The sequence below is a fragment of the Allobosea sp. UC22_33 genome (genome assembly GCF_042700715.1).
Lineage (GTDB): Bacteria > Pseudomonadota > Alphaproteobacteria > Rhizobiales > Beijerinckiaceae > Allobosea.
The window spans coordinates 3,800,387-4,024,432 of the sequence record NZ_CP170556.1 but is presented as its reverse complement, the minus strand read 5'-3'; the positions used below and the strand labels follow the sequence as shown (position 1 = coordinate 4,024,432).

Below are 224,046 nucleotides of genomic sequence, written 5' to 3'. Positions count from 1 at the left end.
CGGCGACATGGCGGGACCTGCCGGTTTTCACCGTCGGCAGCCGGACGGCCGCCAGGGTGCGCGAGGCCGGGCTCGACGACACCCGCAGCGCCGATGGCGACCGCAACGACCTGATCGAATTGATCAAGCGGACGCTGCCGGCGCCGGCAAAGCTCCTGATGATCGCGGCGCGCGACCGCAAGGAGGATGTGCCGGATCGTTTGCGCGAGGCTGGCTACGCGGTGACGCTCTGGACCGCCTATGCGGCCGAGCCCGTCTCTGCCCTGCCCGAAGATACGCAGGCCGCATTGCGGCATGGCGGCGGCGGGGCGGCGCTGCATTATTCGGCGCGCGGGGCGCGAACCTTCATCGCGCTGGCGCAGGCGGCCGGCGTCGCCGACGAGGCGCTCGAACTCACCCATGTCGCGCTCTCGGCCGATGTCGCCGCGCCGCTGATCTCGGCCGGCGCCAGCACCATACTGGTGGCCGAGCATCCGGAGGAAGCCGGGATGCTGGCGGCGCTGGAGCAGGTCTCGGCGCGCGAGCATCTGCTGAACGCCGCCCGCCCGGAGCCGCGCGGCAGCCTGCAGCGCACGCCGCCGACCGTCGATCTCAAGGTGGTCTCGTCGTCGACAGAGCCGGCAGCGGACGACACTGCCGAGAAGCCTTCGCCGGAAGCGGTGGCGCCGACCGAGGCATTGCCGAAAGAATTCTCGCCGCCCCCGGTCGAGCCGGCGCGCGAGCCTATCGAACGTGAAGCGCCGGCCCGCACCCCCTGGCTTGCGGTCGCCGCAGCCGGGCTCGTCGGCGGCGTGATCGGCGGCGCGCTCGTGTCCTATGTTCTCCCGAAGACGGCTCCCGCTGGAAGCACCGAGGCGATCGCCGAACTGCGCAGTCGGGTCGAAACCTTGCAGGCAGGCGCGGCTGCGGCCGACCGCAAGGCTGCGGCTGCGTCCGAAGCGGCTGCGAAAGTGGGCTCGGAATTGCAGGCGGCGACGGCCAAGATCGCTTCACTCGGCAATGCACAGGCGCCGGATACCAGCGCCTTCAGCGCTCAGGCCCAGCGCGCCGAGGCGGCGGCGACGGCCCTCAGTCAGCGACTCGATCAGATTGCCGGGCGGCTCGGCAGCGTCGAGACACAGGCGAAGGCGGCTTCGGGCGCGAGCCCGGAAGCGATGGCGGCGGCGCGGATCGTGCTGGCCGAGCGCGTACAGCGCGCGCTCGCCGGCGGGCGGCCTTTCGCCGGCGATATCCCGGCGCTGACGAAGAGCGGCGTGGCGCCGGCCGATCTCGCCGCGCTGACGGCCGTCGCCTCGAGCGGTGCGCCGACGCGCGAGGCCCTGCAAGCCGGCTTCCGAAAGCATGGCGCGATGTTCCAGCGCGAGGTGATGCCGGCCTCCGACAGCTGGAGCGACAAGCTGCTGGCGCTCGCGAGCCGCGTCGTCACCGTCCGCCCGGTCGGCGATAGCGGTTCGACCGATCCGGCGACGCTGCCGCTCCGGGTCGAGGGCGCCATCGCCGCGGGCGACATCGTCAAGGCCGCGGCCTTGTGGGGCCAGTTGCCGGAGCCGGCGCGGCGTGCGAGTGCGGAATTCGGCGCCGATCTGCAGAAGCGTGCCGCGGCGGATGCGGCGATCGCCAAAATCGCGCAGGATGCGGTCGTGGCGCTCGGCGTGGCCGGCTGACGGAAGGGTTGAGAGGTCCATGGTTCGCGTTCTCGTCTACCTCGCCGTTTTTGCCTGCCTTGCCTTCGGCGCCGTCTGGCTCGCCGACCGGCCGGGCGAGGTTTCCGTGCTCTGGCAGGGCTACCGCATCGAAACCAGCGTCGCGCTGGCGGCGGTCGGCATCGTCGCGCTCGCCTTCCTCGTCCTGCTGGTTTGGGCGATCTTCCGCTTCGTCTTCGGCCTGCCCTCGGCCTTCAGCCTGTCCTCGCGGGCGCGGCGCCGGGCGCGCGGCTTCGAGGCCGTGTCTCGCGGCATGGTCGCGATCGGCGCGGGCGATCCCATCGCCGCCGGGCGCTATACCGGCGAAGCGCGTCGCTTCGTGCCAGGCGAGCCGCTGACCCTGCTGCTGGAGGCGCAGACCGCGCAGCTGAGCGGCGACCGGGCACAGGCCGAGGCCGCCTTCAAGGCGATGCTGGAGAAATCCGAGACGCGCGTGCTCGGCCTGCGCGGGCTATTCGTCGAGGCCAAGCGGCGCGGCGACGTTACCGCTGCGCGTGCCTTCGCTGATGATGCGGTGCGCCGTTCGCCGTCCTTGGCCTGGGCCAATGATGCTCTGCTGGATTTCCATACGCAGGCCGGCGACTGGGCCTCGGCCCGGACCGCCGTCGAGCGCCGCGCCGCGCTCAGGCTGGCCGACAAGGCGGAGGCGCGCCGCCAGCGCGCGGTCTTGCTCGCTGCCGAAGCCTTGCAGGCGCGCGACAACGAGCCCGAGAAGGCGCTCGCCGCCGCGCTGGAAGCGGTCAAGCTCTCGCCGGCCCTGACGCCGGCCGCCGCGCTCGCCGGGCGGATGCTCGCCGAGCGGGGCGATGTCCGCAAGGCGTCGAAGCTTCTGGAAGCGGCCTGGAAGGATGCGCCGCATCCCGATATCGCCGCCGCCTATCTCGATGCGCGGCCGGGCGACAGCGCGCTGGACCGCCTTGCCCGAGCTGTCACGCTCACGAAGCTGCGCCCGTCCGATCCAGAAAGCGTTCTGGCGCTGGCCGGCGCGGCGATCCAGGCGCGCGAGTTCCAGAAGGCGCGCGAAACGTTGAAACCCTTGCTGGCGGGTGGCGCCTCGGTGCGTGCCTGCCTGCTGATGGCCGAACTGGAGGATGCCGAGCACGGCGCTGCCGGTCGCGTGCGGGAATGGCTGGCGCGGGCGACGCGGGCGCCGCGCGATGCCGCCTGGGTCGCGGACGGGCTGGTTTCCGATCACTGGATGCCGGTCTCGCCGATTACCGGCCGGCTCGACGCCTTCGTCTGGACGGTGCCGCCTGCAACGCTCGGCAACCGGGCGCAGGCTGTCGACGACGTGCTGGCCGATCTCGACGATTCGACCAAGCTGATCGAGGCGAAGGCCGAGAGCGTCACGACGATCGAACCTGCGGCCGTTGTGCCGCCGCCACCACCTCCGCCCGCGCCGAAGCAAGAGCCCAAGCCGGAGCCGGCCGTGGCCGCTGTGCCGCCCGTTCCGAAGGAGGAGCCGACGCCGGTCGTCGATTCGAAGCCGGTGGAAGCGGTTGCCGAGCCTGCGACGCCTGCGGAAGCCAAACCGGCCGTGGCCAAGCCGGCGACTGCGCGCGAGGCAACTCCGCCCAAGCCGGTGATCTTCCCGGTCTCGCATGCGCCGGATGATCCGGGCCCGGAGGAAGAGCCACCCCCGGAGCCGAAGAAGAGCGGCTTCAGGCTGTTCGGCTGACAACTATCGCCGCTTCCACCTCCACGGTCGCCCGGGATGACGGCGGAGGTTTGGTCAAGATTTGCGGAAAAGGCGTGCGGCCGGCGGCCATGCGCCTTATAGCGGCGCGATGACATCCATTCTCGATCCCAATGCTTCCGTCACCCTGACGGTCGGCCCCGAGCAGGCCGGCCAGCGCCTGGACAAGGCGCTGGCCCTTCTCGCCGGCGAGATTTCGCGCGCGCGGCTGCAGCAGGTCATCAAGGAAGGCGGGGTCAGCCTCAACGGCGCCGTCTTCAGCGATGGCAGCCGCAAGGTGGTCGAGGGCGACACGATCGCGCTTGTCATGCCGGCGGCGAAGCCGGCCGATCCGGTCGGGCAGGATATCCCGCTCAACGTCGTCTACGAGGACGAGCACCTGATCGTCATCGACAAGCCGGCGGGGCTCGTCGTCCATCCGGCCGGCGGACATGAAGACGGCACGCTGGTCAATGCGCTGATCGCCCATTGCGGCGAGAGCCTGTCCGGCATCGGCGGGGTCCGGCGGCCGGGCATCGTGCATCGGCTCGACAAGGATACCAGCGGCCTGCTCGTCGTCGCCAAGAATGACCGGGCGCATCAGAAGCTCGCCAAGCAGTTCGCCGACCATGGCCGCACCGGGCCGCTGCAGCGCGCCTATCTCGCGATCGCCTGGGGCGTGCCGCGCCTGCGCGAAGGCACGATCGACGCGCCGATCGAGCGTTCCACCCGCAACCGCGAGAAGATGACCGTGGTGAAGGAGGGGCGCGGGCGCGAGGCGATCACCCATATCGAGTTGCTCGAGCGTTATCCGCCGCTGCTGAAGGGGCTGGACGAGACCGAGCCGCTGGCGAGCCTGATCGAATGCCGGCTGGAGACCGGGCGCACGCACCAGATTCGCGTGCATATGAGCCATATCGGCCATCCCTTGCTGGGCGACCAGCTCTACGGCTCGGGCTTCGCCACCAAGGCGGTGCGTCTGCCGGCGGATGCGCAGGCCGCGCTGGCTACGCTCGGCCGGCAGGCGCTGCATGCGGCAATCCTCGGATTCGAGCATCCGGCGACGGCTGAGGAGATGCTGTTCGAATCCGAGCCGCCCGAGGATTTTGCGAATCTGCAAGCAGCGCTCGCGCGGCTGTGAGCGAACCGGGCGGTTTTGCCACCTTTCCGCCAGAGTGAGTTCGCATATACTAGTGTTGTTCGGATGCGGATGGCCAAGGGGGCGCCGCAAGCGAGCGTTCCGACCGAACCGATGACAGGTTCCCGCGTTGGATCGTTTTGCGGGATCCGAAGCCTGCGCGAAGGTTGATCGCGCGGAGGGCCTGCCGCCAAGCGGGGGCCTCTATGAGGAGAACGAGCATGGCGAGTGCCTCGCTGCCCGTCCTGTCCGCGGAAGGCGGACTGTCACGTTATCTCGATGAAATCCGCAAGTTCCCGATGCTGGAACCGAGCCAGGAATACATGCTGGCCAAGCGTTGGCGCGAGCACGGCGACCGCGAGGCGGCGCACAAGCTCGTCACCTCGCATCTGCGCCTCGTCGCCAAGATCGCCATGGGCTATCGCGGCTATGGCCTGCCGATCGGGGAGGTCGTGTCGGAAGGCAATGTTGGCCTGATGCAGGCGGTGAAACGCTTCGAGCCCGAGAAGGGCTTCCGCCTCGCCACCTACGCGATGTGGTGGATCAAGGCCTCGATCCAGGAATATATCCTGCGATCGTGGTCGCTGGTGAAGATGGGCACCACCGCGAACCAGAAGAAGCTGTTCTTCAACCTGCGCAAGGCCAAGAGCAAGATCTCGGCGCTGGGCGAGGGCGATCTGCGCCCCGACCAGGTCCAGCAGATCGCGACCAAGCTCGGCGTCAACGCGCAGGACGTGGTCGACATGAATCGCCGCCTCGGTGGCGACGCCTCGCTCAACACGCCGCTCCGTGAGGATGGCGAGGGCGAGTGGCAGGACTGGCTGGTCGACGATTCGGAGAGCCAGGAACGCCGCCTCGCCGATTCCGAGGAAGCCGACAACCGTCATTCGGCGCTGCGCGAGGCGCTGGAGGTGCTCAATCCGCGCGAGCGGCGCATCTTCGAGGCGCGCCGCCTGGCCGAGGATCCGATCACCCTGGAGCAGCTCTCCGAGGAATTCGGCGTGTCGCGCGAGCGCGTGCGCCAGATCGAGGTCCGCGCCTTCGAGAAGGTGCAGGAAGCCGTGAAGAAGGCCATCACCCGCATCGAGGCGCCGCGCGCGGCGCTGCCGGCGGCCTGAGCCTGGTTTCCAGTTTCAAGAATGTTCAAGGGGCGCCGTGAGGCGCTCCTTTTTCATGTGCTGTCCTAGACGATAAGGCGCGGGAACCCTCTCCCGGAGGGAGAGGGCAGGGTGAGGGGTAGGCGGCTGGACGCTTTGGCTGCGACCTGACCGTTGCTGCGGTGAGGATGAGCGCAACTGACCCAAGGGCCTACACCTCACCCCTGCCCCTCTCCTTACAGGAGAGGGATTCCCCGCGCGTGTTCCCACTGCCTTCGCTTCGCTGAAGGCGGTCGCCTCAGTACAGCGGCGGCAGCGGCTGGAGCGGCAGGCGGAACGGGCCGATGAAGACCCGGCCTTCGCGCAGCGAAACCGGCGGCAAGGTGGTGAGGCCGGGCGTCGCGCCGGCATTGTTGCCGCCACGTCCGCCGAGGAAACCGCCGAGGCCGCCCAGCAGGTTGCCGATGCGCAGGCCGCCGATCTGCTCGATGCCGGCTGCCGCGAGCTGGAGATCGCCGGCGACGCGGTGCTGCGGGTCGAGAGCGAGCTGGCCGCTGCCGTCGACGCGGGCCTTGCCCTTGGTCGAGACGAGGCGGGTCAGTTCGAAGGTGCCGTTGGCGGCGCGCCAGCTTTCGAGCGCGTCGGGATTGAAGCCCTTGCGGAAGTTCTCGGCCTGGGTGAGCGTCGCCTGCAGGTCGATCTCGCCGGCCTCCGTGTTGCCGAGCAGCGCGTCGATCGGCGGCAGGATCGTGCCCTTGGCGGCGATGGCGATGTCGACGGCCTGATCGGTGGCGGGGCGCGTCGGGTTGCGGCGCAAATGCGCTTCGAGCGTGGCGGCGCCCCAGGTCTCGGTGGTGAGGCCGGGCGTGGTCAGCACGCCGCGCGGTTCGCTGGCGACGAGGGCGAAGCGCTCCGGGCTGCGCCAGGCGAAGCTGGCGTCGAGATTCTTCCAGGTCAGGTCGAGCACGCGGCCTTCGGGCAGCGTGACCTTTGCCGGGCTCGAAGCTTCCAGGATCACGAGGCCGGGCGAATAGACCTGGCCGACTACGACCGCGGGGCCAGTATCGATGCGGACCGCATCGCCCCAGCGCGTCGAGGTCAGGCTCAGCGCTGTGCAGCGCAACTCGATGCGGAAGGGGAAGCCGCCGATGCTGCGGTCGGTGCAGGTCCAGGTGCGGCCGCGTTCGACCTCGCGGGCCAATGCGGTGTCGATCTCGGTCGCGATCCGGCCGCGCGCATAGAACCAGAAGGCGGACCAGCCGGCAGCGAGGACGACCAGCAGCATGAAGGGCCCGTAAAGCCAGAAGCGGCTGCGGCGGCGCGTCGGAAGGGGATCGGTCATGCGGCAGGCGTTCCTTGCGCAGGGGCGGGCGGATCGTTAGATCGCCCGGGTTGCTTTCGCGGGCGGCCTATCTCGTTGTCGTGGCACCGGATTTGCTCGAAAGGCGGGTACCGCTTTTCGGGCCGATGCTCAAGCAAGCAGGCCGGCGCGGCCAAATTATGGGACGAGGATGACGACCGAATTCGGCGCGACCGATCTCTGGGTCTTCGGCTATGGCTCGCTGATCTGGCGGCCGGGCTTCGCCTTCGAGGAGAGCGTGCAGGCGCGCCTCCACGGCTATCACCGCTCGCTCTGCGTGTTATCGCATGTCCATCGCGGCACGCCGGAGCGGCCGGGGCTGGTGCTGGGGCTCGATCGCGGCGGGGTCTGCCGCGGCCTCGCCTTCCGCGTTGCGGCCGGGCAGGCACAGGAGACGGTGGATTATCTCCGAGCACGCGAGCAGGCGACTTCGGTCTATCTCGAACGGCATGTGCCGCTGAAGCTGGAGGATGGCCGGCAGGTGCGCGGTATCGTCTATGTCGCCGACCGCAAGCACCTGCAATATGCCGGCAAGCTGCCGGCGGAGCAGTTGCTCAAGCTCGTTCGAGAGGGCAGGGGCCAATCCGGCGAAAACCCGGACTATGTGCTGCAGACCCATGAGCATCTGCGCAAGATGGGCATCTTCGACCCTGTGCTGGCGGAGTTGGCGCAGCACCTGGCGCCGGGGCTCGGCGCGCCGCATCCGCCGCTGGCGGGATAGAGGAGCCAGCTGCTCTCGGAATCGCTTTGTCATCCCGGGCTTGCCCCGGGATCCATCATAAAGTTCGTCGTTCTACGATGGATCCCGGATCGGCGTTGCTACGCAGCTTGTCCGGGATGACGCTCAGGCTCCGCCGAATATCGGCCTGCTCTCGTCAGCCTTCCGGGTTCGCTTCCGGCATCAGGTCGAGCAAGGCGGCGCGGCGGCTGATGCCATCCTCGGCGAGCAGGTGGACATGGATCTCGCAGGCGCCGGCGGCCATGATCGAGCGCTGCCAGCGGCCGAGCGCGGCCTCGATGCCGAAGGGGCCGGAATCGCGGGCCGCGATGACGCGCCGGTCGGCGGAGACGGCGAGCAGGACCGCGTCGGTGAAGCCCAGCGCATGCGTGTCGTCAACCGAGAAGACCGAGGCGACATAGCGCCGGCCGGAACGGCCGCGCCAGGCGGTGAAGCGGCGCTCGCTGAGCGCGGCGGTGCTGCGCAAGGGCATTTCGCGGGCCGCGGGGGCCTCGTCGAAGAGATCGGGGGTGTAGCGATAGGCGAGAGCGGCCATGTCCGTTCCTCCGTGATAGGAACAAAATGGGAACAACATGGGGATAAGTCAAGCGCTGCCGAAGGCGAAACCGCACTCCGGCTGGTTGGATGCTGTCAGGGAATGTCAGGAGCTGGCGAGCGGGTCCATGCCGCGCGCGGCGAGCTCGGCGCGGCCTTGTGCCAGGAGCCGGTCGCTCGCGGTCTCGACACGCTCCTGCAACAGGCGCTGGAAGGAAGCCTTGTCGAGCCCAGGCGCGATCGGTGGCAGGATCTCGATGCGGACGGTGCCGGGGCGACGCAGGAACTTGCGGCGCGGCCAGTAGAGGCCGGTGTTCAGGGCGACCGGAACGCAGGGCACGCCGAGCTCGGCATAGAGATGGGCGGCGCCGAATTTGTATTCCGGCGGAGCGCCGGGTGCGCGGCGGGTGCCCTCCGGGAAGATCAGGAGCTGGCGGCCGTTCTGGCCGAGCTCGATCTTGGCGCGGCGCGTGACGGCGGAGAGCGCGCGCGCGCGGGCGCCGCGATTGACCGGGATCATCCGCATCTTCATCAGGGCCCAGCCGAAGAGCGGGATCCAGGTCAATTCGCGCTTGAGGATGAAGACCGGGTTCCGGAAGACCGTGACCAGCGCGAAGGTCTCCAGGAAGGACTGGTGCTTGGCGCCGACCATCAGGCCGCCCTGAGGGATGTTCTCGACGCCGGTGATCTCGCAGCGCGTGCCGGCGACGATGCGCATCAGCCAGAGCGAGGACCGCGCCCAGCCGATCGCGACCGACAGCAGTATCCGCCGCGGCAGCAGCATCGCGGGCAGGACACCAAAGATCAGCCAGAGGATGAGATTGGCATAGAACAGGGTGTTGAAGGCGAGAGAGCGCAGGACGAGCATGCTGCGCAATGAGCCCGAGATGCCGTCCCGGTCAAGCGCCATCGCGTCGCTTCGGCGTCAACCTTCGTGACGATGCTGGCCCATGAGGCGCGTGCGCTTCTCGGCGGCAGGGCCGAGCGTTTCGGCGGGCTTCGGCGAAACCGGCTTGCGGCCGCCGATGATCACCGAGAGGCGTGAGGTTTCCGGGTCGTTTTCGACGAGGCTGCGCAGGCGCGCGACCAGATATTTCGCATATTCCGGCGCCAGCACCTTGATGGCCGGCCAGCGGTTCCACCAGCCGGAGGTGTCGATATGCTCGGTGACGACCGGGTGGGCGACGAGCCGGATGCCCGGCATAGCATGGGCGAATTCGGCGAGCGTGCGCGGCATGTGATAGTTCGAGGTCACCACGAGCAGCGAGCGGAAGCCGTGGCGGCGGACCCAGCGTCTTGCCTCGATGGCGTTGCCGATGGTGTTGCGGGCGCGATAGTCGAGATCGACGCAGCAGGCGAGCAGGTCGCGCGCGGCCGGGTTCAGCTTGGCGAGCTCTTCGCGCCCCGTCTTCTCGTTGACGCCGCTGATGAGGAGGCGCTTGCCGCGCTCGGCGCCGAGCAGGTCCATGGCGTCGCCGACGCGCTGGGCGCCGCCGGTGACGACGACGATCGCATCGGTGCGCGGTGTGTTCGCCGGTTCGCGTGCATCGATCATGCCGACGAAGCGGACATAGCCGATTCCAAGGAGCAGCAGACCGAGGCCGGCCATGGCGGCGATGGCCAATCCGAGGATGCGGCGCAGCGAGATCGACCGGGCGGGCTTGCCGCTCCCGGGCGCGGAATCGGATTGAGCCATCGTGAGATGGTCGTCTGTGCTGCCGATCATGGCCATGACGCCGCGGTCCTAGCGCGCCAATCGGGCATAACGGCGGCAGGTCTGCGTCCAGCCCCGCCGCAGGGGTTAAGGCTTGGTTGACGTCGTGCAGCCAGGGCGACGCTCATGCGAGCATCCTCAGGTGGTGTCGCACCGTGAAGCGCGAGACCAGGCCTGCAATCGCCGCGACGATCAGGGCGACGAGAATGACGGCGCCATAGCCGGTCCAGCCGATCTCGAAGGCGCCGAACAGGGCCTGCAACTGCTCGGCCTCGGGCGTGGCGCTCCAGCGCGAGGCGAGGAAGCCCAGGATGCCGATCGTGGCGATCGCAGCGAGACCGCCGAAGAGGCCGCCGCGGAGGCCGAGCCGGACGAAGCGGCTCTGGAATTCGCGGGCGATGAAATCGTCGTTGGCTCCGACGAAATGCAGGACCTCGACGCTGTCGCGGCTGCCGGCCATGGCACCGCGGGTGGCGAAGGCGACGGCCAGCGCTGCCGCCGTCAGCACGAGCAGGACGATCGCGAAGCCCGAGGCGATGATGGTCCCGGCCATGGCGGAGAGGCGCCGGACCCAGAGCCGGTGGTCGTCCAGCGTGGCGGTCGGGATTTCGCGGCGCAGCATCGTGCCGAAGCCGGCGAGGTCGGTGGGGGCGTCTGTCCTCAGCTTCAGCACGATCAGGCGCGGCACCGGCAATTCGACGAGATCGAGCCCGGTGCCGAGCCAGGGCTCGAGCAGCTTGTCGGATTCGGCCTTCGGCACGGCGCGGACGCTCTCGACCTCCTTCAGCCCGCTTGCGAGCATGACGGCGCGCGCCACGTCGTCGTCGATCTTGCGATGCGAATCGGGGCGGACCTGGATGGTCATCTCGTTGGAAATGGCCCCGCGCCATTGGTCGGAGGCGCGAGCGGCGAGGACTGCGGCGCCGGCGCTCAGCGAGGCGAGGAAGGTCAGGATCGCGATCACGGCCATCAGTGCGCGGCCGGCGACATTGTCGACGGGGACGAGCGGCTGGTCCCGCCGGAGATTGGCGGGCAGGCCGCGTGCCTTCCGCCCGGGTTCCCGGTCGCTGGTCTCAGGCGTCGACATGCAGATGTCCGTCGGCCAGCACGAGACGCGGCGCGTCGTAGATTTCCATCAGGTTGAGGTCGTGGGTCGCGATGAGGACGGCTGTCCCGAGCGATTGCAACTCCATGAACAGCCGCAGCAGGCGACGGCCGAGGCCGGGGTCGACATTGCCGGTCGGTTCGTCGGCGAGCAGAAGCTCGGGCCGGCTGATCAGGGCGCGGGCGATGGCCGCGCGCTGCTTCTCGCCGCCTGACAGCACGGGCGGCACGGCATGCATGCGTTCGCCGAGGCCGACCCAGCGCAGCAGTTCGACGACCTCGGCGCGGTAGCTCGCCTCTTCCTTGCCGAGGACGCGCAATGGCAGCGCGACATTCTCGTAGACGGTGAGGTGGTCGAGCAGGCGGAAATCCTGGAAGACCACGCCCATGCGGCGGCGGAAGGCGGTGAGCGTGTCCGGCTCGAGGCGTGAGACATCCTGGCCGAACAGGTTGACCAGCCCGCGCGTCGGCTTCAGCGCCATCAGGATGAGGCGCATCAGCGTCGTCTTGCCGGCGCCGGATGGGCCGGTCAGATACTGGAACGAGCGCGGCTCGATGCTGAAGTTGATGTCCTTCAGCACCTCCGGGCCCATGCCGTATCGCAGGCCGACATTCTCGAACCGAACCAAGCGGTCTTCCTCGTTGAAACGATCTCTTGCGAATCTGCCGATGATCCTACACCGCAAGCCAGCGCGCGCGGAATGATCGTGGTGCGGCCAATCTGCCCGAGAGATTCTTCACGGGGCGTTAACCATAAATCGCGCCAATGGAAACGCGCGCAACGGCTGGCGCCATCCGGTGCCATGCCGATGCGCCCAGGTGCTTGCGGGAATCGCACTGAAGGAGTTCGCTCGCGGCCATGCTGATCGTCTGCCCATCCTGCGCGAGCCAATATGAACTCGACGCGGCCAAACTGGGGCCGGAAGGGCGCAAGGTGCGATGCGCCAACTGCAAGACCTCCTGGCATGTCGAGCCCGCCGCTTTCCCCGAACCGCCCAGCGAGGCCGAGACCCAGGCGCTGCTCGCCGAGGAGCTGGAGCGCGCCGCCGCGATCGATGCCGAGATCACCGCGCTCGCCGCCGAAGCGGGCGAGCAGGACGTCTCGGAGGAACCCCCTGCCGTCGAGGCGCCGCCGGCCGCCGTGCCGAAGCGCCGCGGCGGCAAGCGCCCGGCCAAGCCGAGCAAGACGTCCGGTGCGTTCCTGCGCCGTGGCGGCGCCGGACGGCCGATGGCTGCGGCATTCGCGGGCCTCGTCCTGCTCGCCGGCGTCGTCGGGCAGCGCGAGGCGGCGGTTCGAGCCGCTCCGCAACTGGCAGGCCTGTTCGACAAGCTTGGAATGCCGGTGAACGTCCGGGGCCTCAGCCTCAGCGCGGTCGAGAGCGGCGTCGTCGCTGACGGCCAGAACCGCTTCCTCGTCGTCGAGGGCGATGTCACCAATGTCACCAAGAGCAAGGCCGCGGTGCCGCTGATCGAGGTCGCGGTCAAGGATGCCGGCGGCGCCACGCTCTACACCTGGACGACCGAGCCGCCGCGGGCGAGCCTGGAGCCGGCGGAGCTGATCCGCTTCCGGGCGCGGCTGGCCTCGCCGCCGGAGCAGGGGCAGTCGGTCCGGGTGCGCTTCACCTCGGCCGCGACCGCGGCCAATCTCGCCAGCAAGCATTGAGGCTGCTAGGACGGTGGTCTGTCGACCGGGCCGGACCAGCAGCCGGACGGTTTTCATGAATCATCGCCCCTCAGGCCTTCTGTGCGCTGGAAACGCGCGGGGCTGTCGGGCGGATATCGAAACGGAGTCACCATGCCGGAACGGCGCATCAGGGTTCTCTACGACGAAGCGGCGATCGCGCGGCGCAACGAGGAGATGGCGCAGGCCATCGCGGCCAGCAACCCGAAGGACCTGCTCGTCGTCGCCGTCCTGAAGGGCAGCTTCATGTTCGCCGCCGACCTGATCCGGGCGATGCATCGCACCGGGCTCTCGCCGCAGGTCGAGTTCATCCATCTGTCGAGCTATCTCTCGGGCACGGTTTCCTCGGGCCAGGTCGAGATCCTGCGCGATGTGCAGAGCGAGGTGCGCGGCCGCGATGTGCTGCTGGTCGACGACATCCTCGAATCCGGCCGGACGCTGGCCTTCGCCAAGGACCTGCTGGCGGCGCGTGGCGCGGGCAAGGTCTCGACCGCCGTGCTGCTGGAGAAGCCCCACAAGAGGGCCGTCAATATCCAGGCCGATTATGTCGGTTTCGAATGCCCGGATTATTTCGTCGTCGGCTACGGCATGGACGTCGCGCATTCCTATCGGCAACTGCCGTTCGTCGGCGTGGTCGAGACCGATGATCAGGCCGGTTTGCCGGGGATCTGAGGAGCATTCATGTCGCGTATTCTGGTCGTCGATGACGAGGAGCCGCTGCGCATGCTGGTCGCGCGCGGCCTTGGCCTCGACGGACATAGCTGCCTGACGGCGTCGGACGGGGCCGAAGCGCTCGACATCCTCGTCGCCGAGCAGGGGCGGTTCGACCTGCTGCTGACCGATATCCGCATGCCCTTGATGGACGGCATCGCGCTGGCGCTCGCAGCCAAGCAGCAGTTCCCCGACCTGACGATCATGCTGATGACCGGCTATGCCGAACAGCGCGAGCGCGCGAAAAGCCTGGAATCGATCGTCGCCGAGGTGATGGCCAAGCCCTTCACGATCGCGGAATTGCGCGCCACCGTGCTGAAGGTGATCGAGCGCTCGATCGGCTAGCGGTTGAGCCACCAGATCGAGGCGTTGAGCAGCGTCGCGAAGGCGACCCAGGCGAGATAGGGCCAGAACAGGTTCGAGGCCAGCCGGTCGAGCGGGCGGAAGGCCGCGATGGTCGCCGCGATCAAGACCAGCAGCGGCAGGATGACGATCAAGCCGGCAACCGGGCTGTTGGCGCCGAAGAAGGCGAAGGACCAGCCGATATTGAACAGAAGCTGCAGGTGATAGACCAGCAGCGCGCGGCGGCGGCCGGGAATGCCGACCGGCAGGCGCAGGATGCGGAACACGCCGAGCGCCATCAGCGCATAGAGCGCGGTCCAGACCGGCGCGAAGATCCAGTTCGGCGGGTTGAAGGACGGCTTGATGAGGCCGGCATACCAGGTCGGGATCTGCGGCACGGTCACGGCGCTGCCGGCGACCGAGGCAGCCACCACGGGGAGGATGGCGATGGCCAGGGCTGCCCAGAGCGGAGGGCGGCTATCGGTCGAGGTCTGGGGCAGCGTCGTCATGATCTGATCATGGGGAGCGTCTGAGCGCCCCGCAAGGCGATGCGCCTGCTTCCGGCATGCAGCGACATTCCCGCTGCTCATGGAACTTTTCCGACGTGGCGCCCAGGAACCGTCGGTTCGCTCATGCCGGCTGCGGCGCAAGCCTTCTCAGGACCAGATCGCCTTCGCCTTCTCCAGATAGCGCTTGCGTTCCGCCAGCCCGTTGCGGCCGCCATTGATCAGTTTGGTCACGCGTTCGGCGTCGTCGGCATCGGCGGCTGCGTTGATGGCGCGCTCGCTCCAATAGGCGAAGGCGACACGCAGCGAGGTCTCGGGCTCTTTCGCCCGTTCCGGCTCGGCCTCCAGGTCGATGCCAAGGACCTCGCCGAAGCGGCGATAGTTCGCCCGGCCGGTGAGCTGGAAGATGCCGCGGCCGTGATAGCGGATGCCATCGCCGGCCTGTGTGTTGCCGAGATCGCGCCGGCCCTCGTAGCGGATGAAATAGGCGGGGCCGCCATATTCCTCGAGCGTGCGGAAGCCGTCGGTCTCGTGGGCCGCCTGCGCCAGGAAATGGCAGATGCGCCGTGGCGTCGTGATGTCGTGATCATCGGCCAGTTCGTCGAAGCGCGCGGCGATGCCGGCGACAATCGCTGCATTGGCCGAGGGGGCGAGGCGCAGCAGACGCTCGCGGGTGACCGCCAGGCCCGGCTCGGGGGCGTGGTCGATACCGATCCAGGTTCCGATGGCACGCATCGACATGAAAATGCCCTCCCGCAAAGGAGGGCATCATCGCCGCTGTTGCGGTGCCGGGGATAAGATCGCCCGGCTGAGAGGGGTCAGCCGCTGACGGCGGTGTATTCGGTCTCGATCGAGGAGGCGTGGACCTCGTGGTCGAAGCCGTAGATATGGATCGAGATCGCCTCGCCCGGTCCGAAATTGCGCATGCGGTGGATATTCGGGCCGGAGGGCAGCATGCAGGCGACATAGCCGGGCTGGCGCTCCTGCTCCTCGGTCTGGACGGCGCGATTGGCGTCGATGGCGCGATACCAGGTCTCGGTGACCGTGCCGGAGACGACGCCGAAGCAGCAGGAGCAGTGATGGTCGTGGATCGAGGTCGCCGAGCCCTCGACCCAGACGATCGCCCAGACGCTGACAGCATCGTTGCCGGCGAGGAGGTTGCGGCTGTAGCAGCCGGCCTTGCGCTGCAGCGGCAGGCGCTGGATCAGGTCGGGCATGGCGACGAGTTCCTGCAGCACCTCGCGGGCGGCGCTCAGGTAGTCGCGCGTCAGCGTGCCGGCATCGGTCCGCAGATTGCGCAACACGGCCCCGCGCCGCTCCTCGCTCAGAAAACCCTGCATGCCATTCCCCTCTGGATCACTTTGGGAATGATACGCGCCGCATGGGGGCAGCGGTTTGCGGAGATGGAGAATTTTCATCCCCAATTGGAATTCAGTGCCCCTTGTGGAATGATACTTGGAATATTTTCTCTGCTTCATTCTCCATGAAGGAAGCCAATTCCGATTTCCGCGAGGAATCATGGCCAAGCTCGACGCTTTCGATCTGCGCATCCTGGCGCGCTTGCAGGAGGATGCGAGCCTGCCGCTGGCCGAACTCGCCGAGGCGGTGGGGCTGTCGTCGTCGCCTTGCTGGCGGCGGGTGCAGAAGCTGGAGGAGGGCGGCTACATCAAGCGCCGCGTCGCCCTGCTCGACCGCGACAAGCTCAAGGCGGGCGTCACCGTCTTCATCGCGGTCCGGACGGCAAGACACTCGATGGAATGGCTGGAACGCTTCCATACGGCCGTGCAGGACCTGCCGGAGATCGTCGATTTCTACCGGATGAGCGGCGAGATCGACTATCTGCTCAAGGCCTGCGTCTCCGACATCGCCGCCTATGACGCGCTCTACAAGAAGCTGATCTCGCGCATCGATCTCAGCGACGTGACCTCGATGTTCGCGATGGAAGAGCTGAAATCGACCTCGGCGATCCCGCTCGGGTTCGCGGGGGAGGGGTGAAATTCTGAGGCTCGGCCTCAGCCCTTCGTGACCTTCTGGTAGTCCTTCACGTCCGAGAAGGTGATGTCGGGCGCGCGCTCGGCATCGTATTTCAGCGTGAACTGGCTCGACGCCATGAAGACCGGGTCGCCGTCGAGATCGTCGGCCATGGCCGAGGGCTTGTGGCCGACGAACTTCGCCAGCGCAACCTTGTCGTCCGAGGAGACCCAGCGGGCAATCGAGAACTGGCAGGGCTCGAAATCGACGGGTAGCGAGTATTCCGCGTCCATGCGCTCCTTGAGCACGTCGAGCTGGAGCGCGCCGACGACGCCGACGATGGCGGGCGCGCCGTCGTGGGGCAGGAAGAGCTGGACGACGCCTTCCTCGGCCATCTGCTGCAGGGCTTCGCGCAGCTTCTTGGCCTTCATCGCGTCCTTCAGCTTGACGCGGCGCAGGATTTCCGGCGCGAAGCTCGGCACGCCCTTGAAGACGATGTCCTCGCCCTCGGTCAGCGTGTCGCCGATGCGCAGGGTGCCGTGGTTGGGCAGGCCGACGATGTCGCCGGCGAAGGCTTCCTCGGCGATCGAGCGGTCCCGGGCGAAGAAGAATTGCGGCGCGTTGAGCGGCATCGGCTTGCCGGTGCGGACCAGCTTGGCCTTCATGCCGCGCGACAGCTTGCCCGAGCAGATGCGCATGAAGGCGATGCGGTCGCGGTGGTTCGGATCCATGTTCGCCTGGATCTTGAAGACGAAGCCGGTCATCTTCGGCTCGCCCGCCTCGATCGGGCGCTTGTCGGACGCTTGCGCGCGCGGGCTCGGCGCATAGGCACCGAGCGCGTCGATCAGGTCGCGCACGCCGTAGTCGCGGAGCGCCGCGCCGAAATAGAGCGGCGTGAGGTGTCCTTCGCGGAAGGCCTGGAGGTCGAAGGGCTTCAGGCCCTCGGCGGCCAGGAAGACCTCCTCGCGCCAGGTCTCGGCGGCGCCATGCGGCAGCAACTCGTCGAAAAGCGGATCGTCCCAGCCGGAGACCTGGCGGTCCTCGGCGCGCTCGTCGCCCTTCTGGTTGCGACGGAAGGTGTTGGCCTTGAGATCGTAGGTGCCGACGAACTCCCGGCCGCGGCCGACCGGCCAGGTCATAGGCGCGACATCGAGCGCCAGCGTCGTCTCGATCTCGTTGATCAGGTCGAAGGGGTCGCGCGTCTCGCGGTCGACCTTGTTGATGAAGGTGACGATCGGGATGTCGCGGAGGCGGCAGACCTCGAACAGCTTCTTGGTGCGGTCCTCGATGCCCTTGGCGGCGTCGATCACCATGACGGCGGCGTCGACGGCGGTGAGTGTGCGGTAGGTGTCTTCCGAGAAGTCCTCGTGGCCGGGCGTATCGAGCAGGTTGAAGACGTGGTCGCCGTATTCGAAGGTCATCACCGAGGTGACGACCGAGATGCCGCGCTGACGCTCGATCTTCATCCAGTCCGAGGAGGTCTGGCGTCGGCCCTGCTTGGCGCGGACTTCGCCGGCGAGCTGAATGGCGCCGCCGAAATAGAGCAGCTTCTCGGTCAGCGTCGTCTTGCCCGCGTCCGGGTGCGAGATGATAGCGAAGGTGCGCCGGCGCGCATGCGGCGCAGCAGAGGCAGCGGACGCTTCAAGGGTCGAAAGATCGGTCATGGCGCGCATGAAGACGGAAGGGGGGCGGAAGTCAATTGGTTGGCGCTGTTCCGATCGCCCGAGCCCGCCGATCTTACGCGGAACCAAGCCGTCATTCCGGGGCGGGCCGCAGGCCCGAGCCCGGAACCCAGAACCGATGCCCTTTGTGAATTCAAGCGGTGACCCGACCGAGCTTTCCCAGCAGCGGCATCGGTTCTGGGTTCCGGGCTCTTCGCTGGCGCGAAGCCCCGGAATGACGGCGTGGCTCCGTCGAAATCCTCAATGCCAAGTCAGTTCTTCAGCCGATAGCCCGTCTTGAAGATCCAGCCGACGGTGGCGATGCAGGCCACGAGGAAGAGCAGGGTCATGCCGAGGCTCACCCCCAGGCTGACATCGGCGAGCCCGTAGAAGCTCCAGCGGAAGCCGCTGATCAGGTAGACCACGGGATTGAACAGCGTCACCGTCTGCCAAAAGGGCGGCAGCATCGAGATCGAGTAGAAGGAGCCGCCGAGGAAGGCGAGCGGCGTGACGATCAGCAGGGGAATGACCTGCAATTTCTCGAAGCCGTCTGCCCAGATGCCGATGATGAAGCCGAACAGGCTGAAGGTCGTCGCCGTCAGCACCAGGAAGAGCATCATCATCACGGGATGCTCGATCCGCAGCGGCACGAAGAAGGCGGCTGTCAGCAGGATGATCAGGCCGAGCAGGATCGATTTCGACGCGGCGGCGCCGACATAGGCGATCACCGCCTCCCACCAGGCGACGGGAGCCGAGAGCAGCTCGTAGATCGTGCCGGTGAATTTCGGGAAATAGATCGCGAAGGAGGCGTTGGCGATGCTCTGCGTCAGCAGCGAGAGCATGATCAGGCCGGGCACGATAAAGGCGCCATAGGGCACGCCCTCGACCGATTGCATGCGCGAGCCGATCGCGCCGCCGAAGACGATGAAATAGAGCGAGGTCGAGAGCACCGGCGAGACGATGCTCTGGAGCGGGGTGCGCCAGGTCCGGTTCATCTCGAAGCGGTAGATCGCGGCGATGGCGTGGAGGTTGAGACCGGTCATCAACGGCGCTCCCTGACGAGGCTCACGAAGATGTCCTCGAGCGAGCTCTGGCTGGTACTGAGGTCCCTGAAGCGGATGCCGGCTTCGGCGAGGCCCTGCAGCAAGGTGGTGATGCCGGTGCGCTCTCCTTGCGTGTCGTAGATGTAGACGATCTCGTCGCCGGCCGCCGAGAGCTTGAGGTCGAAGCTCGCTAAGGGCGCGGGGATGGCCGCGATCGGCTGCTGGAGCTGGAGGGAGAGCTGCTTCTTGCCGAGCTTGCGCATCAGTTCGGCCTTCTCCTCGACCAGGATGATCTCGCCCTTGGAGATGACGCCGACGCGGTCGGCCATCTCCTCGGCCTCCTCGATGTAATGCGTGGTCAGGATGATGGTGACGCCGTCGTCGCGTAGGCGACGGACCATCCGCCACATATCCTGCCGGAGTTCGACATCGACACCGGCGGTCGGCTCGTCGAGGAAGAGGATGCGCGGCTCGTGGCTGAGCGCCTTGGCGATCATGACGCGCCGCTTCATGCCGCCCGAGAGCATGCGGATCTGGCTGTCCTTCTTCTCCCAGAGCGAGAGGTCCTTGAGGATGCGCTCGATCAGGGCGGGGTCGCGCGGCTTGCCGAAAAGGCCGCGGCTGAAATTGACGGTCGACCACACCGTCTCGAAGGCGTCGGTGGTCAGTTCCTGCGGCACGAGGCCGATCGCCGAGCGGGCGGCGCGATAGTCGCGGAGGATGTCGTGGCCATCGGCCGTGACGGTGCCGGTGCTCGGCCGGACGAGGCCGCAGATGATGCTGATCAGCGTCGTCTTGCCGGCGCCGTTGGGGCCGAGCAGGGCGAAGATCTCGCCGCGCCTGATGGCGAGGTCGACCGATTTCAGTGCGCTGAAGCCGGAAGCGTAGGTCTTCGAGAGGCCGGAGACCGAGATGATCGGCGAGGACGTGTCTGACATGGGCGGCATATAGGGGAGCCGTTGCGTGGTTGCGATGGCGGGGTCATGCGGGGAAAGCATGATCGCCTGTCAGTTCATGGCGGGAAGGGCTGCGAAACGAAAAGGCCGGGCGCAGGGCCCGGCCTTCCTTACACGACGCAACTGCAGTCTACCTCATGAAGAACCACAACAGAATGATGATCGGGATCGGAACGCCCACAAGCCACAGGATGATCGAACGCATTTTTCAGCCCCCGTTTGGAACGATGATGCTGCGGCAACGCTCGTCCGAGGGGGAAAGTTCCTGCCGGCTCAGCGTCAGATTCCGCCGAAAGCCCCAGCGGTCGCGTGCCATTGCGGGCGATAGCCGTGCTCCAACGCTGCGAGGGTGGCGGGAGGGGTGAGCACGGTCACCAGCCCTGCCGGGCGTTCGCGGCGGTCGACATAACCCCCGGGCGACCAGAGCAGGGCGGATGTCCCGTGCAGCGCGAGAAAATCCCTGCCATCGTCGGAAAGCAGCATCGCGCCATCGGGCAATGGCTCCGCCGGCAGCCGGTGGGTGCGCTTCCTGCGGCCGTCGAGGCGATCGGCATCGAGAATGCGGTCGATCTCGGGGAAGAGCGGCGTCTCGGGAAGGCCGAGGCCGCGCACCAGCGCCGCGCGATAGGCAAGCGCATCGGGGCGCCGGCACTCCATGCAGGGGCGGTGCCCGGCGGCGAGGGCCGTCACCTCGTCGCAGAAGAACAGTTCGGTATAGCCGCGGCCCCAGACCTTGCGCTTGCGCCCCTTGAAGGAGAGGACGCAGCAGAGCCATTGGCGCGTCGCCTGGATGCGGGTGGGGACCTCATACGCTGCGGGGTCATGAAAGCGGCCGCCGCGATTGCCGTAGAAGGTGCCGCGCGCGGGATCGGCGAAGAGCGTGCCATCGGGCCTGACGCGGTTGGGAAGGGGCATGATCGGCATCCGCTGCAGGGGATCGCTGACGATCCTAGCCTAGTGCCGGCCCGTTGTTGGCAGGACGATCACCGGCGATTTTCCGTGATCCCGTCAGCAGAGCCTTAACGCTAGAAGCAAGTCGGCGCCGGCCCCTAAGGCATTTGAAGTATTTTCGGCCCCATTCCGATGGCGACGAAGCCATGCGGAGCCGGCAAGCGCCACGATGAACACCTATCTTCCCCTGATCCTGTTCACGGTGCTGACCAACGCCGCCGCGCAACTGATGCTGAAGCGCGGCATGACCGGCGTCGGTTCGCTCGACGTCGCCGGCGACGGGCTGATCGCCACGGTCTTCCGCGTCGTCTTCAACCCCTTCGTCTTCGCGGGCCTGTGCACTTTCGTGATCAGCATGGCCTCGCACCTGATCGTGCTCTCCAAGGTGCAGATCAGCTACGCCTACCCGTTCCTGAGCCTCGCCTATGTCGTGGTCGCGGCTTACGCCTATTTCGTCTTCCACGAGGATCTGAGCGCGATGCGCATCGCCGGCATCGGCTTCATCGTGCTGGGCACCATCTTCATTGCACAAAGCTGAGGGAGATCATGGACCTGATCGTACGCCTGTTCCTGCGCCTCGGCGCCCTGTTCGAGCCGCCGGTGGCGCCGCAGCCGATCCCGGTGCCGGTGCGCAATCGCCCGCGCCTGCCTGTCGACCGGAGATGACGCGATGAAGCACATCATCATCGGCGGCGACGGTTTCGTCGGCTCGCATCTGGCGGCTGATCTCGCTGCCATGGGCGAGGAGGTGCTGGTCGCCGACATCCACCAGAGCAGCCATGTGCATTACGCCAAGGTGCCGTTCCTGATGGTCGACGTGACAAAGGCGGAGAGCGTGGATGCGATCCCGCTGACGCCGGACGACCTTGTCTACAATCTCTCGGCCAAGATGCTCTCGCCGATCGTGACGCGGGCGGAACGGCACGACTTCTTCTGGCCGGTGAACTATCACGGCACGCAGAACATCCTGTCGTGGATGGAGAAGAACGGCGCCAACCGGCTCGTCCATTTCACCACCGACATGATCTACGGCCATTCGGTGACGGTGCCGCAGGACGAGACGCATCCAGCCCATCCGCTCGGCGAATACGGCGAGAGCAAGCTCGCGACCGAGCGGCTTGCCGACGAGTACCGTGCCAAGGGCTTCCGCATCCCGATCTTCCGGCCGCGGCTGATCATCGGGCCGGGGCGGCTCGGCATCCTCGTCAAGCTGTTCAAGCTGATCGACATGAACCTGCCGGTGCCGATGATTGGCTCGGGCAAGAACCCCTACCAGTTCATCTCGGTGTTCGACTGCGCCAGCGCCTGCGTCGCGGCCTGGAAGGCGGGCTTCCCGAACGAGGCCTATAATCTCGGCTCCGACGACCCGCCGCCGGTGAAGAAGCTGCTCGGCGACCTGATCAAGCATGCCGGCTCGAAATCGATCCTGCTGCCGACGCCGGCCTCGCTGGTCAAGCTGACGCTCGACACGCTGGACGCGATCAACCTGCCGATCATGGACCCCGAGCAGTACAAGATCGCCGACGAAATCTGCATTCTCGACACGTCCAAGGCCAAGCGCGAACTCGGCTGGAAGCCGCAATACCGCGACGAGGACATGCTGCTCGCCGCCTATACCGAATACCGCAAGGCCAAGGATGGCCTTAAAACAGCCGAGAGGAGCCTCGCCGCATGAGCATGCCCGCCTTCAAGAACGAGGACGTCGCCGTGACGAATGCCCGGCCGCAGCTCATCAGCGTGGAAGCCGCCAAGCAGCTCGATGCCGCGCAGGTGAAGGAGCTCTTCGCAGCCCATATCAATCCCGGCCAGCTTCACTTCCTGAAGCTGCTCGGCTTCGACAAGATCCTCGTCGATCGCGCCGAGGGGATGCATTACATCACCAAGGACGGCCGCAAGATCCTCGATTTCTTCGGCGGCTTCTGCTCGGTCGCCTTCGGCCATAACCATCCGCGCATCGTCGCGGCCCGGCAGAAATTCCAGGACGAGAACCGCCATGAGATCTGCATGGCCTTCATGTCGCAATATGCGTCCGCGCTGGCGAAGAACCTCGCCACGATCGCGCCCGGCGATCTTGACATGGTCTTCCTCGGCTCGACCGGCTCGGAGGCGATGGAGGCGGCGCTGAAGGTCGCCGAGCAGGCGCAGGGCCCGGAGAAGTCCAAGATCCTGCACGCCGCGAATTCGTTCCACGGCAAGACCAAGGGCGTGCTCTCGGTCACGGATTCGACGCTCTACCAGTCGCAGTTCAAGCTGGTCGAGAACCGGGTCAAGGTGCCCTTCGGCGACATCGATGCCGTGCGGCAGGCGCTGGAGAACGATCCCTCGATCGGTATCGTCGTGATGGAGACTATCCAGGGCGGCGGCGGCATCGTCGAGGCGCCCGAGGGCTTCTGGCGCCAATTGCGCGCGCTTTGCGACAAGCACGGTGTGCTCTGGGTCGCCGACGAGGTGCAGTGCGGGCTCGGCCGCACCGGCCAGTTCTTCGCCTTCGAGCGCGACGGGGTGGTGCCTGATGTCACCGCGCTCGCCAAGGCGCTCGGCGGCTCCAAGGCCGCGATGGGCGCGATGATCGCGCGGCGCGAGATCTACATGAAGGCCTATGGCAAGCCGAAGAGCGCGCTGATCCATGCGCAGGCGACTTTCGGTGGCATGGGCGAGGCCTGCGTCTCGTCGATCGAGGCCCTCAACGTCCTCTATGACGAGGACCTGATGGGCAATGCCCAGCGCCAGGGCGACTACCTGATCGAGAAGCTGAACGGCCTGCGCGCCAAGTACCCGACGCTGCTCAAGGAGATCCGCGGGCGCGGCCTGATGATCGGCGTCGAGTTCCAGGACATCAGCGAGACCATGCCCTTCGGGCTGAAGCACATGGTCGCGCTGCTCGACGACAAGCTGAAGGGCTCGCTCTGCGGCTTCGTCGGCGCGCTGCTCCTGAAGGAACACGACGTGCTCGTCGCCTTCACCGAGTACAACCGCAACGTCATCCGGCTGGAGCCGCCCTTGATCGTCACGCGCGAGCAGTGCGACCAGTTTCTCGCGGCCTTCGAGGCTGTGCTGTCGGGCGGCGTCACCGGCATCGTCACCGGCTATCTGCGCAAGGTCGCGGTCGGCAAGGGCTGATCGGTTCGCTCTGCGACGACAAAAAAGAGGCCGGCTTGCGCCGGCCTTTTGAGTCAGGGGTCTCGAAACAGGGGTCTTCCAGAAAGGCTCAGTAGTAGCCGCACACCCGGCGGTAGCCGATGACGTTGCCCCAGCGGTCGAAGCGCTCGACCAGGTCGCAGGAGCGGGCGGGGGCGGCGTAGTAGCCGTAGCCATAGGCGGGGCGGGTGGCACCGGCGATGATGGCGCCCGCGGCGATCGCGCCGACCACGCCGGCTCCGACACCCCAGCCCCGGTGGCCGTAGCCGTAACCCCAGCGCGGGCGCGCCTCGGCGCCGGACGCCGCGAAGGTGGTGGCCAGGGTGAGGGCCGCGAGGGTCGCGGTCACGGTCTTGCGGAACGTCGTCATGCTCGTCTCCCAATCTCTGCGAGAGCGAAGGTTTCGCTCTTCATGCTCATTGGTCTCGGCGAACGGGCGGCAGGTTCAAAGGTGACGAGAGATTTTTTCGGGGCGGTTCAGGTTGATCGGAAACGTCTATGCGATCAGCCCGACGCTCGCCCATAGAAGCGCAGCAGCTCCAGGCCCTCCGGACTGGTCCAATCCGCCTCGCCGACGGGATAGCCGACGCTGCGCGCCTCGCGATCGAGCATATAGGTCATCGGCATGCCGTAGAGCGGGAAGGGCGTGGGCTTCGCCGATTTCGGGCCGGAGGCCACCGTTCCCTCGGCATCGATGAACGTCGCGAGATCGGCGAGACCCAGCCTGTCGAGATAGGCTCTCACAGTCGCCACCGACTTATCGAGGGAGACCGGCACGACGACGAAGGGCTCGCGAGCTGTCTTTGCCTGGAGCCGCCGCAGGATCGGCAGTTCGCGTCGGCAAGGCGGGCACCAGCTCGCCCAGAAGTTCAGGAGGACCGCCTTGCCGCGATAGGCGGAGAGCGGCCGGGTCTTGCCGGAGAGATCGGTTATCACGAGAGACCCGGCGTCTTCCGGCGGGTCGATCTGGATGAACTGGGAGCTCGGGCCGGCGAAGCGCGGCGGCTGCCGGGCGGCGGCTGGCCTCGCGGCCAAGGGCGAGAGCAGGGCAGCAGCGAGGGCTTGGCGGCGTGTCGGCGAAAGGGCGGTGTTCCGGCCCGATGCCGGCTGACGATTCACAGGCGCAGTCATGTGCCGCAGCTAGCAGCAGGCTGCAGTGACAGGAAACCACTGTCGCACGCATCTCACCGGGCTGTGATGTCGCAACCTCCCATCTATTGCGCAGTGACGCGCCGCCAGAAATCGGAGGAGAAGCCCGGGTCGATATGCGCAGCGAAGTCGCGCCAGCGCGGGAAGGAGGCCGCGAAGGTCGCGGATGACATGCGGGCATCCTTGTACGGGTTGACCCGTCCGCCCGCGGCGATCGCGAGGCCGTCCAGCCGTGTCAGCAGCCGCTCGGTCCGCTCGCCGCGATTGGGGAAGTCCAGCGTCAGCGTCGCGCCCGGCATGGGAAAGGACATCAGGCCGGGCGAGGGCTTGTCGCCGAAGAGCTTCAGCACCGTCAGGAAGGAGGCTTCGCCGGCAGCGAGCGTCTGCCGCAGCATCTCCGCGACGGTCGCGGCGGCATGCTCTGGCGGGATGGCGCATTGGAACTGCCGCAGGCCCTTCGGGCCATAGGCACGGTTCCAGTCGTGGATGCGGTCGAGCGGATAGAAGAAGGGGCGATAGGGCACGCGGCGTTCGATCCCATCGCGCGGCTGGCTGTTGCGATAGAGCCAGTTGAAGGCACCCAGCGTCACGCGGTTGATCAGCGGAACGGGCGGCTTCAGCGGGAAGGGCAGCGCGCGGGCTTGGCTTGGCGGAGGTTCATCGGAGGCGGGGGCGTGGTTGGCCCGGAAGAAGACGCCGCGGCCGAAATTGCGGCCGCTGGCGAGCGAGTCGATCCAGGCGACGGTGTAGTCATGCGTCGCATCGGATGCTGCGGCGATTTCGAAGAAGCGATCGAGATTGTCGAAAGGCAGGACTTCCTGCGCCATCTCGGCTGATGCGATCGGCATCAGTTGCAAAGTCACTTGCGTCACCAGCCCGGTCAGGCCGAAGCCGCCGATGGTCGCGGCGAAGAGCTCACCGTTGAGGTCCGGCGCGCAGATCAGGCGCTGCCCGTCAGAGCGCATGAGCTCGAAGGCGCGGACATGGCAGCCGAAGGTGCCGGCGCTGTGATGGTTCTTGCCGTGGACGTCATTGGCGAGCGCGCCGCCGATCGTGACGAAGGCGGTGCCGGGCGTGACCGGGGGAAACCAGCCGGCCGACACGGCGATCTCGAGCAGGCGGTCGAGCATGAGCCCGGCGCCGCACGTGATGAGGCCCGTCTCGCGGTCGAAGGCGAGGATGTCGTCGAGGCCGCGCGCATCGATCAGCGTGCCGCCGTCATTGAGGCAGGAATCGCCATAGGAGCGGCCGTTGCCATAGGCGAGAAGGGGCCGGCGCGTGCGGTGGGGGGCATCGAGCCAGGCGCGGGCATCGACGATCGTGCTGCCCCGGGCCGCGAGCCCGCCCCAGGAGCGGTAGTCCGAAAGGGGCGCGGTCACGGCACGAAGGTCGCGGCGACCATGATCAGGACCACGACGAGCCCCATGAACTGGCTGCGCCAGTCGCGGATCATGAAGACCAGCGGGTCATCCGGCATGTGGCCGCGGCGGGCCAGGAACCAGATCCGCGCCATCTGGTAGAGGATGATCGGGCAGATCAGCCAGATCAGTTTGGGCTGGCTGTAGAGCTGCTTCACGTTGGCACTGTCGACATAGAGCGCCATGATCAGGGCGCAGGTGCAGCCCGAGGCCATGCCGAGCTGGGACAGCGCCTCGATATCCTCGGCGTGATAGCCGCGTCCCGCCTTCTTCAGGCCGGACTGGTCCTGAGTCAGGCGCAGTTCGGCATAGCGCTTCACCAGCGCGAGGCTCAGGAACAGGAACATCGCGAAGGCAAGCAGCCAGGAGGACACAGGTATCGCTGCCGCGGCGTTGCCGGCGAGGATACGCAAAGTGTGCATGGCGGCGAGGCCGAGCACGTCGACCAGAAGCTTACGCTTGAGGAAGAGCAAGTAGGCGAGCGCCAGGAAGAGATAGGCCAGCAGCGCGAGCAGGAAATTCCGCGGCTGGGGGACGAGGAGGACCGTCGAAAAGGCAGCGATCAGCAGCACCGGCACGGCGGCATAGGCCTGCGCCGCCGTGATCTCGCCGGCCGCCAACGGGCGCTTGCACTTGGTCGGATGACGCCGGTCCGCCTCGACATCCATGATGTCGTTGAGGAGGTAGACCGCCGAGGCGATCAGGCTGAAGGCGACGAAGGCGATCAGGCCGAGCCAGAGCGCGTGCGGATCGAAGGCGTCGTGGTTGAGCAGGATCGGAACGAAGACCAGGCCGTTCTTGAGCCAGTGGTGCGGCCGCATCGCCCTGATCATCGCGGTCACAGACATGGTGAGGCCCGTCTCCCCCAAGACATGGGTCGGCCTCCGCGCTGCGGAACCCGACTGCCGGCTCAACCGGCGCGGGCGTTATCGGCGGAAAACTCCTAAGCGCAGGTGCATATGGCGCCGAAACGGGCTGCGATTTCGACGCCATGCTTAACACCGGGCTTCCGCGTTCCGCGAAAGCCCGGGGCGGCCGGCGCCTCGATCGGGCGCAGGCCGAAGCCGTCAGACCTTGGCGGCGCTGGCGGCGGCGTCGATATTGGCGACGAGCTCGGCATCGAGGCCGAGCGAGCCGGCAAGGCCCGCCAGGAAGTCCTTCTCGGCGGCATTGTCTGGATTGATGGCGATGCGGGCCGCCGTGTAGATCTGGGCTGCGAGCTCAGGGCTCTCGGCCGCCTCGACCAGCGTATCGATCGAAGCCGGCTTCGCCATCTCCTTCGCCAGCCATTCATGCGCCTCCTGATCGAGGCCGGCCTCCTTCAGGCCGCCGAGGATGGCGCTCTGCTCCTCGGCATCGATATGGCCGTCGGCGGCCGCGGCCGCGATCATGGCGCGGATGAAGACGAGCGCGGTGGCCTCGGTCGCGGCCTGCGGCTCGAAGCCGGTGCCGGCCGGCGCCGGCAACACGTCCTGATGCTGGGCGGCATTGAGCAGCGGCTTGCCGGCCTGGTAGTTCTGGTAGGCCTTGTAGGCAAGGCCGCCGATCAGGGCGAGGCCGCCGAGCTTGGCCGCGGAACCGGCGACCGAGCGGCCGGTCGAGGTGCCGAAGACGAGAGCGCCGAGGCCGCCGAGGACGGCGGTGGCCAGCGCCGGATTGCTGCTGAACATGCCCTTTGCCTGCTCGATGAGCTGGTCCGGCGTCCGGCCGCCGGTAACCCGGCCGAGTGCATCGCCGGCGCCCTGCTGCACGCCGGTCTGGCGCGCCGCGTCGCCGAGGCCCTGCGTCGCCTGGGTGAGGATCTGGCCCGCCAGACCGCCGAGCCCGCCCGAGCGCTGGACCTGATCGGCCAGCCCGCCGAGCATGCCGCCGAGGCCGCCCTGCTGCCCCGCCTGCGCGCCGGCCTGGCTGCCGGCGTTGATCAGGGCGTCGAGCAGGGATTTGGCATTGAACATCTAGGTTTCTCCTGTTGGCGGTCGTGATGCCGCGCAGTCGAGGTCGATCAGCCGCATGAAAACGGCGCGACCAAGGCGTGGCTTTGCACAGCTTCGCGCTCAAGTCATCGGCAGCGGCAGCAGCCCCGGCTCTTTCAGGGTTTCCAATGCGATCTCGGAGCGGACGCGAGCCACGCTCTCATGCGGCATCAGGATCTCGTTGACCAGCCGGGCCAGCGCCTTGAGGTCGCCGACCGCGACCTTCAGCAGATAATCCGCCTCGCCCGTCAGGGCATGAGCCTCGAGGATTGCGGGCGTCAGGCGCACGAGATCGCGGAAGCGGCGGGCATTGTCGCGCGAATGCGTGTCGAGCGCGACATGGATGAAGACGATGACGCCGAGGCCGACGGCGGATGGCTCAAGCGCCGCACGATAGCCGCGGATCACGCCCTCCTGCTCCAGTCGCTGCCGGCGGCGCGAGACCTGGCTCGCCGACAGGCCGACCGTCTCGGCGAGGGCTGCATTGGTGAGAGAGGCGTCGTTCTGCAGCGCGTCCAGCAAGCGCCAGTCGAGTGCGTCGAGTGCGTCGAGTGCGGCCATATGATGCATCCTTCGCAGACATGATGCGTGGATCGTGCATTGAAACGCTTATCGCAGGCAAGTTTACACGCCATTCGCCTGATGTCTGCGCGATGATGGGACATCCCGGAAAGAGCAGACAGGAGGAATGCCCATGGGTCCGTTTCCGCACGATGCCGCCCCGCCCGCGATCTCGGCCGCCAATCCGATGGGAACCGACGGCTTCGAGTTCGTCGAATTCGCCCATCCCGAGCCGGACAAGCTCGGTGCTCTCTTCGAGACGATGGGCTTCACCAAGGTCGCCCGCCATCGCTCGAAGCAGGTGACGCTCTACCGGCAGGGCGACGTCAATTTCGTCGTCAATGCCGAGCCCGGTTCCTTCGCTCAGGCCTTCGCAGCCGAACATGGTCCGTGCGCCTGCGCCATGGCCTTCCGCGTCGTCGATGCGAAGCATGCCTTCGAGCGTGCGGTGTCGCTGGGCGCCGAGCCTTATGAGAGTGCGATCGGGCCGGGCGAGCTTGCGATCCCCGCCGTGCGCGGCATCGGCGGCTCGCTGCTCTATTTCGTCGACCGTTACGGCGAGAAGGGCTCGATCTGGGACGTCGATTTCGAATGGATCGGCGAGCGCGATCCCCATCCCGAGCAGGCCGGGCTCTACTATCTCGACCATCTCACCCATAACGTCATCCGCGGACGCATGGACCATTGGGCCGGCTGGTACGGCAAGCTGTTCAACTTCCGCGAGATCCGCTTCTTCAATATCGAGGGCAAGCTGACCGGCCTGATCTCGCGGGCGCTGACCTCGCCCTGCGGCAAGATCCGCATACCCATCAACGAGTCGCTCGACGACAAGAGCCAGATCGAGGAGTACCTGCGCCAGTACAAGGGCGAGGGCATCCAGCATGTCGCGATGGGCTCGCGCGACATCTATGCCAGCGTCGAGGCGCTACGCGGCAACGGGCTGCCCTTCATGCCGGCGCCACCCGTGACCTATTACGAGAAGGTCGATGCCCGCGTGCCAAACCATGGCGAGCCGGTCGAGCGGCTGAAGGCCAACGGCATCCTGATCGACGGCGAGGGCGCGGTGGCGCTCGGCGAGAAGGAGGGGCGGATGAGCAAGGTGCTGCTGCAGATCTTCTCTGCCACGGTGGTCGGGCCGATCTTCTTCGAGTTCATCCAGCGCAAGGGCGATGACGGCTTCGGCGAGGGCAATTTCCGCGCCCTGTTCGAATCGATCGAGGAGGATCAGATCCGCCGGGGCGTGCTGAGCCCCGCGGCTGCCGAATAGCACTCCATGCCGCATGGCCGGACGGCCCGGCCATGCGTGCTACGGCGCGAGCTTGCGCATCAGGAGCGGAGCCCCGACCGCCGGGTCCTTGCGCCATTGGCCGTTCTCGAAGACGAGATCGGTGCCGTGGCCGCGGCGCGCGACGAGCGTCAGGCGGCCGCCGGCATAGCGCCAGCCGACGGGATCGAAGATCGTCAGCCCGGTATCCGGGCATAAGCCTTCGAAGGCGGCGGGCTGACGGCCATCGGCCGAGACGGGCGAGAGCACGAGGCGGCAGGCCTCCCGATTTTGCTGGCGCATCAGCACATAGCGCCCCGGCACATTATCGGGCGCAGGTGCGGTCGCGGGATCGACGACGGTGATGCGCTGGGCCGCTGTCGCCGCCGCATTCTGCGGGCTTCGCGGCGCAACACGCGGATGGTCGCGCGAGGCCAGCTTGTAGGTCTTGCCATCGCTGCCCTTGCCGTCGAACCCGGTCTCGGGCGTGCCGCTCGGGAAGCCGATGAGTTCTTTGCCGCCGGCATCCATGATCTGGAGCTGCCCGCTTCCGTTCAGCGTCCAGGATGCGGCTGTGTCGAGGACGGGCAGTGCGCGTCTGCAGGTCGCCGGGAAGCGCAACTGGCGCCGGTTTCCAGCCGTCTCAGCGCCGAGCGTCACCGTGCAGCTTCGCGATGCACCCGGGAGTTCCAGCTCCCAGGCGCCGAGCCAGCGGCGGATCGCGTCCGGCGCCTTGTCGGCGCCGCGCGGCAGCGGTGCCGTCTGCGCGGCCGCCGGCAGGGTGCCGGCGGCGAGGATGAGCAGCGGCAGCAGCCGGCGGATCAGGCCTTTTTCCATGGTGTCTCCGACACGGGCGTCAGCGGGCCCTTGCCATCGAACCATGAAACCATGTTGTCGACCAGAAGCTGGCCCATCGACTCGCGGGTATGGACCGAGGCCGAGCCGACATGGGGCAGCAGCACGGCATGCTCGATCGCGATCAGCTCGGCGGGCACGCGCGGCTCGTCCTCGAAGACGTCGAGGCCGGCGGAGAGGATGGTCTTGTCGTTGAGCGCCTTGATCAGCGCCTGCTCTTCGACGACGGTGCCGCGGCCGACATTGACCAGGATGCCGTTCGGGCCCAGCGCCTTCAGCACCTCGGCATTGATGATGTGATGGGTCGAGGCCCCGCCCGGCGCGACCGAGATCAGCGTGTCGACATCGGCGGCCATATCGACCAGAGACGGGTAGTAGGGATAGGACACGTCCGGCTGGCGCGAGCGGCCGTGATAAACGACCGGCAGGCCGAAGGCCTCGACGCGCTGCGCCACCGCCTTGCCGATGCGGCCGAGGCCGACGATGCCGACCTTGCGACCGCGTAGCGACGTGGTGAGCGGATAATTGCCCTTCAGCCACTTGCCTTCGCGCAGGTAGCGGTCGACCTGGGGCAATTGGCGGACGGTGGCGATCAGCAGGCCGAGCGCGAGATCGGCGACCTCGTCGGTCAGGACATCGGGCGTGTTGGTGACGACGAGGCCGCGCTTGCCGGCCTCGGCGGCATCGACATGGTCGTAGCCGACGCCGAAGCTGGAGATGACCTCGAGCTTGGGCAGCGCGTCGAACAACGCGCCGTCGACGCGGTTATGCCCGCCGCCGGCGGCGACGCCGCGCACGCGGTCGGCGACCTCGCGCAGCAGGGCGGCGCGATCGGCCGCCTTCCACAACTCATGGACGGTGAAGCGCGTCTTGAGCTGGTCGGCTGCATAGGCCATCAGGGGGCCGGTCTGGACGATTTCGGGCTTGGTGGAGGCTGTCATTGGCTGGTTGTCCGTGAGAGGTGGCGAAGATCGTTGATTCGGCTGGTCTGAATCGATTAAAATGAAATGACGCGGCCTGTCGCAATGGCATAGCCCCGCCGCCGCATGAGCGCTATCCGATCACGCCCCGCCGCGGAATGGGGCGCTCATTTAGTATGCTTTATTCTGGCGATTTTCCCAGTCTCCGTGGCGACATGCGTGCCGAGCGAAGCCAGCGTGGTATTCAGGCTGTCGATCACGAGGCCGGCCATGCGGGCCGAGGCGAGATCGCCGTCGCGGTCGATGATGGCGAGCAGGACATGCTCATGATCAGGCAGGGATTCGATATAGGCGGCCTCATCCCCGGTCTTGAGCAGCAATGACCATTGCAGCGTGGCGATGACCGCGCTGGAGAGACATTGCAGCGCCGCGTTCTGGGCGGCTGAGAAAATCGCCTCGTGGAAGGCGAGATCGGCCCGGATCGTGCTCTCGGCATAGGGCGCGCCGTCGGCCATGCCGCGATAGGCCGCCTCGATGCGGGCGATGTCGGCGGAAGTCCGGCGCTGTGCGGCAAGGCGGGCGGCGCTGGGCTCGACGAAGCGGCGCAACTCGAAGAGATCGCGAATGAATTTCTCGTTCGGATCGGCCTCGAAATGCCATGACAGGACATCGGGGTCGAGCAGGTTCCAGCGCTCGCGCGGCGCCGCTCTGGTGCCGCTCTTCGGGCGCGCCTCGACCAGCCCCTTCGCCGTCAGGATCTTGACCGCTTCGCGATAGGCCGTGCGCGAGACCGATATCTCCGAGCGCAGGTCGTCCTCGTTCGGCAGGACCTCGCCGGCCCGGACGCGGCCGGTGATGATCGCGACGGCAAGCTTCTGGGCGACCTGGCCGAAAAGCCGGTCCGGATTGAGCGTCGTCGGCCGCGAGAAATCGCGTACCCGCATCGCTGATGCCCCTCCCTCGGGTGCTTCCGGCAAGCCTGAATTTGCGGCATTCCGGAGGCTGTGGCGGCGCTTGACAGGGCCGCTTCTATCGTATGACTTTATCGCAGATTGGAACGGACACAATCGCCGGGAACAGGCGATATCCGGTTTCATCATTCGGTCACAAGAAACCGATTGTGGTCGCAAGCCGCCTCAGGGCGAGCTTGGGATCAGGGAACGGAAAGCAGGGAAGGACGGCATGGCTTCAGTCCAGATTGCCGATGTGCGCAAGGCCTACGGGTCGACGCAGGTCATCCACGGCGTCGATATCGACATCAACGACGGCGAGTTCGTCATCCTGGTCGGCCCGTCGGGCTGCGGGAAGTCGACGCTGCTGCGCATGATCGCGGGGCTCGAGAACATCTCGGGCGGCGAGATCCGGATCGGCCCGCGCGTGGTGAACGACGTTCCGCCGAAGGAGCGCGACATTGCCATGGTGTTCCAGAACTATGCGCTCTATCCGCATATGACGGTCGCCGACAACATGGCCTTCTCGATGAAGCTCAGGAAGGCGCCGAAGAGCGAGATCGACGAGCGCGTCAACAAGGCAGCCGGCATTCTCGGCCTCGACAAGCTGCTCGACCGCTATCCGCGCCAGCTCTCGGGCGGCCAGCGCCAGCGCGTCGCCATGGGCCGCGCCATCGTGCGCGATCCGCAGGTCTTCCTGTTCGACGAGCCGCTGTCGAACCTCGACGCCAAGCTGCGCGTGCAGATGCGCACCGAGATCAAGGAGCTGCACCAGCGCCTGAAGACCACGACGGTCTACGTCACGCATGACCAGATCGAGGCCATGACCATGGCCGACAAGATCGTCGTCATGCATGACGGCATCGTCGAGCAGATGGGCGCGCCGCTCGACCTCTACGACAATCCGGCCAATCTCTTCGTCGCCGCCTTCATCGGCTCGCCCTCGATGAACCTGCTAAAGGGCAAGATCACCGGCGCGGGCTTCGAAACCGAGGGCGGCACGGTCTGGCCGATCGGCAAGCATCCGATCGGCTCCGACGGGCTTGCTGCGGTACTGGGCATCCGCCCCGAGCACTTCCGGCTCGATCCGGGTGGCCTGAAGGCCGAGGTCGCGGTCGTCGAGCCGATGGGCTCGGAGACGCAGGTCGTCGTCCGCTGCGGCGGGCAGGACCTGACCTGCATCTTCCGCGAGCGCATCTCGGCCAAGCCCGGCGAGACCATCGGCATCACGCCCGATACCAGCGTGACGCATCTGTTCGACGCCGCGACCGGCAAGCGCATCTAGGGTACGCAGCGATCGGGTCGCGATGCGATCCGACCGACCGACGCGTTCCTGATACAGAGTATCCGGGCCGGTTTTTCCGATCAGGTCGGTTCAGCCTGACCGACCCGGCTTCAAGAGATTCGTCGCCCCGCAGCGCAAGTCGGGCGGCGGATGATCGCTGTCAACGCCCATAAATCATGCAGGACGGTGGTCCCATGCAGGCCGCCGCCGCGCCAACGGAGGAGACGGTTTCCATGAGCATTTCAAGAAGAGACGTTCTGATCGGCGGCGCGGGGCTCGCGGCGGGCGCGACCATGCCCTTCGCCCCGTCCATCGCCCAGGCCAAGATCGAGCCCGGCGCGACGTTGCGCGTGCTGCGCCCGACCAAGTTCGTCGATCCCGACCAGGCCATCTTCAACGAGAACACCGAGGCCTTCACCAAGGCGACGGGCGTGCCGGTGCGCGTCGACTATGCCGGCTGGGAAGACCTGCGCCCGCAGACGGCGGTGACCGCCAATACCGGTGCCGGACCCGATATCGTCGTCGGCTGGGCCGATGATCCGCATATCTTCTCGGACAAGCTGATCGACCTCACCGACATCGCCGACGAACTCGGCAAGAAGAATGGCGGCTGGTATCCGATCGCCGAGAAATACGGCAAGAAGGACAAGACCAACCAGTGGATCTCGATCCCGATGGGCGCCTCCGGCGCACCGGCGGTCTATCGCGAATCCTGGGTCAAGGAAGCGGGCTTCGACACCTTCCCGAAGGATCTCGACGGCTTCCTCAACCTCTGCCGCAAGCTCAAGGCGAACGGCCATCCCGCCGGCTTCGCGCTCGGCAACGCGGTCGGCGACGGCAACGCCTTCTGCAACTGGCTCGTCTGGACCCATGGCGGCTACATGGTCGACGAGAACAACAAGGTCGCGATCAACTCGAAGGAGACGATCGCGGCGCTGAAATATGCCAAGGCGCTTTACGAGACGTTCATTCCCGGCACGCTGTCCTGGCTCGACATCAGCAACAACAAGGCGCTGTCGGCCGGTGAAATCGGCCTGACCCAGAACGGCGTCTCGCTCTACTTCTCGATCAAGAACTCGAAGGACGAGAAGACCGCGGCGATCGGCAAGGACCTGAACCACGCCACCATGCCGGTCGGCCCGCTCGGGCGCCCCTCGGAGCCGGCGCTGATCATCAACGCCATGGCGTTCAAGCACACCAAGTTCCCGAACGCCGCGAAGGAATATCTCCGCTTCATGATGGAGAAGGAACAGTACGACAAGTGGCTGACCGGCTGCTTCGGTTACTGGACCCAGCCGCTGAAGGGCTATGCCGAGAGCAAGGTCTGGTCGGGCGATCCCAAGATCCTCGTCTATCGCGACACCTGGGAGCGCGCGCTCTGGAGCGGCTACAAGGGCTCGATCAACGAGGCGGCCGGCACGGTCAATGCCGAATACGTCGTCGTCCAGATGGTCGCTTCGGTCTGCGCCGGCCAGGCGACGCCGGAAGAGGCCGCTGCCGAGGCCGAACGCCGCGCCAAGCGCTATTACCGGACCTGACCCGCGCTTCCCCGGCCGCCGTCACCCGATGGCGGCCGGGACTGCCGGTCCAATTGCGAGCGCGCCATGGCCGTAGCTGCCGCCGAATCGCGAACCGTCCACAGCCTGCAACACAACTGGCTGGTGCGTCTGTTCGACTACAAGCCGTTCCTGATCTTCCTGTGCCTGCTGCCGGCGGCGGGCTTCCTGCTGGTCTTCCTCAGCTATCCGCTGGGCTTGGGCATCTGGCTTGCCTTCACCGATACGCGTATCGGCCGCGTCGGGCACTTCATCGGCTTCGAGAATTTCGTGTCGCTCTGGCACGACCAGGTCTTCATCACCTCGGTCTGGAACACGCTGCTCTATACGGGCGTGGCGACCTTCGGGAAGTTCGCGCTCGGCCTGTGGCTGGCGCTGCTGCTCAACAACCACCTGCCGTTCAAGTCGCTGCTCAGGGCGATCATCCTGATCCCCTGGATCGTGCCGACCGTGCTCTCGGCGATCGCCTTCTGGTGGATCTACGATCCGCAGTTCTCGATCATCTCCTATGTGCTGGTCGACGTGCTCGGCTGGCGCGACACCTATATCGACTTCCTCGGCCAGCCCTGGCCGGCGCGGTTCTCGCTGATGGCGGCGAATATCTGGCGCGGCATTCCCTTCGTCGCGATCAGCCTGCTGGCGGGCCTGCAGACGATCTCGCCCTCGCTCTACGAGGCGGCGATGCTGGACGGTGCCAATTCCTGGCAGCGCTTCCGCCATGTCACGCTGCCGATGCTGATGCCGATCCTGGCGGTGGTGCTGACCTTCTCGGTGCTGTTCACCTTCACCGATTTCCAGCTCGTCTACGCGATCACCCGCGGCGGGCCGGTCAACGCGACGCATCTGATGGCGACGCTCGCCTTCCAGCGCGGCATTCCAGGCGGCCAGCTCGGCGAGGGCGCGGCGATCGCGGTCGCGATGATCCCGTTCCTCGTGATGGCGACGCTGTTCAGCTATTACGGCCTGTCCCGGCGCAAATGGCAGCAGGGGGAAGACAATGACTGACCAGACCCTCGGAGCGCGCCCGCATCTGACCGACAAGGAGCGCGAAGGCGTCATCGACTGGTCGTCCGGCCCGCGGCGCTTCATCATGCTCTATTTGCCGCTGTCGGTCTTCCTGCTCGTGCTGCTGTTCCCGTTCTACTGGATGGCGATCACGGCGATCAAACCGAACGCGGAATTGCTCGACTACAAGAACAACAACCCGTTCTGGGTGAAGTCGCCGACGCTGGAAAACATCAACAAGCTGCTCTTCCAGACCGACTATCCGCAATGGCTGTGGACCACGATGATGGTCGCGGCCGTGGCCACCGCGCTGTCGCTGTTCTCCAGCGTGCTCGCCGCCTATGCGATCCAGCGCCTGCGGTTCAAGGGCTCGCAATATGTCGGTCTTGCGATCTATCTCGCCTATCTCGTGCCGCCCTCGATCCTGTTCATCCCGCTGGCGACGCTGATCTTCCAGTTCGGGCTGTTCGACTCGCCGCTGGCGCTGATCCTGACCTATCCGACCTTCCTGATCCCGTTCTGCACCTGGCTCCTGATCGGCTATTTCAAGTCGATCCCCTACGAGCTCGAGGAATGCGCGATGATCGACGGGGCGACGCGGCTGCAGACGCTGTGGCGGATCACGCTGCCGCTTGCCATGCCCGGCCTGATCTCGGCCGGCATCTTCGCCTTCACCCTGTCCTGGAACGAGTTCATCTATGCGCTCGCCTTCATCCAGTCGGCGGAGAAGAAGACGGTTCCGGTCGCTGTGCTGACCCAGCTCGTCGAGGGCGACGTCTATCACTGGGGCTCGCTGATGGCCGGCGCGCTGCTCGGCTCGATCCCGGTCGCTATCCTCTATTCCTTCTTCGTCGACTACTACGTCGCGTCCATGACGGGTGCGGTGAAGGAGTAACCGGCGCCGATGCCGGATTTCCTGCGGGCATGGCGCGAGCTGTGCCCGCTTTCGTTCCGAGAGTGTCTGCCTCATGCCTGCTCAACCGATTTCCAGCATCGCCTTCGTCGGGCTCGGCGCCATGGGCGCGCCGATGGCCGAGAACCTCGTCAAGAAGCAGTTCCGCGTGACCGGCTTCGACACGCGGGAGGCGGCGCGTGATGCGCTCGTCGCGGCGGGTGGCCATGCCGCCGCGAGTGCGAAGGAGGCGGCCTTAGGCGCCGAGGCACTGGTGTTGATGGTCGTCAATGCCGCGCAGGCGCGTGCGGTCCTGTTCGAGGCCGGGGCGCTGGACGCTCTGGCGCCGGAAGCGACCGTGATCCTGATGGCAACCTGCCCGCCGGGCGAGGCCGAGGCGATCGCGGCGGAGGTGACGAAGACCGGGCGGCATTTCATCGATGCCCCGGTCTCGGGTGGCGTGAACGGCGCGCGCAACGCGACGCTGACCATCATGGTCGGGGCGCCCGGCGAGAGTTTCGCGCGGGCGAGACCCGTGCTCGACGCGCTCGGCGACAAGGTCTTCCATGTCGGCGAGAAGGCCGGGCAGGGCGCGACGGTGAAGACCGTCAACCAGCTGCTTTGCGGCGTGCATATCGCGGTCGCGGCCGAGGCTCTATCGCTGGCCGAAAAGGCCGGCATCGACGGGCGCCTGCTCTTCGAGATCATGGGCGGCTCGGCCGCCTCGTCCTGGATGCTCAGGGATCGCGGGCCGCGCATGCACGAGCCCGATCCGGTGGTGGCGAGCGCCGTCGATATCTTCGTCAAGGACCTCGGCATCGTGCTCGATGCCGGGCGTGCCGCGAAGACGGCGCTGCCGCTGGCGGCGGCGGCGCACCAGATGTTCCTGTCGGCGTCGGGCCTCGGCCATGGCGGGCGCGACGACTCGCAGGTGGTGCGGGCCTATCGCGCGCTCAACGCCAAGCCCGCGAACGATGCCTGAGACCGCCTCAGCGCGGCGGCGGGCAGGTTGTGCCCCTGACGATGAGGGCCGGTGTCAGCAGGAGGCGCTGCGTCGGGGCATGCGGATCGGCGATGCGGTTCAGCAGGAACTCCGCCGATCTGGCGCCCATCTGGTCCTGGAAATTGCGGACCGTGGTCAGGGCCGGGTACCATTGCGCGGCTTCCTGCACGTCGTCGCAACCGACGATCGAGAAATCGCTGCCGGCTTCCAGCCCGCGATGGCGCAGGCCGAGCATCGCACCGAAGGCGGCGAGGTCGTTCATGCAGACGGCGGCGGTCGGCGGGTTCTCCGCGTCGAGGACCTTCTGCATGCCCTTGAGCCCGTTCTCGCGGGTGCCGTAGTCGAAATGCACCAGCGCCGGGTCGAAAGGCAGGCCATGGCGGGCGAGGGCCTCGCGATAGCCGGCATAGCGGTTGCGGCCGGTCGAGATGTTCTCGTTCGCGCAGAGGAAGGCGATGCGGCGGTGTCCGAGCCCGATCAGATGCTCCATGGCCAGGTTCGTGCCGTGGCGGTCGTCGGAACCGACGAAATCGAGATCGAGCTCGGGGATTTCACGCGAGAGCTGCACGATCGGGACGCCGGCATCGATCAGGGGGCTGAGGCTTTCCGCCGTGCTGCCGCCGGCCGAGCACAGGACCATGCCGTCGGGCCGGTATTCGGCGAGCGTGCCCAGCACCCGCTGCTGCCGGTCGAGGTTCTCGGAATAGGTCCCGAGCAGGATCGAGCGATCGTTGCGGGCTGCGGTTTCCTCGATCGCCGCGAGCAGTTCGGCGAAATAGGGGTTGGTGATGTCGTGGAAGCCGACGCCGATGATGTTGGTGCGGTCGGTGCGCAGCGATGCGGCGCTGCGATTGTAGCTGTAGCCCATCTCGCGGGCGATCTCGCGCACGCGGTTGCGGGTCGCCTCCGCCACGAGCTGCGAGCCGCGCAGGGCGAGCGACACCGTCGCGGTCGAGACCGAAAGGCGCTCGGCAATGACCTGCAAGGTGACGCGGCTGCGGCCTGCGGGAGGCGGGCTCTTGGGCTGGCGGGGCCCGGGCGGGTCGCTGGCAATCATGACTCGTCCACACTGAGGGCGGGCCTCGCGGCCAGCTTCCGATCGGGCCATTTCGCCGACTTCCGGCTCCATCTCAACCATATCAGCGGGAGAATTTGAAGATGAGCGCAAGCAAAGAGTCCATCGGCTTCATCGGCGTCGGCCTGATGGGGCAGGGCATGGCCCGCAATCTTGTGGACAAGGGCTTCCCGCTCACGGTGATGGGGCACCGCAACCGCAAGCCTGTCGAGGAACTCGTCGCGGCGGGTGCCGTCGAGGCCAAGACGGCGAAGGAGCTCGCGGGGCGCTCCGGGATCATCTTCCTGTGCGTGACCGGTTCGGCCCAGGTCGAGGCCGTACTGAAGGGTGAGAACGGCATCGTCGCCGGCGCGAAGCCGGGCGCGGTGATCGTCGATTGCTCCACTTCCGATCCCACGGTGACGGTGAAGCTCGCCGCCGAGCTGGAGGCGAAAGGCCTGCATCTTGCGGATGCGCCGCTCGGCGGCACGCCGGCACAGGCGGCATTGGGGCAGCTCTCGGCGATGGTCGGGGCCTCGCCGGAGGTGTTCGCCCGGATCAAGCCGGCCTGCGAGGCCTGGGCCCAGAAGATCGTGCATCTCGGCCCGGTCGGCGACGGCCATAAGATGAAGCTGATCAATAACTTCCTGTCGCTCGGCTATGCCGCGATCTATGCGGAGGCGCTGACGCTGAGCCAGAAGATCGGGATCACCCCGCAGGTCTTCGACAGCGTGCTGCGCGGCAGCCGGATGGATTGCGGCTTCTACCAGACCTTCATGCAATACGTGCTGGAGCGCGACCGCAACGCCCATAAATTCACGCTGAACAACGCGCTGAAGGACGTGCGCTATCTGGAGAGCGTCGCCAACGAGGCCGGCGTCGCCAACCCGATCGGCAATGCCGTGAAGAACAGCTATGCGGCCGCCGTCGCCAGCGGCAAGGGCGAGGATTACGTGCCGATGCTGTCGGACTGGATCGCCGGGCTGAACGGCACCTCGCTCGCCGGCAAGGGCTGAGCGGCGCGGTTCAGGGCTGCGCCAGCAACCGGGACAGGCCGTCCGAGAGCCCGGTGCTGGCGACCGGCGCCGGCAGGGCGAGGTCGCCTTCGCGCGGCTTCGGCTGCGGCTGGTCCAGCTCGGCCAGCAGCATCCGGATTCCGGCTTCGGCCGAGCAGATCACGGGCACGTCGACATGCGGCTGGACGCGAGGCGCGAGCCCGGCGAGCCCGGCCCCGCCGAGGATGACCGCGCCGGCGCCGTTGCGCTTTGCGACCCGGCGGCAGGCTTCCGCGAGCATGGCGATCGAGCCGTCGGGATCGCGGGCGATATCGGCGCCGGTGGGGGCTACGGTCTCGACGGCGGCGAGGCGGTTGCCCAGCCCGATCGAGCCGACGAATTCATGCAGGATCGGCCCCCAGCGCTCGCCGCCGGTGACGATGGCGAAGCGCTCGGCCTGCTCGGCGGCATAGCGGCTGCTGGCTTCCGCCATGCCGATCACCGGAATCCGGGCCATCTCCTTGAGCGCCAGCAGGCCGGGGTCGCCGAAGCAGGCGAGATAGACGCCGTCACAATCCCGGCCATGCTCGGCGAAGGCTTCGAGCGCGGCATGGGCGGCGATGACCCCAGCGCTGCGGCTGGCGATGTACTGCGCACCGAAGCGGCCGGTGACGGGCACGAGCTCAGCCTGTGCCGGCAGATAGGGCTGGACCACGCGCGCGACCAGCGCCGTCATCTCCGGCATGGTGTTGGGGTTGAGCAGGAGAATGCGCAAGCGAGGCCTCACAATCCGTGATCCAGCCGCGCGGCATTGCCGATCGTCCGATCGGGCAATGGCCGTGCAGCGGCTGTCAGGAGCGAACGGTGTCTCATCGGTTTGAAATCAACAGCAGATGTGCCGTTCGGCTCGCAAGCGGAGGAATGGAGAAACAGTGCTTCCATTCCGGCACGGCCGGCCCTTGTTCGCACTATTCGGCGTTCTCGCATTCCGTAGCGCCGACAGCAAGAGTGCGTTGGAACTGCGGGCGGCATCGTTGCGCCCTGTGTGCCGTCGGTGGGCCGCGGCTGCTTCAACGGGGCGGGCTTGGCGCCGGCTTCGTGATGGTGCAGGGCGTCGCACTGAAGCGTATCGGCGGCCTCGTGGTGACCAGTCTGCCTTCCTCGGGATGTTCGACGGCCTCGAAGAATCCTGTCGCCTTCAGATGCGGGTCGTCCAGCAGGTCATCTAGTGTGTTGATGGCCGAGCAGGGCACGTCCATCCGGTCGAGGATCGCCAGCCATTCGGTGGAAGAGCGGTGCAGGAGGCGCTCCGCGAGGCGCTCGTAGAGCATGTCGATCATCGCGGCGCGGGCGGCGCCTTCGCCAAGTGCGGGTTCCGCTGCCCAATCCTCGCGGCCGGCGGCGCGGAAGAGCGCCTGCCAATGCGCTGCTGTGTAGGGCATTACCGCGATGAAGCCGTCCGCGGTGCGGTAAGGCCGGCGGTTTCGAGACAGCACGCGGGAATAGCCGCTAGGCCCAAGTGCCGGCTCGAAGCTGCGCCCGCCGAGATGCTCGACCGCAAGGAAGGAGACCATCGCCTCGAACATCGGGACTTCGATCGCCTGGCCTTCGCCCGAAACCGCCCGGTGATAGAGCGCGGCATTGATCGCGCCGACGGCGAAGAGGGCGGTCGTCTTGTCGGCGACGATGGTGGGAGCGTAGGTCGGCGCATCACCTGTGCGCTGCGCGAGCGCCGCCCAGCCGGAAGCAGCCTGGATGACGTCGTCATAGGCCGGGCGATCGCGATAGGGGCCGTCCTGCCCGAAGCCGACGATGGCGCAGTAGATCAGGCGCGGATGCCGGGCGAGCAGCGTCTCCGGATCCAGCCCGTAACGGCGGGCCGCTTCCATCCGCATGTTGTGGATGAAGATGTCGGCATCGGCGACCAGTTCGCGCAGGCGGGCGAGATCCTCGGGCGATTTCATGTCGAGCGCAATGCTGCGCTTGTTGCGGTTGCAGTTGAGGAAGGCCGCGCCCATGCCCGGCGAACGCGCGGGGCCGGGCGCGCGCATGATGTCGCCGCCCGGTGGCTCGACCTTGAGGACGTCGGCACCCATGTCGCCCAGCGTCTGGGTCGCGTAGGGCCCGGCGATGACCGTGGTCAGGTCGATGATCTTGATCCCGTCGAGTGGGCCCGGCATGCGCGTGTGAATCTCCGTTCAGGGCGTAGTGAAGCGGTCATCAGTCGGTGGCGCAACGCCACTCGCGCTAGGGCAGCCCCGCGGATTTGCGGACAGGAAGGATGTTCTGCGAACGCGCATCCTGATGATTCTGCGCTGTCGACAACTTGGATGTTGCGTGCATATCATGCCGTCACCTCGAGCCGGGTGCTCGCCGGCAGGCCTATTCGGAGGCGGGAATGACAATGCTGCATTTCAAGAACTTCGCTCTGCTCGAACCCGGTTTCGGTGAACTGCGCCAGGGCTACGAGCTGGTCGTCGAGGGCGACATCATCCGCGAGCTCTCCGACAAACCGATCAAGTCCGCCAAGGCCGATGTGATCGATTGCGGCGGCCGCACGCTGATGCCCGGCCTGATCGACAGCCATGTCCATGTCTTCCTGTCCGAGGTTTACATCCGCAGCATGGAGAGCATGCCGCTGACGCTGATGACGGCGCGTGCGGTCCGGCTGATGAAGGGCATGCTCGACCGCGGCTTCACCAGCGTGCGCGATACCGGCGGCGCCGACTGGGGCATCAAGGAAGCGGTCGAGAAGGGCGATGTTGCGGGTCCCCGCCTGTTCATCGCGGGCGCGGCGATCGGCCCGACCGGCGGCCATAGCGATCCGCGCCGGCGCACCGATTTTGGCGCGCGCTGCCATTGCTGCAACGCCATGGCCTATACGATGAACGTCTCCGACGGCGTCTCCTCGGTGCGCAAGTCGGTGCGCGAGCAGATGCGGCTCGGCGCCGACCATATCAAGATCATGATGTCCGGCGGCGTCGCCAGCCCCTATGACCCGCTGGATTCGATGCAGTTCAGCGTCGACGAGGTGAAGGCGGCGGTCGAGGAGGCGAAGGCCTTCGGGCGCTATGTCTGCGCCCATGCCTATACGCCGGAGGCGATCACCCGGGCCGCGCAATGCGGCGTGCGCGCGATCGAGCACGGCAACCTGATCGACGACGCCTCGGCCAAGCTGATGGCGGAGAACAACATGTTCCTCACCGCCAATCTCGTCGCCTATTACGCGATGAAGGAGCGGGCGGCCGAGTTCGGGATGACCGGCGACATGCTGGCCAAGAACGACCTCGTCATCGATGGCGGCCTGCGCTCCCTCGAAATCTGCAAGCGTGCCGGCGTGCCCGTCGCCTATGGCTCGGACCTGCTCGGCCAGCTGCAGAGCGAGCAGTCGCGCGAATTCCTGCTGCGCCGCGAGGTGCTCTCGCCGCTGGAGATCATTCGCTCGGCGACGACGGTCGGTGCCCAGATCCTGCGCATGGAAGGCAAGCTCGGCACGGTTCAGACCGGCGCCTTCGCCGATCTCATCCTCGTCGATGGCGACCCGCTGAAGGACCTCGCGCTGTTCCAGGAGCAGGGCAAGCACCTGGCGGCGATCATGAAGGGCGGCGCCTTCCACAAGAACACGCTGCACTGAAAGCCTGCACGTCAACGGGGCATGATCTGACGGAAATGCAGGCTTCACTGTTTGTAAGTGGCGTCGCACACTGCCGCTCAAACGAGGGAACGGTCTTGGCCTCCAGAGCGGACGACATACGGCAGGGCACGGCCTGCCATCAGGGACAAGCCGGGTGAGCGCCGGTTCGCAGCGATTCGGGCGCTACGCCCTGAACGGTGCAGCCGCGCTGTCGCTCGGCTTCATCCTGCTCCCGTTGATCTTCGTGACTTGGCTCGCCTTCTTCCGGCAGGAGATTCCCTCCTTCCCGCCGGAAGGCTACTCGCTGAAATGGTTCGCCGCCGCGGCGAACAACAAACCCTTCATCGACGGCTTCATGCTGAGCCTTCAGGTCGCCGTCGCGTCGACGCTGATCGGGCTCCTCCTCGGCGTGCCGGCGAGCCTCGCTCTGGTGCGCCATCGCATTCCGCTGGGAGGCGGCGTCAGCACGCTCTTGCTGTTGCCGCTGGTGATGCCGGGCATCGTGCTGGGCACCGCGACCTATGTCTTCCAGATCGAGGTCGAGATCGCCACGCAATTGCCGGTGATGGGCTCACTCGCCGGGCTCGTCGCGGCGCATACGCTCGTCGTCATCCCCTGGGTGGTGCGGCTGGTGACGGCGAGCCTCGCCGGCTTCGACCGCTCGATCGAGGAGGCTGCGCAGAATCTGGGCGCCGGCCCGGTCACGACCTTCTGGCGGGTGACGCTGCCGAGCATCCGGCCGGGCATCGTCGCGGCCGCGCTGTTCGGCTTCGTCACCTCGTTCGGCAATCTCGAGATGAGCCTCTTCCTGGTCGGGCCGGGGCGCACGACGCTGCCGATCGCGATCCTCCAGTATCTCGAATGGAAGATCGACCCGACGGTGGCGGCGGCCTCGCTGATCCAGATCGTCCTGATCGGCGTCGCGATGATCGTGACCGATCGCTACGTCAAACTGAGCCGGGTGGTGTGAACGGATGGCAAGTTCCTAACGATGGCACGTCTCTCGATCTCGCATCTGAAGAAAGCTTACGGCGCGCTGACGGTCGTCGACGATGTCGACATCACCGTCGCCGACGGCGAATTCCTCGTGCTGCTCGGTCCCTCCGGCTGCGGCAAGACCACGACCTTGCGCATGGTCGCGGGCTTCATCGCGCCGAGTTCCGGCGCGATCACGATCGGCGAGCAGGACGTCACCAACCTGCCGCCGTGGAAGCGCCATTGCGGCCTGGTCTTCCAGAGCTACGCGCTCTTCCCACATATGACCGTCGCCCAGAACGTCGCCTTCGGGCTGGAGATGCACAAGGTGCCGCAGGCCGAGCGCGGCCCGCGCGTCGCCGAGGCGCTCAGGCTCGTCCGGCTCGGCGGTTTCGACGAGCGCTATCCGCGCCAGCTTTCCGGCGGCCAGCAGCAGCGCGTGGCGCTCGCCCGCGCGCTGGCGATGGAGCCGAAGGTGCTGCTGCTCGACGAGCCGCTCTCCAATCTCGACGCCAAGCTGCGCCTGGAGGTCCGGATCGAGATCCGCGAATTGCAGCAGAAGCTCGGCCTCACCACGATCATGGTGACCCATGACCAGGAGGAGGCGCTGACGATGGCGGACCGCCTCGTCGTCATGGAAAAAGGGCAGGTGCGCCAGATCGGCACCCAGCGCGAGCTTTACGAGAAGCCGGCCGATCGCTTCGTCGCCGGCTTCATCGGGCGCAGCGCCTTCATCGAGGGGCAGGTCACGGGTGAGGGCCGTTTCCGCACGGGCGGCGGGCTCGATATCGCCTGCGCCGCCGCTGCGGGTTCGGGGCCGGCGACGCTGGCGCTGCGGCCCGAGCGGATCGCGGTCGGGGCTGAGGCGGATGGCTTGCCGAACCGCTTCGAGGTCCGGATCGAGCATGCTTCCTATCTCGGTGCGCTGCTCGACGTGCAGGTCGCGCTCAACGAGCAGGATCGCATGCTCCTGCAGATTCCGAACAAGGTCGGGCTGGCCGAGCCGCATGTCGGCGAAACCATCACGATAGGCTGGGCCGAAAGCGCCGGGCTCGTCTATCCGCAAGGGGCTTGAACGCTCCCAATCGGCGTCCAGAAACGAGGGGAATACCATGGCTTCATTCGACAGGCGGGACCTTCTGAAAGGTGCGGGCGCGGCGGCGCTCGCCACCGCGACCGGCGTGCCGGCCTTCGCGCAATCCGGCGGGCGCGTCGTCGTCGGCACCTGGGGCGGCGACTATGCGCGGCTTCTGACCAAGAATATCGAGGACCCGATCCTCAAGCCCAAGGGGCTCGAGGTCGTGCAGGACCAGGCCGGCGACGCGCCGCGCCGGGCCAAGATGGTCGCGGAGAAGCGCCTGCCGCGCGGCACGGTCGACATCCAGGGCCTCTCTGCCGCCAACATGTTCGAAATGAACGAGGCCGGCGTGCTCGAGCAAATCGACTATTCCAAGCTGCCGAACGCCAAGAACCTGCTGCCGACGATGAAATACCCATACGGCATGGGGCACATCTATTCCGGCAACGTCGTCATCTACAATCCCAAGATCATCTCGCCGGCGCCGAAGGGCTTCAAGGACTGGCTCGACCCGAAATGGGGCTCGAAGATCGGCTTCATCGACATCCAGTACCAGTCGATCTTCATCGCGGCATCGATGGCGGCGACCGACGGCAAGGACATGAACGACCTCGAGAAGGCCAAGGAGGTCCTGCTCGCCGTCAAGAAGGCCGGCGCGCGCGTCTACCCGACCAACGAAGCCTTCGCCCAGGCGATGAAGAACGAGGAAGTCGGGATCAGCGCGATCTGGAAGGCCCGCGTCGTACAGTGGCAGAACGCCGGCATCCCCTGCGAGGCGGTCTCGCCGATCGAGGGCATCCCGACCTATGTCTCGGGCTTCGTGATCCAGAAGAACGCGCCGAACAAGGAAAACGCCTACGCCTATATGGACGCGATGCTGGCCAAGGCGCCGCAGGAGGCCTTCGCCGTCGACATGGGCTATAACGGCACGGTCACCGGCCTCAATGTCGATCCCGCGCTGCACAAGCGCATCGGTTTCACGCCCGAGGAGGAGAAGACCCTCAAGGATCTCGACTACGCCTTCCTCGCCAAGAACGATTCGGCGATGAAGGAATGGTGGGACAAGGTCTTCAAGGGCTGACATGGCTCGTCCGTTCTACTATCGCGGCCGTCTGACGCGGCTTTCTGCGCTTCCGGTGCTCACGGACCAATGTCCGCTGCGCTCCGGTTCTCGAAAGCCGCGCCATTCGGCTCGCGTTAGCGAACGGCCGAACCATGCCATGGGCGCCTTCACGGGGAGTGGTTCATGAGCGCCGCTCCCGAAGCCGTCGCCGGCGCCCGCACCAGGCTCGCCGGCCTGCTCGTCATGCCGGCGACGCTCTTCGTCGCGCTCATGCTGATCGGGCCGCTGGCGATCCTGTTCCGCTACTCGCTCAACAAGTTCGTGCCCGGCCAGTTCATGGTCGATGGGCTGGTGATCGAGAACTACGTCAAGTTCTTCACCGACGCCTATTATCTCAACGTGCTTCTCCGCACGGTCCGCGTCGCGGTGATCTGCACGCTGGCCTGTCTGATCATGGGCTTTCCGCTGGCCTATGTGCTGGCGCGCACGCAGAGCCGCTTCAAGAACCTGATGGTGATCGCCGTCGTGCTGCCGCTCTTCGTCGGCAACGCCGTGCGCGCCGCCGGCTGGATGACGCTCTTCGGCAGCAAGGGGGCGCTGAACGCCTCGCTGATGGGCCTCGGGCTGATCGATCAGCCCTTGGAGATCATGTATACTGAGAATGCCGTGCTGATCGGCATCATCGCGGTCAACCTGCCCTTCATGGTGCTGACGCTGCAGAGCGTGATCGAGGGCATTCCGCGCAATGTCGAAGAGGCCGCCTTCAGCCTCGGCGCCGGCCCCGCGGCGATGTTCCGCCGCGTGCTCTGGCCGCTGGCGCTGCCGGGTATCCTCGCCGGCACGATCCTGACTTTCATCCTCGCGATGAACGCCTATGCCACGCCGGTGCTGCTGGGCGGGCCGAAATTCCAGATGATGGGGCCGCTGGTCTATGGCCAGTTCGCGCAACAGAACAACTGGCCCTTCGGCGGCGCGATCTCGTTCATCCTGATGACCGCGACGATCCTGCTCACCATGATCGCCCATCTCACCGTGCAGCGGCGCTATCGCTGAGACGGCTCAAGCGAAACCGCCCCCGGCTGGGTGGCCGGAGGCGGTTTCTCACTTCCTTACTCGGCAGCCTGCAAGGCCGGCGTCTCGATATCGTGCCGGGCGAGCGGGCGGTTGCCCGCCAGCTTTCGCATCAGCACGTAGAACACCGGCGTCAGGAAGATGCCGAAGGCGGTGACGCCGATCATGCCGGAGAAGACCGCGATGCCCATGGCCTGCCGCATCTCGGCGCCGGCCCCGGTCGAGATCACCAGCGGCACCACGCCCATGACGAAGGCGAGCGAGGTCATCAGGATCGGACGCAGGCGCAGACGGCTGGCCTCGATCGCGGCCTGGATCGGCGTCCGGCCCTCGAATTCGAGCTCTCGCGCGAATTCCACGATCAGGATGGCGTTCTTGGCGGATAGTCCGACGAGAACCACGAGGCCGATCTGGGTGAAGACGTTGTTGTCTCCGCCCGAGAGCCAGACGCCGGTCAGCGCCGCGAGCAGTCCCATCGGGATGATCAGCAGGATCGCGATCGGCAGGGTCATGCTCTCGTACTGGGCCGCCAGCACCAGGAAGACGAGCAGGATCGCGACCGGGAAAACGATCACCGCCGAATTGCCGGCCAGGATCTCCTGATAGGTCAGCTCGGTCCATTCGAAGGCGAAGCCCTTGGGCAGCGTCTCCTTCGCGATGCGCTCCACCGCCTCCTGCGCCTGGCCCGAGGAGAAGCCCGGAGCCGCGCCGGCATTGATGTCGGCCGAGAGGAAGCCGTTATAGCGCATGGCGCGTTCCGGGCCGGAATCGGTGCGCACGTTGAGCACCGCGCTGAGCGGAATCATTTCGCCGTTGTTCGAGCGCACCTTGAGCTGGCCGATATGCTCGGGCTGGGCGCGGAAGGGTGCATCGGCCTGGACGCGCACGGTGTAGGTGCGGCCGAAGCGGTTGAAGTCGTTGACATAGGTCGAGCCGAGATAGGTCTGCAGCGTGTCGAACACCTCCGTCACGGGCACGCCGAGCTGGCGGGCCTTGGTGCGGTCGATATCGGCATAGAGCTGCGGAACGTTGACCTGGAAGCTCGAGAACATGCCGGCGATCTCCGGCGCGGTCGCGGCCTTGGCCATGAAGGCCTTGGTCGCCTCGTCGAGCGCGGCATAGCCCAGTCCGGCGCGATCCTCGATCTGCAGCTTGAAGCCGCCGATCGTGCCGAGGCCCTGGACGGGCGGCGGCGGGAACATCGCGATGAAGGCTTCCTTGATCCCTGAGAATTCCTTGTTGAGCTGCATCGCGATGGCGTTGCCGCTCAAGGACGGGTCCTTGCGGTCATGGAATGGCTTCAGGCCGACGAAGACGATGCCGGAGTTGGACGAGTTGGTGAAGCCGTTGATCGAGAGGCCGGGGAAGGAGATGGCGTTCTCGACGCCCGGATGCTTCAGCGCGATCTCGTCCATGCGGCGGATGACATCCTCCGTCCGGTCGAGGGTTGCGGCATCCGGCAACTGGGCGAAGCCGACGAGGTACTGCTTGTCCTGGCCCGGCACGAAGCCTGACGGCACGGCCTTGAACAGCACGCCGGTCGCTCCGAGCATGACGACATAGACCGCGAGCATCACCGCGCGATGCGAGATCACCCGGCGCACGCCGCCGCCATAGGCCTCCGACGAGCGGTTGAAGAAGCGGTTGAAGGCGCGGAAGAACCAGCCGAACAGCTTGTCCATGGCCCGCGTCAGCGCATCCTTCGGGGCGTGATGGCCCTTGAGCAGGAGCGCAGCCAGCGCCGGCGAGAGCGTCAGCGAGTTGATCGCCGAGATCACCGTCGAGATCGCGATGGTCAGCGCGAACTGGCGGTAGAACTGACCGGTCAGGCCCGAGATGAAGGCGAGCGGCACGAAGACCGCGACCAGCACCAGCGCGATCGCGATGATCGGGCCGGAGACCTCGCGCATCGCCTTGTAGGTGGCTTCGCGCGGCGAAAGACCGTTCTCGATATTGCGCTCGACATTCTCGACCACGACGATCGCGTCGTCGACGACAATGCCGATGGCGAGCACCAGCCCGAACAGGCTCAGCGCATTGATCGAGAAGCCGAGAAGGTACATCACCGCGAAGGTGCCGACGACCGAGATCGGCACCGCGACGAGCGGGATGATCGAGGCGCGCCAGGTCTGCAGGAAGACGATGACGACGAGCACGACGAGCGCGACCGCCTCCAGCAGCGTCGAGATCACCGCCTTGATCGAGGCGCGGACGAACTGGGTGGTGTCGTAGACGATCGAATAGTCCACGCCCTCGGGCATGTTCTGCTTGATCTCGCGCATCGTCTCCTGGACGCGGTCGGCGATCGCGATGGCGTTCGAGCCCGGCGCCTGGAAGACCGGCACGGCGACGGCCGACTTGCCGTTGAGCAACGAGCGCAGCGCATAGTCGGCGCCGCCGAGTTCGATGCGGGAGATGTCCTTCAGCCGGACGACCGCGCCGTCGGCCGCGGTCTTGACGATGATCTCGCCGAATTGCTCCTCGTTCTGGAGGCGGCCCTGCGCGTTCACCGAAAGCTGGAGGTCGAGGCCCGGCGCATTCGGCGAGGCGCCGATGACGCCGGCCGCGGCCTGGACGTTCTGGGCGCGGATCTCGCGCACGACGTCGCCGGGCGAGAGCCCGTGCTCGGCAACCTTCTGCGGGTCGAGCCAGACGCGCATCGAATAGTCGCCCGAGCCGAAGAGCTGGACCTGGCCGACGCCGTCGATGCGGGCGAGCCGGTCCTTGACGTTCAGCACCGCGTAATTGCGCAGATAGGTCATGTCGTAGCGGCCGTTCGGCGAGGTGATGTGCACCACCATCGTCAGGTCGGGCGAGCTCTTGACCGTGGTGACGCCGAGCCGGCGCACCTCCTCGGGCAGGCGCGGTTCGGCCTGGCTGACGCGGTTCTGGACGAGCTGCTGGGCCTTGTCCGGGTCGGTGCCCAAGCGGAAGGTGACGTTCAGCGTCATCACCCCGTCCGTCGTCGCCTGGCTCGACATGTAGAGCATGCCTTCGACGCCGTTGATCTGTTCCTCGATCGGCGTCGCCACCGTTTCGGCGATCACACGGGGGCTGGCGCCGGGATATTGCGCCCGCACGACGACCGTCGGCGGGACGACTTCGGGATATTCCGAGATCGGCAGAGCCCTGATCGAGAGCAGCCCTGCCAGGAAGATCAGGACGGAGAGGACCGCCGCGAAGATCGGCCGGTCGATGAAGAATTTCGAGAGGTTCATGGATAGCGCCCCTTCGGAGCGGATAGGTCATTGGACAAAACGCCGTCATGCTCGGGCTTGACCCGAGCATCTCGTGCCGGAGGAAGCTCCTTCAGCCTCATCCTGCCTGAGTTTCTCGGGTCTGCGCTCCGCTTCGCCCGAGAATGACGGCGGTGATTTTCAGCGTTGCGCGAGCTCGGTCGCGGGCTTCCTGAGTTCGCTCTTCTGCGCCATCGGCACCGGCTCGGGCGCGACGGTCGCGCCGGGTCGCACGCGCTGGAGGCCGTTGACGACGATGCGCTCGCCGGGCTTCAGGCCCGCATTGACGACGCGCAGGCCGTCATGGGCGGCGCCGAGCGAGACCTCACGCCAGGCGGCCTTGGCGTCGTCGCCGATGACGAAGACGAACTTCTTGTTCTGGTCGGTGCCGACGGCGCGCTCGTTGATGACGAGCTGCTGCTCGGCCTTGGCTTGGCCGAGCTGGACCCGGACGAACTGGCCGGGCATGAGCTTGCCGTCGGGATTGTCGAGCCGGGCGCGCACCCTGACCGTGCCGCTGGCGCCGTCGATGCCATTGTCGACGAAGTGCAGCTTGCCGCTGAACTGCGCGGCCTGCGCCGTCGCCGTGGTCAGCCGGACCGGGATCTGCTCCAGCGCGCGCGAACCCTCCGGCAGCGAGGCCAGCGCATCGAGCACGCTGCGCTCGTCGGCGTTGAAGGCGGCGTAGATGGGGTCGACCGAGAGCAGCGATGTCAGGACCTGGCCACCCGCCGCGATCAGGTTGCCGACGGTGACGTCGAGCCGGCCGATGCGGCCGCTGATCGGGGCACGGATCTGGGTATAGTCGAGATTGAGCTGCGCCGTGCGGCGGGCGGCCTCGGCGACCTGGAGATTGGCCTGCGCCTCCCGCAGATTGTTGACGCGGGTGTCGATATCGCGCTGGGAAAGGTTGCGGGTCGCCAGCAATTGCTGGCCACGCTCGTTCTCGCTTTCGGCAAGGGCGACGCGTGCCTTAGCGCCCTGCACCTGCGCCTCGGCCCGCTGGAGATCGGCGAGATAGGGCGCCTGGTCGATGCTGACGAGCAGGTCGCCCTGCTTCACCAGATTGCCCTCGCGGAAATGCACGGCCTCGACGACGCCGGCGACGCGCGAGCGCAGTTCGACGCGCTCGATCGCCTCCAGACGGCCGGAGAATTCGGCCCAGGGCACGATCTCGCGGGCTTCGACGGTCGCGACGGAGACGGGGATAGCGGGCGGAGCCACAGGGGCGGTATCGCCCTGAGCGCGCGTGCCGGAGAGGGTGAAGACCGCGACGGCGCTCAGTGCGACGGAGGCGGTAAGGCCGGCCAAAAGGCCGCGACGGTTCGTTCCCTGAAACATGGGGTCGGTCCTTGCTTGAAAATGCTGCGAAGTGTTCGAAAGAGGGGAGCGCTAGGAGGGCGCGGTCCGTTCGTAGAAGGCAGCGATCTCGCCGCAGCTCTTGCAGAGACAGGAGCCTTCCTCGGCCGCGTCCGCATAGGCCTGCGGCCAGCGCGTCGGCGCGCTGAACTCGACATGGCGGACGGCGATGCCGGCCTGGCCGAGGCGATCGGCATATTGCGCGGCTTCGTCGCGCATCGGGTCGTCCTGCCCACTGATCAGCAGGGCCGGCGGCAGGCCAGCGAGGCGGGTCGCCTGGAGCGGGGCGGCGTAAGGATGGGCGGCGCGCTCGGGCGTGCCGAGATAATCGGCCCAGCCATCGGCCCAGCGGCAACCGACCGGGCCGGCCTGCACGTCACGGAGTGAGGCTGTGCCGAGGCAGGCATCCAGCATCGGCGAGAACAGGATCTGACCGGCGAGCGCCGGGCCGCCGCGATCGCGCGCCATCATGGCCAGCGCCGCGGCAAGATTGCCGCCGGCTTCCTCGCCGGCGATGTAGAGCGGTGCGCCGCGCGTCGCCCAGCGATTGCGCCCCCTGGCGAGAGCCTCGAGCGCTGCATAGATGCGCTCCAGCGTCTCGGGGAAACGCCGGACCGGTGCGAGCGGGTAGGAGAGCGAGAACACGACCGCGCCGGCTTCCGTCAGGGCCGTGGCGACGGCCTGCCCCTCGGCCGGCGAGCCGCTGTTGAAGTGGCCGCCATGCAGGTGCAGCACGAGCCCGGCATTGTCCGGAACCTCGGCGGGAACGTAGAGCCGGCCGGTGAAGCTCTCTCCACGGGCGCTCAAGGTTTCCTCCCGCCAGAAGACGGAGAGGACCGGTTGCAGTTTCTGCGCGGCGATCGCGGGCATGACGCACCTTCGCTGTTGCGTTGCAGCACGAGATAGTGAATCGGCATTCTGGAATAAATACGCTATCCGCTCATTCATTGTTCACGTATGGAAACAATCCGAGGGCATATGGACCAGCTTGCCGCGATGCGGGCCTTCGTGCGGGTCGTCGAGACCGGGACCTTCACGCGCGCCGCCGATCTCCTGGACATGCCGAAGCCGACCGTCACCAAGCTGATCCAGCAATTGGAGGCGCATCTGCGCGCCAAGCTGCTGAACCGGACGACGCGGCGCGTGACCGTGACCATGGACGGCGCGGCCTATTACGAGCGGGCGCTGCGCCTGCTCGATGAACTCTCCGAGCTCGATGCCAGCCTCACGCTGGCGCAGGCGCGGCCGAGCGGGCGGCTGCGTGTCGATTGCAGCTCGTCGCTCGCGGTCTCGGTGATCATCCCGGCTCTGCACGAGTTCCACGCGCGCTATCCCGATATCCAGCTCGACCTCGGCTTGAGCGACCGGCCGGCCGACCTGATCGGCGAGAACCTCGATTGCGCCGTGCGGGCCGGCGAGATCGTCGACCAGAGCCTGATCGCAAGGCGGATCGGCGAGATGCAGCTCATCACCTGCGCGACGCCGGATTATCTCGCCCGCTTCGGCACCCCGATCCACCCGCGCGATATCGAGAACGGGCACCAGATCGTCGCCTATCGCCCTGCGCTCGGCGGGCGGGTCCTGCCGCTGGTCTACCAGAACCGCACGGAGACGATCGAGGTCAGCGGGCGCTACACGATCGCGCTCAATGACGGCATGGGCTATCTCGCGGCCGGGCTCGCCAGCCACGGCATCATGCAATTGCCGACCTTCATGGCCCGCGTGCCGATCGCGGATGGACGGCTGGTGCCACTCTTGCTGGACTGGTGCGCGGCGCCGAAGCCGCTGCACATCGTCTATCCGCAGAACCGCCATCTCAGCAACAAGGTGCGCGTCTTCGTCGACTGGCTGGCGGAGCTGTTCGCGCGCGACGAGTTCGTCCTGTCGCGCGGCGCGGGCTTCCCGGCTGGCTGCAAGCCGTCGCTCCTGCCGGCGATGCCGGGGCCGAGCCCCAGCCGGGCCGATCAGCTCTCTTCGAGCAGCAGCGCGTAGATGTCCTCGCCGCCCGCGGCATTGCGGATGCGCTCGCGGATCTCGGCCGGGCGCAGGCGCTTGGCGATGCAGGCCAGGGCGTCGATGCGGCCCTTGCCGCCGTTCACGGGCGTCAGCACGAGGCAGACGAGATCGACCGGTGCGCCGTCGATCGCTTCATAAGCGACGGGCTTCTCCAACCGTGCCAGCAGGCCGAAGGGCTCGGCGAGGCCTTCGACGGGCGCATGCGGCATCGCCAGCCCGCCGCCGACGCCGGTGGAACCCAGCGCCTCTCGGCGGTTCAGTGCATCGAGGATCACAGCTTCAGGCAAGGCGAGCTGCTCGGCCGCCTTCTTGGCGAGGGCGCGGAACAGGGCCGCCTTGTTCGCGGCGGCGAGCCTGACGATGGAACGCGGGCGGATGATGTCGGATGGGATCATGGGTCAGTCTGTGCGGTGGGCGGGTCTCACTCGGCTTCGCGGAGGCGATAGCCGACGCCGGTCTCGGTGGTGATGTATTGCGGCTGGTCGGGGATGCGCTCGATCTTCTGGCGGAGCTGCCGGACATAGACGCGCAGGTACTGGACATCGGCCGAGGCGCCCCAGACCTGCTTCATCAGGAACTGGTGGGTCAGCACCTTGCCGGCATGCTGCACGAGGATGCGCAGGATGTCGTATTCCTTGGGCGAGAGCTTCACCTCGTGGTCGCCCAGCCTGACGATGCGCTTGACGAGGTCGACCGAGAGCTCGCCGGTCTGGAAGATCGGCTTCTCGCCCTGCTGCTGGAGCTTGTGGCGCAATGCCACGCGCAGGCGCGCTGCCAGTTCCTTCATGCCGAAGGGCTTGGTGACGTAGTCGTCCGCGCCATTCTCCAGGGCGTCGACGATGCCGGCCTCGTCGGTCCGGCTCGACAGGATGACGATCGGGAGGGCCAACGCCTCCGCGCGCCATTTCTGGAGCAATTCCTGACCGGACATATCGGGCAGGCCGAGATCGAGGATGACGAGATCGGGCAATTCCTCGGCGATGCGCTCGATCGCCTCGCGTGCGGTGGCGGCCTCGCGGATGGCATAGCCCTCGGTCGAGAGGCCGACGCGCAGCAGGCGGCGGATCGCCGGCTCGTCGTCCACGACCAGCACCTTGATGTCCGTTGCCGTCATAATTGTGGTTCCAATGGCTTGGGCTGGCTGTCGGCGGGCATGCGGATGGTGAAGACCGCGCCGCTGCGATCCGTCCGGTTCGCGGCCGTGATCGTGCCGCCCATCGCGTCGACGAAACCGCGGCAGATGGCGAGGCCAAGACCGGTTCCGGCGCGGACCTGATCGCCCTTGCGGACGCGGTAGAAGCTGTCGAAGACGCGTTCGAGATCGGAAGGCGGCAGGCCAGGGCCTTCGTCGGTCACCGTCACCAGGATCTCGCGGCCGTCCTGTCGGGCGCGGATGGCGATGGCGCTGCCGGCGGGCGCATATTTCGCGGCGTTGTCGAGCAGGTTGAACAGCACCTGCTCGAACAGGACGGGGTCGAGCCTGAGCATCGGCAGGTCGTCGGGCAGGGCGGTCTCGATGCCGTGGCCGGCGGTGATCTTCGCGGCGCGGCGGAGCGCACTACCGACCACGTCGGCGACATCGACCAGCGCCGCATTGGGCTCCATCGCGCCGGATTCGATCCGGGTCATGTCGAGAAGATTGGCGATGAAGCGGTTGAGCCGCTCGGATTCGTCGATCACCGTCGCGAGCAGGGCGGTGCGATCCTCTTCCGGCAGAGCGCTGCGATAGTCGCGCAAGGTGCCGGCTGCGCCCATGATCGAGGCCAATGGCGTCTTGAGATCATGCGAGATCGAGGTGAGGAGCGCCGAGCGCAGGCGGTCGGCCTCGGCAGCGAGCTTGGCCCGGTCGACATCGGCGACGAGCTGGATGCGCTCGATGGCGACGGCCGCCTGGTCCGCCAGAGCATCGAGCAGGCGTTGCTGCTCCGGCGTCAGCAGCGGGCCTTCCTTGTCGTCGTCTAGACCGATCACGCCGATGGCGGTGCGGCCGGTGCGCAGGGGGAGGTAGAGCCGCTTGGCGCCGGGCAGAGTGTCGGCGCCGCGCCCGGCCGGGCGGTCATGCTCCCAGGCCCAGCGCGCGGCGGCGATATCGGCATCGACCAGCGTGTCATCGGGCGGATAGCCGGCGCGAACGTCGAGCGTGCCCTCGTCGGGCATCAGGATGACGACGCGCAGATGCAGCATCGAGGCGATCTGGAAGGCACTGGCCCAGAGCACGTCGTCGAGCGTGCCGGTGCCGGCGAGCTTCTTCGAGAAGAGATAGAGATCCTCGGTGGTGCGGGCGCGCTGGCGGGCGGCATTGGCCTGGCGCTGGACGCGGGCGGTGAGGTTGGAGGCGATCAGGGCGACGAGCAGGAAGAAGCCGAGCGCGACGACATTCTCGGGATCGGCGATGGTCAGCGTGTAGAGCGGCGCGATGAAGAAGAAATTCAGCGCGAGCGCGCTGAGCAGCGAGGCGAAAAGCGCCGGCCAGAGACCCGCTGTCACGGCGGAAGCGAGGACGGCGGTCAGGAAGACCAGCGCGATGTTGCGCAGGTCCATGATCAGGCTGAGCAGTTCGGCGGCGCCGAGCGCGACCGCGACATAGGCCGCCGCCGCAAGATAGGGCCTGGCCGAGAAGCCGGGCTTGCCGATAGCCGAGACGCCGGCATCCGTGTCAGGCGCCTGCTCGCGCAAGGCGACGACATGAATGCCGATATCGCCGGCGCGACCGATCAGTTCATGCGAGACGGAAGGCTTCAGCCATTCGCGCCAGCGCGGCTTGGCCGGCTTGCCGACGATGATCTGGGTGACGTTGCCGGAGGCGGCATGGCGGAGGATCTCGCCGGCCACGTCCTGTCCCGGCAATGTGACGGACTCGGCGCCGAGCTGTGCCGCGAGCCGGAGCGCATTGGCGATGCGGGTCTTCGCCGCTTCCGGCAGGTTCGCTGCCTGCGGCGTCTCGACATAGAGCGCGCTCCAGGGCGCGCGCAGGCGGTCGGCCTGCCGCTTGGCGTGGCGGATCAGGGCGGGGGCCCCGGCGCTGTCGTCGATGCAGACCAGGATGCGCTCGCCCGCTGCCCAAGGCCCGGAGATCGCGTGTTCCTGCATATGGCTGAGGAGCTGGTCGTCGACCCGTTGCGCGGTGCGGCGCAGCGCGAGTTCGCGCAGCGCCGTCAGATTGCCCGGCGAGAAGTAGTTGGAGACGGCGCGCTTGGCGGTCTTGCCGAGATAGACCTTGCCCTCTTCGAGCCGCTTGATCAGGTCGGCCGGCGTCAGGTCGATGATCTCGATGTCGTCGGCGCGGTCGACGATCGAGTCCGGCACGGTCTCGCGCACGCGGATGCGAGTGATCTGGGCGACGACGTCGTTCAGGCTCTCGACATGCTGGATGTTGAGCGTGGTGTAGACGTCGATGCCGCGCGCGAGCAGCTCCTCGACATCGAGGTAGCGCTTGGGATGGCGGCTGCCAGGTGCGTTGGTATGGGCGAGTTCGTCGACGAGAACGAGGGCAGGGCGGCGTGCCAGGATCGCGTCGAGGTCCATCTCGTCGAGGGCGCGGCCCTTGTAGTCGACGAGCCGGCGCGGGACGATCTCGAAGCCGTCGACCAGCGCCTGCGTCTCGCTGCGGCCGTGGGTCTCGACGACGCCGATCACGACATCGACGCCTTCGGCCCGGCGGGCGCGTCCGGAGGTCAGCATCTCGTAGGTCTTGCCGACGCCCGGCGCCGCGCCGAGGAATATCTTCAGGCGGCCGCGGCCTTCGCGCTGGGCGCTGGCCAGCAGCGCCTCCGGTGAGGGGCGGCCTCTGGTCTCGCGATGGCTGTCGGCTAGGGTCATGCGGTCCGCAGGGGAAAGCGGCGGCGCCTCGTGCGCCGCCGGGGTCTTTGTGTCAGCGCCGGGCGACGCCGTCGAGAGCAAGGTTCAGCGCGAGCACATTGACGACGGGCTCGCCGATGAAGCCGAGCTTGCGCCGCTCGACATGGGTATCGACGAGTGCCCTGAGCGTCGCCGGATCGGCATTGCGGGCCTTGGCGACGCGCGCGACCTGGAAATAGGCGGCCTCGGGCGAGATATGCGGGTCGAGCCCGCTGCCGGAGGTCGTGACCAGCTCCATCGGCACCGGCGCGTCCGGGTTCTCCGCCTTGAGCGTCTCGGTCTCGGCCTTGATGCGCTCGATCAGCTTCTGATTGGTCGGGCCGAGATTGGAGCCGCCGGAATTGGCGGCGTTATAGGGCGCGTCGACCGTCTTCGTGCTGTCGTTCGGGTCGGTGCCCACCGTCGCCGAGGGGCGGCCGTGGAAATAGCGTTCGCCCGTGAAGTTCTGGCCGATCAGGCTGGAGCCGATGATCTTGCCGTCCTTCTCGATCAGGCTGCCATTGGCCTGGCGCGGGAAGACGGCCTGGGCGATGCCGGTCGTCGCGAGCGGGTAGGCGAGGCCGGTGATGACGGTCAGCGCGACGATCATCACGAGGGCGGGGCGGATCTGCTTGAGCATGGTTGCGGCTCCTTAGACGAGGCCGATGGCGGTGATGGCCATGTCGATGGCCTTGATGCCGATGAAGGGGACGATGATGCCGCCGAGCCCGTAGACGAGCAGGTTGCGGCTGAGCAGGGCGCCGGCGCCGACCGCACGGTATTTCACGCCCTTCAGCGCGAGCGGGATCAGCGCGACGATGATCAGCGCGTTGAAGATGATCGCGGAGAGAATGGCGCTCTGCGGCGTCTGCAAGCCCATGATGTTGAGCGCGCCGAGCTGCGGATAGAAGGCCAGGAACATCGCCGGGATGATGGCGAAATACTTGGCGACGTCGTTGGCGATCGAGAAGGTCGTCAGCGCGCCGCGCGTCATCAGGAGCTGCTTGCCGATCTCGACGATCTCGATGAGCTTGGTCGGGTCCGAGTCGAGATCGACCATGTTGCCGGCCTCGCGCGCCGCGACGGTGCCGGTGTTCATGGCGACGCCGACATCGGCCTGAGCCAGTGCGGGGGCGTCGTTGGTGCCGTCGCCGCACATGGCGACGAGCTTGCCCTTGGCCTGTTCCTCGCGGATCAGCGCGAGCTTGTTCTCGGGGGTGGCCTGGGCGAGGAAATCGTCGACGCCGGCCTCGGCCGCGATTGCTGCGGCGGTCATCGGGTTGTCGCCGGTGATCATCACCGTGCGGATGCCCATGCGGCGCAGTTCCGTGAAGCGCTCGCGGATGCCGCCCTTGACGATGTCCTTGAGGTGGATGACGCCGAGCAGGCGTCCGTCGCGGGCGACGGCGAGCGGCGTGCCGCCGGCCTTGGCGATCTCGGCGGCGATGGCCTGGGTCTCGCGCACGGCCTCGGTCCCGGCGCCCTCGACATGTTTCAGGACGGCATCGACCGCGCCCTTGCGGATCTGCGAGCCCTCGAGATCGACGCCGCTCATCCGGCTCTGCGCGGTGAAGGGCACGAAGGTCGCGTGCAGGGAGCCCATGTCGCGGGCGCGGATGGCGTATTTCTCCTTGGCAAGCACGACGATCGAGCGGCCTTCCGGCGTCTCGTCGGCGAGCGAGGCGACTTGCGCCGCATCGGCCAGTTCCTGCTCGCTGACGCCACGCACCGGGCGGAACTCGGTCGCCTGGCGGTTGCCGAGCGTGATCGTGCCGGTCTTGTCGAGCAGCAGCGTGTCGACGTCGCCGGCGGCCTCGACGGCGCGGCCGGACATGGCGAGCACGTTGAAGCGCACGAGCCGGTCCATGCCGGCGATGCCGATGGCCGAGAGCAAGGCACCGATCGTGGTCGGGATCAGCGTGACGAAGAGCGCGACCAGCACGACGACCGGGATATAGCCGCCGGCATAGGTGGCGAAGCTCGGGATCGTCACGGTCGCGAGCACGAAGATCAGCGTCATGCCGGCGAGCAGGATGTTGAGCGCGATCTCGTTCGGCGTCTTCTGGCGCTCGGCGCCCTCGACCAGCGCGATCATGCGGTCGATGAAGGTGGAGCCGGCAGCGGCAGTGATGCGCACGCGGATCCAGTCGGAGAGCACCTGCGTGCCGCCGGTCACGGCCGAGCGGTCGCCGCCGGATTCGCGGATCACCGGAGCGGATTCGCCGGTGATCGCGGCCTCGTTGACCGAGGCGACGCCCTCGATGACTTCGCCATCGGAGGGGATGATGTCGCCGGCCTCGACCAGCACGACATCGCCGACCTTCAGCGAAGTGCCGGGGACGAGCCGGAACTGGCTGCGATCATCGCCCGAGAGCAGCTTGGCTTCGGTCTCGGAGCGCGTCTTGCGCAGCGAGTCGGCCTGGGCCTTGCCACGCCCCTCGGCCACCGCTTCCGCGAAATTGGCGAAGAGCACGGTGAACCACAGCCAGATCACGATCTGGAAGGAGAAGCCGAGATTGGCGCCTCCGGTGGCGAGGTCCTTGACGAAGAGGACGGTGGTCAGCGCCGAGACCACGGCGACGACGAACATCACCGGGTTGCGGGCGAGGCTGCGCGGGTCGAGCTTGCGGAAGGCGTCGGCAAGGGCCGGCAGCAGGATGCGGGCGTCGATCAGGCTCGCGGATTTGGACGGGCTCATAAGAGGCTCCAGCGGAGGGGTGTAGGGTCCGGCTCAGGCGGCGACGAGGCCGGCGAGCGCACGGACGAGCAGCAGGACGAGGAACAGCGCGACCGTCAGGCCGAGGATGAGGGTGGCAGGGCGCGGGGGCGCCCTGTCCGTTCCCTTGGAGGTGGCATCGCGGTGGACGGCCTCGCGACGCAATTGGCGCAGGCAGCTTGCCATGATGGCCTCCTCAGAAGCTCTGGCCGGCGAGCATCGCGAGATGCTCGACGATCGGGCCGACGGCCAGCGCCGGGAAGAAGGTCAGGCCGCCGACGATCAGGATGACGCCGACGAGCAGGCCGACGAAGAGCGGGCCGTCGGTCGGGAAAGTTCCGGCCGAGGCGGGCACGGATTTCTTCGCGGCGAGCGATCCCGCGATGGCGAGCGCCGGGATGATGACCAGGAAGCGGCCGACCAGCATCGTGATGCCGAGCGTGGTGTTGTACCAGAGCGTGTTCGCCGAGAGGCTGGCGAAGGCCGAGCCGTTGTTCGCTGCCGCCGAGGTATAGGCGTAGAGAATCTCGGAGAAGCCATGCGGCCCGCTATTGCCGACGGAGGCGACCGCGCCGGGCAGGACCACGGCGATCGCGGTGAAGACCAGCATGCCGGCCGGCAGGCAGAGGATGGCGAGCATCGCCATCTTGACCTCGCGGGCCTCGATCTTCTTGCCGAGATATTCCGGCGTGCGGCCGACCATCAGGCCGGCGACGAAGATCGCCAGGACGACGAAGAGGACGATGCCGTAGAAGCCGGCGCCCACGCCGCCGACGATGACCTCGCCGAGCTCCATGTTGATCAGCGGGATCATGCCGCCGAGCGCGGTGAAGCTGCCATGCATGGCGTTGACCGCGCCGCAGGAGGCCGCCGTGGTGACGACGGCGAAGAGGGCGGAAAGCGGGATGCCGAAGCGCATCTCCTTGCCCTCCAGGTTGCCGCCCTGAAGGCCGAGCGACTGGACCAGCGGATTGCCTGATGCTTCCGCCCAGTAGCAGACGGCGATGCCGGCGATGAACAGCACGCCCATGGCCGAGAGGATCGCCCAGCCCTGGCGCTCGTTGCCGACCATCCGGCCGAAGACATTGGTCAGCGCCGCGCCGATCGCGAAGATCGAGACCATCTGGAGGAGATTGGTGATGGCGTCGGGATTCTCGAAGGGATGGGCCGAGTTGGCGTTGAAGAAGCCGCCGCCATTGGTGCCCAGCATCTTGATCGCGAGCTGGGAGGCGACAGGGCCGCGTGCGATGGTCTGCTGCGCGCCCTCCAGCGTTGTCGCCGTGACCGACGGGTCGAGCGTCTGCGGGACGCCGAGGGCGACATAGGCCAGCGTCAGCAGGATGCAGAGCGGCAGCAGAATGTAGAGGGTCGCGCGGGTCAGATCGACCCAGAAGCTGCCGACCGATTTGGCCGAGGCGCGGGCGAAGCCACGGATCAGAGCGACGGCGATGGCGATGCCGGTCGCGGCGGAGACGAAGTTCTGCACGGTCAGGCCGAGCATCTGCGTGAGATAGGACATGGTGCTTTCGCCGCCATAGCCCTGCCAGTTGGTGTTGGTGACGAAGCTCACCGCCGTGTTGAAGGCGAGATCGGGCGCGACTGTGCCCATGCCGTCCGGGTTCAGCGGCAGCAGGCCCTGGACGCGCTGCAGCCCGTAGAGCAGCAGGAGGCCGGCGAGGTTGAACAGCAGCAGCGCCACGGCGTAGCCGCTCCAGTGCTGCTCTTCGCGCTCATGCGTGCCGGCAAGCGCATAGAGCCCGCGCTCGATCGGTGCGAGCACCGGCGAGAGGACAGTGCGCTCGCCGTTGAAGACGCGGGTCATATAGCCGCCGAGCGGCTTCACCAAGGCGAGCACGATCGCGCAGAAGAGGAGGATCTGGATCCAGCCATAGAGTGTCATGGGAAGGCTTTCTCAGCTCGCGCCGGCGCTCAGAAGCGCTCGGGGCGCAGCAGCGCATAGGTGAGATAGACGAGCAGGACCGCAGTCACCGCGCCGCCGAGGAGATAGTCGACGAACATGGGGGGCTCCTTCAGAGCGCGTTGCAGGCCGAGACATAGGCGAGCGCGGCTGCGAAGAAGCCGAGCGCGAGCGCGAGCATGGCGATATCCATTGCCGTGGTCCTTTCGACCGGGCGTTACCGATGGGTCGACGCGCGCGGACCCACCTTCGCGGGGAAGGCGAGGACGCAAGCAGATCGACCATGGCGGGGATTATCGTGCTGGCGGCATAGCCGTTCGAGACGGCCGGCGGCGTCGCAGAATAGGAATTTTATAGGAATTCGGAGAGGCCGCGGGTGCGCGGCCTTCAGGCGTGAGGCGTGTCGGACCGGACGATATTGGGCTTTCGCGCCACGGCGGTGGGCCGTTCGATCGATAGGGTCACCTCCGGCGCGCCGTCTCCGCGATGCAGATCGGCAAGGCTGTCGTTCAGAACTCTGTCGGCAGCGGTCCGGCGGTAGTTGAAGCGCAGATAGTCGTGCCAGGTCGGCGTGCGGAAGCTCTCGGTCCAGACGGTGATGTCGTGGAGATTACGCGTCAGGATCCAGCGGCGCGCGCCGTTGCGTCCCTGCGCGCGCCGGCGCTGCAGCATCAGGGCAAGGAAGGCTTCGACCTGATCGGGAGCGATCCGGTACTCGATCTTGACGGCGATCGGCCCGCTGCGCGGCTTCAGGTCGAGGCCCAGCGCCGGTGCTTCGAAGCTATCGGGTGTCGAGACGTCGGAATCCTTGCGCTGATGGATCGGCAGGAGGAAGCCGAGGAGGGCGACGCCGAGGGAGGCCGCCGTCGACACCTGCAAGGCGAAGCTCAGGGAGTAGCTCTCGGTGACCATGCCCCAGAGCCAGCTGCCCACGGCCAGCCCGAGCGAAGTGAGGGCGTAGTAGAGCGAGATCGTCCGGCCGACGACCCAGCGGGGGCTTGCCCATTGCACGCTGATGCTCAGGCCCGACCAGCCCAGGACCCAGCCGGCGCCGCCGAGCATCAGTGCGATGGCCGCTACGGCCGGCGTATGCGTCAGCGAGAGGCAGAGCGTGCAGGTCGCGCAAGCCGTGCAGGCCAGCTTCAGCATCTGCTCGTCCGACAGCTTGCGCCGGAGCGTCGTCGAGAAGAGGCCGGCCAGCAGCGCGCCGGCGCCGAAACCCGCCATCAGCGTGCCGTAGGCGATCGCGCCCTGCTTGAGCTGATCGCGGACCACCAGGGGCAGCAAGGCGAGGATCGCGATGCCGGCGAAACCGAAGAGGAAGCCGCGTCCGAGCGCAGTTTTGATCTCCGAGGACAGGGAGGTGAAGCGGATGCCGTCGGAAATCGCCGTCAGCATCGCTTCAGGCGGCAGGCGCGGGACCGGAACCTTCCATCGGGAGCGCCAGACCACGGCGAGCGGCGCGAGATGGCCGAGCGTATAGAGGCAGAAGGCCGTCAGCGGGCCGAAACTCGCCAGGATGATGCCGCCGAGCGCCGGCCCGACGCTGCGCACGGTGTTGAAGCCGACCGATGTCAGCGTCACCGCCGCCGCGAGATCCTTGCGATCGACGATATCGCCCACCGAGGCTTGCCACGCCGGATCGTTGAAGGCGATGCCGCAGCCGGCGAGAAAGCTGAAGAACAGGATGACCCAGGGATTGATCATGCCGAGCGCGACGAGGATCGTCAGCGCCGCGGCGGTCACGGTCATCAGGGTGCGGGCGGCCAGCATCACCTTGCGGCGATTGAAATTGTCGACGATGGCCCCGGCGAAGATCGACAGGATGAAGGCCGGCAGGTTCGTCGCGGCCTGCACCAGCGCGACCATCACGCTCGATGGCGTAATCGTCGCCATCAGCCAGCTCATGGCGATGGTCTGGATCAGCCACCCCAGTCCTGAGATCAGCCCGGCGAGCCAGATCGCGCGGAACGTGACATTCCTGAGAGGCGCAAACGGCCCGGTGCCTGCCGCGGGCTTCCGCACATCGATGACTCCGCTCATTCCGACGTCTGCTCCAGGGCCGCCGGCATGGGTTCCGAGCGTGATTCTGGAACCTTATGTCATGATTTCCGTCTGGAAGGCCTGATTTTCCGGCATGGACGACCTGCGGGGAGACGGATGTTCTCCGTCGCGCGGGCTGGCATGGCGCTGGTCCGGCGCGACATTCGCGTGCCGTTCCGGCTACCGTGCGCGGCAGCCTGGTCGAGATGGTCCGAGAGCGTCGAAGATGTCGTGAGGGTAGCGAATGGTGCCCCTGGCCGGGATCGAACCAGCACTCCTTGCGGAACTCGATTTTGAGTCGAGCGCGTCTACCAATTCCGCCACAGGGGCCCTTTGCAGGCGGGGCGGACTATAGCGATCGGCGAATGCCGGTCAATCGCCGGTGCGGCTATTCCCGCAGGTTTTGGCGGGCGATCTGCGCTGGGCGCGGCGTTGGAGGCGAATAGCGGACGAGATGGTATGAAAACACGCCCTTCGGAGGCGCGGAAGCCGTTGCGTCACCGGCAGCCTCATGCTCTAGAGCCGCCATGCTCAAGCGCCTCTACGAATGGACGATGTCGCTCGCCGCCCGGCCGCGGGCGGAGATCTGGCTGGCCGTGGTCGCCTTCGTCGAAAGCTCCTTCTTTCTGATCCCGGCCGACGTGCTGTTCGTGCCGATGGCGCTAGCCCGACCGCAGCGGGCCTATCGGCTGGCCTTGGTCGCAACGCTGTTCTCGGTGCTCGGCGGTATCGCCGGCTATGCGATCGGCTATTACGCCTTCGAAGCGCTGGCGAAACCGGTGCTCGCCTTCTACGGCAAGCTCGGTGCCTTCGAGACGCTCAAGGCCTGCGCCGGACCGGATACCACGCTGATCCTGCTGACGACCTCGGGTCTCGCCCATCTGCCGCCGATCAAGGTGGTGACGATCCTGGCCGGCGCCGTCCATATCGGGCTGACCTTCTTCGTCATCTCCTGCGTGCTGGCGCGCGGGGCGCGCTTCTTCGCGCTCGCCTTTTTGCTCAGGCGCTATGGCGACACGATCCGCCATTTCATCGAACGTCGCCTGAAAGTGATCGCGGTCGTGGGCGCAGCCCTGCTGATCCTGCTTTATTTCGGCCTCAAGCTCGTCGCAGGGTCTGGCCAGCTTTTCTCCTGCTGAGCCCGCCATGACCGCCTCACTAGCCGCTGCCCCCGCTTCACGCCGCCTGCCGAATTCGCGGCAGCTGATCGCTCTCATCGGTGTGGTCAGTCTGGCGCTGATCGCCGGGGCGTGGTTCTTCGAGCTCGTCCTACACCTGCGCCCCTGCAAGCTCTGCCTCGAGCAGCGCGCGCCGCATTATGCCGCGATCGGACTCGCGCTCGTGGGGCTGGCGCTGGCGCGCTCGCCGCGGTTGCAATGGCTCGTCCTGCTGGGTCTCGCCGGTTTGATGGCGTGGAGCACGGGGCTCGGTGTCTACCATGCCGGCGTCGAATGGGGCTGGTTTATGGGGCCGAACGATTGTGGTGGCGCGGCTTCGGCCGCGGCCGGCATGCAGGACTTCATGAAGCAATTGCAGACGACGCGGATCGTTGCCTGTTCGGAAGCCGCGTGGCGCTTCCTAGGGCTGTCGCTTGCCGGCTGGAACGCGCTGGCCTCGGCCGGGCTCTTCCTGCTCGCCGTGTTCGGATTGCTGCGCGGGAAGACGGCCGCGTAGGCCTTACGGTTCCAGCTCGGAATCCCAATAGAGATAGTCCAGCCAGCTCTCGTGGAGATAGTTCGGCGGGAAGAGCTTGCCGTTGCGGTGGAGGTCGTTGACCGTCGGCGCATAGGGCTTCTGGGCGGGGAACATCTCGACGGCGGCCGGCATCTTGTCGCCCTTGCGCAGGTTGCAGGGCGAGCAGGCGGCGACGACGTTCTCCCAGGTTGTCAGGCCGCCTTTGGAGCGGGGAATGACGTGGTCGAAGGTCAACTCGTCGCGCGTATTGCAGTACTGGCAGGCGAAGCGGTCGCGCAGGAAGACGTTGAAGCGGGTGAAGGCCGGGGTCCGCGAGGGCTTGATATAGCTCTTGAGCGAGACAACCGAAGGCAGCCGCATGTCGAAGCTCGGGCTGCGGACCACGGTGTCGTATTCGGAGACGATGTTGACGCGGTCCATGAAGACCGCCTTGATCGCATCCTGCCAGCTCCAGAGCGACAGGGGGTAGTAGCTGAGCGGCCGGAAATCGGCGTTCAGCACCAAGGCCGGACAGCCGTCCGGCGACGCCATCGGATGCATCACATGCGCCGTCAAACCCGTCGCACCTCCGCTTCATCGAGCGGGACGAATCCCGCTTGAGGATCAATGTAAGCGCGAGACGACAGGAATGTGAAGGAACTTGTTGCGACCGCAACGAGCGTCTGCGCGCGAATGAGAGTCTTTCTCATCCACGGCAGTCAAACGCCGGATTGTGATGGCTTCCGGTCGGATTTTGGCCGTTCTTGTGCCGCCGGCCTGATCCGCTCAGCGGGTCGGGACGGGCTTCTCGCCGCGATAATCGTAGAAGCCGCGCTTGGTCTTGCGGCCGAGCCAGCCGGCTTCGACATATTTCACCAGCAGCGGGCAGGGGCGGTACTTCGAATCGGCCAGCCCGTCATGGAGCACCTGCATCACCGAAAGGCAGGTATCGAGGCCGATGAAATCGGCGAGCTGGAGCGGGCCCATCGGATGGTTGGCGCCGAGCCGCATGGCGGTGTCGATCGCGTCGACCGAGCCGACGCCCTCATAGAGCGTGTAGACGGCCTCGTTGATCATCGGCAGCAGGATGCGGTTGACGATGAAGGCCGGGAAATCCTCGGAGACCGAGACGGTCTTGTGCAGGTGGCCGACGAGGCTCTTGGCGCGCTCGAAGGTGCCGTCATCGGTGGCGATGCCGCGGATCAGCTCGACGAGCTGCATCAGCGGCACCGGATTCATGAAGTGGATGCCGATGAAGTGCTCCGGGCGATCGGTCGCGGCGGCGAGCCGCGTGATCGAGATCGAGGAGGTGTTCGAAGCCAGGATCGCGTCCGGACGCAGATGCGGGCAGACCGCCGTGAAGATCTTGCGCTTGACCTCCTCGTTCTCGGTCGCGGCCTCGATCACGAGGTCGCAATCGCCGAGATCGGCCAGGCCGACGGCGGGCTTGATTCGGCTGATCGCGGCGCGGCGCTCCTCGTCCGCCAGCGCGCCCTTCGAGACCTGCCGGGCCATGTTGCCGTCGATCGTGGCGAGCGCGGCGTTGATCCGCTCCTCGGCGATGTCGTGCAGCCGGATGTCGAAGCCCGCGGCGGCCGCGACATGGGCGATGCCGTTGCCCATCTGGCCTGCCCCGATGATACCGATCGTCTTGATCGCGTGGTCCGACATGGTTTGATCCCGGATGAACTTTTCAGGCTCCAGCAGGAGCGGAACGGGCCGCCCTGAGGCGGCCCGGAAGCGGTGGAGCCGGCCTTACTTGCCGGCCTTGGCGAGTTCTGCGTCGAGCTCGGGCAGGATGGTGAAGAGGTCGCCGACGAGGCCGTAATCGGCGATCTGGAAGATCGGGGCTTCCTCGTCCTTGTTGATGGCGACGATGACCTTCGAGTCCTTCATGCCGGCGAGATGCTGGATCGCGCCAGAAATGCCGACGGCGATATAGAGCTCGGGCGCCACGACCTTGCCGGTCTGGCCGACCTGCCAGTCGTTCGGGGCATAGCCGGCATCGACCGCAGCGCGCGAGGCACCCATCGCGGCGCCGAGCCTGTCGGCGACGGGCTCGATCACTTTGGTGAAGTTCTCGGAGGAGGCCAGTGCGCGGCCGCCCGAGATGATGATCTTGGCCGAGGCCAGCTCCGGACGGTCGGACTTCGCGACCTCCTCGCCCTTGAAGGACGAATTGCCGGGGTTCTCGGCGGCCGAGACGCTCTCGACGGCGGCCGAGCCGCCTTCGCCCGCCGCCGCGAAGGAGGCGGTGCGGATGGTCAGGAGCTTCTTGGCGTCGGTCGACTGCACCGTCTGGATGGCGTTGCCGGCATAGACCGGGCGCTCGAAGGTGTCGGGCGAGACGATGCCGCTGACATCGGAGACCTGCATCACGTCGAGCAGGGCTGCGACGCGCGGCAGCACGTTCTTGCCGGTCGTGGTCGAGGGCGCGACGATGGCGTCGTAGCCATCAGCGAGCTTGACGATCAGCGCCGCCAGCGGCTCGGCCAGCGCATGGCCGTAAGCGGCGTCATCGGCGAGCAGCACCTTCTCGACGCCGGCGAGCTTGGCGGCGGCATCGGCCGCGCCCTTCGAGCCCTGGCCCGCGACGAGGATGTGGACGGGGCCACCGAGCTTGGCGGCGGCGGTCAGCGCCTTGGCGGTGGCGTCCTTGATCGAGGCGTTGTCGTGTTCGGCGATCAGCAGCGTGGTCATCAGATCACCCCGGCGGTCTTGAGCTTCGAGACGAGTTCGGCGGCATTGGCCACCTTGACGCCGGCGGAACGGCCGGCGGGCTCGACCGTCTTCAGAACCTTGAGGCGCGGGGCGACATCGACGCCCAGCGTCTCGGCCGAGGTCTCATCGAGCGGCTTCTTCTTCGCCTTCATGATGTTGGGCAGCGAGGCATAGCGCGGCTCGTTCAGGCGCAGATCGGTGGTGACGATCGCCGGGAGCTTGAGCGAGACCGTCTGCAGGCCGCCATCGACCTCGCGGGTGACGTCGACCGAGCCGTCGCCGACCACGACCTTCGAGGCGAAGGTGCCCTGGCCCCAGCCGAGGAGGGCGGCGAGCATCTGGCCGGTCTGGTTGCAATCGTCGTCGATCGCCTGCTTGCCGAGGATGACGAGGCCGGGGGCCTCCTGCTCGACGACCTTCTTCAGCAGCTTGGCGACGGCGAGCGGCTCTATGATGCCGTCGACCTTCACCAGGATGCCGCGATCGGCGCCCATGGCGAGGCCTGTGCGGATCGTCTCGGCGGCCTGGGCCGGGCCGATCGAAACCACGACCACCTCGGTCGCCTTGCCGGCTTCCTTCAGACGCAGCGCCTCTTCCACCGCGATCTCGTCGAACGGGTTCATCGACATCTTGACGTTGGCGAGCTCGACGCCTGAACCGTCCGCCTTCACGCGGATCTTCACGTTGTAATCGACAACCCGCTTGACGGGCACCAAGATCTTCATCGTCAGATCACCGTTCAGAAGAGATAAGCTTCGCGCCGCGCTGTCCCTGACAGCAGGACAGCGGCATCGCGGCCCTCGGCTGGAATGCGTTGGGACCGTAACGACGCCCGTTTGCGCTTGTCAACGCCCGTCCAGGCACGGCTCGGGGGCAAAACAGCGCGGCTTCAGCCATGGGCGGGCTTGCGTCCGAACAAGGCGATGCTGCGGTGCACGAAGAGCGGGGTCAACGCGGCGCCCGTCGCCAGGCCGCCCAGATGCGCCCACCAGCCGACATTGCCGTCGGCGCCGAAGATGGCGGCGGCGGCCTGCAGCAGGATCCAGCCACCGAGCGCATAGAGCGCGGGGATGTGGATCGGAATCCAGTTGAAGGCGAGGCCCCAGATCCGGACCTGCGGGTAGATCATCAGATAGGAGGCGATGACGCCGGAGATGGCGCCCGAGGCGCCAATCAGCGGCTGCTGCGAATCCGGGTACATGCCGGCATGGAAGAGCGAACCGCCGAGCCCGCAGAGGAAGAAGAAGGCGAGGAAGCGGCCGTGGCCCATCGCGTCCTCGACATTGTCGCCGAACACCCAGAGGAACAGCATGTTGCCGACGAGATGCGCGAGACTGGCGTGCAGCAGGATGTTGCTGAACAGGGTCGCCCAGGCCGGGACATGGGCAAGCCCTTCCGGCAATTGTGCCGTGCCGAACAGAACCGAGGGAATCATGCCGAAGCCGGCCATGATCGCCAGCTCCGCTTCCTGGCTAGGCCAGAGCTGCAAGGCGATCTGCAGCGCGATGCAGGCGCCGATCAGCCCATAGGTGATGTAGGGCGTTCGCATGAAGCGCAGCGGCACGCCGTCATGCAGGGGGACGAACATGGCTCAGCTCAGCGGTTCTGGCCGGGCACCCAGAGCACGTCGCCGGCTGCCTTGGCATTGAGGAAGCGGGAGGCGACGAACAGGAAGTCCGAGAGGCGGTTGATGTATTTGAGGGCTGGCGCGCCGACCGTCTCGCCCTCGGTCGCGGCAAGCTCGGTCATCAGGCGCTCGGCCCGGCGGCTGACGGTGCGGGCGAGGTGGAGATGGGTCGCGGCCGGCGTGCCGCCGGGCAGCACGAAGGAGCGCAAGGGAGCGAGATCGGCGTTCAACTGGTCGATCTCGGCCTCGATCCGGTCGACCTGGGCCTGGACGATGCGCAAGGGCTCGAAGGCGAGGGGCTTGTCGGTCTCGGGCGTCGAGAGATCGGCGCCGAGATCGAAGAGATCGTTGCTGATCCGGCCGAGCATGGCATCGACCAGGGCGTCTTCGCCGGCCGCATGCAGGCGGGCGAGGCCGACGCAGGCATTGGTCTCGTCGACGGTGCCGTAGGCGGCGACGCGCAGGTCGAATTTGGGCCGGCGCGGGCCGCTCGTCAGCCCGGTCGTGCCGTTGTCGCCGGTGCGCGTGTAGATGCGGTTGAGCTTGACCATGCCACGCTTATAGCGCGGCTTCGGCCGGACGGAAGCGCGTTTACGATGGGGCCGGGCGTCAGAACGTGTAGCCGAGCCGTGCGCCGATATTGGCGGGGCCGCGGCTGCCGGTGCCGGGCTTGTCGGAGCAGCCGACCGTGCTGAAATGCTCGAGCGTGGTGACGAGGCTCCAGCGGTCCGAGAGCCGGAAGCCGAGTGCGGCGGCCTCGCGCGTGCCGGTGTTGCAGCTGAGCGCCAGACGATTCTCCCGGGACGATCAGCCCGGTCTTGCCATCGTTCAAGGCGGCGCCGAGGCTCGCCTCGACGAAGATGTCGCGGGTCACGTCGAAGGTCCAGGTCGCGCCGGCATAGGCATAGCGCGTGCCGTTGAGATTGACGCTCGCGCCCATGTTGAAGCGCGGGATGAACGCCGCTGCGATGCGATCGCTCAGGGGAATGAGGCGCGGCGACAGCAGGTCGGCGCTCAGATTGGGCAGGCCGCTCTCCCGGCCGCCGGGATTGGCGAGGCCGGCGCCGACGCGGGCTTCCCAGGCAGGGGCGGGCGGTTCGGTGGCGGGAGCGTAGCTGGAGACACTGCCGGAGAGGGACCGGGTCTGCGCGGTAGCGGCAGAGGCGGCCAGGCAAACGGCAAGAAGCGGCAACGCGACGCGAACCATGGGCCTTCGAGGGTGAGCGGGTGAAGAGGCGTTAGTGAAGCACACATACTCGTGTCCGGAATGTGGCAAAGCCCGGCAATCCGGGCTTCCGTCCACAGTCGCGAATGTCGCGTGTTCCTTCTATTTCAATAGCTTGCGTGCAGTGTCGCAGGCTCAGCCGTTCCGCCACCACAGCACGATGACGATCAGGACGATGGCGACGAATTGCAGGATGACCCGCAATCGCATCAGCCGCTGCGAGGCGTTCGCACTGCCGCCGCGCAGCATGTTGATCAGCCCGAGCAGGAGCACGACGGCGACGGCGCCGACCGCGACGGATACGAGGGTGTTCGAAAACGTCATGGCGACACGCTTAGGCCGGTGCGAGGGACTTGGCCAGCGCCCTGAGGGCGCTGGCGCCCGTTGGAGCGTGGGTCAGCTCGTCGCAGCCGTCTGGGCGAGCGCGCGGCCGCGGACCGGCATGGAGAGGTCGCCGGCGAGCGCGCGGCTGATCGCGGGCAGGCCATCGAGCAGGTCGGGCACGAAGGCCTGCGACGGGGGCTGGCGCCGCGGCAAGGCATGGAGCGCGGCGGCCATCACGCGCGGATCGCGCTCGCCCTCGCCGGTCTGCGAGGGATCGTAGAGGACGTCGACCAGCTTGAGCTCGTCGGCGCGGCCGGCGCGGATCGCCTGTTCGAGGCGTGGGCGGACGCGCGGGACGATCAGGGCCGGTTTGTCGAAGGAGAGGATCTCGCAGAAGGTGTTGTAGCCGCCCATCGCGACGACGCAGTGGGCGCGGTTCATCAGCAGTTCGAGGCGCGGCTCGAAGCCGAGGCCTTCGAGCTTGGGGTTGCGGGCGATGCGTTCCGCGAATTCCTTGCGCTTCTCCCGCGACATGAAGGGGCCGAAGACGATGAGCGCGGGCAGTTCGATTGTCGGGTCGGTCTCATAGGCCGAGATCACCCAGTCGATCACGCCGGCGCCGTCGCCGCCGCCGCCCGGCGTGACCAGGATGAAGGGCTGCTTGGTGATGCGCGGATAGCGGTTCGGCGGCATCGGGCTGGGCACCGCGCGCTTGAGATAGCCGAGATAGCGGAGCTTGTCGGCGAAGCGGTGCTGGTCCGGCAGACCGGTTAGGGGCTGGTAGACGTTCTCCAGGCCGTAGACGAAGATGTCGTCATAGACGGTGTCGAGCGCTTCCAGCGCGCCGTTCCGGCTCCATTCCTCCAGCACGGCTGCGGGTTCGTCCAGCACGTCGCGCAGGCCGAGCACGATGCGGGCACCGCGCCGGCGCAGGATGTCGAGCGAGGGCTTCAATTCGCCGCGCAGGCCGACCGGCTCCTTGTCGACGATGACCACGTCGGGATCGAAGGACAGGACGGTCTGCTTGATGATGTCGGCCCGCAGCCGGATCGTATCGCCAAGGTCGAGATTGAGATGGTGCGGCTCGTAGCTGCCGTCGCTCTGCTTCTCGACGCCGGGGATGCGGACATAGTCGACGCCGTCACCGAACTGGAAGCTCGAGATCACCGACGAGCCGGAGACGATGATCACCGAGATATGCGGAAAGCTCGCGATCAGCGCATTGGCGATCGCGCGGCAGCGGCGGATATGGCCGAGTCCGAAGGTATCATGGCTATAGATCAGGACGCGCGGAGCATGGGGGCTGCGCGGCGCACGATCGGCGCCGGCGAGGTCGACGACGTTTGAAGGCATCGGAACGTCGCCCCCCGGAAAGGCCAGACGACCTCTTGGCGAGGACGAACGCAGTTGAAAACTATAGAGTGGTTATAACCGGTCGCCGGGGACGATCCAAGTCCGTCGGCCTGTCGCCAGACGAGAAAAACCTGGCCGGATCGAAGCTGTCGTCACGCGGCGGAATCGCCCTGCCGCCCGCTGCCCGGCGGCCGGACGAAGCTTGCCGGATCGATCAGGTGGACAGCCGGATGGGTGGCGGCCTGCAGGAGATCGGACAGGGCGGACCAGGCGGTCTCGTCGTGGTCGCGATGGTGCAGGAGCAGGCCCAGCTCGATGTCGCCGGCCTCGCTTCGCCGCCTGTCGGCGAGCAGGGCGGCGAGCTCGGTGAGGATGTCGGCAGCCGGGCGTCCGACGCGGCCGCCATGCCAGTCCATGATGTCGACATGGGTGTTGAGCAGGCGCGGACCGCCGGCCGGCCCCAGGCGATAGTCTCGGAAGCAGGAGAGGCCGGCGAAGCCGAGGGCACCGAGGCGAGCGGCATGACCTTGGGCGATGCGGTTCCAAGGCGGCACGAAGATCGGCAGGGCGGCGTCGCCGAGGAGGTCGCGCAGGCGCTGCCAGCCCCGCGCTATGTCGGCATCGACCGCGGCGGCTTCGCGATCGGGACCGAATTCGGATTTCTTGCCGCCGGCGGGAGCGCGATTCAGGTGTGAGGTGCCGTGCTGGCAGGGGCGCAGCAGCGGCATCCCGCGCAATGCGCCCTCCAGCGCAGGCTCGGCCAGCATCGGGATGACCGCGAGCAGGACCGGCGCCGCGAAGCGCTCGGCCAGATCGGAGAGCCGGTCGAGTGCCGGGCTCGGTGCCACGGCATCGTCATCGCGCAGCCACAGGCCGATCTTCCGGCCGGATGCGCTCCAGCGGTCGAGTTCAAAGGTCAGCGCCTGCCAGTGGGGGGCATTCATGGCGTGGCTTTTCCGGGCGATGGTTTCAGCTTTGCGCTGCGGTTTCGGATCGCAAGCGCGAGACCTTCCGCCAGCCTTTCGGCCGCGCGTGCCGGCGTGCGTTCGGCAAGGATGAAGCGGCGGGCGGCCGCACCCATGGTCTCGCGCAGCGCCTTGTCGCGCAGGAGGCTGGTCAGAGCGGTGGCCAGTGCGGCCTCGTCATGTTCGGGAACGAGCAGGGCGGTTTCGCCGGCCCTCACCGTCTCGGCGACGCCGCCGCTGTCGAAGGCGACGACCGGCAAACCCGCAGCCTGGGCTTCGAGATAGACCAGTCCATAAGCCTCGCCGATGCCTGGCCAGAGGAAGATGTCGTGCCGGGCGAGCTCGGCCTGGATGGCATCGCGGTCGAGCTGGCCGTGCCAGTTGATCCGGCCTTCGGGCAATCCTGCGAAGGCGGCTGTGATTTCGGCATGGCAGGGGCCGTTGCCGATGATGCTCAGCGTCCAGGCATCTTCCCGGCAGCGCTCGAGAATGCGGGCGAGAGTGAGATAGCTCTTCAGTTTCGCGCCCTCGCGCATCATGGCGACGGTGATCAGGCGGGGCGCGCCGGATGAGCCGGCCAGCCGCGGGCGCTCGGAGCCGGGCGCGATGAAGGGGGGCAGGGCGAGCAGGGCCGTGCCTTCGTTCTCCCAGCGCACGAGCCCCTGCCGGTCGCGATTGGTGAAGTGGAAATGCACGTCGCCGGCAGCGAGCGCCTGCCGCGCGACGGCGCTATGCGCGGCCCATTCCCCGGTCGAGCGCCGGGACGAATCGCTGGATTCGGCGGTGACATAGGGGATGCCGAGCGCTGCCGCGATCGCGGGGCCGAGGAAGTCCGGCGAGCGGTAGTAGTTATGATAGGTGAACCAGAGATCGGGGCGCGGCTTGCCTCCCCGGTAGCCGGTGAGCAGGACATCGCGCAGGCGGGCGGCATCGGCCGAGGCACTGGCGAAGCGGGCGGGATCCGGTTCGCGAAAATAGGTCTTCGGTGCTGCGACGGGCTCGACGACATGGCCGAGGCTTTCGAGCGCCGCCACGAGCTGGCGCGCCATGCGGCGGTCGCCGGAGACGCCGTCGTCCCCGATCGGATTGAGCGGTGTGTGGAAAGCGATGCGCAAGGCGGTCTTCGGGGACGGTGATGCTGTCAGCGATAGGGATCGGCCGCGTCGCGCAGGCCGTCGCCGAGGAAGTTGAAGGCGAGGATGATCACGATCACGGGCACGACCGGATAGAGCAGCCAGGGATAGAGCGCCACCACATTGATGTTCTGGGCCTCGTTCAGCATCACGCCCCAGCTGGTGATCGGCGGCCTGAGGCCAAGGCCCAGGAAGGAGAGCGCGGTCTCGCCCAGAATGGTCTTGGGGATGGTGATGGTGGCCGAGGCGATGAGATGGCTCATGAAGCCGGGCACGAGATGCAGGGCGATGATGCGGCGCGGCTTGGCCCCCATAAGCTGGGCGGCGACGACATAATCCTCCTCGCGCAGCGAGAGCAGCTTCGAGCGCACCGAGCGGGCAAGCCCGGTCCAATCCATCAGGCCGAGGATCACGGTGATGCCGAAATAGACGAGCAGCGGGCTCCAGGTCGGCGGCAGGATCGAGGCCAGCGCCAGCCAGAGCGGGATATGCGGCAGCGACTGGACGATCTCGATGATGCGCTGGATGACGAGGTCGACGCGGCCGCCATAGTAGCCGGCGATGCCGCCGATGATGACGCCGAGCACGAAGGAGACGGAGACGCCGAGCAGGCCGATCGAGAGCGAGATGCGCCCGCCATAGAGGATGCGCGAGAGCATGTCGCGGCCGAGCCGGTCCGAGCCGAGCAGGAAGAAGGTGCCCCCTTCGGGCGCGCAGACGAGATGCGTCTTGCCGGGGATCAGGCCCCAGAAATTGTAGTCGTCGCCCTTGCAGAAGAAGCGCAGCTTCTGCGGGCGCGTGCTGTCGACCTCATACTCGCGCTTCAGGTTCTCCATGTTAAGGCGCATCGTGTAGGGGTAGACGAAGGGGCCGATGAATTGGCCCTCGTGGAAGAGATGGACGCTCTGCGCGGGCGCCCGGATGAAGTCGGTGTTGCGCGTCGTGTAGTGGTAGGGCGCGAGGAATTCGGCGAAGGCCGCCATCGCGTAGATCGCAAAGATCACGAAGGCCGAGATGACCGCGAGCCTGTGCTTGCGGAACTTCCACCACATCAATTGCCATTGCGAGGCGAGATAGACCCGCTCCTGCTCCGGCGTCATCGCCTCGGTGGCATAGGGCTCGAACGGCGCCGTCGAGACCTCGTGAGGCAGCGGCGCGCCGTCCGGCGGCAGATGGTTGAGCGGCATCGCCTTCACTTGGTCGCGGCTCCCTGGAGGCGGATGCGCGGATCCAGGATGGCGAGCGCGATGTCCGAGATCAGCACGCCGATCACGGTCAGGAAGGAGAGGAACATCAGGAAGGAGCCGGCGAGATACATGTCCTGGCTCTGCAGGGCACGGATCAGGAGGGGGGCCGGTGGTCTGCAGCGAGAGCACGATGGCGACGACCTCGGCGCCCGAGACGATCGAAGGCAGGATGTCGCCGATATCCGAGATGAAGAAGTTGAGCGACATCCGCAGCGGATATTTCCGCAGCGCCTTGCCAGGCGGTAGCCCCTTGGCGCGGGCGGTGACGTAATACTGCTTCTGCAACTCGTCGAGCAGGTTCGCGCGCAGCGCCCGGATCATGCCGGCGGTGCCGCCGGCGCCGATGATGATGACGGGAATCCAGAGGTGCTCGAGCACCGATTTGAGCTTGGCCCAGCTCATCGGCTGGTTGAGATAGGCTGGATCGACGAGGCCGCCGATCGAGGTGCCGAACCAGATATTGGCGAAATACATGAAGACCAGCGCCAGCAGGAAATGCGGCACGGCAAGCCCGACGAGGCCGAGGAAGGTGAGGCCGTAATCGCCCCAGCTATATTGATGCGTGGCCGAGTAGATGCCGATCGGGAAGGCGACGACCCAGGTGAAGATGATGGTCGCGAAGGAGACCATCATGGTCAGGATCAGGCGGTCGCCGACGATCTCCCTGACGGGGCGCTGGTATTCGAAGGAATAGCCCATGTCGCCCTGGATAAGGCCTGCGACCCAGCGGACGTAACGCTCCACCGGCGGCCTGTCGAAGCCGTATTCCTTCTTCAGGAACTCGATGCGGCTCATATCCGCCTTCTCGCCCTGGGCCTGCATCTCGGCGGCGAGCGTCTCGAAATAATCGCCCTCGGGCAGGTTGATCACGGTGAAGATCAGCGCGCTGGTGACGATCAGCGTCGGGATCATGATCAGGATGCGCTTGAGGATGTAGCGGATCAGCACGCGTCAGGCTTTCGTTTCCGGCCGGTCGAACCAGAAGGTGTCGGGCATGTAGCGGCCGATGAAGGCGCCGGGCTCAAAGCTGTAGAGGCCCTTCTCGGGCACGTTGCGCAGTTCGTTCGAGACGACGATCGGCTGCAGGGTGCTGTTGATCACGCCGATGGTGAAGAGCTGCTCGGCATTGATCGCCAGCATCTTGTGCCAGATGGCGCGGCGCTGGTCGCGGGTCGAGCTGACGCGCCATTCCTCGTAGAGCCGCACGAGCTCGTTGACCTCGGCCAGCGCCGGCCGCTCGCCCTCGCGGCCGCTGCTCTCGATGAACTGGCCCCAGCGCGGCCACTGGAACTGGGCGGAGGAGGTCGGCGCCAGCGCGTCCGGCTCCATGTCCGAGGTGACGAGCGCATTGTCCATGCCGGCCCAGGCCGACATCACGGTCTGGCCGGCGAGGATGCGGCGGCGGAAGACGTCGCGCTGGGTCGAGCGCGGGTAGATCTTCATGCCGACATCGAAGAAGTCCTGCTTCAGCAGGTCGAGGATGTCGGTCTCCTCGGTGTTCTCGCCGGCGGTCTCGATGGTGAATTCCAGCCGGCGCCCGTCCGGAAACAGGCGGATGCCATCGTCGTCGCGCTTGGTCAGGCCGATCTCGTCGAGAAGCCGGTTCGCCAGCGCCGGGTCGTGCTGGGTCCAGAGCTCCGCCAGCCTTGCATCGTAGAGCGGGCTTTCGGGCAGGGCGGTGTTGCCGCTTTCGCGGGCCAGCCCGAAGAAGATGACCTTGTTGACGTCCTTGCGGCTGATCGCGACCGAGATCGCCTGGCGGTAGCGGATGTCGCGGTTGAGGTCGCGCCAGACCGGGTCGATCGCGTTCAGGTTGGGGAGCAGGGCGAAATAGGCACCTTCGGCCCGCTTCCACAGCTTGACGTCGAAATTCATCCGCTTCGAGGCTTCCTTCAGGAAGGTGTAGTTGTCGAAGCGGAGATAGCGGGCCTGGAGATCGGTTTCGCCGGCCGCCGTTTTCGCGGGAACGAGGGTGCTGGTGCCGATCGTCAGCGTCACCTGGTCGGCATAAGGGAGCTGCCGGCCGTTCCTGTCGATGCGGTGGAAATAGGGGTTGCGCTCGAAGACGAACTGCTCGGCCGGGAGCGGCGTCGTGTTGCGCCAGGGCTCCAGCGTCGGCAGCTTCGGGTTCTCCGGCCGGTACATGCGCGACAAACGCTCATGCAGCGCCCCCCAGTCGCGCACGCGGTGCTCCTTCACGCGCTGGGCGAGCTCGTGCTTGGGGGCGTGCTTCTCGTGGAACTGCTTGAGATAGCGGGACGGCATGAAGAGATAGGTCGGCTGCGCGCCCGCCAACGCCGGCAGGAAGACCGGGTTCGGGACCCTCCAGCTATAGCGGATCTCCCGCTCGCTCAGGATCTCGAAGATGGGCGGCTCGCCGCCTGCGAACAGCGCCTGGGGTGGCCCGCCCGGCGAAAGTCGCTTGTTGTTGGCGATGTCTTCCCACCAGTAGCGGAAATCTTCGGAGGTGAAGGGCGAGCCGTCCGACCAGCGATGGTCCTGACGCAGCTTGAGTGTGAAGATGCGGCCTTCCTCGACGTCGCAGCTCTCGAGGATATCGGGCACCAGCTCCAGATTGTCGTCATAGACCATCAGGCGGGTGTAGCCGTAGAGCGTCATCATGCGGATGTCGCGCTGGTCGCCCATCAGCATGCGGATATTGCCGCCATGGCGGCCGAGCTGGCGGCCGAGCGCTTCCAGATCGATGACGCGCGGGTTGGCCGGCAGGCGCGCCGCGACCGGTGGCAGGGCGCCGGACGCAATCCGATCCTTGAAGAACGGGCTGTCGATCGCGGTGCCCGAGAAGGGCGCAGGCGCGGCTTGCGCGACGCGCGGCAGGCTCGCTCCGGCGAGTGCGGCGGAGCCGAGCAGCAGCGCGGTCCGGCGGGTCGGGTCGGGGCGGCGCTGCGTCACGGCACCAACTCCCGGATATCGGCATTGCGACGCGCGAGTACGTAATGACCGTCGCCGAGCGGCAGATGCGTCAACGCGCCCTCGTCCGGCCCAGCCTTGAAGGCCTTGTCCCAATGGCTGTCGTCGGAGGCGCCGCCGGGGGCGGCCAGCTTGAAGTCGAGCTTGCGGTCGAGATCGGCGAAGGGCACGGAGCGCAGCAGCGCCCGCGTATAGGGATGGGCCGGGCGGGTGAAGAGGGCGTGGCGCGGCGCCAATTCGACGATCCGGCCATTGGCCATCACCGCGATACGATCAGCCATGTAGTTCACCACGGCGAGATTATGCGAGATGAACAGGAAGGTCAGGCCGCGCTCGGCCTGCAGGTCCTTGAGCAGGTTGAGGATCTGCGCCTGCACGGAGACGTCGAGCGCCGAGACCGGCTCATCGCAGATGATCAGCTCGGGGTCGAGCGCGAGGGCGCGGGCGATGCCGATGCGCTGGCGCTGGCCGCCCGAGAAGGAGTGCGGGTAGCGGTTGAGGAAGCGGGTATCGAGCCCGACATCCTGCATCAGATTGCGCACCCGCTCGTCCTGCTCGGCGGCATCACCGCGGCCGTGAACCACCAGCGGCTCGCGCAGGATGTTCATCACGGTCATGCGTGGCGACAGCGACGAGACCGGGTCCTGGAAGATCATCTGGACGCGCGGACGGAATTGGCGGAGGTCGTCGCCGCGCAGCTTGAGCACATCGACCCGTTCGCGTCCGTCGTCGAAGACGATCTCGCCGGAATCGGGTGTGACGGCGCGCATCACGATCTTGCTGACGGTGGTCTTGCCGCAGCCGCTCTCGCCGACGAGGCCGAGGCATTCGCCGCGCCGGATGTCGAAGCTGACATCGTCGACGGCCTTCACGCTGCTTTGGCTGCCTTTGCCGAAGAAGCTGCGCGATCCCGTGACATAGGTCTTGTGCAGGCCGCGGACGCTGAGCAGCGGGGCTGCTTCCGCCGAGGGTTTCGGCGGGGGCGCTGCCACGGCCGGGCGCGCGCGCGCCTCGCGGAGCGCGACCAGCCGTTCGCCCTCCTGCATGTCGAAATGCGGGGAGGCGTCGAGCAGGGCCTTGAGATAGGGATGGCGCGGCCGGCGGAAGATGTCCTCGACCGGGCCGCGCTCCATGATCTCGCCATGGAAGATCACGACGACCTCGTCGGCCATGTTGGCGACGACGCCGAGATCATGGGTGATCAGCAGGATCGCCATGCCCATCTCGGCCTGGAGATCGCGCATCAGGTCGAGCACCTGGGCCTGGATGGTGACGTCGAGCGCGGTGGTCGGCTCGTCGGCGATCAGCAGGGCCGGCTGGCAGATCAGCGCCATCGCGAGCATGGCGCGCTGGCGCAGGCCGCCGGAGAGCTCGAAGGAATAGAGCCCGAAGGCGCGCTCGGGGTCCTTGAAGCCGACGCGCTTCAGCATCGCCTCGATCAGTTCGCGGGCCTCGGCCTTCGGCATCGGCCGATGCAGGAGCAGCGCCTCCTCGATCTGGTTGCCGATGGTGTGGACCGGCGAGAGCGAGGACATCGGCTCCTGGAAGATCATGCCGATGCGCCCGCCGCGCAGCGCCCGGATGCCTTCGCCCTCGGCCGGCAGCGTGGCGATGTCGACGACGGCCTCGGGGGCGAGCGGATCGCGGAACAGGATCTCGCCGCCGGTAACGCCGCCGGCACGCGGCAGGAGCCCCATGATCGCCTGCGAGATCACCGACTTGCCGGAGCCGGATTCGCCGACCAGCGCGACGGTCTTGCCGGCGGGGACGCGCAGGCTGACGCCCTTCACGACGTCACGGGCGAGGCCGTGGATCGTGAAGCCGATACGCAGGTCGCTGATGCGCAGGATGTCCATGCTTACGTCGATACGTTCCCGGGAGCCTTAAGGTTCCGCAGCTTTCCTCACGTCACTAGACGTCGAAAGCGGCGGCTTGCCAATCGCTTTCGACGCCTGCGCCGGTTCTTGCGGGCATTGCCCGATGCGGATGACATCGCTGCAACGGGGCCCGCGCCGGAAATCGTCGAAGCTGATGCTCCAGGGCAAGGGGGCCGGGGCGCGGTAGGGACCCATCTTGAAATACTGGTTGTCGTCGAGCCCGGGACCGCCATGGCCGATATGGCCCGTGACGGTGACGATAGGAACGCCGTCGGCGATGATCTCGACATGGCCGTCGCCATCGGGGCCGGGCTGGGAGCGGACGACGAAATCGATCCAGCCCTGCTGCGCCGAGGGCAGGTCGGCGTGGTGTTTGACCCGGATTCCCGGGGCGCAGGCATTGAAATAGCTTGGGTAGTTCGCCGGGGTCGTGCCGCTTTCCATGGCGACGAGGGCGCGGGTCTGCTGCGCTTCGGTGCGGCTGATGACGAGCGCCTCGCCGGGCAGGCAGCCCTCGGGGCGCTCGGCGCTGCCGATCGGGTAGGAGGGAATCAGGTCGGTCTCGACGGTGATGCCGAGGCGGCCCCGGTAGAGCCGCAAAGCCAGGAAGGGCGAGTAGTCGCCGACGGCCTCGGGCAGGATCTCGCGCTTCCATTGCGCGATCACATATCTGCGATCGTCCTGGGCGAGGGGATCGTTGAGGCGCAGGGCAAAGCCGTACCAGACCGTGCTGTGGAAGGGGACGAGCACCTCGGGGCGCTCCCAGATCTCGGCCCGCTCGCTGCATCCCACCGCATCCGGAAGGCAGGACGGCGTCGCGATCACGGTCACGGCGCCGGCGCCGCTATAGGGCGCGGTACGATCGAAAATCACGCGGCCGGAGCGCTGCTCGGGGTTATCCTTGTAGAATAGCCCGCCTTCCGGGGTGAAACCGCCCTGTTCGAAGCCGTCGCGCAGGATGCGCTGCGTCGGATCGGCGCCGGCTTGCGCGCGTACCGGGATCGCGGACGCTCCGGCGAGGCCGATCATGGCCGCGCAGCACAGCATTCCCGATGCGGCGATCCTGTTCATGCTTCCCCCGATGATCGACGCCGCCTCCACGCTGCCATGCCGGGACGGCCGCAGCGTGGCGCGCATTGCACTCGGCCGCAACCTCACCACATATGGTCGCTTCGGGCCCGCCGGACCCGTTCCAGCTTGCGCCGCGAGCGCTTCGGTACAGGGTTGCCTCTTGGAGTCCAATCTCTTCCGTTACATCTGGCAGAAGAGCCGGGCCGAGCAGATCGTCGTCCTGCTGATCATCCTTGTCTCGATTCCGTTCAACTGGGCCTCGTTCGACGTGCCCAAGCGCATCGTCAACGACGCGATCCAGGGCGGCGCCTTCAAGAACGGCAAGACCACCGCCACGCTCTTGGATTTCACCCTGCACATGCCGTCCTGGCTCGGTGGTGCCAGCTACAAGATTTCGGAGGGCATCCAGGTCGGCCAGTATGGCCTGCTCATCGGCTTGAGCACCTATTTCCTGCTGCTCGTCCTGATCAACGGCGCCTTCAAATACGTCATCAACGTCCGCAAGGGCATCCTCGGCGAGCGGATGCTCCGGCGCATGCGCTACGACCTGTTCAGCCAGCTCATGCGCTTCCGGCCGGAGGAAATCCGCGCCGTCAAGCCGGCCGAGATCGCCAGCATGATCAAGGACGAGGTCGAGCCGGTCGGCGGCTTCGTCGGCGATGCCTTCATCCAGCCGGTCTTCCTGCTCAGCCAGGCGCTGACGGCGCTCGTCTTCATCATGGCGCAGAGCTTCTGGCTGGGCTCGATCGCGCTGCTGATCGTGCTGGTGCAGGCGATCATCATCCCGATCCTGCGGCGCGAGCAGCTCAGGCTCGGCCGCGAGCGCCAGATCGCCTCGCGCCAGCTGGCGGGCCGCATCGGCGAGATCGTCGATGCCGGGCCGATGATCCAGGGCCATGGCGCGACGGCCTATGTCCAGTCCGACATCGCGGGGCGGCTCGGGCGGCTCTTCGACATCCGCTACGCGCTCTACAAGCGCAAGTTCGCGGTCAAGTTCCTGAACAACCTACTGGCCCAGATCACGCCGTTCTTCTTCTACGCGATCGGCGGCTTCTTCGCGCTGCAGGGGCGGCTCGATATCGGCCAGCTCGTCGCGGTGATCGCCGCCTATCGCGACCTGCCGCCGCCGATCAAGGAACTGATCGACTGGGACCAGCAGCGCAACGACGTGACGATCAAGTACGATCAGGTGATCCAGCAGTTCAACAGCGACGAGACGCTCGTCCTCGAGGAGGAGAACGGCGTCGCGGCCCTGCCGGAGAAGGGCGAGATCCGGCTCGAATCCGTGCAGATGCTGGATAATCGTGGCCAGCCGCTGCTGACGCCATTGTCATTCAGCCTGCCGCGGCCGGGCATGGTCGCGGTGATCGGCCCGCCAGGCGGCGGCAAGGACGTGCTCGGCCGCATCCTCGGCCGGCAGGCGACGAGCTATACCGGCCGCGTCCTGATCGACGGCGAGCCGCTGGCCGGCATGTCGGTGGAGCGGGCAAGCCATCTCATCGGCTATTCCGGCGCCGAGCCCGAGATCATCGCCGGCTCGATGCGCGACAACGTCCTGCTGCCGCTCCGGCGCAGGCGGCCTGATCTCAAGGCCGAGGGAGGGGTTTCGCCGCCGGAGCACCGCCGCTTCGTCGAGGCGATCCGCTCGGGCAACTCGCCCTTTCCGTTCGAGGCGGACTGGACGGACTACGAGGGTGTCGGGGTGGCCGATGCGGCGGAGCTTGCGGCGCGGGTCCACGAGTTGCTCGATGTCTTCGGCTGCACGCAGGAGGTCTACGAGCTCGGCCTCGGCGGCAAGGTGATGCGGCCGGTCAGCGAGCAGGCGATCGAGCGCATCATCACGGCGCGCCGCGTGGTCGCGGCCGAGCTTGCGCGGATCAAGCAGAGCGACCTGATCGAGCCCTTCGCGCTCGACCGCTACAACCGTAATGCGCCGATCATCGAGAACCTGATCTTCGGCACGCGGACGAGCATGCGCTTCGACAGCACGACCCTGCTGTTCGAGCCCTATGCCCAGTCGATCCTCAAGGCGGAGGCGCTGGTCGAGCCCCTGGCCGAAATGGGCGGGCGGATCGTCGCGACCGTCGTCGAAATCTTCGCCGGCCTGCCGCAGGGGCATGCGCTTTTCGAGCGCTATTCCTTCGGTGCCAATTTCGAGTTCGAGCGCCTGAACGAGCTGGCGGACCTTCTCGCCAAGCACGACATGCGCAACCCGCTCGACCAGGAGACGGAGCGCGATCTCGTGGCGCTGGCGCTCGGCTATATCGAGCCCAAGCACAGGCTGAACCTGATCGATGCGCGGCTGGAACGCCGTATTCTCCGGGCGCGGGAGAGCTTCCGCAAGCATCTGCCGGCGGATGCGGTCGAGGATGTCGATTTCTACGATCCCGACAAGGTGATGGTCGGTGCCAGCGTGCGCGACAACCTGATGTTCGGGCGCATCGGCTACGGCGTGCCCGATGCCGCGCGCAAGGTCGGCGAGATCGTGCTGCAGGCGCTCGCCCGCTCGGGGCTGGGCGAGGCCCTGTACCGACTCGGGCTCGATACCGAGAGCGGCATTCGCGGGCGCTTCCTGCCGGCCCGGCTGCGCCAGGCCGTGCCGCTGGTGCAGGCGCTGGTCAAGGCGCCGCAGATCGCGGTGCTCGACATCTCCGCCCTGCTGGCGATTTCGGACGACCCCGAGGAGGTCGTCGCCCGGCTGCACGGCTATTGCGCGGGCATGACGCTGTTTCTTCTGGTCGGAGATGCTAGTCTTGCGGGAGAGGTCCCGCTGCGGGTGGTGTTCCACGGAGCGACGGGGACGGTCGAGGGGCTGGGTACGCCCGCTGCGGCCAATGATCGGGCGTCGCGCTTCGAAAGCGCCGGGCGCGAGAATACCGGGCGCGAAAGCACTGAGCGAATGGAGGCGCGGTCATGAGTCTGGAAACCGATATCGGCTGCCTGCGCTGCCTGCCGCTGTTTCAGGACATGCCGGCATCGCGGCTCAAGCTCGTCGCGCTGATGGGCGAGCGGTTGCAATTCGAGCCCGGCGCCGTCCTGATCAGCCCGCAGGAGAAGCTCGCGGGCGTCTACGTCATCATGGAAGGCGAGGTCGAGATATCGCAGCCCGGCGAGGGCGGCGAGGAGCGGCGATTCGTGAAGGATACCGGCAGCATAACCGGCGACGTTTCGCTGCTCAGCGGCAAGCCTTTCATCATAACCGTCAGTGCCAAGTCGCGCGTGTTGGCCCTGCGGATTCCCAAGGACCTTTTCTTCGAACTGCTTCAGACGGTGCCGGAGTTCAGCCTTGCTGTCTGCCGCGATCTGGCCGACCGGGTGCACCGGCTCGCCGCCGTCCTGCTGCGCGAGCACGAAACCATTTGAAGAGGTCGAACAGCGCATGAACCGCCCGCAAGCCGCAGGCACGAACCGCACCGGGATGTCTCGTGGCGGCATGGGCGCGAGCATGGACCAGGTCTCGTCCTGGAGCCGGGATATCCGGTTCGTCTCCGGGCTGATCCTGCTCACCTTCGCCACGACCCATTTCCTGAACCATGCCGTCGGCATCTTCGGCGTCAACGCCATGGAGAAGGTGCAGGACTGGCGCTACGGCTTCTGGCATTCCTGGTTCGGAACGGTCGCGCTCTATGGCGCGCTGGTCGTCCACCCGGTCTTCGCGCTGCTGCGCGTGGTGCAACGGCGCACCTTCAAGATGCCGCTGCGCGAGATGCTGCAGATCGCGCTCGGCCTCGCCATCCCGCTCCTGCTGGTCGACCACATCATCGGCACGCGGATCATGGGCATCTATTTCGGCGTCGACGAGAGCTACCGCTCCGTGCTGCGCCGGCTCTGGCCGGGGCTGGCGCTGACGCAGTCGCTGCTGCTGCTGCTGGTCTGGACGCATGGCATCATCGGCATCCATTTCATGCTGCGCGCCCGCGACAGCTATCGCCACTGGCGCGATCCCTTCCTGCTGGTGGCGATCCTGGTCCCGCTCCTGGCCATCATCGGCTTCTCCGTGGGCGCGCGGGAGGCCGAGCAGTTGGCGATGCCGGCCGAACTGGTCAGCGACGCGCAGGCCGCGATGTTCGCCCGCGACGTGATGTGGGGCAAAGGCGCCTTCTACGGGCTCGTCGCCTCGTTCCTGCTCTTCATCGGCATCCGCGAGATCAGGGTCCGGACGACCCGCCAGATCACGGTGCGCTTCGTCGGCCACGGCACGCGCCGCGTGGCGCCGGGGCCGACCGTGCTCGAGATGTTCCGGCGCTTCGGCATTCCCCATGCGGCGCTCTGCGGCGGGCGGGCGCGCTGCGCCACCTGCCGCGTGCTGGTGATGGACGGCAACGACAAGCTGCCGAAGCCCGGCCCGAACGAGGCCAAGCTGCTGCGCCGGATCTCGGCGCCCGAAGGCGTCCGGCTGGCTTGCCAGATCCGGCCGCGCGAGGATCTGCAGGTGCAGATCCTGCTGGCCTCGCGGTTGAATGCCGGGGCGACGCGCGCCTTCGAACTCGACGATGCCGCCGGCAAGCGCGGCCTGACCGTGGTGGTGGCCGATCTCAGGGCGTTTTCCGCGCTCTCCGAGCGGCAATTGCCGCGCGAACTGATCGGCCTGCTCAACCGCTTCTTCGACGAGATGGGGCAGGCGATCACCGCGCATGAGGGCCGCATCGACGCCTTCTACGGCGACGGCTTCATGGCGGTGTTCGGCCTCGAAGGCCCACCGGCCCGCGGGGCGCAGGCGGCGATCGCGGCCGCCGGCGACATCGTGCGCGCGGTCGACGCGCTCAACCGGGAATATGGCGCGGCGCTGCCGCTGCCGCTCAGGATCGGCATCGGCATCCATACCGGCGATGCCATCACCGGATCGGTCGAGAACGACAATCTCGGCCGGCGCGAGATCACGGTCGGCGAGACCGTGATGGTCGCGAGCCAGCTCGAATCGGCGACGCGGCGCGTGCTGGCCGATATCGTCGTCTCCGAAGACACGATCCGAGCGAGCGGGCGCAGCTATGCCGGCACGACCGCGCTGAAGATCGCGATCAAGGGGCGGGAGAAGCCGTTGACTGCCTATGGCTTCGCCAGCGCGCCGGAAATCGCCCGCCGCAAGCGCGAGGACGTGGCGGTGCCGGTGCCGGTGGTGGCCGGCGGCGAGGCGACCGCTTCGGCAGAGGTGGTGCAGGAGCAAGGCGAGACGGGCGAAAAGGGCTGATCCTCGCGCGGGCGGCTGGTTTTTTGCGGGCGCGCATGCGTATGGTCCGCCGGCTTTCCCGGATGACGACCGACCCATGACGCCCGAACCGCCCCAAGAGGCCTTTCACGACCTGCTGCGCGGCATGGCGGCGCTCTCGGGCAACCGCGTCGTCGCCGATATCGCGCGGCTCTACGGCAAGGGCGCGCCGCCCGATCTCTCGATTGCCTGCAACCACAAGCAGATCGCCTCGAAGCAATGGCTGGTCGCGGCATTGGCCGAGACATATCCGAAGCCCGAGGGGCCGGTCTGGGTGCTCGGCGCCTGGTATGGCTTGCTCGGCGCGCTGCTGCTCGATGATGCCCGGCTCGCGATCTCCGAAGTCGTCAGCCTCGATATCGATCCGACCTGCGCACCCATCGCCGAGATTCTGAACCACCGCCATGGTCAAGCAGGGCGTTTTCGCGCGATGACCGCCGACATGATGGGGATGGACTTCGCGGCGCAGTCGCCGATGCCGGGGCTCGTCATCAACACGAGCTGCGAGCATCTCGACGATGTGCCGGGCTGGCTCGCGACCTTTCCGAAGGACCTGCCGCTGGTGCTGCAGTCCAATGACTATTTTCGCGAGCCCGACCACCGGAGCTGCGTGCCCTCGCTCGACGCCTTCAGGGAGCAGGCGGGGCTGTCCGAGGTCTGGTTCGAGGGCGCCCGGCCGACCAAGAACTATACGCGCTTCATGCTGATCGGGCGGCGATGACGGCTGGCAAGACACCGCGCGTCGCGGTGGCGATGAAGGGCTATCCGCGCCTGTCGGAGACCTTCATCGCGCAGGAATTGCTGGGCCTGCAGCAGCGCGGCCTGCCCTTCGAGATCTGGTCGCTGCGCCATCCCACCGATGCGGCCAAGCATCTGATGCACAACCAGATCACGGCGCCTGTGCGCTATCTGCCGGAATATCTGCATGACGAGCCGGCGCGCGTGGCGCGCGGCATGCTCGCCGCCTTGCTGCGGCCGGGCCTGCTGCGGCTGCTGCCGGTCTTCCTGCGCGATCTCGCCCGCGACCGGACGCGCAACCGCTGGCGCCGCTTCGGGCAGGCCTGCGTGATGGCGCGAGAGTTGCCCCGGGATATCCGGCATCTGCACGTCCACTACCTGCACACGCCGGCCTCCGTGATCCGCTACGCCGCCTTGCTCGGCGGCCTGACATGGTCGTTCTCGGCCCATGCCAAGGATATCTGGACGACGCAGGACTGGGAGAAGCGCGAAAAGATCGCCTCCGCCGCCTGGGGGGTCACCTGCACCCGCGACGGGCATCGCGAGCTGGAACGCCTCTCCGACCGGCCCGACAAGGTCGCGCTGCTCTATCACGGGCTCGATCTGGCGCGCTTTCCGGCGCCCGGGCCGCGTTCGGCGCGGGATGGCACCGACCCTGCCGATCCTGTGCGCTTCGTCACCATCGGGCGCGCCGTGGCGAAGAAGGGCTTCGACGACCTGCTGGAAGCGCTGGCCAAGCTGCCTTGCACGCTGAACTGGCGCCTGACCCATATCGGCGGCGGCGAGAGGCTGAAGGCCTTGCAAGCACAGGCAAAAGCGCTTGGGCTCGATGAGCGGATCGTCTGGGCTGGACCGAAGGCGCAGGACGAGGTCATCGCCACGCTGCGGGCAGCCGATCTCTTCGTGCTGCCCTCGAAGGAGGCCGGCGACGGCGACCGCGACGGCCTGCCCAATGTGGTGATGGAGGCGGCGAGCCAGGGCCTGCCGATCGTCGCGACCGATTTCGCGGGGATACCGGAATTCGTGCGCGATGGCGTCGAGGGCCTGCTGGTGCCGCCGGGCGATGTTGCCGCTCTGGCGGGTGCGCTCGGCGAACTCGCCGGGGCGCCCGAGAAGCGCGCCGCGCTGGGAGATGCGGCTTACGCGCGCCTGACGGATGCCTTCTCGGCCGGAGCCGGGCTCGACCGGGTCGCGGCGATGCTGAACCGTTCGGCCGGCGTGGGGCCATGAGCGCCTCCGTCCTGATCGCGGTGACGCATCTGCTCGGCAGCGGCCATCTGGTGCGGGCTGCCAATCTGGCGCGAGCGCTGGTGCAGGGTGGATTCGCGGTGACACTGGCCAGCGGCGGCATGCCGCTGCGCGCCATGGAAGGCGAGCCCTTCGCCTTCGTGCAGTTGCCGCCGATCAGGACCGAGGGCACCGATTTCCGCACGCTGCTCGATGAGGCTGGCGCGCCGATCGCTCCGGAGCGGAGGAGCGCCCGCATCGCCATGCTGGAAGAACTGGCGACGCGATTGCGTCCCGATGTCGTGATCGTCGAGCATTTCCCGTTCGGGCGGCGGCAACTGGCTGCGGAGTTCCTCGCGCTGATCGCGGCAGTGAAGGCGGCGCGGCCCGAGGCGCTGGTGCTCTCCTCGGTGCGCGACGTGCTGGTGACGCCGCGGCCTGACCGGATCGCCGAGGCCGAAGAGCGGATCGCGGCGATGTTCGATGCGGTCCTGGTCCATGGCGATGCCGGCTTCCTGCCGCTCGACCGGTCGTGGCCGGTGGGCGAGGGGCTGGCGGGAAAGTTGCGCTATACCGGCTACCTCGCCGACGATCGGCCTGTTGAGGACGCGCAGGAGAATGGCGAGATCATCGTTTCCGGCGGCGGCTCGGCCGCTGCGCTGCCGCTCTTCGCCTGTGCCGTCGCGGCGGCGCGCCTCGACCGCTCCGGGCGCCGCTGGCGGCTTCTCGCCGGGCGCGGCATGGCGGAGGCCGATCTGGAGCTGCTGGCGGCCGACGCTCCCGAAAAGGTCGTGATCGAGCGGGCGCGGCCGGACTTTCCGGCGCTGCTTGCCGGTTGCGCCGTTTCGATCAGCCAGGCCGGCTATAACACCGTGCTCGATCTCGTCGCGGCTCGGCGGCCGGCGATCGTGGTGCCGTTCGATGCCGGCAACGAGACCGAGCAGACGGTCCGGGCCGAGGCGATGGAGCGGGCGGGGCTGGCGCGATGCTTCCGCCTGTCGGGCGATTTCGTGGGGGATGCCGTGGCGCTGGCGGACGCCGTGGGGCAAGCGATCGGCTCCGAACCATCCGATATGCGGATCGACCTGGACGGTGCGGCACGCTCGGCCGCGATCGTCAGGGAGCTTCTCGCCGGGGTCGCGGACCGCGCCAAACGGTGAGCCGGCATGCCCTTTGCGAGGGCCGGGGTGCAGCTTTGCGAATTGCCGCCTCCGGTCTTTCGCTCTAATGAGGGACGATCCGCCTCCCTTCTCGGTCGGCTCTGGGTTAACCGGCGAATTCCGGTCATGGCCCCGCGCCTGGAGACAAGATGATGACGACGACGACTGCGCCCGGCCTGCCCGACATCAAGCTGTCGGTGCGCGAGACTTTCGGGATCGATTCCGATCTCGAGGTGCCGGCCTTCTCCGCAGCCGATTCGCATGTGCCGGATTTCGACCCGGACTACCGCTTCGACCGCGACACCACGATCGCGATCCTCGCCGGCTTCGCGCATAACCGCCGCGTCATGATCTCGGGCTATCACGGCACGGGCAAGTCGACCCATATCGAGCAGGTCGCCGCCCGCCTCAACTGGCCCTGCGTCCGCGTCAACCTCGACAGCCACGTCTCGCGCCTCGACCTCGTCGGCAAGGACGCGATCGTGCTGAAGGAAGGCAAGCAGATCACCGAGTTCCAGGACGGCATCCTGCCCTGGGCGCTGCAGAACAACATCGCGCTCGTCTTCGACGAGTACGATGCCGGCCGCCCGGACGTGATGTTCGTGATCCAGCGCGTGCTCGAGCAGTCGGGCAAGCTGACGCTGCTCGACCAGAAGCGCGTCATCCGCCCGCATGGCGCCTTCCGCCTGTTCGCCACCGCCAACACGGTCGGCCTCGGCGACACGTCCGGCCTCTATCACGGCACCCAGCAGATCAATCAGGGCCAGATGGACCGCTGGTCGATCGTGACCACGCTGAACTACCTGCCGCATGACAACGAGGTCGCCATCGTCCTGGCGAAGTCGAAGCACTACCAGAGCACGCCGGACGGCAAGGACGTCATCAACAAGATGGTCCGCGTCGCCGATCTCACCCGCAACGCCTTCATGAACGGCGACCTCTCGACCGTGATGAGCCCGCGTACGGTCATCACCTGGGCCGAGAACGCGGCGATCTTCGGCGATATCGGCTTCGCCTTCCGCGTGACCTTCCTGAACAAGTGCGACGAGATGGAGCGCACGCTGGTGGCCGAGTTCTTCCAGCGCTCCTTCGGCAAGGAACTGCCGGAAAGCGCCGCGAACGTGGTGCTCAGCTAACGAGAGGACACGAGCCATGGCGCAGTATCAGGGAAGCTGCCACTGCGGGCGGGTCGCCTACGAGGTCGAAGCCGATCTCGGTCAGACGCTCACCTGCAACTGCTCCTACTGCCAGCGCCGCGGCTCGATCCTCGCGTTCTCGCCCGCCAGCGCCTTCACCCTGACCAAGGGCGAGGATGCGCTGACCGAGTACCGCTTCCACACGCAGAAGATCCAGCATCTCTTCTGCGAGACCTGCGGCATCGAGTCCTTCGCCAAAGCGAACGGGCCCGATGGCACGCCGATGGTCGCGGTCAATGTGCGCTGCCTTGCCGGCGTCGAGCCGACCGAATTGTCGCCGACGCAGTATGACGGGCGGTCGCGCTAATCCTTCGAAGCCAGAGGACGGCCCAGTCTTGTCCATCTCGAACCGCAAGCCAGGAACGCCGAAAGAGGCCCCGGCCGAGCCGCTGAAGCGGGCGATCTCCGGCGCCATGAAGGCGATCGCGCGCAAGCCGGAGATGGAAATCGTCTTCGCGGCCGACAAGCCCTCGCTCGTCGGCGAGCGGGCGCGCCTGCCCGAGCCGCCGCGCAAGCTCAGCCCCGGCGATGTCGCGATCCTGCGCGGCCATGCCGATTCGATGGCGCTGCGCCTTGCCTGCCATGACGCCGCGATCCACCGCCGCGCCGCCCCCGAAGGCGATGCGGCCCGGGCCGTGTTCGACGCGGTCGAGCAGGCGCGCGTGGAATCGATCGGCGCGCGGCGGATGTCCGGCATGGCCGGCAACATCTCCGCGATGCTGGAGGACCGCTATCATCGTGGCGGTCGCTACGAGGAAATCACCGACCGGGCCGATGCGCCGCTGGAGGACGCCCTTGCCCTGATGGTGCGCGAGCGGCTGACCGGCCTGAAGCCGCCCAAGGCGGCCGAGAAGGTCGTCGAACTCTGGCGCGAGCAGATCGAGGCCAAGGCCGGCGGCGATCTCGACCGGCTGACCAAGACGATCGAGGACCAGCGCGGCTTCGCCCGCACGGTGCGCGACATGCTGGCCGCGCTCGACATGGCCGAGCAGACGGCGCAGGGCGACGAGCAGGACGAGGACGAGGACAACCAGGACCAGTCATCCGAGGACCAGCAGCAGCAGGACGGCGAATCCGAGCAGGAGAGCGGCGCCGACCGTTCCGAGGTCGAGGTCAGCGAGGACGCGACCGAGGAACTGCAGGAGGGCGCCTCCGAGGCGACCGACGCGCCGGCGGGTGACTGGGAGGAGGAGGACGAGAACTCCGAATCCGAGGAGGCCGGCGAGGCGCCGCGTCCGCGCGAGAGCCGCGGCAACGAGCGGCCGCAGACCGACTACAAGGCCTATACCCAGAAATTCGACGAGGTCGTCACAGCCGAGGAACTCTGCGACGCCGAGGAGCTGACGCGCCTGCGCGCCTATCTCGACAAGCAGCTCGCCCATCTCCAGGGCGTGGTCGCGCGCCTCGCCAACCGTCTGCAGCGGCGCCTGATGGCGCAGCAGAACCGGACCTGGGAGTTCGACCTGGAGGAGGGGGCGCTCGATCCGGCGCGCCTGCCCCGCATCATCCTCGATCCGTTCCAGCCGCTCTCCTTCCGGCAGGAATCGGACACGAATTTCCGCGACACGGTCGTCACCCTGCTGATCGACAATTCCGGCTCGATGCGCGGCCGGCCGATCACGGTCGCGGCGACCTGCGCCGATATCCTGGCCCGGACGCTGGAGCGCTGCGGCGTCAAGGTCGAATTGCTGGGGTTCACGACGCGCGCCTGGAAGGGCGGGCTGTCGCGCGAGGCCTGGCTGCAATCGGGCAAGCCGGCCAATCCCGGCCGCCTGAACGACCTCCGCCACATCATCTACAAGGCGGCGGATGCGCCCTGGCGGCGTGCGCGCAAGAATCTCGGCCTGATGATGCGCGAGGGGCTGCTCAAGGAGAATATCGACGGCGAGGCGCTGGACTGGGCGCATAAGCGCCTGCTCGGCCGCTCCGAGCAGCGCAAGATCCTGATGGTAATCTCGGACGGCGCGCCGGTCGACGATTCCACCCTCTCGGTCAATGCCGGCAATTATCTCGAGCGGCATCTGCGCCATGTCATCGCAGAGATCGAGACGCGTTCGCCGGTCGAGCTCATCGCCATCGGCATCGGCCACGATGTGACGCGCTATTATCGCCGTGCCGTCACCATCGTCGATGCCGAGGAGCTGGGCGGCGTGATGACCGAGAAGCTTGCCGAGCTGTTCGAAGAGGACGGTCCGGGCGGTTCCGGCTCCAAGCGCCGCGGGCATTGATGCGCCTGACGCGCCGCGCCGCGCTGGCAGGGCTCGGCGCGTTTGCGTTGCCGGGCGTCGCGCAAGCGATCGAGCAGACCCGCTTCCCGGTCGGGGTCTCGGCCCGGCCGATCGCGGCTTTCGAGCCGCGCCGGCCGGAGCAGCGCCGCTTCGGCGCGCTGCAATTCCGCAGCGGGCTCGTGCTCTCCTCGGGCCATCCGCGATTCGGTGGCTTGTCCGGTCTCGCGCGCCTGAATGGCGGGCGTGACCTCGTCGCGGTGACGGATCGCGGTTACTGGCTGACCGCGAAGGTCGCTTCAAGCAACGGCAAGCTCGTCGGTCTCGAAGAGGTCGAGATGGCGGCGATTCTCGGCGGCTCCGGCCGGCCGCTTGTGCGCTCGGGGCTCTACGACACTGAAAGCCTCTGCATCCATGATGGCGTCGCCTTCGTCGGAATCGAGCGCAAGCACGAGATCGCCCGCTTCGACTGGGCACGCGATGGCGTCGAGGCGCATGCGCGGCCCGTGCCGGTGCCGCCCGAGATCAAGCGCCTGCCGAGCAACCGGGGGCTGGAAGCGCTCGGCGTCATGCCTGCGGGGCCTTTGAAGGGCGCGCTGGTCGCGATCGCGGAGCGCTCGGGCAAAGCGGATGAGCCGACGCTGGGAGCCATTCTCGGCGGGCCTCAGTCCGGCCTGTTCAAGCTCGCCCGGCGTGACGGCTACGATATCACCGACCTCGCCTTCCTGCCGTCGGGCGACATGCTGGTGCTGGAGCGCTGGTATCAGCCGTTGCGCGGTGTCGGCATGCGGATGAGGCGAATCGCCGGGCGGGATATCCGGCCGGGCGCGCTGGTCGATGGACCGCGCCTGATCGAGGCCGATCTCGGCTTCGAGATCGACAACATGGAGGGTCTGTCGATCCATCTGGAGGAGGGGCGCACGATCCTCACCCTGATCTCGGACGACAATTTCTCGTTCCTCCAGCGCACCCTGCTGCTGGAATTCGAGCTGCTGCCATAGATGGCGATGCTCGGGCTTGACCCGAGCATCTCGCGACCAGCGGGCACCAGAGCCTCTTCCTGCCGGAGATTCTCGGGTCTGCGCTTCGCTTCGCCCGAGAATGACGGCTGGCATGCTCAAAACGAAAAAAGCGGCCTTGCGGCCGCTTCCTTCAAACCCGAAAGGGAAGCCCGCTCAGTTGGCGGTGAGCTTCTTCTCGAGGTCGCGCTTCAGGGTGAGCGCGCCGGTCGACAGGTCGCCGGCCGCAGCCTTGAGCAGGAAGGCGTCGAGGCCGCCGCGATGCTCGACCGAACGCAGGGCGTTGGCCGAAATCCGCAGGCGCACCGAACGGCCGAGCGCGTCCGACTGCAGCGTGACGTTCACGAGGTTCGGACGGAAGACGGTCTTCGTCTTGCGGTTCGAGTGGCTCACGAGGTGGCCGCTCTGGGTGGCTTTCCCGGTCAGTTCGCAACGGCGGGCCATGATATCGTTCCTTACGTTCCCGGGGGCTCAAATAAAAAAACCGACACGCGACGTGCCGGCGAGCACCGGAAGTCAATTTGAAGTCGGGGTTCCATAGCCAAGGGCGCAGCCTGCGTCAAGGAAAACTCGGTTCGCCGTTCACATGGCCTTCAGCGTTAACGGGGTGTAAAGATCGCGGTCCGATGCTTCAACCGGCCGTCGCTTCGCCGCACGGGGAAGGCGGTCACGATTCGGGCCGATTCAGAGTGCATTCAGCGCAGGATCGCGCCGTTCCGGAGACAATGGATGAAGTCCGCCGTCGCATCGTCACTCGCTGGCCTTGCCTTCGCCGCCTGTCTGGGCGCGGGAGCCAATGCGGCTTCGCTCGACGCGCGCTATGATGTCTCGCTCCTGGGAATCACCCTGGGCACGGCGAGCCTCAGCGGCGGCATCGACAATGCCGGCTACAAGCTCGACATGTCCGCGAAGCTCACAGGGATCGCAGGCGGCGTCACGGGTGGGCGCGGCTCCGGCGCCGCCACGGGCGCGCTCGTCGGCGGCAGGCTTGCGCCGAAGACCTTCGCGGTGAGCTCGGCCAATTCCAGCGAGAGCCGGACCGTCCGGATGGCTTTGGCCGAGGGCAGCGTCGCCGGCATCGATATCGAGCCGCCGATCGACGAGAAGCCCGATCGCGTGCCGCTCAACGACAGCCACAAGCGCAATATCGTCGACCCGCTCAGCGCCTTCCTGATGCCGGTCAACGGCAAGGGCAAGGACGGCGCCTGCAACCGCACGCTGCCGATCTTCGACGGCGCGGCGCGCTACGACATCAAGCTCACGAGCGCCGGCACCCGCAACGTCAAGCTGGAAGGCTATAGCGGCCCGGTCTCGATCTGCCAGGCGCGCTTCGTGCCGATCGCCGGCCACCGGGCGCTCCGGCCCAGCACCAAGTTCATGGCGGAGAATCGCGACATCACGGCCTGGCTGGCGCCCGTCGCCGGCACGGACATGATGGTCCCGGTGCGCATCTCCGTGAAGACCATGATCGGCACGGCCGTGATCGAGGCCTCCAGCTTCAAGGTCGATCCCGGCGTCACCGCCAGCGCCCGGAACTGAGGAGAGGCTCAGGGCGCGCGCTTGACGCCCTGATCGTCCTCGAAGACCGGCCGGAAGAACGAGCGCTCATAGCTGATGATGAAGCGGTGCTTCTCGTTCTCGGCGACCACGGCAAGACACTCGGCGTCGTTGAAGGAAGCCTCGCGATAGGTCTCGTATGCCGCGAAGGACGGAAAGCTGAACATCGCGAGAGCGACGTTGGACGTCCCCTCGGACGGCATGAAATAGCCGTGATGCTTGCCGCCGAACCCCTCGACCAGACGGATCCAGGCCTTGCCATAGGCCTCGAAGGCCGGAAGCTGGTAGGGGTCGACGACGTAGCGCAGATGACAGGTGATCATGATCAGGCGGCCTTCGCGGTGCTGAGAAAGGTCTTCATGCGCTCCAGCGCCTTCTCGATATTCTCGAGCGAGTTGGCATAGGAGAGGCGGATATAGCCCTCGCCGTGGACGCCGAAATCGGGGCCGCCGATCGTGGCGACGCCGGTTTCCTCCAGCAGGGCCGAGGCCAGCTTCTTGGCCTTCCAGCCGGTCTGCGAGACGTTCGGGAAGGCGTAGAACGCGCCCCTGGGTTCGATGCAGGAGACGCCGGGCAGGCCGTTCAGGCCCTTGACCACCGCCTTCCGCCGCCGGTCGAACTCCGCCAGCATCATATGGACCGCGTCCTGCGGGCCGGTGAGCGCGGCGAGCCCCGCCCATTGCGCCGGCGCGTTGACGCAGGAATGCGAGTTCACCGCGAGCTTGCGGGCATTGTCGAGCAAGGGCTTCGGCCAGACCGAATAGCCGAGGCGCCAGCCGGTCATCGCATATGTCTTCGACCAGCCGTTGAGCAGGATCAGCCGGTCGCGGATTTCGGGGTAGCTGAGAAGGCAGACATGCTTCTCGCTGTCATAGACCATCTGGTCGTAGATCTCGTCTGACATGATCGCAACATCGGGAAATGCTGCCAGTCCGGCTACGAGCTTGTCGATCTCGGCCTTGGGCGTCACGCCGCCGGTCGGGTTCGCCGGCGAGTTGATGATCAGCAGCCGGGTCTTCGGCGTGATCAGTGCCAGCGTCTCCTCGGCCGAGAAGGCGAAGCCGTTTTCCTCGCGGATCGGCACCGGGATCGGCGTCGCGCCGGTATACTCGATCATCGAGCGGTAGATCGGGAAGCCGGGATCGGGATAGAGGATTTCGGCGCCGGGTTCGCCGAACATCAGGATCGCCATGAACATGGTGACCTTGCCGCCGGGTACGATCATCACGCTCTCGGGCGAGACCTCGACCGCGAAGCGCTTGTGCAGGTCGGCGGCGACCGCCTCGCGCAAGGGCAGGATGCCGTTGGCGGGGGTATAGCCGTGATGGCCGTCGCGGAGCGCCTTCACGGCGGCCTCGACGATATGGTCGGGCGTCGAGAAATCCGGCTGGCCGATGCCGAGATTGATGATGTCCTTGCCCTGGCGCTGCAATTCGGTGGCGCGGGCCAGCACCGCGAAGGCGTTCTCCTCGCCGATGCGGGAGAAGGAGGGGACGACGTGGAGGGTCATGGCGCGTTTCCTCGAGCTCTGGCGTGACGGCCGGCTTTCTCGTTCTTGGCGCCAAACCGGCGCGGCTGGCAAGCACGGAGGGCGCATCGCCGGATTGTTGCATGCTGCATACAGCATGATTAAATAGTATGACTATCAGCCAGATTGGGCCTTGCCGAGCCGTGGGCGATGGGCATGATGGCTAGTCTCAAATCGTTTGAATGTGAGATCGGCAAGCGGCCGCCAGCGCCGCGCCGAACGAGAGGAAACGAGGATGGCCAAGGCACCCGGCAAGAAGTCCGTTCGGCGCATCAAGCCCGAGCAATTGCGCTCGAAGGCGTGGTTCGACAATCCCGACAACGCCGATATGACCGCGCTCTATATCGAGCGCACGATGAATTTCGGCCTGTCGCGCGAGGAGCTGCAGTCGGGCCGTCCGATCATCGGCATCGCCCAGACGGGCTCGGACATCGCGCCGTGCAACCGCCACCATATCGAGCTGGCGCATCGTGTCCGCGACGGCATTCGCGAGATGGGCGGCGTGCCCTTCGAGTTCCCGATCCATCCGATCCAGGAAACCTGCAAGCGGCCGACCGCGGCGCTCGACCGCAACCTGCAATATCTCTCGCTGGTCGAGATCCTCTACGGCTATCCGCTCGACGGCGTCGTGCTGACGACGGGCTGCGACAAGACCACGCCGGCCCAGATCATGGCGGCCGCGACGGTCGACATCCCGGCGATCGCGCTGCCGGGCGGGCCGATGCTGAACGGCTCCTTCCGCGGCGAGCGCACCGGCTCCGGCACGATCGTCTGGAAGGCGCGCCAGATGATGGCGGCCGGCGAGATCGACTATAAGGGCTTCGTCGATCTGGTCGCTTCGTCGGCTCCGTCGGCGGGCCATTGCAACACGATGGGCACGGCCTCCACCATGAACTCGCTGGCCGAGGCCATGGGCATGACGCTGCCCGGCGCCGCCGCGATCCCCGCGCCTTATCGCGACCGCTATGAGATGGCCTATCTCACCGGCAAGCGCATCGTCGAGATGGTCTGGGAGAACCTGATCCCCTCGAAGATCCTGACCCGCGAGGCCTTCGAGAACACCATCGTCATCAACTCGGCGATCGGCGGCTCGACCAATGCGCCCGTCCATGTCAACGCCATCGCCAAGCATATCGGCGTCAAACTCGACAACGAGGACTGGACCAAGATCGGCTACGACATCCCGCTGCTGGTCAACCTGCAGCCGGCCGGCGAATATCTCGGCGAGGATTATTACCGCGCCGGCGGCCTGCCTGCCGTGATCGCGGAGCTGATCGAGAAGGGCAAGCTCAAGCCCGCGATCACCGCCAACGGCAAGACGCTGGAAGAGAACTGCAAGGGCGCCTTCTCGATCGCCCGCGAGGTGATCAAGAGCTACGACCAGCCGATGAAGGCGCAGTCGGGCTTCCTCAACCTCTCCGGCAACCTATTCGATTCCGCGATCATGAAGACCAGCGTGATCACGCCGGAATTCCGCAAGCGTTACCTCGAGAACCCGAAGGACCCGATGGCCTTCGAGGGCCGCGCCATCGTCTTCGACGGGCCGGAGGATTATCACCACCGCATCGACGATCCCGCGCTCGCCATCGACGAGCACTGCATCCTGTTCATCCGTGGCGTCGGGCCGATCGGGTATCCCGGCGCAGCCGAGGTCGTGAACATGCGGCCGCCGGATTACCTGATCAAGAAGGGCATCACGGCGCTTGCCTGCGTCGGCGACGGGCGCCAATCCGGTACCTCGGGCTCGCCCTCGATCCTCAACGCCTCGCCGGAAGCGGCGACGGGGGGCGGGCTCGCCATGCTCAAGATGGGTGACAAGGTCCGCATCGACCTGAAGAAGCGCACGGCGAACATCCTGATCTCGGATGAGGAGCTTGCCGCGCGGAAGGCGGCGTTCAAGGCGGCCGGCGGTTACAAGTACCCGAAGAGCCAGACGCCCTGGCAGGAGATTCAGCGCAAGATCGTCGACGAACTCTCCGAGGGCATGGTCCTCAAGCCGGCGGTCAAGTACCAGAAGATCCACAAGAAGTTCGGCATTCCGCGCGATAACCACTGAGGTAAGCGCTTCTGAAAGGGTGTCATCCCGTGCGCGCTGCGGCATGTAATGCCGCGGCGCAGACACGGGACCGTCACCCGGCAAGGGCGCCTTCTCGAACGCGGCGTGGGCGCCTTCTCGTCGCGCGATCCCGCATCTGCGCGGCGGCACTTTGCGCCGCAGCGCGTGCGGGATGACACATTTCATCGGCGCGCTCGCCGCCCGCTCCACTCCCCACGCCATTCCGCCCGCGCATCGGCGTTCGCTGCGCGACGCGCGCCGAACGGGGCTGACAAACGATACGACCCTCGACACTATGGCAGCCATTCGTTCCACCACCATTTGAAACGATTTAAAAATGGCACAGAGCCCGCAGGTCGAAGCCTTCCGCAAGCTCCATGAGGCCGGTTGCTTCGTGATGCCCAACCCTTGGGACCTCGGCTCGGCCCGCTGGCTGCGCGGGCAGGGCTTCAAGGCGCTGGCGACGACCAGCGCGGGCTATGCCTTCACGCAGGGGCGCGCCGATCAGGACGTGCCGCGCGACATGATGCTGAGCCATATCGCCGAGATCGTGAAGGCGGTGCCTGATCTGCCGGTCAATGCCGATTTCGAGAACGGCTATGCCGATACGCCCGATGGCGTCGCGGCCAACGTCAAGCTCTGCATCGCGACCGGCGTTGCCGGCCTCTCGATCGAGGATGCGACCGGGCGCCAGGACGAGCCGCTCTATCCGTTCGAGCTCGCGGTCGAGCGGATCAAGGCGGCGCGCAAGGCCATCGACGAGACCGGCTCAGGCGTCGTGCTGACGGCGCGCGCCGAATGTTTCCTGACCGGCCATCCCGAGGCGCTGAAGGAATCGGTGCGACGGATCGAGGCCTATGCGGCAGCCGGTGCCGATGTGCTCTATGCCCCCGGCCCGAAGACCCCGGCTGATATCGGCGCCATCGTCACCGCGGCCGGCGGCAAGCCGGTGAACACGCTGATCTATGGCGATTTCGGCTTATCGGTTGCGGATATCGCGGCGACCGGCACACGGCGCATCTCGATCGGCGGCGCGCTGGCGCGGGCGGCCTGGTCCGCCTTCATCGACGCGACGCGGCTGATCGCGGAGGAAGGCAGCTTCAAGGGCTTCGCCGGCAACGGCGCCTCGGCGCCGCTGAACCCGTTCTTCACCAAAGACCTCGCGGAGCGCTCATGAGCGGCACGCTCCTGATCGCCCCGGCCTGGCTCGGGAATAGCGGCCTCTGGACTATCGACGCGAAAGGCCGGCGCAAGGCCATCGATGCCGAGGATGCCGGCTTGTCCGACGATCTCGCGGACCGGCTGGAAGCCTGGATGGACGCGTTCGACGCGATCTATGAAGAGGATGACGAGGCGCGCTCCCGCTTTCCCGACGCCGTCGAGCAACTGGCCTGGGAAGCGGAGGGTGCGGCCATCGTCGAAGCGATCCGCGACGAGCTGGGCGCCAGCTGGACCGTCACCGCCGATCTCAAGGGCTGGCAGGAGATGACAAAGCCATGATGCCGATGATCGCACCGCCCGCTCCGTCGACGCTTTCGGCAGGCTGGAAGGCGCCGCCGTTCCCGCCGGCCAAGGTTCTGGAAGGCCGGTATTGCCGGCTGGAGCCGCTCGATGTCGAGGAGCATATCGACGACATCTGGGCGTCCGATGTCGGACGCGACGATGTCTGGGACTGGCTGCCGGCCGCGCCGCCGAAGAGCAAGGACGAATACCGCGCGCTGCTCGATTCGATGGTGGCCAAGGCCGGCATCGTGCCGCTGGCCGTGATCGACAAGGCCGACGGCAAGGCCAAGGGCCATCTCTGGATCATGGAGATCCGGCCCGAGCATGGCGTGTTCGAGGTCGGCTGGATCACCTATTCGCCGGCGCTGCAGCGCACGCGCGCAGCGACCGAGGCGATCTATCTCGTCGGCGATTACGGCTTCTCGCTCGGTTATCGGCGCTACGAGTGGAAGTGTAACAACCGGAACGAGCCCTCCAAGCGTGCCGCGCTGCGCTTCGGCTTCCTGTACGAGGGCCTGTTCCGCCAGCACATGGTGGTGAAGGGCGCCAATCGCGATACCGCCTGGTTCTCGATCCTCGACGGCGAATGGCCGGTGCGGGCCCAGGCCTTCCGGCGCTGGCTGGCGCCGTCGAATTTCGACGCGCAAGGCCAGCAGAGGCTTTCGCTCGCCGCCTTCAATCAGACCGGCGGCCATGTCGGCGCGGTCGCGCTGCGCCGAGCCGGGCTTGCCGATATCCCTGCGATCCTCGCCCTCAAGAACGCCGCCTATACGCCGAACGAAAGCATCATCGGCGTGCCCTCGCTACCGCGCATCGCGGATTACACGCAGGTCGTAGCCGAGCATGAGGTCTGGCTGGCGGAAGGCGAGAGCGGTGAGCTGGAGGCCGCGCTGGTGCTCGATATCGAGCCCGAGGATTTCACCGTCTGGAGCGTGGCCGTCGCGCCGGAGGCTGGCGGACGCAAACTCGGAGCCGCGCTCATGGCCTTCGCCGACGAGCGGGCGCAGGCGCTCGGCTACGGTTCCGTGCATCTCTACACCCACGCCAAGCTGACCCAGCGCATCGGCTGGTACGAGCGGCTGGGCTTTTCCATCACGCATCATGAGGACATGGCCGACCGGCGGCTGACCCATATGCGCAAGACCTTCGCAAACGCCGGACAATAAGAGGAAACGGGCATGGCAGGACGTTTGAAGGGCAAGGTCGCGGTCGTCACCGCCGCGGGGCAGGGGATCGGCCGGGCCATCGCCGAGGCCTTCGTCGCCGAGGGCGCCACCGTCTGGGCGACCGACAAGGACGTTGCCCTGCTGGAGGGCATTCCGAAGGCGAAGAAGCGCAGGCTCGACGTGCTTTCGTCCAAGGCGGTCAATGCCTTCGCCGAGAAGGTCGGGCCCGTCGACATCCTCGTGAACGCCGCCGGCTTCGTGCATCACGGCACGGTGCTCGACACCGACGACAAGGCCTGGGACTTCTCCTTCGACCTCAACGTCAAGTCGATGCACCGCACGATCCAGGCCTTCCTGCCCGCCATGCTGGCGAAGGGTTCCGGCTCGATCGTCAATATCGCGTCCGGTGCCGGCTCGGTGCGCGGCATCCCGAACCGCTATGCCTATGGCGCGACCAAGGCGGCGGTGATCGGCCTGACCAAGGCTGTCGCGGCCGACTACATCAAGAAAGGCGTGCGCGCGAACGCGATCTGCCCGGGCACGATCCAGTCCCCCTCGCTCGACCAGCGCATCAAGGACCTCGCCCAGGCGACGAAGACGACGGAAGCCGCCGCCCGGCAGGCCTTCATCGACCGCCAGCCGATGGGCCGGCTCGGCACGGCCGAGGAGATCGCCTGGCTCGCGGTTTATCTCGCGGCGGACGAGTCCAGCTACACCACCGGCCAGATCCATCTGGCGGATGGCGGCTTCGCTCTCTGAGGCGAGCGTCGTTCGCCTTGGCCGTTGTCATCCCGGGTCGAGCCCGGGATGACGATGCGGCTCTCCTTTGAGATGAATGCGCTTCAAGGCGCTCAACCCGAACCTTCAGGACAGATCCGATGCATATTCTCGTTCTCGGCGGCGCCGGCATGGTCGGGCGCAAGTTCATCGAGCGGCTGGCGCGCGACGGCCATCTCGGCGGCAAGCCGGTAACCCGCGTGACGGCGCAGGACGTCGTGGTGGCCTCCCCGCCGCCGGCTGCGCCCTTCGATTTCGAGGCGGTGGTCTCCGATCTCTCGATCCACGGTGAATCCGAGAAGCTGATCGCGACGCGGCCCGAGCTGATCATCCATCTCGCGGCGGTGGTCTCGGGCGAGGCCGAGGCGGATTTCGACAAGGGCTACCGGATCAATCTCGACGGCACGCGCTATCTCTTCGAGGCGATCCGCCATGCGGAAGGCTACAAGCCGCGCGTGGTCTTCACCTCCTCGGTCGCGGTGTTCGGCGCGCCCTTCCACGACAAGATCGAGGACGAGTTCTTCACCACGCCGCTGACCAGCTACGGTACGCAGAAGGCGATCGGCGAATTGTTGCTCTGCGATTATTCGCGGCGCGGCTTCTTCGACGGCGTCGGCATCCGCCTGCCGACGATCTGCGTGCGGCCGGGCAAGCCGAACAAGGCCGCCTCGGGGTTCTTCTCCAACATCATCCGCGAGCCGCTGAACGGCGAGGAGGCGGTGCTGCCGGTCTCGGACCAGGTGCGCCACTGGCATGCCAGCCCGCGCTCGGCGGTGGGCTTCCTCATCCACGCCGCGACGATGGATACGGCCGCGATCGGCCCGCGCCGGGCGCTGACCATGCCGGGCTATTCCTGCACCGTCGCCGAGCAGATCGAGACCTTGCGCAAGGTCGCGGGCGAGAACGTGGTCAAGCGGATCCGTCGTGAAACCGATCCGGTGATCGACGGGATCGTGGCCGGCTGGCCGCGCAACTTCGATCCGCAGCGGGCGCTGGCGCTCGGCTTCAAGGCGGAGGCGAATTTCGAAGAGATCATCCGCGTGCATATCGAGGACGAATTGCACGGCACCTTCGTAAAGTGATCCCATAAGTAGGGGCGGCCGGTGAGGCCGCCCTTTTCGTTTGGGGCGTTCGGCGTCAGTCAGGCTTCGGGAGGGCTGGCACCGGCCGGCGCTGTCTGGATCACCGCCGGGCGAGCCTCGATGGTCTGCACCCGGTTCCGGCCGTCGCCCTTGGCCTGATAGAGATACTCGTCGGCGATGCGCAGCATGTCCTTGAACTGCTCGCGCACGAGATGAGCCTCGTGCACGCCGAAGCTCGCGGTGATGCGTCGCCCCCGGAGCGTCTCGATCCGGAGAGCCGCGATGGCCTCCCGCAAACGCTCCGCGATCTGCATCGCCTCCTTCAAGCCCGTCCCCGGCAGGAAGGCGCAAAACTCCTCGCCGCCGAGGCGCGCCACCAGATCATAGGGCCGCAGCACGCGCTTCATGGTCTCGGTGATGGCGACGAGGACCTCGTCGCCGGCATCATGGCCGAACATGTCGTTGATGCTCTTGAAGTGGTCGATATCGAGCGCGATGACCGAGAGCGGCTTCTGCTCGCGGCGCGAGCGCGCGATCTCGGAGCCGACCACCTCGGCCAGCCAGCGGCGATTGCCGAGCCCGGTGAGCGTGTCCGAGAAGGCTTGCCGCTTCAGGCGGTTCAGCTTCTCCTCCAACGTGTTGATGAGCGCACGGACCTCGTCGGTGAGGCGGCCGACATCGTCGTTGCGCTGCTTGATGAGGCGCGGGATGCGGCCCTCGACACGGTAGCTCTTGAGCCCGCGCGCGAGCTCGCTGACCGGCAGGAGCAGATGCCGCATCACGACGAAGGCGAAGGCGGTTCCGGCGATCGTCGCCAGCAGGATGATGGCCAGGATGGCCTGGGCGCTGATCGCCGCACCGGATGCGACATAGGCCGCGATGGAAATGATCGGGACGTGGGTTGCAACAAAGCAGCCGGCAAAGGCCTGGGCCAGCAAGGAAGAACCGAAAAATTCTCGAATCTGCGTCGTCTTGGCTTTCACAAGGCACACTCCGTTTCCCCCAGAGTGCGCCACGGCTAGCAGCCGGGGTTTTCAGCAAAGATGACCGGCTTCGCTCGCATTTTAACGAGCGCGGGCCTTCCCACAGCAAGAATGGGGTGGCGGTCAATGACCGCCACCCCTTCAAGGCGACTTCGCTTCCAGCTCGGAAACGCTCAGGCCGGGCAGGGCTCGGCCTGTTCCTGCTGGCGGCGCGGGGGCAGGCCGAGCGCCGGCTGGCCGCGCGCTGGCTCCTCGTCCACCTCGGCTTCGGCTTCGGGCGCATGCGCCCAGCCGCTGGCGCTCCAGCTCTTCAACGCCGCCCAGGTCGAGCGATCGAGCCGGAACTGCTCGCAGGGGAACAGTCCGCCCCGCGCCGGCAGCGACTTCAGGAACGAGCCCTCCGACCGGAAACCGGACTTCTCCAGCACCCGCCGCGAGGCCGGGTTGATGACGCGGGTATCCGCCTCGATCGCGGCCAGGTCGATCAGCGAGAACAGGCTGTCGATCAGGCCCTGCACCGCCTCGGTCGCGTAGCCCTTGCCCCAATGCGGGGTGCCGAGCCAGTAGCCGATGAAGGGCACGCCCGAGGCCTGCTTGTGCGCGCCGATCATGCCGATCAGCTCGTTGGGCTTCGAACGGGGCGTGATCGCCAGCACGAGATGCTCGCCCAGAGCGTTGCCCTTGCGGGCCCCGAAGATGAAGGGCTCGACCGCCTGGGTCGGGTAGGGATGGGGAATCGATGCCGTCATCTCCGCGACCGCCTTTTCACCGGCAAGGCGCAGGATGGCATTGGCATCGGCCATGCGGGGCCAACGCAGCCAGAGACGGCGGGTCTCGAGCCGGAAGACATCGTCGCGGGTCAGTTCGGGGAACATCTTGTCTCTCCGTCGGCGCAAACGAAAAAAGGGAGCTGGGACTTTGGTCCCATCTCCCCTTCGCTGACCTTCGGGAGACCCTATTCGGGCCTTATAACCCTTGATCCGTTCGGTTCGATGGAACCGGCGGATCGAGAGATTTCCCTATCCGCCTTTTACTCTGCGGCCTCTTGGGCCGGGACTACGTTCACGAAAGCTCGGCCGAGTTTCGTCGTGAATCGGACTCGGCCATTCGCCGTCGCAAAGAGGGTATGGTCTTTGCCCATGCCGACATTGGCGCCGGCATGCCACTTGGTGCCGCGCTGACGGATAATGATGTTGCCGGGAATGACGGCCTGATCGCCGAACTTCTTGACGCCGAGGCGCCTGCCTTCGGAGTCGCGACCGTTGCGGGACGAACCGCCTGCCTTTTTGTGAGCCATAACGCCCTACCTCAAAACTTGTCGTGTCTCTCTAACCCGAATCGGCGGCGAAAGCCACCCGTCTCGGATACGAAATGCCGGAACACCATTCTGTCAGGAGTGACAGACCGGGACGATCAGTCTCGGCAATGGTGATCCGGCGCGGATTGTCTGCGCCGGGAAGCCCGGTCTCAGGCCTCGGACGCCTCGTCCTTGGCCTTCTTGGCAGGGGCCTTCTTGGCCACGGCCTTCTTCGGCTTCTCAGCCTCCTCGCCGGCCTCGGCCTTGGCGGCCTTCGGCGCAGCCTTCGCCTTCGCGGCAACCGGAGCAGCGGCGGCATCGCCCTTCTTCATCTCCGGCTTCTTGCCGCCGGTGAGGATGTCGGTGATGCGGATGACGGTCAGCTCGGCGCGGAAGCCGCGCTTGCGCTTCGAGTTCTGGCGGCGACGCTTCTTGAAGGCGATGACCTTCTCGCCGCGGGCCTGCTCGACGATTTCACCGACGACGGTGATCTCGGAGAGGGCCTTGGCATCGAGCGTGGTCTTCTCGCCCTCGGTGAGCATCAGCACCGAGTCGAACGCGACGGTGTCGCCGGCGTTGCCCTCGATCTTGGCAGCGGTGATCTTGTCGTTGGCGGTGACGCGGAACTGCTTCCCGCCGGTCTTGATGACTGCGAACATTTTGTCCTCCATGTTCGGCCCCGTCCTGTCGCGGCTTCCGGATGGAGGCCCGTGGGACGGCTTTTTGGCAGTCGATTGCGTGGTCTGGCTTGCTCTTGCCGGCATGCGACGCAGCGCACATGCCAAAAGAGATCGGGCGCGAGTTTCCCCGCGCCGGACGGTGCTCGATAGTCGCAAGGTGGGGGCAGGTCAAGCGAAAGCGGCGGGGAAGAGTGGATTTCTCCTGCTCGGAAGGCTTGCTCCCCGGGCGCGCCTTGTGTAGTAACCGCCTCGCTTCGACCGAAGGCGACCGCGGACAGGTGGCAGAGTGGTTGAATGCACCGCACTCGAAATGCGGCATACCTGCAAGGGTATCGGGGGTTCAAATCCCTCCCTGTCCGCCACCCTCTCTCGCCCGGCGATCACCTTACCATTCAAGCGAAGCTTCGGCCTGCCTGTGCGGCTCAGCGCCGCTTCCGTTTGCCGGAGCCCGCGCAGGCGCCGGTTCCGCATGGATCTGGCGCAGTTTGGAGCTGACCAAGGAACACCCGTTCAGGCGCACGCGTTCGCATGAAAAGATGTGGAGCGTTCGATGAGACAACATCTCCTGGCTATTGCAGTTCTGGCTCTTCTGGCGGGCGGGGCGACAGCGCAATCCATTCATCCACCCACGAAGGAAGGCGCCGGCGCGATCCCCGATTCGGGGGGCATCAGGAGCGACGGCGTGCTGCAACCTCCCGGTGTGACCCGTCCGGAGGCTCAGGGCGGCGCAGATTCGCAGCAGAATCGCGACTATGGAAAGGATACGGTCCCCGAGGGGAAGGAGCTGAACGAGGGCGTGCCCGCCGGGCCGAAGCCATAGCCGGTCTGAGCGAAATGCTCTCGCTTTCCGCGCCATCCTGAAGCCGGCGATGGCAGTCCAGCGTTGCCCGTCACAGCGGCGGGCGGAAGCGAAGGGGTTGAATCAATCGGCAGGTCTGCGCCTTAATCGCCGCTTCCACAGCAAGGAGAAACCCAATGCGATTGGCGCTCGCCATCATCACCTTGGCTCTCACCGGCTGCAACGGCACGCCAGAGTCCAGTCACCCCGCCCGCGACTACACCGTCGGCACGGCGCAATGTTCGAAATTCGGCTGGGGCACGGGCCAGATGGCAGAATGCCTCGACCGCGCCGCGGAGCGGCAGTCGGCGACGGTTTCGCAGGACCGCACCGGGGAGGCCGGCTAGCGCCCCCGCGGGCGGCGGCCTGAATCGCGCTTGGATATGCGTTCTCGGATGGGGTTGCACGCGGCGGTCAGGCGCGGCAAAGATAGGGTCATGATCAGGATATCGATTGCCGCCAGCCTGGTTGCCGTTCTGGCCGCCGGCTGTGTCTCATCCCGGCCCCAGCCTGTCCAGCAGACTGCGGCTCCTTCCGCCAAGCGCATCGTCCGCGACGGCGGGCAGCTTGAACTGCCGGACGGGACGCGCGTCACGCCGGACTATACCGGCGGCTTCACCTTGCCGAACGGCGACTATGTGAAGCGCGAGCGCGGGGCGCTGGTCTTGCCGACGGGCGCACGCTGCCAGCCCGACGCGAGCGGCTATATCTGCCCCTGAGATCGAGGCGCCTAGTGACGGCGCCTGCCTCGTTGGCCATTCCGGCTGAAGTCGGTCCGTTCGGCCCCGGCGCCGTGGTCACGCAGCGTCGGATGTCTGCCGTCGCTTCGCCGCCGCGCCCGTATCCGTATCGCCGGATTCGTCGAGGACGTGATTGTGGCTGCGGAAAGCCCAGATTTCCTTGGCGGCTTCCCAGTGCTCGCGGTCGCGGCCCTCGGGCTGCCCGTCCTTGATCCAGAGTCCGTAGGCGATCTTCCGGATTTCGTGCTGGGTCTTGTCGTCCTGCTTCATGTCTCGCCTCCATGATCGCTCCCCGATAGGCATCGGAGAATCCTGGTTTCGGAGAGGGTGACGGCCTTGCCGTGCAGGGGAACAACCGCCGACCGGCCGGGCTGTTCCCGCGCGCGATGAAAGATCCAGCCCGGAGCGGGCGGGATGCTCAGGCCTTTGCGGTGGCCAGCTCCGCTTCGCCGGACGCTTCGGGTTTCGGCTGGAGGGGACGGCGGGCATAGCGCTGGGCCAGGACGGCGCAGGCGAAGAGCTGCGCCTGGTGGAACAGCATCAGCGGCAGCACGATCAGGCCGAGCGCCTGGCCGGGGAACAGGATGTTCGCCATCGGGATGCCGCTCGCCATGCTCTTCTTCGAGCCGCAGAAGACGATCGCGATCTCGTCCTCCTTCGAGAAGCCGAGCCGGCGGCTGAGGAAGGTCGTGATCGCCAGCACGGCTGCGAGCAGGACAATGTCCAGCGCGATGACGAGGCCGAGATCGGCGAGCGTGACCTGCGACCAGATGCCGGCGACCATGCCCTCGCTGAAGGCGGCATAGACGACGAGCAGGATCGAGCCGCGGTCGACCAGCGAGATCGGCGCCTTGTGGCGCTGCAGGAAGGGGCCGACCCAGCGGCGCAGCAATTGCCCGACGAGGAAGGGCAGCAGCAATTGCAGGGCGATGCTTTCGACGGCGCGGGTGCTGAAGCCGCCGCCCTTCGAATCGAGCAGCAGCACGACGAGCAGCGGCGTCAGCACAATGCCGAAGAGGTTCGAGACCGAGGCGCTGCACAGGGCCGCCGCGACATTGCCGCGCGCGATCGAGGTGAAGGCGATCGACGACTGCACGGTCGAGGGCAGGATGCAGACAAAGATCAGGCCGGCGATCAGTTCCGATGGCAGGACGCCGGCGAAGACGCGGGTCAGCACCAGGCCGAGCAGCGGGAACAGCACATAGGTGCTGGCGAAGACCAGCGATTGCAGGCGCCAGTGCAGCAGGCCTTCCCAGACTGCGGCCGGCGACAGCCTTGCGCCGTAAAGGAAGAACAGCAGGGCGACCGCGATCGAGACCGCGTCATCGGCGATCACCGCGCCGCTGCCATGAGCGGGGAAAACGGCCGCGATCGCGACCGTCGCCATTAGCGCGATGAGATAAGGGTCGATGCCGAAGCGGGCGAGAGTGCGGCGGAGCATCAGCGGTCCTTCCGATTGGAGGGTGCCTTCTAGCCCGTTCCACGCTCATTTTGATCCCGACTGGCGTCGATATCGGCTATTATGAATCATGATGACCATCAGCTCTGACCCGAAGCCTCTCGATCCCGTCCTGCTGCAGAGCTTCCTGAAGGTCTGCGAGACGCTGAGCTTCACCGAGGCCGCACGTCAGCTGGGCTTACGCCAGTCCTCTGTCAGCCAGCATGTCGCGCGGCTGGAGAAGCGTCTGGGCCGGCGCCTGCTGGAGCGCGACACCCATGGCGTGCGGCCGACGCCGGACGGCGACGCGATCCTGCCCTTCGCGCGGCAGGCGCTCGAGGCGGGACAGCGAATCGAGCGCCATCTCGCCGGCTCGACCCTGCGCGGGCGGCTGCGGCTCGGGGTCTCCGAGGATTTCGCCTATACGGCTCTGCCGGAGATCCTGGCCGCCTTCGCCATGCAGCATCATGCGGTCGACCTGGAACTGACGGTGGGGCTCAGCGGCCTGCTCTACGAACAGTATGACGCGGGCGAGCTCGACCTGATCTTTGCCAAGCGGCGCAAGGGCGACGAACGCGGCGAGGTTGCCTGGCAGGAGCGTCTCGTCTGGGCAGGCAGGCCGGGCGCAAGGCTGGCGGAGCAGCCGGTGGTGCCGCTCGTGCTCTATCCGCCGCCGAGCATCACGCGCGTCCATGCGATCGAGACGCTGGAGCGCGCGGGGCGGGCCTGGCGCGTCGCCTGCACCAGCGGCAGCCTTGCGGGCCTGCGTGCGGCGACGGTCGCGGGGCTCGGGATCACCGCGCATTCGGCCCGCCTGATCCCGCAAGGGATGGCCGAGGTGGAGCCGCGCGAGGCGCTGCCGCCGCTGGGGACGATCGAATTCGTCGTCATCGGCGGGCAGTCGCATCAGGCGGCGGCGCGGGCGCTTGCCGACAGCATTCTGTCGAGCGCCGGGCGGCTCATGCCGGAAGCGCCGCGTCGTAGCGGGCGCGGCTAGTCCCGCGCCAGGGCCGCGACCGGATCGAGCTTCGCGGCGTTGCGCGCCGGCAGGAAGCCGAAGGTCAGGCCGATCAGGGTCGAGCACGCGATGGCGACGGCGAAGGCCTCGCCCGAATAGATGAACCGCATCTGTGCGCCCGATGCCTCGAAGCCATAGCCGACGGCCAGCGCCAGCCCGATGCCGAGCGCGCCGCCGATGAAGCAGACCAGCGAGGCCTCGATCAGGAATTGCTGCATGATGTCGCTGCGGCGTGCGCCGACCGCCATGCGCAGGCCGATCTCGCCAGTGCGCTCGATCACCGAGACCAGCATGATGTTCATCACGCCGATGCCGCCGACCAGGAGCGAGATGACCGCGATCGAGGAGATCATCAGCGTCAGCGTCTGGGTCGTGGCGGTGATGGTGTTGCGGATCTCGTCCTGATTGAAGATGAAGAAGTCCTTGGCGCGGTGGCGATGCGTCAGCAGCTCCGTCACCGCCTCCTGTGCCGCAGCCATGGGCGTGTCGTCATCGACGCGCAGCGTGATCGAGCGCAGCGAGAGATCGCCGAGGAACCGGCCCTGCACCGAGGTGTAGGGCATGAAGACCTGCGGGTTCTGGCTGCCGCCGAAGCCGCCCTGCTGCTGGCGCATCACGCCGACGATGCGGCTGGGCACCGTGCCGATCAGGAAGACGGTGCCGATCGGGTTGGCGCTGCCGTTCGGAAAGAGCGCGCTGAGCGTGTTCTCGTCGATGACGACGTCCTGAGACAGCGTGCGGACATCATCGGCGGTGAAGAAGGAGCCGCGCGTCAGCACGCTGCCGCGCACGTCGAAATAGCGCTCGCTGACGCCGTTGACGAGCGCGGTCGCCTCGACATTGCCGAGCCGGATCGTGGCGCTGGTCGAGACCGTCGGCGTCACGCTCGCGGCATAGGGCTGGGCGGCGAGGACCTGCGCATCGAGCACGGTCAGCGTCTTGACCCGGCCGGAGCGCGTGTCGCCGAAGCCGGCGCCGGGGAATATCTCCAGCGTGTTGGTGCCGAGGCCGGAGATGTTCTGGAGGACGTTCTGCTTGGCGCCTTCGCCGAGCGCGACGACGCTGACCACGGCGGCGATGCCGATGACGATGCCGAGCATTGTCAGGGTCGTGCGCAGCTTGTGGGCCGCCATGGCGCGCACCGCCATGCCGAAGGCTTCCTTGAGCCGGCCGAAACCGGCGCGCAGCCGCCCGGCCGGAGCCGGCACGGGGGAGGGCGGCGGCACGGCTTCCGAGCGCGGCGCGGTGCGCCGGTCGTCGATGATCCGGCCGTCGCTGAGCTCGATGATGCGGTGGGCGCGCGCCGCGACGTTCATGTCGTGGGTGACTAGGATGACCGTATGGCCCTCGCGGTTGAGTTCCTCAATCAGCGCCAGCATCTCCTCGCCGCTCTTGCGGTCGAGCGCGCCGGTCGGCTCGTCGGCGAGGAGGACCCGGGCGCCGTTCATCAGGGCGCGCGCCACCGAGACGCGCTGCTGCTGGCCGCCGGAGAGTTCGGAGGGCCGATGGGTCGCGCGCGAAGCCAAGCCCAACCGTTCCAGCAGCATGGCGGCCCGGCTCTGGCGCGGGCCGGGCGGCACGCCGGCGTAGATCGCGGGGACCTCGACATTGGCGAGCGCCGTCAGTTCCGAGAGCAGGTGATAGCGCTGGAAGACGAAGCCGAAATACTCGCGCCGGAGCCTTGCCAGCTCATCCGGATCGAGATCGCGGGTCGGGCGGCCGTCGATCTCGTAGCTGCCACCGGTCGGGCGATCGAGGCAGCCGATGATGTTCATCAGCGTCGATTTTCCCGAGCCGGACTGGCCGACGATCGCGACCATCTCGCCGGCCTCGATCACGAGATCGGCGCCGTCGAGTGCTGCGACCGCAGCCTCGCCCTCGCCGAAATCGCGCCGGACGCCGGCGAGGCGGATGAGCGGCTTGCCCATCGCGGGCGCCTCAGAAGCCAAAGGGCGAGCGGCGGGCGCGCGCCGGACGCGTCGCATCCGGGCCACCGCTGCTGCGCGTCGTGACGACGCGCTCGCCCGCCTTCAGGCCGGAGGTGATCTCGACGACGATCTTGTTGTCGAGCCCGGTCGTGACCTTGCGCTGCTCCGGCTTGCCGTCGGGGCCGAGCACATCGACGAAGGCGTTGGGTCCGCGGCGGCGGACGGCGGTCGAGGGCACCGTCAGGACGTGCTCGGCCCGCCCGACGATGACGGTGACCTGCGCTGTCATGGACGTCAGCAGCCGCCCTTCCGGGTTCGGCACCTCGAACAGGGCGTTGTAGTAGACCGCGCTGGTGCTGGCGGCGGAGGATGAGCTGCTCGCGCTCGAGGAGGATGTCGTGTTCTGCGTCTTCAGGGTGTCGGGCGCCGGCTCGACATAGGAGATCTTGCCGGGGAAGCGCCGCTCCGGCGCGCCAAGCACGCTGAAATAGACCTCCTGCCCGGCCTTGACGCGGAGCACGTCGGCTTCCGAGATCTTTGCCTTGACCGTCATGGTCGAGACGTCGCCGAGCACCACGACCGTCGGCGCCGACTGGACCGCATTCACCGTCTGGCCTTCCTGCGCGACGATGGCGAGCACGGTGCCGGGGCTCGGCGCGGTGATGCGGGTATAGCCGAGCTTGGCACGGGCATCCTCGACCTTGACCTGGCTCGACTGGATCTGCGCATCGAGCGACTCGATCTGCGCGCGGGTCACGCTCACCGTCATCTCGGCATTCTCGAAGGCATCGCGCGAGACGGCGTTCTGGCCGATCATCTGCTTCTGCCGGGCGAGCACGGCCTGGGCATAGGCGAGGCTGGCGCTCCGCTCGGCGCGCTGGGCTTTGAGCGCCGCGAGATCGGCCTCGGCCGAGCGCAGCGCGTTCTGCTGGGTGATGCCGTCGATCTCGGCGATCAGGTCCCCTGTCGCGACATTGTCGCCGAGCTTGACCTTGAGCGAGACGATGCGGCCGGTCGCCTGCGCGCCGACGCTGACCTGCCGGACCGGCTCCAGCGCGCCGGAGGCGAGCACGGCTTCCTCGACATTACCCATCACCGCCTCGCTACTCGGCAGGCTGACGGTCTCGGCCGGCGAGGGCTGGCGGGCCTGCCAGACATAGTAGCCGCCGGCGGCCGCGAGGATGAGGGCAGGAAAAAGAAGGCGTCGCAGCCTCATGGTTGCGGCTCCTCGACGGGAATAATGCGCAGGCGCGGCCCGGTCTCTGTGTCGACGACGGCCGGGGCCGAGACCTCGACCGGCCTGAGCCAGCCGCCGCCCAGCGCCTTGTTGAGGGCGATGAAGCTCGTGGCGAGCGCGACCCGGCTCTGGATCAGCGATTCCTCGGATGCGTAGAGCGTGCGCTGGGCTTCGAGCACGTCGAGGAAGCTCGCCGTGCCCGCCGTGTAGAGCGCGCGGGAGAGCCGCGCGGCCTCGCCGGACGCACGGGCGGCTTCGGTCAGGCTGCCGAGCCTGAGCCGCTGCTGCCTGAGGCCGACGAGATTGTCCTCGACATCCTGCAGCGCCGTCAGCACCGCGAGCCGGAGCGCCGCATCCTGCTGGTCGCGCCGGGCGCGGGCGGCATCGACGGCTGCCGCCAGCTCGCCGCCGTTGAAGATCGGGACGCTGAGGCTCGGGCCGATCGACCAGCCGATGGCACTGTTTTTGGCGAGGTCTCCCAGCTTGAGGGCCGAGGTCGAGATGTTGCCGGTCAGCGAGACCGACGGATAGCGATTGGCCTCCGCCTGGCCGATCCGGGCTGTCGCCTGTGCGAGCACGCGTTCGGCCGAACGGACATCGGGGCGGCGGCGCAGGACATCGGCCGGGATGCCGGCGCGCGGCGGGGCGGGCGTGCCGGGCACCGCCGCAGCGCGACCGAAATAGCCGGCCATCGCGGCCGGCGGGCGGCCGGTCAGCACGGCGAGCCGGTGCTGGCTCTGGGCAAGCGAGGCTTCCAGCAAAGGGATCTGCGCTTCCGTGCTGGCGGCCTGGGCGGTGGCGCGGGCGGTGTCGATCGCGGAGATGTCGCCGGCCTGGAAGCGCGTGCGGGTCAGCGCCTCGGTCTCGCGCTGGGTCTTCGCGGTGCTGCGGGCGAGCACGATCCGCGCCTGCAGGCCGCGCGCCTCGACATAGGTCGAGGCGACATCGCCGATCAGCGTCAGCATGACCGTGTCGAGATCGTCGAAGGCGGCGTCCGTGCCATAGGTCGCCGCCTCGACGGCGCGGTCGCGCGCGCCGAACAGGTCGACCTCCCAGGACGCGTCGAACCCGGCGCGGAAGCTGTTGCGGGTCACCGTCGACGAGCGCGAGCGGCTGGCGGAGGCGCCGCCATCGACCTGCGGGAAGAGCGCACCGACCGCCTGCTCGCGAGCGGCACGGGCCTCGCGGATGCGGGCCTTGGCCTGCGCGACGTCAAGATTCCCGGCGATGGCCTGATCGATCAGCGCGTTCAGCGTGGGGTCGCGGAAGCCGCGCCACCATTCGCTGGGCCGCGGCGAGGTCTTGCCGCTCGCAGCCGCGTTCCAGCGCTGCGGCAGGTCGAGCGCGGGCGGCGCATAGTCCGGCCCGACGGCGCAGGCGCCGAGGCTCATCGCCAGCAGAGACAGGAGGGGGATGCGAATCATCGCGGCCAGAATGCCGGGAAAACCCGTGGCCGCCAGCTTTCCACCCTGTCCATGCGCGATATTTCGTCCCTATGGCATTCCTGCCAGCAGGATAACCGGTCAGCCCGTCCGGCGCATTGCGGCTAGATGACCATCCTGTGAGATAGCGTCTTCACCGTCATATAGTGCGCCAGACCCTCGGCGCCACCCTCGCGGCCGTAGCCGCTGTCCTTGACGCCGCCGAAGGGCACCTCGGCGACCGAAGCCTCCAGCGTGTTGATCGAGACATTGCCGGCCTCGATACCGTCGGCGAGCTGATCGGCGCGGGCCGCCGAATGCGTGAAGCCGTAGGCCGCGAGCCCGAAGGGCAGGGAATTGGCCTTCTCGATGGCTTCCTCGACCGTGCGCACCGGGTTGATGATCGCCATTGGGCCGAAAGGCTCCTCGCGCAGCGCGCGGGCATCGTCCGGCAGTTCGGTGAGCACGGTCGGCGGGAAGAAATAGCCGCGATTGCCCAGGCGCTCGCCGCCCGCCAGCACGCGCCCGCCACGGGCGCGGGCATCGGCGGTCAGCGCTTCCAGCGCCTCGATGCGGCGATGGTTGGCGACAGGGCCCATCTCGGTGCCGGCATCGAGGCCGTTGCCGACCGTCACGGCCTCAGCCTTCTCGACGAAAGCCCTGGTGAAGCGCTCGTAGATGTCCTGCTGGACGAAGAAGCGGGTCGGCGAGGTGCAGACCTGGCCGGCATTGCGGACCTTGCGCGTGGCGGAGAGATGAGCCGCGGCGATGGGATCGACATCGTCGCAGACGATGACCGGGGCATGGCCGCCGAGCTCCATCAGCACCGGCGTCATATGGCGGGCGGCGAGCTCCGAGAGATGCTTGCCGACGGCGGTCGAGCCGGTGAAGGCGACCAGGCGGGTCTGCGCCTGCGGGATCAGATAACTGGAGATTTTGGCGGGTACGCCGAAGACAAGGTTGAACACGCCGGGCGGGACGCCGGCATCATGCAGGGCCCGCGCGATATGGAGGGCGCCGGCCGGGGTCTCCTCGGCCGCCTTGATGATGATCGAGCAGCCGGCTGCGAGCGCGCCCGCGATCTTGCGGCAGGGCTGGCTCATCGGGAAATTCCAGGGCGAGAAGGCCGCGACCGTGCCGACCGGCTGGTGGATCACGACATAGCGGATGCCGGGCTCGCTCGGGATGACGCGGCCATAGGCGCGCTGGCCCTCGGCCGCATCCCATTCGAAGAACTCGCAGCCCCTGACGACTTCGAGACGGGCCTGGGCCAGCGGCTTGCCGTGCTCCAGCGTGATCGAACGGGCGATCTCCTCGACGCGTTCGCGCATCAGCGTGGCGGCCTTCAGCATGATCTCGGCGCGGGTGCGCGGGGCCATGCGGCTCCAGATCTTGAAGCCTTCGGCGGCGGCCGTCAGCGCATCGTCGAGGTCAGCCTGCGAGGCGAGGGGCACTGCGCCGATGACGCTCTCGTCGGCCGGATTGATGACCGGCTGCTCTTCCGCCGTCTTCCGCCAGGCGCCGCCGATATAGAGCTTGAGATCGGGATAGGTCGTCATGGAAGCCTCGGCTGGCGATGCGTTCAGCGGTCTCTGCGCGGCGTATCCGCCGGTGTCGATGGGGACCATAGGTGGCGGGTCATTCTGTGATCCAGTCGGCTAAATCAGATAAATTCAGACTGTTATGGTTATGAATGGTGCGCGCTGCCCCATTGTCATTCCGGACAAGCCGCATAGCGGCGCAGATCCGGAATCCACCCGAGGGCGCGGTGCCCAGTCGTGGATTCCGGGTCTTCGCTTCGCTGCGCCCGGAATGACAGGAAAAAGTCAGCGCACCAGCGTGCGCACGCGGTTCTCGATCAGCCTGACCAGCCCGAGCGCCGTCATCTCCGAGGATTTCGGGTTCGTGGCGAGCGGGCGGTTCTCGATGGCGATGTCGAGCTTGCCGAAGGCGCCGCGCGCGCTGAGCTGGTGACCGTTGCCGCCGGCAGCGGGGTCGGCGACGAGCTCGACGCGGGTGCGGTCGAGCCCGATGCCGGCGAGCGCGGTGATGACCGCGACATTGGCGTTCTGCGGGAAGCGCGAGGCGGCCTCCCGAGCCGTGCCGGAGAAGAAGGCCGTCGCCTCGGTAATCTCGTCGAGCGCGATCAGGCTCTCGGCCGAAGTCCCGCGCCATGCGGCAGGCGGCTTGACGATGCGGTGGATGACTTCGTCCAGCGGCAGCAGGGATGCGGCGGCGATGCCGTCGATGCCGGCGAGCGCGCCGGGCGGGATCAGGAGCTGGCTGCCGCTGCTCTCGGCGGCGGCGATCAAGCGAGCAAGCAGGGCGTCGTCGCAGAAGGCGCTGGTCGAGGCGACGGCGAAGGCCGGCGCATGATTGAGCGCGGCCTCCCCCCAGATGCCGACAGCCTCGCGCCCGGCCGCTTCGACGATGAGATCGAGGTCCAAGCCGGCGAGTTCGCCCGGTGTCGTGATCAGCTTGGCCCCGGCCGGGATGTCGCCTGCGGCGGCTGGGTTGCGGACCGCGACGGCGACGATGGCGATGCCGCCGTTGCTTCTCTCCGCCAGCAGCTCCGCGACGCGGCGGTTGATGGCGCCCCAACCGATCAGGGCGAGGCGGAGCGGTTTGCCTGAGCGCGTCATGAGCCTTCCGCCGTTCGCAAGGCGAGGTCGAGCAGCGCGCCGCCGTTCAGGCCTTCCAGCATGCTGAAATGGTGGCCGGGGCAGATCAGGGGCGCTGGTGCCTGCCATGTCGCGGCCAGCGCGGCCGATTGCGCCTTGAAGGCGTCGCTCTCGCCTTCGCCGACCGCGAAGGCGATCCGCGTCGCCTGCGGACGCGGCTGAACTATCGGGCTGAGCCGCGTGGCGTGGGCGGTATCGTCGAGGCCGAGCAGGCGGCCGAGCGGCAGATGGCCGAGCGGATCGAGACGAGAGAGGCCGGAGAGAAGCAGAGCCGAGGCGATCGGCGGGGCATCCGGCGCGCAGAGCGTCATCGCGGCGAGATGTCCACCGGCGGAATGACCGGAGATGTGCAGGCGCGTCGGGTCGAGGCCGAGCGCATCGGCTTCGCGGACGAGGAAATTCAGGGCGGCGACGCTCTGGGCGATGCTGCCTTCCAGCGGCATATCAGGCGCCAGCCCGTAGTTCGGCATGGCCACCGCATAGCCGGCATCGAGCAGCCCTTGCGAAAACTGCGCGTGCTGGACCTTGTCCGAGGCCTGCCAGTAGCCGCCATGGATGAAGACGAAAATCGGCGCGCGTTTTTCGCCTGCCGGGCGGTAGAGGTCGAGCGTCTCGAAGCGGCCGGGGCCATAGGCGAGATCGGCGGCGCCATGGCGGGCGCGGAAGACCTCGCCATCGCCGCTCCATTGCCGGAACAGCGCCTTCATGTCGGCTTGCAGGCGCGGGCTGTACTGCCGGCCGAGCTCGCGCAAGCTGTAGCCGTCGACCAGCTTATCGGGCAGTGGCTGCGCTGCCGCATGACGGGCGCGGATGGTCAGGCCGGCTTCGCTCGTCGGCATAAGACGAATCGGCGGGCGGAAGCCGGCGAAGGTCTCGCGATAGGCCAGTTCGACGCTATGGCGGGTGAGGTGAAAGGCCTCTGGTCGATCGGTTTCCCAGATCATCTCATGCAGGTGATGCGGGCCGCAGCCGGCGGCAATGAGCCCGGCGAGGATGTCACCCAGCGCATCGCGCAGGGCCTCGACCGGATCGCTCTCGGCGCTATGCGCGATGATCTCGATGAGGTCCGTTTCAGACGCCGACATAGCGATGCACCAGTTCCGCGTTCGCCGCGAGGTCGCTGCTGGAGCCCGACCAGACCGTGCGGCCCTTCTCGATGATGTAGTGCCGGTCGGCGATGCGCTTGAGCACATTGATGTTCTTGTCGATCAGCAGGATCGACTGGCCTTGCGCCTTCAGCGCCTCGATGCAGCCCCAGATCTCGGCACGAATGACGGGTGCCAATCCCTCGGTCGCCTCGTCGAGGATCAGGAGCTTCGGATTGGTCATCAGTGCGCGGCCGACCGCGAGCATCTGCTGCTCGCCGCCCGACAAGGTGCGGGCCGATTGGCCGGCGCGCTCCTGCAGGCGCGGGAACAGGGCGTAGACCCGTTCCAGCGTCCAGGGCGAGGAGCGCTTCAGCCGGTTCGAGGCGGTGGCGACGAGGTTTTCGCGGACCGAGAGCGTCGGAAAGACCTGCCGGCCTTCGGGCACGAGGCCGATGCCGCAGTGCGCGATCTTCTCCGGCGCGATGCCGCGCACGTCCCGGCTCTCGAAGCGGATATCGCCACCCTTGGGCGCCAGCAGCCCCATGATCGAGCGCACGGTCGTGGTCTTGCCCATGCCGTTGCGGCCCAGCAACGTCACGACCTCCCCCTCGGCGATGTCGAGCGCGACATCGAACAGGACCTGGCTTCGGCCATAGGCGGATTGCAGGTTGCGCACGCTCAGCATCAGGCGTCTCCGTCGCCGAGATAGGCGGTGCGCACCTCAGGATTGTCGCGGATCTCATCGGCCGTGCCGGTGGCGATCACGCGGCCATAGACCAGCACGGAGATGCGGTCGGCCAAGGCGAAGACCGCGTCCATGTCGTGCTCGACCAGCAGCATGGTGACGCGGCCCTTCAGGCCTGAGAGCATCGCGACCATCTGCTCGCTCTCGGCATGGCCAAGCCCCGCCATCGGTTCGTCGAGCAGGAGCAGGCGCGGCTCGCAGGCGAGCGCGATTGCGAATTCGAGCTGCTTCTGCTCGCCATGGGAGAGGTCGGCGACCTTGACCTCGGCGCGGTGGCTCAGGCCCGCGGTGGCGAGATGCTGGCGGGCGCGGCTGCGAAGGCTCTCGTCGCGACGGGCATTGCCGAAGAAGCGGAAGCTGTGGCCGTCATGGGCCTGCACGGCGAGCGCGACATTGTCGAGCATCGTGAAGTCCGGCAGGAGCTGGTTGATCTGGAAGGTGCGGGCGACACCGCGCTTCACGCGCTGCGGCGTCGACAGGGCGCCGATCTCCTCGCCCGACAGCGTGATCGCGCCCTCGTCATGGGTCAGCTCGCCGAAGAGCTGGGTCAGCAGTGTGGTCTTGCCGGCGCCATTGGGGCCGATCAGCGCGTGGATCTCGCCATCGCGCACGTCGAGATCGACGCCGTCCGTGGCAATGAGGCCGCCGAAGCGCTTGCGCAGGCCGCGCACGGAAAGGAGCGTCGCGGTCATGGCGCGCTCCTGCCGAGGCCGAGGCGATTGAGCAGGCCGTTCAATCCGCCCTGCGTGAAGAGCACGACGAACAGCAGGATCGGCCCGAGAACGAGCTGCCAATGCTCGGTCCAGCCGGTCAGCACGGTCTCGAGGATGACGAGGGCGGCGGCGCCGAGCAGCGGGCCCAGCAAGGTGCCGACGCCGCCGAGGATGACCATGATCATCAGCTCGCCGGACTTGGTCCAGTGCAGCATGTCGGGGCTGACGAAGCGCAGGTAGTTCGCCATCAGCGCGCCGGCGAGCCCTGCGCCCATGCCGGAGATGACGAAGGCGGCGAGCTTGTAGCGATAGGGCGCGATGCCGATCGCCGCCATGCGCCGCTCGTTCTGGCGGATGCCGGCCAGCACCATGCCGAAGCGCGAGCCGACGATGCGCCAGAGCGCGAGGAAGACCAGCGCGGCGATGACGAGACAGATGAAATAGAAGGTGACGTCGTCGCGGGTGTTGAGGTCGAACAGCGCGTTGCGGCGGCGGATCGTCATGCCGTCATCGCCGCCATAGGCCTTGAGCGAGACGAAGAGGAAGAACAGCATCTGCGCGAAGGCGAGGGTGATCATGATGAACTGCACGCCGGCTGTGCGCAGCGAGAGCGCGCCGATGATGCAGGCGAAGAGGCCGGCGGCGAGGATCGCGGCCGGCAGCGTGATCAGGAGCTGGTCCGTGCCGGGGATGAAGCCGAGGAACAGGGCGTTGTCGGCGAAGGTCCGGTAGAGGATGCCGACGGCATAGCCGCCGATGCCGAAGAAGGCGGCGTGACCGAAGCTCACCATCCCGCCGAAGCCGAGCGCGAGATTCAGGCTGGCGGCGGCGATGGCGTAGATCAGGACGCGTGTCGCCAGCGGCACCAGCGCCGGCTGGCCGATCGCCTGGACGATGAAGGGCAAGGCGATCAGCGCGGCGGCGAGTGCCAGCAGCGCGACGATGCGACCCAAAGCAGGTGCGGCGGTGTCGGTGCGGGTGAGGGCGTTCTCAGACATGGGCGGGGAACAGTCCCTTGGGCCGCACCAGCAGCACGATCGCCATCAGCAGGTAGATGCCCATCGAGGCAAGGCCGGCCCCGAGCGCATCGGCCTCCGACCCCGTCATGACATGGCGCAGCAGGCCGGGCGCGAAGGCGCGCAGGGACGTGTCGACGAGGCCGACGAGCAGCGCGCCGAAAAAGGCGCCGCGGATCGAGCCGACGCCGCCGATCACCACCACGACGAAGGTCATGATTAGGATCTGCTCGCCCATGCCGACCTGCACGGCCAGGATCGGCCCGGCCATCAAGCCGGCGAGGCCGGCGAGTAGGGCGCCGAGACCGAAGACGGCGGTGTAGAGCAGGCGGATATCGACACCGAGCGCGCGGACCATCTCGCGATGGGTGGCGCCGGCCCGGACCAGCATGCCGACGCGGGTGCGGTTGATCAGCAGGTAGAGCCCGAGCGCGACGAGGAGGCCGACCCCAATGATTGCGAGGCGATAGACCGGGTAGGTCAGGCCCGGCAGGAGCTGCACGGAGCCGTTCAGCGCGGGAGGCACCGAGACGAAGAGCGGCTGGCGGCCGAAGAGCAGCGTCACGCTCTGGTTGAAGATCAGGATCAGCGCGAAGGTCGCCAGCACCTGGTCGAGATGGTCCCGCGCATAGAGCCTTCGCAGCACGACGAGCTCCATAACCATGCCGATGAAGGCAGCAGCGGCGAGGCCCGCCAGAACGGCGACAAGGAAGGAGCCGGTCTGCGCCGCGGCGAAGGCGGCGGCATAGGCGCCGACCATGTAGAGCGAGCCATGGGCGAGGTTGATCACGCCCATGATGCCGAAGATCAGCGTCAGCCCGGCCGCGAGCAGGAACAGCATCACGCCGAACTGCAGGCCGTTGAGCAATTGTTCGAGAACGAGCGTCATTGTTGCCGGGGTTGGAACGCGCTGGATTTGGATCGAACCGACGCTGTCATTCCGGGGCTTCGCGTCAGCGAAGATCCCGGAATCCAGAACCGATGCGTCTCATCGTCAAGCGGAACGGTACAGCGCCACCGCTTCGGCGGCATCGGTTCTGGGTTCCGGGCTCAGGCCTTTGGCCTGCCCCGGAATGACGGCGTGGTTCCTCAGAGCTTGCAGTCCTTGGCGTAGACGTCGCCGTGGTTGCTCAGCACCTTGCCGGTGGTCTTGAGCACCGGGGTGCCGTCGGCGCCCTTCTCGACCTTGAGCGCGTACCAATCCTGCACCGGGTGCTGGTTCGGGCCGAACTTGAAGGCGCCGCGGACCGACTGGAAATCGGCCTTGGCCAGCGCCGTGCGCAGCGCGGGGACGTCGGTCTTGCCACTGGTCGCCTTCAAGGCGGAGGCGATGGCGAGCGCAGCGTCGTAGCCCTGGCTGGCATAATAGGTCGGGGCGCGGTTATAGGCCTTGTTCCAGGCCTCCATGAATTTCTTGTTGGCCGCGTTGTCGAAGTCGGAATTCCAGTGCGCGGTGACGCTGAGGCCGAGCGAGGATTCGCCGACCGCCTTCAGCGTGGTCGAGTCGAGCGAGGGCTCGGCCAGCACCATCGGGATCGTTCCGAGCAGGCCGGCCTGCTGGTACTGGCGCAGGAAGGCGATGCCGAGGCCGCCGGGATGGAACTGGAAGACGACGTCGGGATTGGCGGCGCGGATCTGCGCCATTTCCGGGGCGAAGTCGGTCTGGTCGAGGCGGGTATAGACCTCGCCGGCGATCTCGCCCTTGAACATCCGTTTGAAGCCGGTCAGCGCGTCCTTGCCCGCCTGGTAGTTCGGGGCGAGGATGAAGGCCTTCTTGTAGCCGAGATTGGTGGCGTATTGCCCGGCGCTCTCGTGCAGGCTGTCGTTCTGCCAGGAGACGACGAAATAGTTGGCGTTGCACTCCTTGCCGGCGAAATTCGAGGGCGCGGCATTGGGGCTGACATAGAGCGCGCTGGAATCGACGATATCGGGCACGGTCGCGCCGGCGACGTTCGAGAAGACGATGCCGGTCATGATCTTGATGCCGTCGGTCTTCAGCATCTTCTCGGCGATCTGCTTGCCCTGGCCGGGCTTCAGCGCATCGTCCTCGACGACGAGCTCGACCGGCACGCCGCCGAGCTTGCCGCCCTCCAGGTCGATGGCGAGCTTGAACGCGTCGCGGATGTCCTGGCCGAGATAGCCGCCGGGACCCGACAAGGTGGTAATCATGCCGATCTTGACCGGCTGCTGGGCCAGCGCCGTGGAGGCCGCCAGCGTCGTCGAGATGCCGAAGAGCAATCCGCGCAGTTTCATCATGGACTCCAGTCGTTCCGTTCTTGCCTCTGAGATGGTCGAACGCGGCGTTTCTGCGCCGCCGCGCTTAGGCGTAATTCGGTGCACCATCACCGCGCCCCGGCCGGGGCGCAAGGCGCTGCTGTCCGTTATCCAAGCACGGACTCCGCGGGGAAGGGGAGCCCGCCTTTCGGTGCGGCAGCCTTAGAGGGCGACCCAGCCGGCAGGAGGCTTGCGGCCGGGATGGAGCGCGCCGCAATGCTTGCAGGTGCGGGCCTTCTCGTCCGAGAAGAAGGCTTCGTAGAGCGGCGGCAGGTCCTTCACGAGGTCCTTCACCTTGAGCTCGATGCGATGCACGAGGCCTTGACACTCGAAGCAGTACCATTCGAAGCCGTCGACCTGGTCGCCATGGCGGGCCGGCTCGACCACGAGCCCGATAGAGCCTTCCTGCGGGCGCTGCGGGGAGTGGCGCACATGCGGCGGCAGCAGGAAGACGTCGCCCTCGCGGATCGTCACGTCGTAATGCTTCCCGTTATCGACCAGCTTCAGCATCATGTCGCCCTTGAGCTGGTAGAAGAACTCCTCCACCGGATCGTCATGATAGTCGGCGCGCTGGTTCGGGCCGCCGACGACCATCACGGTCATCTGGCCGTCGTCGAACACCTTCTTGTTGCCGACCGGCGGCTTCAATAGGTGCTCGTGCTCCTCGATCCATTTCTTGAAGTTGAAGGCCTTGAGCCGTCCTTCGGTCGCCATGGTTCCCACTCCCGTCCTCGTTCGTGATGTCGTTCAGCCGGCCTTGGCGAGTGGCGCCTGGCCCAGGCCGCAGGCTTCGAAGGCGGCGCGCGTCGCGGCCTTCTCGGCCTCGGTCAGCTCCAGCATCGGCGGACGGACATGGCCTCCGACCTGCCCGAGCAGCTCCTGCCAGTATTTCTGGTGCGCATGCGGCTTCTCGGCCGGGCGCGTGCCGCGCAGGGCCTCGCGCACCGGGTCCAGGCTGTCGCGGATGGCGCGCGCCTTGTCGGCCTCGCCGCGGAAGGCGAGGTCGGTGTAGTCGCGCATGCGCCGGTCGTTCGCCGTCTGGATCAGGTAGGGCGGCGAGGAGCAGAGATAGAGCTGCCAGCCGAGCTCGAGGATGTTGTCGAGCCATTCCTCCTCGGACGCCGTGCTGACCAGGATGCGGTCGCCGGCCAGCCGCGTCAGTTCGGCATACATCGGCCGGGGCACGCTGTACTTGATCGCGACGATGTTCTCGATATCGGCGAGCCGGTTGCAGAGCTGCGGGCTCATCAGGTAGCCGGAATCCGGGTGGCTCCAGAGCGCGATGCCGATATCGACCTTCTCGGCGATGGTCCGGTAATACTCGTAGAGCGTCTCGTCCTGCGCCTTGAAGAAATGCAGGATCGGGGCATGCACGACGATGTAGTCGGCGCCGACCCTCTCGGCGTGCTTAGCGAGATCGATGACGACGTCCATGTTCTGGTCCGAGCAGGACATGATGGTCTGGCCGCGCCCGGCCGAAGCCTCGACCGCCAGCTCGAAATTGCGCTTGCGCTCCTCCAGCGACATCGAGAAGAACTCGCCCTGCTTGCCGGCGATGAACAGCCCGTCGATCCCGAGATCATCGAGCCAGTGGCGGATATTCCGGCGGAAGCCGTCCTCGTCGATCGCGAGCTTGTCGGTGAAGGGCGTGAGCGCGGCCGCCCAGATGCCCTTCATATGGGCGCGGGCATAGGCCTTGGCGTCCTTCTTGGCGTATTTCATCAGGCCGGCTCCCGCATTCCGGAGCGGCTCGGGCGGATGGCCTCGGGTCGCGCGATCCTTCCGCGCCATCATCCGAAATGCCTTGCCCGACAGCCTCTCCCAGGCAGCCCCGCATAAATGCCGGGCGATGAGGGATGATGGCATGAGAGCCGGGGTATACGGCAACTCGTAACATTCGTATGAATTCGGAAGCTATCCTTATAAATCGAGGCGTCCGATGGCGATCACATTGCGCCAGATCCAGGCATTCCTGGCGGTGACCGAGCAGGGCACCTTCACCAAGGCGGCCGAGCGCCTGAACATGGCGCAGCCGGCGCTGTCCCAGCTCGTGCGCGATCTGGAGCGCGAACTCGGCATCCGCGTGCTCGACCGCACGACCCGGCGTGTCGAGCTGACCGAGGGCGGACGCGAGTTCCACGGCGCGGCGCTGAAAATCGTGCAGGACCTCGACACGGCCGTGCTGAACGCTAACGGCCTGGCCGAGCGCCGGCGGGGGCGCATCGTGGTCGCGGTGCCGCCACTGCTCGCGGCGGTGATCATGCCGCCGACGATCGTGGCGCTGCAGCAGAAATATCCGGGCTTGCAGGTCGCGATCATCGATGCGCGCAACGATCTCGTCGTCGAGGCGGTGCGCTTCGGCAAGGCCGATTGCGGCGTCGGGACCTTTCCGGCGCTCGACGACACCATCGAGCGCACGACGCTCGCCCGCGACAGCCTGATGCTGTTCTGCGGGCGGGGCAGCCGCTTCGCCGCGCAGGATTCGGTGACGTGGCGTGACCTTGCCGACGAGCCCCTCATCACGCTGACCCGCGACAGCGGCATCCGCCTGCTCGCCGAGGTCGGCTACGAGACGGCCGAGATCACGCTGAAGCCGGCCTATGAGGTGACGCAGATCACGACCGCGCTGGCGCTGGTCGAGGCCGGGCTCGGCATCGCCGTGCTGCCGACCTATGCGCGGGCGGTGGCGCCGAAATCGGTGCTGGTGCGCCCGCTGACCGAGCCGTCGATCGCGCGGGACATCGTGATGATTCGGCTCGGTGGCCGTGCGGCCTCGCCGGCGCTCTCGGCTTTCGAGGGGCTGCTGCGCCGCCTCGTGCGCCAGCTCGCGCCAAGCGAGGCGGATTGAGAAAGGGCCGGAAAAGCAAAAAAGGCCGCCCGGTGAGGCGGCCTTTCGACCCTGTATTGCAAGGGCATCAAATGGTGGGCGCGACAGGGATCGAACCTGTGACCCCTACGATGTCAACGTAGTGCTCTCCCGCTGAGCTACGCGCCCGTCGCCGCCGTGAGGTGGCTTCCGGAAGCGTGTCCGGGCCGTGTGGGCCGCGTTCACGCTGCGAGTGAGGGGGCTATAGCGACTCGCTTTGCGGGTGGCAAGGCGTTTGCCGCATAAATTCTCAACGCGCTGTTGGCATCTGCATTTGCGCGATTGCCGAACGGCCGCTCAGGCCGCCAGCAGCTTCTCGACCTCGTTGACGAGCTCGCGCAGGTGGAAGGGCTTGGACAGCACCTTCGCATCCTTCGGCGTCTGCGAATCGGGGTTCAGCGCCACGGCGGCAAAGCCCGTGATGAACATCACCTTGATGTCCGGATCGAGCTCCGTGGCGCGGCGCGCCAGCTCGATGCCGTCCATCTCCGGCATGACGATATCCGTCAGCAGGAGCTCGAACGGCTCCTCGCGCAAGCGGTTATAGGCCGACAGGCCGTTATCGAAGGAAGCGACGTCGTAGCCCGCATTCTGCAGGGCCTTGACCAGGAAGCGACGCATATCGTTGTCGTCTTCGGCGAGCAGTATCTTCGTCATGGGCCTGATCTGTTCGTCCCTGAGGCCTGTGTTTCGATAACGTCTGGCGCCCCGGCCAAGGCCGGGCCTGGAACGGTTGGGTACTCACCCGGCCGCACAGTTGGAACCATGTCCTTTCATAAGGCAACATCATGGTAAACAAGGCGTGAATCCAGTGTTGAATTTTCGAGGTTTTGCGACATCGCTTCAACCGCTTCGGTTTGTGTGCTTCAGTCACGCGCGATGAGCCTCTCCTCAGCCCCTTTCCCGCCCGCGCCGGACGACGTCGTCGCCGAGATCGAGCGGCCGTTCAGCCTGTACCAGCCGGCGCTTCAGGTCGTGCCGGTGGTGGTCGACGTGCCGCATGCCGGCCGCTGCTATCCGCCTGGCTTCGTCGAGGCGGCGCGCCTGCCGCTGCGCAGCCTCCGGCGCTCCGAGGATGCCTATGTCGACCGGCTGTTCGCGCAGAGCGTCTCGCTCGGCGCGCCGCTGCTCGTGGCCGAGTTCCCGCGCGCCTATCTCGACGTCAACCGCGAGCCCTACGAGCTCGACCCGCGCATGTTCGAGGGGCGGGTGCCGCCCTTCGCCAACACGCGCTCGATGCGGGTGGCCGGCGGGCTCGGCACGATCCCGCGCATTGTCGGCGACGCGCAGGAGATCTATTTCGGGCGGATCCCGATCCAGGAGGGGCTCGCCCGGATCGAGGAGCTGTACCGGCCCTACCATGCCGGCCTGCGCAGCCTCGTCCAGCGCACGCAAGGGGTGTTCGGCACCTGCATCCTCGTCGATGCGCATTCGATGCCCTCGGCCGGGCTCGATCGCGACGGGCTGGCGAAGTCCGACATCATCCTGGGCGACCGCTTCGGCACCAGCGCTGCGGGCTACATCATCGACATCGCCGAACAGGCCTTCACGCGGCTGGGCTTCAGCGTCACCCGCAACCGGCCCTATGCCGGCGGCTTCATCACCGAGCATTACGGCGCGCCGGCTGCCGGCGTGCATGCCTTGCAGATCGAGGTGAACCGCGCGCTCTACATGAACGAGGCGACGCTGGAGCCGCATGCCGGTTTCGATGCGGTCGAGCAGGCGATCGCCGGTGTCATGGCGGATTGCTTCGCGCGCTGGAGCGGCTGGCTCGACGAATGGCGCGAGGCGGCCGAGTAGCGATTGCCGGCGAAGTGGGGGATTTACAAGAAAAAGGGCCGCACACTTGCGTGGCGGCCCAAGTCTAGGGAGGAAACGCCCAAGGAGGGCAATGAAGGTTTGAGGTCATCTCCCCTTCGCAGTGCACAATATGAGAGTGCGCTGCAAAACGCAACTGAAATCAGCGAAATCAAAGGTGCTATGCGATTGGCGCATAATGCCGCAACGAAATGCCGGGGTTTTTCGGTTATTCCGCATCCGAGCCTCGGTTCGAGCGATCGATCCGCGGAGTCGATGCTGCAAAGCAGCAAACTGGAGTGCCTGTTCATGAGCGCAGTCGATTTCGGCGCCTTCGTCGCGGAGCTGGCGACGCAGTCCGGCCGGGCGATCCTGCCCTTCTTCCGGGCGCTGCATGCGACGGAGGACAAGTCGCGCGGCGGGGTGTTCGATCCCGTGACCGAGGGGGACCGCGCCGGCGAATCGGTGATGCGCCACATGATCAAGCGGCAGTTCCCGGCCCATGGCGTGCTCGGCGAGGAATTCGGCAGCGAGAACACCGATGCGGAATATGTCTGGGTGCTCGATCCGATCGACGGCACGCGGGCCTTCATCTCGGGCATCCCGGTCTGGGGCACGCTGATCGGCCTGACGCGCAACGGCGTGCCGGTCTATGGCATGATGCACCAGCCCTTTTCGGGCGAGCGTTTTTCCGGCGACGGGCGCGAGTTCGCGCTACGAGGGGCCGGGCGGCCCGAAGAAGCTGCGGACCCGCCAGACCACGGATCTCGCCACCGCGACGCTGATGACGACGACGCCCGCCCTGTTCAAGGGCGATGAGGCCGAGGCCTTCGCCCGCGTCGAAAGCGAAGTCCGGCTCTCCCGCTATGGCTGCGACTGCTATGCCTATTGCATGCTCGCGGCCGGCCATGTCGATCTCGTGATCGAGAGCGGGCTCAAGCCCTACGACATCGTCGCGCTGATCCCGATCATCGAGGGCGCGGGCGGTATCGTCACCTCATGGGACGGCGGCAGCGCTGCCGGGGGCGGGCGCATCCTCGCGGCCGGCAGCAAGGCGCTGCATGAGGCCGCCATGGCCAGGCTCGCTGCTTAAGCCGGGCAGGGCCTGGTCCTCGCCGGGGATGAAGGCGTCGAAGGCGGCCCAGAACTGGGCGCGGATGTCGTCGTTCTCCATCAGGATCTCGTGGCGCGATGTCGGCAGGACCAGCGCCGACCCGGTCTTGAGCCGCGCCGCGAAGCGCTCGATCGCCGGCGTCGAGACGACCGGATCGCGGCCGGCGGCGATGATCAGGGTCGGTACCTTCACCTCCAGCGGGGCTGACGGCGTTGCGAGGCGCGCCATCAGGCGGAAGGCGGTCCTGACCCAGGCGATGGTGGGGTCGCCGATGCTGAGCTCGCGCGCCGCGGCCGAGAGCGCGGCGTTGCGGGCATAGCGGACGGGGTCGCTGGTCAGGCGGTTGCCCTCGAAGGGCTTCGTCGCGATCGCGGTATCGCCGCCGCCCGGCACGAAGGCGCGGCCGAGGCCGAGCCAGTAGAGCAGGCTCGCCAGGATCTTCGCCCGGCCGGGATGCGCGATCATCGCGATGCCGAGCATCGGCGCGAGTGCGACCATGCGCGCGACCGGCAAGGCGTTCGAGCGGGAGGCATCGAGGCAGAGCGCGGCGCCCATCGAATGGGAGAGGACGAAATAGGGCGGGGGCAGCTTCGCCTGCATCTCGGCCATCGCCAGCGCGAGATCGGCCTCGTAGTGGCGTAGGCGCCCGACATGGCCCTTGCGCGTGCGCCTGACGAAACGCTGCGAGCCGCCCTGGCCGCGCCAGTCGAAGGCCAGCACATGGAAGCCGCGGCGGCGCAGCTCCGCGACGGTCTCGCTGTAGCGCTCGATGAACTCGGCCCGGCCCTGTACCACGACGACCGTGCCGCGCACCGGCTTCACCGTCGGGCGCCAGCTGGCGAAGCGCAAGGCAGCGCCGTCGCGCGTCGTCGCGAGCCAGGTCTTGCCGTGCCCGGGGACGGGATAATCCGGATCGGCGAAAAAGGCGGCCTCGGCCATCAGGTGCTCCGCATCGCCACCGCGCCCTCGGATCGCGGCTGCAACAAGCTCGATATCCTGCACCGGATATCCTGCGAAAACATGTCGGTGCGCCAACAAAGAAATGCGAGGGCGGATTTCGCGTCCTCAGGGTCTGGAGCGAGAGGCCATCGAGCCCTCATCCTGAGGAGCCGCGAAGCGGCGTCTCGAAGGATGTTCCAGATGGTTCCGGAGCCTCCTGAATCATCCTTCGAGACGCGCCTGCGGCACTCCCCAGGACGAGGGCTCGGATTTCAATCGGGCTTGCGAGAACGGCTCTTGAAAAGCCCAAACGCCTCCCCAGATCAGGTCTGCGCAGGCCGGAACCGGCTGCGCGAAAGCAACCGAGGTCCGCGCTCAGGCGAGGCGGACCGACATCATTGTCGCTTCTTCGGAGGACATACCATGCGTCATTTCGACCTCTCCCCGCTCTATCGCTCGACCGTCGGTTTCGACCGCCTGTTCAATCTCCTCGACCAGGCCTCGAGCACCGAAGCCGCCCCGAGCTACCCGCCCTACAATATCGAGCGGACCGCCGAGAACGCCTACCGCATCACCATCGCGGTCGCGGGTTTCGGTGAGGGCGACCTCTCCATCGAGTCCAAGGAAAACGCGCTGACCGTCAAGGGCGAGAAGCAGCCTGCCGAGGGCGCCGAGAAGCGCGAGGTCCTGCACCAGGGCATCGCCGCGCGCGCTTTCGAGCGTCGCTTCCAGCTTGCCGATTACGTGCAGGTGACCGGCGCCAGCCTCGAGAACGGCCTGCTCCATATCGATCTCGTGCGCGAGATCCCCGAGGCCAAGAAGCCGCGCCAGATTCCGATCGGCAATGGCGGTTCGGCCAAGGTCCTTGAGGCCAAGGTCGCCCAGGCCGCGTAACCAGCGTCAAGCTTTCGATGAAAGCGAAAGGCCCCCGGAAACGGGGGCCTTTTTGTTGGTCGTCAGTTCATCGGAGCGACCGGCGCAATCGGCGTCTCGGGCTTCGGCGTCGATGGCGTGGAGTCGATGTTCTGGACCGGCGGGATCGACGAGGCCTCGGGCGCCGGCGCGGCGGTCGAGAGCGGCGGCTTGCGCTCTGTGCCCTCGGTATTCCGGACATCGCTGGGATTGACGAGCTTCGGCTTGTCGGCGCCGGTCTCCGGATTGGTCGCGCCGGGCGAGGGCTCCGCCGGCTTGGCGGGTTGCCGCGGGGCCGCCGTTGCCGGCGCGCTGGCTTCGGCCGGTGCGGTTTCCACGGGCTTCACCGGTTCGGGCACCGGCGGCGCAGCCGGTGAGGGCGGCGAGGTGGTCGCGGGTGCGCTGGCCTCGGCCGGGGGCTTTTCCGCCGGCTGGACAGGCTCAGGCGCAGGCGGTGCGACCGGGGAAGGCAGGATGGTCGTCGCCGGGGCGCTGGCCTCGGCCGGGCCCTTGAACTCGGCGGGGCGCTCAGGTGGCTGGGGCACGAGGCGCTGGCGCGGCGGGGCGTGCTCCTCGCGCGGGTCGGCGCGGGCGACGCTGGGGGCAGGCGCTTGTCCGCGCAGCGGGATGCGTCGGATCAAATCGCCGGCATAGGCATCGAGGATCAGGCGCTGGCGCTGGCCACTGGGCGTGACGCCGTCGACGATATAGGTGTCGTCGCGGCGGATCGAACGCTCGATCCGGGCGAGGCCGTAACGGCGAGCGGCGATCCCGTTGACCGAATAGGGCGAGACCGCAGCCGGCGCGCGCGGCACGACGGCCGGGGGGCGCGGGGCATAGCCATAGTCGTAACGATAGCCATAACCGTAGGCCGGATACGGATCATATCCGTCATCGTAATAGTAATACTGGGCGCTGGCGGTGCCCGCCATGCCGGCCATTGCGCCGGCCACGACCAGGCCCATCAGAGCGATGCGCCCCGGTGCGGTCGAACGATCTGCCATGCCACATTCCCTTAACGAGTGACTGCTTGGCATTCAGTCTTGTTAGGGATTGCGGCAGGTATGCGGCTGGAAACGGGGCGCAAATGCGCTCATTCAACCCGCGATCGCTGTAATAAGGCTCTCGACGTCTTCGGCTTCCGTCGCGAAGGACATGACGAAGCGGCCGACGATCTCGCCCGCCTTGAGCGGCGCGTCCGGCGGCAGCGAGCGTGCCGACCAGTCGTAATAGCCGATGCCGGCGGCTTTCAGGCGCTCCTGAACCGCCGGCGGCAGGACGAGGAAGACCTCGTTCGCCTGGCAGGGCCAGGCGAGCCGGGCTTCGCTGCCCTGGCTGACCGAATCCGCCAAGCGTTTGGCGCGGGCATTGGCGTGGCGGGCAAGGTCGAGCCAATGGTCGTCGGCGAGCAGGCCCTCGAACTGGGCGCCGATGACGCGGCCCTTGGAGAGCGTCTGGCCGGCGCGTTTGCGGCGCCATTTCATCTCCTCGGCTTCGGCCGGGTCGAAGAAGATCACGGCTTCCGCCGCAAGCGCGCCGTTCTTGGTGCCGCCGAAGGAGAGCACGTCGACGCCGGCCTTCCAGGTGATCTCGGCCGGCGTGCAGCCGAGCGTGACCAGCGCGTTGGCGAAGCGGGCGCCGTCCATGTGGAGTTTGAGCCCGCGCGGCGTAACGGCGTCCTTCAGGGCGTGCACCTCGGCGGGCGTATAGATCGTGCCGCATTCGGTCGCCTGCGTGATCGTCAGCGCCTGCGCCTGGACCTGATGAAAATCGCCGGCGCGCAGATGCGAGAGCGCCTTGGTCACTGTTTCCGGCTTCAGCTTGGCGCCGGTGCCGGGCAGGTCGACCAGCTTCGCGCCATTGGTGAAGAATTCCGGCGCGCCGCATTCGTCCTCGACGACATGCGCCTCTTCATGGGTGAGGATCGCGCCCCAGGGCTTGACGATGCTGGCCAGTGCCAGGGCGTTCGCCGCCGTGCCGGTGAGGACGAGGAAGACCGCGACCTCGCGCTCGAAGATCGCGGCGAAGCGCTCCTCGACGCGGCGCGTCCAGTCGTCCTTGCCATAGGGGGAGGCGGCGCCGGCATTGGCGGCGGCGAGCGCGGCCATGACGCGGGGGCTGGCGGCGGCGGTGTTGTCGCTGAAGAAATCCATGGTGTGAGGGTTAGGCGGAGGGCGCTTTCCTGCCAAGCGGTGTCGGTGGAGAGGGGGCTTGCGCACGGCGCCGGGGTGAGACCTTGGGTCATGCCCAAAAACAAGAACCGGGCTGCCTGAGTCCGGGCTTTCGTTCCGGAAATGTCTGGTGCGGATTCGATTTTGCAATAAAATTTCGCTGCAGCGCGAAATCGGCGCTTGTGCCTAGATTGGAATTCTGGCAAGTTCATCGCAATAGGACAGTGTTGCTGTCCCATTTTTCACCGCGCCGACCAAAAGCTGATTTAGCTGGAGGTCGCGCCGTCGCAACGGAGGCGAGCATGACGAAGGGCCGGGCTACCAACGCCAAAGCCAATCGCACGCGCGCCGTCCGTAAAACGACGGCCTGAAGACAGGCGCGAACGGGCGAGGCACGCCCGAGGCGCCTGCGGAGGACGCGGGCGCGGTGGAAACAAAGCGCAAGCAAAGCCTCCAACGAGACGACGGCCGGACCGCCTTGGCCTCATCCTTGCTGCCGACTTCAGGTCGGTGCTGAGGGCCGCAGCGGTCAGGATCATGGACTGACGGGTCTCCCTGCCGGCGCAAGCTCGCGGGGTTCTGGGAAGCGGGGTTTGACGATGAGCGTGACCAGCAAGTCGAGCGGCGCAGGGGCTTTCGAGCGTTTTCCGGCCGTGCGCGATCCGGCGATGCCGACGCATCAGGGCCTGTACGATCCCAATAACGAGAAAGACTCCTGCGGTGTCGGCTTCATCGCCGACATGAAGAACCGCAAGAGCCATGCGATCGTGCAGCAGGGCCTGCAGATCCTGCACAATATCGACCATCGCGGCGCGGTCGGGGCCGATCCGAAGCTCGGCGACGGCTGCGGCATCCTCGTCCAGATCCCCGACCAGTTCTTCCGCGAGGAAACTGCGCGGCTCGGCATCACGCTGCCGGAGCAAGGCTACTACGCGATCGGCCAGTTCTTCATGCCGCGCGATCCTGCGGCGCGGTCGCTGTGCGAGGAGGTCATCTCCCAGACCGTCGAGGAGGAGGGGCTCGTCTTCCTCGGCTGGCGCGACGTGCCGGTCGACAACAGCGATCTCGGCCATGCCGTGCTCGCGACCGAGCCGGTGCATCGCCAGCTCTTCGTCGGCCGCCCCGACGACATCACCGACGAGGACGAGTTCGAGCGGCAGGTCTATGTCCTCCGCAAGTCGGTCTCGAACAAGGTCTACAAGCACCAGGAGCGTAAGACGGCGGAGTATTACCCCGTCTCGATGTCCTGCCGCACCATCGTCTACAAGGGCATGGTGCTGGTGAACCAGCTCGGCTCCTACTTCAAGGACTTGCAGGACGAGCGCTTCGTCAGCGCGCTCGCCCTCGTGCACCAGCGCTTCGCCACCAACACCTTCCCGTCCTGGCGCCTCGCCCATCCCTACCGGATGGTCGCCCATAACGGCGAGATCAACACGCTGCGCGGCAACGTCAACTGGATGGCGGCGCGGCAGGCGAGCGTCGATTCCGACCTGTTCGGCTCCGATATCTCGAAGCTTTGGCCGATTTCCTATGAGGGCCAGTCGGACACCGCCTGCTTCGACAACGCGCTCGAATTCCTGGTGCAGGGCGGCTACTCGCTGGCCCATGCGATGATGATGCTGGTGCCCGAGGCCTGGGCCGGCAACCCGCTGATGGATGACGAGCGGCGCGCCTTTTACGAGTATCATGCGGCGCTGATGGAGCCCTGGGACGGGCCGGCCGCGATCGCCTTCACCGACGGCCGCCAGATTGGGGCGACGCTCGACCGCAACGGCCTGCGCCCCGCGCGCTATCTCGTCACCGATGACGGGCTCGTGGTCCTCGCGTCCGAGTTCGGCGTCCTGCCGATCCCGGAGGAGAAGATCGTCGAGAAGTGGCGCCTCCAGCCCGGCAAGATGCTGCTGATCGATCTCGAACAAGGCCGCATCATCGGCGATGACGAGATCAAGACCTCGCTCTGCCTCGCCAATCCCTACAAGGATTGGCTGAAGCGCACCCAGATCGTGCTGGAGGATTTGCCGCCGGTCGAGGCGCGGGCGTCCCGCACCGACGTGCCGCTGCTCGATCGCCAGCAGGCCTTCGGCTACACCACCGAGGACGTCCGCCTGCTGATGGCGCCGATGGCGGTGACCGGGCAGGAAGCCGTGGGCTCGATGGGCACGGATACGCCGATCTCGGCGCTCTCGCTCAAGTCGAAGCTGCTCTACACCTATTTCAAGCAGAACTTCGCGCAGGTCACGAACCCGCCGATCGACCCGATCCGCGAGGAGCTGGTGATGAGCCTGCTCTCCTTCATCGGGCCGCGTCCGAACATCCTCGATCTGGAGGGCACTTCGCGCCGCAAGCGCCTGGAGGTCCGGACTCCGATCCTGACCAATGACGATCTCGAGAAGATCCGCTGCATCGGCCATTACGAGGATCGCTTCGACACCAAGACGATCGACTTCACCTATCCGGCCCGCGAGGGCGCGGCCGGCATGGACGGCGCGGTGGCGCGGCTCTGCGAGCGGGCGGAGGCTGCGGTCCATGGCGGCTACAACATCATCATCCTGTCCGACCGGCAGGTGGGCTCCGATCGCATCCCGATCCCGGCACTGCTGGCGACGGCGGCGGTGCATCATCACCTGATCCGCAAGGGCCTGCGCACCTCGGTCGGCCTCGTCGTCGAATCCGGCGAACCGCGCGAGATTCATCACTTCTGCTGCCTCGCCGGCTACGGCGCCGAGGCGATCAACCCCTATCTCGCCTTCGACACCCTGCTCGACCAGCATGCGCAGGGCGCCTTCCCCGAGGAGGTCGATGCCGACGAGGTGGTGAAGCGCTACATCAAGTCGGTCGGCAAGGGCGTGCTCAAGGTGATGTCCAAGATGGGCATCTCGACCTACCAGTCCTATTGCGGCGCGCAGATCTTCGACGCCGTCGGCCTGAAGAGCGCCTTCGTCGACAAGTTCTTCTTCGGGACGGGCACGGCGATCGAGGGCGTCGGCCTCGACGAGATCGCCGAGGAGAGCCTGCGCCGGCATCGCGACGCCTTCGGCGACTCGCCGCTCTACCGCGACAGCCTCGATATCGGCGGCGAGTACATGTACCGCGTCCGCGGCGAGGACCATGTCTGGAAGCCGGATGTCGTCGCCTCGCTCCAGCACGCGGTGCGCCTCAACGCGCAGGATCGCTACGAGGAGTTCGCTAACCAGGTGAACGACGACGCGCAGCGGCTCAGCACGATCCGCGGCCTGTTCAAGGTGAAGATGGCCACCGATAACGGCCGCGCGCCCGTGCCGCTGGAGAGCGTCGAGCCTGCGGCGAATATCGTGAAGCGCTTCGCCACCGGCGCGATGTCCTTCGGCTCGATCTCGCGCGAGGCGCATGAGACGATCGCGCTCGCGATGAACCAGATCGGCGGCAAGTCGAACACCGGCGAGGGCGGCGAGGAGCCGATCCGCTTCAAGCCGATGCCGGATGGCCGCTCGAAGCGCTCGGCGATTAAGCAGATCGCGTCCGGCCGCTTCGGCGTGACCACCGAATATCTCGTCAATGCCGACGTGATGCAGATCAAGGTCGCGCAGGGCGCCAAGCCCGGCGAGGGCGGCCAGCTGCCCGGCCACAAGGTCGACGCCAAGATCGCCCGGACCCGGCATTCGACGCCGGGCGTCGGCCTGATCTCGCCGCCGCCGCACCATGACATCTACTCGATCGAGGATCTGGCCCAGCTGATCTTCGACCTGAAGAACGTCAATCCGGCAGCCGACGTCTCGGTGAAGCTCGTCTCCGAGATCGGCGTCGGCACGGTTGCGGCCGGCGTCGCCAAGTCGCGCGCCGACCACATCACCATCTCCGGCTTCGAGGGCGGCACGGGCGCGAGCCCGCTGACCTCGCTGAAGCATGCCGGCTCGCCCTGGGAGATTGGCCTCGCCGAGACGCAGCAGACGCTGGTGCTGAACCACCTGCGCGGCCGCGTCGCCCTGCAGGTCGACGGCGGCCTGCGCACGGGGCGGGACGTGATCATCGGCGCGCTGCTCGGGGCCGACGAGTTCGGCTTCTCGACCGCGCCGCTGATCGCGGCCGGCTGCATCATGATGCGCAAGTGCCATCTCAACACCTGCCCGGTCGGCGTCGCGACGCAGGACCCGGTGCTGCGCAAGCGCTTCAAGGGCCTGCCCGAGCATGTCGTGAACTACTTCTTCTTCGTGGCCGAGGATGTCCGCAAGATCATGGCGGAGATGGGCTTCACGAAGATCGAGGAGATCGTCGGCCGCTCGGACCTGCTCGACAAGCGCGATGCGATCGAACACTGGAAGGCGAACGGGCTCGACTTCACCAAGCTCTTCCACAAGGTCGATCTGCCGGGCGTGGCGATCCGCCATGTCGAGTTGCAGAAGCACCCGATCGACACCGTGCTCGACCGCCAGCTCCTGGCCGAGGCGGCGGATGCGATCGAGACCGGCACGCCGGTCGTGATCGAGAAGCCGGTCGGCAATGTCGATCGCAGCACGGGCGCGATGCTCTCGGGCGCCGTCGCGAAGAAGTATGGCCATGCCGGCCTGCCGGAGGACACGATCACGGTGAAGCTCACCGGCACCTCGGGCCAGAGCTTCGCGGCCTTCCTCGCGGCCGGCGTCACCGTCGAGCTCACCGGCCAGGCCAACGACTACGTCGCCAAGGGCCTCTCGGGCGGCAAGGTGATCGTGAAGCCCGATCCGGCGACCAAGGCGGTAGCCGAGCGCTCGATCATCGTCGGCAATACCGTGCTCTACGGCGCGATCGCGGGCGAGGCTTACTTCCGGGGCGTCGCGGGCGAGCGCTTCGCGGTGCGCAATTCCGGCGCCATCGCGGTGGTCGAAGGCACGGGCGACCATGGCTGCGAGTACATGACCGGCGGCGTCGTCGCGGTCATCGGCCAGACCGGGCGCAATTTCGCGGCCGGCATGTCGGGCGGCATCGCCTATGTGCTGGACGAGGACGGCACCTTCAAGTCGCGCTGCAACCTCTCGATGGTCGATCTCGAACCGGTCGAGGAGGAAGAGGACCTGATGGAGCGGCTTCACCATCACGGCGGCGATCTCGAGCACAAGGGCCGGATCGACATGACCAACATGTCGGGCCACGATGAAGAGCGCCTGATGCAGATGCTGACGAACCATGTCGACTACACCGGCTCGGAGCGCGCCCGCACCATCCTCGACAACTGGGCGGATTACCGCACCAAGTTCGTCAAGGTGATGCCGGTCGAGTACCGCCGCGCGCTGCGCGAGATGGAACAGGCCCGCACCTTGCAGGCCGCGGAATAAGCGAACGCCACCCCGCCGGGGCCGCCAACGGTCCCGGCATCTCGATCAGGTTAAGGCACGCGCACGGGGACGCCCCGCGCACACGGCGAGAGAAACGGCATGGGCAAGGTCACGGGCTTTCTCGAATTCGACCGGCAGGAGCAGAAGTATCAGCTCGCCGGCGATCGCATTCGCCACTTCCGCGAGTTCACGCTTCCCCTGGAGGAGCGCGATATCAAGAAGCAGGCGGCGCGCTGCATGGATTGCGGCATTCCGTTCTGCCATGGGCCGACCGGTTGCCCGGTCCATAACCAGATCCCGGACTGGAACGAGCTGGTCTATTCCGGCGGCTGGGAGGATGCGCTTCGCAACCTCCACTCCACCAACAATTTCCCGGAATTCACCGGCCGCATCTGCCCGGCGCCTTGCGAGGAAGCCTGCACGCTCAACCTCGAGAACATGCCGGTGACGATCAAGACGATCGAGCAGGCGATCGCCGACAAGGGCTGGGAAGAGGGCTGGATCGCGCCGGAAATCCCGGCCAAGCGCACCGGCAAGCGCATCGCCATCGTCGGCTCGGGCCCCGCCGGCATGGCCGCAGCCCAGCAGCTCGCCCGCGTCGGGCACGATGTCCATCTCTATGAGCGCGAGGCCAAGGCCGGCGGCCTGCTCCGCTACGGCATCCCCGACTTCAAGATGGAGAAGAAGCATATCGACCGCCGGGTGAAGCAGATGGAGGCGGAAGGCGTGACCTTCCACTACAACGCCAATATCGGCGTCAATCTGCCCTTCGCCACGCTGATGGCCGAGCATGACGCGGTGCTGATGACCGGCGGGGCGGAAGCGCCGCGCGATCCGGGCCTGCCGGACACCAATCTCGCCGGCGTCCATTACGCGATGCCGTACCTGACGCAGCAGAACAAGCGCGTCGGCGGCGAGGATGTCTCGAACGAGGCGCCGATCAGCGCGGCCGGCAAGCATGTCGTCGTGGTCGGCGGCGGCGATACGGCCTCTGACTGCGTCGGCACCGCCTTCCGGCAGGGCGCGCTCTCGGTGACGCAGCTCGACATCCGGCCGATGGCGCCGGAGCTGGAGGACAAGCTCACGGTCTGGCCGTATTGGCCGACCAAGTTCCGCACCTCGTCCTCGCAGGCCGAGGGCGCAGAGCGCGAGTTCCAGGCGGCGACGCTCGGGCTCGAAGGTCGCAACGGGCGTCTCACCGGCGTGAAATGCGCTCGCGTCGACGAGAAGCGGAAGCCCATTCCCGGCACCGAATTCGTGCTCCAGGCCGATCTCTGCTTCCTCGCCATCGGCTTTGCCGGCTCGGTGATCGAGGGCATGATCGCGCAGTCGGGCGCGGCCGTGGACAAGCGGGCCAACGTCGTCGCCAATGACCGCGACTACAAGACCAGCGTCGGCAAGGTCTTCGTCGCCGGCGACATGCGCCGCGGCCAGTCGCTGGTGGTCTGGGCCATCCGCGAGGGCCGCCAGGCGGCCCATGCCATCGACAAGGAATTGATGGGCGCCACGATCCTGCCGATGTGACGGCGGAGACTGTTCAAACGCTCCGCCGCCGCTATGATCGCCACCATGGAATCGAACCTGAAGGGGAAGCAGGCGCCGCGCCGCCGCTTCCATTGCCGCACCCGCGGACCTGTCTGCGCCCCGCGCTTCACCTCGCGGGGCTGACCGGGAACGCATCGTCGTCTCATCGTCAGCCTTTCTTGGCGCGCTTCCGCGCGCATGCCTGACTTCATGAGATTCCGATGTCCCTCGTCACCCTGAAAGACCTCTCGCTCGCTCGCAGCGCGCCGCTGTTCACCGGCCTAGACCTTGCCATTGCCAAGGGCGACCGCCTCGGCCTCGTCGCCGCCAACGGGCGCGGCAAGTCCTCGCTCCTGCGCATACTCGCCGGCACGGAAGAGGCGAGCGGCGGCACGCTGACCCGCTCGCGCGGCCTCGTCACCGCCTTCGCGCCGCAGGACCCGCCCGAGCGCCTGCTGACGTTGAGCCTCTACGAGGCTGTGCGCGACGCGCTCGATCCCGAGGCGGCCGAGACCGAGAGCTGGCGCGTCGACGTGCTGCTCGACGATCTCATGGTCGAGGCGAGCCTGCGCAGCCGCGCTGTCGGCAGCCTCTCCGGCGGCTGGCAGCGCACGATGCTGCTGGCGCGGGCGGTGGTGATCGAGCCCGACCTGCTCCTGCTTGACGAGCCGACGAACCATCTCGACCTCGAACGGATCGGCCTGCTGGAGCGCTTCCTCGCCAACCTGCCGCGCGACTGCGCCGTGATCGCGGCGAGCCATGACCGCGCCTTCCTCGACGATGTCAGCACACGCACCCTGTTCCTGCGCCCGGCGGAGAGTGTCGATTTCGCCTTGCCCTATTCGCGCGCCGTGCAGGCGCTGGAAGAGCGCGACGCGGCGCGCGACCGGCAGTTCGAGAACGAGATGCGCAAGGTGAAGGCGCTCCGGCAGCAAGCGGCGAAGCTGAAGAATATCGGCATCAATTCCGGCTCCGACCTGCTGGTGGTCAAGACCAAGCAATTGTCCGAACGGGCCGACAAGCTGGAGGAACAGGCGAAGCCCGGGCACAAGGAGCGCTCGGCCGGCACGATCCGGCTCGCCAGCAGCGGCACCCATGCCAAGGCGCTGGTCTCGATCAAGGAAACGGCGATCAGCACGCCGGACGGGCGCCTGCTGTTCCGCACCGGGCCGCTCTGGATCGAGAGGGGCGACCGGATCGCGCTGCTCGGCGCCAATGGCAGCGGCAAGACACGCTTCGTCGCGCGATTGCAGGCGGCGCTGGAGGGCTCGGACCCGGATATCCGTGGCGCGGCGACCCTGAAGGCCGGCTATTCCGACCAGGGCCTGTCGCAGCTCGACGCCTGGCGCACGCCCTGGGACGCGGTCAAGCATTCCAGCGATCTCGGCGACCAGACGGCGCGTACCGTGCTGGCAGGCGCCGGGATCGCGAGCGAAGCGCAGACCGCGCCGATTGCACGCCTCTCGGGCGGGCAGCGCGCGCGGCTCGCCATGCTGCTGTTGCGTCTGGCCGAGCCGAATTTCTACCTGCTGGACGAGCCGACCAATCATCTCGATATCGAGGGGCAGGACATGCTGGAGAGCGAGTTGATCAAGCAGGAGACTGCCTGCCTGCTGGTCAGCCATGATCGCGCCTTCGTGCGGGCGGTGGCGACGCGGATCTGGGTCATCACCGGCAAGAAGCTGGTCGAGGTCGACGATCCCGATCCGGTCTTCGACCGGCTGATGGCGGGGTGATCAGCGCGGCCAGCGGTAATCGTCGAGCCGGCCGGACACCGGGTCCGGCGCGATGCCCTGGCCGAAGACGCGTTCGAGCTGGAGCGCGGCGTCGCCGCGCCCGCGCGCCTCGGTGATCGAGGCCAGCAATGGCTGCTCAGAGAGCGCGGCCTGCCCGGTAAGGGGCTGGATCGGCCCGGCGAGCGGGCGGGCCTGCAAGGCGGCCGGCAGGCCAATCGTCGGTACGCCCGCGACCATCTGGTCGATCAGGCGCTCGACGCCGCCAGGCTGGAGCTCGAGAGCGATCGGGGCGCCCGTCTCGGGCGAGACGGGCAGGGCGATGACGCTGTTCTGCGGGGCGGCCTCGATCATGCGGCGGATGACGAGATCGACGAAATGGGCGGCCTTGCGGGCGCCGCCGGCGGTGAAATGGATGCCATCGCCGAGGCGCAGCCGCACCGGCTGGCCGGAGACGTCCGGGCCGGTCGCGGCATAGCGGTTCTCGGCATCGACGAAGCCGCCCCAGAGATCGACATATTGCCCGCCCGCCTTCTCGACGCGCTGGCGGTAGAGATCGTTGAAGGTGACGAGATCGGCCGAGAGCCGCCCGTTCTGCATCGGCGGCGCGCCGACCCAGATCAGCGGCACGCGCTTGCCAGCGAAGGCATTGGCGATGGCGTCGATCCGGTCTCGGTAGAGTTCGAGCCAGCGCGGGCTCAGCGGCTCATGGACGGTCTCGCCCTCGCGGATCGGCTGGCGATCGTTGAGGCCGAGCAGGATGACGCCGATGCTGATCTTCTGGTCGCTGGCGAGCAACTCGGCGATCGTCTTCGGCCAGTCGTAGAAATCGCTGCGCACCAGGCCGGAATCCGGCTTGGCCTTATGGATCACCGCGACATCGGGGCGGTTGTTGAGGGCGTCGTCGAGCCCGTTCGCCAGGAGATTGGCGAGGGAATCGCCCATGACGATGATGTGGCTGTTGACGTCGACCTTGGGAATGACGGGATCGTCGCGGACGACGACGGGCGCCTCGCGGCGGCGCACGGCCGGGGCGACGCGCTGGCGCGGTTGCGGCGAGGCCGTCCGTGGCTGCGCCGGGATTTGCCAGAACATCTGGAACAGGCTGCGTTGCTGCTGCGGCTGTTGCTGGGCGAGGGAGACCGGCCCGCCCGTCAGCAGGAGCAGGCAGGCGGCACCCAGAACCATGGCAAGCGAACGCAGGCGCATCGGCCGATCCGGCGGTTACCCTTCGCCCGGCATTATAGGCCGGGAGTGGCCGCGAGTCAGCGCTTGCCGCGCAGCTTCGACAGCAGGGCAGGCGTCGGGTAGCCGTCGGCGATCTCGCCGGCGCTGATCTGGTAGCGCCGGACCGCCTCGCGCGTGCCTGTACCGATGCGGCCATCGGCGTCGTGATTGTAGAGACCGAGGGCCTTCAGGCGGTTCTGGAGATCGCGGGTCGCGGCCATGTCGAGGCGCGGCGCCTTGGTCGGCCAGTTGCCCTGGATGGCGGCGCGGCCGGCGATGCGGTCGCCGAGATGCCCTACCGCCATCGCATAGGCGTCGGACGAATTGTATTTCTTGATGACGTCGAAATTCGCGGTGAGCAGCATCACCGGCCCGGTATGGCCGGCCGGGTAGAACAGGCGGCCTTCGCCGGAGGAGGGCAGGCGGCCGCCATCGGCGCGACGCACGCCGGCGGAGGCGAAGCTGGAGAAGCTCGCCTTGTCCAGGCGATGGTCGAAGCCGGCGGGAAGCGTCACTTCCATGCCCCAGGGCAGGCCCGGCACCCAGCCATAGCCCTTGAGGTAATTGGCGGTGGAGGCGATGGCGTCGCTCGACGAGGTCCAGATGTCGGCATGGCCGTCGCCGGTCCAGTCGACCGCGTATTTCATATAGCTCGACGGCATGAACTGGGTGTGGCCCATGGCGCCGGCCCAGGAGCCCTTCAGCTCGCTGCGCTCGACATGGCCCTTCTCGATCAGTTCGAGCGCGGTCAGCAACTCGTCGCGGAAGAAGTCGCCGCGGTAGCGGATCGAGGCCAGCGTCGCCAGCGAGCGGATGACGTCCTTGCTGCCCTTGAACGAGCCGTAATTGGTCTCCATGCCCCAGACGCCGAGGACGACCTCCTTGGGCACGCCATAGCGCGCCTCGACCTGGGAGAGGACGGAGGCGTTTTCGGCCGCGGCCTCGCGCCCGCGCTGGATGCGCGAGCCGCCGACGGCATTCTCCAGGTAATTCCAGATCGGGGCGCTGAATTCCGACTGCTTCTTCGTGAGCGCGACGATGGATGGATCCGGCGTCACGCCGCGGAAGGCGAGGTCGAAGGTCGCGCGCGAGATGCCGCGCGCCTGCGCTTGCGGCCAGAGGCGTTGCACGAAGACGTCGAAGGAGGCGCTCGCGAGGGTCGCCTGCGCATTGCTGCGGGCGTGGGCGCCGGAGACGTTGATCGAGCCGGTGGTCTGGGCCAGCGCCGGTGCCAGGCTGATCAGGACTGAGGCTGCGATGACGGACAGGCGCATGGACACTCCCGGCGAATGCTGGATGGAAACATCTTCACAGCGCCCGAACAAGATTAACCAGCGGTTAATTCGGGTCATGATCGCTGCGGCATTCGTGATTTGACAAGCATCAGGGATTGTCAGATTCTCGGATGATGAATAGCGCGTCCCTTTTCCGCCGCGGTCTGCACCGCTCGGGCAACCTTATCGCGGGCTTCTAGCCCCGGGCCTGTCGCGCTTGGCGCCTCCGGTTCGGGGGGGCGTCCTCTCCTGCAATTCCCTGCGAGTTCGACCTTTTCCTGATGCCGCGCGGCTTTTCGCCCGCCGGCGGGCGCTCGCCTTTTCGATGAAAGACCTTTCCTATGACCGCCAGGCGTCCCGCCATCACCGTCACGGCCGCGGACCATGCCATGCTGAGCCGCATCGCGGCCGGCGCGGCCAACACCATGCCCGATCTCGCCGCCGAGCTGACCCATGAGCTCGACCGCGCCCGCATCCTGCCTGAGGGCCGCGTCTCGCATGATCACGCCCGCATCGGCAGCCAGATCGTCTATCGCGACGAGACCACCAAGCGGGAGAGCACCATCACGCTGGTCTGGCCTGAGCATGCCGATATCGAGAAGAACCGCATCTCGGTGATGACGCCGATCGGCGTCGCGCTGATCGGCATGGCGGCCGAGCGCTCGATCGATTGGACGACACGCTCCGGCGACGTGAAACGCCTGACGGTTCTCGAAGTGCGCGAGCCGGCGGAGGAGCAGGCAGCGTCCTGAGATCGGGCGTATTGCCTGTCCGGAAACGCGTCGTCATTCCGGCTCTTCGCTGGCGCGAAGCCCCGGAATGACGGTAGTGGTTCCTTGAAGCCCGGCCGGCTCAGGTCGAAGCGTTCTTCATCCTGAGCTTCTCTTCCCAGGCGAGCGCCTGGCCGACGATCTCCTCGAGATCGTCATGCTCCGGCTGCCAGCCAAGCTCGGCGCGGATGCGGTCTGCCCTGGCGATCAGCGAGGCCGGATCGCCAGCCCGGCGCTCCGCCAGCGTCACCGGGAAATCGATCCCTGAGACCTTCTTCACGACCTCGACGACCTGCTTCACCGAATAGCCGCGGCCATAACCGCAATTCAGCGTCAGACTCTCGCCGCCGCCGCGCAGATGGTCGAGCGCGGCCAGATGGGCGCGGGCGAGGTCGGTGACGTGGATATAATCCCGCACGCAGGTGCCGTCCGGCGTCGCGTAGTCTGTGCCGAAGACGGTGAGGCCGTCGCGCTGGCCGAGCGCCGCCTGGCTCGCCACCTTGATCAGATGGGTCGCGTTCGGCGAGGACTGGCCGGAGCGGCCCTTCGGATCGGCGCCCGCGACGTTGAAATAGCGCAGCGCCACGTAAGAGAAGCCGTGCGCCTTCGCCGCGTCCTGCAGCATCCACTCGCTCATCAGCTTGGAGCGGCCATAGGGGTTGATCGGGTTGAGCGCGATCTCCTCCGGCACCGGCGAGACCGGCGGCTCGCCATAGACGGCGGCGGTGGAGGAGAAGATGACGTGCTTGACGCCCTTGCGGGCGGCGCTTTCGATCAGCGCGCGCGTCTTCACGGTATTGTTGAAATAATAGCCGAGAGGGTCGGAAACCGATTCCGGAACCACGATCCTGGCGGCGAAATGCGCGATCTCGGTAATTTCATATTCGCCGATCAGGCCCTCGACGAGTTCCTGGTTGCCGATATCGCCCTGGACGAAGACCGCCTCGGGCGGCACCGCCCACCAGAAGCCGGTCGAGAGATTGTCGAGCACCACGACCTTCTCGCCGCGGTCGAGCAACTCCAGCACCATGTGGCTGCCGATGTAGCCGGCCCCGCCGGAAACCAATACCGCCATCGTCTTTCTCTCGCCTCACCTTCGTCAGGAACCTGACCTATCGAAAAACCGTTGACGGCTTCTCAAGGCCTGTCAGCTAATACCGCCTGATGGCCGGCAACCATGACAGTTGTACGGCCGTCCTCACCATCGCCTGGCTTCGGCAAAGGCGCCCGCGCCAATGGATTTTGCATGACGAAACGCATCCGCAAGGCCGTTCTCCCCGTCGCTGGTCTCGGCACCCGCTTCCTGCCCGCCACCAAGGCGATCCCGAAGGAGATGCTCACCATCGTCGACCGCCCGGTCGTGCAGCATGTCGTGGACGAGGCGCGCGCCGCCGGCATCGAGCATTTCATCTTCGTCACCGGCCGCAACAAGGCGGTGATCGAGGACCATTTCGACATGGCCTACGAGCTCGACGACACGCTGGCCAAGCGCAACAAGGTGAAGGAGCTGGAGGCGCTGAAGCATGACCTGCCGGCAGCCGGCGCGACCAGCTTCACCCGCCAGCAGGCGCCGCTCGGCCTCGGCCATGCCGTCTGGTGTGCGCGCGAGCTCGTCGGCGACGAGCCCTTCGCGCTGCTGCTGCCGGACATGCTGCATTACAGCCAGGGCAAGGGCTGCCTCGCCGAGATGATAGACGCCTATGACCAGCATGGCGGCAACCATATCGCGGTTGCGCCGGTGCCTGACGACCAGACCCATCAATACGGCATCGTCGCCGTCCAGGACGCCAAGGCCAAGATCTCGAAGATTACCGGCATGGTCGAGAAGCCGCCGAAGGGGACGGCGCCGTCGAACCTGCATGTCTCCGGGCGCTACATCCTGCAGCCGACGATCTTCAACCTGCTCGCCAACCAGGAGAAGGGTGCTGGCGGCGAGATCCAATTGACCGATTCGATGATCGCGCTGTCGCATCAGGAACCGTTCTACGCCGTGCGCTTCGATGGCGAGATCTACGACGCCGGCTCGAAGATCGGCTTTCTCGCGGCGAATGTAGCCTATGCGCTCGACCGCAGCGATCTCGGCCCGCAATTGCGTGCCGAGATCGAGAAGCTGCTGGAGCGCTGAGCCGCGCACACAACCATTCAACTCGCCCCTCGTCCTGAGGAGCCATTCCGAATAGGAATGGCCTCTCGAAGGATGAGGGCTTGTGTCTTGCTGACGGTGCAAAGTTGAGTGACCAGAGCCTCGTCTTCGACCGCGCGCTCGGCCGTTCGCGGCTGAGGCGCGCGCTCGCCGGCGGCTATCCGGCCTTCCTGCTGCAGCGCGCGGCCGATGATCTGGGAGAGCGGCTCGGCGCCGTGCTGCGCGAATTCGCGGTCGCGGCCGATCTCGGCACGGCCTTGCCCGTTGCCGCGCCCGTGCTCGCCGGCCGCGCCGGCCGGTTGCTGCGCATGGCTGAGGCCGAAGGGGCGCAGGCCAATCTCGTCGGCGACCTCGAAAGCCTGCCCTTCGCCGCCGGCTCGCTCGATCTCGCGGTCTCGCTGCTGGCGCTACACGGCGTCAACGACCTGCCGGGCGCGCTCATCCAGATCAAGCGGGCGCTCAAGCCCGATGGCCTGTTCATGGGCTGCCTGCTCGGCGGACGGACATTGCAGGAGCTCAGGCAGGCGCTGCTCGAAGCCGAGAGCGAGACGATGGGCGGCGTCAGTCCGCGCGTCGCGCCCTTCGCCGATCTGCGCGATCTCGGCAGCCTGTTGCAACGGGCGGGCTTCGCACTACCGGTCATCGACAGCGAGATCGTGACGGTGCGCTATCGCGACGCTTTCGGGCTGTTCCGCGATCTCAGGGCGATGGGCTGGGCCAATGCGCTCGTCGCCCGGCGCAAGACGCCGCTGCGCCGCGAGACTCTGCTGCGCGCCGCGGCGCTTTATGCCGAGCGTTTTGCCGACCCCGATGGGCGCTTGCCCGCGACCTTCGAATTCGTCTGGGTTTCCGGTTGGGCGCCGCATGAAAGCCAGCAGAAACCGCTGAAGCCCGGTTCGGCCAAGGCTCGCCTGGCCGATGCGCTCGGCGTGCCGGAGATCCGGGCGGGCGAGAAGCCGGGAGGCGAGGGATGAGCGAGCGCCAGCCGCGCCTGATGCGCGCCGATTTCCGCGTCTTCCGCGCCATTCCGACGCGCTGGCACGACAATGACGCCTATGGGCACGTCAACAATGTCGTCTATTACGGCTGGTTCGACACGGCAGTGAATGCCTGGCTGATCGAGAACGGCTTCCTCGACCTCGCCGGCAGCGAGATCGTCGGGCTCGTGGCGGAGACCGGCTGCACCTATTTCGAGAGCGTTGCCTTCCCGGAGACGGTGGAGGCCGGGATCTCAGTCGAGCGGCTCGGCAAAAGCTCTGTCACCTATCGCATCGGCATCTTCCGGCAGGGCGGCGGGCTGGCGGCGGCGCAAGGGCGGTTCACCCATGTCTATGTCGAGCGCGCGAGCCAGAAGCCCGTGCCGATTCCGGCGCCGCTCAGGGCTGCTTTGACCGCCATCCAGAGCTGAAAACACCGGCAGCGCCGGGAATCCGTTGTCTCGCGCGCCGAGGCAGGCTATGCCCCTGCCAACCCCTATCGCCGGACCGCCAGGAAGCCTGAGCCCGTGATTCCGAACGACATCAAGATCACCCCGCAGCTCGTCGCCGAGCACGGCCTGAAGCCGGACGAGTACCAGCGCTTCCTGCATCTGATCGGCCGCGAGCCGACGATCACTGAGCTCGGCATCGTCTCGGCGATGTGGAACGAGCACTGCTCCTACAAGTCCTCGAAGATTCATCTCAAGACGCTGCCGACCAAGGCGCCGTGGGTGATCCAGGGGCCGGGCGAGAATGCCGGCGTCATCGATATCGGCGAGGGCACGGCCATCGTCTTCAAGATGGAGAGCCACAACCACCCGTCCTTCATCGAGCCCTATCAGGGCGCGACGACCGGCGTCGGCGGCATCCTGCGCGACGTCTTCACGATGGGCGCGCGCCCGATCGCCGTCCTCGACGCGCTGCGCTTCGGCGATCCGGCGCATCCCAAGACCCGCCATCTCGTCTCCGGCGTCGTCGCCGGCATCGGCGGCTACGGCAATTCCTTCGGCGTGCCGAATGTCGGCGGCGCCACCGGCTTCCACACGCGCTATGACGGCAACATCCTGGTCAACGCGATGGCGGTCGGCATCGCCAAGGCCGACGAGATCTTCTACGCCAAGGCCTCCGGGGTCGGTAAGGCGATCGTCTATCTCGGTTCCAAGACCGGCCGCGACGGCATCCACGGCGCGACCATGGCCTCCGCCGAATTCGACGACAAGTCGGAGGAGAAGCGCCCGACCGTGCAGGTCGGCGACCCCTTCGCCGAGAAGCTCCTGCTCGAAGCCTGCCTCGAAATCATGGCCGCCGGCCATGTCGACGCGATCCAGGACATGGGCGCCGCCGGCCTGACCTGCTCGGCTGTCGAGATGGGCGCCAAGGGCGATCTCGGCGTCGAGCTGGACCTCGACAAGGTGCCCTGCCGCGAGGAGGGCATGAGCGCCTATGAGATGATGCTGTCGGAGAGCCAGGAGCGCATGCTCATGGTGATCAAGCCGGGCCATGAGGACGCCGCCGAGGCGATCTTCACCAAATGGGGCCTGGACTTCGCCGTCATCGGCCACACCACCGACACGCTGCGCTTCGTCGTGAAGCATCAGGGCGAGGTCATGGCCGACCTGCCGATCAAGGAACTCGGCGACGAGGCTCCGGAATACGACCGGCCCTGGATCGAGACCGCGCCGCAGCAGCGCATCGCGGCCGAGACCGTCACGCCGCCTTGCGGCAATGCGGAAGCCTTGAAGAAGCTGATCGGCTCGCCGGACCTCTCCTCCAAGCGCTGGATCTGGGAGCAGTACGACACGCTGATCCTCGGCAATTCGGCGGTGACGCCCGGCGGCGATGCCGGCGTGATCCGCATCGAGGACGGGCCGCGGGGCCTCGCCATGACAGCCGACGTGACGCCGCGCTATTGCGAAGCCGATCCGTTCGAGGGCGGCAAGCAGGCCGTGGCGGAAGCCTGGCGCAACCTGACCGCGACGGGTGCTACGCCGCTCGCCATCACCGACAACCTGAATTTCGGCAATCCCGAGAAGCCGGAAGTCATGGGCCAGCTCGTCGGCTGCATCCGCGGCATCGGCGAGGCCTGCAAGGCGCTCGACTTCCCGGTCGTCTCCGGCAACGTCTCGCTCTACAACGAGACCAACGGCGTCTCGATCCTGCCGACCCCGACCATCGGCGGCGTCGGCGTCATGGCTGATGTCACCAAGCACGCCACCGTCGCCTTCAAGGCTGAGGGCGAGGCGATCATCCTGATCGGCGATACCGCCGGCTGGCTCGGCCAGAGCGCCTATCTCGCGACCGTCTGCGGCCGCGAGGAGGGCGCCCCGCCGCCGGTCGATCTCGCGATCGAGCGCCGCAACGGCGATTTCGTGCGCGGGCTGATCGCTGGTGGCAAGGTCTCGACCTGCCATGATCTCTCGGATGGCGGCCTTGCCGTGGCGCTCGCCGAGATGGCGATGGCCAAGGGCATCGGCGCCACGATCGAGACTCTGCCGGCCGGCCCCTCTCATGCCGCGCTCTTCTGCGAGGATCAGGCGCGCTATGTCCTGGCCGTTCCAGCTGCCGAGGCCGATGCCGTGATCGCGGCGGCGAAGGCTGCCGGCGTGCCGGCGCTCGCCATAGGCAAGACGGGCGGCGCCTCGCTTGCCCTGCCGGGCGAGCCCGCTCTGGCGATCGCCGATCTCCGCAAGATTCATGAAGACTGGCTGCCGTCCTACATGGCCGGCAAGGCGGCCTGAGGAGTTCGACCCATGGCGATGGATGCCCACGAGATCGAGCGCATGATCAAGGCGGCGCTGCCGGATGCGGCGATCGAGATCAAGGATCTGGCCGGCGACGGCGACCACTATGCCGCGACCGTCGTCTCGGCCGCCTTCAAGGGCAAGACCCGGGTGCAGCAGCACCAGATGGTCTATGCCGCGCTCCAGGGGAATATGGGCGGCGTGCTGCACGCCCTTGCGCTGACGACCAGCGTTCCCCAAGATTAGAACAAAGCCATCCGACGGGCCTTGAACCCGCTCCAGGAGACGAGACGATGTCCGACGTCAATGCCCGCATCGAAGCGGAAGTGAAGAACAACGACGTGGTGCTCTTCATGAAGGGCACGCCGCAATTCCCGATGTGCGGCTTCTCCGGCCAGGTCGCGCAGATCCTCGGCTATATCGGCGTGCCCTATAAGGGCGTGAACGTGCTCGAGGACCAGGAAATCCGCGAGGGCATCAAGGCCTTCTCGAACTGGCCGACCATCCCGCAGCTCTACGTCAAGGGCGAGTTCGTCGGCGGCTGCGACATCACCCGCGAGATGTTCCAGGCCGGCGAGTTGCAGGCGCTCTTCGAAGAGAAGGGCATCGCGGTGAAGCAGGCGAGCTAAAGGCTCGCCGGGTTCAGCCTTCCGCACAGGGCGGCAGCGTCTCAAGCGCCGCCCAAAGCGTCTGTGGCAGATTGCCCTCGCGCTGGATCAGCGAGATGCAGCCGCGTCGCCCTTCTGCGACGGCTTTCGGGCGCAGGGTGGCGTTGTCGAAGACGCGCCATTGATCGACCGTATCGATATAGGCCGGCAGGTTTTCGATCGAGCGAGAGAAACGGCGGCGGACATCGGCTTCCGCAACGTTGTGGCCGCCTTCGCTGACGCGCCGGGCTATACGCGCCAGTGATACCTCCGGGCTGGCTATCAGGAAATACAACAGGTTGATGATGTAGCCGGCCTCCCGGGCGGCTGCGATCGTGCGCAGGTGCGTCTTACCCGAGAGCGTCGTCTCGATCGAGAACGAACGCTTTTCAGAGATCAGCGAGCGTGTCAGCTCCAACGCGACGCGGCCGGCGCGTTGTTGCTCAGCCGTTGGGTCGAGTGGGGAGAGGCCGCGCGCGATCTCGTCGAGATTAACGAAACGCGTGCTGCCTGAGACGGCCTTGATATGGCGGAAGGCATAGGTGGTCTTGCCGACGCCGTTGGGGCCGGCAACGATCCAGAACTGCGGCTGTGGGGTCGTCATGCCGCTTTGGCTAGCATGCGCTACCTCTTCACGCCAATCTGCGCCTCGATCTCAAGCCGCCGCGCATTGCGGATGCGCTCGGTCGAGGCCGGGTATTTCTCCAGCATCCGCTCCGGCCTGATCGGCCGGCGCACGAGGTCGCCGGCGCAGTTCGGGCAGGTGCCGGCGAAGCGCGTCTCGGCGCAATCGGCGCAGAAGGTGCATTCGAAGGTGCAGATCAGGGCATCGCGCGATTGCGGCGGCAGGTCGCGGTCGCAGCATTCGCAGTTCGGGCGCAATTGCAGCATGGCGTCGTCTCCTTCCGATGGGCCGGAAGAATGACCGCAAACCGGGCTGAAACCAGCGATTTCGCGTGATCCGACCGATCAACGGGGCGGATCGATTTTCTCGACCTCGGAATTTTGCACGGTCATCCCGGGTCTCCGCTTCGCTGCGTCCGGGATGACGGCGTGTTTGGAAGGCTGACCGCCGGCTACTTCACCAGCAGCCAGTCCTCGATCACCAGCGCGTCGAGCCCGCTCGTGTAGAACATCAGGATCGCATCCTCCGCCGTGTGCAGGATCGGCTTGCCCATGATGTTGAAGGAGGTGTTGAGGATCACCGGCACGCCCGTCAGGTCATGGAAGGCCGAGATCAGCGCGTGATAGCGCGGGTTGCGCTCGGCCGTGACGCTCTGGAGCCGGCCGGTCGCGTCCTCATGGACCACGGCCGGGACGCGGTCGCGGACCGCTTCCTTCCAGACCAGCGTGCGCTCCATATAGGGCGCATCCTGATAGTTCTCGAACCAGTCGGCGGCATGCTCGGCTAGGATCGAGGGCGCGAAGGGGCGGAAGGCCTCGCGGTACTTCACCTTGGCGTTGAGGATGTCCTTGGCGTCGGCCGGGCGCGGATCGGCGATGATCGAGCGGTTGCCGAGCGCGCGCGGCCCGAACTCGGCGCGGCCCTGCACCCAGCCGATCAGCTTGCCTTCGGTGAGCAGCTTGGCAGTAACGGGCGCAATCTCGTCGGGGGAGAGCTTGCGCAGGCGCTTCTCCCAGAGCTGCATGCGCTCGAAGGGCTCGGTCGAGACGATCGAGCCGAGATAGGGCGAGAGCGGCCCCTTCGGTGCGCGCCAGTCCGGGTTGGCCTCGGCATGGGCAAGCCAGGCGGCGCCGATCGCATTGCCGTCATCGGCCGGGGCGGAGGGCACGAACACCGTCTTGAAGCCATGGCGGCCGGCGATCTTGCCGTTGAAGGAGGAATTCAGCGCGCAGCCGCCGGCCATGACGAGGCTTTCGCTCGGGACCAGCGCAGCGGCCTCAGCCAGCAAGGCTTCCATCATCTCGGCGAAGACGTCCTGCCCGCAGCGGGCGAGATCGGCCCAGCCCTGGTCGAGCGCGTCCGCCGGCCGCTTCGCCAGGATCTCGGCGGCGACGCCCTGCACCACGTCCGCCTTGGCGAAGGAGAGCTTGTGGCCCTCGATCGAGTAGAGCTTGCGCAGCAGCGCCATCAATTCAGGATCGGTCTTGCCGTAGGGGGCGAGCCCCATGATCTTCCATTCCTCGCCCTTGGCCTGGTCGAAACCGGCGAGGTCGGTGACGAGCCCGAAATAGAAGCCGATCGATTCGCGTCCGCGATGGCGCTTCACTTCGCGGAGCTTGCCGTTCTCCAGCGCGAAGATGGCCGAGGCCCCGGTCTCGCCCATGCCGTCGACGACGAGACAGGCGGCGCTATCGAAGGGCGAGGACCAGCAGGCATAGGCGGCGTGGCTGAGATGGTGGCCGTAGCGCTTGAGGCCGGTGACATTGGCCTTGCCATAGGCGCGGTCGAGCCCCAGCAACACGCCCATGCCGGCGCGCTGCTGGCCGAGATGCAGCGAGGCGATCAGCGCGCGCTCGGTTCGTTCCGGCACCAGCGAACGGTTGAGTTCGGGCGAGAGCTTGAGCAGCGCATCCAGCGTGAAGGAGCCGGCGCGGGCCATCTGGTCGAGGAAGCCGGTGAAATCCTCGCCCCAGCTCGTGGCGATGCGGACCTCGGCATCCCCGGGGATATAGCGCTTGAGCAGGCCTTCCATGCGCGGCGCCGAATCCGGCTCGCAGTTCGGCGCGCGCTTGTATTGGAGGTAGCGCTCGGTCGCTTCCGCGAAGAGCACCTCGCCATCGGGACCGATGATCGCGATGGCGGGATCGTGGAAGGTGGTGGCAAGGCCGATCGTATAGGTCATGCCCTGCCTTACCCTTGTCGGCGCCCTCAGCCAATTGGATTGAGCGGAGAGCGCGACAGGGTGACGCGGCGCCGGACTATTTCGCGGCGAAGGCGATGCTGGCCGCGACCTTCTCGATGCCGGCCTTGACGCCGTCATAGGCGCTGGCCGGGGCGATCGCGATCAGCCTGACGAAGCGTCCGTCGGTGCCCACCGCCATGTACTGCGCGAAGCGCTTCTCGGTGCCGCGATCCGTGGCCGTGCCCGAAAGCAGGATGCCTAGCGCACCGGCGAAGGTCACGCGCTCGCGCGCCGTGATCACTGCGGTTTCGAGGTTCTTGGTCTGCTTGAGCAGGGCTTCGGCGCCGGCCTCGAGCTTGTCGGCCGGGATCGGCGCGGAAAGCTGATAGGCAACGACGATGATCGGCTGCGTGCCGGAGGGGTCGACATCGAGCGGGCCGGCCGTCATCAGCACGCCGGAACCGCCGAGCGTATCGAGGATCCGGAACGGCTCGGCGGCGGCGACCGTGAAGGGCAGGGCCTTGAGCTTGTCGGCGATGCTGGGCGGGGCGCCGAGCGAGACCGTCTTGAGCATCGCGACGATGTCGTCGGGATCGAGATCGGCGCCATCCGGCGACTGGACGGTGATCATCACGGTCTTCTCGCCCTTCAGCAGCACGATCCACTTGTCGTAGCTCGTGCCGTTCGCCTCCTGGCTGCCGGTGATCAGCGGGGCGGGGCCGGCGCCGGTCTCGATGGTTTCGATGTCGTCGACGGTGATGTTCTGGCGGGCGAAGTTTGCCTTGGCTTTTTCGCGGTCGGCGAAGAGCGGGGCGAGCTGGTCATGGGCCTGCGGCGGCAGTTCGACGATGAGGAGCGAGGCCTTGGTGCTCGCGCTCTCCAGCCCGGCGAAGGTCGTCGACGGGGTGAAACCGTCGAGCGGGACGATCGAAACGGTCGTGCCGGTGATGACCTTGCGGTCCTGGGCCTGGGCGAGCCCGAGGCCGGCGCCGAGCAGGGACACGGCGAGAAGGCAGCGCAGAAGCGCCGCGCGGAAGGTGGATATATTCAAGATTGAAGACCTCGCTTACGACGGATGCTACCTCCCACCGTCGCGCAATAAGCCCGCGCGGTTCACGGCCGTCAATCAGCGGCCGATGGCGGCCTTCATCAGCGCCTTCGCGTCAATGCTCGCCCAGTCGGCCGGACCCTGGATGATGCCGAGCTCGCAGCCGGCCTTGTCGACGATGAGGCTGACCGGCATGCCCTCGACCTTGTGGGCGGCGCGCAGAGCCTGAAAGGTCGCGGCCTGCGGATCGCCGTAGAAGGGCAGGGCGGTGATCCGGTTATCGGCGAGCCAGGTCTTCGGCTTGTCGAGATTGCGCGTGTCGATATTGATCGCGACGACTGCGAAATCCGGCCCACCCATCTCCTTCTGCAGAGCGTCGAGCGAGGGCATCTCCTTCAGGCAGGGAGCGCACCAGGTCGCCCAGAGGTTGACCAGCAGGGTCTTGCCCTTGAGCGCGGCAAGCGTCGTCGGCTGGCCGTCCGGACCGGTGAAGGCAAGTGCCGGCGCCGGCTGCGGGTTGGTGCGCAGTTCGACGGCCGCGACCTCGCCCGTGATAAGCGGCTTCATGCGAGCGGCCGCCGTGCGTGCCGCGCTGCATGATCCGTTGCCGGCATCGCCCCGGACGGAGTAGAAGGCGGCTACGCCAGCGAGGCCGAGCGCCGCCACGACCCCGAGGGCCAGTCCGATCTTTTTTCCAGACGTCATTATGCGTCCTCAAAAGCAGGAAAGACCGTCGTGAGCAATCGCATGTGGGGTGGGCGTTTCGCCACAGGTCCCGACGCCATCATGGAGGAGATCAATGCCTCCATCGATTTCGACAGGAAGCTCTGGCGCCAGGATATCCGCGGCTCGCTGGCGCATGCGGCCATGCTGGCCGAGACCGGCATCCTGACCAAGGAGGATGTCGCGACGATCACCGCCGGCCTGAAAAAGGTCGAGGGCGAGATCGAGAGCGGCGCCTTCACGTTCTCGCGGGCGCTCGAAGACGTCCACATGAACATCGAGTCCAATCTCAAGGACAAGATCGGCCTTGCCGCCGGCCGCCTGCATACCGCCCGCTCGCGCAACGACCAGGTCGCGACCGATATGCGGCTCTGGGTGCGCGATACGCTCGACGAGATCGACGGCCAGATGGCCGATCTCCAGCAGGCGCTGGCCGAGAAGGCCGAAGCTTACGCCGGCGCGGTGATGCCGGGCTTCACCCATCTGCAATCGGCGCAGCCGGTCACCTTCGGCCATCACCTGCTCGCCTATGTCGAGATGCTCGGCCGCGACCGCAGCCGCATCCGCGACGCCCGCGCCCGCCTCAACGAATGCCCGCTCGGCGCTGCCGCGCTCGCCGGCACCTCCTTCCCGATCGACCGGCACATGACGGCGAAGGCGCTCGGCTTCGACCGGCCGACCGCGAATTCGCTCGATTCGGTCTCGGACCGCGATTTCGTGCTGGAGACGCTCTCGGCGGCCTCGATCTGCGCGATGCATCTCTCGCGCTTCGCCGAGGAGATCGTGCTGTGGTCGACGCCGCAATTCGGTTTCGTCCGGCTCTCGGACGCTTTCTCGACGGGCTCGTCGATCATGCCGCAGAAGCGCAATCCCGACGCGGCCGAGCTGGTGCGCGGCAAGGCTGGGCGCGTCTTCGGTGCGCTGCAGGGCCTGCTGACGATGATGAAGGGCCTGCCGCTGACCTATTCGAAGGACATGCAGGAGGACAAGGAAGGCACGTTCGACGCGCTCCAGACGCTGTCGCTCTGCCTCGCCGCGACCGCCGGCATGGTCCGCGACATGCAGCCCGATCTCAAGGTGATGAAGAAGGCCGCCGGCCTCGGCTACGCCACCGCGACCGATCTCGCCGACTGGCTGGTGCGCGTGCTGAAGATGCCGTTCCGCGACGCGCATCATGTCACCGGCCGTCTCGTCGGTATCGCCTCGGAGAAGAAGGTCGGGCTGGAGAAGCTCTCGCTCGCCGAGATGCAGGCGGTCGAACCGCAGATCACCGATGCCGTCTTCGCCGTGCTCGGCGTCGACCAGTCGGTGAAGAGCCGCGTTAGCTACGGCGGCACGGCCCCGGCCAATGTCCGCAAGCAGGCCAGGCGCTGGCTGAAGCAGCTCGCGAAAGGCTGAGGTCTGGCGATATCTGCTCGCAGCAGCTCACCGTTGTCATTCCGGGGCGCGCCGTAGGCGCGAACCCGGAATCCACGACTGGGCGCGCGGTCTGCAACGGGCAATTGATGCCTCACCTAGTCGTGGGTTCCGGGTTCTTCGCTACGCGAAGCCCCGGAATGACAGAGGGGTGTCACAAGCGCTCGCGCTCCGCCGCATCCTCCGCTAAGGTCCCGCCACGTTTCGCCCGAGGGTTCGTTTTCGTGCTTGATTCCCGCCTGAAACTTGGCCGCACCTTGCTGGTTGTCGGTCTGCTGGCCGTTGCGCTCGCCGCCTGCGGGCGCAAGGGGCCGCTGGAGGCGCCGCCCAATGCCACCGGCGCCATCGACCTGCCGGACGACCAGATCGGCGCCAAGGAGAACGATCCCGCCTCGCTGGGCTCGGCCTCCGTGCTGGCCAAGCCGACCAAGGCGAACAAGGCGATCACCGTGCCGGACAAGCCTTTCGCCCTCGATCCGCTGATGTGATTCCGGTTTCCTCGCGGCCGCCCCGGGCGACCGAAGGGAGGTCCGGGATCCATGCCTGAGCGCTGCCTTCGAAGGGGTCCGGAATGGATCCTGGCTCCACGCTTCGCTCCGGCCGGGATGACGGCGTGAATTTCAGCAAGTCTTTCAGGGTCAATCCCATGCATCATTTCGCCTATCGCGACGGCTCGCTTCATGCCGAGGGTGTCGATCTCCAGCGGATCGCGGCCGAGGTCGGCACGCCGGTCTATGTCTATTCGAGCGCGACGATCGAGCGGCACTACAAGCTGTTCGAGGCGGCGATGAAGACGACTGCGCCGGCCGGCAAGGCCCATGTCTTCTACGCCATGAAGGCGAACGGCAATCTCGGCGTGCTGAAGACGCTGGGTGCGCTCGGCGCCGGCATCGACACCGTCTCGGAAGGCGAGGTGCGCAAGGCGCTCGCCGCCGGCATCCCGCCCGAGAAGATCGTGTTCTCGGGCGTCGGCAAGAGCGAGCAGGAATTGCGCTTCGCGGTCGAAGCCGGGCTCTACCAGGTCAATATCGAGAGCGAGAGCGAGCTCGACCTGCTCTCCAAGGTCGCAAGCCAGCTCGGCAAGCGGCAGGAGGCGGTGTTCCGGGTCAATCCCGATATCGGCGCCGGCGGCCATGCCAAGATCACGACCGGCTCCTCGGAGAACAAGTTCGGCGTCTCCTTCGAGGAGGTCGGACGGCTCTATGCGCGGGCGGCCAATATGCAGGGCGTGCGGATCATGGGGCTTGCCGTCCATATCGGCAGCCAGATCCGCGAGATCGATGCCTTCGAGGCGGCCTATACCAAGATGGTCGCGCTGGTCGGCGACCTGAAGGGCGAGGGTCACCGGGTCGACCGGCTCGATCTCGGCGGCGGGCTCGGCATCCCCTACGATATTCCGAAGACCTTCGATTATGGGCCGGGGCTGATCGATGCCTATGCCGCGATGGTCGCCAAGGTGACGAAGGGGCTCGATGTCGAGCTCGGCTTCGAGCCCGGGCGCCTGATCGTCGGCAATGCCGGCGTCCTGCTGACGCGGGTGCTGCATCTCAACGCGCGCCCGACCAAGCAGTTCCTTGTCGTCGACGCGGCGATGAACGATCTCGTCCGGCCGGCGATGTACGAGGCCTATCACGAGATCTGGCCGGTGACGGAGCCCGAGATCGGCGGGCCGGAAGCGGCTTACGACGTGGTCGGGCCGATCTGCGAATCGGGCGACACCTTCACCACCGGGCGCAAGCTGCCGCAATTGCGCCAGAACGATCTCATCGCCTTCATGACGGCCGGTGCCTATGGCGCCTCGATGTCCTCGACCTATAACCAGCGCCTGCTGGTGGCCGAGGTCATGGTCAAGGGCGACCAATACGCCGTGACGCGCCCGCGCCAGAGCTATGAGGAGCTCCTCGGCACGGACAAGCTGCCAGGCTGGTTTGGCTGATCGGCCCAATCCCGCGCCGCTCCGTTCACGAAAGGCGGAGCGTTGTGCGTTGGCGGCTCTTCGCGCTGGCAATGCCACATTCCCGTGCTAGCCTGATTTGGTCAGGCGAGTTCAGACAGGAATGGGGGCTGCCCGGAGCGATGGCATGAGCGAGGCAGAGCGCCGCAAGGCGCCCGACACGATCGACGGCATCCGGCAGCGGCTCAGCCGTCTCGCGCTGGCCTCGCGCCTGTCGCTCGGCTGGGAACGGCTGTGGCCGCGGCTGTGGATACCGCTCGGTGTCGTCCTCGCCTTCCTCGCCGTGTCCTGGTTCGGCCTGTGGACCTATCTGCCCTGGTATGGGCGTGTCGTCGGCGTCCTGGCCTTTGCCGGGGCCTTCGCCGCCAGCCTCTGGCATGTCGCCCGCCTCGTCCCGCCGACGCATCGCGACGCGCTGACGCGGCTCGACCGGTCCGTCGTCGACGGTCATCGCCCAGCTTCGTCATTGGAGGACAGTCTCGCGATCGGCTCGGCCGATCCGGTCTCGCAGGCCCTGTGGAAGCTGCATGTCGAGCGCCAGAGCCAGCAGGTCGCGGCGTTGCGCGTGCAGCCGCCGCAGCCGCGCATGGCCGGGCATGATCGGCGGGCGCTGCGCGCCGTGCCGCTGCTCGCCGCGATCACCGGCTTCTTCGTCGCCGGGCCCGAGGTCACGCAGCGCCTGTCTGCCGCCTTCGACTGGAAGGGGCCGTCCGCCATCGCCGCCTCGACCCGGATCGACGCTTGGATCGATCCGCCCGCCTATACGCGGCTGCCGCCGATCCTGATCGATTTCGCCAAGCTGGCGAGCCCGCATCTGAGCGTGCCCGAGAAATCGGTCATCGTCGTGCGCATCGCCGGCAAGGCCAACATGGATGTCGCCACGACCGGCCGGCTCGACCTGATCAAGCCGGAAGCGAAGGAGGGCGAAGCCAAGGAGGGCCAGGCCAAGCCCGCTCAGCCGACCGGGCCGCAGCAGGCGGTTCTGGAGAAGCGCTTCACGCTCGCCGGCAATGGCACGCTGAAGCTCACCGGCAGCGGTGCGCCCGGCACCACGCTCAATATCACCTCGGTCGCCGACCAGCCGCCGACCATCGCCTTCACCGATCCGCCGAAGCCGGTCACCGGCGCGCAATCCGGTGGGCTCGCCATCACCTACAAGGCCAAGGACGATTACGGGATCGCCTCGATCGAGGTGAATGTCTCGCGGCCCGACGTCGCCAAGGGCGGGCGCTCGCTGGTCGATCCGCCGAAGCAGAATCTCGCCGTGCCGTCCTCCGCCTCGGGCGAGGAGGAGAACAAGAGCACGGTCGATTTCTCGGCCCATCCCTGGGCCGGCGCCAAGGTCAGGATGGTGCTGATCGCCAAGGACGAGGCCGGACAGGAGGGCCGCAGCGAGCCGCTGGAGGTCGTGCTGCCGCAGCGCACCTTCACCAAGCCGCTGGCCAAGGCGCTGGTCGAGCAGCGCCGCAAGCTCGTCATGGATGTCGAGGACCGCTCCAAGGTGCAGCTCGCCATGGATGCGCTGATGATCGAGCCCGGCCTCTTCATGAAGGAGCCCGGCGTCTATCTAGGCATGCGCATGCTGGCCGAGCGCCTGCGCCGGGCCGGTGGCGACGACGCCTTGCGCGAGGTTTCCGAGTTGATGTGGGCGATGGCGCTCCAGCTCGAGGACGGCGACATGTCCGATGCCGAGCGAGCGCTGCGTCAGGCGCAGGAGAACCTGCAGCAGGCATTGGAGCGCGGCGCTTCCGAGGAGGAGATCAAGAAGCTCACCGACGAGATGCGCCGGGCCATGGACAATTTCATGCGCCAGCTCGCCGAGCAGATGATGCGCCAGCAACAGCAGAACGGCGAGCGCGACCAGGCCCGCCTGCCGGAGAATTTCCGCACGGTGACGCCGCGCGACCTGCAGAACATGCTCGACCGCATCGAGGAACTCTCGAAGCGCGGCGACATGGCCGAGGCGCAGCGCCTGATGGAAGAGCTCAACCGGATGCTCAACAATCTCCAGATGGCGCGTCCGGGCCAGCAGGACCCGCGCCAGCGCGAGATGAACCAGGCGCTGGGTGATCTCGACCGGATGACGCGTGACCAGCAGAACCTGCGCGACGAGACCTATCAGAACGAGCAGCGCCGCCAGCAGGGACAGGGCCAGACCCAGCGTGGCCAGCGCCCGGGCCAGCAGCAGGCGCGCCCCGGCCAGCGCCAGCAGGGCCAGCAAGGGCAGCGCGGCCAACAGGGTCAGCAGGGACAACGCGGCCAGCAGCCGGGGCAGCAGCCCGGCGAGCAGGGTGAGGACGGCGAAGGCGGCGAGGGCATGCAGGGCCAGAACGGCCAGGGGCAGGGACAGGGCCTGTCGCAGCGCCAGCAGGCCCTGCGCGAGCGATTGCAGGACTTGCAGCGGCGGATGCGCGGCATGGGCGCGCCGCAGAACGGCGAGCTCGACGAGGCCGAGGACGCGATGCGCGAGGCCGAAGGGCAGCTCGGTCAGGGGCAGGGCGAGGGCGCTCTCGACGCGCAGGGGCGTGCGCTGGAGGCGTTGCGCAAGGGCGGGCAGAACCTCGCCCAGCAGATGCAGCAGGGTCAGCCCGGAGAGGGCGAAGGCGAGGGACAGGCCTATGGCGAGCCGGACGGGCGCCAGCAGGGCCGGCCTTCGGCGCAGCAGCGCGGCAGCGAGGACCCGCTCGGCCGGCCGCAGCGCCAGCGCGACTGGGCCGATGGCCGGGTCAAGGTGCCGGGCGCCGACGAGAGCGCGACCCAGCGGGCACGGCGCATCCTGGAAGAGCTGCGCAAGCGGCTCGGCGATCCCCTGCGCCCAACGGAAGAGCTGGACTATCTGGAGCGGCTGCTCAGGCGGAATTGAGCGGAATGCACGACCGTCATGCTCGCCCTTGTGGCGGGCATCCGCGTCTTGAGCGCCGCGGGGCAAGAATGAAGACGTGCATGGTCGGGACAAGCCCGGCCATGACGATGATGGTCAGCCCTTGCGCCCGCCGCTGCTGGCCACCAATGCGCCCACGACGATCAGCGCGCAGGACGCCGCGAGCAGCCAGCTCGCCGGGGCATAGCCGAACAGCACGAGGATCAGCGTCGAGAGCACCGGCGCTGCGTAGGAGGCGACGCCGAGCAGGGCGACGTCGCCCTGCTTCATGCCGATATCCCAGACGACGAAGGCGAGCCCGATCGAGCCGAGGCCGAGACCGAGCACGCCGCCCCATTCGACTGGTGTCAGCGACCAGAGCGTGCTCTCGAAGGCAAAATGACAGGCGAGCGCCGGGATGGCACAGCCCAACATCGTCACGCAAAGGCTCTCCGAGGGCACATCGGCGAAGCGGCGCGAGGCGACCGAATAGCTCGCCCAGACGAAGGCGCCGAGCGCCGCCAGCACATGGCCGAACGCCAATCCGCCGCCGGTGCCAAGGCCGCCCGAGACGAGGAGACCGGTCGCCACCAATCCGATCAGCGCGCCGACGAGATGGCGGGGCTTGAGGCCGCCGCCGGGTAGCAGCGCGGCGAAGAGCACGATCAGGAGCGGCCAGAGATAGTGGATCAGGTTCGCCTCGGCCGGCGGAGCCGTCTTCACGGCGGCGTAGTACAGTGCTGTGTCGCCGAAGGGGCCGTAGAGCCCGAGCGCGAAGGAGGCCAGGGTCGGGCGGATACGGGACAGCTGCCCGCGCAAAGCCGTGATGACGAGGATGAGCAGGCCGCCGATGACGAAGGTCATGGCGACAAGCTGGAAAGGCGGGACGCGGCCCGACATCGCCGTGAACAGCGCGAGCGTCGACCAGAGCAGGATGGCGCAGAAGCCGATGAGGGTCGCGGTGCGGGAGGTCATGAGCGGCCGGGTATGAAGACCGGGGCGATAGCAGGTTTTACTGGGCTTGCCGATGGGGCACCGGGCGCCGGCGGCGGGATGCTGCACCGCAACCCAGCCTTGCAGCCATGGGCGTCATGCTCCCGACCCCGTTGACCGCGTGCGAAAGGCGGCTCATTGCCTGCTTTATGACCACGATCCCGCTGCAATCCGTCACTCGCCGCCCGCTGATGCCGGTTCTGGCAGCGCTCAGCGTGGCGCATCTGCTGAACGATCTCGTCCAGTCGATGATCCCGGCGCTTTATCCGCTGTTCAAGGAGAACTATCAGCTCGATTTCGTGCAGATCGGCCTGATTACGCTCGCCTTCCAGGTGACCTCCTCGCTGCTGCAGCCGATCCTCGGCTTCGTCACCGATCGCAGGCCCTGGCCCTATGCGATGGTCGCCGGCATGTGCGCGACGCTGGCGGGCCTGCTGATGCTCTCCTTCGCCCATAGCTACGTCATGGTCCTGCTCGCGGCGGGGCTGATCGGGCTGGGCTCGGCGGTGTTTCATCCGGAAGCGACGCGGATGGCGCGCCATGCCGCGGCCGGCCGCCAGGGCCTGGCGCAGGGCGTGTTCCAGGTCGGCGGCCATATCGGCTATTCGGTCGGCCCGCTGCTGGCTGCGGCGGTGGTGATGCCGCGCGGGCAGGAGAGCCTATCCTGGTTCTCCGGCGTGGTGCTGGTGGCGATGCTGGTGATGGGCTGGCTCGGATCCCGCTATTCGGCGATGCGGCGCGAGCAGAAATCCTCCGCGGCCCATGTCGAGGAAAGCGCGAGCCACGGCCTGCCGCATGGACGCGTGCTGCTGGCGATGGCCGTTCTGGTCATGCTGCTGATTTCGAAGAACGGCTACACCGCGGCCTTCACCTCCTACTACACCTTCTACCTGATCGAGCGCTTCGGCATCGAGATCCAGCTCTCGCAGATCATGCTGTTCCTCTATCTCGTCGTCGGTGCGATCGGCGTGATCGTCGGCGGCATGATCGGCGACCGGATCGGCCGCGACCGGGTGATCTGGCTGTCGATCCTGGGCTCGCTGCCCTTCGCGCTGCTGCTGCCCCACGCCGATCTGTTCTGGACCGGCGTGCTCAGCGTCGTCGTCAGCTTCATCATGTCGAGCGCCTTCTCGGCGATCCTGATCTACGCGATCGACCTCGTGCCGCATCGGGTCGGCCTCGTCGGCGGGCTGTTCTACGGCCTGTCCTTCGGGCTCGGCGGCGTGGCGGCAGCAGGCATCGGCCTGCTCGCCGACAAGATCGGCATCATCGAGGTGTTCAAGATCTGTGCCTGGCTGCCGGCCTTCGGCCTGCTGACCTTCCTGCTGCCGAAGGGCGGCCGGCAGGGGTGAGGCGCACGGCGCCATCGTTCGAAACGAAAAAGACCCCGAAATCGGCCACGCGGCGATTGCGGAGTCTTTCCATTTCAGCCGCCTGCACGCATCAGGCGGCGCGGCTGATCAGGCCATGTTCTGACCGCCATTGGCGGAGAGGGTCGAGCCGGTGATGAAGCCGGCGTCGTCGCTGGCCAGGAACACGACCGCGCGCGCGATCTCCTCGGGCTCGCCGAGGCGGCCGACCGGGATATGCGGCAGGATCGACTTCTCGATCACGGCCGGGTCGATCGCCTTGACCATCTCGGTCGCGATATAGCCGGGGCAGATCGCGTTGACGGTGATGCCGGCGCGCGCGCCTTCCTGGGCCAGCGCCTTGACGAAGCCGATATCGCCGGCCTTGGCGGCCGAGTAGTTGACCTGGCCCATCTGGCCCTTCTGGCCGTTGATCGAGGAGATGCAGATGACGCGGCCGAACTTGCGGGCGCGCATGCCTTCCCAGACCGGGCGGGTCATGTTGAACAGCGAGTTCAGGTTGGTGTTGATCACCGCGTCCCACTGTTCCTTCGTCATCTTGTGGAACATGCCGTCCCGGGTGATGCCGGCATTGTTGACGAGCACGTCGACGGGCCCGAGATCGGCCTCGACCTTGGCGATGCCGGCGACGCAGGACTCATAGTCCGAGACGTCCCATTTATAGGTCTTGATGCCGGTCTCGGCGGTGAACCTGGCCGCAGCCTCGTCATTGCCGGCATAGCTCGCGGCGACGTTGTAGCCGGCCGCCTTCAGACCCTTCGAGATCGCCTCGCCGATGCCGCGCGAGCCCCCCGTAACCAATGCCACCTTCGCCATAGGCCATTCTCCCTTTCAGTGATCGGTCCAGATCGTTGTGCGTTCTTACAGACGCGAATTGGCGATCCAGTTCTTTGTTTCAGCATCGGATTGACCCGAAAAGTGCATTCCACTTTTCGGTCCGATGCTCCGGCTTGCCGCCGTTATTGTTCAGACAGTTGCAGCGTGGGCGCGTAGTCAGCGTCCACATCCTTGATGATGGCCTGGCCACAGATGACCCGGCCCTGGACCGCGTCGAAGGTCAGGGTGGGCTGGCCGTAGAGCGACCAGCCGAGGCTCAGCGCTTCGGAAACCCGATGACAGAACGAGGCGTCATCGGGCCCGGTGAGATAGCGATAGAGCGTCGTGCGCTTCGCCATGAGCGGGGCGCTTGTCTCAGCGCTCCACGGCCATGGCGACGCCCATGCCGCCGCCGATGCAGAGCGTGGCGAGGCCCTTCTTGGCGTCGCGCTTGGCCATCTCGTGCAGCAGCGTCACCAGCACGCGGGCGCCGGACGCGCCGATCGGATGGCCGATCGCGATCGCGCCGCCATTGACGTTGACGATGTCCGGGTTCCAGCCGAGGTCCTTGTTGACCGCCAGAGCCTGCGCGGCGAAGGCCTCGTTCGCCTCGACCAGATCGAGGTCGCCGACCTTCCAGCCGGCCTTCTCGAGCGCCTTGCGGGTCGAGGGGATCGGGCCGGTGCCCATGATCGCGGGATCGACGCCGGCGGTCGCCCAGGAGGCGATGCGGGCGAGCGGGGTGAGGCCGCGGCGGGCCGCTTCCTTGGCGGTCATGATGACGAGCGCGGCGGCGCCGTCATTGAGGCCCGACGCGTTGCCGGCGGTCACCGTGCCGTCCTTCGAGAAGGCGGGGCGGAGCTTGGCCATGGCCTCCAGCGTCGCGCCGTGGCGCGGATACTCGTCGCTGTCGACGACGATGTCGCCCTTGCGGGAGGAGATGGTGACCGGCGCGATCTCGTCCTTGAACCGGCCGGCCTTCTGGGCCGCCTCGGCCTTGTTCTGCGAGGCGACGGCGAAGCGGTCCTGCTCCTCGCGGCTGATCTGGTACTTGGTCGCGACGTTCTCGGCGGTCGTGCCCATGTGGTAGCCGTGGAAGGCGTCCCAGAGGCCGTCCTTGATCATGGTGTCGACGAACTTGACGTCGCCCATCTTGGTGCCGGCGCGCATGTAGGAGGCGTGCGGGGCGAGCGACATCGATTCCATGCCGCCGGCGACGATGATGCTGGCATCGCCATTGGCGATCTGCTGCAGGCCGATGGCGACGGTGCGCAGGCCCGAGCCGCAGAGCTGGTTGAGGCCCCAGGCGGTCTTCTCCTGCGGGATGCCGGCGGCCATGGCGGCCTGGCGGGCCGGGTTCTGGCCCTGGCCGGCGGCGAGCACCTGGCCCAGCACGACTTCATCGACCTCGGCCGCCTCGACCTTGGCCCGCTTCAGCGCTTCCTTGATCGCGACGGCGCCGAGATCATGGGCGGGAGTGTTGGCAAAAGCGCCGTTGAAGGCACCGACCGCGGTGCGGGCCGCACCGACGATCACGATATCCGAATCTGCCATGAGAGGGTTCCTCGCTTTGTTGTTGCGGTTGCGCCGCTCCCGCCGGCTCAACCGTTCTCCGCCACCTTCGAAGCCTGCTGCGGCGCCGTCAAGACGGGCAAGAGGCGAAATCGTGCGGGGCGTCGCCAATCGGGTGACGTAAGGGAGAGTCTATGCCTGCGGTTGCAGAGACTTCCGCGGATTTTTGCAGCGCCCGCTCAAAGAGCTTGCGGTGCAGCACCGACAGGCTATCGTCTGACCATGGGAGACCGTTTCGCAGAGCACGCCGGAACCACCGGCGGCCGCGGATCAACGTCAAGCAGGACCGATGGCCAGCGATAAAGAACCGACCGTCATCAAGAAATACGCCAACCGGCGTCTCTATCATACGGGCACCAGCTCCTATGTCACCCTGGAGGACCTTGCCGGGCTTGTGCGCTCGGGCGAGGATTTTGTCGTTTATGACGCCAAGTCCGGCGAGGACATCACCCGCTCGGTGCTGGCGCAGATCATCTTCGACGAGGAGGCCAAGGACGGGCAGAACCTGCTGCCGATCGCGTTCCTGCGCCAGCTGATCCGCTTCTACGGCGACAGCATGCAGGCGCTGGTGCCGCGCTATCTGGAGTTCTCGATGGAGAACCTCACGCAGGAACAGAGCAAGTTCCGCGAGCAGATGAGCAAGGCCTTCGGTGGAACGGCCTTCGGCGGCAATGCGCTCGACGCCATCCAGGCGCAGACGCGGGCGAACATGCAGATCTTCCAGGACGCGTTCCGGCTGTTCAACCCGTTCACCGCGGCGGCGCAGGCCAAGCAGGACGCGGCCGCCGGCGCGAAGCCCGCGGCGGAAGCCGCCAGCGGCGATATCGGCGATCTCAAGCGCGAGCTCAACGAGATGCGCGAGCGCCTGGACAAGCTGTCGCGCTCGCGCTGAGGTTAGCCTGACGATTTCGAGCCGCGCTCTCGGGAAACGAGGGCGCGGTTTTTTTATTGGCAGATGGCCGATGTCGGGGATGTCTGGGAAGGGTCGGGAGCGGACCTTATCGGCTATAGCCGACAACCCTTAGCCCGGTGGGCAAGGCTACGAAATTGCAGTTGAGATGCCGGAGGATAGCTTCCGCCGCCGCGATGTCCTGAGCAACTTCGCGGGCCGGGACATTGTTTGGCCGTGGGGAACGGGAAACAGCCGGAATATCCAGCCACTCGATCGCGCGGAGTTCGATAGGGCCGAATTGGCTGTCTACCCAAGGTATGGGTGGATGAAGGGAGCTAGCCGAGGGGAAGTCCATGACCTTCGGCTCGGGTACATCGATGAATTTCACGATCATCTGATCGAGTCCGACACCGGCATCGTCCATAGCCGAAAACAGCTTTCTCCACTTCGTGTCCGACATGTGAGCGTGAGAAAACTCACGCCGGGCCAATGACGATAGCCGGTCGAGATCAGCTCGGGAGTGCGTAGCCATACGCTACCGTGTCACGCAGAAGAAATGTCCGCAACGGGACGATAGCAGCCATCGAGCCAAACGCCGTGACCGTCCTCGAAACGGCCCCTGCCTCAACCCACCGCCAGCCGGCGCGGCGCGGCCTGTGGCGGCTCGACCGTCTCAGCCCGCCCGACGAGATGACCCTGCAGATAGGTGACGCCCCAGTCGCGCAGCATGCTCGCCTGCATCTCGTCATCGACCCATTCGGCCACCGTCTCGACGCCGAGATGGCTGGCGAGCTCGACCAGGGTGCGGACATAGAAGCGGTCGTCGGTCGAGCGGCGCAGGTTCTGGGTGAAGGCGCCGTCGATCTTGAGGATGTCGATCGGGAAGGCGCGCAGGTGCTTCAGCGAGGTGTGGCCGGCGCCGAAATCGTCGATCGCGACACGCGCGCCCTGTTCCTTGATCCGGCCCAGCAATTTGGCCATCCGGCCGGGATTCTCGATCGTCGCCGTTTCCGTGATCTCGACGATCAGGCGTGCGGCCTTGCCGCGCGCTGCGCTGGTACAGGCGACGAAGGCGTCGAACCATTCGGGGTCGTTCAGGGAACGCGGCGAGACGTTGACCGAGAGATTGAGCTTCGGATCGGCCCCGAGCATCTCGATCGCGAGCTCCAGCACGCGCTGGTCGAAGAGCCGCACGAGGCCGCGCCGCTCCAGCATCGGAATGAGCTCGGCCGAGGCGAAATAGAGACCGGTGTCGCCCTGGCCGACGCGCAGCAGCGCCTCGTGGAAGGCGACCTCGCGCGAAGCCGTCCGGACGATCGGCTGCAGGGCGAGGCGCACGCGGCGTTCGTTCAGGGCCGCGATGGCCTGGACGTCGAAGCCGGTCTGTTCGGTGCCGGGGCTGCGCCGCGGCTGCGGCTTGGCCATGACGGCGGTGTCGACGGCGCCGGCCCGCGCGCTCGCCAGGGCGCCTTCCGCGGCGGCCAGCAGCGTGCCGCCATGGCTGCCGAGTTCGGGCGCACTGGCCGCGCCGACGCGCAGCCGCACCAAGGCGATGCCGCGGCTGGTCTCGATGGCCGATTGCGCGACGACCTTGATGAAGCGACGGGCGGCAGGCTCGACCTGCTCGGGCGGGCAGCCGACCAGGAGAATCGCGAAGCTGTTGCCGGCATAGCGGACGAGATGGTCGCGCCGGCGCGTCACCGAGCGCAGGCGCTCATGGACGGTGCCGATGATCTCGTCGGTGGCCTCATGGCCGAAATCGTCGTTGAGGCGGGCAAGCTCGTCGATCGCGGCGACGAGGACCACGACCGGCCGCTCCGCCGGCAGGTGCTCCTGCAGGGCCATGCCGATTCGCTCGACCAGGGCGGGACGGTCGCAGAGCTCGCTGCCGAACTGCTCGAGCTCGTCGGGCCGGGCGGCCCGTTCGAGCCTGAGCACGCCGCGCGCGCTCGCCGGGTAGCCATCGTTGCCGGCGAACCAGCGGCCGGTATCCTCGGCCCACATCTTGCGGCCGGCGAGGTCGATCGCATAGCGCGTGCGGTAGATGACGCCTTCGCCCTTGTCGTGGTCGCTGGAGCAGAAGATCGCGTCGTAGCGGCTCGGTCCGCTGCCGGGCTCGACCAGGCCGGCAAAGGCGAGGCCGCGCTGCATGGTCTGCTCGGGAATCGCGCCGAGGACCTCGGCGGCGTTCGGCCCCCAGCTCAGCGTGTCGCTCTGGATGTCCCAGCCATAGACCACTTCGCCGATCGAGGAGAGGATACTGCGGGGATCAACCGTGCTGCCGTTCTGGAAGCTGAAGATCGACGGGGAGGGCATCGGTCGGCCTCGATCGGACGGCCGCGCGGCTCCGTTCCGGTGCTTCGGCGCCCTGTCCATGTGATGGGAAGTGCTTCGAAACGATGCGGTATTTCAGATTAACGCGGCGTTAAGGCTGGTCGATTCCTTGCACTAACGACTCCGTCACAAGTTGCGTGTGCCGGAGTGATACATGGCCGAGGCCGGAAGCTGGACCGAACGGAACGCCACTGACGCCAACGCATCGGCGCTGGTGCTCCTGCAGGCGGCTGCGGCGCGTGCGGAGATCGGGCCTTTCGCCCGGCGGGGCCGGGCGAGCCCGCAGGCGGCGGCAGGCTGCTACCGAGCCGCGGCACGGCTTGCCGCTCCGGCCGGGAATATCCGCCTGCAAGGGGCGCATGGCTGAAGGCAAAGAAAAACCGGCCTTGCGGCCGGTTTCAAGCTTTGGTGGGCATGCCGGCATCGCTGCCGGCGCCGGAAGACCGGCCCCTCAGGCGTCGGTCTTGACCTTCAGGACCTGACGGCCGCGATACATGCCGCTCTTCAGGTCGACGTGGTGGGGACGGCGCAGCTCACCCGAGTTCTTGTCCTCGATATAGGTGGGCTGCTTCAGGGCGTCGGCCGAGCGGCGCATGCCACGCTTCGACGGCGACGTCTTTCTCTTCGGAACGGCCATTCTACTTCTCCATCATGCCACCGCCCGGACGCTGGCCCAAGGCCACGCATCCGCCACAGCGACGGATCAATCTCGTGAGGCGTTGGCCTTACACCGTCAGGGCACGGATGGCTAGTGCCGAATCCGGATTTCTTCGCCGGCATGGCCCGAAGTGCCCGACATCCTGCCGATCAACCCGGCAGCGCGCAATCCCCGAGCGATCCGAGCTGGCCAAGCTGACGCAAACTGCGCCCGGCGGCGGATTGCAGCGCCCGATTCGGCTTGGCCGGATTGCGCAGCAGCGGATTGGGCAGGGCACCGGCGAGCCGCGCCGCCTCGGCGGGCGTCAGCCGTGCCGCGGATTTGCGGAAATAGCGCTGTGCCGCGGCTTCGGCCCCGAACAGGCCTTCGCCCCATTCGGCGACGTTGAGATAGACCTCGATGACGCGCGGCTTAGACCAGGCGAGATCGATCGCCATGGCGAGCGGGATCTCCAGCCCCTTGCGGATATAAGAGCGGCCGGGCCAGAGAAAGACGTTCTTGGCGGTCTGCATGGTTAGCGTCGAGGCGCCACGGCTCGGGCCGTCCTCGTTCTCCAGCACCTTGTTGAGCTCGACCCAGTCGACGCCGCGATGGCTGCAGAAGCGCTGGTCCTCGGAGGCGATGACGGCCTTGATCAGGTGCGGAGAAATCTGGTCGAGCGGCACCCAGTCGCGCTCGACGGGCTTGAGCACCAGCCAGCGGCCGAGCATCAGCGTCGAGGGCACCGGCACGAAGCGATAGAGCAGGATCAGGCCCGCGAGGGCGATGAGCAGCCAGAGGGCGGTCCGGAAGCAGAGGCCGAGAATCCTACCCAGCACCTTGCTTCATCCCCGCTGCCGTTCGACCGGCCCGGCCGTCATGGCCCGTGCCCAAGGCGCCGCAGCTTGACGATGCGACGAACGTCCGGCAAGGCCCCCCCTTCCGGCAGCGAACGCGAGACCTGCGCATGAGTTCCGTCCCCTCTCCGGCCAATCCCGGCGATCTCGATGCCCGGCTGGCGCAGAATGCGGCCGCCATCGAGGCGCTGCTGGAGGCCCTGCTGTCCGATGCCCCCGCTTCCGGCGAGATCGCACGTCCGCCGCGCCTGCTTGCGGCGATGCGGCATGGCGCGCTGGCCGGCGGCAAGCGGTTGCGGCCCTTCCTGACGGTGGAGACGGCGCGGTTCCTCGGCGTTCCCGCCGAGCAGGCCCGGCGGGCCGGCGCCGCGGTCGAGCTGCTGCATTGCTATTCGCTGGTGCATGACGACCTGCCGGCGATGGATGACGACGACCTGCGTCGCGGCCGCCCGACCGTGCACAAGGCCTTCGACGAGGCGACCGCCATTCTGGCGGGCGATGCCCTGCTGACGCTGGCCTTCGAGGTGCTGGCCGACGAGGCGACGCATCCCGACGGTGCGGTGCGCGCGGCGCTGGTGACAAGCCTCGCGCGGGCCTCGGGGTGTGGGGGCATGGTCGGCGGCCAGATGCTGGACCTTGCTGCCGAAGGGCGATTCGAGTCCGTGCGCGGTGCGCTTCCGGAGGCCGAGATCCGGCGGCTCCAGGCGATGAAGACCGGGGCGCTGCTGGCGGCGAGCGTCGAGATCGGCGCCCGGCTCGGCGGAGCGGACGCGGCGGCGCTGGCAGCGCTCGGGCGCTATGGCCGGGCGCTCGGCGCGACGTTCCAGATCGCCGACGACATCCTCGACGTCGAATCGGATGCCGAGCAGATGGGCAAGGCGACGGCCAAGGACGCGGACAAGGGCAAGGGGACGCTGGTCGGCGTGCTCGGCCTCGACGGCGCCAAGCGCGAGCGCGACCGGTTGAGCACCGAGGCGGTGGAGGCCTTGGCGGGCTACGGCCCGGAGGCGGACATGCTCCGGGCGGCGGCACGGTTCGCGGCGCAGCGGAAGAGCTAGAGATTTAGCCGTCTGCCCGAGAGAAACACGACGTCATGCTCGCCCTTGTGGCGAGCATCCACGTCTTGAACACCGCATGGCATCGATGAAGACGTGGATGGTCGGGACAAGCCCGACCATGACGAAAAGTCACGCCTATGGCCTTTGACGCCTCGCTTCACCCGAGAATGAGGGCAGCGGAGCCGCCTCTTACCGCCAGCGGCCGAAGGCGTCGGCGAGCGTCTGGCTGCCGGAGACGCCCTTCTCGAAGGTAATGATGCCGCGCCGGCCGGAGGCGAAGCGTACTGGCACGTCGATCCAGCTCCGGCTCAGGATGAGGTCGACATTGCGCTCGACCTCGACCGGCACATTCGACAAGGCCGCGACGAAGAGGTTGTCGCCGAGCGCGGAGTTGATCGCCGAGAGCGGCGCGCCGCGCTCGCCTTCCTCGCTCTTGAACTGGGGAACGCCGACTTCCTTGACGGTCTGGGTGGCCGGGTCGCCGGTGCTGGTGAAGCGCAGGCCGATGATATGCGAGGCCGGGAAGGCCGAATCGGTGTTGCGGCGGATGGTGAAGTCGAGGCTCAGGCCCTCTTCGGGGATCTCGACGGTCGCCCGCACGATGGTCTCGATCGGCCGGCCCTGGCCGGCGCTCTCGCTGTCGAGGCGCCAGAACACGCGGCCGGTCCTGGTTTGCGGCTGCTGCGGGGTCTCGGGCACCTCGATGAAGAGGACGGCGCGCTGGGCGACCGCGATATCGCCGCCGGGCTGCGGCACGGGGGTGCCGGGCGTGTTGCCCTGCGGAGTGCCGGCGGGCCGGTTCTGCGGGGCAGTGCCGGGCTCGCCGGCCCGCTCGGAGATCTTGCCGGCATTGTCGGGTTGCGCCGGCTGGCTGCGCTGCGCGGTTTCGCTGCTCGGGCGCGGCGTGTCCTGCGGCCGGAGCTTGTGGACATAGATGGCAGTGGCCGCGATGGCTGCGACCGCCACCGCCACGACGCCGCCGACGACGGCGGAGCGGATATGGCCGGGCTTGACCCGTCGTTCGCGCGGCGGCTGCACGCGGGGGCGCGCTGCCTGCGGCTCGGCCGGCTCGGGCAGGGGCTCGCCATCATCCTGCCCTGCTGCGGGCGGAAGCGGTGCGAAGTCCGGCGCCTTCTTCGGCGTCGGCGGGCGGATCGGCAGCGTCGGGTTCTCGACCGTGCGGATCACCGGGCCGTCCGATGCCGGAGGTGGGGCGGGCGCCTCGTCGTAATCAGCCTCGATCCGGGCGACGGCCTCGTCGAGCGACAGGCGCTCGCGCATGATCTCGGCCTCGCTCAGCGGCGGGTCGAGCCCACGCAGCTGCGCGACGAGCGCAGCCCGCGCCCGGTCGTAGATGGCGCGCCGGGCCTCGGGAGAGGTTTCGGGCAGCCCGGCGACCGCACGCGCCAGGATCGGATAGAAGTCGGCCATTGGCCTCACTTGTCGCTGATGGCGTCCGCCGTCAACCCTCGAAAGGATTATGGACGAGGATCGTATCGTCGCGCTCCGGGCTGGTGGAGAGCACGGCGACGGTGGCGCCGATCAGCTCCTCGATGCGGCGGACGTACTTGATGGCCTGCGCCGGGAGGTCGGCCCAGGAGCGGGCATTGGCGGTGGAGCCTTCCCAGCCCTCGATCGTCTCGTAGATCGGCTCGACGCGGGCCTGGTCGTTCTGGCCGGCCGGCAGATGCTCGAGAATCTGGCCGTCGAGCCTGTAGCCGACGCAGACCTTGATCTCCTTGAAGCCGTCGAGGATGTCGAGCTTGGTCAGCGCGATGCCGTCGATGCCGGAGGTCTTGACCGTCTGGCGCACGAGGCAGGCATCGAACCAGCCGCAGCGGCGCTTGCGGCCGGTGACGACGCCGAATTCCTTGCCCTTGGTGCCGATCAATTCGCCGATCTCGTCGAAGAGCTCGGTCGGGAAGGGGCCTTCGCCGACGCGGGTGGTGTAGGCCTTGGCGATGCCCAGCACATAGCCGACGGCGGATGGACCCATGCCGGAGCCGGTCGCGGCCTGGCCGGCGACGATGTTCGAGGAGGTGACGAAGGGATAGGTGCCGTGGTCGACATCGAGCAGCGCGCCTTGTGCGCCTTCGAACAGGATGCGCTTGCCGGCGCGGCGCTCGGCATCGAGCAGCGCCCAGACCGATGTGGCATAAGGCAGCACTTCGGGCGCGATCGCCTTGAGCTGGCCGAGCAGTTCCTTGCCGTCGACCTCGCCGATGCCGAGGCCGCGGCGCAGCGCGTTGTGATGGGCGAGCAGGCGCTCGATCTTGGCTTCGAGTAGGGCCTCGTCCTTGAGGTCGATGACACGGATGGCGCGGCGGCCGACCTTGTCCTCATAGGCCGGGCCGATGCCACGCTTGGTCGTGCCGATCTTCATGCCGGCATTCGAGGTCTCGCGGAAATGGTCGAGCTCGCGGTGCAGCGGCAGAATCAGCGTCGCGTTGTCGGCGATGCGCAGGTTGTCGGGCGTGATCGCGACGCCCTGGGCACGCAGCTTGGAGATTTCCTCGACGAGGTGCCAGGGATCGACCACGACGCCGTTGCCGATGACCGAGAGCTTGCCGGGGCGGACGATGCCGGAAGGCAGCAGCGAGAGCTTGTAGACGACGCCGTCGATGACAAGCGTATGGCCGGCATTATGGCCGCCCTGGAACCTGACGACGACATCGGCCTGGCTGGAAAGCCAGTCGACGATCTTGCCCTTGCCCTCGTCGCCCCACTGGGCGCCGACCACCACAACATTCGCCATGAGCGAGGTGTCCCTGCTTGTTACCGCGTTGCCTCATGCAAGCGGCCCGCGCAAATGCAAAACCCCGGCGCAAGGCCGGGGTTTCGGGGCAGGTCCTTGCAAGCCCTCATGGGCCAACACGGCCTTCAGGTCAAGTTTCCGGTCGATGGCGAGGGGCCGGCAGGACACGAATGGGTGGATCCCCGGAGCCTCAACAGTCCGCGTCGGGGTCGGTTGACGTATCGCCCGCCTCTTCCTTGACGACACAGGAATGGCCCGGGTCGCCGGCGGGCGCCGGTACGCCTCGTGGCAGGATAAAGCGCGCCGATTCCCCGCCGTAAAGGCCCGCGGGAAAACGGATCTTCGTTTTGATGACCAGTTCGCCCTTCTCGTTCCGGCTGAGAGCGCCGCTGCGAACGAGCTGGAGCAGTCCGGCCTTGCCTGGCAGGACCTCGTACCGGGCAGGCTCGCCGCTCGCGACGACAGTGCCTGTGTCGATCTCAACCACTCCGCCGGGGTAGAAGCGCATGACGTCATTCTCAAGCGCGTTGCCGGCTTCCTCCGTGCGTGGCTTTCCGTTGAGATCGATGCGGAAGCCCTTGCCGTCGTTCTCGATAGCGATACTCGGCCGCACGTCTGCGCCACTGCTTGGCGGTTTAAGCGCTGCCGAGGGAATGGTGATTCCGGAAACGGCATAAGCGGCCGCGACGATGGGATTTTTACCGGTCTGTTGCTTGACGACACCGATCGTCCGGGCCGCTTCGGCCGAGGGCACCTCGGAGAAATCCTCCAGGCAGGCCGGCCTGGGCAGGAACGCGACCTTGTCGGCGGCGATGCCGCTTGCCCCGACAATCGGCCGAGCGTCGGGGCGGGAGCCGTTCGCCTCGGTCGACTGCGATGCCAGGACGATCCGCTCCACCCGCTCGACGGCTCCGCTGAGCCGCCAGATCATTGGCTTGTAGGACAGGGCTACGACATAGAGCGGTTCGCTGCCGGCTTCCACATCGATCGATGCGGTCCTGATCGCGATATCCTGGCTGCCGATCGTGGTCGCCGAGAGCGCATCGCCCTCGTAGGCCGAGAGCAGCAGGACCTTGGCTGCGGCCGATGGTTTCGGCAGGGAGCAGCCTGAGCGCGCATCCTGCCCCAGCGCCGGGAAGGCGCAGGCAGTGGATGCCAGGGCTGCAAGGAGCCATGTCTTCATGTCGGCTGGTCTCCGCCGCGAATGTGCGATGCATGTCATCGGACTATGGCAGCTTTTGCGAGAGGCGGCCGATTTTTGCGCGAAAGATGCAAGCTGTCGGTAATCCCCGTCAATCGGACGATGGCTGCCCAAGCATGGCCGCCCTGCAGCATCTGCGCAGTGATGCTGCCACAATCGGGCGTAAGGGCTATGGGTCAGCGCGCGGCACTGGAGGGGCCATGCCGCGTGACGGCCACAAGGAGAGGGGATTTCACCGATCATGACGAAGCTCGACGCCTGGCTCGACCAGCATCACGCCGCCTTCACCGCGATCCGCCGCGATATACATGAGCATCCCGAACTCGGCCTTGAGGAAGTCCGCACGGCCAAGCTCGTCGCCGACAAGCTCAGGGAATGGGGCGTCGAGGTCACCGAGAATGTCGGCAAGACCGGCGTCGTCGGCGTGATCCGCGGCAACAAGCCCGGCCGCGCCGTGGGCCTGCGCGCCGACATGGATTGCCTCGCACTCGATGAGACGACCAATCTGCCCTATTCCTCGAAGAACCCAGGCCGGATGCATGCCTGCGGCCATGACGGGCACACCACGATGCTGCTCGCGGCCGGGCGCTATCTCGCCGAGAACCGGGATTTCGAGGGCACCGTCAACCTGATCTTCCAGCCGGCCGAGGAAGGCCGCGGCGGCGCCAATGCGATGCTCGCCGACAAGCTGTTCGAGCGCTTCCCCTGCGACGCGATCTACGGCCTGCACAACACGCCCGGCATGGCGCCCGGCACCTTCGGCACCACGGTCGGCCCGTTCCTGGCGGCGGCGGATTTCTGGAAGGTCACCTTCCACGGCGTCGGCGGCCATGGCGGCTCGCAGCCGCATCGCTCGACCGACATCACCTATGCCCAGGCGCATTTCGTGCTCGGCCTGCAGGGCATCGTCGGCCGCAATGTCCCCCCGCTCGACACGGCGGTGATCAGCGTCGGCTTCATCCATGGCGGCGACGTCAACGCCTCGAACGTGATTCCGTCGGAGCTCGTCATCGGCGGCACGGCGCGGACCTATTCCATGGAAGTGCGCGACACCGTCGAGCGGCGCATCGCCGAGCTCGCGGCGGCCACCGCGCAGGCCTGGGGCTGCAAGGCTGAGGCCTATTACCATCGCGGCACCAGCCCGCTGGTCAACGAGGCCGAGCAGGTCAAGGTCGCGGTTGCGGCGGCTACCGCTGCGGCCGGTGCGGAGAACGTCAACGGCCAGCTTCGCCCCGGCACGGGCGGCGAGGATTTCGCCGAGATGATGCTGGTACGTCCGGGCGCCTTCATGCGCATCGGCAACGGCGTCAACCCGGACGGCTCCTTCGTGGGCCTGCATACGCCGCTCTACGATTTCAACGACGAAATCATCCCGGACGGCGTGCGCTACTGGGTCGGCGTCGTCGATCAGGAACTCGGGCAGGCCAAGGCCGCCTGACAATGATCATCGCGGCCGGTCCTTCGGGGCCGGCTGCCACCATGCAGGGCAGCCCGTCATTCCCGGTGGTTGTATAGCCGGCGCAGCAGCGTTAAGCGGCGGGCTCTGCAGCGGAGGCGCGCCATGAAGACCCTGTCCATCTCGACTCTGACGATCTGCGGCATCGAGGAATTGCCGGGGAACAGCGCCCGCGAGGTGACGCATGTGCTGTCGGTCATCGATCCCGACCGGGCCGAGATCGACGCTTTCGGGACCTATGGCGAGCACCATCGCGTCACGCTGCGCTTCCACGACATCATCGATCCGAAGCCCGGCCAGACCATGCCGACGCCGGAGCATGTCGGCGAGATCCTGAGCTTCGGCGAGGGCCTGCGCGAAACCGCGACCGGCCGTGTGAAGGGCCATCTCCTCGTGCATTGCCATATGGGCATCTCGCGCTCGACCGCGGCGATGATGACGCTGATGGCGCAGGCCGATGCGGCCGAGGACGAGGATGCGCTGTTCGCGCGGCTGCGCGAAATCCGGCCGCAGGCCTGGCCGAATTCGGTGATGATCGGTTTCGCCGACGCGCAGCTCGGCCGCGGCGGCCGACTGACCCAGGCGCTGCGGCGGCACTACGCCCACCAGATCGAGGCGCAGCCGCAATTCCGCACCTGGATGAACGATCTCGGCCGCAAGCGCGAGATCGAGATGGGGCTCACGCTCTGAGGCGGAGGCTGCCGGCTCACCGGCCCGGCAGCGGCTGCTCCTCATAGGAGAGTTCGCGGTCGCCGGGCCATTTGATGCGGTAGGCGAGTTTGATCTCCTTCTCGGCGCCGGGAGCGAGATCGAAGGTCCAGGAGGCGACGCCGCGGCGGTCGCCGACCTGTTTCTCGGTCGGCGGCGTGGTCTGGGCTGCGATCGTCTCGACCGTGATCCCGCTGCTCTCCGAGAAGGGGATGCGCTCCAGCACGGTGATCTTCACCGGCTTCGCGTGCAGGCTCTTCACCACCGTGCGGAACTCGCGCAGGTCGGTACGGGTCTGGCCGAGCCAGCTCGGATCGTTCTCGCGGCGCTTCACCGGCGCGAACGAGACCTTGATCCGGTCGTCGGCGCCGAAGCCGAGCTCGACCTTGTCGCCGGGCGCGACGAGATTGAACTGGCCCATGCCGACATAGGTGCCGTCGCGATGCAGGGCGACGCGGCCGGCGAGCAGGGGCGCCTCCTCGTCGTGCACGAAGCCGGCTTCGAGATAGGCCTTCTGCTCCAGCTCCGGCACGGTGCGCGCGGCGAGCGTCGCTTCCGCCTTGCGCTGGGTCAGCGTCACCGTCTTGGAGCTGCCGTCCTGCGGGATCGAGGCGCGGCCGGGCACCTGGAAATTCGCCTGGTAGGCGCCGGCTTCGATGGTCGCGACCTGGATTTCGGCGGGCTTGGGCGGAGCGGAGCGTTGCGACTGCTTGGCCACGGCATCCGCTGCGGCTTCGGCCTCCGCCTTGGCACGGGCGGCTGCCATCGGCGCCGGTGCGGCGCCAAGGCGCGGACGGCTTTCATAGACGACCGACGGCTCGAAGAAGGCGACCTGCATCGGCGTCAGCTCCGGCGCGCGGGTGCCACCGGTCGAGCGCGTCGTCGAGAGCGTCAGCGCGACATCGTCCCAGGCTTCGCCGCTGCGCTGGCGGATTTCGGCGCGGCGCGTCAGGGCGATTTCCGGCTTCTCGCCGGTCGTGGTCAGGCGCGCTTCGTAGGTCGGCGTCCAGTTGGCGCCGGTGACGCGATAGGTCACGGTGAATTCGGCCGCGACCGGCTGCGGCGCCTCGACGGCAATGGCGATGTCGCGCTTCGGCGCGCCGGGGCGGCCGGCCTGCGGGCGGGCACGCTCCAGTGAAGCGATCTCGGCATCGACATCGGAAAGGCGGTTGCGGGTGCCGCGCAACTCGTCCTGGACCTTGACCAGCGCGGTGCCGATCGCCTCGAACACGGCCGGCCAATCGGCGACGGGCAGGGCCTTGCCGTCGGGGCCGAGCTTGTCGGGGCCGACCTGCGCGAAGCGCTCGATCGTGGCGCGCTTGGATTCGATCGCGCCGATCTGGCCGGAGAGCTTCTCCTTCTCGTCGCGCAGAGTCTTGAGTTTCTCTTCCAGCACCGTGTCGAGCACCGGCTTGGCGTCACCCGGGGTGACGCGGACATCGACGGCGCCGACCGAGAACGTGCCGTCGCCCTTGCCCTCGACCCGGATCGAAGCGGGATCGATCGTCGCCGGCAGGCCGCGCAGCACGATCTGGGAGACGCCCCGCAGGAGATCGGCCTTGCCGAGCCGCGTCACCACCGCACCGTCCGGGAAGACCGTGACGCGGTCGATCCGGCTCGTCAGTTCCGTCTCGGCTGCGGCGGCGAGGCCGGGTGCCAGAATCAGGGCGGCGGCAATATGGCTTCGCATCGAAATCATCCCCTCCAGATCGCAATCACGTCGCCGTGATAGGCACTGCCGAATTCGGCGTGCCCAAGGCGGAATTGGGCCGGAATGCGGATAGGCGGGAGCAGCGTCGGACGCGTCCTGCATTTGCAGGAGCGACCCGGCTGTTCAATGGCCGGGATGCAGCGCGTCGTTCAGGTAGATGCAGGCGAGTACGGTGAAGACATAGGCCTGCAGCATCGCGACCATGAATTCGAAGGCTGTGAGCGCGACCGTCATCAGCAATGGCAGCGGCGCCAGCAGCGAGGTACCGATACCGGCGGCGAGCAATGCCGCAACGAAGCTGCCGAAGACCTTGAGCGCGATATGGCCGCCGAGCAGGTTGGCGAAGAGGCGCAGGCTCAGCGAGATCGGCCGCGACAGGAAGGAGACGATCTCGATCAGCGTGATGAAGGGCAGGAGCCATTTCGGCACGTCCGGCGGCACGAAGAGCCGCAGGAAGCCGAAGCCATGGCGCAGCACGCCGTAGCCGATGACCGTCGCCATCGCCAACATGGCGAGCGCGAAGGTCACGACGATATGGCTGGTGACCGTGAAGGCGCCGGGGATCATGCCGAACAGGTTGAGCACCAGCACGAACATAAAGAGCGAGAAGATCAGCGGCAGGAAGCGCATGCCTTCGCGGCCGGTCGCGTCGGTCAGGGTCTTCGCGACGAATTCGTAGAGCATCTCGGCCAGTGCCTGCGCGCGGCCGGGGACGATGGCGCGCGTACGCGTCGCGAAAAGCAATCCGCCGGCGATCGCGGCGGTGGCGAGCACCATCATCAGGGCCGCGTTGGTGAAGCCGAGATCGAGCCCACTGAGGCGCAGCGGAACGAGGGTCTTGACGATGAACTGGTCGCTGGGATTGGCCACGGCTAAGGGCCTCCGCTCACGGGGTTGCGCGACGGCGCGGAGCATTCCGCGTCGTGGGGCCGTCCCCTGTGAGGTTGCGAAGGCCGCGGGTCGTCCCGGGGCCCGGCCTGCCTAGAAGCAGCAGGCGGGTTTGGCAAGCCCGGCCGTCAGCTCGCCGAGAGCTTCATCATGACGAGGCCGGAGACGATCAGCAGGGCGGCGGCGATGCGCATCGGCGTCAGGGCCTCGCCGAGCACGGTGACGCCGACGACGAAGGCACCGACCGCGCCGATGCCGGTCCAGATCGTATAGGCCGTGCCGAGCGGCAGCGAGCGCATCGCCAGCGAGAGCAGGGCGAAGCTGCCGATCATCGTGACGATGGTGATCGCGGTGGGCATCGGACGCGTGAAGCCGTCCGACTGCTTCATGGTGAAAGCCCAGACGATCTCGAGAATGCCGGCAGATAACAGATAGAGCCACGCCATAGCGGGTCCCCCATGAGTTGCCGGGTCGTCCCGGCACATGTCCCAGGTTGGGGGAGGTCGTGGCCTCGCGGGTGCTGATCTAGCGATCGCTCGTGGTCGTGGCAAGGGTGAGAGCAGCCTGCTGCCGCCGAAGGCCATTCTCAGCCCTCATCCTGAGGAGCCGCGTCAGCGGCGTCTCGAAGGATGCTTCAGGAGGCTCCGGAACCATCTGGACCATCCTTCGAGACGGCCCTGCGGGCCTCCTCAGGATGAGGGCTGGTGTTTCCGGTCAGACATTCGGGAGAGGGCTTGAGAGGCGCGCCGTCGAACGCTCAGGCCCGGCCGCGCGTGCTGGCATGCGGCTTGACGCGGTGTTCCACGAAGTTGCGCAGCTCGGTGACGCGGCGCTCGGTGTCGAGCACCTCGCGGTCGAGGCCGTGCGCCCAGGCGAGGTCCTGCCGGTCGGGCTCGGCGTCGAGCGTCAGCATGTCGTCGAGCCAGGCTTTCGCGGAAGCCTCGTCCCTGCGGAAGCCTTCCTTGATCATCAGCGGCACGCGGCGGTCGAGGATGGCGACGATCTGCTTCAGCGAGAATTCGGGATGGTACTGCACGCCCCAGAAGGTGCCGCCATTGTGCTTGATCTCGGCAGCCTGAACCTGGCTGTAGGCGTTGGAAGCGAGGATCGTCGTGCCATGGGCCGGCAGGGCGATGGTGTCGAGATGGATCGCCGGGGCATCGAAGGAAGCCGGGCGGCTGGCGAGCAGGGCGTGGTTGCGGCCGGCCTCTGTCGGCGTGATCCGGCGGGCGAAGCCGGTCTCGCGGCCCTTCGGGTTGGCGGTGACGGTGCCGCCGGCCGCGACGGAGCCGACCTGGATGCCCCAGCAGGAGCCGAAGCAGGGCGTGCCGCTGGCATAGATCGCGCGCATCAGGTCGATCTGGCGGGTCACTGGCGGGGCGGTGTCGTAGATGTGCAGGGCCGAGCCGGTCAGGAAGATGCCGTCATAGGATTCGAGGCCTTCGCCGTCGGGCAGGTTCGCGCCCTCGTCGGCCGGCAGGCAGATATCCGAGACGATGCCCGGCTCGAACGCCGCGATCTCAGCCGCATAGGCCTCGCCATAGGCCATGCCATAGGACTGGCGCAGCCCTTCGCGCGTATCGCGCATATTGCCGTCGACGAAGAGCAGGCGGAGCGGGCGGGCGCTGGTTTCGATCATCGGGATGTTCCGCAAGGGATGCGCAGGGCGACGGGCAGGTGTGCGCCCGATCTCATATGAGCCGGGTACACGCAAGGGTATTGCATGAGCCCTTTCTCGCAACAGGGCGGAAACGTGCACCCTACCCAGACCTGGCTGCAACGCGCCTGGGGCAATGCCTATCTGCTGATGGTGTTGACCACGCTCATCTGGGGCGGCAATGCCGTGGCCAGCCGGTTCGCCGTCGGCAACATATCGCCGATGGCACTGACCTCCTTTCGCTGGATCGGCGTCTGCCTGATCATGCCCTTCCTGCTTCGGCGGCAGATTGCGGCGCATCTGCCGCAGATCAGGGCGCATTGGCTGTATATCGCCCTGCTCGGCATCACCGGCTTCACCGCCTTCAACACCCTGATGTATGTCGCGGCGTATTCGACCACGGCGATCAATATCGGCATTCTGCAGGGTTCGATCCCGATCTTCGTACTGCTCGGCGCCTTCGTCGCGTATCGTATCCCGATCGGTGCCATGCAGGCGCTCGGTGTCACCGTGACCCTACTCGGAGTTGCCGTCACCGCGAGCCGCGGCGATGTCCATGTGCTTGCAAACCTGCGCTTCGTTCCCGGGGATCTGCTGATGATCCTGGCCTGCGTCTTCTATGCCGGCTACACGGTTGCGGTCCGCAGCCGCCCACCGATGCCCCAGCTCGTCTTTTTCACGGTTGCCGCGGCTTTCGCCTGCCTGATCTCCCTGCCATTGCTGGCCGTCGAGATCGCCATGGGGCGCTTCCACATGCCGACGCCGGCGGGCTGGGCCATCCTCGCCTTCACGGTGATCGGCCCTTCCATCCTGTCGCAACTGTCCTTCATGCGCGCGATCGAGCTGATCGGGCCAGGACGGGCCGGCGTCTTCGTCAATCTCGTGCCCGTTTTCGCCCCGATCCTCGCCGTGTTGCTCCTCGGCGAGCCTTTCGGCCTCTATCACGCGGTCGCGCTCGCGTTGGTGCTCGGCGGCATCTTCATCGCCGAGCGATTGGGGCGGTAGTCACGCCTGTTGCTTCCCGGCCTCGGCAGCGAGATTCATGCCGAGCCGCATCAGCACATCCTTGAGTTTGCGCTTGAGTTCGTCGTCGGTGATCTGCCTGGCGATGCTGTAGGCCTGCATGACGTGATCGGCGATACGAGAGATCGGGGTACTCGCCTCTGAAATGCGTTGCTTCGTAATGTCGAAGGCCATGCCGACATAATGTCCGGCCGAGCCCTCTCCCGTGCGGTGGCACTGGGCGAAAACCGATATCTGCCGCTCGCCTGAGGGCGGGACGATGCGGTATTCGCACTGGAAATCGATCGCCGTCCGAACACAGCGCTCGATCTCGCGCGCTACGCCTTCACGGTCGTCTGGATGGATGCCGTCGACATAGGCGTCGCATGACGTGCCGCGCGTCGCCTCATGCGGATCGACATTGAAAAGCGAAGCCATGCGCGTGTCGGCGTAGAGCCGATCGTTCAGCACGTCCCAATACCACATGCCAACGATGGCATTGTCGTTGAGGCCGTCATCCATGAACAAAGGGGGCGGTTGCGAGGTGTCCTCACCGAAAACCGAGCTGCCCATGTGCTGTCTCCCGAAAGCCAGACTGGGAGCCAGCAACCTCGCACGCAAGAGGAGAAAAGTATTAGCCGGTCACGTTCCCTCAGCGCAGGGCCGAGACCGCAAGCCGCGCCACATCCGCCAGCGCCGCCGAGCGCACGTCCGCATCGGCGCGGGAGCCAGCGAGATAGGTCACGATGACGAAGCGGCGGCCGTCCGGCAGCGTCGCGATGCCGATATCGTTGGTGGCGTGGTTGATCCCGTCCGTGGTGAGGCCGAGCCCGGTGCGATGGGCGAAGCGGGTACCCGCCGGCAGGCCGGCCTTGAGCCGGTCGGTGCCGACCTTCGATTCCGCGACGATCTTCTCGATGAAGGCGGTGTGGGCGGGATCGCGCAGCCAGTTGCCCCTGGCGAAGGCTTCGAGGAACTGCGCGCTCGCTTCCGGGGTCGAAGCATCGCGCTTGTCCTTGAGCGCATTCGACAGGGCGGCGATGCGCAGGCGCGGCCGCATCGCCTTGAGCTCGGCGCGGAAGGCCTTCTCGTCGACGACCTCGTCCCAGCCGAAGCCCTTGAGCCCGTAGATTTCCGGCTGGAACAGCCGTTCGTAGCGATCGACCGACATGCCGGCGACGCCGCCGTCGCGCAGCATCTTCGTCACCACCTGCGGGCCGCCGATCTCGCGCATCAGCAGATCGGCGGCGGTGTTGTCGCTCTCGCCGGCTGCAAGCCGGATCAGTTCGCGCAAAGGATAGTCGTTGCGCTCGCCCTTGAAGTTTTTGACCAGCGGGCTGTGGAACAGCGAGAAATCCTTGCGGGTGACGGTGATCGGCTGGTCGAGCTTGAATTTGCCGGCCTCGACCTGCTGCAGCACGGCGACCGCCAGCGGCAGCTTGAACACGCTCTGCATCGGGAAGGTCTCGGAACCGCGATGCGACCAGAGCTTGCGGTCGCGCAAATCCATCAGCGCGACGCCGAGGCGGCCCTTCGAGGCCTGCTCGATGCTCTCGATCGCCTTGTCGAGCTTGTCGCGATCCCAGTCGGCGAAGGCCGGGACGGCTGCGAGGCAGGCGAGAGCGGCGGCAGCGAGGCGAAGGCGGGCAGACATGAAAATCCCCTGTGGCGGGCACCACAGGGGACGAGAATTGCGGCGGCGCTGGGGCGCCGGACCGATGGATCAGAACTTCAGGCGGCGGGCGCGCTTGACCATCGGGATCGCGTGGATCTTGTCGAGCAATTCGTCCGAGATCGGCTCGTCGACGGCGACATAGCAGATCGCGTCGCCGCCGGGCTTGTCGCGACCGAGCGCGAAGGTCGCGACATTGACGCCGGCGCTGCCCAAGAGCGAGCCGAACTGGCCGATGAAGCCCGGCTTGTCGGCATTGCGGACGTAGAGCATATGCGGCGCGAACTCGGCATCGACCTGGATGTCGCGGATCTCGACGATGCGCGGCTTGCCGTCATGGAAGACGGTGCCCGAGGCATGGCGCGGCATGTCCTCGGCCTCGACGACGATGCGGATGACGCTTTCGAGATTGCCGGCGACATCGCGGGTCAGCTCCTCGACGACGATGCCCTTCTCCTTCGCCACCATGGCCGCGTTGACCATGTTGATCTCGGGCAGGAAGGGCCTGAGCACGCCGGTGATCGCGGCAGCCGAGATCGCCTTGAGGTTCAGGCTCGCGACCGCGCCCTCGTACTCGATGCGGATGCCCTTGACTGGCGCCTCGGTGAGCTGGCCGAGGAAGGAGCCGAGCTTTTCGGCGAGATCGACGAAGGGTTTTACGCGCGGCGCTTCCTCCGCGGTGATCGAGGGGAAGTTGACCGCGTTGGTAATGGCGCCCTTCAGCAGATAGTCGCTCATCTGCTCGGCGACCTGCAGGGCGACATTCTCCTGCGCCTCGTTGGTGGAGGCGCCGAGATGCGGCGTGCAGACCACGTTGTCGAGGCCGAAGAGCGGGTTCTGCTCCGCCGGCTCGACCGAGAACACGTCGAAGGCGGCGCCGGCGACATGGCCGGACTTGATCAGGTCCGCCAGCGCCTGCTCGTCGACGAGGCCGCCGCGGGCGCAGTTGATGATCCGCACGCCCTTCTTCGTCTTGGCGAGGTTCTCGGCCGAGAGGATGTTCTTGGTCATCGCCGTCATCGGGACGTGCAGCGTGATGAAGTCCGCGCGCTTCAGCAGGTCCTCGAGCTCGACCTTCTCGACGCCGAGCGCGACGGCGCGCTCGGCTGAGAGATAGGGGTCATAGGCGATGACGCGCATCTTCAGGCCGATGGCGCGCTCAGCAACGATCGAGCCGATATTGCCGGCGCCGATCAGGCCGAGCGTCTTGGCCGTGATCTCGACGCCCATGAAGCGGTTCTTCTCCCACTTGCCGGCCTGGGTGGAGGTGTCGGCCGCCGGGATCTGGCGGGCGAGCGCGAACATCATGGCGATGGCGTGCTCTGCGGTGGTGATCGAGTTGCCGAAGGGCGTGTTCATCACGATCACGCCGCGCGCTGTCGCGGCCGGGATCTCGACATTGTCGACGCCGATGCCGGCGCGGCCGATGACCTTCAGGTTCGTCGCCTGCTCCAGCAGCTTGGCGGTCGCCTTGGTGGCCGAGCGGATGGCGAGGCCGTCATACTCGCCGATGACGCTGGCGAGCTTGTCCTTGTCCTTGCCGAGGTTGGGATCGAAGGTCACGTCGATGCCGCGATCCTTGAAGATCTGGACGGCGGCGGGGGAGAGGGCGTCGGAAATCAGGACTTTCGGGGCGGCCATGGGAGGCTCCGGCTGGCGCGGCGCGAAGGGCGCTCTGCGCTGAGATTTTGGAGAACAGGAACCTCGCCCGTCATCCCGGATGGAGCGAAGCGGAACTCCGGGATCCATCGTAGGGGGCTGAGCTCTACGATGGATCCCGGAGCAGCGCCGCTATGCGGCTTGTCCGGGATGACGGCGTGGTTCGGTGCGATTTGCGAAGGAGATGGTCGGGTCAAGCCCGACCATGACGGTCCGGTCAGGCCGCCTTCTTGCCCAGCCCCGCCTTGGCCTCGGCGAAGGCATAGGCGATCCAGGGCAGCAGCGCCTTGACGTCGCGCGACTGGACGGTCGCGCCGCACCAGATGCGCAGGCCGGGAGGGGCGTCGCGGTAATGGCCGAGATCGTAGCCGGCGCCGGCCTTCTCGATGATCGACACCACCTGCTTGGCGAAGGCCGCCTGCGCGTCCGCCGGCAGGGCCGTGACGGCCGGATCGGTGAACTTCAGGCACACGCTGGTGTTGGAGCGCGTCTTCGGCTTCACGGCCAGGAAGTCGATCCAGTCGTTCTCGCGCACGAACTTGGCGATGACGCGGGCATTGCCGTCGGCGCGCTTCACCAGCCCGTCGAGCCCGCCCACTTTCTGGGCCCATTCCAGCGCGTCGATATAGTCCTCGACCGCGAGCATGGAGGGGGTGTTGATGGTCTCGCCGGTGAAGATCCCCTCGATCAGCTTGCCGCCCGAGGTCATGCGGAAGATCTTCGGCAGCGGCCAGGCTGGCTTGTAGCTTTCGAGCCGGGCGACGGCGCGGGGCGAGAGCACGATCATGCCATGCGCGGCCTCGCCGCCGAGCACCTTCTGCCAGGAGAAGGTGACGACATCGAGCTTTGGCCAGTCGAGGCGCTGGGCGAAGGCGGCGGAGGTGGCGTCGCAGATGGTCAGCCCCTCGCGATCGTCAGCGATCCAGCCCGCGTCGACGACGCGCACGCCCGAGGTGGTGCCGTTCCAGGTGAAGACGACGTCGCGGTTCTTGGTGTCGACCTTCTTGAGGTTCGGCAATTCGCCATAGGGCGCCTCAAAAGTGCGGACATCGGCGAGCTTGAGCTGCTTGACGACATCGGTGACCCAGCCGGCGCCGAAGCTCTCCCAGCTTACCATGTCGACGCCGCGTGCGCCCAACAAACTCCAGAGCGCCATCTCGACGGCGCCGGTATCGGAGGCCGGCACGATGCCGATGCGGTAATCGGCGGGAACGGCAAGCACCTCGCGCGTCAGGTCGATCGCGCGCTTGAGCTTGTCCTTGCCGATCTTGGCGCGATGCGAGCGGCCGAGCGGGGCGTCGGAGAGGTTCTTGAGGGCCCAGCCGGGGCGCTTGGCGCAGGGGCCGGACGAGAAATTAGGCACGCGCGGACGCGTGCTAGGGGCAGTATTCACCATCGATGTCTCCATCCTTACAGATGGGCGCGCCCCGTTGGGGGGGCGTGTCCCGTCGATGGGGGTAGGATGGGAGGGGGCGGGGAGTCAAGCGGGGGGCGTAGCGTGAACTTTCAAATGGCAGCAGATCGTCAAGTTGGTCGCTAGTTGTCACAGGGAGGTTCTTCCACGCCGTGCATGAGAGCCACTGTGGGGATCAGCCTCATCAGGTCCTGTATCCAGTCTTCAGAGATCAGTAGGAGCGTGAGTGCGGCGTGAAGGTTATCGAGGTGCCTTTGCGGATTTTGCTCGGCCGCAAACGTCACGACTGTAGTAGCGCGATCCAACGAGCCAAACAGAAAGAAGCCGCCTTGCCCGTTCGGATGACAAATCTCTGAGAGCCAGTCATACTGATCTCTGATCAGTTTCAGCACATCATTGGTCTTCGCGAGCTTGTCCAACACAGTCACGATATTGAGAGCTTTTGTCGTCGGAAAGTCCGCGACGAGACTGGCGTCGCGAGTAGCCATTAGCCAAGCGAATGAAATATCGCCGACCTGCTCAATATCAGCTTTGGCGACAGCGTCCTTGATCTGAGAGCGGGCCAATGCGGTTACCGCAAGCGTTTCGATAAGCGCACGCGCAGCCAGGATCGCGATGAGGGTCGACTTAGCGTTCATAGCGAGCGCTACGCCGTCTGAAAGCGCGACCACCCGATGCAGTAGCGCAGCGATAAGCGATTTTAGTTTCCAGGCAATTTTTGAAAGCCGAAGTTCTTGGTCAGCCCCGTCTACCGTGGCGGGCCTCATGTGCGCTAGCCGTAACACGCATGCGTTTAGATCCCGCCGCAGGTCCTTGTCTGCATTCGGAAGATCCTCGGGAATCGTCCAGAGAGTGGGGAGCCTCAGCATGCGTTCTGCCTCGTGATGGCGACTTCCTGCCCCCGTTTCATCCGCCCTCCACCACCCGCCTGACAATTAGCTCTACCGGCTCGATCGAGCTCCAAGCGAACAGCTCGCGCAGATCGGGCACGTTGTTCAACGATAGGATGGGGCGGCCATGAAGGCGTTGTAAAGCAGTGCTCAGCCCCTCAAACCGCTGGACCGAATAGTCCACGGAAATAGACGTGTTTCGCGCTCCAATGGATCGGGCTTAACGACCACGATCTTGGGTGAAATATCCGCGTTCTCGGAAGAGATTTCCGACAAAGCGCAGAAAAGTTGGGATATATGGATTGCCGCTGTTTCAGAGCGGAGGTCCCTGTGACGTTTCTTCAGCTTGCTTATCTTCTGATCGCATTTTCATACGTGCTGGCTGCGATCGCGCTTTATGCCGGGCATTGAGATTACTGGCGGGTTTCAGGCGACTGTCGCCAATGCTGCGCATCCGGCGCCAAATCTTATCCCCGCCCTCATAACCCGCGCCTATCCTCAGCCCACCTCGTCCCCGAGGGGCAGCCATCCGGAGGTATGCCGTTGGCGGGGCGGGGGCGGCGCCTGCGGGTGGGGTTACGACCCACTCCCGGGAGGCTTCGGGGCACCGCCCTGGGGATAATACGGTCCCTGTGCGAGGAGCTCGCTGGACGGTTCGGGGTGTCCAGGCCCCGATGCGGAGCGGATGACGAGGCGATGAGCCGAGCTGATCCGCGAGGCGTCGGGCCCGAGGAGCCCCAGACCTTATAAGCGCGGCCCGGAGACTTAAGAACGCCGGCAAGCGGAGCGCCACGGGGCGTGCGGATGGTGGCTCAATCCATCCGCGCCGCATCCTGGCTCAATGGACGCGGCCCGATACCCACGCGCCTCGCGGCGCTCCGCTGCCCCTCATTTCAACCCGCCGCGCGACTCGCGCGGGCGGCGCCTTGGCGCGCGTTCCTTCTCCCCTGGGGGGGAGAAGGTGTCTGCGCAGCAGACGGATGAGGGAAGGACACGCGCCGGTGCAAGACGACCCTCATCCGTCAGCGCTTCGCGCTGCCACCTTCTCCCCCGAGGGGAGAAGGAAAGGCGCGGCTTCCGCGCTCAATCCCCGGTCATCGTCATTTCGGCGTCGATCGCCTTCATCTTCGGATGGGCGGCGCAGAAAGCCCTGATCTTGTTCGCGACGGGGGCGGCGTATTCGCTCTTGCGATGGGCGCCGGATTTCAGCCAGTCGGCGCAGCTCAGCTCCGGATCGGTGATCCGGGCAGCGGCGGGCGCGGCGAGGAGGAGGGCGACGAAAGCGGCGAGCAAGGCGAGGCGGGGCATGGTCTGGTCCTGAACGGGCGGCCGCATCACCGGCTTAGGCCTCGGGCGCCGCTCCTGCTAAGGCATCGGACCGCAAAGGGGAATCCACTTTTTCCGAAGAATCGGAGGGGGCAGGCAGGGCTGTGCATTTCGTGATAGGCAGCGGCTTTCGTCCGCTAGAGCCTTTCCGGCGAACAGAGTTCGCCTCCAAAGCTCCAGCCTTTTGTTTTGACGCAGTTCCGGCCGCAAAACCGCTTCGCGCTTTTGCTGGAATTGCCTGGAGGTAAAGAGACCATGGCCCGCAAGACTCCCGAACAGCTCGCCCAGGAATTCGAGGGCCGCAAGGCCAAGGGGCTGGCCAAGGGCGGGGCGGCGTTCTGGCCGAACATCATCGCCAATGCCGTGCTGAAGCTCACCCAGCAGCGGGCCGAGATCACGCCCGAGACGCTGATCGACATGATCGAGCGCGAGGCGCCGACGCTGGAGGTCAACGTCCGCTCCGGCGCGACGGAAGCCGTCGCGCGGCTGAAGCAGGCCATCGCCAAGGGTTCTTGAGCTAGCCCGGCTCGCCGGCGATGACGCCCTTGCGCAGCAGGAAGCAGCCATAGGGGCGGGGATCGCCGACCTGCACGACCGCGAAAGCCCGCCGCGCCTGATCGTAGAAGGCGAAGCGCTCGATGCCGGCGAGCGGCGAGGGGCGGCCGAGCGCGGTGTCGATCTCGGCCTGCACCGCGCGCTGGACCTCGGGAATCGCGGCGACGTCGCCGACCACTTCCATGCGCCTGACAGGCTCAGGCTCGAAATCGTCGATCGGCAGCACCGAGAGGATGGCGCGCGCGGCGCGCTGCATCGTCAGGCCGGGCAGGCGGATCAGGCGGCCGCTGGTGGTCGCGCTGGCGATGGTTTCGGCGGGGTGGTTGGCATCGACCAGCGCGAGGTCGTCGCCATGGCCCATCGCGGCGAGCACCCAGAGCAGGTCGGCGGAGAGGACGGGGTCGAGGTTTTTCAGCATGACGGGCGGCGGCCCCTCTTCGTCAGGTAGATGCGGGCGGCGTTGCCGCCGAAGATCGCGACGCGCTCGGTGGCGTTGAGCGTCGCGGTGAGGCGCTCGGTGGCGGCGAGCCACTGGTCGTAAGCAGCGGCGAGCGTCGCGACCGGCCAGTCGCTGCCCCAGAGCAGGCGCTCCGGCCCGAAACAGGCCAGCAGCTGGGCGACGGCCGGAGCCAGCGTCGCCTCGCGCCAGCCGGGTCCGGCTTCGGTGACGAGGCCGGAGAGCTTGCAAGTGGTGTTCGGCCGCGCGGCGAGCGCCGCGATGCCGCCGCGCCAGGCGGAGAGGTCGGCGCCGGTCAGGTCCGGCTTGGCGCCGTGGTCGATGACGACGGGCAGATCCGTCTCGCGCTCCAGCAGCGTGAGGAGGGCGGGGATCTGCGGCGGCTTCACCAGCGCGTCGAAGACGAGACCGTGTTCCCTGAGCGCCGCAAAGGCGGGCGCGAGGCTCGGCTTCGCAAGCCAGCCTGGATCTGGAATGTCCTGCGCCATCGGACGCAAGCCGACGAGCAGCGGGTCGGCGGCGAGGGCGGCGATGCGGGCGGGGGCGTCGGGCGCCTCGAAATCGGTCCAGCCGACGACGCCCGCGACGAAGGGCGTGGCGGCGGCGAGCGCGAGCAGATGATGCGTCTCGGCTTCGGTCGGGGCTGCCTGGACGAGAATGGTCGAGGCGATGTCGTGCTGCGCCAGATGCGGGGCGAGATCGGCCGGCTCGAAATCGCGGTAGATCGGCTTCAGCGCGGGCGTCAGCCAGCCGTAATCGCCGCGGGACAGCCGCCAGAAATGCTGGTGGGAATCGATGCGGGGCGGGCTCGTCACGGGCGGCTCTCGCAGGGGATTCGGCGGCAGGGAAGAACAGCGCGGCGATACTATGTGCACGCCAACATGTTAGCTTGCAACCGCCCCGAAAGGAGATTAGCGTCCAGCCCGATCACGGATGCGGGAGGCACACGTCGCCTCATGTTCCGCGCGCCATCAAAGGCCCGAAACGGGCCGTGTTCAAGTCCTGGGGAGGACGCCGATGACCGATAGCATTCTCAAGCCGACGCGCCGTGTCCTGCTCGCCGGCGGCGCCGCCGCGATCGCCTCGCCCTTCGTGCTGCGCAAGGCGCAGGCGCAAGGCGCGTTCGACTGGAAGAAATTCTCCGGCCAGTCGATCGACGTGCTGCTGGTCAAGAACCCGCGCTCCGACCTGATGCAGGCGGCGGAGAAGGAGTTCACCGAGCTCACCGGCATCAAGGTCTCGGCCGAGCAGGTGCCGGAGCAGCAGCAGCGCCAGAAGGCGGTGATCGAGTTCGCCTCGGGCAAGCCGAGCTTCGACGTCAGCGGCATCTCGCTGCATGTGCAGAAGCGCATGGCGGCCAAGGGCAAGTGGTTCGAGAACCTCGACCCCTACATCAAGAACGCGGCGCTGACCGCGCCGGATTTCGACTTCGCCGATTTCGGCGCCGGCCCGGTCGCCTATGCGCGGCAGGCCGACGGGGCGCTCGATACGATCCCGTTCTTCGTCGATTACTGGATGGTCTACTACAACAAGGAGCTCTTCGACGCGAAGGGCGTGGCCTATCCCAAGACGATGGACGAGATGTTCACCGTCGCACAGAAGCTGCACGACCCCGCCAAGGGCGTCGCCGGCTTCGTCTCGCGCGGCCTGAAGAATGCGAATGTTCCGGTCTGGACCTCGCTGATGCTTGGGCAGGGCATGGAGACGACCTCGCCGGACGGCAAGCTGCAGACCGATACGCCGGAGGCGATCTGGGCGGCCGATCTCTACCGCAAGCTCAACAAGGAGACCGGGCCGGTCGGCCAGGTCGGTTTCAACTGGAACGAGTGCCAGACCACCTTCATGCAGGGCCGCGCCGCGATGTGGCTCGACGGCATCGGCTTCGCCACGCCGCTGGAGGATCCGACCAAGTCGCGCATCGTCGGCAAGGTCGGCTATGGAGTGACGCCGCCGGGGCCGAAGGCGCATCACGCGGGCATGTTCGCCGACGGCATGGGCATCTCGCGCGGCTCCTCCAAGAAGGAGGCGGCCTGGCTCTACCTGCAGTTCATGACCAACAAGAAGAACCAGATCGCCATGCTCAAGGCGGGTGCCGGCGCGCCGGGCCGTTCCTCGGCCTATCTGGACACCGAGACGATCGCGAGCTCGAAGTTCGGCAAGCAGTATTTCGACTGTCTGCTGGCCTCGGCCAAGGTCGCGCGGGCCGGCCTGCCGCAGATCGTGCCGGTGACCGAGTTCCGCGACGTGTTCGGCGTGGCGCTGACCAATGCGATCGGCGGGGCTGATGTCGCGGCCGAGCTGAAGAAGGCGACGGAGACCTTCGCACCCGTGCTCGCCAAGAGCGAGCAGGGCTGAGGACAACAAGCGTCATGGCCGGGCTTGACCCGGCCATCTCGTGACCAAAGCGCACCCTCGAAGAGATGCTCGGGGCAAGCCCGAGCATGACGGTTCCAGACGCATGACCAGCACGTCCCTGCCAGCCAGCATGCCGAGCACGACGCAAGCGAGCGCCGCCGCGGCTTCGGCCGATTTCACGCCGCGCTACTGGCTCTTCTCGCTGCCGGCGGTGCTCGTCATCTCGGCCGTGATCGTATTCCCCTGGCTATTCACGCTCTACATGTCCGGGCAGGACTGGAAGATCGGCGGCGGCGTGGAGTTCGTGGGCTTACGCAATTTCGCCGAGCTGATGAAGGACCAGCGCTTCATCGAGTCGATGGGGCATACGCTGTATTTCACCGTGCTGGCGGTGGTGCTGCCGATCGTGTTCGGCACCGCGGCGGCGCTGGTCTTCCACCGGGAGTTCCCGATGCGGGGCCTGCTGCGCACGATCTTCGTCATGCCGATGATGGCGACGCCGGTCGCGGTCGCGCTGGTCTGGACGATGATGTTCCACCCGCAGCTCGGCGTGCTCAATTACCTGCTTTCGCTTGTCGGCATCGGGCCGTCCGGCTGGGTCTACGAGACCTCGACGGTGATCCCGACGCTGGTCATGGTCGAGGTCTGGCACTGGACGCCGCTGGTCATGCTGATCGTGCTGGGCGGATTGGCCGGGCTGCCGCGAGAACCCTACGAGTCGGCGCTGATCGACGGCGCCAATGACTGGCACATGTTCCGGCACATCACGCTGCCGCTGGTCTGGCCCTTCATCATGGTGGCGATCGTGATCCGTACCATCGATGCGCTGAAGGCCTTCGACACGATCTTCGTGATCACGCAAGGCGGGCCGGGAACGGCGTCGGAGACGCTGAACATCTTCCTCTATCTGCAGGCCTTCCAGTTCTACAAGATCGGCTATGCCTCGGCTGTCGTGGTGATCTTCTTCGTCATCATCATCATGCTCTCGCTGCTGCTGCTCTATGCCCGGCAGAAGTCGAAGTGGAACGCGTGATGGTGGGCTTCGTACCCTCAGCCCTCATCCTGAGGAGCCGCGAAGCGGCGTCTCGAAGGATGTTCCAGAGCGCACTGAAGCATCCTTCGAGACGCGCCTGCGGCGCTCCTCAGGATGAGGGCTCAGGAGATATGGCGTCATGAACCGCGCGCTCAAGAAAGCCGGCTTCTGGGCCTCGGTTTTCGTGCTCGTCTCGCCGGCGGTGCTGGTCTTCCTCTGGATGATCTCGCTGTCGCTCAAGAACGAGCTCGACAACACCGCTTTCCCGCCGGTCTTCATCCCGAACCCGCCGACGCTGAAGAACTATGTCGACGTCTTCGCGCAGAACAATTTCGGGCTTTATCTCTGGAACTCGATCCTGGTCACGGGCGGGGCTGTGTTGCTTGGTCTCATCGTCGGCGTGCCGGCCGGCTACGGCATCGCGCGCGGCAAGGCGCATAAATTCGCGGTGCTGATCCTGGTCGCGCGGATGACGCCGGCTTTGTCCTACCTGATCCCGCTCTTCCTGCTGTTCCAGATCACGGGATTGGTCGGCTCGATCACGGCGCTGGTCATCACCCATCTCGTCATCACCATCCCGATCATCGTCTGGATCATGATCGGGTATTTCGAGAACGTGCCGATGGAGCTGGAGGATGCCTCGCGCATCGACGGCGCCACCACCTGGCAGGCCTTCCGCCATGTCGCGCTGCCGCTGGCCAAGCCCGGCATCGTCGTCGGCGGCATCCTCGCCTTCATCTTCTCCTGGAACAACTTCATCTTCTCTGTCGTGCTCGGCGGCAAGGGGAGCCGGACGCTACCCTCGGCCGTCTACAATTCGCTGACCTTCGAGCAGATCTCCTGGGGCCCGCTCGCCGCGGCTGCCCTTCTGGTGACGCTGCCCGTGCTCCTCGTCACCGTCATCGCCCAGCGCCAGATCGTCGCCGGCCTCTCCGCCGGAGGCCTCAAGGACGGCTAGCCAATGCCTGCGGAATCGCTTGCGGGCGGCTCTATCTCCATACTAACATGTCAGCCAACGTTCAGTTCTGAAAGCTCATCCCATGGCCTCAAAGAAGACCCGCTTCGGCCTCTCCTGTGCGATCACCACCCCGATGCGGGAAGGCGGCAGCGTCGACCTGCCGCGCCTCGTCCATCACGCGCGCCATGTGCTGGCGGAGGGCTGCGATTCCGTCACCCTGTTCGGCACGACGGGCGAGGGCGCGGCGCTCGGCCTGCCGGCGCGGACCGCGATGATGGGCGCGCTGATCGGGGCAGGTATCGACCCTGCAAAGCAGATCTATGCCGGTGTCGCCGCAGCCTCGATGCATGAGGCGGTGGAGCAGGCGCGCATCGCGCTCGATGCCGGGGCGAAGGGCCTGCTGGTCGCGCCGCCCTTCTACTTCAAGGGCGTCAGCGACGAGGGGCTCTATGTCTGGTTCTCGCAGTTCTTCGAGAAGCTCGGCGCCTCCGCCCGGAATGTCGTCGTCTACCACATCCCTTCGGTGACGGCGGTCGATATCAGCGTCGGCCTGGTGCAGCGGCTCAAGACCGCGTTCCCCGGCCTCGTCATCGGCGTCAAGGATTCCTCGGGCAGCTATGCCAATACCGAAGCGCTGCTGAAGGCCCATGGCGAGCTCGCCATCCTCGTCGGCGACGAGCGCCAGCTCGCCAAGGCGGTGCGCAACGGCGCCGAGGGCACGATCTGCGGTCTTGCCAATCTCGCGCCGGGCCTGCTGCGGCCGATGGTCTACGAAGGCAAGGACAGCCCGGTGGTGAATGCGCTGGTCGACGAGATCTGCTCGCATCCGGTGCTGGCGGCGGTGAAGGCGCTGGTCGGCCATATCCATGGCGATGACGGCTATGGCGCGATGCGCCCGCCGCTGGAAGCGTTGGACGCCGCGACCCGCAAGCGGCTCTTCGCCGCCTTCGATTCGATCAAGCAGGCGAAGGCAGCCTGACAGGGATGTCGCAAGGAGGGATCGTGAACGAGCCGGAGCAGGAAGCGCGCGAGGGCGAACCGCTGAAGCTGAGGGAGCGCGCCTATGCCTCCTTCACCGAGCGATTGCTGGCGCGCGAGATCAAGCCCGGCCAGTTTGTGACCCAGCGCGAGCTCGTCGCGATGACGGGCTTTCCGCTCGGCGCCATCCGCGAACTCGTGCCGCGACTGGAGGCGGAGGGGTTGATCAAGACCGTGCCGCAGCGCGGCATGCAGGTCGCCCATGTCGATCTCAACCTGATCCGCAACGCCTTCCAGTTCCGGCTCTTCCTGGAGAAGGAGGCGACGGCGCTCTACACCCAGAATGCGACCGAGGACGAGATCGCCGAGCAGCGCGCCCGCCACGAGGCGATCATCGCGCGGGCCGAGGCCGGCGGCGACGAGCGCCTGATCGAGGATGCCGAGGACGTCGACCGCCTGATGCACGAGGCGATCATCGACCATCTCGACAACGACATCGTCAGCCAGGCCTTCCGCGTGACCTGGCTGAAGATCCGGCTGATCCGCCAGTACGAGACGCGCATCCAGAACCACATCCTCGTGCCGGTGATGCAGGACCATCTCAAGATCATCGCCGCGATCGAGAGCCGTGATCCCGAACGCGCGTCGGAGGAAATGAGCATCCATATCGGCAACGCCCGCGCGCGGGCGATGCAGTACTGACGACCGCAACCATCACGAGCCGGACAAACCGGCCGCTCCCCGGAGGGAACAGGCGATGACGAAGCAGACGAGGCGCGAATTCATGGCCGCGGCGGCGGCGGGGACGGCTGCGATCGCGGCGCCCAACATCCTGAGGGCGCAGGCGCTGGTGCTGCGCTGGGCCGACGGCCAGCCGGCGAGCCATCCCTCGCCGCAGAGCGCGGTGAAGGCCGCCGCCGAGATCAAGGAGAAGACCGGCGGGCGCATCGACGTCCAGTCCTTCCCGAACGGGCAGCTCGGCTCCTCCCGCGACATGGTGGAATCGGTCGCATCGGGCGCGCTGACCATGGTGACGGAAGGCGCGGCGCAGCTCGGCCAGTTCGTGCCGCAGCTCTCGATCATCGAGGCGCCCTATATCTGGAAGGACGCGGCGCATATGACGCGCGCGCTGAAATCCCCGCTGATCGACGAGCTCAACAAGGCGCTGGTCGAGAAGCGCGGCATGCGCATGATCGGGGTCAATTATTACGGGGTGCGCCATCTCACCAGCGGCAAGAAGGCGATCAACTCCGTCGACGACATGAAGGGCTTCAAGCTGCGCGTGCCGGAGGTCGACACCTTCCGGGCGATGGCGGAAGCCTGGGGCGCGCGGCCGACGCCGCTCAACTTTTCCGAGCTCTATCTCGCGCTGTCGCAAGGCGCGGTCGACGGGCAGGAAAATCCGCTCCCGACGATCGCCTCGGCCAAGCTCGGCGAGGTCCAGAAATACCTCGTGCTGACCGCCCATATCATCACGCCGCGGCTGGTGATCGTGAACGAGGCGGCCTGGCAGAAGATTCCGCAGGCCGATCGCGATCTCGTCGTCGCTGCGGTCGACAAGGCCGCGACCTGGCAGGACAACGAGATCCTGGAGCAGGAAAAGGGCCTTGCCGACACGCTGGCGAAGGGCGGCATGACGGTGATCAAGCCGGACAACGAGGCCTTCCGCAAGCCGGTGCTGGCGACGGTTCCCGCCAAGTTCGAGAGCAAATGGGGCAAGGGCCTCTGGGACCGCATCCAGGGGCTTTGACCCGGTTCCTCGGAACCACGCGGGTCATCCCGGACAAGCGGCTTCAGCCGCGCCGATCCGGGATCGATGCCGGAGCTTCCACCGGAAATGCTCAGGCATGGATCCCGGGTCTCCGCTTCGCTGTGCCCGGGATGACGCGCATTTGATCTCCACTGTCGCAAAGGCATCCGCATGACGCGCTGGTCCAGGGTTTTCGACCGCCTGACGGAGGTGATCGCGGCGATCCTCATCGTCGCGCTGCTCGTCGTTGTCACCCTCGGCATCGTCACGCGGGCGCTGGGCGAGCCGTTGATCTGGACCGACGAGGTCTCGCGCTTCCTGATGCTATGGGTCGCCGTCGCCGGCTGGATCCTGGCGAGCCGGCGGCGCGCGCATATCCGCATCCGCTTCTTCCATAACCTGCTGCCGCAGCATGGCTGGCGGGCGGCCGAGAGCGTGATGCAATCGGCGATGGTCGTCTTCGGCCTGCTGGTGAGCTGGTACAGCGTCCATCTGATCCAGGCGAACTATGATCTCGAGGCGACGACCGTGCCGCTCTCGATGGGGCTGCTCTATGTGCCGATGCTGGTAGCGGGCGTCGTCACGGCGCTGCAGGGACTGGCCGAATTGATCGACAATGTCAGGAACTGGAACGATCCGCCGTTTCAGCCAATTGCGCCGACGCTGCAGGAGGCGGCCGAGTGAGCACGCTGATCTTTCAGATCTCGGCCGTCTGGCTGCTCTCGATCCTGGCGGGGTTCCCGCTCTTCGCCTCGATGGGGCTTGCCGCCTTCGCCTTCGTGCTGATCGGCGATTTTTCCGCCTCGATCGTGCCGCAGAAGATGGCGCAGGCGATGAACTCCTTCCCGATCGTGGCGGCGCCGCTCTTCATCCTGATGGGCAACATCCTGGGCGCGGCGCGCATCACCGACCGCATCGTCGCCTTCGCCACGGCGGTGCTCGGCTGGCTGCGCGGCGGCTATGCCCATGCCTCGATCCTGACCAGCATGATCTTCGCCGGCATGGTCGGCTCGGCCGTCGCGGACGCGGCGGGCTCGGGCGCGATCGAGATCCGGGCGATGCGCAAGGCCGGCTATCGGCCGGAGACGGCGGCCTCGATCACGGCGGCAGCGGCTACGATCGGGCCGATCATCCCGCCTTCGCTGCCGATGGTGATCTACGGCGTGACGGCCGATGTCTCGATCGGCCGGCTCTTCATCGGCGGCGTCATCCCCGGCATCCTGATGGGATTGTCACTAATGGTGATGGTCGCGATCATCGCCAAGCGGCAGGGCTTCCGGAAGGAGCCGTTCAAGGGCTTCCGCGAGATCGGCCGCAGCTTTTTCAACGGCTTCTTCGCGCTGATGACGCCGCCTTTGATCCTCGGCGGCATGTTCACCGGCGTGTTCACCCCGACGGAAGCGGCGGCCGTCGCCTGTCTCTACGCGCTGTTCCTGGGCTTCTTCGTCTATCGCACGCTGGAGGTGAAGCAGCTCTGGCCGATCCTGATCGAGACGGTCGAGACCACGGGCCTCGTCACGGTCCTGGTGATGGCGGCGGGGGCGCTCGGCTGGTGCATGTCGATCTCGCGCGTGCCGCAGACGCTGACGCCGCTGATCGTCGAGACGATCAAGGACCCGCTCGTCTTCCTGCTGGTCTGCAACCTGATCCTGCTCGTCGTCGGCTGCTTCATGGAAGCGCTGGCCGCGCTGCTGATCCTGATCCCGATCCTGGTGCCGGCGGCGCATAGCTTCGGCATCGACCCCGTCCAGTTCGGCATCATCATGATCCTGAACCTGATCCTGGGGACGATCCATCCGCCGATCGGGGTGGTGCTGTTCGTGGTGACGCGCATCGCCAATGTCTCGTTCGAGACGATGTCTAAGGCGATCCTGCCCTGGCTCGTGCCGCTCCTGGTGGTGCTGGCCATGATCACGCTCTGGCCGCCCCTGACGACCTGGCTGCCGAACCATGTGATGGGGCCGTGAGGCTGGCCGGCTGCCATTCCAAGCCCTCATCCTGAGGAGGCCCGTCAGGGCCGTCTCGAAGGATGTTTCAGGAGGGTCCGGAACGATCTGGATCATCCTTCGAGACGCCGCTCACGCGGCTCCTCAGGATGAGGGCTGAAGAATTCGTGGCAGGGCCTCAGCTCTCCGGCTCGCCGCCATTGTCGAGATAGCGATCGACCGGAATGACGATGTCCTCGTCCAGCAGCCCGATCGCGGCTTCGTCCTTGCCCTTGTAAGGGATCGCCTTCAGCACATGGCGGATGGCGTTGAGCCGAGCGCGAAGCTTGTCGTTGCTGCGCACGACATGCCAGAGCGCGGCCTCGGTCGAGGTCCGGGACAGCATCTCGTCGAAGGCGCGGGAATAATCGTCGAAGCGCGGGACCGACTCGAAATCGATCGGCGACAGCTTCCAGCGCTTGAGCGGATCGTGCCAGCGGGCGTGCAGCCGCGTCATCTGCATCTCGCGCCCGATGGTCAGGAAGAGCTTGATCAGGCGAACGCCGTCGCGGGCGAGCATGCCCTCGAAAACCGGCGCCTCTTTCAGGAATTGCTCGGTTTCTTCCGGCTTGCAGAAGCCCATGACACGCTCGACGCCGGCGCGGTTGTACCAGGAGCGGTCGAAGAACACGATCTCGCCGGCGGTGGGCATCTGCGCGGCATAGCGCTGGAAATACCACTGGCCCTTCTCGGTGTCGGAGGGCTTGGGCAGGGCGACAATGCGGGCCTGGCGCGGATTGAGATGCTGGGTGAAGCGGGCGATGGTGCCGCCCTTGCCGGCGCCGTCGCGGCCTTCGAAGACGATGACGATCCGCTCGCCATGCTTGGCCGTCCAGCGCGTCAGCTTCTGCAGTTCGATCTGCAGCGGCTCCATCTCGCGGTTGTAGCGCTTGCGCTTCATCCGCTTGCCATAGGGATAGTTGCCGCTGTGATAGGCGGCATCGATGATCGCTTCGGGCAGGCTGTCGGCTTCGAGGTCGAAGTCCTTCGCCTTGATGGCTTTGGTGCGCGTCTTGGCGGGCCTTGCAGGTTTCTCCGATGGCACGACGATGGGATCCTTCACGTCCGAACCCGAGAACTTCTTCGCCATGGTCAGACCTCCGCTGTGGGGACAGCCTAGCCGGCTAGAGCAATTCCGCAATTACCCGAATAGCGGAATTACTCTAGCTCCTTGTTTTGTCGCATTTTCTTCACGCGAACCGGTGTCCACTTCGCTTGAAAATGCTTCAGGCCGCGGAAGGGAATTGACGCCCGTCGCGCTTCCGCTCAGGAAGAGGCCCGTCGGCACCCGCCGTCTGTCTCCGGGTTCTCCATGGTCAATCTTTCGGCTTCCAATGCCGCGCTGGTGCGGGACATGGTCGAGGCGCTCGGCGCGCCGGCCGTGCTGCTCGACGGCCAGGGCGTGGCGCAGGCGCTGAGCCCGGCCATGCCCGTCCTGATCCCAGGACTCGCGGTCGGCAAGCTGCTGGCGCTCGTGCTGCGCGACCCCGATCTCAACGACGCGATCGAGCACGTCGCGCTCGGAGGCGGACGCAAGACCGTCGAGCTGGTCGAGCGCGTGCCGGTCGAGCGGACCTTCCGCATCCATATCGCCGCGCTGAACGACAGCGGCCTGCGCCACGCGACGCTCCTGACCTTCCAGGACCTGAGCGAGCAGCGCGTGATCGAGCGCATGCGCGTCGATTTCGTCGCCAATGCCAGCCATGAGTTGCGCACGCCGCTCGCCTCGCTGCTCGGTTTCGTCGAGACCTTGCAGGGGCCGGCCCGCAATGACGAGCGGGCGCGCGAGCGCTTCCTCGGCATCATGCGCGAGCAGGGCCTGCGCATGGCGCGGCTCGTCGACGACCTGCTCTCGCTGTCGCGGATCGAGCAGCGCGCCCATGTCGCGCCGGATACGCCGGTCGATCTCGCCGGCATCGCCCGCGAGATCGTCGATTCGCTGACGCTGATGGCGCGGGAGCGCGACGTCACGCTGGCGTTGAAGACGCCGCACGAGGCGCTGCAGGTGCCGGGCGACCGCGACGAATTGCTGCGCCTGATGGAGAACCTCGTCGAGAACGCCATCAAATACGGCAAGCCCGGTGGAGAGGTCGCGATCACCGTCGAGGCCGGCGAGAGCGAGGCGAGCTTCAGCGTGCGCGATGATGGGCCAGGCATCGCGCCGGAGCATCTGCCGCGCCTGACCGAACGCTTCTACCGGGTCGATACCGCCGCGAGCCGCGAGGCCGGCGGCACGGGCCTGGGTCTCGCCATCGTGAAGCATATCGTGCTGCGCCATCGCGGGCGGCTGACGATCGAGAGCAAGCCGGGCGAAGGCGCGACCTTCAAGGCGATCCTGCCGCGTTTCGAGGCCGGGAGAGCCCACGGCTAGGCTTGGTTGACGCTCGGTCGCTTCGAGCGACCCGCTTGTCATTCCGGGGCGCGCCGCAGGCGCGAACCCGGAACCCACGACTGGGTTCGCGTTGGCGATTAGGCTGCTGCCAAAGGCTCGCCCGGTCGTGGGTTCCGGGTTCTTCGCTCCGCGAAGCCCCGGAATGACAGAGGTGGTTTCGACAAGGCGCCTCCGCCGCCTAATCCGTGCATGCCGGGCATCTATGACAGCTTTCATGACGGATTGTCATTTGGCTGTCATACAGAGGGTGTTCTGACAGGGCCGCTGCATATAGCGACCCAATGAGGACATCTCACATGCGCAAGATTCTCGTTCTCGCGGCCGTTGCCGCCGGGATCGCCGGTTCCGCCCAGGCTGCCGACATCACCGGCGCCGGCGCGACCTTCCCCTTCCCGATCTATTCGAAGTGGGCCGAGGCCTACAAGAAAGAGACCGGCACCGGCCTGAACTACCAGTCGATCGGCTCGGGTGGTGGCATCCGCCAGATCAAGGCCAAGACCGTCGCCTTCGGCGCGACCGACGCCCCGCTCAAGGGCGAGGACCTGACCAAGGACGGCCTGATCCAGTTCCCGACCGTGATGGGCGGCGTCGTGCCGGCCGTGAACATCGCCGGCGTCGAGCCGGGCAAGCTCAAGCTCTCGGGCGAGATCATCGCGCAGATCTATCTGGGCGACATCAAGAAGTGGAACGACCCGAAGATCGTCGCGCTCAATGCCGGCGTCACCCTGCCGGACGCGAACATCAACCCGGTCTACCGTTCGGACGGCTCGGGCACGACCTTCGTGTTCACCGACTATCTCGCCAAGGCCTCGGCCGAATGGAAGTCCAAGATCGGCGCCAACCAGTCGGTCCAGTGGCCGGTCGGCATCGGCGGCAAGGGCAACGAGGGCGTCTCGGCCTCGGTCAAGCAGGTCGCCAACTCGATCGGCTATGTCGAGTATGCCTATGCCAAGCAGAACAAGCTCTCGCACGCCCTGGTGAAGAATGCCGACGGCAACTTCCCGGCGCCGGAAGAGAAGGCCTTCCAGGCCGCCGCCGCCAACGCCAACTGGAACGAGCAGCCGGGCTTCGGCATCTCGCTCAACAACCAGAAGGGCGCGGATGCCTGGCCGATCACCTCGGCGACCTTCATCCTGGTCTATGCCAAGCCGGAGAAGCCGGAAGAGACGCAGGCCGCGCTGAAGTTCTTCGACTGGGTCTACAAGAACGGCGACAAGCTCGCCAGCGAGCTCGACTACGTCGCCCTGCCGGCGAACGTGAAGGACCAGGTCCGCAGCGCCTGGAAGGGCGTGACCGACACCTCGGGCAAGCCGATCTTCTGATCGCTTCCATCGACAGGGCGAGGCGGGTTCGACCCGCCTCGCCACCCTCATCAAGCCCTCATCCTGAGGAGCTCCCGCGGGAGGCTCTTCAGGATGAGGGCTGGGATCGGGCGGGCCTCCCGACGATCCCGGCCATGCCACCGGAGCCTCCGCGGATGACCGCAGCAACCGACATGACCAGCATTCCCGGCGCGACGCCGATCGTGCGCAAGACGCCGAAGGCGACCTTCGATCTCGTCTTCCGCAATGCCAGCTTCGGCGCCGCGCTGCTGGTGCTGGTGCTGCTCGCCGGCATCATGCTCTCGATGATCATCGGCGGCTGGCCGGCCTTCCGCGAATTCGGCCTCGGCTTCATCACCTCCAGCGTCTGGGACACCCAGAACGAGCAATACGGCGCCTGGCCGGCGATCGTCGGCACGCTCTCGACGGCGCTGATCGCGCTGGTGATCGGCGTGCCGCTCTCGCTGGGCATCGCGGTCTACCTGACGCAGCTCGCGCCGGCCTGGTTCAAGAGGCCTGTCTCGACCGCAATCGAGCTGCTGGCCGCCGTGCCCTCGATCATCTACGGCATGTGGGGCCTGTTCGTCTTCGTGCCGCTCTTCGCGGCCTATGTGCAGATCCCGCTCTCGAACATCGTCGAGGGCATCCCGATCGTCGGCACGGTGCTCTACTCGCGCTCGCCCTCGGGTCTCGGCATCTTCACCGCCGGCATCATCCTCGCCTTCATGATCGTGCCGTTCATCGCCTCGATCACCCGCGACATGCTGGAGCAGATCCCCTCGGTGCTGCGCGAGAGCGCCTATGGCATCGGCGCCACGACCTGGGAGGTCGTGCGCCATGTGCTGGTGCCGCAGGCCGGCGTCTCGATCATCGGCGCGATCATGCTGGGGCTGGGCCGCGCGCTCGGCGAGACGATGGCGGTGACCTTCGTCGTCGGCAACGCCAACCGGCTCTCGGCCTCGATCCTCGATCCCGGCTCGACCATCGCCTCGCGCATCGCCAACGAGTTCAACGAGGCCATGGGCCTGCAGCTCAACTCGCTGATCGCGCTGGGCTGCATCCTGTTCTTCGTCACCTTCGTCGTCCTCGTCATCGCGCGACTGCTGGTCGCCCGCGTCAAGCGCTACTGAGGCTAACCTCCATGACCATGACGACCACGCCTCGCGAATTGCCGCATCAGCCCTGGGGGCGCGTGCGCCAGTCCCGCCGCACCGCCGACCGGCTGATGAAGATCATCGCCACCGGCTTCACCTTCACCGCGATCTTCGTGCTGTTCTGGATCCTCGGCATGCTCGTGGTGAAGGGGATCGGCGGGCTCTCCGTCGCGACCTTCACGGCGGTCACGCCCGGCCCCGGCACGGAAGGCGGCGGCATCGCCAACGCCATCGTCGGCTCCTTCGTGCTGACCTTCCTCGGCATCGCCATCGCCACGCCGATCGGCGTTCTGGCCGGGACCTGGCTTGCCGAATACGGCCGCCGCTCGAAGCTCGCCAACCTGATCCGCTTCATCAACGACATCCTGCTCTCGGCGCCGTCGATCCTGATCGGCCTGTTCGTCTACGTCATCCTGGTCGAGCCGTTCCGGGGCTATTCCGGCTGGGCCGGCGGCGTCGCGCTCGGCATCATCGCGATCCCCGTGATCGTGCGCACGACCGAGGACATGCTGAGCCTCGTGCCCGGACCCTTGCGCGAGGCCGGCGCCGCGCTCGGCGCGCCGCCCTCCGTCGTCATCACCTCGGTGACCTGGCGCGCGGCCAAGGCCGGCATGGTCACCGGCATCCTGCTGGCGCTCGCCCGCATCGCCGGCGAGACCGCGCCGCTGCTCTTCACCGCGCTGAACAACAATTTCTGGTTCTCGCCGACGCTCGTCGGCGGCGTCTCTAACCTGCCGGTGACGATCTACCAGTTCGCCTCCGCCCCTTACGAGAACTGGCAGCAGCTCGCCTGGGCCGGCTCTCTCATCATCACCGTCTCGATCCTCGTGCTCTCGATCGTTGCCCGGCGTATCGTCGCCGGCAGCAAGTGAGCCTGAAACCAACCCGGTCGCGACCGACCTTGAGGACCTAAGTCGATGCTTTCGACCCTTGAACTCTCCCCCCAGTCGCTCGATGCCGAGGCGCCCGTCCGGATCGCGGTGAAGAACCTCGATTTCTACTACGGCGAGCACAAGGCGCTGAAGAACATCAATCTGGACTTCCGCGACCGCCACGTCACGGCGCTGATCGGCCCGTCGGGCTGCGGCAAGTCGACCCTGCTGCGCATCTTCAACCGGATCTACTCGCTCTATCCGGAGCAGCGCGCGGAAGGGCAGATCATGCTCGACGGCCGCAACATCATCTCCAACGATGTCGACGTGAACGAATTGCGCTCGCGCGTCGGCATGGTCTTCCAGAAGCCGACGCCGTTCCCGATGTCGATCTACGACAACGTCGCCTTCGGCATCCGCCTCTACGAGAAGCCGCCGAAGTCGGAGCTCGACGACCGCGTCGAGGGCGCGCTGCGCCGCGCCGCGCTCTGGGACGAGGTCAAGGACAAGCTGAAGAGCTCCGGCATGGGCCTCTCCGGCGGCCAGCAGCAGCGCCTGTGCATCGCGCGCACCATCGCGCAGAAGCCGGAAGTGATCCTGTTCGACGAGCCGACCTCGGCGCTCGACCCGATCTCGACCGGCAAGATCGAGGACCTGCTGGAGCAGCTCAAGAGCGACTTCACCATCGCGATCGTCACGCACAACATGCAGCAGGCGGCGCGCATCTCGCAGTACACCGCGTTCATGTATCTCGGCGAGGTCATCGAGTTCGCACCGACCAACACGATCTTCATGAACCCCGCCAAGAAGCAGACCCAGGACTACGTCACCGGCCGTTTCGGCTAAGGACCGGTTTCAAACTAGCAGCCCTCATCCTGAGGAGCCGCGCATTCGGCGTCTCGAAGGATGGTCCAGGAGGCTCCGGAACCATCTGGAGCATCCTTCGAGACGCAAGCTTCGCTTGCTCCTCAGCATGAGGGCTGAAGGATGCGCAATCCGATCCGAACAAGACGACGCTGCACCGGCGCCAATGATCTAGAGGACACGCCGCCATGACCGACCACATCGTCCGCTCCTACGACACCGATCTCGAAGGCATCCGCCGCAGCCTCGCCGAAATGGGCGGCATGGCCGAGCGCATGCTGGGCGATTCCACGGTGGCGCTCGTTCGCCGCGACACCGCGCTCGCCCAGAAGATCATCTCGGCCGACCAGCGTCTCGACAACCTCCAGCGCGAGGTCGAGGAGAAGGCCGTGCTCACCATCGCCCGGCGCCAGCCGCTGGCGCAGGACCTGCGCGAGCTGATCTCGGCGATCCGCCTTGCCTCGGACATCGAGCGCGTCGGCGATCTCGCCAAGAACATCGCCAAGCGCGCTGTCGCCATCGCCGGGCAGTTCCAGCCGCCGCATCGCGCGGTCGTCGGCCTGGAGCATATCAGCCGCCTGGTGCAGGCCCAGCTCAAGGACGTGCTCGACGCCTATGCCGCGACCAACGAGCAGAAGGCGCTCGAGGTCTGGAAGCGCGACGACGAGATCGACGCGCTCTACACCTCGCTGTTCCGCGAACTCCTGACCTATATGATGGAGGACCCGCGCAACATCACCTTCTGCACGCATCTGCTGTTCTGCGCCAAGAACATCGAGCGCATCGGCGACCACACCACCAATATCGCCGAGACGATCCATTACCTCGTCACCGGCGATTCCCTCGATGCGAACCGCCCCAAGCTCGACACGACCAATATCGAGGTCGAAGCGGTGACGGGAAGCTAAGGTCAAAGCCATCATGGCCGCACGTATCCTGATCGTCGAGGACGAAGAGCCGCTCACCCTGCTGCTGCGCTACAACCTCGAAGCCGAGGGCTTCGAGGTCGACAGCGTCGCGCGCGGGGACGATGCGGAGCTGCATCTGCGCGATCACACGCCCGATCTCGTCCTGCTCGACTGGATGCTGCCGGGCCTGTCCGGCATCGAGCTCTGCCGCCGGCTGCGCTCGCGTCGCGACACCGAGCGCGTGCCGATCATCATGCTGACGGCGCGCGGCGAGGAGACCGAGCGGGTGCGTGGCCTTGCGACCGGCGCCGACGACTATGTCGTGAAGCCGTTCTCGCTGCCGGAGCTGATCGCACGCATCCAGGCGCTTTTGCGCCGGGCGAAGCCAGGTCACGTCGCGGGGCTATTGGCGGCGGGCGATCTCGAACTCGACCGTACGACGCGCCGCGTCCGCCGCGCGGGCAGTGAACTCCATCTCGGGCCGACCGAGTTCCGCCTGCTGGAATTCCTGATGCAGGCGCCGGGCCGGGTCTATTCCCGCGCCCAGCTGCTCGATGCCGTCTGGGGCCGCGACGTCTATATCGACGAGCGCACGGTCGACGTCCATGTCGGGCGGCTGCGCAAGGCGATCACGCCGGGCGATGCCAAGGACCCGCTGCGCACCGTGCGTGGCGCCGGCTACGCCTTCGACGAGACCTTTGCGCGCGGCGGGGCCGCTTAAGCCTCAGGCGTTCGGGCCGCCCTCGATATCGCCGACCCAGCTCAGCGCCTTCTCGTAGTCCTCGGGCTTGAAGGCGCGGACCTTCACGAAGGGGATCGCCGGGTCGAGCAGTTCGACGAAGCCGGCGAGCCAGCCCCTGTCGGTGATCACGGCCTCCTTCGGGAAACGCCTGAGCTCCCAGAGCTTGCCGAGGCTGTAGCGCGCGTCCTTCCAGGCGGCGGCCAGCGTCATGTCAGTGAAATCGGTCATGTCGGCTAGGATGCCGAGCTTCTCGTGACGGGCGAGCCGGGCGTTGATGTCGGCCATGATCGCGTCGAGATCCTCTCCCGTCAGCGTCTGCGACAGGCGATAGGCGGCGACATGGTCCGGGGCCGGCAGAATCGTGAGCATGGATCGTCCTCCTGCTCGACAACGCGCGGGCGCGGACGAGGTTCGCAGGGCTGGTCTTGCCGCAGATCGAACGCTATGGCCTCCAACGCCATTCTCGAAGGACGGTGCGGAGGACGCGACGTGAGCGCGGCGCAGACCACGAAGGCTGAAGGCGCGGCCGTCACGATCGCCCATGTCGGCAAGCGCTTCGGTGGCGTGCAGGCGCTGACCGACGTCTCGCTTGCGGTCGCGCCCGGCGCGATCCAGTGCATCATCGGGCCATCGGGCGCCGGCAAGTCGACGCTGCTGCGCTGCATCGACGGGAGCGAGACGGCCGACGAGGGCACGATCCAGGTCGACGGGCAGCCGATCGAGACCGGGACCGCAGGCCAGCCTCTCGCCGTCGGCATGGTCCCCCAACGGCCCGCGCTGTTCGACCATATGACCGCCCTGCAGCACATTCTCGAAGGGCCGCTCGCCCGGCTGAAGCTGTCGCGGCGAGAGATCGTCGCGGAGGCGATGGCGGCGCTGGAACGGGTCGGGCTCCCCGACAGGCGCGATGCCTATCCCAACGAGCTTTCGGGCGGGCAGCAGCGGCGCCTTGCCGTCGCCAGAGCCTTGGCGGCGAAGCCGAGATTGATGCTGCTGGACGAGCCGACTGCGGGGCTCGATCCGGATGCCGCGAGCGAAGTGCTTGAGGTCATGCGCGGCCTCGCGGGATCGGGCCCGACCCTGATCGTGGCGACGCATGAAATCGGCTTCATCCGGGAAACCGGCGACCAGGTCGCCTTCATGGATGGCGGCGAGATCGTCGAGATCGGGTCGCCTCGGAGCCTCCTCGCCGCGCCGAGGCAGGCGCGTCTGCGCGACTTTCTCGCCTCGCTGTCGGCGTAGAGGCGCTTCGCTGGAAATGCTCGGCGGGCTTGCGATGCGGGCAGGGCTAACGTAACCCGGTCAGGTCTTCTCCGGATCGCCAGCGCCCACCGTCATGTCAGCCTCGATCACCGACCGTTATGCCGCCCTGGTCGAGGCGGGCGCCATCGAGCGCGATCCCGCGCAGGTCGCGGTGGTCAGGAAGCTCCAGGCGCTGACCGAGACGCTCGCAGCCCGTCGCCTCGCCCGCAAGGGCAGCGCGCTCGGCTGGCTCTTCGGCAAGAAGCCGGACACGGCTAGTGCGCCGAAAGGGCTCTATGTCTGGGGCTCGGTCGGCCGCGGCAAGACCATGCTGATGGACATGTTCTTCGAGGCGGCGCCGGTGAAGCGCAAGCGCCGCGTGCATTTCCACGAATTCCTCGCCGACGTGCATGGTCGCATCAACATCTATCGGCAGAAGATCAAGAGCGGCGAGGTCAAGGATTCCGATCCGATCGCGCCGGTTGCGGCGGATCTTGCTGATGAGGCCTATCTGCTCTGCTTCGACGAGTTCACCGTCACCGACATCGCCGATGCGATGATCCTCGGGCGGCTGTTCACGGCGCTGTTCGCGGCCGGCGTCGTCGTGGTCGCGACCTCGAATGTCGAGCCGTCGCGGCTCTATGAGGGCGGGCTCAACCGGGCGCTGTTCCTGCCCTTCATCGAATTGCTGCAGACCAAGGTCGAGGTGCTCAAGCTCGATGCGCGCACCGATTTCCGGTTGGAGAAGCTCGGCGGCGCGCCGGTCTATCATGTGCCCGCCGACGCGAAGGCGAAGGCTGCGCTCGATACGGCCTTCAAGGCGCTGTCCGGCGTGGCGCAGGGGCAACGCACGGTGCTGAACGTGCAGGGGCACGATCTCGTCCTGCCGCAGGCGGCCGGCAGCGTGGCGCGGGCGAGCTTCGCCGATCTCTGCGCGCAGGCCTATGGCGCGTCCGACTACATCGCGCTGGCGCAGCGCTTCCACACGCTGGTGCTGGACGACATCCCCATCCTCGATTTCGACCGACGCAACGAGGCCAAGCGCTTCATCATCCTGATCGACACGCTCTACGAACATCATGTGAAGCTCGTCGCCTCGGCAGCGGCCGAGCCGCATGAGCTCTATCGCGCGAACAAGGGGCGCGAGGCCTTCGAGTTCGACCGCACGGTTTCCCGCCTGATCGAGATGCGTTCCGAGGAATACCTCGCGATGCCGCATGGCCGGCCCGACTCGGCGGCGAGCGGGAATACCACCGGCCTGGTCGAGACTTGACGATGGCGCAGCGCGAGCCGAGCGAGACCCGCATCCTCACGGTCGCCGGCGAGCATCTGCGCAAGTTCGGGCTGAAGCGCTTCACCGTCGTCGCCGTGGCGGAAGAGGCGGGCATGACCCATGCCAATGTCTACCGCTACTTCCCGTCCAAGGGCGCGCTGATCGACGCCGTCGTCGATGTCTGGCTGAAGGCGACCGAGCGCCGGCTGGCCGATGTCGCGGACGGGCCCGATCCCGCCGACGACAAGCTGGAGCGCCTGATCCTGGCGCTGGCCAAGGCCAATCGCGACTTGCTGACCGAAGAGCCGCATCTGTTCGCGGCCTTGTCGCTGGCTGTTGCCAAGCGGCATGCGATCAGTCGGCGCAACCGGACCCGCGTGCGTGCCCTGTTCGAGCGGGTGGTCGACGAGGGCATGGCGACCGGCGTGTTCGAGCCGCGCGACCGCGACCGGGCGATCGCCTTCGTGATCGACGCCACCAACCGCTTCATCCATCCGGCCTCGCTGGCGCTGGAGGCGGACGTGCCGCAGGCCTCGGTCGATACCCGGCTCTCGACCTTGATCCGCGTCATCCTGCGCGTGCTCGGCAGCGGGATCGTGTGAATAATCTGGTGACCAATTACAAAATATGTAAATTGTAATCGTCGGATTTCGTTCCTGATGGAACCGAGTGTGGGCAAGGGATTTCGCTAAGTCCTTGAAAAATCAAGAGCGGCCTCGCGTGATACCGCGCGAGGGGCTCCCGTGCCCGAGAAAAGCCGCTTTTGCGGCGAGGGTTGCGGCAAAAGGCCGGTTTGGGCCAAAGGAACGCACGGTTTGGCCGGGTCCCCGGCCTGTCGCAGCGCCAAGGCATTTTGAATGTCGAAGCCGGCAGTGGCCGGATCGATGGTAGCGCCAGAAACAAAGGACTAGGCAATGGCCCGTAAGAAGATCGCCCTCATCGGCTCCGGCCAGATCGGCGGCACGCTCGCCCACCTCGCCGGCCTCAAGGAACTGGGCGACATCGTCCTGTTCGACATCGCCGAGGGCATTCCGCAGGGCAAGGGCCTGGACATCGCCGAGTCCTCGCCGGTCGACGGTTTCGACGCCGGCTACAAGGGCACGAACTCCTACGAGGACATCAAGGGCGCCGACGTGATCATCGTCACCGCCGGCGTGCCGCGCAAGCCCGGCATGAGCCGCGACGACCTGATCGGCATCAACCTCAAGGTGATGAAGGCGGTGGGCGAGGGCATCAAGCAGTACGCTCCCAAGGCCTTCGTGATCTGCATCACCAACCCGCTCGATGCGATGGTCTGGGCGCTCCAGAAGTTCTCGGGCCTGAAGCCCAACATGATCTGCGGCATGGCCGGCGTGCTCGACTCCGCCCGCTTCCGCTATTTCCTCGCCGAAGAGTTCAACGTCTCGGTCAAGGACGTCTCGGCCTTCGTGCTCGGCGGCCATGGCGACGACATGGTGCCGCTGGTTCGCTACTCCGGCGTCGCCGGCATCCCGCTGCCGGACCTCGTCAAGATGAAGTGGACCACGCAGGAGAAGCTGGACGCCATCGTCGAGCGCACCCGCAAGGGCGGCGGCGAGATCGTCAACCTGCTCAAGACCGGCTCGGCCTTCTATGCCCCGGCTGCCTCGGCGATCGCGATGGCCGAGAGCTATCTCAAGGACCAGAAGCGCGTGCTGCCGGCGGCGGCTGCGCTCAAGGGCCAGTACGGCGTCAAGGACATGTTCGTCGGCGTTCCCGTCGTGATCGGCGCCAAGGGTGTCGAGCGCGTCGTCAAGATCCGCCTCAACGGCGCCGAGAAGGAAATGCTGGCGAAGTCGGTGGCTTCGGTCCAGGGCCTGATCGACGCCTGCAAGACCGTCGATCCGTCACTCGCGTGATCTAGAGCGAGGGCGGCGGCGCGGAGACGCGCGGCCGCCCTTTCGTCAATTTTTGTCGCTGCCAGGGAAACCGAGCACATGAACATCCACGAATACCAGGGCAAAGCCATCCTCAAGGAATTCGGCGCGCCCGTTTCGGCCGGTTTCCCGGCACTCACGGTGGCTGAGGCGGTCGAGGCCGCCAAGAAGCTGCCGGGGCCGCTTTACGTCGTGAAGTCGCAGATCCACGCCGGCGGGCGCGGAAAGGGCAAGTTCAAGGAACTCGGCCCCGACGCGAAGGGCGGCGTTCGCCTGGCCAAGTCGGTCGCAGAGGTCGAGGCCCACGCCAAGGAGATGCTCGGCAACACGCTGGTCACGATCCAGACCGGCGAGACCGGCAAGCAGGTCAACCGCCTCTATATCGAGGACGGCTCGGACATCGAGAAGGAGTTCTACCTCTCGGCGCTGGTCGACCGCGAGACCTCGCGCATCGCCTTCGTCATCTCGACCGAGGGCGGCATGGACATCGAGGCCGTCGCCCATGACACGCCTGAGAAGATCGAGACCTTCTCGGTCGATCCGGCCACGGGCATCATGCCGCATCACGGCCGCGCCATGGCGCGCATCCTCGGCCTAACCGGCGATCTCGCCAAGCAGGCCGGCACCGTCCTCGGCCAGATCTACAGCGCGTTCGTGGCCAAGGACATGGACATGCTCGAGATCAACCCGCTGATCGTGACCACCCAGGGCCAGCTCAAGTGCCTGGACGCCAAGGTCTCGTTCGACTCGAACTCGCTCTACCGTCACCCCGAGGTCGTTGCGCTGCGCGACACCACGGAAGAGGACGAGAAGGAGATCGAGGCCTCCAAGTACGACCTCGCCTATATCGCGCTCGACGGCACGATCGGCTGCATGGTCAATGGCGCCGGCCTCGCCATGGCGACGCTCGACATCATCCAGCTCTACGGTGAATCCCCCGCGAACTTCCTCGACGTCGGCGGCGGCGCCTCGGAAGAGAAGGTGACGGCGGCGTTCAAGATCATCACCGCCGACCCGAAGGTGAAGGGCATCCTCGTCAACATCTTCGGCGGCATCATGAAGTGCGACGTCATCGCGCGCGGCGTCATCGCCGCGGTGAAGGCCGTCGGCCTTCAGGTTCCGCTGGTCGTGCGCCTCGAAGGCACCAATGTCGAGGAAGGCAAGCAGATCATCCGCGAGTCCGGCCTCAACGTCATTCCCGCTGATGACCTCGACGACGCCGCGCAGAAGATCGTCGCCGCGGTCAAGAAGGCCTGAGGAGCAGACATGTCCATCCTGATCGACAAGAACACCAAGGTCATCTGCCAGGGCTTCACCGGCAAGAACGGCACCTTCCACTCCGAGCAGGCGATCGCCTATGGCACGCAGATGGTCGGCGGCACCTCTCCGGGGAAGGGCGGCTCGCTCCATCTCGGCCTGCCGGTCTTCGACAGCGTGCACGAGGCCAAGGCCAAGACCGGCGCCGACGCCTCGGTCGTCTACGTGCCGCCTCCGGGCGCCGCCGACGCGATCTGCGAGGCGATCGACGCCGAGATCCCGCTGATCATCTGCATCACCGAGGGCATCCCGGTGCTCGACATGGTGCGCGTGAAGCGTTCGCTCTCGGGCTCGAAGTCGCGCCTGATCGGCCCGAACTGCCCCGGCGTCGTCACCGCCGGCCAGTCGAAGATCGGCATCATGCCGGCGAACATCTTCAAGCCGGGCTCGGTCGGCATTGTCTCGCGCTCGGGCACGCTGACCTATGAGGCGGTGTTCCAGACCACGCGCGAGGGCCTCGGCCAGACCACGGCCGTCGGCATCGGCGGCGACCCGGTCAAGGGCACCGAGTTCATCGACATGCTCGAGATGTTCCTGGCCGACGACAAGACCGAGTCGATCGTCATGATCGGCGAGATCGGCGGCTCGGCCGAAGAGGACGCGGCGCAGTTCATCAAGGACGAGGCCAAGCGCGGCCGCAAGAAGCCGATGGTCGGTTTCATCGCCGGCCGCACGGCCCCTCCCGGCCGCCGCATGGGCCATGCCGGCGCGATCATCTCGGGCGGCAAGGGCGGCGCCGAGGACAAGATCGCGGCGATGGAAGCCGCGGGCATCCGGGTCTCGCCCTCGCCGGCGCGCCTTGGAAAGACCTTGGTCGAAGTGTTGAAGGGCTGAGGTCCTGACGCCTCTCCGGGGCGCGTCATGGTCGGACTTGACCCGACCATCTCGTCCCGGAAGAGGCGACGGCAAAACGGCAAGATGCTCAGGGCGCAAGCCCGAGCATGACGGCAAGTTGAAAGGATGTCCGGGCAGGGGTTCGGACATGGCTTAAGCGGCGAAGGAAGGCAGGAGCATCATGGCTCGCCAGGACATCAACGAGGCTCTCGCGCAGACCGGCTTCCTCTATGGCGGCAACGCTGCCTATATCGAGGATCTCTATGCCCGCTACGAGGCCGATCCCAAGTCGGTCGACGAGCAGTGGCAGAGCTTCTTCGGCGCGCTGAAGGACGACAAGCAAGCCGTCCTGCAGAACGCCAAGGGCGCGTCCTGGAAGAAGCCGAACTGGCCGATCGCCGCCAGCGGCGAGCTAGTCTCGGCGCTGGACGGCAACTGGGCCGTCGTCGAGAAGGTGATCTCCGACAAGCTCGGCGCCAAGGCCAAGGCCGCCGGCACCGCGCTCTCCGCCGCCGACGTGCAGCAGGCGACCCGCGATTCCGTGCGCGCGATCATGCTGATCCGCGCCTACCGGATGCGCGGCCATCTCCATGCCAATCTCGACCCGCTGGGTATCGAGAGCAGCACCGATCATGAGGAGCTGTCGCCGGCCGCCTTCGGCTTCACCGAGGCCGATCTCGACCGCAAGATCTTCATCGACAACGTGCTCGGCATGGAGTTCGCCACCATCCGCGAGATGGTCGCGGTGCTGCAGCGGACCTATTGCGGCACGGTCGGCATCGAGTTCATGCATATCTCCGACCCCGAGCAGAAGGCCTGGCTGCAGGAACGCATCGAGGGGCCGGACAAGGAGATCGCCTTCACCAAGGAAGGCAAGAAGGCGATCCTGAACAAGCTCGTCGAGGCCGAAGGCTTCGAGAAGTTCCTGGATCTGAAGTTCACCGGCACCAAGCGCTTCGGCCTGGATGGCGGCGAGGCGCTGGTCCCGGCGCTGGAGCAGATCATCAAGCGCGGCGGCGCGCTCGGCGTACGCGACATCGTCTTCGGCATGGCCCATCGCGGCCGCCTCAACGTGCTGACCCAGGTGCTGGGCAAGCCGCACCGCGCGCTGTTCCACGAGTTCAAGGGCGGCTCCTTCGCGCCTGATGACGTCGAGGGCTCGGGCGACGTGAAGTACCATCTCGGTGCGTCCGCCGATCGCGAGTTCGACGGCAACAACGTCCACGTCTCGCTGACCGCCAACCCGTCGCATCTCGAGATCGTCGATCCCGTCGTGCTCGGCAAGGTGCGCGCCAAGCAGGACCAGTTCGGCGACATCGTCGAGCGCTCCAAGGTGCTGCCGCTGCTGATCCATGGCGATGCGGCCTTCGCCGGCCAGGGCGTCGTGGCGGAATGCCTCGGCCTCTCCGGCCTGAAGGGCCACCGCACTGGCGGCTCGCTGCATTTCATCATCAACAACCAGATCGGCTTCACCACCTATCCGCGCTATTCGCGCTCCTCGCCCTATCCGTCCGACGTGGCGAAGATGGTCGAGGCTCCGGTGTTCCATGTGAACGGCGACGATCCGGAGGCGGTGGTCTTCGCCGCCAAGGTCGCGATCGAGTTCCGGCAGAAGTTCCACAAGCCGGTCGTGATCGACATGTTCTGCTATCGCCGCTTCGGCCATAACGAGGGCGACGAGCCGGGCTTCACCCAGCCGCTGATGTACCGCAAGATCCGCGGCCACAAGTCGACGCTGGAGCTGTACGGCGCCAAGCTCGCGGCGGAAGGCGTCATCAGTGCCGACGAGCTCGACGCGATGCGCGCCGCCTGGAAGGCGAAGCTGGAGGTCGAGTTCGACGCCGGCCAGGCCTTCAAGCCGAACAAGGCCGACTGGCTCGACGGCCGCTGGGCCGGCATGAAGGCGATCCGCGCCGACGAGGACGATCCGCGCCGCGGCGCCACCGGCGTGCCGGCGGAGACGCTGAAGGAGATCACCGAGAAGATCACCGCCGTTCCGGCCGGCTTCAACGTCCACAAGACGATCCAGCGCTTCCTCGACAACCGCAAGAAGGCGGTCGAGAGCGGCGAGGGCATCGACTGGGCGACGGCCGAATCGCTGGCCTTCGGCTCGCTGCTGCTCGACGGCAACCCGGTCCGTCTTTCGGGCCAGGATTGCGAGCGCGGCACCTTCTCGCAGCGCCATTCGGTGCTGATCGACCAGGAGACGGAAGGCCGCCACACCTCGCTGAACCATATCCGCGAGGACCAGGCCCGCTACGAGGTCATCAACTCGATGCTCTCGGAAGAGGCCGTGCTCGGCTTCGAATACGGCTACACCCTGTCGGAGCCGAACGCGCTGACGATGTGGGAGGCGCAGTTCGGCGACTTCGCCAACGGCGCGCAGGTCGTGTTCGACCAGTTCATCTCGTCGGGCGAGCGCAAGTGGCTGCGCATGTCCGGCCTCGTCTGCCTGCTGCCGCATGGCTATGAGGGCCAGGGTCCGGAGCACTCCTCCGCCCGCCTGGAGCGCTTCCTGCAGATGTGCGCCGAGGACAACATGCAGGTGGCGAACTGCTCGACGCCGGCGAGCTATTTCCACATCCTGCGCCGCCAGCTGAAGCGCGACTTCCGCAAGCCGCTGATCCTGATGACGCCGAAGTCGCTGCTGCGCCACAAGCGCTGCATCTCCGACCTCGCCGACCTCGCCGAGGGCTCGACCTTCCACCGCGTGCTGGCCGACGATGCCGAGCGCGGCAAGTCGACCACCAAGCTGGTCAAGGACTCGAAGATCCGCCGCGTCGTGCTCTGCTCGGGCAAGGTCTATTTCGACCTGCTGGAGGAGCGCGAGAAGCGCGGCGTCGACGATGTCTACCTGATGCGCGTCGAGCAGCTCTACCCGTTCCCGCTGAAGACGCTGGCGCAGGAGCTGGCGCGCTTCAAGGGCGCCGACGTGGTCTGGTGCCAGGAAGAGCCGAAGAACATGGGCTCCTGGACCTTCGTCGAGCCCTATCTGGAATGGGTGCTGGGCCATGCCGGCTCGAAGTCGAAGCGTCCGCGCTATGTCGGACGCCCGGCCTCGGCCGCGACCGCGACCGGCCTGATGTCCAAGCATCTCGCCCAGCTCAACGCCTTCCTCGACGAGGCCTTCGCGGCCTGACATCTTTCTCCGGCGGCGCCTTGAGCGCGCTGCCGGATTTCATTGCTGCATCGGCGCCCTAGCCGGTGCCGAACCTGCCGCCAGAGAACGAGACAACAGAGGCCTGACATGGCGACCGAAATCCGCGTACCCACCCTCGGCGAATCCGTTTCCGAGGCCACCATCGGCAAGTGGTTCAAGAAGCCGGGCGAGGCGGTGAAGGCCGACGAGCCCCTCGTCGAGCTCGAGACCGACAAGGTGACGCTGGAAGTCAACGCGCCGGCCGCCGGCGTGCTCGGCGAGATCGTCGCCAAGGAAGGCGATACGGTCGGCGTCAGCGCACTGCTCGGCACGATCAGCGAAGGCGCTGCCGCTGCGGCCCCTGCTGCCAAGGCCGAGGCCAAGCCTGCCGCCGCTCCGGCTCCTGCCACTGAGGCTCCCAAGGCTGCCGCGACCAAGGCCGCCGATTCCGGCCCGGCCGTCTCGCGCCTCGCTGCCGAGAGCGGCGTCGACCCGTCCAAGGTCGCTGCTTCCGGCAAGGATGGCCGCGTGACCAAGGGCGACATGCTCGCCGCGATCGCGACCGGCGGGGCTGCAGCTCCGGCTGCCGCGCCTGCGCCGATCGCCGTCCGCGCTCCCTCGGCGCCGGATGACGGCGCCCGCGAAGAGCGCGTCAAGATGACCAAGCTGCGCCAGACCATCGCGCGCCGCCTCAAGGAAGCCCAGTCCAACGCGGCGATGCTGACGACCTTCAACGAGGTCGACATGTCCGGCGTGATGGCGCTGCGCAACCAGTACAAGGACGTGTTCGAAAAGAAGCACGGCGTGAAGCTGGGCTTCATGGGCTTCTTCGTGAAGGCCTGCGTGCAGGCGCTGAAGGAGATCCCGGCGGTCAATGCCGAGATCGACGGCACCGACATCATCTACAAGAACTACTACCATATCGGCGTCGCGGTCGGCACCGAGAAGGGCCTGGTGGTTCCGGTGGTGCGCGATGCGGACGAGCTCTCCATCGCCGGCGTCGAGAAGAAGATCGGCGAGTTCGGCAAGAAGGCCCGCGACGGCAAGCTCTCGATCGAGGAGATGCAGGGCGGCACCTTCACCATCTCGAATGGCGGCGTCTACGGCTCGCTGATGTCGACCCCGATCCTGAACGCGCCGCAATCGGCGATCCTGGGCATGCACAAGATCCAGGAGCGTCCGGTCGTCGTGAACGGCAAGATCGAGATCCGCCCGATGATGTATCTCGCGGTCAGCTACGATCACCGCATCATCGACGGCAAGGAAGCCGTGACCTTCCTCGTCCGCATCAAGGAAGGCCTGGAGGATCCGGCGCGTCTCGTCCTCGATCTCTGATCGTGCGGGACGGGATATGTCGGGCGTTGCGATCGTCACCGGCGGCAGCCGGGGAATCGGCCGGGCGACCGCGATCCTGCTCGCGGAGCGCGGCTACGATCTCGTCGTCAACTACCAGTCCAATGCCGAAGCCGCGGCCGAGACGGTCGCGGCCGTGCTCCGGCAGGGGCGGCAGGCCGTGGCTGTCAAGGGCGATGTCGGCGATGAGGCCGATGTCGCCGCGATCTTCGCGGCGGCCGACATGCTCGGGCGGCTGACGGCACTGGTCAACAATGCCGGCGTCATCGATGCCCCGCAGCGTCTCGACGAGATGGACCTTGCGCGGCTGGACCGGATGTTCCGGATCAACCTG

The 224,046-nt window shown here is 66.9% G+C and carries 206 protein-coding genes, 3 tRNA genes and 4 pseudogenes (2 of these 213 only partly in view); 99 read left to right on the top strand and 114 right to left on the bottom strand.

Annotated elements, in window-relative coordinates:
• From ACFJGT_RS19605 to rpoH, 4 genes are all read left to right on the top strand, one after another.
• Window positions 1-1,664: the 3' portion of a uroporphyrinogen-III synthase gene (locus ACFJGT_RS19605; protein WP_377841297.1), read on the top strand. It extends 190 nt beyond the left edge of the window; only the last 1,664 of its 1,854 coding nucleotides appear in the window; the start codon falls outside the window, past its left edge; it ends in the stop codon at window positions 1,662-1,664.
• Between the two features lie 19 nt (window positions 1,665-1,683).
• Window positions 1,684-3,381: a heme biosynthesis protein HemY gene (locus ACFJGT_RS19600; protein WP_377841294.1), complete on the top strand. Its 1,698-nt coding sequence runs from the start codon at window positions 1,684-1,686 to the stop codon at window positions 3,379-3,381.
• 109 nt (window positions 3,382-3,490) lie between these two features.
• Entirely contained in the window at window positions 3,491-4,519 is a 1,029-nt protein-coding gene (locus tag ACFJGT_RS19595) for an RluA family pseudouridine synthase (RefSeq protein ID WP_377841291.1), read from the top strand.
• A gap of 218 nt (window positions 4,520-4,737) precedes the next feature.
• Window positions 4,738-5,634, top strand: coding sequence for an RNA polymerase sigma factor RpoH (gene rpoH / locus ACFJGT_RS19590; protein WP_377841289.1), 897 nt, complete (start codon window positions 4,738-4,740; stop codon window positions 5,632-5,634).
• Between the two features lie 277 nt (window positions 5,635-5,911).
• Here rpoH and ACFJGT_RS19585 read toward each other — a convergent pair whose 3' ends face one another.
• The gene (locus ACFJGT_RS19585) at window positions 5,912-6,955 is read right to left on the bottom strand and encodes a DUF2125 domain-containing protein (RefSeq protein ID WP_377841287.1); all 1,044 of its coding nucleotides are present in this window, start codon (window positions 6,953-6,955) and stop codon (window positions 5,912-5,914) included.
• Window positions 6,956-7,124: 169 nt separating this feature from the next.
• Between ACFJGT_RS19585 and ACFJGT_RS19580 the strand changes: the two genes are divergently transcribed.
• Complete coding sequence (locus ACFJGT_RS19580) at window positions 7,125-7,694, top strand: gamma-glutamylcyclotransferase (RefSeq protein WP_377841285.1); 570 nt, start codon at window positions 7,125-7,127, stop codon at window positions 7,692-7,694.
• A 154-nt stretch (window positions 7,695-7,848) separates the two neighbouring features.
• Here ACFJGT_RS19580 and ACFJGT_RS19575 read toward each other — a convergent pair whose 3' ends face one another.
• The 5 genes from ACFJGT_RS19575 to ftsE form a co-directional block, all read right to left on the bottom strand.
• Complete coding sequence (locus ACFJGT_RS19575; RefSeq protein WP_377841283.1) at window positions 7,849-8,247, bottom strand: hypothetical protein; 399 nt, start codon at window positions 8,245-8,247, stop codon at window positions 7,849-7,851.
• 105 nt (window positions 8,248-8,352) lie between these two features.
• Window positions 8,353-9,156 (bottom strand): lysophospholipid acyltransferase family protein, encoded by an 804-nt coding sequence (locus tag ACFJGT_RS19570; RefSeq protein ID WP_377841280.1) that lies wholly within the window; start codon window positions 9,154-9,156, stop codon window positions 8,353-8,355.
• 15 nt (window positions 9,157-9,171) lie between these two features.
• Window positions 9,172-9,978, bottom strand: a complete 807-nt coding sequence (locus ACFJGT_RS19565) for a YdcF family protein (protein WP_377841278.1) — start codon at window positions 9,976-9,978, stop codon at window positions 9,172-9,174.
• 106 nt (window positions 9,979-10,084) lie between these two features.
• Complete coding sequence (locus tag ACFJGT_RS19560) at window positions 10,085-11,047, bottom strand: cell division protein FtsX (RefSeq protein ID WP_377841276.1); 963 nt, start codon at window positions 11,045-11,047, stop codon at window positions 10,085-10,087.
• On the bottom strand, window positions 11,034-11,693 hold the full coding sequence (ftsE, locus tag ACFJGT_RS19555) for a cell division ATP-binding protein FtsE (RefSeq protein ID WP_199093469.1): 660 nt from the start codon (window positions 11,691-11,693) through the stop codon (window positions 11,034-11,036). The genes ACFJGT_RS19560 and ftsE overlap by 14 nt, the downstream gene beginning before the upstream one ends.
• Before the next feature lie 230 nt (window positions 11,694-11,923).
• Here ftsE and ACFJGT_RS19550 point away from each other — a divergent pair, with 230 nt between their 5' ends.
• From ACFJGT_RS19550 to ACFJGT_RS19540, 3 genes are all read left to right on the top strand, one after another.
• Window positions 11,924-12,727 (top strand): zinc-ribbon domain-containing protein, encoded by an 804-nt coding sequence (locus ACFJGT_RS19550; RefSeq protein WP_377841271.1) that lies wholly within the window; start codon window positions 11,924-11,926, stop codon window positions 12,725-12,727.
• Between the two features lie 132 nt (window positions 12,728-12,859).
• Window positions 12,860-13,417: a hypoxanthine phosphoribosyltransferase gene (hpt, locus tag ACFJGT_RS19545; protein WP_377841269.1), complete on the top strand. Its 558-nt coding sequence runs from the start codon at window positions 12,860-12,862 to the stop codon at window positions 13,415-13,417.
• 9 nt (window positions 13,418-13,426) lie between these two features.
• On the top strand, window positions 13,427-13,801 hold the full coding sequence (locus ACFJGT_RS19540; RefSeq protein WP_061970590.1) for a response regulator: 375 nt from the start codon (window positions 13,427-13,429) through the stop codon (window positions 13,799-13,801).
• Here ACFJGT_RS19540 and ACFJGT_RS19535 read toward each other — a convergent pair.
• The 3 genes from ACFJGT_RS19535 to ACFJGT_RS19525 all read right to left on the bottom strand — a co-directional run bounded on the left by ACFJGT_RS19535 (window position 13,798) and on the right by ACFJGT_RS19525 (window position 15,644).
• A complete protein-coding gene (locus ACFJGT_RS19535; RefSeq protein WP_377841265.1) occupies window positions 13,798-14,307 on the bottom strand; it encodes a TspO/MBR family protein in 510 nt (169 codons plus the stop codon). The two genes, ACFJGT_RS19540 and ACFJGT_RS19535, sit on opposite strands and share 4 nt — an antisense overlap.
• Before the next feature lie 147 nt (window positions 14,308-14,454).
• On the bottom strand, window positions 14,455-15,045 hold the full coding sequence (locus ACFJGT_RS19530) for a glycoside hydrolase family 19 protein (RefSeq protein WP_377841262.1): 591 nt from the start codon (window positions 15,043-15,045) through the stop codon (window positions 14,455-14,457).
• A gap of 77 nt (window positions 15,046-15,122) precedes the next feature.
• A complete protein-coding gene (locus ACFJGT_RS19525; protein ID WP_377841259.1) occupies window positions 15,123-15,644 on the bottom strand; it encodes a cysteine dioxygenase in 522 nt (173 codons plus the stop codon).
• A 178-nt stretch (window positions 15,645-15,822) separates the two neighbouring features.
• Between ACFJGT_RS19525 and ACFJGT_RS19520 the strand changes: the two genes are divergently transcribed.
• Window positions 15,823-16,299 (top strand): Lrp/AsnC family transcriptional regulator, encoded by a 477-nt coding sequence (locus tag ACFJGT_RS19520; protein ID WP_377841257.1) that lies wholly within the window; start codon window positions 15,823-15,825, stop codon window positions 16,297-16,299.
• Between the two features lie 17 nt (window positions 16,300-16,316).
• On the opposite strand, the gene ACFJGT_RS19515 is transcribed toward ACFJGT_RS19520, so the two are convergent.
• From ACFJGT_RS19515 to ACFJGT_RS19500, 4 genes are all read right to left on the bottom strand, one after another.
• Window positions 16,317-17,939, bottom strand: coding sequence for a peptide chain release factor 3 (locus ACFJGT_RS19515; protein WP_377841254.1), 1,623 nt, complete (start codon window positions 17,937-17,939; stop codon window positions 16,317-16,319).
• A gap of 269 nt (window positions 17,940-18,208) precedes the next feature.
• A complete protein-coding gene (locus ACFJGT_RS19510; protein ID WP_377841252.1) occupies window positions 18,209-18,979 on the bottom strand; it encodes an ABC transporter permease in 771 nt (256 codons plus the stop codon).
• Window positions 18,979-19,917, bottom strand: coding sequence for an ABC transporter ATP-binding protein (locus ACFJGT_RS19505; protein WP_377841250.1), 939 nt, complete (start codon window positions 19,915-19,917; stop codon window positions 18,979-18,981). The genes ACFJGT_RS19510 and ACFJGT_RS19505 overlap by 1 nt, the downstream gene beginning before the upstream one ends.
• A 297-nt stretch (window positions 19,918-20,214) precedes the next feature.
• Window positions 20,215-20,850: a hypothetical protein gene (locus ACFJGT_RS19500; protein ID WP_377841247.1), complete on the bottom strand. Its 636-nt coding sequence runs from the start codon at window positions 20,848-20,850 to the stop codon at window positions 20,215-20,217.
• 205 nt (window positions 20,851-21,055) lie between these two features.
• On the opposite strand from ACFJGT_RS19500, the gene ACFJGT_RS19495 reads away from it, so the two are divergent.
• The 3 genes from ACFJGT_RS19495 to ACFJGT_RS19485 all read left to right on the top strand — a co-directional run bounded on the left by ACFJGT_RS19495 (window position 21,056) and on the right by ACFJGT_RS19485 (window position 24,006).
• A complete protein-coding gene (locus ACFJGT_RS19495; protein ID WP_377841245.1) occupies window positions 21,056-21,424 on the top strand; it encodes a transporter in 369 nt (122 codons plus the stop codon).
• Window positions 21,425-21,556: 132 nt separating this feature from the next.
• Entirely contained in the window at window positions 21,557-22,561 is a 1,005-nt protein-coding gene (locus ACFJGT_RS19490; RefSeq protein ID WP_377841243.1) for an NAD-dependent epimerase/dehydratase family protein, read from the top strand.
• Window positions 22,558-24,006 (top strand): aspartate aminotransferase family protein, encoded by a 1,449-nt coding sequence (locus tag ACFJGT_RS19485; RefSeq protein WP_377841240.1) that lies wholly within the window; start codon window positions 22,558-22,560, stop codon window positions 24,004-24,006. The genes ACFJGT_RS19490 and ACFJGT_RS19485 overlap by 4 nt, the downstream gene beginning before the upstream one ends.
• Before the next feature lie 88 nt (window positions 24,007-24,094).
• Here the strand turns inward: ACFJGT_RS19485 and ACFJGT_RS19480 are convergent, their stop codons facing one another.
• From ACFJGT_RS19480 to ACFJGT_RS19455, 6 genes are all read right to left on the bottom strand, one after another.
• Window positions 24,095-24,394 carry a hypothetical protein gene (locus ACFJGT_RS19480; protein WP_377841237.1) on the bottom strand — a complete coding sequence of 100 codons (300 nt, stop codon included), beginning with the start codon at window positions 24,392-24,394 and terminating at the stop codon, window positions 24,095-24,097.
• Window positions 24,395-24,528: 134 nt separating this feature from the next.
• Window positions 24,529-25,155 carry a TlpA disulfide reductase family protein gene (locus ACFJGT_RS19475; protein ID WP_377841235.1) on the bottom strand — a complete coding sequence of 209 codons (627 nt, stop codon included), beginning with the start codon at window positions 25,153-25,155 and terminating at the stop codon, window positions 24,529-24,531.
• An 83-nt stretch (window positions 25,156-25,238) separates the two neighbouring features.
• Complete coding sequence (locus tag ACFJGT_RS19470) at window positions 25,239-26,552, bottom strand: FAD-dependent oxidoreductase (RefSeq protein WP_377841233.1); 1,314 nt, start codon at window positions 26,550-26,552, stop codon at window positions 25,239-25,241.
• Window positions 26,549-27,439 carry a UbiA family prenyltransferase gene (locus ACFJGT_RS19465; protein ID WP_377841231.1) on the bottom strand — a complete coding sequence of 297 codons (891 nt, stop codon included), beginning with the start codon at window positions 27,437-27,439 and terminating at the stop codon, window positions 26,549-26,551. Before ACFJGT_RS19465 ends, ACFJGT_RS19470 begins: the two co-directional genes overlap by 4 nt.
• A 219-nt stretch (window positions 27,440-27,658) precedes the next feature.
• Window positions 27,659-28,546, bottom strand: coding sequence for a tellurite resistance TerB family protein (locus ACFJGT_RS19460; protein ID WP_377841229.1), 888 nt, complete (start codon window positions 28,544-28,546; stop codon window positions 27,659-27,661).
• Window positions 28,547-28,645: 99 nt separating this feature from the next.
• Window positions 28,646-29,134, bottom strand: a complete 489-nt coding sequence (locus tag ACFJGT_RS19455; protein WP_377841227.1) for an Lrp/AsnC family transcriptional regulator — start codon at window positions 29,132-29,134, stop codon at window positions 28,646-28,648.
• 124 nt (window positions 29,135-29,258) lie between these two features.
• On the opposite strand from ACFJGT_RS19455, the gene hppD reads away from it, so the two are divergent.
• Window positions 29,259-30,392: a 4-hydroxyphenylpyruvate dioxygenase gene (hppD, locus tag ACFJGT_RS19450; RefSeq protein ID WP_377841224.1), complete on the top strand. Its 1,134-nt coding sequence runs from the start codon at window positions 29,259-29,261 to the stop codon at window positions 30,390-30,392.
• A gap of 39 nt (window positions 30,393-30,431) precedes the next feature.
• On the opposite strand, the gene ACFJGT_RS19445 is transcribed toward hppD, so the two are convergent.
• The 3 genes from ACFJGT_RS19445 to ACFJGT_RS19435 all read right to left on the bottom strand — a co-directional run bounded on the left by ACFJGT_RS19445 (window position 30,432) and on the right by ACFJGT_RS19435 (window position 33,108).
• Window positions 30,432-31,226: an AprI/Inh family metalloprotease inhibitor gene (locus ACFJGT_RS19445; RefSeq protein WP_377841222.1), complete on the bottom strand. Its 795-nt coding sequence runs from the start codon at window positions 31,224-31,226 to the stop codon at window positions 30,432-30,434.
• Window positions 31,211-32,185 (bottom strand): 2-hydroxyacid dehydrogenase, encoded by a 975-nt coding sequence (locus ACFJGT_RS19440; RefSeq protein WP_377841218.1) that lies wholly within the window; start codon window positions 32,183-32,185, stop codon window positions 31,211-31,213. The genes ACFJGT_RS19445 and ACFJGT_RS19440 overlap by 16 nt, the downstream gene beginning before the upstream one ends.
• Window positions 32,186-32,331: 146 nt before the next feature.
• Entirely contained in the window at window positions 32,332-33,108 is a 777-nt protein-coding gene (locus tag ACFJGT_RS19435; RefSeq protein ID WP_377841216.1) for a FadR/GntR family transcriptional regulator, read from the bottom strand.
• Between the two features lie 238 nt (window positions 33,109-33,346).
• On the opposite strand from ACFJGT_RS19435, the gene ACFJGT_RS19430 reads away from it, so the two are divergent.
• The 5 genes from ACFJGT_RS19430 (at window position 33,347) to ACFJGT_RS19410 (ending at window position 38,834) form a co-directional block, all read left to right on the top strand.
• Window positions 33,347-34,399: an ABC transporter ATP-binding protein gene (locus ACFJGT_RS19430; protein ID WP_377841213.1), complete on the top strand. Its 1,053-nt coding sequence runs from the start codon at window positions 33,347-33,349 to the stop codon at window positions 34,397-34,399.
• A gap of 233 nt (window positions 34,400-34,632) precedes the next feature.
• Window positions 34,633-35,937 (top strand): ABC transporter substrate-binding protein, encoded by a 1,305-nt coding sequence (locus ACFJGT_RS19425; RefSeq protein ID WP_377841211.1) that lies wholly within the window; start codon window positions 34,633-34,635, stop codon window positions 35,935-35,937.
• 66 nt (window positions 35,938-36,003) lie between these two features.
• Window positions 36,004-36,960: a carbohydrate ABC transporter permease gene (locus ACFJGT_RS19420; RefSeq protein WP_377841209.1), complete on the top strand. Its 957-nt coding sequence runs from the start codon at window positions 36,004-36,006 to the stop codon at window positions 36,958-36,960.
• Complete coding sequence (locus tag ACFJGT_RS19415; protein ID WP_377841205.1) at window positions 36,953-37,855, top strand: carbohydrate ABC transporter permease; 903 nt, start codon at window positions 36,953-36,955, stop codon at window positions 37,853-37,855. Before ACFJGT_RS19420 ends, ACFJGT_RS19415 begins: the two co-directional genes overlap by 8 nt.
• 73 nt (window positions 37,856-37,928) lie before the next feature.
• Entirely contained in the window at window positions 37,929-38,834 is a 906-nt protein-coding gene (locus ACFJGT_RS19410) for an NAD(P)-dependent oxidoreductase (protein ID WP_377841204.1), read from the top strand.
• A 7-nt stretch (window positions 38,835-38,841) separates the two neighbouring features.
• Here the strand turns inward: ACFJGT_RS19410 and ACFJGT_RS19405 are convergent, their stop codons facing one another.
• Entirely contained in the window at window positions 38,842-39,912 is a 1,071-nt protein-coding gene (locus tag ACFJGT_RS19405; protein ID WP_377841203.1) for a LacI family DNA-binding transcriptional regulator, read from the bottom strand.
• 101 nt (window positions 39,913-40,013) lie between these two features.
• Between ACFJGT_RS19405 and ACFJGT_RS19400 the strand changes: the two genes are divergently transcribed.
• Window positions 40,014-40,925, top strand: a complete 912-nt coding sequence (locus ACFJGT_RS19400; RefSeq protein WP_377841202.1) for an NAD(P)-dependent oxidoreductase — start codon at window positions 40,014-40,016, stop codon at window positions 40,923-40,925.
• 10 nt (window positions 40,926-40,935) lie between these two features.
• Here the strand turns inward: ACFJGT_RS19400 and ACFJGT_RS19395 are convergent, their stop codons facing one another.
• Both ACFJGT_RS19395 and ACFJGT_RS19390 read right to left on the bottom strand, forming a co-directional pair.
• Window positions 40,936-41,679, bottom strand: coding sequence for an aspartate/glutamate racemase family protein (locus ACFJGT_RS19395; protein ID WP_377841201.1), 744 nt, complete (start codon window positions 41,677-41,679; stop codon window positions 40,936-40,938).
• Window positions 41,680-41,974: 295 nt separating this feature from the next.
• The gene (locus tag ACFJGT_RS19390) at window positions 41,975-43,084 is read right to left on the bottom strand and encodes a CaiB/BaiF CoA transferase family protein (protein ID WP_377841200.1); all 1,110 of its coding nucleotides are present in this window, start codon (window positions 43,082-43,084) and stop codon (window positions 41,975-41,977) included.
• A gap of 218 nt (window positions 43,085-43,302) precedes the next feature.
• Here ACFJGT_RS19390 and ACFJGT_RS19385 point away from each other — a divergent pair, with 218 nt between their 5' ends.
• The 5 genes from ACFJGT_RS19385 to ACFJGT_RS19365 all read left to right on the top strand — a co-directional run bounded on the left by ACFJGT_RS19385 (window position 43,303) and on the right by ACFJGT_RS19365 (window position 48,707).
• The gene (locus ACFJGT_RS19385; protein WP_377841199.1) at window positions 43,303-44,538 is read left to right on the top strand and encodes an amidohydrolase family protein; all 1,236 of its coding nucleotides are present in this window, start codon (window positions 43,303-43,305) and stop codon (window positions 44,536-44,538) included.
• A gap of 154 nt (window positions 44,539-44,692) precedes the next feature.
• Window positions 44,693-45,508: an ABC transporter permease gene (locus ACFJGT_RS19380; RefSeq protein ID WP_377841196.1), complete on the top strand. Its 816-nt coding sequence runs from the start codon at window positions 44,693-44,695 to the stop codon at window positions 45,506-45,508.
• A gap of 21 nt (window positions 45,509-45,529) precedes the next feature.
• Window positions 45,530-46,588, top strand: coding sequence for an ABC transporter ATP-binding protein (locus tag ACFJGT_RS19375; protein ID WP_377841193.1), 1,059 nt, complete (start codon window positions 45,530-45,532; stop codon window positions 46,586-46,588).
• A gap of 37 nt (window positions 46,589-46,625) precedes the next feature.
• The gene (locus ACFJGT_RS19370; protein ID WP_377841190.1) at window positions 46,626-47,672 is read left to right on the top strand and encodes a PotD/PotF family extracellular solute-binding protein; all 1,047 of its coding nucleotides are present in this window, start codon (window positions 46,626-46,628) and stop codon (window positions 47,670-47,672) included.
• Between the two features lie 165 nt (window positions 47,673-47,837).
• A complete protein-coding gene (locus tag ACFJGT_RS19365) occupies window positions 47,838-48,707 on the top strand; it encodes an ABC transporter permease (protein ID WP_377841187.1) in 870 nt (289 codons plus the stop codon).
• 56 nt (window positions 48,708-48,763) lie between these two features.
• On the opposite strand, the gene ACFJGT_RS19360 is transcribed toward ACFJGT_RS19365, so the two are convergent.
• The 3 genes from ACFJGT_RS19360 to ACFJGT_RS19350 all read right to left on the bottom strand — a co-directional run bounded on the left by ACFJGT_RS19360 (window position 48,764) and on the right by ACFJGT_RS19350 (window position 54,190).
• On the bottom strand, window positions 48,764-51,943 hold the full coding sequence (locus tag ACFJGT_RS19360; protein ID WP_377841182.1) for an efflux RND transporter permease subunit: 3,180 nt from the start codon (window positions 51,941-51,943) through the stop codon (window positions 48,764-48,766).
• 159 nt (window positions 51,944-52,102) lie between these two features.
• Window positions 52,103-53,302 carry an efflux RND transporter periplasmic adaptor subunit gene (locus ACFJGT_RS19355; protein ID WP_377841180.1) on the bottom strand — a complete coding sequence of 400 codons (1,200 nt, stop codon included), beginning with the start codon at window positions 53,300-53,302 and terminating at the stop codon, window positions 52,103-52,105.
• Window positions 53,303-53,353: 51 nt separating this feature from the next.
• A complete protein-coding gene (locus ACFJGT_RS19350; protein ID WP_377841177.1) occupies window positions 53,354-54,190 on the bottom strand; it encodes an alpha/beta hydrolase fold domain-containing protein in 837 nt (278 codons plus the stop codon).
• A 108-nt stretch (window positions 54,191-54,298) separates the two neighbouring features.
• Between ACFJGT_RS19350 and ACFJGT_RS19345 the strand changes: the two genes are divergently transcribed.
• Window positions 54,299-55,312: a LysR substrate-binding domain-containing protein gene (locus ACFJGT_RS19345; protein ID WP_377841174.1), complete on the top strand. Its 1,014-nt coding sequence runs from the start codon at window positions 54,299-54,301 to the stop codon at window positions 55,310-55,312.
• On the opposite strand, the gene ACFJGT_RS19340 is transcribed toward ACFJGT_RS19345, so the two are convergent.
• The 10 genes from ACFJGT_RS19340 to ACFJGT_RS19295 form a co-directional block, all read right to left on the bottom strand.
• A complete protein-coding gene (locus tag ACFJGT_RS19340) occupies window positions 55,285-55,731 on the bottom strand; it encodes a PTS sugar transporter subunit IIA (protein WP_377841171.1) in 447 nt (148 codons plus the stop codon). The two genes, ACFJGT_RS19345 and ACFJGT_RS19340, sit on opposite strands and share 28 nt — an antisense overlap.
• A 26-nt stretch (window positions 55,732-55,757) precedes the next feature.
• Window positions 55,758-56,450, bottom strand: a complete 693-nt coding sequence (locus ACFJGT_RS19335; protein ID WP_377841167.1) for a response regulator transcription factor — start codon at window positions 56,448-56,450, stop codon at window positions 55,758-55,760.
• Window positions 56,447-59,155 carry a DUF4118 domain-containing protein gene (locus ACFJGT_RS19330; protein ID WP_377841164.1) on the bottom strand — a complete coding sequence of 903 codons (2,709 nt, stop codon included), beginning with the start codon at window positions 59,153-59,155 and terminating at the stop codon, window positions 56,447-56,449. The genes ACFJGT_RS19335 and ACFJGT_RS19330 overlap by 4 nt, the downstream gene beginning before the upstream one ends.
• A gap of 52 nt (window positions 59,156-59,207) precedes the next feature.
• Window positions 59,208-59,813: a K(+)-transporting ATPase subunit C gene (locus ACFJGT_RS19325; protein ID WP_377841162.1), complete on the bottom strand. Its 606-nt coding sequence runs from the start codon at window positions 59,811-59,813 to the stop codon at window positions 59,208-59,210.
• A gap of 12 nt (window positions 59,814-59,825) precedes the next feature.
• Entirely contained in the window at window positions 59,826-61,871 is a 2,046-nt protein-coding gene (gene kdpB / locus ACFJGT_RS19320) for a potassium-transporting ATPase subunit KdpB (protein WP_377841159.1), read from the bottom strand.
• Between the two features lie 33 nt (window positions 61,872-61,904).
• Complete coding sequence (locus tag ACFJGT_RS19315; RefSeq protein ID WP_377841156.1) at window positions 61,905-62,075, bottom strand: hypothetical protein; 171 nt, start codon at window positions 62,073-62,075, stop codon at window positions 61,905-61,907.
• A gap of 10 nt (window positions 62,076-62,085) precedes the next feature.
• Window positions 62,086-63,789 (bottom strand): potassium-transporting ATPase subunit KdpA, encoded by a 1,704-nt coding sequence (kdpA, locus tag ACFJGT_RS19310; RefSeq protein WP_377841153.1) that lies wholly within the window; start codon window positions 63,787-63,789, stop codon window positions 62,086-62,088.
• 29 nt (window positions 63,790-63,818) lie between these two features.
• On the bottom strand, window positions 63,819-63,908 hold the full coding sequence (locus tag ACFJGT_RS19305) for a K(+)-transporting ATPase subunit F (protein ID WP_173044066.1): 90 nt from the start codon (window positions 63,906-63,908) through the stop codon (window positions 63,819-63,821).
• 286 nt (window positions 63,909-64,194) lie between these two features.
• Entirely contained in the window at window positions 64,195-65,850 is a 1,656-nt protein-coding gene (locus ACFJGT_RS19300; protein WP_377841148.1) for an MFS transporter, read from the bottom strand.
• Window positions 65,851-66,095: 245 nt separating this feature from the next.
• Window positions 66,096-66,180: transfer RNA gene (locus tag ACFJGT_RS19295), tRNA-Leu, on the bottom strand.
• A gap of 197 nt (window positions 66,181-66,377) precedes the next feature.
• Between ACFJGT_RS19295 and ACFJGT_RS19290 the strand changes: the two genes are divergently transcribed.
• A complete protein-coding gene (locus ACFJGT_RS19290; RefSeq protein ID WP_377841146.1) occupies window positions 66,378-66,989 on the top strand; it encodes a YqaA family protein in 612 nt (203 codons plus the stop codon).
• 7 nt (window positions 66,990-66,996) lie between these two features.
• The gene (locus ACFJGT_RS19285) at window positions 66,997-67,524 is read left to right on the top strand and encodes a disulfide bond formation protein B (protein WP_377841143.1); all 528 of its coding nucleotides are present in this window, start codon (window positions 66,997-66,999) and stop codon (window positions 67,522-67,524) included.
• A gap of 3 nt (window positions 67,525-67,527) precedes the next feature.
• On the opposite strand, the gene ACFJGT_RS19280 is transcribed toward ACFJGT_RS19285, so the two are convergent.
• The 16 genes and pseudogenes from ACFJGT_RS19280 to ACFJGT_RS19205 all read right to left on the bottom strand — a co-directional run bounded on the left by ACFJGT_RS19280 (window position 67,528) and on the right by ACFJGT_RS19205 (window position 83,998).
• The gene (locus ACFJGT_RS19280) at window positions 67,528-68,085 is read right to left on the bottom strand and encodes an HNH endonuclease (RefSeq protein WP_199086672.1); all 558 of its coding nucleotides are present in this window, start codon (window positions 68,083-68,085) and stop codon (window positions 67,528-67,530) included.
• Between the two features lie 225 nt (window positions 68,086-68,310).
• On the bottom strand, window positions 68,311-69,195 hold the full coding sequence (locus ACFJGT_RS19275; protein ID WP_377841139.1) for a 3-hydroxybutyryl-CoA dehydrogenase: 885 nt from the start codon (window positions 69,193-69,195) through the stop codon (window positions 68,311-68,313).
• Window positions 69,196-69,279: 84 nt separating this feature from the next.
• Window positions 69,280-70,224, bottom strand: coding sequence for an electron transfer flavoprotein subunit alpha/FixB family protein (locus ACFJGT_RS19270; RefSeq protein ID WP_377841137.1), 945 nt, complete (start codon window positions 70,222-70,224; stop codon window positions 69,280-69,282).
• On the bottom strand, window positions 70,224-70,970 hold the full coding sequence (locus tag ACFJGT_RS19265; protein WP_377841134.1) for an electron transfer flavoprotein subunit beta/FixA family protein: 747 nt from the start codon (window positions 70,968-70,970) through the stop codon (window positions 70,224-70,226). Before ACFJGT_RS19265 ends, ACFJGT_RS19270 begins: the two co-directional genes overlap by 1 nt.
• Window positions 70,971-71,134: 164 nt before the next feature.
• Entirely contained in the window at window positions 71,135-71,833 is a 699-nt protein-coding gene (locus tag ACFJGT_RS19260; protein WP_377841131.1) for a rhomboid family intramembrane serine protease, read from the bottom strand.
• 8 nt (window positions 71,834-71,841) lie between these two features.
• Window positions 71,842-72,423 (bottom strand): cob(I)yrinic acid a,c-diamide adenosyltransferase, encoded by a 582-nt coding sequence (locus tag ACFJGT_RS19255; RefSeq protein ID WP_377841128.1) that lies wholly within the window; start codon window positions 72,421-72,423, stop codon window positions 71,842-71,844.
• Complete coding sequence (locus tag ACFJGT_RS19250) at window positions 72,366-73,079, bottom strand: hypothetical protein (protein WP_377841125.1); 714 nt, start codon at window positions 73,077-73,079, stop codon at window positions 72,366-72,368. Before ACFJGT_RS19250 ends, ACFJGT_RS19255 begins: the two co-directional genes overlap by 58 nt.
• 153 nt (window positions 73,080-73,232) lie before the next feature.
• Window positions 73,233-73,421 (bottom strand): twin transmembrane helix small protein, encoded by a 189-nt coding sequence (locus tag ACFJGT_RS19245; RefSeq protein WP_377841123.1) that lies wholly within the window; start codon window positions 73,419-73,421, stop codon window positions 73,233-73,235.
• A 72-nt stretch (window positions 73,422-73,493) separates the two neighbouring features.
• A complete protein-coding gene (locus ACFJGT_RS19240; protein WP_377841121.1) occupies window positions 73,494-74,774 on the bottom strand; it encodes a glycosyltransferase family protein in 1,281 nt (426 codons plus the stop codon).
• A 152-nt stretch (window positions 74,775-74,926) separates the two neighbouring features.
• Entirely contained in the window at window positions 74,927-75,718 is a 792-nt protein-coding gene (locus tag ACFJGT_RS19235; RefSeq protein WP_377841118.1) for a polysaccharide deacetylase family protein, read from the bottom strand.
• Complete coding sequence (locus ACFJGT_RS19230) at window positions 75,715-76,854, bottom strand: glycosyltransferase family 4 protein (RefSeq protein ID WP_377841116.1); 1,140 nt, start codon at window positions 76,852-76,854, stop codon at window positions 75,715-75,717. Before ACFJGT_RS19230 ends, ACFJGT_RS19235 begins: the two co-directional genes overlap by 4 nt.
• A gap of 26 nt (window positions 76,855-76,880) precedes the next feature.
• The gene (locus ACFJGT_RS19225; RefSeq protein ID WP_377849019.1) at window positions 76,881-78,059 is read right to left on the bottom strand and encodes an ABC transporter permease; all 1,179 of its coding nucleotides are present in this window, start codon (window positions 78,057-78,059) and stop codon (window positions 76,881-76,883) included.
• 5 nt (window positions 78,060-78,064) lie between these two features.
• Window positions 78,065-79,064: pseudogene (locus ACFJGT_RS19220) on the bottom strand (ABC transporter permease).
• Window positions 79,065-79,070: 6 nt separating this feature from the next.
• A complete protein-coding gene (locus ACFJGT_RS19215) occupies window positions 79,071-81,032 on the bottom strand; it encodes an ABC transporter substrate-binding protein (protein ID WP_377841113.1) in 1,962 nt (653 codons plus the stop codon).
• Window positions 81,029-82,906, bottom strand: coding sequence for an ABC transporter ATP-binding protein (locus tag ACFJGT_RS19210; RefSeq protein WP_377841110.1), 1,878 nt, complete (start codon window positions 82,904-82,906; stop codon window positions 81,029-81,031). The genes ACFJGT_RS19215 and ACFJGT_RS19210 overlap by 4 nt, the downstream gene beginning before the upstream one ends.
• A 27-nt stretch (window positions 82,907-82,933) precedes the next feature.
• Window positions 82,934-83,998, bottom strand: coding sequence for a polysaccharide lyase (locus tag ACFJGT_RS19205; protein ID WP_377841108.1), 1,065 nt, complete (start codon window positions 83,996-83,998; stop codon window positions 82,934-82,936).
• A gap of 160 nt (window positions 83,999-84,158) precedes the next feature.
• Here ACFJGT_RS19205 and ACFJGT_RS19200 point away from each other — a divergent pair, with 160 nt between their 5' ends.
• From ACFJGT_RS19200 to ACFJGT_RS19155, 10 genes are all read left to right on the top strand, one after another.
• Window positions 84,159-86,915, top strand: a complete 2,757-nt coding sequence (locus ACFJGT_RS19200; protein ID WP_377841105.1) for an ABC transporter transmembrane domain-containing protein — start codon at window positions 84,159-84,161, stop codon at window positions 86,913-86,915.
• On the top strand, window positions 86,912-87,361 hold the full coding sequence (locus ACFJGT_RS19195) for a Crp/Fnr family transcriptional regulator (protein WP_377841102.1): 450 nt from the start codon (window positions 86,912-86,914) through the stop codon (window positions 87,359-87,361). Before ACFJGT_RS19200 ends, ACFJGT_RS19195 begins: the two co-directional genes overlap by 4 nt.
• A gap of 16 nt (window positions 87,362-87,377) precedes the next feature.
• Window positions 87,378-89,186: an adenylate/guanylate cyclase domain-containing protein gene (locus tag ACFJGT_RS19190; protein ID WP_377841098.1), complete on the top strand. Its 1,809-nt coding sequence runs from the start codon at window positions 87,378-87,380 to the stop codon at window positions 89,184-89,186.
• 76 nt (window positions 89,187-89,262) lie between these two features.
• A complete protein-coding gene (locus tag ACFJGT_RS19185; RefSeq protein WP_377841096.1) occupies window positions 89,263-89,925 on the top strand; it encodes a class I SAM-dependent methyltransferase in 663 nt (220 codons plus the stop codon).
• Complete coding sequence (locus ACFJGT_RS19180; RefSeq protein ID WP_377841094.1) at window positions 89,922-91,172, top strand: glycosyltransferase family 4 protein; 1,251 nt, start codon at window positions 89,922-89,924, stop codon at window positions 91,170-91,172. The genes ACFJGT_RS19185 and ACFJGT_RS19180 overlap by 4 nt, the downstream gene beginning before the upstream one ends.
• Window positions 91,169-92,329: a glycosyltransferase family protein gene (locus ACFJGT_RS19175; RefSeq protein ID WP_377841091.1), complete on the top strand. Its 1,161-nt coding sequence runs from the start codon at window positions 91,169-91,171 to the stop codon at window positions 92,327-92,329. The genes ACFJGT_RS19180 and ACFJGT_RS19175 overlap by 4 nt, the downstream gene beginning before the upstream one ends.
• Before the next feature lie 152 nt (window positions 92,330-92,481).
• Window positions 92,482-93,465, top strand: a complete 984-nt coding sequence (gene cobS / locus ACFJGT_RS19170; RefSeq protein ID WP_377841089.1) for a cobaltochelatase subunit CobS — start codon at window positions 92,482-92,484, stop codon at window positions 93,463-93,465.
• A 16-nt stretch (window positions 93,466-93,481) separates the two neighbouring features.
• The gene (locus ACFJGT_RS19165) at window positions 93,482-93,832 is read left to right on the top strand and encodes a GFA family protein (protein WP_377841086.1); all 351 of its coding nucleotides are present in this window, start codon (window positions 93,482-93,484) and stop codon (window positions 93,830-93,832) included.
• A 28-nt stretch (window positions 93,833-93,860) separates the two neighbouring features.
• On the top strand, window positions 93,861-95,753 hold the full coding sequence (gene cobT, locus ACFJGT_RS19160) for a cobaltochelatase subunit CobT (RefSeq protein ID WP_377841083.1): 1,893 nt from the start codon (window positions 93,861-93,863) through the stop codon (window positions 95,751-95,753).
• Window positions 95,753-96,751 carry an esterase-like activity of phytase family protein gene (locus tag ACFJGT_RS19155; protein WP_377841080.1) on the top strand — a complete coding sequence of 333 codons (999 nt, stop codon included), beginning with the start codon at window positions 95,753-95,755 and terminating at the stop codon, window positions 96,749-96,751. The genes cobT and ACFJGT_RS19155 overlap by 1 nt, the downstream gene beginning before the upstream one ends.
• 174 nt (window positions 96,752-96,925) lie before the next feature.
• Here the strand turns inward: ACFJGT_RS19155 and rpmB are convergent, their stop codons facing one another.
• Complete coding sequence (gene rpmB / locus ACFJGT_RS19150) at window positions 96,926-97,213, bottom strand: 50S ribosomal protein L28 (protein WP_377841077.1); 288 nt, start codon at window positions 97,211-97,213, stop codon at window positions 96,926-96,928.
• Between the two features lie 285 nt (window positions 97,214-97,498).
• On the opposite strand from rpmB, the gene ACFJGT_RS19145 reads away from it, so the two are divergent.
• Window positions 97,499-98,308, top strand: a complete 810-nt coding sequence (locus ACFJGT_RS19145) for a DUF3108 domain-containing protein (protein WP_377841073.1) — start codon at window positions 97,499-97,501, stop codon at window positions 98,306-98,308.
• A gap of 8 nt (window positions 98,309-98,316) precedes the next feature.
• On the opposite strand, the gene ACFJGT_RS19140 is transcribed toward ACFJGT_RS19145, so the two are convergent.
• Both ACFJGT_RS19140 and ACFJGT_RS19135 read right to left on the bottom strand, forming a co-directional pair.
• On the bottom strand, window positions 98,317-98,649 hold the full coding sequence (locus tag ACFJGT_RS19140; protein ID WP_377841069.1) for an NIPSNAP family protein: 333 nt from the start codon (window positions 98,647-98,649) through the stop codon (window positions 98,317-98,319).
• Window positions 98,650-98,651: 2 nt separating this feature from the next.
• Window positions 98,652-99,836, bottom strand: coding sequence for a pyridoxal phosphate-dependent aminotransferase (locus ACFJGT_RS19135; RefSeq protein ID WP_377841063.1), 1,185 nt, complete (start codon window positions 99,834-99,836; stop codon window positions 98,652-98,654).
• A gap of 253 nt (window positions 99,837-100,089) precedes the next feature.
• Here ACFJGT_RS19135 and ACFJGT_RS19130 point away from each other — a divergent pair, with 253 nt between their 5' ends.
• From ACFJGT_RS19130 to denD, 7 genes and pseudogenes are all read left to right on the top strand, one after another.
• A complete protein-coding gene (locus tag ACFJGT_RS19130) occupies window positions 100,090-101,910 on the top strand; it encodes an IlvD/Edd family dehydratase (protein WP_377841055.1) in 1,821 nt (606 codons plus the stop codon).
• Between the two features lie 337 nt (window positions 101,911-102,247).
• Complete coding sequence (locus ACFJGT_RS19125) at window positions 102,248-103,087, top strand: isocitrate lyase/phosphoenolpyruvate mutase family protein (RefSeq protein ID WP_377841053.1); 840 nt, start codon at window positions 102,248-102,250, stop codon at window positions 103,085-103,087.
• Window positions 103,084-103,410, top strand: a complete 327-nt coding sequence (locus ACFJGT_RS19120; RefSeq protein WP_377841050.1) for a hypothetical protein — start codon at window positions 103,084-103,086, stop codon at window positions 103,408-103,410. Before ACFJGT_RS19125 ends, ACFJGT_RS19120 begins: the two co-directional genes overlap by 4 nt.
• A gap of 5 nt (window positions 103,411-103,415) precedes the next feature.
• A pseudogene (locus ACFJGT_RS19115) lies at window positions 103,416-104,102 on the top strand (GNAT family N-acetyltransferase); the annotation flags it as partial.
• A 105-nt stretch (window positions 104,103-104,207) separates the two neighbouring features.
• The gene (locus ACFJGT_RS19110) at window positions 104,208-104,579 is read left to right on the top strand and encodes a GNAT family N-acetyltransferase (RefSeq protein WP_377849018.1); all 372 of its coding nucleotides are present in this window, start codon (window positions 104,208-104,210) and stop codon (window positions 104,577-104,579) included.
• A gap of 12 nt (window positions 104,580-104,591) precedes the next feature.
• Window positions 104,592-105,338, top strand: a complete 747-nt coding sequence (locus ACFJGT_RS19105) for an SDR family oxidoreductase (RefSeq protein WP_377841047.1) — start codon at window positions 104,592-104,594, stop codon at window positions 105,336-105,338.
• Window positions 105,339-105,457: 119 nt separating this feature from the next.
• Window positions 105,458-106,438: a D-erythronate dehydrogenase gene (denD, locus tag ACFJGT_RS19100; protein WP_377841042.1), complete on the top strand. Its 981-nt coding sequence runs from the start codon at window positions 105,458-105,460 to the stop codon at window positions 106,436-106,438.
• A 59-nt stretch (window positions 106,439-106,497) separates the two neighbouring features.
• Here the strand turns inward: denD and ACFJGT_RS19095 are convergent, their stop codons facing one another.
• From ACFJGT_RS19095 to rplU, 4 genes are all read right to left on the bottom strand, one after another.
• The gene (locus ACFJGT_RS19095) at window positions 106,498-107,376 is read right to left on the bottom strand and encodes a diguanylate cyclase (RefSeq protein WP_377841038.1); all 879 of its coding nucleotides are present in this window, start codon (window positions 107,374-107,376) and stop codon (window positions 106,498-106,500) included.
• 218 nt (window positions 107,377-107,594) lie between these two features.
• Window positions 107,595-108,296, bottom strand: coding sequence for a GNAT family N-acetyltransferase (locus tag ACFJGT_RS19090; protein ID WP_377841034.1), 702 nt, complete (start codon window positions 108,294-108,296; stop codon window positions 107,595-107,597).
• Window positions 108,297-108,451: 155 nt separating this feature from the next.
• Window positions 108,452-108,718 (bottom strand): 50S ribosomal protein L27, encoded by a 267-nt coding sequence (rpmA, locus tag ACFJGT_RS19085; protein WP_061970119.1) that lies wholly within the window; start codon window positions 108,716-108,718, stop codon window positions 108,452-108,454.
• Window positions 108,719-108,888: 170 nt separating this feature from the next.
• Window positions 108,889-109,377, bottom strand: coding sequence for a 50S ribosomal protein L21 (gene rplU, locus ACFJGT_RS19080; RefSeq protein ID WP_377841028.1), 489 nt, complete (start codon window positions 109,375-109,377; stop codon window positions 108,889-108,891).
• 293 nt (window positions 109,378-109,670) lie between these two features.
• Here rplU and ACFJGT_RS19075 point away from each other — a divergent pair.
• The 3 genes from ACFJGT_RS19075 (at window position 109,671) to ACFJGT_RS19065 (ending at window position 110,955) form a co-directional block, all read left to right on the top strand.
• Window positions 109,671-109,760: transfer RNA gene (locus ACFJGT_RS19075), tRNA-Ser, on the top strand.
• Between the two features lie 613 nt (window positions 109,761-110,373).
• Window positions 110,374-110,583, top strand: a complete 210-nt coding sequence (locus ACFJGT_RS19070) for a hypothetical protein (protein WP_377841025.1) — start codon at window positions 110,374-110,376, stop codon at window positions 110,581-110,583.
• Window positions 110,584-110,673: 90 nt separating this feature from the next.
• Window positions 110,674-110,955 carry a hypothetical protein gene (locus ACFJGT_RS19065; protein ID WP_377841023.1) on the top strand — a complete coding sequence of 94 codons (282 nt, stop codon included), beginning with the start codon at window positions 110,674-110,676 and terminating at the stop codon, window positions 110,953-110,955.
• Between the two features lie 78 nt (window positions 110,956-111,033).
• Here ACFJGT_RS19065 and ACFJGT_RS19060 read toward each other — a convergent pair whose 3' ends face one another.
• Both ACFJGT_RS19060 and ACFJGT_RS19055 read right to left on the bottom strand, forming a co-directional pair.
• Entirely contained in the window at window positions 111,034-111,246 is a 213-nt protein-coding gene (locus ACFJGT_RS19060; RefSeq protein ID WP_377841020.1) for a DUF2934 domain-containing protein, read from the bottom strand.
• A 148-nt stretch (window positions 111,247-111,394) separates the two neighbouring features.
• Window positions 111,395-112,417: a bile acid:sodium symporter family protein gene (locus ACFJGT_RS19055; protein ID WP_377841015.1), complete on the bottom strand. Its 1,023-nt coding sequence runs from the start codon at window positions 112,415-112,417 to the stop codon at window positions 111,395-111,397.
• Between the two features lie 91 nt (window positions 112,418-112,508).
• On the opposite strand from ACFJGT_RS19055, the gene ACFJGT_RS19050 reads away from it, so the two are divergent.
• A complete protein-coding gene (locus ACFJGT_RS19050) occupies window positions 112,509-113,411 on the top strand; it encodes a LysR family transcriptional regulator (protein ID WP_377841010.1) in 903 nt (300 codons plus the stop codon).
• Here the strand turns inward: ACFJGT_RS19050 and ACFJGT_RS19045 are convergent.
• The 13 genes from ACFJGT_RS19045 to ACFJGT_RS18985 form a co-directional block, all read right to left on the bottom strand.
• Window positions 113,408-115,360 (bottom strand): MacB family efflux pump subunit, encoded by a 1,953-nt coding sequence (locus ACFJGT_RS19045; protein WP_377841004.1) that lies wholly within the window; start codon window positions 115,358-115,360, stop codon window positions 113,408-113,410. The two genes, ACFJGT_RS19050 and ACFJGT_RS19045, sit on opposite strands and share 4 nt — an antisense overlap.
• Before the next feature lie 10 nt (window positions 115,361-115,370).
• Entirely contained in the window at window positions 115,371-116,576 is a 1,206-nt protein-coding gene (locus ACFJGT_RS19040) for an efflux RND transporter periplasmic adaptor subunit (protein ID WP_377840998.1), read from the bottom strand.
• A complete protein-coding gene (locus ACFJGT_RS19035; protein WP_377840995.1) occupies window positions 116,573-118,021 on the bottom strand; it encodes an efflux transporter outer membrane subunit in 1,449 nt (482 codons plus the stop codon). The genes ACFJGT_RS19040 and ACFJGT_RS19035 overlap by 4 nt, the downstream gene beginning before the upstream one ends.
• A gap of 122 nt (window positions 118,022-118,143) precedes the next feature.
• Window positions 118,144-119,577, bottom strand: coding sequence for an NAD-dependent succinate-semialdehyde dehydrogenase (locus tag ACFJGT_RS19030; RefSeq protein ID WP_377840991.1), 1,434 nt, complete (start codon window positions 119,575-119,577; stop codon window positions 118,144-118,146).
• Window positions 119,578-119,844: 267 nt separating this feature from the next.
• Window positions 119,845-120,660 (bottom strand): aspartate dehydrogenase, encoded by an 816-nt coding sequence (locus ACFJGT_RS19025; protein WP_377840987.1) that lies wholly within the window; start codon window positions 120,658-120,660, stop codon window positions 119,845-119,847.
• Window positions 120,657-121,784, bottom strand: a complete 1,128-nt coding sequence (locus ACFJGT_RS19020) for an alpha/beta hydrolase (protein ID WP_377840985.1) — start codon at window positions 121,782-121,784, stop codon at window positions 120,657-120,659. The genes ACFJGT_RS19025 and ACFJGT_RS19020 overlap by 4 nt, the downstream gene beginning before the upstream one ends.
• Window positions 121,771-122,472, bottom strand: coding sequence for an ABC transporter ATP-binding protein (locus tag ACFJGT_RS19015; protein WP_377840979.1), 702 nt, complete (start codon window positions 122,470-122,472; stop codon window positions 121,771-121,773). The genes ACFJGT_RS19020 and ACFJGT_RS19015 overlap by 14 nt, the downstream gene beginning before the upstream one ends.
• Window positions 122,472-123,224, bottom strand: a complete 753-nt coding sequence (locus ACFJGT_RS19010) for an ABC transporter ATP-binding protein (RefSeq protein ID WP_377840974.1) — start codon at window positions 123,222-123,224, stop codon at window positions 122,472-122,474. Before ACFJGT_RS19010 ends, ACFJGT_RS19015 begins: the two co-directional genes overlap by 1 nt.
• Window positions 123,221-124,243 carry a branched-chain amino acid ABC transporter permease gene (locus ACFJGT_RS19005; RefSeq protein ID WP_377840971.1) on the bottom strand — a complete coding sequence of 341 codons (1,023 nt, stop codon included), beginning with the start codon at window positions 124,241-124,243 and terminating at the stop codon, window positions 123,221-123,223. Before ACFJGT_RS19005 ends, ACFJGT_RS19010 begins: the two co-directional genes overlap by 4 nt.
• Window positions 124,236-125,150 (bottom strand): branched-chain amino acid ABC transporter permease, encoded by a 915-nt coding sequence (locus tag ACFJGT_RS19000; RefSeq protein ID WP_377840968.1) that lies wholly within the window; start codon window positions 125,148-125,150, stop codon window positions 124,236-124,238. Before ACFJGT_RS19000 ends, ACFJGT_RS19005 begins: the two co-directional genes overlap by 8 nt.
• A gap of 200 nt (window positions 125,151-125,350) precedes the next feature.
• Window positions 125,351-126,514, bottom strand: a complete 1,164-nt coding sequence (locus ACFJGT_RS18995) for an ABC transporter substrate-binding protein (RefSeq protein ID WP_377849017.1) — start codon at window positions 126,512-126,514, stop codon at window positions 125,351-125,353.
• A gap of 183 nt (window positions 126,515-126,697) precedes the next feature.
• Complete coding sequence (locus tag ACFJGT_RS18990) at window positions 126,698-127,249, bottom strand: 3-hydroxyanthranilate 3,4-dioxygenase (RefSeq protein ID WP_377840965.1); 552 nt, start codon at window positions 127,247-127,249, stop codon at window positions 126,698-126,700.
• Between the two features lie 33 nt (window positions 127,250-127,282).
• Window positions 127,283-128,257 carry a dihydrodipicolinate synthase family protein gene (locus tag ACFJGT_RS18985; protein WP_377840961.1) on the bottom strand — a complete coding sequence of 325 codons (975 nt, stop codon included), beginning with the start codon at window positions 128,255-128,257 and terminating at the stop codon, window positions 127,283-127,285.
• A 217-nt stretch (window positions 128,258-128,474) separates the two neighbouring features.
• Between ACFJGT_RS18985 and ACFJGT_RS18980 the strand changes: the two genes are divergently transcribed.
• Window positions 128,475-129,383, top strand: a complete 909-nt coding sequence (locus ACFJGT_RS18980; protein ID WP_377840958.1) for a LysR family transcriptional regulator — start codon at window positions 128,475-128,477, stop codon at window positions 129,381-129,383.
• 72 nt (window positions 129,384-129,455) lie between these two features.
• On the opposite strand, the gene ACFJGT_RS18975 is transcribed toward ACFJGT_RS18980, so the two are convergent.
• A tRNA-Val gene (locus ACFJGT_RS18975) sits at window positions 129,456-129,530 on the bottom strand.
• A gap of 168 nt (window positions 129,531-129,698) precedes the next feature.
• Complete coding sequence (cpdR, locus tag ACFJGT_RS18970) at window positions 129,699-130,058, bottom strand: cell cycle two-component system response regulator CpdR (RefSeq protein ID WP_038363805.1); 360 nt, start codon at window positions 130,056-130,058, stop codon at window positions 129,699-129,701.
• A 222-nt stretch (window positions 130,059-130,280) separates the two neighbouring features.
• Here cpdR and ACFJGT_RS18965 point away from each other — a divergent pair, with 222 nt between their 5' ends.
• Window positions 130,281-131,201 (top strand): N-formylglutamate amidohydrolase, encoded by a 921-nt coding sequence (locus tag ACFJGT_RS18965; RefSeq protein ID WP_377840955.1) that lies wholly within the window; start codon window positions 130,281-130,283, stop codon window positions 131,199-131,201.
• A gap of 306 nt (window positions 131,202-131,507) precedes the next feature.
• Window positions 131,508-132,291: pseudogene (gene hisN / locus ACFJGT_RS18960) on the top strand (histidinol-phosphatase).
• Here the strand turns inward: hisN and ACFJGT_RS18955 are convergent.
• Window positions 132,196-133,314, bottom strand: coding sequence for an alpha/beta hydrolase (locus ACFJGT_RS18955; protein ID WP_377840952.1), 1,119 nt, complete (start codon window positions 133,312-133,314; stop codon window positions 132,196-132,198). The pseudogene hisN and the gene ACFJGT_RS18955 sit on opposite strands and share 96 nt — an antisense overlap.
• A 360-nt stretch (window positions 133,315-133,674) precedes the next feature.
• On the opposite strand from ACFJGT_RS18955, the gene ACFJGT_RS18950 reads away from it, so the two are divergent.
• Window positions 133,675-134,145, top strand: a complete 471-nt coding sequence (locus tag ACFJGT_RS18950) for an Hsp20 family protein (protein WP_377840949.1) — start codon at window positions 133,675-133,677, stop codon at window positions 134,143-134,145.
• A gap of 62 nt (window positions 134,146-134,207) precedes the next feature.
• On the opposite strand, the gene ACFJGT_RS18945 is transcribed toward ACFJGT_RS18950, so the two are convergent.
• Together ACFJGT_RS18945 and ACFJGT_RS18940 are read right to left on the bottom strand one after the other, a co-directional pair.
• Window positions 134,208-135,167, bottom strand: coding sequence for a hypothetical protein (locus tag ACFJGT_RS18945; protein ID WP_377840946.1), 960 nt, complete (start codon window positions 135,165-135,167; stop codon window positions 134,208-134,210).
• 93 nt (window positions 135,168-135,260) lie between these two features.
• Complete coding sequence (locus ACFJGT_RS18940; protein WP_377840941.1) at window positions 135,261-136,316, bottom strand: threonine aldolase family protein; 1,056 nt, start codon at window positions 136,314-136,316, stop codon at window positions 135,261-135,263.
• 617 nt (window positions 136,317-136,933) lie between these two features.
• Between ACFJGT_RS18940 and gltB the strand changes: the two genes are divergently transcribed.
• From gltB to ACFJGT_RS18925, 3 genes are all read left to right on the top strand, one after another.
• Window positions 136,934-141,622: a glutamate synthase large subunit gene (gene gltB / locus ACFJGT_RS18935; protein ID WP_377840936.1), complete on the top strand. Its 4,689-nt coding sequence runs from the start codon at window positions 136,934-136,936 to the stop codon at window positions 141,620-141,622.
• A 99-nt stretch (window positions 141,623-141,721) separates the two neighbouring features.
• Window positions 141,722-143,146, top strand: coding sequence for a glutamate synthase subunit beta (locus ACFJGT_RS18930; RefSeq protein ID WP_377840932.1), 1,425 nt, complete (start codon window positions 141,722-141,724; stop codon window positions 143,144-143,146).
• Window positions 143,147-143,367: 221 nt separating this feature from the next.
• Window positions 143,368-144,882: an ABC-F family ATP-binding cassette domain-containing protein gene (locus tag ACFJGT_RS18925; RefSeq protein ID WP_377840928.1), complete on the top strand. Its 1,515-nt coding sequence runs from the start codon at window positions 143,368-143,370 to the stop codon at window positions 144,880-144,882.
• Here ACFJGT_RS18925 and ACFJGT_RS18920 read toward each other — a convergent pair whose 3' ends face one another.
• Complete coding sequence (locus tag ACFJGT_RS18920; RefSeq protein WP_377840925.1) at window positions 144,883-146,088, bottom strand: DUF459 domain-containing protein; 1,206 nt, start codon at window positions 146,086-146,088, stop codon at window positions 144,883-144,885.
• Between the two features lie 56 nt (window positions 146,089-146,144).
• The gene (locus ACFJGT_RS18915) at window positions 146,145-147,380 is read right to left on the bottom strand and encodes a lytic murein transglycosylase (protein ID WP_377840922.1); all 1,236 of its coding nucleotides are present in this window, start codon (window positions 147,378-147,380) and stop codon (window positions 146,145-146,147) included.
• A 341-nt stretch (window positions 147,381-147,721) separates the two neighbouring features.
• Here ACFJGT_RS18915 and rnk point away from each other — a divergent pair, with 341 nt between their 5' ends.
• Window positions 147,722-148,132 carry a nucleoside diphosphate kinase regulator gene (gene rnk, locus ACFJGT_RS18910; protein WP_377840919.1) on the top strand — a complete coding sequence of 137 codons (411 nt, stop codon included), beginning with the start codon at window positions 147,722-147,724 and terminating at the stop codon, window positions 148,130-148,132.
• 100 nt (window positions 148,133-148,232) lie between these two features.
• On the opposite strand, the gene galE is transcribed toward rnk, so the two are convergent.
• Window positions 148,233-149,225, bottom strand: coding sequence for a UDP-glucose 4-epimerase GalE (gene galE / locus ACFJGT_RS18905; RefSeq protein ID WP_377840916.1), 993 nt, complete (start codon window positions 149,223-149,225; stop codon window positions 148,233-148,235).
• Between the two features lie 171 nt (window positions 149,226-149,396).
• On the opposite strand from galE, the gene galU reads away from it, so the two are divergent.
• From galU to grxD, 6 genes are all read left to right on the top strand, one after another.
• Complete coding sequence (galU, locus tag ACFJGT_RS18900; protein ID WP_377840914.1) at window positions 149,397-150,275, top strand: UTP--glucose-1-phosphate uridylyltransferase GalU; 879 nt, start codon at window positions 149,397-149,399, stop codon at window positions 150,273-150,275.
• 104 nt (window positions 150,276-150,379) lie between these two features.
• Window positions 150,380-151,267: a methyltransferase domain-containing protein gene (locus ACFJGT_RS18895; protein WP_377840911.1), complete on the top strand. Its 888-nt coding sequence runs from the start codon at window positions 150,380-150,382 to the stop codon at window positions 151,265-151,267.
• Window positions 151,264-151,701 (top strand): acyl-CoA thioesterase, encoded by a 438-nt coding sequence (locus ACFJGT_RS18890; RefSeq protein WP_377840909.1) that lies wholly within the window; start codon window positions 151,264-151,266, stop codon window positions 151,699-151,701. The genes ACFJGT_RS18895 and ACFJGT_RS18890 overlap by 4 nt, the downstream gene beginning before the upstream one ends.
• Window positions 151,702-151,797: 96 nt before the next feature.
• Window positions 151,798-154,008 carry a phosphoribosylformylglycinamidine synthase subunit PurL gene (gene purL / locus ACFJGT_RS18885; protein WP_377840907.1) on the top strand — a complete coding sequence of 737 codons (2,211 nt, stop codon included), beginning with the start codon at window positions 151,798-151,800 and terminating at the stop codon, window positions 154,006-154,008.
• A gap of 12 nt (window positions 154,009-154,020) precedes the next feature.
• Window positions 154,021-154,257: a BolA family protein gene (locus ACFJGT_RS18880; protein WP_061970071.1), complete on the top strand. Its 237-nt coding sequence runs from the start codon at window positions 154,021-154,023 to the stop codon at window positions 154,255-154,257.
• A gap of 47 nt (window positions 154,258-154,304) precedes the next feature.
• A complete protein-coding gene (gene grxD, locus ACFJGT_RS18875; protein ID WP_091856942.1) occupies window positions 154,305-154,640 on the top strand; it encodes a Grx4 family monothiol glutaredoxin in 336 nt (111 codons plus the stop codon).
• A 13-nt stretch (window positions 154,641-154,653) separates the two neighbouring features.
• Here grxD and ACFJGT_RS18870 read toward each other — a convergent pair whose 3' ends face one another.
• The 5 genes from ACFJGT_RS18870 to ACFJGT_RS18850 form a co-directional block, all read right to left on the bottom strand.
• A complete protein-coding gene (locus tag ACFJGT_RS18870) occupies window positions 154,654-155,262 on the bottom strand; it encodes an AAA family ATPase (protein ID WP_377840901.1) in 609 nt (202 codons plus the stop codon).
• Window positions 155,263-155,282: 20 nt separating this feature from the next.
• Window positions 155,283-155,549 carry a DUF1272 domain-containing protein gene (locus ACFJGT_RS18865; protein ID WP_377840899.1) on the bottom strand — a complete coding sequence of 89 codons (267 nt, stop codon included), beginning with the start codon at window positions 155,547-155,549 and terminating at the stop codon, window positions 155,283-155,285.
• A 185-nt stretch (window positions 155,550-155,734) separates the two neighbouring features.
• Window positions 155,735-157,465, bottom strand: coding sequence for a carbamoyltransferase (locus ACFJGT_RS18860; RefSeq protein WP_377840896.1), 1,731 nt, complete (start codon window positions 157,463-157,465; stop codon window positions 155,735-155,737).
• 76 nt (window positions 157,466-157,541) lie between these two features.
• Complete coding sequence (locus tag ACFJGT_RS18855) at window positions 157,542-158,516, bottom strand: hypothetical protein (protein ID WP_377840894.1); 975 nt, start codon at window positions 158,514-158,516, stop codon at window positions 157,542-157,544.
• A gap of 75 nt (window positions 158,517-158,591) precedes the next feature.
• Window positions 158,592-159,218, bottom strand: a complete 627-nt coding sequence (locus ACFJGT_RS18850; RefSeq protein ID WP_377840891.1) for a TlpA family protein disulfide reductase — start codon at window positions 159,216-159,218, stop codon at window positions 158,592-158,594.
• A gap of 30 nt (window positions 159,219-159,248) precedes the next feature.
• Between ACFJGT_RS18850 and argH the strand changes: the two genes are divergently transcribed.
• The 4 genes from argH to ACFJGT_RS18830 all read left to right on the top strand — a co-directional run bounded on the left by argH (window position 159,249) and on the right by ACFJGT_RS18830 (window position 165,469).
• On the top strand, window positions 159,249-160,634 hold the full coding sequence (gene argH, locus ACFJGT_RS18845; RefSeq protein WP_377840889.1) for an argininosuccinate lyase: 1,386 nt from the start codon (window positions 159,249-159,251) through the stop codon (window positions 160,632-160,634).
• 242 nt (window positions 160,635-160,876) lie between these two features.
• The gene (locus ACFJGT_RS18840) at window positions 160,877-161,140 is read left to right on the top strand and encodes a lipoprotein (RefSeq protein ID WP_377840887.1); all 264 of its coding nucleotides are present in this window, start codon (window positions 160,877-160,879) and stop codon (window positions 161,138-161,140) included.
• A gap of 158 nt (window positions 161,141-161,298) precedes the next feature.
• Window positions 161,299-162,588 (top strand): diaminopimelate decarboxylase, encoded by a 1,290-nt coding sequence (gene lysA, locus ACFJGT_RS18835; RefSeq protein WP_377849016.1) that lies wholly within the window; start codon window positions 161,299-161,301, stop codon window positions 162,586-162,588.
• A gap of 145 nt (window positions 162,589-162,733) precedes the next feature.
• Entirely contained in the window at window positions 162,734-165,469 is a 2,736-nt protein-coding gene (locus ACFJGT_RS18830) for a TIGR02302 family protein (RefSeq protein WP_377840884.1), read from the top strand.
• A 114-nt stretch (window positions 165,470-165,583) separates the two neighbouring features.
• Here ACFJGT_RS18830 and ACFJGT_RS18825 read toward each other — a convergent pair whose 3' ends face one another.
• Window positions 165,584-166,441: a DMT family transporter gene (locus ACFJGT_RS18825; protein ID WP_377840882.1), complete on the bottom strand. Its 858-nt coding sequence runs from the start codon at window positions 166,439-166,441 to the stop codon at window positions 165,584-165,586.
• A 167-nt stretch (window positions 166,442-166,608) separates the two neighbouring features.
• Here ACFJGT_RS18825 and ACFJGT_RS18820 point away from each other — a divergent pair, with 167 nt between their 5' ends.
• The gene (locus ACFJGT_RS18820) at window positions 166,609-167,811 is read left to right on the top strand and encodes an MFS transporter (RefSeq protein WP_377840878.1); all 1,203 of its coding nucleotides are present in this window, start codon (window positions 166,609-166,611) and stop codon (window positions 167,809-167,811) included.
• A gap of 108 nt (window positions 167,812-167,919) precedes the next feature.
• Here ACFJGT_RS18820 and phbB read toward each other — a convergent pair whose 3' ends face one another.
• From phbB to ACFJGT_RS18805, 3 genes are all read right to left on the bottom strand, one after another.
• Complete coding sequence (gene phbB / locus ACFJGT_RS18815; protein ID WP_377840874.1) at window positions 167,920-168,645, bottom strand: acetoacetyl-CoA reductase; 726 nt, start codon at window positions 168,643-168,645, stop codon at window positions 167,920-167,922.
• Window positions 168,646-168,788: 143 nt separating this feature from the next.
• Window positions 168,789-169,004, bottom strand: a complete 216-nt coding sequence (locus ACFJGT_RS18810) for a DUF1737 domain-containing protein (RefSeq protein WP_377840868.1) — start codon at window positions 169,002-169,004, stop codon at window positions 168,789-168,791.
• 16 nt (window positions 169,005-169,020) lie between these two features.
• Window positions 169,021-170,199 carry an acetyl-CoA C-acetyltransferase gene (locus tag ACFJGT_RS18805; protein ID WP_377840864.1) on the bottom strand — a complete coding sequence of 393 codons (1,179 nt, stop codon included), beginning with the start codon at window positions 170,197-170,199 and terminating at the stop codon, window positions 169,021-169,023.
• Between the two features lie 307 nt (window positions 170,200-170,506).
• Here ACFJGT_RS18805 and phaR point away from each other — a divergent pair, with 307 nt between their 5' ends.
• Window positions 170,507-171,109: a polyhydroxyalkanoate synthesis repressor PhaR gene (phaR, locus tag ACFJGT_RS18800; RefSeq protein WP_377840860.1), complete on the top strand. Its 603-nt coding sequence runs from the start codon at window positions 170,507-170,509 to the stop codon at window positions 171,107-171,109.
• A gap of 106 nt (window positions 171,110-171,215) precedes the next feature.
• Here phaR and ACFJGT_RS18795 read toward each other — a convergent pair whose 3' ends face one another.
• Window positions 171,216-171,641: a DUF6678 family protein gene (locus ACFJGT_RS18795; protein ID WP_377840856.1), complete on the bottom strand. Its 426-nt coding sequence runs from the start codon at window positions 171,639-171,641 to the stop codon at window positions 171,216-171,218.
• A 92-nt stretch (window positions 171,642-171,733) separates the two neighbouring features.
• Complete coding sequence (locus ACFJGT_RS18790) at window positions 171,734-173,425, bottom strand: EAL domain-containing protein (protein WP_377840853.1); 1,692 nt, start codon at window positions 173,423-173,425, stop codon at window positions 171,734-171,736.
• Window positions 173,426-173,597: 172 nt separating this feature from the next.
• Here ACFJGT_RS18790 and ACFJGT_RS18785 point away from each other — a divergent pair, with 172 nt between their 5' ends.
• A complete protein-coding gene (locus tag ACFJGT_RS18785) occupies window positions 173,598-173,810 on the top strand; it encodes a hypothetical protein (protein ID WP_377840851.1) in 213 nt (70 codons plus the stop codon).
• An 84-nt stretch (window positions 173,811-173,894) separates the two neighbouring features.
• Here the strand turns inward: ACFJGT_RS18785 and rpmF are convergent, their stop codons facing one another.
• Both rpmF and mtgA read right to left on the bottom strand, forming a co-directional pair.
• Window positions 173,895-174,080, bottom strand: coding sequence for a 50S ribosomal protein L32 (rpmF, locus tag ACFJGT_RS18780; protein ID WP_047582212.1), 186 nt, complete (start codon window positions 174,078-174,080; stop codon window positions 173,895-173,897).
• A 170-nt stretch (window positions 174,081-174,250) separates the two neighbouring features.
• Window positions 174,251-174,907, bottom strand: coding sequence for a monofunctional biosynthetic peptidoglycan transglycosylase (mtgA, locus tag ACFJGT_RS18775; protein ID WP_377849014.1), 657 nt, complete (start codon window positions 174,905-174,907; stop codon window positions 174,251-174,253).
• Between the two features lie 140 nt (window positions 174,908-175,047).
• Between mtgA and ACFJGT_RS18770 the strand changes: the two genes are divergently transcribed.
• Window positions 175,048-175,995: a polyprenyl synthetase family protein gene (locus ACFJGT_RS18770; RefSeq protein ID WP_377840848.1), complete on the top strand. Its 948-nt coding sequence runs from the start codon at window positions 175,048-175,050 to the stop codon at window positions 175,993-175,995.
• Window positions 175,996-176,184: 189 nt separating this feature from the next.
• On the opposite strand, the gene ACFJGT_RS18765 is transcribed toward ACFJGT_RS18770, so the two are convergent.
• The 3 genes from ACFJGT_RS18765 to ACFJGT_RS18755 form a co-directional block, all read right to left on the bottom strand.
• Window positions 176,185-177,426 carry a histidine kinase gene (locus ACFJGT_RS18765; protein ID WP_377840842.1) on the bottom strand — a complete coding sequence of 414 codons (1,242 nt, stop codon included), beginning with the start codon at window positions 177,424-177,426 and terminating at the stop codon, window positions 176,185-176,187.
• Window positions 177,427-177,457: 31 nt separating this feature from the next.
• Window positions 177,458-178,750, bottom strand: a complete 1,293-nt coding sequence (locus ACFJGT_RS18760) for an adenylosuccinate synthase (protein ID WP_377840840.1) — start codon at window positions 178,748-178,750, stop codon at window positions 177,458-177,460.
• A gap of 190 nt (window positions 178,751-178,940) precedes the next feature.
• Window positions 178,941-179,933, bottom strand: a complete 993-nt coding sequence (locus ACFJGT_RS18755) for a hypothetical protein (protein WP_377840837.1) — start codon at window positions 179,931-179,933, stop codon at window positions 178,941-178,943.
• Between the two features lie 259 nt (window positions 179,934-180,192).
• Between ACFJGT_RS18755 and ACFJGT_RS18750 the strand changes: the two genes are divergently transcribed.
• Window positions 180,193-181,389 carry a M20 aminoacylase family protein gene (locus ACFJGT_RS18750; RefSeq protein ID WP_377840833.1) on the top strand — a complete coding sequence of 399 codons (1,197 nt, stop codon included), beginning with the start codon at window positions 180,193-180,195 and terminating at the stop codon, window positions 181,387-181,389.
• A 123-nt stretch (window positions 181,390-181,512) separates the two neighbouring features.
• On the top strand, window positions 181,513-182,097 hold the full coding sequence (locus tag ACFJGT_RS18745; RefSeq protein WP_377840828.1) for a tyrosine phosphatase family protein: 585 nt from the start codon (window positions 181,513-181,515) through the stop codon (window positions 182,095-182,097).
• A gap of 16 nt (window positions 182,098-182,113) precedes the next feature.
• Here the strand turns inward: ACFJGT_RS18745 and ACFJGT_RS18740 are convergent, their stop codons facing one another.
• The 4 genes from ACFJGT_RS18740 to ACFJGT_RS18725 all read right to left on the bottom strand — a co-directional run bounded on the left by ACFJGT_RS18740 (window position 182,114) and on the right by ACFJGT_RS18725 (window position 186,353).
• Window positions 182,114-183,805, bottom strand: a complete 1,692-nt coding sequence (locus tag ACFJGT_RS18740; protein ID WP_377840826.1) for a mucoidy inhibitor MuiA family protein — start codon at window positions 183,803-183,805, stop codon at window positions 182,114-182,116.
• Between the two features lie 144 nt (window positions 183,806-183,949).
• The gene (locus ACFJGT_RS18735) at window positions 183,950-184,741 is read right to left on the bottom strand and encodes a F0F1 ATP synthase subunit A (RefSeq protein ID WP_377840821.1); all 792 of its coding nucleotides are present in this window, start codon (window positions 184,739-184,741) and stop codon (window positions 183,950-183,952) included.
• 101 nt (window positions 184,742-184,842) lie between these two features.
• Window positions 184,843-185,160, bottom strand: a complete 318-nt coding sequence (locus ACFJGT_RS18730; protein ID WP_377840819.1) for a DMT family transporter — start codon at window positions 185,158-185,160, stop codon at window positions 184,843-184,845.
• Window positions 185,161-185,471: 311 nt separating this feature from the next.
• Complete coding sequence (locus tag ACFJGT_RS18725) at window positions 185,472-186,353, bottom strand: type 1 glutamine amidotransferase (protein WP_377840816.1); 882 nt, start codon at window positions 186,351-186,353, stop codon at window positions 185,472-185,474.
• A 114-nt stretch (window positions 186,354-186,467) separates the two neighbouring features.
• On the opposite strand from ACFJGT_RS18725, the gene ACFJGT_RS18720 reads away from it, so the two are divergent.
• Complete coding sequence (locus ACFJGT_RS18720; protein ID WP_377840812.1) at window positions 186,468-187,376, top strand: DMT family transporter; 909 nt, start codon at window positions 186,468-186,470, stop codon at window positions 187,374-187,376.
• Here ACFJGT_RS18720 and ACFJGT_RS18715 read toward each other — a convergent pair whose 3' ends face one another.
• From ACFJGT_RS18715 to ACFJGT_RS18690, 6 genes are all read right to left on the bottom strand, one after another.
• The gene (locus tag ACFJGT_RS18715; RefSeq protein ID WP_377840809.1) at window positions 187,377-187,946 is read right to left on the bottom strand and encodes a PAS domain-containing protein; all 570 of its coding nucleotides are present in this window, start codon (window positions 187,944-187,946) and stop codon (window positions 187,377-187,379) included.
• Window positions 187,947-188,025: 79 nt separating this feature from the next.
• On the bottom strand, window positions 188,026-189,027 hold the full coding sequence (gene bla / locus ACFJGT_RS18710) for a class A beta-lactamase (protein WP_377840805.1): 1,002 nt from the start codon (window positions 189,025-189,027) through the stop codon (window positions 188,026-188,028).
• A gap of 69 nt (window positions 189,028-189,096) precedes the next feature.
• Window positions 189,097-190,686: a phosphoglycerate dehydrogenase gene (gene serA, locus ACFJGT_RS18705; protein ID WP_377840802.1), complete on the bottom strand. Its 1,590-nt coding sequence runs from the start codon at window positions 190,684-190,686 to the stop codon at window positions 189,097-189,099.
• Between the two features lie 235 nt (window positions 190,687-190,921).
• The gene (locus tag ACFJGT_RS18700; RefSeq protein WP_377840800.1) at window positions 190,922-192,100 is read right to left on the bottom strand and encodes a phosphoserine transaminase; all 1,179 of its coding nucleotides are present in this window, start codon (window positions 192,098-192,100) and stop codon (window positions 190,922-190,924) included.
• Between the two features lie 140 nt (window positions 192,101-192,240).
• Window positions 192,241-192,885: a hypothetical protein gene (locus ACFJGT_RS18695; RefSeq protein WP_377840797.1), complete on the bottom strand. Its 645-nt coding sequence runs from the start codon at window positions 192,883-192,885 to the stop codon at window positions 192,241-192,243.
• Between the two features lie 1,206 nt (window positions 192,886-194,091).
• Entirely contained in the window at window positions 194,092-194,316 is a 225-nt protein-coding gene (locus tag ACFJGT_RS18690; protein WP_377840795.1) for a hypothetical protein, read from the bottom strand.
• Window positions 194,317-194,589: 273 nt separating this feature from the next.
• On the opposite strand from ACFJGT_RS18690, the gene ACFJGT_RS18685 reads away from it, so the two are divergent.
• The gene (locus ACFJGT_RS18685; RefSeq protein ID WP_377840792.1) at window positions 194,590-194,850 is read left to right on the top strand and encodes a hypothetical protein; all 261 of its coding nucleotides are present in this window, start codon (window positions 194,590-194,592) and stop codon (window positions 194,848-194,850) included.
• A 1-nt stretch (window position 194,851) separates the two neighbouring features.
• On the opposite strand, the gene ACFJGT_RS18680 is transcribed toward ACFJGT_RS18685, so the two are convergent.
• Together ACFJGT_RS18680 and ACFJGT_RS18675 are read right to left on the bottom strand one after the other, a co-directional pair.
• Window positions 194,852-195,307, bottom strand: a complete 456-nt coding sequence (locus tag ACFJGT_RS18680) for an RbsD/FucU family protein (RefSeq protein ID WP_377840790.1) — start codon at window positions 195,305-195,307, stop codon at window positions 194,852-194,854.
• The gene (locus ACFJGT_RS18675) at window positions 195,301-196,161 is read right to left on the bottom strand and encodes an amidohydrolase family protein (RefSeq protein WP_377840788.1); all 861 of its coding nucleotides are present in this window, start codon (window positions 196,159-196,161) and stop codon (window positions 195,301-195,303) included. The genes ACFJGT_RS18680 and ACFJGT_RS18675 overlap by 7 nt, the downstream gene beginning before the upstream one ends.
• 202 nt (window positions 196,162-196,363) lie before the next feature.
• Between ACFJGT_RS18675 and ACFJGT_RS18670 the strand changes: the two genes are divergently transcribed.
• The 8 genes from ACFJGT_RS18670 to ACFJGT_RS18635 all read left to right on the top strand — a co-directional run bounded on the left by ACFJGT_RS18670 (window position 196,364) and on the right by ACFJGT_RS18635 (window position 204,387).
• On the top strand, window positions 196,364-197,701 hold the full coding sequence (locus ACFJGT_RS18670) for an ABC transporter substrate-binding protein (RefSeq protein ID WP_377840786.1): 1,338 nt from the start codon (window positions 196,364-196,366) through the stop codon (window positions 197,699-197,701).
• A 103-nt stretch (window positions 197,702-197,804) separates the two neighbouring features.
• Window positions 197,805-198,734 (top strand): carbohydrate ABC transporter permease, encoded by a 930-nt coding sequence (locus ACFJGT_RS18665; protein WP_377840783.1) that lies wholly within the window; start codon window positions 197,805-197,807, stop codon window positions 198,732-198,734.
• A 139-nt stretch (window positions 198,735-198,873) separates the two neighbouring features.
• A complete protein-coding gene (locus ACFJGT_RS18660) occupies window positions 198,874-199,692 on the top strand; it encodes a carbohydrate ABC transporter permease (RefSeq protein WP_377840781.1) in 819 nt (272 codons plus the stop codon).
• An 82-nt stretch (window positions 199,693-199,774) separates the two neighbouring features.
• Window positions 199,775-200,671, top strand: coding sequence for a dihydrodipicolinate synthase family protein (locus ACFJGT_RS18655; protein ID WP_377840777.1), 897 nt, complete (start codon window positions 199,775-199,777; stop codon window positions 200,669-200,671).
• A 23-nt stretch (window positions 200,672-200,694) separates the two neighbouring features.
• Entirely contained in the window at window positions 200,695-201,372 is a 678-nt protein-coding gene (locus ACFJGT_RS18650) for a GntR family transcriptional regulator (RefSeq protein ID WP_377840774.1), read from the top strand.
• Between the two features lie 55 nt (window positions 201,373-201,427).
• A complete protein-coding gene (locus tag ACFJGT_RS18645) occupies window positions 201,428-202,420 on the top strand; it encodes a sialic acid TRAP transporter substrate-binding protein SiaP (RefSeq protein WP_377840772.1) in 993 nt (330 codons plus the stop codon).
• Between the two features lie 171 nt (window positions 202,421-202,591).
• On the top strand, window positions 202,592-203,104 hold the full coding sequence (locus ACFJGT_RS18640) for a TRAP transporter small permease (protein ID WP_377840770.1): 513 nt from the start codon (window positions 202,592-202,594) through the stop codon (window positions 203,102-203,104).
• Entirely contained in the window at window positions 203,101-204,387 is a 1,287-nt protein-coding gene (locus ACFJGT_RS18635; RefSeq protein WP_377840767.1) for a TRAP transporter large permease, read from the top strand. Before ACFJGT_RS18640 ends, ACFJGT_RS18635 begins: the two co-directional genes overlap by 4 nt.
• A 157-nt stretch (window positions 204,388-204,544) precedes the next feature.
• Here the strand turns inward: ACFJGT_RS18635 and ppk2 are convergent, their stop codons facing one another.
• On the bottom strand, window positions 204,545-205,495 hold the full coding sequence (gene ppk2 / locus ACFJGT_RS18630) for a polyphosphate kinase 2 (protein WP_377840765.1): 951 nt from the start codon (window positions 205,493-205,495) through the stop codon (window positions 204,545-204,547).
• Between the two features lie 222 nt (window positions 205,496-205,717).
• Between ppk2 and ACFJGT_RS18625 the strand changes: the two genes are divergently transcribed.
• From ACFJGT_RS18625 to phoB, 7 genes are all read left to right on the top strand, one after another.
• Entirely contained in the window at window positions 205,718-206,776 is a 1,059-nt protein-coding gene (locus ACFJGT_RS18625) for an ATP-binding protein (protein WP_377840762.1), read from the top strand.
• Window positions 206,777-207,093: 317 nt separating this feature from the next.
• The gene (gene pstS / locus ACFJGT_RS18620; RefSeq protein ID WP_377840760.1) at window positions 207,094-208,119 is read left to right on the top strand and encodes a phosphate ABC transporter substrate-binding protein PstS; all 1,026 of its coding nucleotides are present in this window, start codon (window positions 207,094-207,096) and stop codon (window positions 208,117-208,119) included.
• Between the two features lie 155 nt (window positions 208,120-208,274).
• A complete protein-coding gene (pstC, locus tag ACFJGT_RS18615) occupies window positions 208,275-209,249 on the top strand; it encodes a phosphate ABC transporter permease subunit PstC (protein ID WP_377840757.1) in 975 nt (324 codons plus the stop codon).
• A gap of 11 nt (window positions 209,250-209,260) precedes the next feature.
• On the top strand, window positions 209,261-210,145 hold the full coding sequence (gene pstA / locus ACFJGT_RS18610) for a phosphate ABC transporter permease PstA (RefSeq protein WP_377840755.1): 885 nt from the start codon (window positions 209,261-209,263) through the stop codon (window positions 210,143-210,145).
• Window positions 210,146-210,190: 45 nt separating this feature from the next.
• Window positions 210,191-210,991, top strand: a complete 801-nt coding sequence (gene pstB / locus ACFJGT_RS18605) for a phosphate ABC transporter ATP-binding protein PstB (RefSeq protein WP_199091950.1) — start codon at window positions 210,191-210,193, stop codon at window positions 210,989-210,991.
• Window positions 210,992-211,197: 206 nt separating this feature from the next.
• Window positions 211,198-211,917, top strand: coding sequence for a phosphate signaling complex protein PhoU (gene phoU / locus ACFJGT_RS18600; RefSeq protein ID WP_377840752.1), 720 nt, complete (start codon window positions 211,198-211,200; stop codon window positions 211,915-211,917).
• A 13-nt stretch (window positions 211,918-211,930) separates the two neighbouring features.
• Window positions 211,931-212,638: a phosphate regulon transcriptional regulator PhoB gene (gene phoB, locus ACFJGT_RS18595; RefSeq protein ID WP_047576054.1), complete on the top strand. Its 708-nt coding sequence runs from the start codon at window positions 211,931-211,933 to the stop codon at window positions 212,636-212,638.
• A gap of 3 nt (window positions 212,639-212,641) precedes the next feature.
• Here phoB and ACFJGT_RS18590 read toward each other — a convergent pair whose 3' ends face one another.
• Complete coding sequence (locus ACFJGT_RS18590) at window positions 212,642-213,028, bottom strand: STAS/SEC14 domain-containing protein (protein WP_377840747.1); 387 nt, start codon at window positions 213,026-213,028, stop codon at window positions 212,642-212,644.
• 120 nt (window positions 213,029-213,148) lie between these two features.
• Between ACFJGT_RS18590 and ACFJGT_RS18585 the strand changes: the two genes are divergently transcribed.
• The 9 genes and pseudogenes from ACFJGT_RS18585 to ACFJGT_RS18545 all read left to right on the top strand — a co-directional run.
• Window positions 213,149-213,901: an amino acid ABC transporter ATP-binding protein gene (locus ACFJGT_RS18585; RefSeq protein WP_377840744.1), complete on the top strand. Its 753-nt coding sequence runs from the start codon at window positions 213,149-213,151 to the stop codon at window positions 213,899-213,901.
• A 94-nt stretch (window positions 213,902-213,995) separates the two neighbouring features.
• Window positions 213,996-215,174 (top strand): cell division protein ZapE, encoded by a 1,179-nt coding sequence (zapE, locus tag ACFJGT_RS18580; protein ID WP_377840740.1) that lies wholly within the window; start codon window positions 213,996-213,998, stop codon window positions 215,172-215,174.
• 2 nt (window positions 215,175-215,176) lie between these two features.
• Complete coding sequence (locus tag ACFJGT_RS18575) at window positions 215,177-215,776, top strand: TetR/AcrR family transcriptional regulator (protein ID WP_199092726.1); 600 nt, start codon at window positions 215,177-215,179, stop codon at window positions 215,774-215,776.
• A 312-nt stretch (window positions 215,777-216,088) separates the two neighbouring features.
• On the top strand, window positions 216,089-217,051 hold the full coding sequence (mdh, locus tag ACFJGT_RS18570; RefSeq protein WP_377840736.1) for a malate dehydrogenase: 963 nt from the start codon (window positions 216,089-216,091) through the stop codon (window positions 217,049-217,051).
• 78 nt (window positions 217,052-217,129) lie between these two features.
• Window positions 217,130-218,326, top strand: a complete 1,197-nt coding sequence (gene sucC, locus ACFJGT_RS18565; RefSeq protein WP_377840733.1) for an ADP-forming succinate--CoA ligase subunit beta — start codon at window positions 217,130-217,132, stop codon at window positions 218,324-218,326.
• A gap of 9 nt (window positions 218,327-218,335) precedes the next feature.
• Window positions 218,336-219,220, top strand: coding sequence for a succinate--CoA ligase subunit alpha (sucD, locus tag ACFJGT_RS18560; protein WP_199092732.1), 885 nt, complete (start codon window positions 218,336-218,338; stop codon window positions 219,218-219,220).
• Window positions 219,221-219,401: 181 nt separating this feature from the next.
• Window positions 219,402-222,359 carry a 2-oxoglutarate dehydrogenase E1 component gene (locus ACFJGT_RS18555; RefSeq protein WP_377840730.1) on the top strand — a complete coding sequence of 986 codons (2,958 nt, stop codon included), beginning with the start codon at window positions 219,402-219,404 and terminating at the stop codon, window positions 222,357-222,359.
• Between the two features lie 108 nt (window positions 222,360-222,467).
• Window positions 222,468-223,694 (top strand): 2-oxoglutarate dehydrogenase complex dihydrolipoyllysine-residue succinyltransferase, encoded by a 1,227-nt coding sequence (gene odhB / locus ACFJGT_RS18550; protein ID WP_377840728.1) that lies wholly within the window; start codon window positions 222,468-222,470, stop codon window positions 223,692-223,694.
• Between the two features lie 16 nt (window positions 223,695-223,710).
• Window positions 223,711-224,046, top strand: a pseudogene (locus tag ACFJGT_RS18545) (SDR family oxidoreductase); it runs 407 nt beyond the window's last position.

Excerpts from the sequence above, each read along its gene's own strand:
- kdpA (WP_377841153.1), bottom strand. The coding sequence starts at position 63,789 with ATGACACTCTATGGCTGGATCCAGATCCTCCTCTTCTGCGCGATCGTG.
- lysA (WP_377849016.1), top strand. The coding sequence starts at position 161,299 with ATGCATCATTTCGCCTATCGCGACGGCTCGCTTCATGCCGAGGGTGTC.
- ACFJGT_RS18965 (WP_377840955.1), top strand. The coding sequence starts at position 130,281 with ATGAGCCTCTCCTCAGCCCCTTTCCCGCCCGCGCCGGACGACGTCGTC.
- ACFJGT_RS19225 (WP_377849019.1), bottom strand. The coding sequence starts at position 78,059 with ATGCCGCTCAACCATCTGCCGCCGGACGGCGCGCCGCTGCCTCACGAG.
- ACFJGT_RS19350 (WP_377841177.1), bottom strand. The coding sequence starts at position 54,190 with ATGCCCGCGATCGCCGCGCAGAAACTGCAACCGGTCCTCTCCGTCTTC.
- ACFJGT_RS19360 (WP_377841182.1), bottom strand. The coding sequence starts at position 51,943 with ATGAACCTCTCGAAATTCTTCATCGACCGGCCGATCTTCGCGGCGGTC.
- ACFJGT_RS19600 (WP_377841294.1), top strand. The coding sequence starts at position 1,684 with ATGGTTCGCGTTCTCGTCTACCTCGCCGTTTTTGCCTGCCTTGCCTTC.
- ACFJGT_RS19445 (WP_377841222.1), bottom strand. The coding sequence starts at position 31,226 with ATGGAAAAAGGCCTGATCCGCCGGCTGCTGCCGCTGCTCATCCTCGCC.
- ACFJGT_RS19550 (WP_377841271.1), top strand. The coding sequence starts at position 11,924 with ATGCTGATCGTCTGCCCATCCTGCGCGAGCCAATATGAACTCGACGCG.
- ACFJGT_RS19405 (WP_377841203.1), bottom strand. The coding sequence starts at position 39,912 with ATGATTGCCAGCGACCCGCCCGGGCCCCGCCAGCCCAAGAGCCCGCCT.
- ppk2 (WP_377840765.1), bottom strand. The coding sequence starts at position 205,495 with ATGGCGAAGAAGTTCTCGGGTTCGGACGTGAAGGATCCCATCGTCGTG.
- ACFJGT_RS18690 (WP_377840795.1), bottom strand. The coding sequence starts at position 194,316 with ATGCCCCGCCTCGCCTTGCTCGCCGCTTTCGTCGCCCTCCTCCTCGCC.
- ACFJGT_RS18985 (WP_377840961.1), bottom strand. The coding sequence starts at position 128,257 with ATGAAATACGCCAAGAAGGACGCCAAGGCCTATGCCCGCGCCCATATG.
- ACFJGT_RS19030 (WP_377840991.1), bottom strand. The coding sequence starts at position 119,577 with ATGACGACCTATCCCGATCTCAAGCTCTATATCGGCGGCGCCTGGCGG.
- ACFJGT_RS19120 (WP_377841050.1), top strand. The coding sequence starts at position 103,084 with ATGAGCGGCACGCTCCTGATCGCCCCGGCCTGGCTCGGGAATAGCGGC.
- ACFJGT_RS19485 (WP_377841240.1), top strand. The coding sequence starts at position 22,558 with ATGAGCATGCCCGCCTTCAAGAACGAGGACGTCGCCGTGACGAATGCC.
- ACFJGT_RS19290 (WP_377841146.1), top strand. The coding sequence starts at position 66,378 with ATGCTCAAGCGCCTCTACGAATGGACGATGTCGCTCGCCGCCCGGCCG.
- ACFJGT_RS19330 (WP_377841164.1), bottom strand. The coding sequence starts at position 59,155 with ATGACCCTAGCCGACAGCCATCGCGAGACCAGAGGCCGCCCCTCACCG.
- ACFJGT_RS19275 (WP_377841139.1), bottom strand. The coding sequence starts at position 69,195 with ATGTCGGACCACGCGATCAAGACGATCGGTATCATCGGGGCAGGCCAG.
- cpdR (WP_038363805.1), bottom strand. The coding sequence starts at position 130,058 with ATGACGAAGATACTGCTCGCCGAAGACGACAACGATATGCGTCGCTTC.
- ACFJGT_RS18750 (WP_377840833.1), top strand. The coding sequence starts at position 180,193 with ATGACGAAGCTCGACGCCTGGCTCGACCAGCATCACGCCGCCTTCACC.
- ACFJGT_RS19140 (WP_377841069.1), bottom strand. The coding sequence starts at position 98,649 with ATGATCACCTGTCATCTGCGCTACGTCGTCGACCCCTACCAGCTTCCG.
- pstS (WP_377840760.1), top strand. The coding sequence starts at position 207,094 with ATGCGCAAGATTCTCGTTCTCGCGGCCGTTGCCGCCGGGATCGCCGGT.
- rpmA (WP_061970119.1), bottom strand. The coding sequence starts at position 108,718 with ATGGCTCACAAAAAGGCAGGCGGTTCGTCCCGCAACGGTCGCGACTCC.
- ACFJGT_RS19455 (WP_377841227.1), bottom strand. The coding sequence starts at position 29,134 with ATGCATCATATGGCCGCACTCGACGCACTCGACGCACTCGACTGGCGC.
- rpoH (WP_377841289.1), top strand. The coding sequence starts at position 4,738 with ATGGCGAGTGCCTCGCTGCCCGTCCTGTCCGCGGAAGGCGGACTGTCA.
- rpmF (WP_047582212.1), bottom strand. The coding sequence starts at position 174,080 with ATGGCCGTTCCGAAGAGAAAGACGTCGCCGTCGAAGCGTGGCATGCGC.
- ACFJGT_RS19430 (WP_377841213.1), top strand. The coding sequence starts at position 33,347 with ATGGCTTCAGTCCAGATTGCCGATGTGCGCAAGGCCTACGGGTCGACG.
- ACFJGT_RS19145 (WP_377841073.1), top strand. The coding sequence starts at position 97,499 with ATGAAGTCCGCCGTCGCATCGTCACTCGCTGGCCTTGCCTTCGCCGCC.
- mdh (WP_377840736.1), top strand. The coding sequence starts at position 216,089 with ATGGCCCGTAAGAAGATCGCCCTCATCGGCTCCGGCCAGATCGGCGGC.
- ACFJGT_RS18695 (WP_377840797.1), bottom strand. The coding sequence starts at position 192,885 with ATGAGGCCCGCCACGGTAGACGGGGCTGACCAAGAACTTCGGCTTTCA.
- ACFJGT_RS18860 (WP_377840896.1), bottom strand. The coding sequence starts at position 157,465 with ATGACCTATACGATCGGCCTTGCCACCACCTTCCACGATCCCGCCATC.
- ACFJGT_RS18995 (WP_377849017.1), bottom strand. The coding sequence starts at position 126,514 with ATGAAACTGCGCGGATTGCTCTTCGGCATCTCGACGACGCTGGCGGCC.
- ACFJGT_RS19560 (WP_377841276.1), bottom strand. The coding sequence starts at position 11,047 with ATGTCGACGCCTGAGACCAGCGACCGGGAACCCGGGCGGAAGGCACGC.
- ACFJGT_RS18930 (WP_377840932.1), top strand. The coding sequence starts at position 141,722 with ATGGGCAAGGTCACGGGCTTTCTCGAATTCGACCGGCAGGAGCAGAAG.
- ACFJGT_RS19010 (WP_377840974.1), bottom strand. The coding sequence starts at position 123,224 with ATGACCGCGACGCTCCTTTCCGTGCGCGGCCTGCGCAAGCGCTTCGGC.
- ACFJGT_RS19585 (WP_377841287.1), bottom strand. The coding sequence starts at position 6,955 with ATGACCGATCCCCTTCCGACGCGCCGCCGCAGCCGCTTCTGGCTTTAC.
- ACFJGT_RS19325 (WP_377841162.1), bottom strand. The coding sequence starts at position 59,813 with ATGCTCAAGCAGATCCGCCCCGCCCTCGTGATGATCGTCGCGCTGACC.
- ACFJGT_RS19505 (WP_377841250.1), bottom strand. The coding sequence starts at position 19,917 with ATGTCAGACACGTCCTCGCCGATCATCTCGGTCTCCGGCCTCTCGAAG.
- ACFJGT_RS18590 (WP_377840747.1), bottom strand. The coding sequence starts at position 213,028 with ATGCTCACGATTCTGCCGGCCCCGGACCATGTCGCCGCCTATCGCCTG.
- ACFJGT_RS19500 (WP_377841247.1), bottom strand. The coding sequence starts at position 20,850 with ATGCCCCTTCCCAACCGCGTCAGGCCCGATGGCACGCTCTTCGCCGAT.
- gltB (WP_377840936.1), top strand. The coding sequence starts at position 136,934 with ATGAGCGTGACCAGCAAGTCGAGCGGCGCAGGGGCTTTCGAGCGTTTT.
- grxD (WP_091856942.1), top strand. The coding sequence starts at position 154,305 with ATGTCCGACGTCAATGCCCGCATCGAAGCGGAAGTGAAGAACAACGAC.
- phoB (WP_047576054.1), top strand. The coding sequence starts at position 211,931 with ATGGCCGCACGTATCCTGATCGTCGAGGACGAAGAGCCGCTCACCCTG.
- ACFJGT_RS19415 (WP_377841205.1), top strand. The coding sequence starts at position 36,953 with ATGACTGACCAGACCCTCGGAGCGCGCCCGCATCTGACCGACAAGGAG.
- ACFJGT_RS18795 (WP_377840856.1), bottom strand. The coding sequence starts at position 171,641 with ATGGCTACGCACTCCCGAGCTGATCTCGACCGGCTATCGTCATTGGCC.
- phbB (WP_377840874.1), bottom strand. The coding sequence starts at position 168,645 with ATGGCGAAGGTGGCATTGGTTACGGGGGGCTCGCGCGGCATCGGCGAG.
- ACFJGT_RS18655 (WP_377840777.1), top strand. The coding sequence starts at position 199,775 with ATGGCCTCAAAGAAGACCCGCTTCGGCCTCTCCTGTGCGATCACCACC.
- pstB (WP_199091950.1), top strand. The coding sequence starts at position 210,191 with ATGCTTTCGACCCTTGAACTCTCCCCCCAGTCGCTCGATGCCGAGGCG.
- ACFJGT_RS19490 (WP_377841243.1), top strand. The coding sequence starts at position 21,557 with ATGAAGCACATCATCATCGGCGGCGACGGTTTCGTCGGCTCGCATCTG.
- cobS (WP_377841089.1), top strand. The coding sequence starts at position 92,482 with ATGACGACGACGACTGCGCCCGGCCTGCCCGACATCAAGCTGTCGGTG.
- ACFJGT_RS19090 (WP_377841034.1), bottom strand. The coding sequence starts at position 108,296 with ATGTTCCCCGAACTGACCCGCGACGATGTCTTCCGGCTCGAGACCCGC.
- ACFJGT_RS18685 (WP_377840792.1), top strand. The coding sequence starts at position 194,590 with ATGGCCCGCAAGACTCCCGAACAGCTCGCCCAGGAATTCGAGGGCCGC.
- denD (WP_377841042.1), top strand. The coding sequence starts at position 105,458 with ATGCATATTCTCGTTCTCGGCGGCGCCGGCATGGTCGGGCGCAAGTTC.
- ACFJGT_RS19540 (WP_061970590.1), top strand. The coding sequence starts at position 13,427 with ATGTCGCGTATTCTGGTCGTCGATGACGAGGAGCCGCTGCGCATGCTG.
- galE (WP_377840916.1), bottom strand. The coding sequence starts at position 149,225 with ATGGCGGTATTGGTTTCCGGCGGGGCCGGCTACATCGGCAGCCACATG.
- ACFJGT_RS19040 (WP_377840998.1), bottom strand. The coding sequence starts at position 116,576 with ATGAGGCTGCGACGCCTTCTTTTTCCTGCCCTCATCCTCGCGGCCGCC.
- ACFJGT_RS18790 (WP_377840853.1), bottom strand. The coding sequence starts at position 173,425 with ATGCCCTCCCCGTCGATCTTCAGCTTCCAGAACGGCAGCACGGTTGAT.
- ACFJGT_RS19025 (WP_377840987.1), bottom strand. The coding sequence starts at position 120,660 with ATGACGCGCTCAGGCAAACCGCTCCGCCTCGCCCTGATCGGTTGGGGC.
- ACFJGT_RS19565 (WP_377841278.1), bottom strand. The coding sequence starts at position 9,978 with ATGGCCATGATCGGCAGCACAGACGACCATCTCACGATGGCTCAATCC.
- ACFJGT_RS18945 (WP_377840946.1), bottom strand. The coding sequence starts at position 135,167 with ATGGCAGATCGTTCGACCGCACCGGGGCGCATCGCTCTGATGGGCCTG.
- ACFJGT_RS18735 (WP_377840821.1), bottom strand. The coding sequence starts at position 184,741 with ATGCTCCGCGCCGTCGCGCAACCCCGTGAGCGGAGGCCCTTAGCCGTG.
- ACFJGT_RS19425 (WP_377841211.1), top strand. The coding sequence starts at position 34,633 with ATGAGCATTTCAAGAAGAGACGTTCTGATCGGCGGCGCGGGGCTCGCG.
- ACFJGT_RS19595 (WP_377841291.1), top strand. The coding sequence starts at position 3,491 with ATGACATCCATTCTCGATCCCAATGCTTCCGTCACCCTGACGGTCGGC.
- rnk (WP_377840919.1), top strand. The coding sequence starts at position 147,722 with ATGACCGCCAGGCGTCCCGCCATCACCGTCACGGCCGCGGACCATGCC.
- ACFJGT_RS19480 (WP_377841237.1), bottom strand. The coding sequence starts at position 24,394 with ATGACGACGTTCCGCAAGACCGTGACCGCGACCCTCGCGGCCCTCACC.
- ACFJGT_RS18555 (WP_377840730.1), top strand. The coding sequence starts at position 219,402 with ATGGCTCGCCAGGACATCAACGAGGCTCTCGCGCAGACCGGCTTCCTC.
- ACFJGT_RS19530 (WP_377841262.1), bottom strand. The coding sequence starts at position 15,045 with ATGTCGATGCGTGCCATCGGAACCTGGATCGGTATCGACCACGCCCCC.
- ACFJGT_RS18625 (WP_377840762.1), top strand. The coding sequence starts at position 205,718 with ATGGTCAATCTTTCGGCTTCCAATGCCGCGCTGGTGCGGGACATGGTC.
- ACFJGT_RS19355 (WP_377841180.1), bottom strand. The coding sequence starts at position 53,302 with ATGTTTCAGGGAACGAACCGTCGCGGCCTTTTGGCCGGCCTTACCGCC.
- ACFJGT_RS19180 (WP_377841094.1), top strand. The coding sequence starts at position 89,922 with ATGACGGCTGGCAAGACACCGCGCGTCGCGGTGGCGATGAAGGGCTAT.
- ACFJGT_RS19205 (WP_377841108.1), bottom strand. The coding sequence starts at position 83,998 with ATGAACAGGATCGCCGCATCGGGAATGCTGTGCTGCGCGGCCATGATC.
- ACFJGT_RS19440 (WP_377841218.1), bottom strand. The coding sequence starts at position 32,185 with ATGACAGCCTCCACCAAGCCCGAAATCGTCCAGACCGGCCCCCTGATG.
- hppD (WP_377841224.1), top strand. The coding sequence starts at position 29,259 with ATGGGTCCGTTTCCGCACGATGCCGCCCCGCCCGCGATCTCGGCCGCC.
- pstC (WP_377840757.1), top strand. The coding sequence starts at position 208,275 with ATGACCGCAGCAACCGACATGACCAGCATTCCCGGCGCGACGCCGATC.
- ACFJGT_RS19165 (WP_377841086.1), top strand. The coding sequence starts at position 93,482 with ATGGCGCAGTATCAGGGAAGCTGCCACTGCGGGCGGGTCGCCTACGAG.
- ACFJGT_RS18740 (WP_377840826.1), bottom strand. The coding sequence starts at position 183,805 with ATGCGAAGCCATATTGCCGCCGCCCTGATTCTGGCACCCGGCCTCGCC.
- ACFJGT_RS19135 (WP_377841063.1), bottom strand. The coding sequence starts at position 99,836 with ATGACCCTCCACGTCGTCCCCTCCTTCTCCCGCATCGGCGAGGAGAAC.
- zapE (WP_377840740.1), top strand. The coding sequence starts at position 213,996 with ATGTCAGCCTCGATCACCGACCGTTATGCCGCCCTGGTCGAGGCGGGC.
- ACFJGT_RS19305 (WP_173044066.1), bottom strand. The coding sequence starts at position 63,908 with ATGTTCGTCGACTATCTCCTCGGCGGCGCGGTGACTGCGGTCCTGCTC.
- ACFJGT_RS18660 (WP_377840781.1), top strand. The coding sequence starts at position 198,874 with ATGAACCGCGCGCTCAAGAAAGCCGGCTTCTGGGCCTCGGTTTTCGTG.
- ACFJGT_RS19580 (WP_377841285.1), top strand. The coding sequence starts at position 7,125 with ATGACGACCGAATTCGGCGCGACCGATCTCTGGGTCTTCGGCTATGGC.
- ACFJGT_RS18850 (WP_377840891.1), bottom strand. The coding sequence starts at position 159,218 with ATGACGTCTGGAAAAAAGATCGGACTGGCCCTCGGGGTCGTGGCGGCG.
- ACFJGT_RS19265 (WP_377841134.1), bottom strand. The coding sequence starts at position 70,970 with ATGAAGATCTTGGTGCCCGTCAAGCGGGTTGTCGATTACAACGTGAAG.
- ACFJGT_RS19035 (WP_377840995.1), bottom strand. The coding sequence starts at position 118,021 with ATGATTCGCATCCCCCTCCTGTCTCTGCTGGCGATGAGCCTCGGCGCC.
- rplU (WP_377841028.1), bottom strand. The coding sequence starts at position 109,377 with ATGTTCGCAGTCATCAAGACCGGCGGGAAGCAGTTCCGCGTCACCGCC.
- ACFJGT_RS19465 (WP_377841231.1), bottom strand. The coding sequence starts at position 27,439 with ATGTCTGTGACCGCGATGATCAGGGCGATGCGGCCGCACCACTGGCTC.
- ACFJGT_RS18755 (WP_377840837.1), bottom strand. The coding sequence starts at position 179,933 with ATGAAGACATGGCTCCTTGCAGCCCTGGCATCCACTGCCTGCGCCTTC.
- ACFJGT_RS19060 (WP_377841020.1), bottom strand. The coding sequence starts at position 111,246 with ATGAAGCAGGACGACAAGACCCAGCACGAAATCCGGAAGATCGCCTAC.
- ACFJGT_RS19005 (WP_377840971.1), bottom strand. The coding sequence starts at position 124,243 with ATGTCTGAGAACGCCCTCACCCGCACCGACACCGCCGCACCTGCTTTG.
- ACFJGT_RS19020 (WP_377840985.1), bottom strand. The coding sequence starts at position 121,784 with ATGTCGGCGTCTGAAACGGACCTCATCGAGATCATCGCGCATAGCGCC.
- ACFJGT_RS19370 (WP_377841190.1), top strand. The coding sequence starts at position 46,626 with ATGGCTTCATTCGACAGGCGGGACCTTCTGAAAGGTGCGGGCGCGGCG.
- ACFJGT_RS18980 (WP_377840958.1), top strand. The coding sequence starts at position 128,475 with ATGGCGATCACATTGCGCCAGATCCAGGCATTCCTGGCGGTGACCGAG.
- ACFJGT_RS19460 (WP_377841229.1), bottom strand. The coding sequence starts at position 28,546 with ATGTTCAATGCCAAATCCCTGCTCGACGCCCTGATCAACGCCGGCAGC.
- ACFJGT_RS19535 (WP_377841265.1), bottom strand. The coding sequence starts at position 14,307 with ATGACGACGCTGCCCCAGACCTCGACCGATAGCCGCCCTCCGCTCTGG.
- ACFJGT_RS19195 (WP_377841102.1), top strand. The coding sequence starts at position 86,912 with ATGAGTCTGGAAACCGATATCGGCTGCCTGCGCTGCCTGCCGCTGTTT.
- ACFJGT_RS19420 (WP_377841209.1), top strand. The coding sequence starts at position 36,004 with ATGGCCGTAGCTGCCGCCGAATCGCGAACCGTCCACAGCCTGCAACAC.
- ACFJGT_RS18880 (WP_061970071.1), top strand. The coding sequence starts at position 154,021 with ATGGCGATGGATGCCCACGAGATCGAGCGCATGATCAAGGCGGCGCTG.
- ACFJGT_RS18825 (WP_377840882.1), bottom strand. The coding sequence starts at position 166,441 with ATGACCTCCCGCACCGCGACCCTCATCGGCTTCTGCGCCATCCTGCTC.
- ACFJGT_RS19210 (WP_377841110.1), bottom strand. The coding sequence starts at position 82,906 with ATGGACATCCTGCGCATCAGCGACCTGCGTATCGGCTTCACGATCCAC.
- ACFJGT_RS18765 (WP_377840842.1), bottom strand. The coding sequence starts at position 177,426 with ATGGCCGACTTCTATCCGATCCTGGCGCGTGCGGTCGCCGGGCTGCCC.
- ACFJGT_RS19250 (WP_377841125.1), bottom strand. The coding sequence starts at position 73,079 with ATGGTTCGCGTCGCGTTGCCGCTTCTTGCCGTTTGCCTGGCCGCCTCT.
- ACFJGT_RS19070 (WP_377841025.1), top strand. The coding sequence starts at position 110,374 with ATGCGATTGGCGCTCGCCATCATCACCTTGGCTCTCACCGGCTGCAAC.
- ACFJGT_RS19190 (WP_377841098.1), top strand. The coding sequence starts at position 87,378 with ATGAACCGCCCGCAAGCCGCAGGCACGAACCGCACCGGGATGTCTCGT.
- ACFJGT_RS19235 (WP_377841118.1), bottom strand. The coding sequence starts at position 75,718 with ATGAATGCCCCCCACTGGCAGGCGCTGACCTTTGAACTCGACCGCTGG.
- ACFJGT_RS19280 (WP_199086672.1), bottom strand. The coding sequence starts at position 68,085 with ATGCATCCGATGGCGTCGCCGGACGGCTGTCCGGCCTTGGTGCTGAAC.
- ACFJGT_RS19285 (WP_377841143.1), top strand. The coding sequence starts at position 66,997 with ATGACCGCCTCACTAGCCGCTGCCCCCGCTTCACGCCGCCTGCCGAAT.
- ACFJGT_RS19475 (WP_377841235.1), bottom strand. The coding sequence starts at position 25,155 with ATGACTGCGCCTGTGAATCGTCAGCCGGCATCGGGCCGGAACACCGCC.
- ACFJGT_RS19345 (WP_377841174.1), top strand. The coding sequence starts at position 54,299 with ATGGACCAGCTTGCCGCGATGCGGGCCTTCGTGCGGGTCGTCGAGACC.
- ACFJGT_RS19300 (WP_377841148.1), bottom strand. The coding sequence starts at position 65,850 with ATGAGCGGAGTCATCGATGTGCGGAAGCCCGCGGCAGGCACCGGGCCG.
- ACFJGT_RS18785 (WP_377840851.1), top strand. The coding sequence starts at position 173,598 with ATGGCCGAGGCCGGAAGCTGGACCGAACGGAACGCCACTGACGCCAAC.
- ACFJGT_RS19365 (WP_377841187.1), top strand. The coding sequence starts at position 47,838 with ATGAGCGCCGCTCCCGAAGCCGTCGCCGGCGCCCGCACCAGGCTCGCC.
- ACFJGT_RS18640 (WP_377840770.1), top strand. The coding sequence starts at position 202,592 with ATGACGCGCTGGTCCAGGGTTTTCGACCGCCTGACGGAGGTGATCGCG.
- ACFJGT_RS19520 (WP_377841257.1), top strand. The coding sequence starts at position 15,823 with ATGGCCAAGCTCGACGCTTTCGATCTGCGCATCCTGGCGCGCTTGCAG.
- odhB (WP_377840728.1), top strand. The coding sequence starts at position 222,468 with ATGGCGACCGAAATCCGCGTACCCACCCTCGGCGAATCCGTTTCCGAG.
- ACFJGT_RS19410 (WP_377841204.1), top strand. The coding sequence starts at position 37,929 with ATGCCTGCTCAACCGATTTCCAGCATCGCCTTCGTCGGGCTCGGCGCC.
- ACFJGT_RS19050 (WP_377841010.1), top strand. The coding sequence starts at position 112,509 with ATGACCATCAGCTCTGACCCGAAGCCTCTCGATCCCGTCCTGCTGCAG.
- ACFJGT_RS19375 (WP_377841193.1), top strand. The coding sequence starts at position 45,530 with ATGGCACGTCTCTCGATCTCGCATCTGAAGAAAGCTTACGGCGCGCTG.
- ACFJGT_RS19515 (WP_377841254.1), bottom strand. The coding sequence starts at position 17,939 with ATGACCGATCTTTCGACCCTTGAAGCGTCCGCTGCCTCTGCTGCGCCG.
- kdpB (WP_377841159.1), bottom strand. The coding sequence starts at position 61,871 with ATGAGCCCGTCCAAATCCGCGAGCCTGATCGACGCCCGCATCCTGCTG.
- ACFJGT_RS18730 (WP_377840819.1), bottom strand. The coding sequence starts at position 185,160 with ATGGCGTGGCTCTATCTGTTATCTGCCGGCATTCTCGAGATCGTCTGG.
- ACFJGT_RS18745 (WP_377840828.1), top strand. The coding sequence starts at position 181,513 with ATGAAGACCCTGTCCATCTCGACTCTGACGATCTGCGGCATCGAGGAA.
- ACFJGT_RS18890 (WP_377840909.1), top strand. The coding sequence starts at position 151,264 with ATGAGCGAGCGCCAGCCGCGCCTGATGCGCGCCGATTTCCGCGTCTTC.
- ACFJGT_RS19015 (WP_377840979.1), bottom strand. The coding sequence starts at position 122,472 with ATGCTGAGCGTGCGCAACCTGCAATCCGCCTATGGCCGAAGCCAGGTC.
- ACFJGT_RS18870 (WP_377840901.1), bottom strand. The coding sequence starts at position 155,262 with ATGACGACCCCACAGCCGCAGTTCTGGATCGTTGCCGGCCCCAACGGC.
- ACFJGT_RS19335 (WP_377841167.1), bottom strand. The coding sequence starts at position 56,450 with ATGACGGCAACGGACATCAAGGTGCTGGTCGTGGACGACGAGCCGGCG.
- ACFJGT_RS18820 (WP_377840878.1), top strand. The coding sequence starts at position 166,609 with ATGACCACGATCCCGCTGCAATCCGTCACTCGCCGCCCGCTGATGCCG.
- ACFJGT_RS19435 (WP_377841216.1), bottom strand. The coding sequence starts at position 33,108 with ATGCGGGTACGCGATTTCTCGCGGCCGACGACGCTCAATCCGGACCGG.
- ACFJGT_RS19175 (WP_377841091.1), top strand. The coding sequence starts at position 91,169 with ATGAGCGCCTCCGTCCTGATCGCGGTGACGCATCTGCTCGGCAGCGGC.
- ACFJGT_RS19105 (WP_377841047.1), top strand. The coding sequence starts at position 104,592 with ATGGCAGGACGTTTGAAGGGCAAGGTCGCGGTCGTCACCGCCGCGGGG.
- serA (WP_377840802.1), bottom strand. The coding sequence starts at position 190,686 with ATGGCCGCCCCGAAAGTCCTGATTTCCGACGCCCTCTCCCCCGCCGCC.
- ACFJGT_RS19510 (WP_377841252.1), bottom strand. The coding sequence starts at position 18,979 with ATGACCGGTCTCAACCTCCACGCCATCGCCGCGATCTACCGCTTCGAG.
- ACFJGT_RS18915 (WP_377840922.1), bottom strand. The coding sequence starts at position 147,380 with ATGCGCCTGTCCGTCATCGCAGCCTCAGTCCTGATCAGCCTGGCACCG.
- ACFJGT_RS19130 (WP_377841055.1), top strand. The coding sequence starts at position 100,090 with ATGGCCAAGGCACCCGGCAAGAAGTCCGTTCGGCGCATCAAGCCCGAG.
- ACFJGT_RS19575 (WP_377841283.1), bottom strand. The coding sequence starts at position 8,247 with ATGGCCGCTCTCGCCTATCGCTACACCCCCGATCTCTTCGACGAGGCC.
- ACFJGT_RS18700 (WP_377840800.1), bottom strand. The coding sequence starts at position 192,100 with ATGGTGAATACTGCCCCTAGCACGCGTCCGCGCGTGCCTAATTTCTCG.
- ACFJGT_RS18760 (WP_377840840.1), bottom strand. The coding sequence starts at position 178,750 with ATGGCGAATGTTGTGGTGGTCGGCGCCCAGTGGGGCGACGAGGGCAAG.
- ACFJGT_RS19525 (WP_377841259.1), bottom strand. The coding sequence starts at position 15,644 with ATGCAGGGTTTTCTGAGCGAGGAGCGGCGCGGGGCCGTGTTGCGCAAT.
- ACFJGT_RS19340 (WP_377841171.1), bottom strand. The coding sequence starts at position 55,731 with ATGATCCCATCCGACATCATCCGCCCGCGTTCCATCGTCAGGCTCGCC.
- ACFJGT_RS19065 (WP_377841023.1), top strand. The coding sequence starts at position 110,674 with ATGATCAGGATATCGATTGCCGCCAGCCTGGTTGCCGTTCTGGCCGCC.
- pstA (WP_377840755.1), top strand. The coding sequence starts at position 209,261 with ATGACCATGACGACCACGCCTCGCGAATTGCCGCATCAGCCCTGGGGG.
- ACFJGT_RS19570 (WP_377841280.1), bottom strand. The coding sequence starts at position 9,156 with ATGGCGCTTGACCGGGACGGCATCTCGGGCTCATTGCGCAGCATGCTC.
- ACFJGT_RS18940 (WP_377840941.1), bottom strand. The coding sequence starts at position 136,316 with ATGGATTTCTTCAGCGACAACACCGCCGCCGCCAGCCCCCGCGTCATG.
- ACFJGT_RS18925 (WP_377840928.1), top strand. The coding sequence starts at position 143,368 with ATGTCCCTCGTCACCCTGAAAGACCTCTCGCTCGCTCGCAGCGCGCCG.
- ACFJGT_RS19270 (WP_377841137.1), bottom strand. The coding sequence starts at position 70,224 with ATGACCACGCTGCTGATCGCCGAACACGACAACGCCTCGATCAAGGAC.
- ACFJGT_RS18865 (WP_377840899.1), bottom strand. The coding sequence starts at position 155,549 with ATGCTGCAATTGCGCCCGAACTGCGAATGCTGCGACCGCGACCTGCCG.
- ACFJGT_RS18810 (WP_377840868.1), bottom strand. The coding sequence starts at position 169,004 with ATGGCGAAGCGCACGACGCTCTATCGCTATCTCACCGGGCCCGATGAC.
- ACFJGT_RS19385 (WP_377841199.1), top strand. The coding sequence starts at position 43,303 with ATGACAATGCTGCATTTCAAGAACTTCGCTCTGCTCGAACCCGGTTTC.
- ACFJGT_RS19390 (WP_377841200.1), bottom strand. The coding sequence starts at position 43,084 with ATGCCGGGCCCACTCGACGGGATCAAGATCATCGACCTGACCACGGTC.
- ACFJGT_RS18680 (WP_377840790.1), bottom strand. The coding sequence starts at position 195,307 with ATGCTGAAAAACCTCGACCCCGTCCTCTCCGCCGACCTGCTCTGGGTG.
- ACFJGT_RS19155 (WP_377841080.1), top strand. The coding sequence starts at position 95,753 with ATGCGCCTGACGCGCCGCGCCGCGCTGGCAGGGCTCGGCGCGTTTGCG.
- ACFJGT_RS19055 (WP_377841015.1), bottom strand. The coding sequence starts at position 112,417 with ATGCTCCGCCGCACTCTCGCCCGCTTCGGCATCGACCCTTATCTCATC.
- hpt (WP_377841269.1), top strand. The coding sequence starts at position 12,860 with ATGCCGGAACGGCGCATCAGGGTTCTCTACGACGAAGCGGCGATCGCG.
- ACFJGT_RS18830 (WP_377840884.1), top strand. The coding sequence starts at position 162,734 with ATGAGCGAGGCAGAGCGCCGCAAGGCGCCCGACACGATCGACGGCATC.
- bla (WP_377840805.1), bottom strand. The coding sequence starts at position 189,027 with ATGTCTGCCCGCCTTCGCCTCGCTGCCGCCGCTCTCGCCTGCCTCGCA.
- rpmB (WP_377841077.1), bottom strand. The coding sequence starts at position 97,213 with ATGGCCCGCCGTTGCGAACTGACCGGGAAAGCCACCCAGAGCGGCCAC.
- ACFJGT_RS19255 (WP_377841128.1), bottom strand. The coding sequence starts at position 72,423 with ATGGTCAAGCTCAACCGCATCTACACGCGCACCGGCGACAACGGCACG.
- ACFJGT_RS18665 (WP_377840783.1), top strand. The coding sequence starts at position 197,805 with ATGACCAGCACGTCCCTGCCAGCCAGCATGCCGAGCACGACGCAAGCG.
- ACFJGT_RS18920 (WP_377840925.1), bottom strand. The coding sequence starts at position 146,088 with ATGCGCCTGCGTTCGCTTGCCATGGTTCTGGGTGCCGCCTGCCTGCTC.
- phaR (WP_377840860.1), top strand. The coding sequence starts at position 170,507 with ATGGCCAGCGATAAAGAACCGACCGTCATCAAGAAATACGCCAACCGG.
- ACFJGT_RS18770 (WP_377840848.1), top strand. The coding sequence starts at position 175,048 with ATGAGTTCCGTCCCCTCTCCGGCCAATCCCGGCGATCTCGATGCCCGG.
- ACFJGT_RS19045 (WP_377841004.1), bottom strand. The coding sequence starts at position 115,360 with ATGGGCAAGCCGCTCATCCGCCTCGCCGGCGTCCGGCGCGATTTCGGC.
- ACFJGT_RS19125 (WP_377841053.1), top strand. The coding sequence starts at position 102,248 with ATGGCACAGAGCCCGCAGGTCGAAGCCTTCCGCAAGCTCCATGAGGCC.
- ACFJGT_RS18645 (WP_377840772.1), top strand. The coding sequence starts at position 201,428 with ATGACGAAGCAGACGAGGCGCGAATTCATGGCCGCGGCGGCGGCGGGG.
- ACFJGT_RS18725 (WP_377840816.1), bottom strand. The coding sequence starts at position 186,353 with ATGATCGAAACCAGCGCCCGCCCGCTCCGCCTGCTCTTCGTCGACGGC.
- ACFJGT_RS19400 (WP_377841202.1), top strand. The coding sequence starts at position 40,014 with ATGAGCGCAAGCAAAGAGTCCATCGGCTTCATCGGCGTCGGCCTGATG.
- ACFJGT_RS19240 (WP_377841121.1), bottom strand. The coding sequence starts at position 74,774 with ATGCCTTCAAACGTCGTCGACCTCGCCGGCGCCGATCGTGCGCCGCGC.
- sucD (WP_199092732.1), top strand. The coding sequence starts at position 218,336 with ATGTCCATCCTGATCGACAAGAACACCAAGGTCATCTGCCAGGGCTTC.
- ACFJGT_RS19000 (WP_377840968.1), bottom strand. The coding sequence starts at position 125,150 with ATGACGCTCGTTCTCGAACAATTGCTCAACGGCCTGCAGTTCGGCGTG.
- ACFJGT_RS18575 (WP_199092726.1), top strand. The coding sequence starts at position 215,177 with ATGGCGCAGCGCGAGCCGAGCGAGACCCGCATCCTCACGGTCGCCGGC.
- ACFJGT_RS18715 (WP_377840809.1), bottom strand. The coding sequence starts at position 187,946 with ATGGGCAGCTCGGTTTTCGGTGAGGACACCTCGCAACCGCCCCCTTTG.
- ACFJGT_RS19260 (WP_377841131.1), bottom strand. The coding sequence starts at position 71,833 with ATGTTCGTCCCCCTGCATGACGGCGTGCCGCTGCGCTTCATGCGAACG.
- phoU (WP_377840752.1), top strand. The coding sequence starts at position 211,198 with ATGACCGACCACATCGTCCGCTCCTACGACACCGATCTCGAAGGCATC.
- ACFJGT_RS19185 (WP_377841096.1), top strand. The coding sequence starts at position 89,263 with ATGACGCCCGAACCGCCCCAAGAGGCCTTTCACGACCTGCTGCGCGGC.
- galU (WP_377840914.1), top strand. The coding sequence starts at position 149,397 with ATGACGAAACGCATCCGCAAGGCCGTTCTCCCCGTCGCTGGTCTCGGC.
- ACFJGT_RS18805 (WP_377840864.1), bottom strand. The coding sequence starts at position 170,199 with ATGGCAGATTCGGATATCGTGATCGTCGGTGCGGCCCGCACCGCGGTC.
- ACFJGT_RS19245 (WP_377841123.1), bottom strand. The coding sequence starts at position 73,421 with ATGACGTTTTCGAACACCCTCGTATCCGTCGCGGTCGGCGCCGTCGCC.
- ACFJGT_RS18670 (WP_377840786.1), top strand. The coding sequence starts at position 196,364 with ATGACCGATAGCATTCTCAAGCCGACGCGCCGTGTCCTGCTCGCCGGC.
- ACFJGT_RS19495 (WP_377841245.1), top strand. The coding sequence starts at position 21,056 with ATGAACACCTATCTTCCCCTGATCCTGTTCACGGTGCTGACCAACGCC.
- sucC (WP_377840733.1), top strand. The coding sequence starts at position 217,130 with ATGAACATCCACGAATACCAGGGCAAAGCCATCCTCAAGGAATTCGGC.
- ACFJGT_RS19315 (WP_377841156.1), bottom strand. The coding sequence starts at position 62,075 with ATGGCAAGCTGCCTGCGCCAATTGCGTCGCGAGGCCGTCCACCGCGAT.
- ACFJGT_RS18990 (WP_377840965.1), bottom strand. The coding sequence starts at position 127,249 with ATGGCGACCGAAGGACGGCTCAAGGCCTTCAACTTCAAGAAATGGATC.
- ACFJGT_RS18950 (WP_377840949.1), top strand. The coding sequence starts at position 133,675 with ATGCGTCATTTCGACCTCTCCCCGCTCTATCGCTCGACCGTCGGTTTC.